The sequence below is a fragment of the Pseudomonas sp. MF6755 genome (genome assembly GCF_016405635.1).
Taxonomy (GTDB): domain Bacteria; phylum Pseudomonadota; class Gammaproteobacteria; order Pseudomonadales; family Pseudomonadaceae; genus Aquipseudomonas; species Aquipseudomonas haemolytica.
Genome location: NZ_JAEKDA010000012.1, coordinates 57672 through 234173, shown reverse-complemented (window position 1 = coordinate 234173; position 176502 = coordinate 57672). Strand labels below are relative to the sequence as shown.

Annotated in this window: 146 protein-coding genes, 1 tRNA gene and 8 pseudogenes (1 of these 155 cut by a window edge); 84 read left to right on the top strand and 71 right to left on the bottom strand. The window is 59.5% G+C overall.

All coding sequences use genetic code 11. The annotated features are described in order from the left end of the window. Positions 1–514: 514 nt before the first annotated feature. A pseudogene (locus JFT66_RS29830) lies at positions 515–631 on the bottom strand (tail assembly protein); the annotation flags it as partial. A gap of 570 nt (positions 632–1201) precedes the next feature. On the opposite strand from JFT66_RS29830, the gene JFT66_RS17970 reads away from it, so the two are divergent. Both JFT66_RS17970 and JFT66_RS17965 read left to right on the top strand, forming a co-directional pair. Beyond that, entirely contained in the window at positions 1202–2650 is a 1449-nt protein-coding gene (locus JFT66_RS17970; RefSeq protein ID WP_198859782.1) for a serralysin family metalloprotease, read from the top strand. A 197-nt stretch (positions 2651–2847) separates the two neighbouring features. Beyond that, a complete protein-coding gene (locus JFT66_RS17965; protein ID WP_198859781.1) occupies positions 2848–3351 on the top strand; it encodes a YkgB family protein in 504 nt (167 codons plus the stop codon). A 112-nt stretch (positions 3352–3463) separates the two neighbouring features. On the opposite strand, the gene JFT66_RS17960 is transcribed toward JFT66_RS17965, so the two are convergent. Next, a complete protein-coding gene (locus tag JFT66_RS17960; protein ID WP_034119741.1) occupies positions 3464–4102 on the bottom strand; it encodes an NAD(P)H-dependent oxidoreductase in 639 nt (212 codons plus the stop codon). Between the two features lie 93 nt (positions 4103–4195). Between JFT66_RS17960 and JFT66_RS17955 the strand changes: the two genes are divergently transcribed. Beyond that, a complete protein-coding gene (locus JFT66_RS17955; protein WP_233097127.1) occupies positions 4196–4663 on the top strand; it encodes a MerR family transcriptional regulator in 468 nt (155 codons plus the stop codon). A gap of 28 nt (positions 4664–4691) precedes the next feature. On the opposite strand, the gene JFT66_RS17950 is transcribed toward JFT66_RS17955, so the two are convergent. From JFT66_RS17950 to JFT66_RS17900, 11 genes are all read right to left on the bottom strand, one after another. After that, the gene (locus JFT66_RS17950) at positions 4692–5318 is read right to left on the bottom strand and encodes a hypothetical protein (protein ID WP_034119743.1); all 627 of its coding nucleotides are present in this window, start codon (positions 5316–5318) and stop codon (positions 4692–4694) included. After that, positions 5318–6016, bottom strand: a complete 699-nt coding sequence (locus JFT66_RS17945) for a hypothetical protein (protein WP_034119744.1) — start codon at positions 6014–6016, stop codon at positions 5318–5320. Before JFT66_RS17945 ends, JFT66_RS17950 begins: the two co-directional genes overlap by 1 nt. A 55-nt stretch (positions 6017–6071) precedes the next feature. Then, complete coding sequence (gene pstB, locus JFT66_RS17940; protein ID WP_043047778.1) at positions 6072–6833, bottom strand: phosphate ABC transporter ATP-binding protein PstB; 762 nt, start codon at positions 6831–6833, stop codon at positions 6072–6074. Between the two features lie 76 nt (positions 6834–6909). Then, complete coding sequence (gene pstA, locus JFT66_RS17935; RefSeq protein ID WP_153839654.1) at positions 6910–7803, bottom strand: phosphate ABC transporter permease PstA; 894 nt, start codon at positions 7801–7803, stop codon at positions 6910–6912. Further along, a complete protein-coding gene (pstC, locus tag JFT66_RS17930) occupies positions 7800–8768 on the bottom strand; it encodes a phosphate ABC transporter permease subunit PstC (protein ID WP_198859780.1) in 969 nt (322 codons plus the stop codon). The genes pstA and pstC overlap by 4 nt, the downstream gene beginning before the upstream one ends. Positions 8769–8843: 75 nt before the next feature. After that, complete coding sequence (pstS, locus tag JFT66_RS17925) at positions 8844–9875, bottom strand: phosphate ABC transporter substrate-binding protein PstS (RefSeq protein WP_034119747.1); 1032 nt, start codon at positions 9873–9875, stop codon at positions 8844–8846. A gap of 180 nt (positions 9876–10055) precedes the next feature. Next, positions 10056–12620, bottom strand: a complete 2565-nt coding sequence (locus JFT66_RS17920; protein ID WP_198859779.1) for a bifunctional diguanylate cyclase/phosphodiesterase — start codon at positions 12618–12620, stop codon at positions 10056–10058. A 220-nt stretch (positions 12621–12840) separates the two neighbouring features. Next, complete coding sequence (locus tag JFT66_RS17915; RefSeq protein ID WP_080752986.1) at positions 12841–12999, bottom strand: DUF2474 domain-containing protein; 159 nt, start codon at positions 12997–12999, stop codon at positions 12841–12843. Then, entirely contained in the window at positions 12986–14002 is a 1017-nt protein-coding gene (gene cydB / locus JFT66_RS17910) for a cytochrome d ubiquinol oxidase subunit II (RefSeq protein ID WP_198859778.1), read from the bottom strand. The genes JFT66_RS17915 and cydB overlap by 14 nt, the downstream gene beginning before the upstream one ends. A 15-nt stretch (positions 14003–14017) precedes the next feature. Beyond that, a complete protein-coding gene (locus tag JFT66_RS17905) occupies positions 14018–15439 on the bottom strand; it encodes a cytochrome ubiquinol oxidase subunit I (protein ID WP_034119750.1) in 1422 nt (473 codons plus the stop codon). Between the two features lie 132 nt (positions 15440–15571). Then, on the bottom strand, positions 15572–17896 hold the full coding sequence (locus JFT66_RS17900; protein WP_034119752.1) for an FdhF/YdeP family oxidoreductase: 2325 nt from the start codon (positions 17894–17896) through the stop codon (positions 15572–15574). A 411-nt stretch (positions 17897–18307) separates the two neighbouring features. On the opposite strand from JFT66_RS17900, the gene moaA reads away from it, so the two are divergent. The 4 genes from moaA to moaE are packed head-to-tail and all read left to right on the top strand — an operon-like array spanning position 18308 to position 20551. Further along, complete coding sequence (moaA, locus tag JFT66_RS17895) at positions 18308–19306, top strand: GTP 3',8-cyclase MoaA (protein WP_198859777.1); 999 nt, start codon at positions 18308–18310, stop codon at positions 19304–19306. 46 nt (positions 19307–19352) lie between these two features. Further along, positions 19353–19847, top strand: coding sequence for a cyclic pyranopterin monophosphate synthase MoaC (moaC, locus tag JFT66_RS17890; RefSeq protein WP_034119754.1), 495 nt, complete (start codon positions 19353–19355; stop codon positions 19845–19847). Next, positions 19844–20095, top strand: a complete 252-nt coding sequence (gene moaD, locus JFT66_RS17885; protein ID WP_034119755.1) for a molybdopterin converting factor subunit 1 — start codon at positions 19844–19846, stop codon at positions 20093–20095. The genes moaC and moaD overlap by 4 nt, the downstream gene beginning before the upstream one ends. A gap of 3 nt (positions 20096–20098) precedes the next feature. Next, complete coding sequence (gene moaE / locus JFT66_RS17880) at positions 20099–20551, top strand: molybdopterin synthase catalytic subunit MoaE (RefSeq protein ID WP_034119756.1); 453 nt, start codon at positions 20099–20101, stop codon at positions 20549–20551. 35 nt (positions 20552–20586) lie between these two features. On the opposite strand, the gene JFT66_RS17875 is transcribed toward moaE, so the two are convergent. Continuing rightward, positions 20587–21792 (bottom strand): molybdopterin molybdotransferase MoeA, encoded by a 1206-nt coding sequence (locus JFT66_RS17875; RefSeq protein WP_034119757.1) that lies wholly within the window; start codon positions 21790–21792, stop codon positions 20587–20589. Further along, entirely contained in the window at positions 21789–22328 is a 540-nt protein-coding gene (gene moaB, locus JFT66_RS17870; protein ID WP_034119758.1) for a molybdenum cofactor biosynthesis protein B, read from the bottom strand. Before moaB ends, JFT66_RS17875 begins: the two co-directional genes overlap by 4 nt. A gap of 286 nt (positions 22329–22614) precedes the next feature. On the opposite strand from moaB, the gene JFT66_RS17865 reads away from it, so the two are divergent. Then, positions 22615–23511, top strand: coding sequence for a LysR family transcriptional regulator (locus JFT66_RS17865; RefSeq protein ID WP_034119759.1), 897 nt, complete (start codon positions 22615–22617; stop codon positions 23509–23511). A 49-nt stretch (positions 23512–23560) separates the two neighbouring features. Here JFT66_RS17865 and JFT66_RS17860 read toward each other — a convergent pair whose 3' ends face one another. Beyond that, the gene (locus JFT66_RS17860; protein WP_034119760.1) at positions 23561–24019 is read right to left on the bottom strand and encodes an Hsp20 family protein; all 459 of its coding nucleotides are present in this window, start codon (positions 24017–24019) and stop codon (positions 23561–23563) included. 230 nt (positions 24020–24249) lie between these two features. On the opposite strand from JFT66_RS17860, the gene JFT66_RS17855 reads away from it, so the two are divergent. Then, positions 24250–24678 carry a glycine zipper domain-containing protein gene (locus tag JFT66_RS17855; protein WP_198859776.1) on the top strand — a complete coding sequence of 143 codons (429 nt, stop codon included), beginning with the start codon at positions 24250–24252 and terminating at the stop codon, positions 24676–24678. A 222-nt stretch (positions 24679–24900) separates the two neighbouring features. On the opposite strand, the gene JFT66_RS17850 is transcribed toward JFT66_RS17855, so the two are convergent. The 4 genes from JFT66_RS17850 to JFT66_RS17835 all read right to left on the bottom strand — a co-directional run bounded on the left by JFT66_RS17850 (position 24901) and on the right by JFT66_RS17835 (position 31224). After that, the gene (locus JFT66_RS17850; protein ID WP_198859775.1) at positions 24901–26199 is read right to left on the bottom strand and encodes an McrC family protein; all 1299 of its coding nucleotides are present in this window, start codon (positions 26197–26199) and stop codon (positions 24901–24903) included. Next, positions 26196–27755 carry an AAA family ATPase gene (locus JFT66_RS17845; RefSeq protein WP_235365594.1) on the bottom strand — a complete coding sequence of 520 codons (1560 nt, stop codon included), beginning with the start codon at positions 27753–27755 and terminating at the stop codon, positions 26196–26198. Before JFT66_RS17845 ends, JFT66_RS17850 begins: the two co-directional genes overlap by 4 nt. Before the next feature lie 452 nt (positions 27756–28207). After that, on the bottom strand, positions 28208–30274 hold the full coding sequence (gene treS, locus JFT66_RS17840; RefSeq protein ID WP_198859789.1) for a maltose alpha-D-glucosyltransferase: 2067 nt from the start codon (positions 30272–30274) through the stop codon (positions 28208–28210). 140 nt (positions 30275–30414) lie between these two features. After that, on the bottom strand, positions 30415–31224 hold the full coding sequence (locus JFT66_RS17835) for an AraC family transcriptional regulator (RefSeq protein ID WP_034119981.1): 810 nt from the start codon (positions 31222–31224) through the stop codon (positions 30415–30417). A 187-nt stretch (positions 31225–31411) separates the two neighbouring features. Here JFT66_RS17835 and JFT66_RS17830 point away from each other — a divergent pair, with 187 nt between their 5' ends. From JFT66_RS17830 to JFT66_RS17810, 5 genes are read left to right on the top strand one after another with little or no spacing between them, the layout of a single operon-like run. Next, on the top strand, positions 31412–33037 hold the full coding sequence (locus JFT66_RS17830) for an APC family permease (protein ID WP_153839649.1): 1626 nt from the start codon (positions 31412–31414) through the stop codon (positions 33035–33037). 11 nt (positions 33038–33048) lie between these two features. After that, the gene (locus JFT66_RS17825) at positions 33049–33975 is read left to right on the top strand and encodes a 4-hydroxyproline epimerase (protein ID WP_034119766.1); all 927 of its coding nucleotides are present in this window, start codon (positions 33049–33051) and stop codon (positions 33973–33975) included. Positions 33976–34010: 35 nt separating this feature from the next. After that, complete coding sequence (locus tag JFT66_RS17820) at positions 34011–34958, top strand: dihydrodipicolinate synthase family protein (RefSeq protein WP_034119768.1); 948 nt, start codon at positions 34011–34013, stop codon at positions 34956–34958. 59 nt (positions 34959–35017) lie between these two features. Beyond that, complete coding sequence (locus tag JFT66_RS17815; RefSeq protein WP_198859773.1) at positions 35018–36589, top strand: aldehyde dehydrogenase (NADP(+)); 1572 nt, start codon at positions 35018–35020, stop codon at positions 36587–36589. Between the two features lie 2 nt (positions 36590–36591). Then, the gene (locus tag JFT66_RS17810; RefSeq protein WP_198859772.1) at positions 36592–37839 is read left to right on the top strand and encodes an NAD(P)/FAD-dependent oxidoreductase; all 1248 of its coding nucleotides are present in this window, start codon (positions 36592–36594) and stop codon (positions 37837–37839) included. Here the strand turns inward: JFT66_RS17810 and JFT66_RS17805 are convergent. The 3 genes from JFT66_RS17805 to JFT66_RS17795 all read right to left on the bottom strand — a co-directional run bounded on the left by JFT66_RS17805 (position 37810) and on the right by JFT66_RS17795 (position 40740). After that, complete coding sequence (locus JFT66_RS17805; protein WP_198859771.1) at positions 37810–38757, bottom strand: ADP-ribosylglycohydrolase family protein; 948 nt, start codon at positions 38755–38757, stop codon at positions 37810–37812. The two genes, JFT66_RS17810 and JFT66_RS17805, sit on opposite strands and share 30 nt — an antisense overlap. Positions 38758–38794: 37 nt before the next feature. Next, positions 38795–39778, bottom strand: a complete 984-nt coding sequence (locus tag JFT66_RS17800) for a GlxA family transcriptional regulator (protein WP_198859788.1) — start codon at positions 39776–39778, stop codon at positions 38795–38797. Between the two features lie 356 nt (positions 39779–40134). Further along, a complete protein-coding gene (locus tag JFT66_RS17795) occupies positions 40135–40740 on the bottom strand; it encodes a LysE family translocator (RefSeq protein WP_198859770.1) in 606 nt (201 codons plus the stop codon). Positions 40741–40883: 143 nt separating this feature from the next. On the opposite strand from JFT66_RS17795, the gene JFT66_RS17790 reads away from it, so the two are divergent. Both JFT66_RS17790 and JFT66_RS17785 read left to right on the top strand, forming a co-directional pair. Beyond that, positions 40884–41138, top strand: a complete 255-nt coding sequence (locus JFT66_RS17790) for a hypothetical protein (protein ID WP_034119776.1) — start codon at positions 40884–40886, stop codon at positions 41136–41138. 51 nt (positions 41139–41189) lie between these two features. Next, positions 41190–41444, top strand: a complete 255-nt coding sequence (locus JFT66_RS17785; RefSeq protein WP_034119777.1) for a Pathogenicity locus — start codon at positions 41190–41192, stop codon at positions 41442–41444. A gap of 213 nt (positions 41445–41657) precedes the next feature. Here the strand turns inward: JFT66_RS17785 and JFT66_RS17780 are convergent, their stop codons facing one another. The 9 genes from JFT66_RS17780 to pvdQ all read right to left on the bottom strand — a co-directional run bounded on the left by JFT66_RS17780 (position 41658) and on the right by pvdQ (position 51940). Next, positions 41658–42470 carry a DUF4377 domain-containing protein gene (locus JFT66_RS17780; protein WP_198859769.1) on the bottom strand — a complete coding sequence of 271 codons (813 nt, stop codon included), beginning with the start codon at positions 42468–42470 and terminating at the stop codon, positions 41658–41660. A gap of 942 nt (positions 42471–43412) precedes the next feature. After that, entirely contained in the window at positions 43413–44579 is a 1167-nt protein-coding gene (locus JFT66_RS17775; RefSeq protein WP_198859768.1) for a hypothetical protein, read from the bottom strand. Positions 44580–45788: 1209 nt separating this feature from the next. Then, positions 45789–46043, bottom strand: a complete 255-nt coding sequence (locus JFT66_RS17770) for an HNH endonuclease (RefSeq protein ID WP_332875120.1) — start codon at positions 46041–46043, stop codon at positions 45789–45791. Positions 46044–46071: 28 nt separating this feature from the next. Beyond that, positions 46072–46722, bottom strand: coding sequence for a hypothetical protein (locus JFT66_RS17765; protein WP_198859767.1), 651 nt, complete (start codon positions 46720–46722; stop codon positions 46072–46074). After that, positions 46719–47339: a 7-cyano-7-deazaguanine synthase gene (locus tag JFT66_RS17760; protein WP_198859766.1), complete on the bottom strand. Its 621-nt coding sequence runs from the start codon at positions 47337–47339 to the stop codon at positions 46719–46721. Before JFT66_RS17760 ends, JFT66_RS17765 begins: the two co-directional genes overlap by 4 nt. Next, positions 47336–48667, bottom strand: coding sequence for a nucleoside 2-deoxyribosyltransferase (locus JFT66_RS17755; RefSeq protein WP_198859765.1), 1332 nt, complete (start codon positions 48665–48667; stop codon positions 47336–47338). Before JFT66_RS17755 ends, JFT66_RS17760 begins: the two co-directional genes overlap by 4 nt. Positions 48668–48669: 2 nt before the next feature. Continuing rightward, positions 48670–49056, bottom strand: a complete 387-nt coding sequence (locus JFT66_RS17750; protein WP_198859764.1) for a hypothetical protein — start codon at positions 49054–49056, stop codon at positions 48670–48672. 316 nt (positions 49057–49372) lie between these two features. Further along, positions 49373–49446: transfer RNA gene (locus JFT66_RS17745), tRNA-Cys, on the bottom strand. A 214-nt stretch (positions 49447–49660) separates the two neighbouring features. Then, entirely contained in the window at positions 49661–51940 is a 2280-nt protein-coding gene (gene pvdQ / locus JFT66_RS17740; RefSeq protein WP_198859763.1) for a bifunctional acylase PvdQ, read from the bottom strand. Positions 51941–52177: 237 nt separating this feature from the next. Between pvdQ and JFT66_RS17735 the strand changes: the two genes are divergently transcribed. After that, positions 52178–52555: a fe2+ zn2+ uptake regulation protein gene (locus tag JFT66_RS17735; RefSeq protein WP_034119782.1), complete on the top strand. Its 378-nt coding sequence runs from the start codon at positions 52178–52180 to the stop codon at positions 52553–52555. Position 52556: 1 nt separating this feature from the next. Here the strand turns inward: JFT66_RS17735 and JFT66_RS17730 are convergent, their stop codons facing one another. Further along, positions 52557–52751, bottom strand: coding sequence for a hypothetical protein (locus JFT66_RS17730; RefSeq protein ID WP_034119783.1), 195 nt, complete (start codon positions 52749–52751; stop codon positions 52557–52559). A gap of 432 nt (positions 52752–53183) precedes the next feature. On the opposite strand from JFT66_RS17730, the gene JFT66_RS17725 reads away from it, so the two are divergent. Continuing rightward, entirely contained in the window at positions 53184–58016 is a 4833-nt protein-coding gene (locus JFT66_RS17725) for a membrane-targeted effector domain-containing toxin (RefSeq protein ID WP_233097125.1), read from the top strand. On the opposite strand, the gene JFT66_RS17720 is transcribed toward JFT66_RS17725, so the two are convergent. The 5 genes and pseudogenes from JFT66_RS17720 to JFT66_RS17700 form a co-directional block, all read right to left on the bottom strand. Continuing rightward, positions 58013–58777, bottom strand: coding sequence for an ABC transporter permease (locus JFT66_RS17720; protein ID WP_198859762.1), 765 nt, complete (start codon positions 58775–58777; stop codon positions 58013–58015). The two genes, JFT66_RS17725 and JFT66_RS17720, sit on opposite strands and share 4 nt — an antisense overlap. Further along, positions 58774–59973: an ABC transporter substrate-binding protein gene (locus JFT66_RS17715; protein WP_034119785.1), complete on the bottom strand. Its 1200-nt coding sequence runs from the start codon at positions 59971–59973 to the stop codon at positions 58774–58776. The genes JFT66_RS17720 and JFT66_RS17715 overlap by 4 nt, the downstream gene beginning before the upstream one ends. Continuing rightward, positions 59960–60763 carry an ABC transporter ATP-binding protein gene (locus JFT66_RS17710; RefSeq protein WP_034119786.1) on the bottom strand — a complete coding sequence of 268 codons (804 nt, stop codon included), beginning with the start codon at positions 60761–60763 and terminating at the stop codon, positions 59960–59962. The genes JFT66_RS17715 and JFT66_RS17710 overlap by 14 nt, the downstream gene beginning before the upstream one ends. After that, positions 60760–61820 (bottom strand): annotated as a pseudogene (locus JFT66_RS17705) (acyl-CoA dehydrogenase family protein). Before JFT66_RS17705 ends, JFT66_RS17710 begins: the two are co-directional and overlap by 4 nt. A 40-nt stretch (positions 61821–61860) precedes the next feature. Next, a complete protein-coding gene (locus JFT66_RS17700) occupies positions 61861–62421 on the bottom strand; it encodes a carboxymuconolactone decarboxylase family protein (protein WP_153839630.1) in 561 nt (186 codons plus the stop codon). A gap of 102 nt (positions 62422–62523) precedes the next feature. On the opposite strand from JFT66_RS17700, the gene JFT66_RS17695 reads away from it, so the two are divergent. The 8 genes and pseudogenes from JFT66_RS17695 (at position 62524) to JFT66_RS17665 (ending at position 70618) form a co-directional block, all read left to right on the top strand. Next, complete coding sequence (locus JFT66_RS17695) at positions 62524–63435, top strand: AraC family transcriptional regulator (RefSeq protein ID WP_034119789.1); 912 nt, start codon at positions 62524–62526, stop codon at positions 63433–63435. A gap of 203 nt (positions 63436–63638) precedes the next feature. Next, positions 63639–63812 (top strand): hypothetical protein, encoded by a 174-nt coding sequence (locus JFT66_RS17690; protein WP_198859761.1) that lies wholly within the window; start codon positions 63639–63641, stop codon positions 63810–63812. 152 nt (positions 63813–63964) lie between these two features. Continuing rightward, a pseudogene (locus JFT66_RS30270) lies at positions 63965–65098 on the top strand (HAMP domain-containing protein); the annotation flags it as partial. Between the two features lie 15 nt (positions 65099–65113). Continuing rightward, positions 65114–65959 carry a methyl-accepting chemotaxis protein gene (locus JFT66_RS30265; protein ID WP_411829420.1) on the top strand — a complete coding sequence of 282 codons (846 nt, stop codon included), beginning with the start codon at positions 65114–65116 and terminating at the stop codon, positions 65957–65959. Between the two features lie 89 nt (positions 65960–66048). Beyond that, the gene (locus tag JFT66_RS17680; RefSeq protein ID WP_153839628.1) at positions 66049–66507 is read left to right on the top strand and encodes an SRPBCC family protein; all 459 of its coding nucleotides are present in this window, start codon (positions 66049–66051) and stop codon (positions 66505–66507) included. An 82-nt stretch (positions 66508–66589) separates the two neighbouring features. Next, a complete protein-coding gene (locus tag JFT66_RS17675) occupies positions 66590–67036 on the top strand; it encodes a DUF411 domain-containing protein (protein WP_198859759.1) in 447 nt (148 codons plus the stop codon). Positions 67037–67045: 9 nt separating this feature from the next. Beyond that, positions 67046–67480 carry a YqaA family protein gene (locus tag JFT66_RS17670; RefSeq protein WP_233097124.1) on the top strand — a complete coding sequence of 145 codons (435 nt, stop codon included), beginning with the start codon at positions 67046–67048 and terminating at the stop codon, positions 67478–67480. A gap of 123 nt (positions 67481–67603) precedes the next feature. Continuing rightward, positions 67604–70618 (top strand): hypothetical protein, encoded by a 3015-nt coding sequence (locus JFT66_RS17665; RefSeq protein WP_198859757.1) that lies wholly within the window; start codon positions 67604–67606, stop codon positions 70616–70618. Positions 70619–70771: 153 nt separating this feature from the next. Here JFT66_RS17665 and JFT66_RS17660 read toward each other — a convergent pair whose 3' ends face one another. The 4 genes from JFT66_RS17660 to JFT66_RS17645 form a co-directional block, all read right to left on the bottom strand. Continuing rightward, positions 70772–72676, bottom strand: a complete 1905-nt coding sequence (locus JFT66_RS17660) for a hypothetical protein (protein WP_153839625.1) — start codon at positions 72674–72676, stop codon at positions 70772–70774. 150 nt (positions 72677–72826) lie between these two features. Then, a complete protein-coding gene (locus JFT66_RS17655; RefSeq protein ID WP_198859756.1) occupies positions 72827–73228 on the bottom strand; it encodes a hypothetical protein in 402 nt (133 codons plus the stop codon). 15 nt (positions 73229–73243) lie between these two features. After that, entirely contained in the window at positions 73244–74818 is a 1575-nt protein-coding gene (locus JFT66_RS17650; protein ID WP_198859755.1) for a hypothetical protein, read from the bottom strand. Positions 74819–74833: 15 nt separating this feature from the next. Next, the gene (locus JFT66_RS17645) at positions 74834–76828 is read right to left on the bottom strand and encodes a hypothetical protein (RefSeq protein WP_198859754.1); all 1995 of its coding nucleotides are present in this window, start codon (positions 76826–76828) and stop codon (positions 74834–74836) included. A gap of 294 nt (positions 76829–77122) precedes the next feature. On the opposite strand from JFT66_RS17645, the gene JFT66_RS17640 reads away from it, so the two are divergent. The 16 genes from JFT66_RS17640 (at position 77123) to JFT66_RS17565 (ending at position 98710) form a co-directional block, all read left to right on the top strand. Then, positions 77123–78127 carry an alpha/beta fold hydrolase gene (locus tag JFT66_RS17640; RefSeq protein ID WP_153871883.1) on the top strand — a complete coding sequence of 335 codons (1005 nt, stop codon included), beginning with the start codon at positions 77123–77125 and terminating at the stop codon, positions 78125–78127. Between the two features lie 25 nt (positions 78128–78152). Beyond that, positions 78153–79106: a D-2-hydroxyacid dehydrogenase family protein gene (locus JFT66_RS17635; RefSeq protein ID WP_198859753.1), complete on the top strand. Its 954-nt coding sequence runs from the start codon at positions 78153–78155 to the stop codon at positions 79104–79106. Positions 79107–79569: 463 nt separating this feature from the next. Beyond that, positions 79570–81126, top strand: coding sequence for a glycogen synthase GlgA (glgA, locus tag JFT66_RS17630; protein WP_080752987.1), 1557 nt, complete (start codon positions 79570–79572; stop codon positions 81124–81126). Positions 81127–81146: 20 nt separating this feature from the next. After that, positions 81147–82892, top strand: a complete 1746-nt coding sequence (gene treZ / locus JFT66_RS17625) for a malto-oligosyltrehalose trehalohydrolase (RefSeq protein WP_198859752.1) — start codon at positions 81147–81149, stop codon at positions 82890–82892. Continuing rightward, complete coding sequence (gene malQ / locus JFT66_RS17620; RefSeq protein ID WP_198859751.1) at positions 82889–84973, top strand: 4-alpha-glucanotransferase; 2085 nt, start codon at positions 82889–82891, stop codon at positions 84971–84973. Before treZ ends, malQ begins: the two co-directional genes overlap by 4 nt. Next, positions 84970–87720, top strand: a complete 2751-nt coding sequence (locus JFT66_RS17615; protein WP_034119806.1) for a malto-oligosyltrehalose synthase — start codon at positions 84970–84972, stop codon at positions 87718–87720. The genes malQ and JFT66_RS17615 overlap by 4 nt, the downstream gene beginning before the upstream one ends. 23 nt (positions 87721–87743) lie before the next feature. Beyond that, positions 87744–88013: a DUF2934 domain-containing protein gene (locus tag JFT66_RS17610; RefSeq protein WP_034119808.1), complete on the top strand. Its 270-nt coding sequence runs from the start codon at positions 87744–87746 to the stop codon at positions 88011–88013. A 120-nt stretch (positions 88014–88133) separates the two neighbouring features. Next, entirely contained in the window at positions 88134–90293 is a 2160-nt protein-coding gene (gene glgX / locus JFT66_RS17605) for a glycogen debranching protein GlgX (RefSeq protein WP_034119809.1), read from the top strand. Position 90294: 1 nt separating this feature from the next. Continuing rightward, positions 90295–91293 (top strand): acyl-CoA dehydrogenase family protein, encoded by a 999-nt coding sequence (locus JFT66_RS17600; protein WP_034119810.1) that lies wholly within the window; start codon positions 90295–90297, stop codon positions 91291–91293. Then, positions 91290–92048, top strand: a complete 759-nt coding sequence (locus tag JFT66_RS17595; protein ID WP_034119812.1) for a PIG-L deacetylase family protein — start codon at positions 91290–91292, stop codon at positions 92046–92048. Before JFT66_RS17600 ends, JFT66_RS17595 begins: the two co-directional genes overlap by 4 nt. Beyond that, the gene (locus JFT66_RS17590; protein WP_153839616.1) at positions 92045–92644 is read left to right on the top strand and encodes an SAM-dependent methyltransferase; all 600 of its coding nucleotides are present in this window, start codon (positions 92045–92047) and stop codon (positions 92642–92644) included. Before JFT66_RS17595 ends, JFT66_RS17590 begins: the two co-directional genes overlap by 4 nt. Beyond that, positions 92641–93300, top strand: a complete 660-nt coding sequence (locus tag JFT66_RS17585) for a glycosyltransferase (RefSeq protein ID WP_034119814.1) — start codon at positions 92641–92643, stop codon at positions 93298–93300. The genes JFT66_RS17590 and JFT66_RS17585 overlap by 4 nt, the downstream gene beginning before the upstream one ends. Positions 93301–93481: 181 nt before the next feature. Next, a complete protein-coding gene (locus tag JFT66_RS17580; protein ID WP_153839615.1) occupies positions 93482–94243 on the top strand; it encodes a PIG-L deacetylase family protein in 762 nt (253 codons plus the stop codon). 222 nt (positions 94244–94465) lie between these two features. Further along, positions 94466–96619 (top strand): TonB-dependent siderophore receptor, encoded by a 2154-nt coding sequence (locus tag JFT66_RS17575; RefSeq protein ID WP_198859750.1) that lies wholly within the window; start codon positions 94466–94468, stop codon positions 96617–96619. 184 nt (positions 96620–96803) lie between these two features. Next, complete coding sequence (locus tag JFT66_RS17570; RefSeq protein ID WP_153839613.1) at positions 96804–98297, top strand: methyl-accepting chemotaxis protein; 1494 nt, start codon at positions 96804–96806, stop codon at positions 98295–98297. A gap of 56 nt (positions 98298–98353) precedes the next feature. Further along, a complete protein-coding gene (locus JFT66_RS17565) occupies positions 98354–98710 on the top strand; it encodes a VOC family protein (RefSeq protein ID WP_153839612.1) in 357 nt (118 codons plus the stop codon). 157 nt (positions 98711–98867) lie between these two features. On the opposite strand, the gene JFT66_RS17560 is transcribed toward JFT66_RS17565, so the two are convergent. After that, the gene (locus tag JFT66_RS17560; RefSeq protein ID WP_153839611.1) at positions 98868–99878 is read right to left on the bottom strand and encodes a zinc-dependent alcohol dehydrogenase family protein; all 1011 of its coding nucleotides are present in this window, start codon (positions 99876–99878) and stop codon (positions 98868–98870) included. Between the two features lie 151 nt (positions 99879–100029). Between JFT66_RS17560 and JFT66_RS17555 the strand changes: the two genes are divergently transcribed. Continuing rightward, a complete protein-coding gene (locus JFT66_RS17555; RefSeq protein WP_198859749.1) occupies positions 100030–100944 on the top strand; it encodes a LysR family transcriptional regulator in 915 nt (304 codons plus the stop codon). Between the two features lie 199 nt (positions 100945–101143). Here JFT66_RS17555 and JFT66_RS17550 read toward each other — a convergent pair whose 3' ends face one another. The 3 genes from JFT66_RS17550 to JFT66_RS17540 form a co-directional block, all read right to left on the bottom strand. After that, positions 101144–103573, bottom strand: a complete 2430-nt coding sequence (locus JFT66_RS17550; RefSeq protein WP_198859748.1) for a TonB-dependent siderophore receptor — start codon at positions 103571–103573, stop codon at positions 101144–101146. 76 nt (positions 103574–103649) lie between these two features. Further along, complete coding sequence (locus JFT66_RS17545) at positions 103650–104618, bottom strand: FecR domain-containing protein (RefSeq protein WP_153839609.1); 969 nt, start codon at positions 104616–104618, stop codon at positions 103650–103652. After that, positions 104615–105148 carry a sigma-70 family RNA polymerase sigma factor gene (locus JFT66_RS17540; RefSeq protein WP_034119822.1) on the bottom strand — a complete coding sequence of 178 codons (534 nt, stop codon included), beginning with the start codon at positions 105146–105148 and terminating at the stop codon, positions 104615–104617. The genes JFT66_RS17545 and JFT66_RS17540 overlap by 4 nt, the downstream gene beginning before the upstream one ends. Positions 105149–105337: 189 nt before the next feature. On the opposite strand from JFT66_RS17540, the gene JFT66_RS17535 reads away from it, so the two are divergent. Further along, on the top strand, positions 105338–105958 hold the full coding sequence (locus JFT66_RS17535) for a LysE family translocator (protein ID WP_034119823.1): 621 nt from the start codon (positions 105338–105340) through the stop codon (positions 105956–105958). Positions 105959–105988: 30 nt separating this feature from the next. Here the strand turns inward: JFT66_RS17535 and JFT66_RS17530 are convergent, their stop codons facing one another. Further along, positions 105989–106507, bottom strand: coding sequence for a GNAT family N-acetyltransferase (locus JFT66_RS17530; protein ID WP_034119824.1), 519 nt, complete (start codon positions 106505–106507; stop codon positions 105989–105991). Between the two features lie 166 nt (positions 106508–106673). On the opposite strand from JFT66_RS17530, the gene JFT66_RS17525 reads away from it, so the two are divergent. Further along, the gene (locus tag JFT66_RS17525) at positions 106674–107570 is read left to right on the top strand and encodes an aminoglycoside phosphotransferase family protein (RefSeq protein WP_153839608.1); all 897 of its coding nucleotides are present in this window, start codon (positions 106674–106676) and stop codon (positions 107568–107570) included. 256 nt (positions 107571–107826) lie between these two features. Here JFT66_RS17525 and hchA read toward each other — a convergent pair whose 3' ends face one another. The 7 genes from hchA to JFT66_RS17490 all read right to left on the bottom strand — a co-directional run bounded on the left by hchA (position 107827) and on the right by JFT66_RS17490 (position 114256). Further along, positions 107827–108705: a glyoxalase III HchA gene (hchA, locus tag JFT66_RS17520; protein ID WP_034119827.1), complete on the bottom strand. Its 879-nt coding sequence runs from the start codon at positions 108703–108705 to the stop codon at positions 107827–107829. Positions 108706–108885: 180 nt separating this feature from the next. Next, on the bottom strand, positions 108886–109560 hold the full coding sequence (locus JFT66_RS17515) for a hypothetical protein (protein ID WP_198859747.1): 675 nt from the start codon (positions 109558–109560) through the stop codon (positions 108886–108888). A gap of 215 nt (positions 109561–109775) precedes the next feature. After that, the gene (locus JFT66_RS17510) at positions 109776–110252 is read right to left on the bottom strand and encodes a GNAT family N-acetyltransferase (RefSeq protein WP_153839607.1); all 477 of its coding nucleotides are present in this window, start codon (positions 110250–110252) and stop codon (positions 109776–109778) included. 139 nt (positions 110253–110391) lie between these two features. Continuing rightward, on the bottom strand, positions 110392–110943 hold the full coding sequence (locus tag JFT66_RS17505) for an AAA family ATPase (protein WP_198859746.1): 552 nt from the start codon (positions 110941–110943) through the stop codon (positions 110392–110394). A gap of 117 nt (positions 110944–111060) precedes the next feature. Continuing rightward, the gene (locus JFT66_RS17500) at positions 111061–112275 is read right to left on the bottom strand and encodes an aldose 1-epimerase family protein (RefSeq protein ID WP_153839606.1); all 1215 of its coding nucleotides are present in this window, start codon (positions 112273–112275) and stop codon (positions 111061–111063) included. Between the two features lie 368 nt (positions 112276–112643). Further along, positions 112644–113255 (bottom strand): hypothetical protein, encoded by a 612-nt coding sequence (locus JFT66_RS17495; RefSeq protein WP_153839605.1) that lies wholly within the window; start codon positions 113253–113255, stop codon positions 112644–112646. 113 nt (positions 113256–113368) lie between these two features. After that, positions 113369–114256 (bottom strand): LysR family transcriptional regulator, encoded by an 888-nt coding sequence (locus JFT66_RS17490; protein ID WP_198859745.1) that lies wholly within the window; start codon positions 114254–114256, stop codon positions 113369–113371. Positions 114257–114350: 94 nt separating this feature from the next. Between JFT66_RS17490 and JFT66_RS17485 the strand changes: the two genes are divergently transcribed. The 5 genes and pseudogenes from JFT66_RS17485 (at position 114351) to JFT66_RS17465 (ending at position 119356) form a co-directional block, all read left to right on the top strand. Then, on the top strand, positions 114351–115535 hold the full coding sequence (locus tag JFT66_RS17485) for an MFS transporter (RefSeq protein WP_153839603.1): 1185 nt from the start codon (positions 114351–114353) through the stop codon (positions 115533–115535). Positions 115536–115600: 65 nt separating this feature from the next. Beyond that, complete coding sequence (locus tag JFT66_RS17480) at positions 115601–116320, top strand: SDR family NAD(P)-dependent oxidoreductase (RefSeq protein WP_198859744.1); 720 nt, start codon at positions 115601–115603, stop codon at positions 116318–116320. Positions 116321–116422: 102 nt separating this feature from the next. Then, positions 116423–116533, top strand: a pseudogene (locus tag JFT66_RS17475) (VOC family protein); the annotation flags it as partial. 283 nt (positions 116534–116816) lie between these two features. Further along, positions 116817–118193: a pyridoxal-phosphate dependent enzyme gene (locus JFT66_RS17470; protein ID WP_153839601.1), complete on the top strand. Its 1377-nt coding sequence runs from the start codon at positions 116817–116819 to the stop codon at positions 118191–118193. Further along, positions 118190–119356: a cystathionine gamma-synthase gene (locus tag JFT66_RS17465; protein WP_153839600.1), complete on the top strand. Its 1167-nt coding sequence runs from the start codon at positions 118190–118192 to the stop codon at positions 119354–119356. Before JFT66_RS17470 ends, JFT66_RS17465 begins: the two co-directional genes overlap by 4 nt. A gap of 120 nt (positions 119357–119476) precedes the next feature. Here the strand turns inward: JFT66_RS17465 and JFT66_RS17460 are convergent, their stop codons facing one another. After that, entirely contained in the window at positions 119477–121675 is a 2199-nt protein-coding gene (locus JFT66_RS17460; protein WP_153839599.1) for an OsmC domain/YcaO domain-containing protein, read from the bottom strand. Between the two features lie 126 nt (positions 121676–121801). On the opposite strand from JFT66_RS17460, the pseudogene JFT66_RS17455 reads away from it, so the two are divergent. Beyond that, positions 121802–121915: pseudogene (locus tag JFT66_RS17455) on the top strand (LysE family translocator); the annotation flags it as partial. Positions 121916–122115: 200 nt separating this feature from the next. Here the strand turns inward: JFT66_RS17455 and JFT66_RS29825 are convergent. The 3 genes and pseudogenes from JFT66_RS29825 to JFT66_RS17445 form a co-directional block, all read right to left on the bottom strand. Then, positions 122116–122238: pseudogene (locus JFT66_RS29825) on the bottom strand (DNA mismatch repair protein MutT); the annotation flags it as partial. Continuing rightward, entirely contained in the window at positions 122231–123028 is a 798-nt protein-coding gene (locus JFT66_RS17450; RefSeq protein ID WP_198859743.1) for a nucleotidyltransferase domain-containing protein, read from the bottom strand. The pseudogene JFT66_RS29825 and the gene JFT66_RS17450, both read right to left, overlap by 8 nt. Beyond that, a complete protein-coding gene (locus JFT66_RS17445; RefSeq protein ID WP_034119846.1) occupies positions 123025–123504 on the bottom strand; it encodes an AAA family ATPase in 480 nt (159 codons plus the stop codon). Before JFT66_RS17445 ends, JFT66_RS17450 begins: the two co-directional genes overlap by 4 nt. Before the next feature lie 224 nt (positions 123505–123728). On the opposite strand from JFT66_RS17445, the gene JFT66_RS17440 reads away from it, so the two are divergent. From JFT66_RS17440 to JFT66_RS17430, 3 genes are all read left to right on the top strand, one after another. After that, entirely contained in the window at positions 123729–124052 is a 324-nt protein-coding gene (locus JFT66_RS17440) for a hypothetical protein (protein WP_153839597.1), read from the top strand. A gap of 88 nt (positions 124053–124140) precedes the next feature. Continuing rightward, on the top strand, positions 124141–124566 hold the full coding sequence (locus tag JFT66_RS17435; protein WP_153839596.1) for a DUF2231 domain-containing protein: 426 nt from the start codon (positions 124141–124143) through the stop codon (positions 124564–124566). Beyond that, the gene (locus JFT66_RS17430) at positions 124563–125855 is read left to right on the top strand and encodes a PQQ-dependent sugar dehydrogenase (RefSeq protein WP_198859742.1); all 1293 of its coding nucleotides are present in this window, start codon (positions 124563–124565) and stop codon (positions 125853–125855) included. The genes JFT66_RS17435 and JFT66_RS17430 overlap by 4 nt, the downstream gene beginning before the upstream one ends. Before the next feature lie 143 nt (positions 125856–125998). On the opposite strand, the gene JFT66_RS17425 is transcribed toward JFT66_RS17430, so the two are convergent. Both JFT66_RS17425 and JFT66_RS17420 read right to left on the bottom strand, forming a co-directional pair. After that, a complete protein-coding gene (locus JFT66_RS17425) occupies positions 125999–127402 on the bottom strand; it encodes an MFS transporter (protein ID WP_153871848.1) in 1404 nt (467 codons plus the stop codon). 144 nt (positions 127403–127546) lie between these two features. Continuing rightward, a pseudogene (locus JFT66_RS17420) lies at positions 127547–127897 on the bottom strand (GNAT family N-acetyltransferase); the annotation flags it as partial. Between the two features lie 321 nt (positions 127898–128218). Between JFT66_RS17420 and proP the strand changes: the two are divergent. Together proP and JFT66_RS17410 are read left to right on the top strand one after the other, a co-directional pair. Next, the gene (gene proP, locus JFT66_RS17415) at positions 128219–129721 is read left to right on the top strand and encodes a glycine betaine/L-proline transporter ProP (RefSeq protein WP_034119852.1); all 1503 of its coding nucleotides are present in this window, start codon (positions 128219–128221) and stop codon (positions 129719–129721) included. A gap of 51 nt (positions 129722–129772) precedes the next feature. Then, positions 129773–130279, top strand: a complete 507-nt coding sequence (locus JFT66_RS17410) for a GAF domain-containing protein (protein ID WP_034119853.1) — start codon at positions 129773–129775, stop codon at positions 130277–130279. 15 nt (positions 130280–130294) lie between these two features. Here the strand turns inward: JFT66_RS17410 and JFT66_RS17405 are convergent, their stop codons facing one another. Further along, positions 130295–131116: an AraC family transcriptional regulator gene (locus JFT66_RS17405; protein WP_153839593.1), complete on the bottom strand. Its 822-nt coding sequence runs from the start codon at positions 131114–131116 to the stop codon at positions 130295–130297. Positions 131117–131212: 96 nt separating this feature from the next. On the opposite strand from JFT66_RS17405, the gene JFT66_RS17400 reads away from it, so the two are divergent. After that, positions 131213–132424 (top strand): MFS transporter, encoded by a 1212-nt coding sequence (locus JFT66_RS17400; protein ID WP_034119855.1) that lies wholly within the window; start codon positions 131213–131215, stop codon positions 132422–132424. 130 nt (positions 132425–132554) lie between these two features. Here JFT66_RS17400 and JFT66_RS17395 read toward each other — a convergent pair. Then, a pseudogene (locus tag JFT66_RS17395) lies at positions 132555–132869 on the bottom strand (DUF2834 domain-containing protein). Between the two features lie 192 nt (positions 132870–133061). On the opposite strand from JFT66_RS17395, the gene JFT66_RS17390 reads away from it, so the two are divergent. Then, complete coding sequence (locus JFT66_RS17390) at positions 133062–134759, top strand: amidase (protein WP_034119856.1); 1698 nt, start codon at positions 133062–133064, stop codon at positions 134757–134759. A gap of 167 nt (positions 134760–134926) precedes the next feature. Here JFT66_RS17390 and JFT66_RS17385 read toward each other — a convergent pair whose 3' ends face one another. Further along, positions 134927–136252 (bottom strand): aminotransferase-like domain-containing protein, encoded by a 1326-nt coding sequence (locus tag JFT66_RS17385; protein WP_198859741.1) that lies wholly within the window; start codon positions 136250–136252, stop codon positions 134927–134929. A gap of 89 nt (positions 136253–136341) precedes the next feature. Between JFT66_RS17385 and JFT66_RS17380 the strand changes: the two genes are divergently transcribed. Genes JFT66_RS17380 through yghX form a run of 3 tightly spaced genes read left to right on the top strand, consistent with a single transcriptional unit; the run spans position 136342 to position 138711 of the window. Next, positions 136342–137232 carry a DMT family transporter gene (locus JFT66_RS17380; protein ID WP_198859740.1) on the top strand — a complete coding sequence of 297 codons (891 nt, stop codon included), beginning with the start codon at positions 136342–136344 and terminating at the stop codon, positions 137230–137232. A 52-nt stretch (positions 137233–137284) separates the two neighbouring features. Further along, complete coding sequence (locus tag JFT66_RS17375; protein WP_198859739.1) at positions 137285–137779, top strand: PaaI family thioesterase; 495 nt, start codon at positions 137285–137287, stop codon at positions 137777–137779. Positions 137780–137823: 44 nt separating this feature from the next. Then, positions 137824–138711, top strand: a complete 888-nt coding sequence (yghX, locus tag JFT66_RS17370; RefSeq protein ID WP_198859738.1) for a YghX family hydrolase — start codon at positions 137824–137826, stop codon at positions 138709–138711. 42 nt (positions 138712–138753) lie between these two features. Here the strand turns inward: yghX and JFT66_RS17365 are convergent, their stop codons facing one another. Next, a complete protein-coding gene (locus JFT66_RS17365; protein WP_198859737.1) occupies positions 138754–139626 on the bottom strand; it encodes a LysR family transcriptional regulator in 873 nt (290 codons plus the stop codon). A 131-nt stretch (positions 139627–139757) separates the two neighbouring features. On the opposite strand from JFT66_RS17365, the gene ampC reads away from it, so the two are divergent. The 3 genes from ampC (at position 139758) to JFT66_RS17350 (ending at position 143649) form a co-directional block, all read left to right on the top strand. After that, complete coding sequence (ampC, locus tag JFT66_RS17360; RefSeq protein WP_198859736.1) at positions 139758–140900, top strand: class C beta-lactamase; 1143 nt, start codon at positions 139758–139760, stop codon at positions 140898–140900. A 116-nt stretch (positions 140901–141016) separates the two neighbouring features. Further along, positions 141017–142840 carry a serine hydrolase domain-containing protein gene (locus tag JFT66_RS17355; protein WP_198859735.1) on the top strand — a complete coding sequence of 608 codons (1824 nt, stop codon included), beginning with the start codon at positions 141017–141019 and terminating at the stop codon, positions 142838–142840. 17 nt (positions 142841–142857) lie between these two features. After that, positions 142858–143649: a MipA/OmpV family protein gene (locus JFT66_RS17350; protein WP_153839585.1), complete on the top strand. Its 792-nt coding sequence runs from the start codon at positions 142858–142860 to the stop codon at positions 143647–143649. 81 nt (positions 143650–143730) lie between these two features. Here JFT66_RS17350 and JFT66_RS17345 read toward each other — a convergent pair whose 3' ends face one another. After that, a complete protein-coding gene (locus JFT66_RS17345) occupies positions 143731–145008 on the bottom strand; it encodes an ATP-binding protein (protein WP_198859734.1) in 1278 nt (425 codons plus the stop codon). Continuing rightward, complete coding sequence (locus JFT66_RS17340) at positions 145009–145716, bottom strand: winged helix-turn-helix domain-containing protein (RefSeq protein WP_034119865.1); 708 nt, start codon at positions 145714–145716, stop codon at positions 145009–145011. 157 nt (positions 145717–145873) lie between these two features. Between JFT66_RS17340 and JFT66_RS17335 the strand changes: the two genes are divergently transcribed. Continuing rightward, positions 145874–147073: an MFS transporter gene (locus JFT66_RS17335; RefSeq protein WP_153839583.1), complete on the top strand. Its 1200-nt coding sequence runs from the start codon at positions 145874–145876 to the stop codon at positions 147071–147073. Here JFT66_RS17335 and JFT66_RS17330 read toward each other — a convergent pair. Beyond that, entirely contained in the window at positions 147029–147631 is a 603-nt protein-coding gene (locus JFT66_RS17330; RefSeq protein WP_034119867.1) for a tRNA-(ms[2]io[6]A)-hydroxylase, read from the bottom strand. The genes JFT66_RS17335 and JFT66_RS17330 overlap by 45 nt on opposite strands. A 147-nt stretch (positions 147632–147778) precedes the next feature. On the opposite strand from JFT66_RS17330, the gene JFT66_RS17325 reads away from it, so the two are divergent. Beyond that, on the top strand, positions 147779–148642 hold the full coding sequence (locus JFT66_RS17325) for a universal stress protein (protein WP_198859733.1): 864 nt from the start codon (positions 147779–147781) through the stop codon (positions 148640–148642). Positions 148643–148765: 123 nt separating this feature from the next. On the opposite strand, the gene JFT66_RS17320 is transcribed toward JFT66_RS17325, so the two are convergent. After that, positions 148766–149236, bottom strand: coding sequence for a DUF1289 domain-containing protein (locus tag JFT66_RS17320; RefSeq protein ID WP_034119869.1), 471 nt, complete (start codon positions 149234–149236; stop codon positions 148766–148768). A 395-nt stretch (positions 149237–149631) separates the two neighbouring features. Here JFT66_RS17320 and acnB point away from each other — a divergent pair, with 395 nt between their 5' ends. Then, positions 149632–152241, top strand: coding sequence for a bifunctional aconitate hydratase 2/2-methylisocitrate dehydratase (gene acnB / locus JFT66_RS17315; RefSeq protein ID WP_162524976.1), 2610 nt, complete (start codon positions 149632–149634; stop codon positions 152239–152241). Between the two features lie 231 nt (positions 152242–152472). Here the strand turns inward: acnB and JFT66_RS17310 are convergent, their stop codons facing one another. Further along, positions 152473–153750 carry a serine/threonine transporter gene (locus JFT66_RS17310; protein WP_034119871.1) on the bottom strand — a complete coding sequence of 426 codons (1278 nt, stop codon included), beginning with the start codon at positions 153748–153750 and terminating at the stop codon, positions 152473–152475. A gap of 507 nt (positions 153751–154257) precedes the next feature. On the opposite strand from JFT66_RS17310, the gene JFT66_RS17305 reads away from it, so the two are divergent. The 7 genes from JFT66_RS17305 (at position 154258) to JFT66_RS17275 (ending at position 160884) form a co-directional block, all read left to right on the top strand. Next, positions 154258–154704: a hypothetical protein gene (locus tag JFT66_RS17305; RefSeq protein WP_034119872.1), complete on the top strand. Its 447-nt coding sequence runs from the start codon at positions 154258–154260 to the stop codon at positions 154702–154704. 241 nt (positions 154705–154945) lie between these two features. After that, a complete protein-coding gene (locus JFT66_RS17300; protein ID WP_198859732.1) occupies positions 154946–155470 on the top strand; it encodes a cysteine hydrolase family protein in 525 nt (174 codons plus the stop codon). A gap of 485 nt (positions 155471–155955) precedes the next feature. Then, positions 155956–156909, top strand: coding sequence for a 2-hydroxyacid dehydrogenase (locus JFT66_RS17295; protein ID WP_034119874.1), 954 nt, complete (start codon positions 155956–155958; stop codon positions 156907–156909). Between the two features lie 129 nt (positions 156910–157038). Then, positions 157039–158106, top strand: a complete 1068-nt coding sequence (locus tag JFT66_RS17290) for a phosphotransferase family protein (protein ID WP_153839579.1) — start codon at positions 157039–157041, stop codon at positions 158104–158106. 21 nt (positions 158107–158127) lie between these two features. Then, the gene (locus JFT66_RS17285) at positions 158128–158895 is read left to right on the top strand and encodes an SDR family oxidoreductase (protein WP_153839578.1); all 768 of its coding nucleotides are present in this window, start codon (positions 158128–158130) and stop codon (positions 158893–158895) included. Between the two features lie 70 nt (positions 158896–158965). Beyond that, the gene (gene pdxR, locus JFT66_RS17280) at positions 158966–160399 is read left to right on the top strand and encodes a MocR-like pyridoxine biosynthesis transcription factor PdxR (RefSeq protein ID WP_198859731.1); all 1434 of its coding nucleotides are present in this window, start codon (positions 158966–158968) and stop codon (positions 160397–160399) included. Between the two features lie 83 nt (positions 160400–160482). Next, on the top strand, positions 160483–160884 hold the full coding sequence (locus tag JFT66_RS17275; protein ID WP_198859730.1) for a cupin domain-containing protein: 402 nt from the start codon (positions 160483–160485) through the stop codon (positions 160882–160884). Positions 160885–160932: 48 nt separating this feature from the next. Here JFT66_RS17275 and JFT66_RS17270 read toward each other — a convergent pair whose 3' ends face one another. After that, on the bottom strand, positions 160933–161562 hold the full coding sequence (locus JFT66_RS17270; protein ID WP_198859729.1) for a DNA-3-methyladenine glycosylase I: 630 nt from the start codon (positions 161560–161562) through the stop codon (positions 160933–160935). A gap of 231 nt (positions 161563–161793) precedes the next feature. Here JFT66_RS17270 and JFT66_RS17265 point away from each other — a divergent pair, with 231 nt between their 5' ends. Genes JFT66_RS17265 through JFT66_RS17255 form a run of 3 tightly spaced genes read left to right on the top strand, consistent with a single transcriptional unit; the run spans position 161794 to position 164543 of the window. Next, a complete protein-coding gene (locus tag JFT66_RS17265) occupies positions 161794–163104 on the top strand; it encodes a C4-dicarboxylate transporter DctA (RefSeq protein WP_198859728.1) in 1311 nt (436 codons plus the stop codon). Positions 163105–163137: 33 nt separating this feature from the next. Next, positions 163138–163839, top strand: a complete 702-nt coding sequence (locus tag JFT66_RS17260) for an FCD domain-containing protein (protein WP_034119880.1) — start codon at positions 163138–163140, stop codon at positions 163837–163839. Between the two features lie 17 nt (positions 163840–163856). Next, entirely contained in the window at positions 163857–164543 is a 687-nt protein-coding gene (locus tag JFT66_RS17255; RefSeq protein WP_153839574.1) for a GntR family transcriptional regulator, read from the top strand. Between the two features lie 197 nt (positions 164544–164740). Here JFT66_RS17255 and JFT66_RS17250 read toward each other — a convergent pair whose 3' ends face one another. Continuing rightward, on the bottom strand, positions 164741–169609 hold the full coding sequence (locus tag JFT66_RS17250; protein ID WP_153839573.1) for an NAD-glutamate dehydrogenase: 4869 nt from the start codon (positions 169607–169609) through the stop codon (positions 164741–164743). Positions 169610–170103: 494 nt separating this feature from the next. On the opposite strand from JFT66_RS17250, the gene JFT66_RS17245 reads away from it, so the two are divergent. The 7 genes from JFT66_RS17245 to JFT66_RS17215 all read left to right on the top strand — a co-directional run. After that, positions 170104–170457, top strand: a complete 354-nt coding sequence (locus JFT66_RS17245; RefSeq protein ID WP_153839572.1) for a hypothetical protein — start codon at positions 170104–170106, stop codon at positions 170455–170457. 259 nt (positions 170458–170716) lie between these two features. Continuing rightward, the gene (locus JFT66_RS17240) at positions 170717–171676 is read left to right on the top strand and encodes an AAA family ATPase (protein WP_034119884.1); all 960 of its coding nucleotides are present in this window, start codon (positions 170717–170719) and stop codon (positions 171674–171676) included. A 5-nt stretch (positions 171677–171681) separates the two neighbouring features. After that, complete coding sequence (locus JFT66_RS17235; RefSeq protein ID WP_034119885.1) at positions 171682–172614, top strand: DUF58 domain-containing protein; 933 nt, start codon at positions 171682–171684, stop codon at positions 172612–172614. Next, positions 172611–173105: a DUF4381 domain-containing protein gene (locus tag JFT66_RS17230; protein ID WP_017136650.1), complete on the top strand. Its 495-nt coding sequence runs from the start codon at positions 172611–172613 to the stop codon at positions 173103–173105. Before JFT66_RS17235 ends, JFT66_RS17230 begins: the two co-directional genes overlap by 4 nt. Next, the gene (locus tag JFT66_RS17225) at positions 173098–174186 is read left to right on the top strand and encodes a vWA domain-containing protein (protein WP_198859727.1); all 1089 of its coding nucleotides are present in this window, start codon (positions 173098–173100) and stop codon (positions 174184–174186) included. Before JFT66_RS17230 ends, JFT66_RS17225 begins: the two co-directional genes overlap by 8 nt. Beyond that, positions 174183–175922: a tetratricopeptide repeat protein gene (locus JFT66_RS17220; RefSeq protein ID WP_198859726.1), complete on the top strand. Its 1740-nt coding sequence runs from the start codon at positions 174183–174185 to the stop codon at positions 175920–175922. The genes JFT66_RS17225 and JFT66_RS17220 overlap by 4 nt, the downstream gene beginning before the upstream one ends. Beyond that, positions 175919–176502 carry the start of a BatD family protein gene (locus JFT66_RS17215; RefSeq protein WP_153839568.1) on the top strand. 1057 nt of this gene lie beyond the right edge of the window, so only the first 584 of its 1641 coding nucleotides appear in the window; it begins with the start codon at positions 175919–175921; the stop codon falls past the right edge of the window. The genes JFT66_RS17220 and JFT66_RS17215 overlap by 4 nt, the downstream gene beginning before the upstream one ends.

Here is a 176502-nt window from a genome sequence, read left to right as displayed (position 1 = left end):
CTCCTTGCGGGTTTGCTTGCGCTTGCCAGCGTACTCGGCGTCGGCGAAGGTCATCTGCTTCATCGGGAAACTCGGTGGGTGGGGTCGCGGTATTTTGCCAAATCAGAAAGTCTTTTTCAGAGTTTCCTTAGCAATCCCGTCGCCGGGTAGCACTCCGACCCAATCAACACCTTCCGATTTGGCTGGCGAGCGAAATACCTCACCGTTGAACTGTATGCTTCTAGGGGTCGGGCATGACTCTTCGTCACCGGTCCAAACCGGAATATCAAAGTTCTGGCTATTCGCTTGCGCAGAAAGAGCTGCGAACAACTGCAAAAAAACAAACCCTCTAAAGACAAATAGACGCACGGACTAGCACTCTGACAAAAGCCTTTTTTATCAGCACTCCGGCTCTTTAGATTTAGGACACGTCTGAAATTTATCGAGATTTTTCCTTTTTTCACTTCCACGAAACCCCGCTACCCATGTGATAGTCGCCTCACATACGCCTGGCACGCCTGCAACGCGATCAATCCTTGGTCGCCGTCGTAGGTGGCCTTACCGAAAGACGGAACGACCTTCCGAATTGGCGCAGCTGGCCGTATAGGAGAACTGTGGTCATGGGCTGATAGTTGCTTGCCAGTGCCGCCATAAAACTCCCCAGACAATAAAAAGGCCCGCCGAAACGAGCCTTGAACAGTTTGATGTGCCGCTACAAGCAGCCTTGCAGAGCGGTCAGCCGTTTATTTGCGATCCAATTACCCACCACGACGTAATACTTCGCCTCTGAGCCGGTGCCCTTTGGCTGGATATCAACGAAGTACTGAGAGCCCTCAGTGAATACCGTATATCCGGTGTCGCGCCCCGGCTGAAGCGTTGCGCCAGGCGTCCCACCGAAGATCGGCTGGTTCTGCCATTCGTAGTGAACAACGATCTCCACTTAATATCGAGCAATCAATACGCCACCCTCGGAGCCAGCCACATCTTGGAGCACCTTTAAAATCGTGAGTTAGTTCCCCGCAATCAAATCAGCCACCTGACCATCAGACTACAGCGCCCTTATATTTTTTATAGGGTATATCAATAAGTTATATATCATATTTAATTTTTAAATAACACTAAACCCACTAGTCCTTTATAAAGATCAACACAACAAGAAAGCCGCGAAAACGTGATAAGCATATAACACTCCACATCAATGGACACGAAGGAATGTACACATATGACTATCGTAGCGAAAAACCTTGTTAACTCATTCACCCCTTCGGCGCAATTTCGAACAAGTGAAGAGTACCAGGCACTCTATAATTTTTCACACGCCTATGATCGAGGAGGATTTAATTCCCCATATGGAAAGCCGTCTTACACCATTGCGCAGGCAGCGGATGAAATAACGCGAGGAGGTTACTATTGGGGTGACAACGACCACAATGGAAAATACAACTTCACCTACAGCTTTCTGACATCAGAAACTCAAGCATACGCCGCCGAGAATGTTTCTGGCTTCAGTGCATTCAACGCTCAACAGAGATCCCAGGCAGCCCTTTCGTTCCAATCCTGGTCGGACGTCGCCAACATCTCATTCATCGAATCTAGAAGCGGTGGCGACGCACATATATCATTGGGCAACTACAGTAATGATATGCAGCATGGAGGTGCCAGGTCAGCTTTCGCATTCTATCCTAACAGTAGCGGAAACAGTGACGCACTGTTTTACACCAACCAAAACTATCAAGAAAACTTAACACCGGCAAACGGCAACTATGGTCGTCAAACGTTGACCCATGAAATTGGTCACACGCTTGGACTGCAGCACCCAGGGTCGTACGACGCGAGTGTGGGTCAACCGTCATATTCGGACGCAAAATATGCCGAAGATACACATGCTTACTCCGTCATGAGTTACTGGAGCGAGAGCAACACCAACCAGAACTTCAGTAAAGGTGGTGTCGAAGCCTATGCTGCCGGCCCGCTGATCGACGACATCGCCGCGATCCAGAAGCTCTACGGGGCCAACTACAGCACCCGCGCCGGTGACACCACCTACGGGTTCAACTCCAACACCGGGCGTGATTTCCTCAGCGCCACATCCAATGCCGACAAGCTGGTGTTCTCGGTATGGGACGGTGGCGGCAACGACACCCTGGACTTCTCCGGCTTCACCCAGAACCAGAAGATCAACCTCAATGCGACCTCGTTTTCCGACGTTGGCGGCCTGGTGGGCAACGTGTCCATCGCCAAGGGCGTGACCGTCGAAAACGCCTTTGGTGGCGCGGGCAACGACCTGATCATTGGTAACCAGGTCGCCAACCTCATCAAGGGCGGGGGCGGTAACGACCTCATCTACGGCGGTCGCGGTGCGGACCAATTATGGGGCGGCGCCGGCAACGACACGTTCGTGTACGGTGCCATTTCCGATTCCACGCGATCGGCCGCGGACAAGATCTTTGACTTCACCTCCGGCTCCGACAAGATCGACCTGTCGGGCATTACCAAAGGTGCAGGCTTGAGCTTCGTCAATGCATTCACCGGGCACGCCGGCGATGCTGTGTTGAGCTATGCCTCGGGTACCAACCTGGGCACCTTGGCCGTGGACTTCTCCGGGCACGGCGTGGCGGATTTCCTCGTCACCACCGTCGGCCAGGCAGCTGTCAGCGACATCGTGGCCTGATACAAAGCGCGGCGCTTCGGCGCCGCGCTCCAGGATGGAGCAGAAGATGTCGCGTTTTTCTTATTTGATCGCCTGTGCTTCTGTTTAGTGGGCATGAAGCCCCCTCCCAGGGTTTTTAAAGAATTTCACAAAAACTGTAACGCACCGTTTCGAGGGAACTCTACGTCTATAACTCTCATAGTCGTTAAGGAAATCCCATGCTCTCATCACTATATTCCCGCTTGCTTCGCCAGTCGTTTGAAATCGAGTTCATGCGCTGGGTTCTTGTCTTGATATTCCTGATGTTTGGCTACACAAAATGGTTTGATTACGAAGCCCAGGCATTGATCCCTCTGATCAGTAACAGCCCCCTCCTTTCTTGGATGTACGGAGCGTTTGGCACTCAGGGCGCAAGTTACGCTCTCGGCGCAGCGGAGTGGACTATCGGTCTCGGTCTGGCCATCGGCGCATGGTCACCGAGGATCGCGCTGATTGCTGCCGCTGCCTCATCTCTTACCTATCTGACAACCGCCAGTCTGCTTCTAACCACTCCGGGTGGTTGGGAGGCTTCCGCTGGTGGTTTCCCAGCCATGGGCGGCGCCACCGCTTTCCTGATCAAAGATCTGGTGTTGATGGCCGGCTCGTTGGTGCTGCTCAAAAACGCGGCGCAACAACTGACGATACGCTTCAAACAGAGTGATGCGCAGCGTACAGCGGTCTAGCCGAAAACGGTCACTGGTCCACTACAATGGAAAGTGGATCAGTGATTGGAAAGGAACTCACGATCAAATACTTAGATTAATCGCCGCAATCTGGGGTGGCTGCACGTTCTCCCTAGTTGATTTCGGTTACGAAATTCTCGCGAGACCGCCGTACTTTTTTCAGGTTTACCAGCCAGTCAGACTCTGCTGCCCGGTACCCCAGAGGCAAGAGCACCACACTGCGCAGATGCCTGGCTCCCAACCCCAGAATGTCATCGACAGCCGATGGGTCGAAACCTTCCATGGGCGTCGCGTCGACTTCCTCGAATGCCGCGGCGATTAAAGCCGAGCCCAGGCCAATATAGGCCTGACGCGCAGCGGCTTGATAATTGGCCTCCTGTCCACGCTCGGCGACTATACCGAGGAGCATTTGACGGTAGTCTTCCCAACCTTGGTTGACAGTAGCGCGTACCGTGTTGGTCAGGTCGAACATCATGTTGACACGCTCAGGCGTGATGTCATCCCAGGCGGCGAACACCAGTAAATGAGAGCAGTCGGTAACCTGGGACTGGTTCCAGCTGACCGCCTTAATCTTTTCGCGAATTTGCGGGTTGGTCACCACCAGCAATTCAAATGGCTGCAGCCCGCTCGACGTCGCCGTCAGCCGTACCGCCTCCAGAATTCGTTCCAGTTTTTCAGCAGGTACTGTCTTGGACGAATCGTAACTTTTCGTCGCATAACGCCAATTCAGCAGCTCGGTTATCTTGCTCATTCTTCATATCCCACGTAGTTCAACGGTCTTCATTGAGCCCAATCCGATTTCTTCCGGATTACGCTCCGGCTTATACTGCCGATTAAAGTCAACTTGAAGGTCAAGCAAAAAATGAAGATAGGCGAGATTGCGCGACGTACAGGCCTTGCTGCTTCGGCAATACGGTACTACGAGGAGCAAGGGCTGCTGGACGCTCCCACGCGCGACATGAACAACTATCGCCATTACAGCGAATCCACCATTAAACGCTTGGAAGTCGTGATCCACGCGCAAAGACTGGGCTTTTCTCTCGATACCATTCGTAGCCTTTTCCTTCATGACGGGAGCTGCTCCAAATCCCTCACTCTGGAGCAGATCAATGTACGTCTGGAGGAGATAGAGCAAATCGAAGCCACGCTAAAAGTGCAGCGTGAGGAGTTGTTGATGCTAAAGCGAACCCTCGAAGAGAGCCTTCGCACTGGCACCGCCCCTGGAATCGCTTGCCCACGCAGCATTGAGCGATTTCGGCCTGATCGAGCCGCAGTCATGCGCAGTAAGCACATGATGGCTAGCAGCAAGTGAAGAATCGCGATACGGCGAAATCTGGAGTTCAAGAAGAAAAAGCTTCTGCACCTCGCTGCACAGGCTCCCTATATCGGGGCATTTGCTGCCTGACCAGTTGCGCCTGAACCCCCGCCACCGCATCGAGCACTCGCTGCGCCCACTGCTCATCCTGCGGGTCAACCACGACTACGCGAAAGCCGTGGTCATCCCCTTCAATACGCACACCCTCGGAATCATCCACATGCAAATCGATATCGAAGGCCGGGGGAAATTTCGACGGTGTATTGGCTAGGCCGTGCGCAGTGAGGGCGTCGTTGTGCAGAACACTGTTAACCACCCCGTCAACGCGGATGCCGTACAGCATCAGCCAACGCCTGATGTAGGAAGGCGCCCGACCGGACGAGGTGTAGACCCAGATACTGCAGCCCTGACGCCGCAGTTCGCGGGTCAGGGAACGGGTGCCGATACGCAGCGGCTCGCCCCACCAGCGATGGGCGCAGGCTGGGAGCCAGCTGCTTTCGACGGCGGAGTGATGGAGTTGGCAGGCCAGCGTGTCATCGATATCAAACGAGATACGTATGCGCGGGCGCGTGAGCGCGCGCGTGGATAAGGCTTGTACGACTCGGCTGGCGGACGTTCGGCATTTGCCCGCAAGTGTTGGATACCAACGCATCAGTGGCCTCCCTGATAGATGGGCTGCGGTGTGTCGCTCAAGAAAAACACCTTTGGATCAGGTGCCTGTTCCTCCAGGAAAGCCGCGTACTTTTTCTTGATCTTGGGCAATTCATACAACGCCTTGACGCCATGCTTGGCCGAGTTGCGGATCACCGAGGACGGGTTGAAGTAGCCCTCGGCATTTTCCAGTGTCAGCACGAACGGCGGCAAACCGGCGCGCATCAGCAGGTAGCTGACGATCAGCGAGCCGCTGCGATTGTTGCCTTCGATGAACAACTGCGGCTTGCTGAGAATGCGCACATAAACACCCGCCGCACGCTTCCAGACTGACTCACTGCGGTACGCGCTGTACCAATTGAACAAGTCCTTGATGCCACCCTCAATATTGTTGAAGAAGTGCTCTTCGGTCGCGGCCAGGTGCTGGGCGTATTCCACCCGGCGCGCCGGGTCTCGACCGCACAGCACCGTGGCGTTGATCTCCAGCATCAGGTTCAACTGATGAAGATCAAACAGGTCGACACCCCGGGCCACATAGTCGTCAATCAGCGCATAACCCTCAAGCACATTGAGCAGCACTTCGTCGGTCAAGGGGTCGCGCGGCTCGGTAAACTGCGTACTGAGCTCGGTAAAGCGGCTCTGCACTTTACGTAGAGCGCGTTCAATCGCTGACAAATCAAGACGATGCGTTACAGACATTGATATTCCCGGGAAGACGTTGGCACAGGTGCAGCCTTTATCGAATATTGATTGCTCAGCTGAATTTGCCGCTGATGTAATCCTCGGTCATTTTTTCCCGTGGGTTGCCAAACACCTGAGTGGTCGGGCCCATCTCAACCAGATAGCCGGTGCGCGTGCCCTGGGAAATATCCACCGAGAAAAACGCCGTGGTGTCGGCCACGCGGATGGCCTGCTGCATGTTGTGGGTCACCAGGGCGATGGTGTAGTCCTTCTTCAACTCCACCATCAGCTCCTCGACTCGGCGGGTAGCGATTGGGTCGAGTGCCGAACACGGCTCATCCAGCAGCAACACTTCCGGCTCGGTGGCGATAGCGCGGGCAATACACAGCCGTTGCTGCTGGCCACCGGAGAGCGACAAGCCGCTGACCTTGAGCTTGTCCTTGACCTCATCCCATAGCGCAGCGCCTTGCAGGGCGTGCTTGACGCGGTCGCCCAAGTCGCCTTTGTAGCGGTTCAGGCGCAGGCCGAAGGCGACGTTGTCGAAGATGCTCATTGAAAACGGGTTGGGCTGCTGGAACACCATGCCGATGTAGCGGCGTACCACCACTGGGTCGACGCCCTTGCCATACACATCCTGGCCGAGGAAGTGCACGTGGCCCTCGAAGCGAAAGCCTTTCACCAGATCATTCATGCGGTTGAGGCTGCGCAGCACCGTACTTTTGCCGCAGCCCGAAGGACCGATGAAACCGGTGATCTTGTTTTTTTCAATCGGCACATGGCTGTCACGCACCGCCATGAAGTTGCCGTAAAAGATCCGGTCCAGCTTGCAGTCCATGACCACAGGCGCCTGGGTGACAAACGGAGCGGCTATTTGCGCAGTTGATACGTTCAAAATTCAGATGCTCCCGTTCTTAATACTTGGGCTTGCCGAAGATACGGCTGACGATATTGACGACCAGCACGATCATCACCAACACCAACGAGGCCGCCCAGGCGAGCTCAAGCTGGTTGTCGAAAGGCATGCCGGAGAAGTTGTAGATCAGCACGGCCAGGGAGGCTGTCGGGTTCATGACCGCTAGGTCGCCGTCGTGGTAGATCCAGTAGTTGCTGAACAGCGCGGTAAACAACAGCGGCGCGGTTTCTCCCGCAGCACGTGCCACGGCGAGCATCACGCCCGTGAGGATCGCCGGCAGGCCGGTGGGCAAGATGATTTTCCAGATAACCTGCGAACGGGTGCAGCCCATGCCGTACGCGGCGTCCTTCATGACCTTGGGCACCATGCGCATCGACTCTTCAGCGGTCAGCACGACAATCGGCAGCATCAGTACCGCGAGGGCCACGCCGCCCGCGGGTGCCGAGTAGGTACCGGTGGTCATCACCACCAGCGCATAGGCAAACACCCCGGCCAGGATCGACGGCAGGCCCGTGAGCATCTTGGCGGCAAAGCGTGCGGTGTTCGCCAGTTTGCTGTCCGGCCCCAGTTCGGCCAGGAAGATGGCGGCCATGATGCCGACCGGCACCGCGATGGCGGCAGCGATACCGACCATCACAAAGGTGCCTGCCATCGCGTTGCCGAAACCGCCGCCGGTCTCGAAGCCGGTGGGCGGCAGTTCGGTGAACACCTCCAGGCTCAGGCGTGCGCCGCCACGGGTGATCAGCATGTAGAGCACGGAAATCAGCGGCACGCTGGCGAGCAGCGCGCCGAGCCAGACCAGCGTGGTCAATACCAGGCTGCGCAACGCGCGCCCTTCGAACTTGCGCTGCAGGCTCGGCACCGCGCTGACTGGGGACGTGAGGTTAGTCATTGTTTAGTACCCCGCTGGGCGTAGAGCATGATCATGGAGCCAAGGACGTTCACCAGCAGCGTGATGAACATCAGCACGAGAGCCGCGTACATCAACACTTCGATCTCGTTGGGTCCGGCTTCGGGGAAGTTCAGCGCTAACAAGGCAGCCAAAGTATTGGCCGGTGCGAACAGCGAAAGCGAAATGTTGTTCGCGTTGCCCACCAACATCGCCAGGGCCATGGTTTCACCCAGGGCGCGACCCAGGCCAAGCACCAGGGAACCAAAAATGCCGGTGGCGGCGGATGGCACCATCACCTTGAGAATCGCTTCCCAGTGAGTGGTGCCCATGCCGTAGGCGGCCTGCTTGGTTTTCATCGGCACGCTGGTCAGCGCGTCCTGGGAAACGGCGGCAATCGTCGGCAGAATCATGATCGCCAGCACCAGCGCCGCCGGAAGCAGCCCCGGGCCACTCAAGGAGGTGCCAAAAAACGGTATCCAACCCAACTCGCTGTTCAACCAGGTGGTCAGTGGCCGAATTGCCGGAATCACTACGTAGATGCCCCACAGGCCATACACCACGCTTGGGATGGCCGCGAGCAATTCGACGATGGTACGAAATACGGCCGCCAGCTTCGCCGGCAGGAAATCCTGGGTCAGGAAAATCGCCATGCTGACGCCGAAAACGCCGGCAATCAGCAGCGCAATAAAGGCGCTGTAGAGCGTGCCCCAAATGGCCGGCAAAATGCCGTACTTGCCTTGGTTAACGTCCCAGACACTGCCAAAAAGCACGTCGAACCCGTGCTTCTCCATACCCGGAAGGGCCTTGCGTCCCACCTCGAAGACCAAGGCGACGACCAACGCCAGAATCAGTACCACCCCAATTCGCGCAAGCGCCCGGAAGGTGCGATCAACCAGGAAATCCTTTGTGGAGGGCGGTTGGCAGGCAGAATCCGGGTTAACCGGTACGACGAAAGGTTTGATCATTGGCTAATTCCGGAACAAGGGGGGAAACGCTCCCGGCATGGCTGGCAGCACACACCGGGAACGGCTTCACAGGTGTTACTGGATGTTGGCGGACGCTTTGCGCACCTGATCGACGACCGATTGCGGCAGCGGGATATACCCCATCGAGTCAGCGATTTTCTGCCCCTCGGTCAGGCTGTACTCGACCATTTCGCGCATGGCCTTGGCCTTGGCCGGGTTACCGTTGTCCTTGCGGAAGATCATCCAGGTGTAGGAAGTGATCGGATAGGACTTGGCACCGTCCGGGTCCGGCAACCAGGCCACCAGGCTTTCCGGCATTTTCACCGCCGCCAGGGCCTCGGCACCGCTCTCGGCGTTCGGCACCACATACTGGCCGGCCTTGTTCTGCAACTGGGCAAAGTCAACCTTGGCCAGTTTGGCGAAGCCGTATTCGATGTAGCCAATAGCGCCCGGAGTCTGACGCACGGTGGCGGTCACGCCATCGTTCTTGGGCGACTTGATGAACTTGTCGCTGGCCGGCCAATTGACGGTATTGCCCTCCCCCAGCGCCTGTTTGAACTCAGGGTTGATGGTCGCCAGGTGCTTGGTGAATACCGCCGTGGTGCCGCTGGAATCTGCACGCACCACCACGGTGATCGGCGTGTCGGTCAGCTTCAGGTCCGGGTTGGCGGCAACGATCTGTGGGTCGTTCCACCGGGTGATCTTGCCCAGGAAGATATTGGAGTAAACATCGCGTGGCAGCTTGAGCCCCTTGGGATTGCCCGGCAGGTTATACGCCAGCACGATTTCCCCCGCGGTCATCGGCAGCAACTGCACGCCTTCGGCCACCTTGGCGATGTCTTCGTCTTTCATGGCCGAGTCACTGGCGGCGAAATCGACGGTTTTATTCAGGAAGTCCTGCACACCTGCGCCGCTGCCCTTGGATTGATAATCCACCGTGACGCCAGCGGTCTTCTTGCTGAAATCCTTGAACCAGGTGAGGTAGATCGGTGCAGGGAAGCTGGCGCCGGAACCGGTGAGGCGCACGCTTTCGGCGGCAAATGTCACGGAGGAGGCACACAGAGAAACCGTAACGGCCAGTGCTGCAGACTTCATCAAGCTTTTCATTAAAGGAACTCGTTGTGGTGACGGGCTCCCGAACTGTGCAGCAGGGTTGTTACATTTTTATGAAAATTGAGTGGCAAACCGCGGTTTTGTCCCTATTTGCCACTACAGCCAAGTATTTCCAGGCGTTTGGTTAGTAACAAAATGCGTCTAGAGTGCTGCCATCCGCTGTGGCGAGGAAGCTTACTTGGGTAGGCTGCCAATCAGCTCACTGATTGCCTGGGCATTGATCGGCTGGCTCAAATAGAACCCCTGCGCTTCATCACACTGCACATCCTTCAATGCGTTGAGCTGATCGTCGGTTTCCACGCCTTCGGCGGTCACCGTCAGCGACAGCGCCCGCCCCAGGCCGACGATCGCCTGGATGATCGAATGATCGCCGCCGCTGGCCGTCAAGCCATCGACAAAGCTGCGGTCGATCTTCAAGCCGTCGAACGGGAATGAGCGCAGGTAACTCAGGGACGAATAGCCGGTACCGAAGTCATCCATCAGCAAGCGTACGCCCAACTCCTTGAGGTTTTGCATGATGCCGAGGGCGACCTTCTCGTCGTTGAGCATCACACTTTCGGTCAACTCCAGTTCCAGCCGTGCCGGGTTCAGGCCGGTGTCGGCCAGCACCGACTTGACCCGCGCCACCAGGTGCCCGCGCTGGAATTCGGTGGGCGACAGGTTGACGGAAATCATCATGTCTTCAGGCCAATGCGTGGCCGCTTTGCACGCCGTGTGCAAGACCCAATGACTCAGCGGCAGGATCAGCCCGGTTTCCTCGGCAATCGGGATAAACACCTCCGGCCCCAGCAACCCACGCTGCGGATGCTCCCAGCGCACCAGCGCCTCGGCGCCGGCCAGGCGCGTGCCTTCAATGCGATAGCGCGGCTGGAAATCCAGGCGCAGTTCCTCGTTCTTGATCGCGTGGCGCAGGTCGCTTTCAAGTTGGCGCCGCTCAATGATGCGCGCGTTCATGTCGCCGGCATAAAAGCGCCAGGTATTGCGGCCGCCGTCCTTGGCGTCGTAGAGAGCAATGTCGGCGTAGCGCAGCAGCTCTTCAGCGAGGATGGCATCGGCCGGAGCCATGGCAATACCGATGCTCGCGCTGATAAACACCTCGTGCTCGGCGATGGAGAACGGCAACTCGATACAGTCGATCAAGCGCCTGCACAACGTCTCCACCTCCGAGGGAGAGCTCATGTTCGCCACCACCAGCACAAACTCATCCCCGCCAATGCGCGCGACCAGGTCGTCGCCCCGCAGGCAGCCTTGCAAGCGACGGGACACTTCGTTGAGCACCTGATCACCCGCCGCGTGCCCCAGCAGGTCATTGACCGGCTTGAAGCGGTCAAGATCGACGCTGAGCATTACCAACGGGCGCTCCAGAGTCGGTGAGGCCTTGAGTTTGCCTTCGAGGAACTCTTGCATACGCGTGCGGTTGGCCAGCCCGGTCAAGGCGTCGTGCTGCGACAGGTATTCAATGCGCCGCCGGGATTCGACTTCTTCAGTAATGTCGCTGGCGGTGCCTCGATAGCCCTGCCCGGGTATCTCACGTACCGACAGCCGACAGATGCGTGCCTGGCCGTCGCCTGCCAGGTAATTGCATTGCACGGTCGCATGGGTGCGATGGGCATGCTCCTTGAACCAGATAGACAACGGGCCTTGCTCGGACGTCAGCACCTCATCCACCGTACACCCCAGGCACTGCGCCCGGGCGAGACCGGTGATTGCCTCAAAGCGCTCCGACAGGTAGGTGAAACGCAGTTCGGCATCGACCTCCCAGATCCAGTCAGACGCGGCCTCGGCCACATCGCGAAAGCGCGCTTCACTGATCGCCAAGGCCGCACGGCTGGCTTGCAAGGTGGCGTAGTGGCTGTCCATGAGCCGCGCCGCCGCAAGGGTCCGACGTTGAATGACCCAGGTCATCAGGCCAAACAGCAAACCGGCGACCGCGACCAGCGGCACCACCAGGACCAATAGTTGACGGCCCGGGTCGTCTGAGGTCCATTGCACAACCCCTGCGTTGTCAGGCAGCTCCAAGGTCGGTGCGTTTGTCGGCCGCACGCCTGCCGGTGCTACGCGTAGACCCTCCACGCCAAAACTGCGGCCCAGTGCGTCCAATCGTGCAGGCTCCAGCTTGGAAACGAAGAGCAGCACCGACGCTGGCCCGCTATCGGCCTTCACGTTCGGGTCGGTGCCCGGGGTCAGCGCAGCGGCTGCCAGCACCGCAGGTACGCCATTGACGTTGACCAATCGGCTGAGGGACTTGCCGTCAACGGCGGCTTTTCGGGCCTGGGCCAGCAGCGCATCGATCGATGAATGCAGCCAATCCTGCGCCGCGACAGACTGCAATTGCCCATCAATCACCGCGTACACCGTACGCCCGGCGGGATCCACGACAAACACCCCCTGGAACCCCAGGTCGGTAAATAACGTAGAGCCGATGTTTTGCCGGACGAAAGCCCATTCCACATCGATTGTCTGGTGGAGATGCTGGTAGGCATCGCCCCAGAACGCGTAGTCCTTGACCGCAGAAGCCGCGGCCTTTTCATCCGACATCAAGGCGTTGTCGATGTCGAGCCGGGCGTGTTTACCGGCATCAACGTTGAGGTGGTGTGCAATGGAGATCAACAACACCCCCACCAATAGAAACATCGCTAACAACAATGCCGACCAGGCGAGCAAGGCTGCCCGTGCTGCCGCGAGGCTGGAGGCGCTTACCTGCGCAAGAGGCTTGGGACCAAGGCTGAGCGTTTCCATCGTGCTCCAGGTGCATGGGCAAGCTAAATACCCGCGTGAAAATCACACTGCGCACTTGCGGGTGCGCGATTGCTTGCTATTAGAAGATAGACACTTTTTCAAAAGACCTGAGTTTTCCTGAAAAAACACCCTGTAACAGACCGCAGAGAGTGAAGGTCCGGCGCACTGTGTGATCCGGCGCTACCTTCAGCGCCGGACTGTTTTCGGGTCAAATTCCCCTTCAATGGCTGCTCATGCCGGCCATGTGCATCATCCCGCGTAAACCACTGGCGACGATGCCTAGAGCGAGCACACTGGCGAACCAAATTGCGATCAACCAGAACACCCGGTGGTACCAGCGCCCGGCAGGCAGCGGTTGTTCAGTCTTAGTGGTAGCCATCGCCAATCCTCACTTTGCCGCGGAACACGTAGTAGCTCCAGCAGGTGTACATCAGGATGATCGGCAGGATGAACAGCGTGCCGACCAGGATGAACAACTGGCTCGAAGGCGGCGATGCAGCGTCCCACAGGCTGATGGACGGCGGCACGATGTTCGGCCAGATGCTGAAGGCCAGGCCGATATACCCCAGGAATACCAGAACCAGGGTGAACACGAACGGCCAGTGCGAGTGGTGTTGACGCAAAGTCTTCAACAGCCCCACCAGTGCCAGTGCGCCCAGCAGCAGCAGGCCGCCAAACACCACAATGTGCACCTGGGCAAACCAGCGCAGGGCGATTTCCGGGTGCAGCCACGGCGTCCACACACACAGCACCGCCACCACCGCCATCAGCGCGAACGCCAGGTAACGGCTGAACAGGCGCATGCGTGATTCGAGCATGCCTTCAGTCTTGACCAGCAACCAGGTGCTGCCCAGCAACGCATAGGCCACCACCAACCCGACCCCGCAGAACAGCGGGAACGGCGACAGCCAGTCGAGGGTGCCACCGGCAAACTGGCGATTCACCACCGGGATACCGGCAATGTAGGTGCCGATCACCACGCCCTGGCAGAGGGTCGCCAGGAACGAGCCGCCGATAAACGCCATGTCCCAGATATGCCGCTTCTGCGGGCTGGCCTTGAAGCGAAACTCAAACGCCACACCACGAAAGATCAGCCCGGCCAGCATGAAAATCAGCGGCAGGTACAACGCCTCCAGGATCACCGAATACGCCAGCGGAAACGCGCCATACAACGCCGCGCCGCCGAGCACCAGCCAGGTCTCGTTGCCGTCCCACACCGGCGCCACGGTGTTCATCATCACGTCGCGCTCCTGCTCGTCCGGAATTAGTAGAAACAGGATGCCCAAACCCAAATCGAAGCCATCCATGATCACGTACATCATCACCCCGAAGGCAATGATCACGCCCCAGATCAACGACAGGTCTATACCTACAATGCCCATGTGCAATCCCCTTGATCAGTTGGTGTGGTCGCCGGACGCGAGCGTCTCGGTGACGGCGGACAGGGGGCGGCGTGGTGTGCGCTCCTGGCCGGGGCCGCCTTGTGGCGGATGGTCGTGATGGGGCTGCGGGCCTTTGCGCACCAGCTTCATCATGTAGCCGATACCCACGGCAAATACCGAGAAGTAGATCAGCACAAACAATGCCAGGGAGATGCTCAGTTGCGTGACGCTATGATTGGACGCCGCGTCGGCGGTGCGCATCAGCCCGTAGACCACCCACGGCTGGCGCCCTACTTCGGTGGTGATCCAGCCGGCCAGCATGGCGATCAGCCCGGTCGGCCCCATGAACAACACCAGGCGCAGGAACAGGCGATTGCGATACAGCGCGCCGTTACGACGCAAGGCGAAGCCCAGCAAGCCAGTAAGGATCATCAACATGCCCAGCCCGGCCATGATGCGGAAGCTGAAAAAGATGATGGTCGAGTTCGGCCGATCTTCTTTGGGGAAGCTCTTGAGCGCCGGGATCTGTTTGTCCAGGCTGTGGGTGAGGATCAGGCTGCCCAGGTACGGCACTTCAATTGCAAAGCGGGTCTTCTCGGCCTGCATGTCCGGGATGCCAAACAACACCAGCGGCGTCGCGCCATCGCCGACGTTTTCCCAGTGCCCTTCAATCGCGGCAATTTTCGCCGGCTGGTGCTCCAGGGTATTAAGACCATGGGCATCACCCACGATTGCCTGGATCGGCGCCACGATCAGCGCCATCCACATCGCCATCGAGAGCATTTTGCGCACCGCCGGGGTGTCGTTTTTGCGCAGCAGGTGCCAGGCCGCCGATGAGCCGACAAAGAACGCAGTGGCAACGAACGCGGCAATCGCCATGTGCGCCAGGCGGAACGGGAATGACGGGTTGAACACGATAGCGAACCAGTCCAGCGGCATCACCCGGCCATCGACGATGGAGAAGCCTTGGGGCGTTTGCATCCAGCTGTTGGACGCCAGGATCCAGAACGTCGAGATCAACGTACCGATGGCGACCATCACTGTGGAAAAGAAGTGCAAACCCCGCCCTACCCGGTTCCAGCCAAACAGCATCACTCCGAGGAAACCCGCTTCCAGGAAGAACGCCGTCAGCACCTCATAGGTGAGCAACGGCCCGGTAATGCTGCCAGCAAAGTCCGAGAAGCGACTCCAGTTGGTGCCGAACTCGTAGGCCATGACCAGGCCCGAGACCACGCCCATGCCGAAGTTGACGGCGAAGATCTTCGACCAGAAGTGATACAGGTCCTTGTAGACCGCGTTGTTGGTTTTCAGCCACAAGCCTTCGAGCACCGCCAGGAAACTGGCCAGGCCGATGGTGATAGCGGGGAAAATAATGTGAAACGAGACCGTGAAGGCGAATTGAATTCGCGCAAGGTCCAGCGCCTCGAGATTTAACATGGCAATACCCTTATGGAAACTTGATGCGCACGCGCACCCAGCCCGGCGAGCCTCAGGCCTCGTGGCCTGCGGCAAACGGATGTGCAGTGATCAGGAAAACCCAGGGCGCCGTACTGGCCGCCCCGGTACGGCTCAAGCGCCGTGGGACTGGATCAGGTTGCTGGCCGGCGCGGGTTCAAGCCGTATGGCGATGAACTTCGACGTCGGGGTAAAGGTGCGGTCGCCATAGCTTTCCAGCGGCACCAACGGGTTGGTTTCGGGGTAATAGGCGGCGGCCTGCCCGGCGGGAATGTCATAGGCGATCAAGGTGAAGCCGCTGACCCGACGCTCACGGCCATCGCCCCACAGCGAGACCATGTCGACTTTCTGCCCCGGCTCGTAGCCCAGCTTGCGGATGTCCTGTTCATTGACGAACACCACATCGCGCATGCCATAGACGCCGCGATAACGGTCATCGAGCCCGTACAGGGTGGTGTTGTACTGGTCGTGGGAACGCATGGTCTGCAGGATCAGCTCCGGCTTGACGTCTAGGTTGCGCACGCCTTCGCTGACCAGGTGCGCCGGCAACACGCTGGAGACAAACTGGGCTTTGCCGGTGTCGGTTTTCCAGATGCGTCGCGCTGCGTCGTTGCCCAGGTGGAAACCGCCCGGGTGCAGCAGTTTGGTGTTGAAGTCCTTGAAGCCGGGAATGGTGTCGGCAATCAAGTCGCGGATGCGGCCGTAGTCAGCCACCGTCCACAGCCAGTCAATCGGGCGCTTGCCCAGGGTGGCGTTGGCGATCCCGGCAATGATCGCCGGTTCCGAACGCATCAGCGGCGACTTGGGTTTCAGTTGGCCGTGGGAGATATGCACCATGCTGAAGGTGTCTTCCACCGTCACGCCTTGCGGGCCTTCTGCCTGGATGTCGATATCGGTACGGCCCAGGCACGGCAGGATCAAGGCTTCGCGACCGGTGACCAAATGGCTGCGGTTGAGCTTGGTGGCGATGTGCACGGTCAGGTCGCACTTACGCAGCGCCGCATGGGTGCGCGGAGTGTCCGGCGTGGCTTGGGCGAAGTTGCCACCCAGGCCAATGAAAACCTTGGCACGCCCTTCTTCCATGGCCGCAATCGCCATGACTGTGTTGTGGCCATGGCGGCGAGGCACCTTGAAGTCAAAGCGTGCTTCCAATGCGTTGATCAACTCCGGCGGCGCCAGTTCGTTGATGCCCATGGTGCGGTCGCCTTGCACGTTGCTATGGCCGCGCACGGGCGACAGCCCCGCCCCTGGCCGGCCGATGTTGCCGCGCAACAGTTGCACGTTGATGATTTCCTGCACGGTCAGCACCGAATGCGTGTGCTGGGTCACGCCCATCGCCCAGCACATGATCACCCGCTTGGCGCGTCGGTACATGCGTGCGGCCAGCTCGATATCCTCAAGGCTCAGGCCCGATTGCTCGACAATATGCTCCCACGAGGTGGCGTCCACTTGCGCCAGGTAACGCTCCAGGCCCGAGGTGTGCTGGGCGATGAAAGCGCGGTCGAATACTGCCTCGCCATCGTTCTCCAGGGCTTCACGTTCCCATTTGAGCAGGAACTTAGCGATGCCGCGAAAAGCCGCCATGTCGCCGCCCAAGGCCGGGCGAAAGTACGCCGACGAGGTGGGTTCGGAACCGTTGGTAAGCATCTCCAGGGGATGCTGCGGGTGTTGGAAACGCTCCAGCCCACGCTCTTTGAGCGGGTTGAAACAAATCACCTGGGCACCGCGCTTCACCGCCTCGCGCAGCGGTTCGAGCATACGTGGGTGGTTGGTGCCGGGGTTCTGGCCGATGACGAAAATCGCGTCGGCCTCCTCCAGGTCATCGAAGGTCACCGTGCCTTTGCCCACGCCGACGCTGTCGTCCATGCCCAGGCCGCTGGCTTCGTGGCACATGTTCGAACAGTCGGGAAAGTTGTTGGTGCCGTAGGCGCGAACGAACAACTGGTACAGATAAGCCGCTTCGTTACTGGCGCGGCCCGAGGTATAGAACTCGGCCTGGTCCGGCGATTCCAGTTCGTTGAGGTGCTTGGCGATCAGCGCAAAGGCGTCATCCCAAGAGATTTCGACATAACGGTCCAGGGAATCGTCATAGCGCATCGGGTGTGTCAAGCGGCCCTGGTATTCGAGCCAATAGTCACTTTGCGCTGCCAGCGACGACACCGTGTATTTGTTGAAGAACGCCGGGTTGACCAGGCGCCCGGTGGCTTCCCAGTTGACCGCCTTGGCGCCGTTCTCGCAGAACTTGACCATGCCGCTTTCCGGCGATTCGCCCCAGGCGCAACCGGGGCAGTCGAAACCGCCGTTCTGGTTGGTCTTGAGCATCGCGCGGATGTTCTTGAGCGCGTTTTCACTGCCCAGCCAGTTTTTCGTCACCGCGATCAGCGCCCCCCAACCGGCGGCCGCCCCCTTGTACGGTTTATAACGCTCAACTTCGCTCATGATGCTTCTCCAGGACTTCACGCATAGGCAGCGCCTAACTTAAAGCCTTTATTGATGGTTATTTTCAGGCATTGCAGAACGCAAACAGTGTTTGCACCGATCTTTCCACGGTCTCGAAATCGGTTTACATATTCAGGCTAGGCCCTACAAAAACATCTGTCTAATCACAAATAATGACCACGCCATCGATAACATCGATCACCATTAAAGTCGTTATTTTTCATAGTGATACGAACTTAAAAAGTCCAAATAAAATCGCTATAGATTTCATCGATCACTCAGTTGCTAATAGTGATTAGACGCCCTTCAAAAACAAATTTAGGCTTGAATCAAATAAGGCTCTCATCTCTGTCGAGCGCTCAAAAACAACGCCATGGCTACGCTTTTATTGAGTCGCAGCCGGAGGTTTCCATGACCGATAAAATCCTGATGGATAGTTTTTCTCGCCGGGTCGACTACCTCAGAATGTCGGTGACCGACCGCTGCGATTTCCGTTGTGTGTATTGCATGGCCGAAGACATGCAGTTCCTGCCACGCCAGCGCATCCTCACGCTGGAGGAGCTGTATCAACTGGCTGAAACTTTCGTCACCCTGGGCACTCGCAAAATCCGCCTGACCGGCGGCGAGCCGCTGATTCGCCCGGGTGTGGTTGACCTGTGCCAGCGCATCGCCGCCCTCCCCGGCCTGCGCGAGCTGTGCATGACCACCAACGGCTCACAGCTGGGCAAGCTCGCCGTTCCTTTGTTCGAGGCCGGCCTCAAGCGCCTGAATATCAGCCTCGACAGCCTCGACCCCAAGCGCTTTCGCGAACTGACGCGCACCGGCGATTTGGCCAAGGTCATCGCCGGTATCGACGCCGCGAACGCCGCAGGTTTTCAACGCACCAAACTCAATTGCGTGGTGATGAAGGGCCGTAACGATCACGAGATCAACGACCTGGTGGCATTCGCCATCGAGCGCGGCGTGGATATTTCCTTTATCGAAGAAATGCCCCTGGGCGTGATCAGTGAACACAGCCGTGCCGAGGCGTTCTACTCCAGCGCGCAAGTGCGCGAGCGGATCGCCGAACGCTACACCCTGATCGACTCGGCCGAATCGACCCAGGGCCCTTCGCGCTACTGGCGCCTGGCCGAAGCGCCACATATCCGCCTGGGCTTTATTTCCCCCCACAGCCACAACTTCTGCGGCACCTGCAACCGCGTGCGGCTGACCGTTGAAGGCCGCTTGCTGCTGTGCCTGGGCGACGAGCATTCGGTCGACCTCAAGGAGGTGCTGCGCCGTTATCCGGGAGAGCCGCAACGGCTGGAGCACGCCATCCTCGAGTCGATGAAGATCAAGCCGTACCGACACAACTTCGAGCTCAACGATGACGTGCAGGTGGTGCGCTTCATGAACATGACCGGCGGCTAGCTGGCCGGTTTTTCTTTCTTTGTACTCAGTTAATCCGAGGTGCCCCATGCGCGAACACTCGCCTACCCTGACCCATCTGGACGCCGCAGGCCGGGCCAGCATGGTCGACGTCACCGACAAAGCCGCCACCACCCGCGAAGCCCAGGCCCAGGCTTGGGTGCGCATGCTGCCGAGCACCTTGCAACGGATCCAGGCCAACGGCCATCCCAAGGGCGATGTGTTTGCCGTGGCACGTATCGCCGGGATCATGGCCGCGAAGAAAACCCATGAGCTGATCCCGCTGTGCCACCCGCTGATGCTCAGTTCGATCCACCTCGAACTGCGCGCCGTCGAGCCTGACAGTGTGCAGATCCTCAGCACCTGCCGGCTCAACGGCCAGACCGGCGTCGAGCTCGAAGCCCTGACCGCCGCCAGCGTGGCAGCCTTGACGATCTATGACATGTGCAAGGCCGTGGATCGGGGCATGGTCATCGACCGGATCCAGTTGCTGAAAAAACACGGCGGCAAGTCAGGCACCTTCATTGCAGGAGACGCCCAATGATTCTGATCAACTACTTTGCGCGCTACCGGGAACAGCTGGGCATCGGCGGCGAAAAGCTCGCGCTGGATGAGTCTTTGCGCACCATTGCGCACGTCAGGCAATTGCTGTGCGCACGCGGTGAGACCTGGCAGCAGGTGCTGGGTGAAACCAGCCTGATGTGTGCACTGAACCAGGAACTCTGCACACCGGACGCGCCGATCGAAGACTTCGACGAAATTGCCTTCTTCCCCCAAGTGACCGGAGGTTGACCCATGCCGGTTCAGGTGCAGACCGAGTTGTTCGACCTGGGTGAACTGACCCGCAGCGTCCACGCCGAAGACCCCGGCGTTGGCGCCGTGGCCACGTTCGTGGGCTATGTACGCGATATCAACCAAGACGATCAGGTCAGCGAGTTGTTCCTTGAGCATTACCCGGGCATGACCGAGCGCGCATTGCAGCTGATCGTTGATCAGGCCCATGGGCGCTGGCCGTTGCAGCGAGTAAGCATCGTTCATCGTGTCGGGGCGTTGAAAGTGGGTGAGCCCATCGTCTTCGTCGGCGTCGCCAGTCAACATCGCCAGGTGGCTTTTGACGCGTGCGCGTTCCTGATGGACTACCTAAAGACTCGGGCGCCGTTCTGGAAGCGGGAGCAGACTGCTGCCGGTGCGCGTTGGGTGGAGGGAAGGGAAAGTGACCGGCTGGCGCAGGAGCGCTGGGCACTTTAAGAATGTGGGAGCCGGCTCCCACATTTGATCCTTGATCAGAACAACTCAGAGAACGGTATAAACCGCGCCGTATCACCGGCCCGCAACGTACCGCCCTCAAGAATCTCCACCAACCCATCCGCCCACGACGCACCCAGCATCACTCCGGAACTCTGGTTCGGATACAGCACCGCTCTGCCCGCCTCGATCCTGGCCCGCAGGTACTCGCGGCGACTGCCGGCCCTGGGCCAGTCAAACCCCACACTCACCGCAAAGCTCATCGGCGTGACGTCATCGACGCCCTGGATACGCAGCAGATAAGCCCGTGCCAGCAAGCCGAAGGTCACCAGCGCCGAGGCCGGGTTGCCGGGCAGGCCAATCACTGGCACACGGCCAAACAAGCCGACGGTCAGGGGTTTGCCCGGTTTGATCGCAAGCTTCCAGAACAACGGCTTGCCGCCTTCACGCAGTACCTGGCCGAGGCAGTCGGCATCGCCGGCCGATACGCCGCCAGTGGTAAGGATCAGGTCAGCGGCGTGCTGCAACTGCTCCAGCTTGAGCCGAGTCAGTTGCGGCTGGTCGGGAAGAATGCCGCCGTCGATGACCTCACAGCCCAGTGCACCCAGCCAATGGCTGAGCAAGGTGTGATTGCTGTTGTAGATGCAGCCAGGCTTGAGTGGCGTGCCCGGCTCGGCCAGTTCATCGCCGGTGGACAGCAGCACCACCCGTGGCCGGCGTACCACCGACACATGGGTGCAGCCCTGGGCCGCTGCAACGGCCAACTCGAAAGGGCCGAGTCGCTTGCCGGCCTGCAGTAATACCTCACCGGCACGGTTTTCCTGGCCTTGGGCGCGGATATTCTGGCCCTCGCGCAACGGCTGGGCGAAGCGCACGCGCGCATCGTCCAGCACCTCGGTGTTCTCCTGCATCTCGACGCAATTGGCGCCGTCCGGCACCGGTGCGCCGGTGAAGATGCGCGCACAGGTGCCGGGCAGCAGGGGCCCAGGTGCTTGACCGGCGAAGATCTGTTGCGACACCCACAATGGCTGGCCCTGCCAACCCGTGAGGTTCAGGGCATAGCCGTCCATGGCACTGTTTGGCCAGGGCGGCAGGTCCAGGGTCGCCACCAGGTCATTGGCCAGCACCCGTTGCCGGGCATCGCTGAGCAACACCGACTCGCTGTCTTGCAGGCGGTGTTCCAGGGCCAGGGCCAGCAACGCAGCAACGGCCTCCTCCACCGTCATCAGCGCTGCGCCGCTCATCCTCGCGTGCCGCAGAGTGCCACCGGCTTGAGGTGCGGCACGAAGTTACACGGGCGGTGGCGCGCATCGAGCTGCTCGGCGAGGATGCCTTCCCAGGCAGTGCGGCAAGCACCGGTCGAGCCCGGCAGGCAGCATACCAGCGTGCCGTTGGCCAGGCCGGCCAAGGCGCGGCTCTGCACCGTGGACGTGCCGATATCAAGAATCGAGATGGCACGGAACAGCTCACCGAAACCATCAATATGCTTGTCCAGCAAACAGCCCACCGCCTCGGGGGTGCTGTCGCGACCAGTAAAACCCGTACCGCCAGTGATCAATACCACTTGCACACGCTCATCGGCGATCCAGGTCGCCACCTGGGCGCGGATTTTGTACAAGTCATCCTTGAGCAGGTTGCGCTCCACCAGGCTGTGCCCGGCTTCCAACAGGCGGCTGACCAGCAATTGCCCGGAGGTGTCATTGGCGTATTCGCGGGTATCGCTGACCGTCAACACGGCAATATTCAAGGGTACAAACAATGCATCCGACGTGACGCTCATGTCATTCTCCGGCAGGCGATTATCAAAACAATGGCCTGAGGCTAAAGCGCTGAAACGATGGCTGTCTAATCGTTACGGCTGACCGGGTTATCGAGCGTCTCTATCACGGTTTTTCCTGCCGGCCTTGCGCTGGCTATCGAGTGCATCAATCACTCCGTCGATACAGGTGATTGGACGTGCCTGGCGTTACAATGAGATCGTCTGCTCATTCATTCGCCGGGGTGCGCGGGTTCCCAGCGCCTTGCGCCCTCAACGGCTTTTCACTTATTCCCAGGCAGGTGCCTTAATGGACATAAAGCAACTTAAATTCCTGATCGCGCTGGAGCAGACCCGGCACTTCGGCCAGGCTGCCGCACGCTGCCACATCACCCAGCCAACCCTGTCGATGCGCCTGCGCAACCTGGAAGATGAGCTGGGCCTGGAGCTGGTCACCCGCGGCCAGCGCTTCGAAGGTTTCACCCAGGCCGGTGAGCGCGTGCTGGCCTGGGCCCGGACCCTGCTCGCCGCCCATGACGGCTTGTTTGCCGAGGCTGCTGCCTGCCGCGGCCAACTGGTCGGTAACCTGCGCCTGGGCCTGGTGCCCCTGAGCGGGTTCAATCCGATCAGCTACATCCAGGGCTTGTCCCACACCTTCCCGGAGCTTAAGTTCAGCCTGACGTCCACGAGCTCGGACAAGATCATCGAAGCCTTGGGTACCAATCAACTGGACTTGGGCGTGTGTTACCTGGACCACGTAAACCCCAACTACCTGGAGTTTTTCGAACTGGGCGAGACCCGCGTCGGCCTGCTGTACGATACCCGCCACTTCCATTTCGAAGGCACGCAAATGAGCTGGGAAGACGCCGCCGAATTGCCCCTGGGGATGATCAGCAATGGCATGCACTACCGAAAATCCATCGACCTGAGCTTTCGCAGCCGCGGGCTCGACCCGCAGCCGATTCTCGAAAGCGATTCCACCTATCAGTTGTTCCAGGCGATCCACGAAGGGTTCTGCTGCGCAATCATGCCCCTGGACAGTGGCCTGGAAAGCCCGATCGAAAACCTGGCGTTCATCAACCTGCCGGACGCCAGCGTACTCGCACCGCTGGGCATGGTGATGCGCAAGACCGAACCGCGCTCGGCCATTGCCGAGAAGTGTTTTGCCGAGGCCAGGAAGTTGTTCGCGGTCAAGAGCGCGGTCTGACGCGCAAAAAAAAGGCGCTCCGTAGAGCGCCTTCTTACCGCCGATTGCGTTACTGCACACTGACCTGACGCAGGTCAGGCTTCGCCTCGCCACCAATCATGATGCGTTTGGGCTTGGCCTCTTCAGGCACCTGACGCAGCAAGTCGATGCTCAGCAAACCATTGGTCAAGGCTGCGCCACGCACTTCAATATGGTCCGCCAAGCGGAACGACAACCGGAACGCGCGTTGGGCAATGCCCTGGTGCAGGTAAGCGACCTTATCGTCGGTTTCGCGTTTTCCGCCGGAAACCGTCAACACGCCCCTTTCGACCTGGATATCCAGATCCTCCTCGGTCAGGCCAGCGACTGCGATGACAATGCGGTACGCGTCATCACCGTGCTTTTCCACGTTATGAGGTGGATAGGAATTCGGAGCCTCGCTGCGAAGCGCCGACTCGAACAGGTCATTGAAGCGATCAAAACCCACCGATTGACGGAACAGTGGGGCCAACGAAAGGGTAGTAGCCATTTTAAAATCTCCTGAGTTTCTCCAAGTGATTTAGTACGCGACCCGAGTTCGGCATCACGTGATCAAAAATTGATGGACGCGGAAAAGGAATTCAAGAGGGATGCACAAAAATTTTATCTTGCGTAAATGGCTATCGCAGAAAACCGCAATGACAGCGCGTGTGCTCTAATCTGAAAGCCAGGCGTGCTTTAACCCGTGAGCGCCTGAGACAGCCCTTGAGGTACACAAAAATGAACATGACATTCCCTGCCCTGGCATTGGGCATCCTGATTTCCCAAGGGGCCTTGGCCGCCGGAGATGGCACTGCCGCGCTGGGAGGCGGTGTCGGCGGCGCGTTGGGCAATGTGGTAGGCCAACAGCTCGGTGGGTCGACCGGCGCGGCTATCGGTGCAGGCGTGGGTGGCGCCGCCGGTGGCGCGGTTGGCGCGCAAAAGGGCAATAAAACCGAAGCGGCGATTGGCGGCGGTTTGGGCTCTGCCGGCGGGTCGCTGATTGGTAATCGCCTGGGCGGCACTACCGGTTCGACGATCGGCGCGGGTGTAGGTGGCGCCGCAGGTGGCGCGCTGGGTAATAACCTGGCCGATGACGAGAGCAATCATCGTTCAGGCGGCGCGAAGCACAAAGGCAACAAGCATAAGCACAAGAATAAGCGCCATTGATCGTCTGATGCTGTTCTGATTGCAAACTTGCCGGGTTCAAGGGCCGTAGGGAGCCCTTCAGCCCGGCTTGTCAGTGCCAACAATCTCTGAGCGAGCCTCGACAGATCCACGACCTGGGAAAACGTCTCTTCGACTTTGTCACCTGTCTTGGCTACGTCCGTTTTCAAGACATGTAGTTGCTGGATCAGTCGGGCATGGATTTCGACGGTGGTGAATTCATACTCACCCACATTGAGGAGCAATGAGGCCATCTCCCCATAGAGGAAGCGGCTCAGGTTGCCGGTCAACCAGTGCGCCCAACTCCAAGTCAAATGGCACCACCCATAACTGTAATTGCGGCGAGAAGCGGAATGGCGCTAGAGGCTGGTTAAAGCTCGCCTTGCATGGATAAATCAGGAGCATTTCGCCCTGCGGCTGGTCTCTCAAATAATGCTGTCCATATGCGAACAGTTGATAGAAGTCCGCTTGACTTAAACCGTACTTGTTTGTCCTTTGATCCAGGCGCTTCCATTTAGTGTCCAGCACCCAGCGTTGAGTGTTCTTTGTGATGAGCATGTCAGGTTTTAGCTGGAACATACCTTGTTCGTTATGCCAACACAGGAACTCTTGCTTGACCTGCCGTTGCAAGGTGGCGCAAGCCGGCAACGTTCTTCGTAGACAGGTTTCGACATAACGTTCGAACAGTTTTTCCATGGGAAACAATAGGCTGATTCCATGCCAACTCCCCGACACTGCCGTAGGCATGCTTTCTCCGAGAACCAGCTCACACCAAGGCTTTACAAGCTGGTAATGGGCCATCAAGCGGTCATTACGCCACAGCTTCAGGTCGGCGTTTACGTCGCGACTGGCCGGTAACTCTTGCAACAGACCCCGGAGTTCATGGGCCAGACGCCAATTGTCCGGTTGCTGCGTCGCCTTGCAGACTTTTTGTAAAGCCAACATCAGCAGGCGATTCTCGGGGCGGTCTGGAAGAAAGACATCATGGCGCAGTTGAAACTGATGCTGACGGCCCGGTGGCTGACGAATCTGCCTGATAACATCCAGTTGGCCACGCAGGTAACGTTGCTCTTCCTCGACACGGTGGTAGTCAAAGCGTAGCCCGCGCTTGACTAGGTGATCCAACTCCAGCAAGAACTGCAGCATGACCCATTCACTGAGCGGCGCATCGAACAGTGTTAAGTCCGCGGGGCCTACCCGACGGGTCTTTAGATTGAAGGAAGTCTGAATCATCTTGCAGAGCAATTGACGATTCAGCGCAATGCAATCGCCCTGCTCAAAATGCTTTGGTAATATCTCCAGCCGCATGCCACAAGGGCTCTCCAGCACGCCGACAAAATTATCCAACTTCAACCAGCACTGACCTGCTATCTGCGCCAACGCCGTACCTGCCTTGGTAAAAGACTCGTTCAGGTCACATAGCCACTTAAATGCAGAGGGAGAAATTTGCGCGCGATCCAGACTCGACTCAATCGCATCGGTGGTCAGCCAGGCATATTCGCGCACCGTGACAGCAGCGTTCAACGGGCAACCCTACTGATCGCCAAGTAGGCATGGATGCGCTCAAATGCACGCTCATTTATCTTCCAGCGTTGGCTAAACGAGTCAACTGGCCCTTTTTCACCGAACAACTGCAGAAAGTCTATTTTCACTTCCTGGACGAACTGATCGCCATCTTCTTTATTGTGGTCATTCAGCACCCAATGAATACGCTGCCAGTCCTCGAAAAAATACTCTTGCAGTAGCGGGAGGATCTGCTGACGAAAAATAGACGCCAATAAAGCCAGGCTCGGTTCGTCGCGTAACGGCAGGAAGTAGGCATGCCCCAGGCAATGATCGCGATCAAGCAAAACTTCAATGCGCTGATTGAGCGTAATCAACAGTTGCTTGATGTCCACGCCGTCCTCAGAGCTCCCATCAGCACCAGCGTTGACAAAGATGCCCTCGAGCAAATCTGGCTTGGGCGCCATTTCTATGAAGTTAAAACGACGGCGCAGGGCTATATCCATCGAAGCTAAAGAGCGATCCGCCGTGTTCATCGTGCCGATGAGGTAAACATTGTCCGGGACGCTGAACGGTTTTTTCGAGTACGGGAGCTGGACGCTCAATGCTTCGTTCGATTCGGCATCCAGGCGCTCACGTTTGCTCGGTTCGATCAGACTGATCAACTCGCCGAAAATACGCGAAATGTTGCCCCGGTTGATTTCATCGATCACTAGTACGTGGGGCTTACGTATACCGTCCGACTGCTCAAAAGGCTTGATGGGCTTGGCGTCCGACTTATGCAGATAACCCAGCAAGTCGCCCCAGTTGAAGCGATCCAGTGGATACACGGTTTTCTGGGTAAATAACTTCTCACCATTAAGCGGCAGGACCGACAGTTCAAGATCGCGATACAGCCAGTTAACCGGCAATACATGCGGGTATTCAAGCACAATACTGGGCGGGCTTTCCTCATATCGATAGTCACCGGTAACCACGCCGACGGCCGAGATCAGTTCCGCTGAATGAATACACACCAGAATATCGCCAGGCTGAATCTCCTTTGCAAAGGCATTCAAGGTGCTTTTGCTATTGCTATGGAGCTGGTCGTAATAAGGCGTTGTTTTCTCAGCTTTCATATCGCCAGCACCGACCCACCCAATACGCGCTTCGCCGTGTTCAAGGCAATAACTCAGCTCGGGGCTACCCCAAGTGCCATTGATGGAAATTTTCCAGATGCGCGGATTGCTGCTGGTGCCTGCGTTGGCAGAGCTAGTGCGCGCCTGGTCACAAAGGCGCTTGAAGACACCTGGCTCAACCGGGTACTCGATTTGCCCCTTATCGTTGCTGACTGCGCGCAAACCTTCGATGAAATCTTCGTAGCTGAAGCTCTGGTGAAAGGTGACAAAGCGAATACGTCCTTCCCGATCCAGTTCATCGACGCGGGCCTTGAGGGCATGGTGCAGCTCATCATCCGCAGAGCTGTTCAGGCGTTGCTCGGCAAGAAACTCCGGGTCCAACACTTCCAAAGACGCCTCGATAGTCGAGTAGGTTTTACCGGTGCCCGGCGGACCGAACAGAATGCGGTTCAGTGCCACCTTTTCAGCAGCTACCGATGGCGAAACCTGCTCCCCTGTGGATACTGCCGTCAAGGTGCCATCCCAATAGAGGCGGCGGGGGTTTTCCCCTTCGGATTGCAACCAAGGATAATTGTCCTCCCAGCGGCCTCGGGAGCCATATATCTCACGGGCGATCTGCGACACCAGCGCGTCGTCAGTTTCGATAGCCTTACTGCGCGCTTTTTTTTCTTGGCACTCAACTGGGTACAATCGAAACAGCTCCCACGCTAAATCACTGGGTGTCCAACGCTTGTATGGGATTTGCTGTAGTAATTCGAAAACACGGTTACGCAACTTCAATGTCATGTGGAACGTCCTGATGGAGATGAGTGGCGAAGAAGCTAGCTATTTGACATCAACCTGTCCAGCTGAATACAACAAGCATCGTAGAAGTTCCTCACTCACGTTCGCCAACACCCTCGCCTGCATATCTAAAGCATCGGCGTGCTGCTCACCACCCGCAACGCCAAGCCTTCATAGGCATCCAGGGTGATAGTGAATTCACCCTCGGCGGTCAGGTCGCCCTCCACTCGCTCATTGATAATGTCCACCACTGGCCCTGGCGCAATTCCGGGCAGGTGCAGGGTTTCCGTGATTGGTGTAGACCCGAAGTTCAGCGCGGTGATTTGCGTGCCTTTGCCGGCCGGCAGTTCGTGAACCATGATCAGCAAGCCTGGATGTTCGACGTCCGGCACCAGGATCTGGCGGCTGGCGGCGATGTCGTAGGCGCGGCGCACGGCGAGGATTTTTTGCAGTTGGGAGGCAAACGAGTCCGGGTCCTGCAATTGGCTGTTGAGGCTGCCATACAGGCTTTTCGAGCGGGGCATTTGCCCTGCCGATAGTTCGGCGTCAGGGTTCAGGTCCACCAGGTCATAGGCACCACGGTGAATCCAACGAGTATCACCATCGGCCATCAGATGCGCGACCTCTTCGGCCGCCAACGGCAGCGCGCCTACCAAGTCCCAGCCGGACAAGGCAAACACCCCAGGCTGCATGGCGTTGTACATCACCAGCAGCAAATGAATCTGGCGAATCTGCTGGATATCAGCCGCAGTAATCGCCTCAAGGTCACGAATGCCGAGGGCAGCGGTGATGATACTGGCAGTGGTGCAGGACACGCCGTTGGTGACGAATTTGAGGTTATACGGTGCGTGCTCGCCGGTCAGGCGTTCGTACATCTGCTCGCGGATATGCTCGCGCAGGATGTTGCCGGGAAAGGTCTGGCCCTGGAACAGAAACGTATCGTGGGCGTGCAGCGTCCAGAAGTGCACCAGTTCCAGGGTCAACTCATCGTGGTTCTGCAGCGCGTGGATCAGCGAGCCGGGGTCGATGCCGAGGTTGTGCATCTGGCGCAGCATCAGGCGCAGGAATTCGGTGTCGCCCATCAACAACGCATGCTGGTAGGCAGGCCGGGTGATGAAGTCATAGGACAGGTCGGCGCCGCCGTGGGACATGGAGGCGATGTCGTCCACTGTGAGGTTGAGTTCCTGAAAGCTGAACCCGCCGGCCTTGCGAATCGCCCCGCCGAGCAACTGGTTGCCGGTGATCGATAAGGGATGGCTTTCCGACCAGGCCGTGCCATCGAGCTTGCGCTCCACGCCGAGGAAGCCGTTGGCGTCCAGGCGCAGAATCTTCGCGCCCATCACATCGATGGCGTGCAGCGCGTCACCGATGATCATCTGCTGCGCGGCGAACGAAGGGTCAAGCCAGTTGAGCGACGGTTGGCCTTCCTTGAAGTAGTGCAGGTACACCCATCGCCGTGGTTTGCCATCCACGCCGACCACCACTGGCGTGGCGCTCCAGTCGGTTTCCTTGACGCCGGGCTCGAAGAAGATCACCCGTTGCAATTGGCCGACGATGTAGTGCTTGTCACGCAGCGCGTCCACCTGCAGCGGGCTGAGGTTCTGCGCATCACGGCCCTCGGCCACGTCAGGCAGCAACGGCCAGTCTTCCTCGCGGATTTCCACCATGTGGTACAGCCCGGGGTAGTCCTCATAGGCCATTTCCGCCAGGCGAAAATCCGCGCCCTTGCCGGTGTGGGACGGGATCACATCGTCGATGATCACCGCATTGTGCGCGGCGGCCATGCGCGTCAACGCCTGCAACTGTGCCTCGGTGCCCAGTTGCGGGTCGATGTCGAAACTGATGCGGTCGAAGTTGCCGTCGATGGTCGGGGTGTGCTCGGTGCCAGACAAACCACCGGACTTTTTCAGCGGGCCGTTGTGAATGCCCTGGATGCCGATTTTCGATAATGCGTGCCACAAGCTTTCATCCCCCAACGCCTCGAGCACCGTGCCGTCTTCGCGGGTGACAATAGACGCCGGATACGCGGTGAACCACACCGACGACAAGGCTGAAGCATCACGCGGGCGGGTATGTGCGTACGGCTGCTGCCACAAGCGGCCCTGGCCGCAGTAGAGCCTGGCCCGCTGCCGCGCCGCGTGCAGCATGGATTGTTGCACCAGCCAGTTCACATGGTCGTTGTTCGCCGCGGTCATAAGCTCGATACCTGTGGTCATGAAAAGGTTACTCGTAAGCATATGAGGGGCGTGCGCTCCATTCGTTGCATCGAAATTGTGGGAGGGGGCTTGCCCCCGATAGCGGTGTGTCAGTCAGCTTATTTTTATCTGACCCTTCGTTATCGGGAGCAAGCCCCCTCCCACATTGGACCTTCGTCTGCTCCCTCCGCTTGCGTCGCCTGCCGATACTGCCTGGGCGTAAACCCGGTCAGCGCCTTGAACTGTCGGGTAAACGCGCTGTGGTCGGTGTACCCGCATTGCAACGCCACCTCGGTTATTGGCAGCTCGGTATGCAACAGCCGGCGTGCATGCTCGAGGCGCACTTTCTGGATCATCTGCCGCGGCGTGAGGTGGAATACGCGTTTGCAGTAGCGCTCCAGTTGCGCTACGGAGATCCCGGCGATGCGGGTCAATTCACCCAGGGTGACGCGGCGGTTGAAGTGGCTGCGGATGTGTTCATCCACTGCCGCCAGGCGCTGATAGGCCGGGTGGGTTTCGCTGGCCGATTGCAAGTCGACCGAAATCCCGGCCAGGCCGATGATCGCGCCAAGATGGTTGTACAACGGCCACTTGTGCGTGAGGCACCAGCCAGGTTCGCGGGTGCCGTAGAGGTGCAGTTCAAGCTGGTCTTCCAATACAAAACCCTGTTCCAGCACGCGCCGGTCCTGCTCGGTATAGCCCGGCCCCAGTTGCGCGGGGAACACTTCGGCACTGGTCTTGCCCAGCAGCGGCTGCAACTGCCTGAGACCGCAGCGTTGCACCAGGGTGCGGTTGGCGAGCACGTAGCGGGCGTCGATGTCCTTGATAAAGATTGCAGCATTAGGCAGCACGTCGAGCATCGGCAATAACTGCTCTACACCGCTCAATAGCTGCTCGATTGTGTGGGGGCGGCTGCCCTGGAAAAGGCTCGCGAACGCGCTTTGCAACATGACTTTCATCGCCCCTTGATTTGTCGACAACCCGCAGATTGCGCCATGTGCCGGGCCGCTGTCGAGCGCGGAAAAGTGTGCTGAATTCGTCATCCATCCCAACGCAAAACATCAATCGCCGCAAGGTTGACGGGTTCACGATAGCGCCACTGCATGCCTATCCAATAACTCACAAGAAGGCGCCGCTATGTCAGGCCAAGGCAAGTTCAAGAAACAGCTGTCACTGATGGACCTCACTTTTATCGGGTTGGGGGCCATCTTCGGTTCGGGTTGGTTATTCGCCGCCAGTCATGTGTCTGCCATCGCAGGCCCGGCAGGGATTTTTTCCTGGTTGCTCGGTGGTTTCGCGGTGCTGCTGCTGGGCATTGTCTACTGCGAACTCGGCGCCGCCCTGCCCCGCGCCGGTGGCGTGGTGCGCTACCCGGTGTACTCCCATGGCCCGCTGCTGGGCTACCTGATGGGTTTTATCACGCTGATCGCGTTTTCCAGCCTGGTGGCAATTGAAGTGGTTGCCTCGCGCCAATACGCAGCGGCGTGGTTTCCCGAGCTGACCAAAGCCGGTTCCAGCGATCCGACCACCCTGGGCTGGCTGGTACAGTTCGCGCTGCTGTGCCTGTTCTTTATCCTCAATTACCGCAGCGTCAAGACCTTCGCCATCGCCAATAACCTGGTGAGCGTGTTCAAGTTCATCGTGCCGCTGCTGGTGATCGGTGTGCTGTTCACCTTCTTCAAGCCGGCGAATTTCCAGGTGCATGGCTTTGCCCCCTTTGGTCTCTCCGGCATCGAGATGGCGGTGTCGGCCGGCGGTGTGATTTTCGCCTACCTGGGGCTGACGCCGATCATTTCGGTGGCCAGCGAAGTAAAGAACCCGCAGCGCACCATCCCCATCGCTTTGATCCTCTCGGTGCTGCTGTCGACTGCCATCTATGTGCTGCTGCAAACTGCGTTCCTCGGCGGCGTGCCCACCGAAATGCTCGCCAATGGCTGGGCCGGGATCAGCAAGGAATTGGCCCTGCCCTATCGCGATATCGCCCTGGCGTTAGGCGTGGGTTGGTTGGCCTACCTGGTGGTGGCCGATGCGGTGATCTCCCCCAGTGGCTGCGGCAATATCTACATGAACGCCACCCCGCGCGTGGTGTATGGCTGGGCGCAGACTGGCACCTTCTTCAAGATCTTCACGCGCATCGATGAAAAGTCCGGCATCCCGCGCCCGGCGCTGTGGCTGACCTTCGGCCTGTCGGTGTTCTGGACCCTGCCGTTCCCGTCGTGGGAAGCGCTGATCAACGTAGTGTCCGCCGCGCTGATCCTCAGTTACGCCGTGGCCCCGGTGACCGTCGCCGCCTTGCGCCGCAATGCACCGGACATGGCGCGCCCGTTCCGGGTCAAGGGCATGGCGGTGCTAGGCCCGCTGTCGTTCATCATCGCTGCACTGATCGTGTACTGGTCGGGCTGGAGCACGGTGTCCTGGCTGTTGGGCCTGCAAATCCTGATGTTTGTGGTGTACCTGCTGTGCGCTCGCTGGGTGCCGACCGCGCACCTGAACCTCAAACAACAAGTGCGCTCATCCGCTTGGCTGATCGGTTTCTACGCCGTGACCATCCTGCTCTCCAAGCTCGGCAGCTTTGGCGGTATCGGTGTGATCAGCCACCCGTTTGACACCCTGGTCGTGGCGGCCTGCGCCCTGGGTATTTACTACTGGGGTGCCGCCACTGGCGTGCCAGCCCACCTGGTGCGCCTGGAACACGAAGATGACGAAAGCGAAACCGTCAGCGACGCGCCTTACAGCGCCCCACTGTCCCCGACTACCCACTGATGGAGCGCTTTATGAAACGGCTGCACGTGATTGACTCGCATACCGGCGGCGAACCTACGCGCCTGGTGATGAGCGGGTTCCCTGAGTTGGTGGGTACCTCCATCGCCGATCAACTGGACCACCTGCGCACCCATCACGATCAATGGCGCCGCGCCTGCCTGCTGGAGCCACGGGGCAATGATGTACTGGTCGGCGCACTGTACTGCGCGCCGGTCACGCCGGGCGCCACCTGCGGGGTGATCTTCTTCAACAACGCCGGCTACCTCGGTATGTGCGGCCACGGCACCATCGGCCTGGTCGCCTCACTGCATTACCTCGGGCTGATCGCGCCAGGCGTCCACACCCTCGACACGCCAGTCGGCCCGGTGGCGGCCACACTGCACGAAGACGGTAGCGTGACCCTGCGCAACGTGCCCGCCTACCGCTACCGCCAACAGGTGCCGGTTGAGGTGCCTGGGCATGGTGTGGTGCTGGGCGACATTGCCTGGGGCGGCAACTGGTTTTTCCTGGTGTCGGACCACGGCCAGGCGCTGCAGATGGACAACGTTGATGCCTTGACCGACTACACCTGGGCGATGCTCAAGGCCCTTGAGGCCCAGGGCATCCACGGCGCCGATGGCGCACTGATCGACCATATCGAACTGTTCGCCGACGCCCCCCACGCCGACAGCCGCAACTTCGTCATGTGCCCCGGCAAAGCCTACGACCGCTCACCCTGCGGCACCGGCACCAGCGCCAAGCTCGCCTGCCTGGCCGCCGACGGAAAACTTGCCGAAGGAGAGCCGTGGGTACAGGCCAGCATCACCGGCAGCCAGTTCCAGGGCCGTTATGAATGGGACGGCGAACGCGTGCGCCCGTTCATCACCGGCCGCGCCTACATGACTGCCGACAGCACGCTGCTGATCGACGAGCAGGACCCGTTTGCCTGGGGCATTTGAGCCTTTTATTTATCGACCTGAATGGAGTTAGCACCATGAGCGACAACATCTTCACCGGCTGCATGCCTGCCCTGATGACCCCCTGCACCGCCAAGCGTAAGCCGGACTTCGACGCGCTGGTCGCCAAGGGCCGCGAACTGATCGATATCGGCATGAGCGCAGTGGTGTATTGCGGCTCCATGGGCGACTGGCCGTTGCTCACCGAAGCCGAACGCCAGGAAGGCGTGGCGCGCCTGGTCGCGGCTGGCGTACCGACCATCGTTGGCACCGGCGCGGTGAACAGCCGTGAGGCGGTGGCCCACGCAGCCCATGCCGCCAACGTCGGCGCCCATGGCTTGATGGTGATTCCGCGTGTGCTGTCCCGAGGGGCTTCGGTCACCGCACAAAAGGCCCACTTTGCGGCGATCCTCAACGCCGCGCCCAACCTGCCGGCGGTGATCTACAACAGCCCTTACTACGGTTTCGCCACCCGCGCCGATCTGTTCTTCGAACTGCGCCGCGAACACCCGAACCTGATCGGCTTCAAGGAGTTCGGCGGCGCTGCCGACCTGCGCTACGCCGCGGAAAACATCACCTCCCAGGACGATGACGTGACCCTGATGGTCGGCGTCGACACCCAGGTGGTACACGGTTTCGTCAACTGCAACGCCACCGGCGCCATCACCGGCATCGGCAACGCGCTGCCACGGGAAGTGCTGCAACTGGTGGCCCTGAGCAAAAAAGCCGCCAAGGGCGATGCCAAGGCCCGTCGCCAGGCCCGCGAACTGGAAGCCGCGCTGGCGGTGCTGTCGTCGTTCGATGAAGGCTGCGACCTGGTGCTGTATTACAAACACCTGATGGTCCTCAATGGGGATCAAGGTTACGCCCTGCACTTCAACGAAACCGATGTGCTCAGCGCTGCCCAGCGTCGGTATGCCGAGCAGCAGTACGCGCTGTTCCGCCAGTGGTACGCCAACTGGTCGGCTGAACAGAACGTCGCTTGATTTTCTGTAGGAGCGAGCTTGCTCGCTCCTACACCCCCCCTAATTTCCAGGATGACCCCATGACTCTGACGGGCAAGATGCTGATCGGTCAGCAATCCCTTTCCGGCCATCGCGATGCGATCCGGGCCATCAACCCCGCCACCGACACGCCACTGGAACCCGCCTACGCCGGCGGCGATGGCGAACAGGTCGAGCAGGCCTGTGCACTGGCGTGGGCCGCGCTCGACACTTACCGCGAAACCACCCTGGCAGATCGCGCCAGGTTTCTTGAAACCATCGCCGACAACATCGAAGCCCTGGGCGATGAGCTGGTCGAACGCGCCTGCGCCGAAACCGGCCTGCCCAGCGCACGCATTCAAGGCGAACGCGGCCGCACGTGCGGCCAACTACGCACCTTTGCCCGCACTGTGCGCCTGGGTGAATGGCTCGACGTGCGGGTCGATACTGCACAACCCCAACGCCAACCCCTGCCCCGTGCCGACCTGCGCCAGCGCCATATCGCCCTGGGCCCGGTGGCAGTGTTTGGCGCCAGCAACTTTCCCCTGGCCTTCTCCGTGGCGGGCGGCGATACCGCCTCGGCACTGGCGGCCGGTTGCCCGGTGGTCGTAAAAGCTCACAGCGCTCACCCTGGCACCAGCGAGCTGGTGGGCCGCGCCATTGCGCAAGCGGTAAAACAGTGTGACTTGCCCGAGGGCGTGTTTTCACTGCTTTACGGCTCGGGTAACCAGGTAGGCATCGCTCTGGTGGCCGACCCGCGGATCAAGGCCGTAGGCTTTACCGGTTCGCGCAGTGGTGGTGTAGCACTGTGCCAGGCCGCCCAGGCACGCCCGGAGCCGATCCCGGTGTACGCGGAAATGAGCTCGATCAACCCGGTGTACCTGTTTCCTGCCGCGCTTGAAGCACGGGCGCAAACATTGGCCGAGGGATTCGTCGCGTCGTTGACTCAAGGCGCTGGCCAGTTCTGCACCAACCCTGGGCTGGTAATCGCCGTGAAAGGTAGCGCCCTGGACCGTTTTATCAATGTCGCCAGTGATTTGCTTCCCCGTTGCGCGGCCCAGACCATGCTCACCCCGGGCATCTTCAGCGCCTACGAAACCGGCGTGAATGCACTGGCCCAGCACGCTCAGGTCGCCGCCAAGGGCCTGGCGGCCAGCGGTCCGAACCAGGGCCAGGCCCACCTGTTCGTGACCCAGGCCCAGGCGTTCCTGAGCAACGAACACCTGCAAGCCGAGGTCTTCGGCGCAGCCTCGCTGGTGGTGGAATGCCGCGATGTCGAACAAGTGCGCCTGGTATCCGAACACCTGGAAGGTCAACTCACCGCCACCTTGCATGTGGATGAGCACGACCTGCCACAGGCCCGGGCGCTGTTGCCGGTGCTGGAGCGCAAGGCTGGGCGCCTGCTGGTCAACGGCTGGCCGACCGGCGTGGAAGTTTGCGACGCGATGGTGCACGGCGGGCCGTTCCCGGCGACGTCGGATGCGCGCAGCACCTCGGTGGGCACGGCGGCGATCCTGCGGTTCCTGCGCCCGGTGTGCTACCAGGACTTCCCGGACGCCTTGCTGCCCCACGCGCTCCAGCACAGTAACCCGCTGCTGTTGCGGCGCCTGCTCGACGGCCAGAGAGAGGCGTAGCCATGGCCCAACCCTATCAAGCAGACATCGTGGTGGTCGGCGCCGGCATTATCGGCGTCGCCTGTGCCTTGCAGCTGGCGCGCCAAGGCCGGCAAGTGCGGGTGATCGACGCGCAGGCGCCGGGCATGGGCGCCTCCTACGGCAACGCCGGTCACCTGGCGACGGAGCAGGTGTTTCCCATTGCGGACGTGTCGATCCTCAAGCGTTTGCCGGCCATGCTCATGGACCCCATGGGCCCGCTACGCCTGGACTGGACCTACCTGCCCCGCGCCCTGCCCTGGTTTATCCGCCTGCTGCTGAACCTGCGGCCGGCGAGCTACCAGCGCAGTGTGGCTGGCCTTCGCGCATTGAATGAAAGTAGCCTGGGTGCGTGGCAACGTTTGCTGCACTCCATTGGGCAAGCGCAACTGCTGCGTGAAGACGGTTCGCTGTTGGTGTTCGAGCGCGCCGAATCCCGCGTCGCCCTGGATGCATTGCAGCAACGCATGAGGCAGCAAGGCGTCGCTGTGGAATTCTGGAGCGGCAATGCGGTGCGCACGGCAGCGCCGCAATTGAGCGACGCGATTCAAGGTGGTTTGTTTTTCCCAAGTACCGGGCACTTTCTCGACCCCTACACCGTGGTCGGCGCGCTGGTGAACGCGGCCAAGGCCGAGGGTGTGCAATTCCACCAGCAACGGGTTTTGGATGGGCGTCTGGAAAACCGCGGCGTTTCGCTGATGACCGATCAAGGCGCATGGACAGCGCGCCAAGTACTGATCGCCTGTGGCGCCCACTCGGCCAGACTCACCGCCGCCCTGACCGGCAAACAGGTGCCCCTGGACACCGAGCGTGGCTACCACCTGATGCTGCCCCACGAGCACCAGCGCCTGCCCTTCGCCGTCACCTCGCTGGAACGCAAGTTCATCATGACGCCCATGACCGGTGGCTTGCGCCTGGCGGGAACGGTCGAATTCGCAGGCCTCAACCGCCCGGCGAATATGCAACGGGCCTGGCAACTGCACCGGTTGAGCAAAGGCCTGTTTCGCCATGAACTGAACGACCGCGACGCAACGCCCTGGATGGGCTTTCGGCCCTCCCTGCCCGACTCGTTGCCGATCATTGACCGGGTGTGCGAGGGCAAGGTGCTGCTTGCGTTTGGTCATCAGCATTTAGGGCTGACACAGGCGGCGGTGACAGCCGAAAGGGTTGGGCAGTTGGCGGCGGGAGAGTCAGTGCCTGAGTTAAAGCCCTATGGGCTGGATCGGTTCTGAAGCTTGCCCATGTAGGAGCGAGGCGCTGTATAACGCATCAGCAGCCTCTTGGATTTCATCGCGCATCCACAACCGGCCCAACCAACCGATAGGGATAGCGTGGACGCCATAATACGCACCCGCTAGTTGCCCCACGATTGCGGCGGTGGTGTCGGCGTCATCCCCAAGGTTTGCTGCGGCGAGAACCGCTTCGGCAAAGCTGGCGCTGTTGTCGAAGCACCAGAATGCAGCCTCCAACGATGCCACCGCATAACCTGAACCAACAATTTCAGCGTGCGTCTTACCGCGGTAGTCGCCGCGGGCGAGAGCCGCTACCTTAGGGGCAGACAGTGAGGTATTTGAGAATCTCAGCACTTGCTCCTTCGAAACACCCCCCAGGGCGTTGCTGATGGCCTCGGCCAGCAGCAGGCAACACTCGACTGCCTCCTGGGCCGCATGGGTAGTGCGTGAGCTTTGCGCGGCAAATAGGCGGATGTTCTCCAAATCAGGAAAGTAGAACAACACCACAGGCGCAAGACGCATCATCGAACCATTGCCGGCGGAATACGGATCCGTTGAACCCGCAAAAGCCTCGCCACTTTGCTGGAATGCCCCCAGCGCTTCGCGAACCGTCATGCCAATATCAAAACACTCTCCGGTGGAGCTCAAGTAGCCCCATTTCCACCAGTTCAGATAACGCCCCATCTGGTCTGTCGCGTCAAAGCCACCCTTGTGCAACAAGCTCTCGGCCAGACACAGTGCCATGGATGTGTCGTCAGTCCATTGGCCGGGCTTGAGATTGAACGGCCCACCTCCGAGCATATCCGTGACGGGGGAAAAGCTGCCACGAGGCATGAATTCAACCGTGGTGCCTACGGCGTCGCCACAGGCCAGCCCAAGCAAGCTGCCGCGATAACGATCTAAAAGCGTGATGGTCATTGTCACTCCTTGAGAAAACCCTGCAACTGCGCCCATGCTACTTGACCAACCGCTTCTCCTTGGAGGGGCGATATCCGAAATACGCGCTGTAGCACTTGCTGAAATGGCTCGGCGAGACAAACCCGCACGCCACCAGCACGTCCACCTGGGATAACTCGGTGTGCTGCAACAGGCGCCGTGCTTCGGTCACCCGCAGTTCCATGTAGTAGCGCTGCGGCGTGGTGCCCAGTTGTTCTTTGAACAGACGTTCCAACTGGCGGCGGGAGCGGCCGGCGTAGACGGCGAGCTGGTCGAGTTCGAGGGGCTCTTCAAGGTTGGCGTCCATCAACTTCACCACTTCGCGCAGCGGTGCGCTGACACAGACGTTTTCGGTCGGTTTGATGCGTCGGTAGCGCGACTCTTCGAACGCCAGGATGTCTTCGATGCCTTCGACCAATGCTTTGCCATGCAGGCTCTTGATCCAGTCCAGGGCCATATGGAAGGCACCGGAGGGGCTCGACGCGGTGAGGCGGTCGCGGTCGATCACATAGGGCTCGCTGGTAACCTGGGCCGCTTTTGACACTTCCGCCAGCGCCGGACGGTGTTCGGGGTGGATGGCGCAACGGTAGCCCTGCAACAGGCCGGCACGGCCGAGAAACCACGAACCGTTCCATAAACCCGCCAGGCTGATACCCGTCTCGGCCGCACTGCGCAACAGTTGGATGAACGGGTCGCTGGCCTTGAGTTCTGTACGAAAACCACCGCAGATGACCAGCAGGTCCAAGTCCTGCACGGCCGCCAATTCAAGGCTGGCATCGGGGCGGATGACCAGGCCAAGGTCGCTGATGACTTCGCCTTCACCCCAGCCAAAAGTGCGCGAGGCGAACAGCTCGGGGCGTAGCAGGTTGGCGGTCACGAGGGTGTCGAGGGTCTGGGTGAAGGCAGGCAGGGAGAAGTGTTCAAGCAGCAGGAAACCGACGCGGGTGACCGACGATGATTGCTGGGAGGGGTCATTGAGGTAGCGCAGGTTCTTGCCTTGCATGCCACCGCTGAACTGGCGTCTTTCCATCGAAGGTTGGCCCACTCTTATTGTTGATGCAGTGGGCGCTATCTTAGGGGCAAACACCCTGGCTGTCTCAGGCGACGCACAGGGCTGATCTTGATAAAACCTGTTCGCTTGAAAAGCCGCGGCCCAGGCGCTGCCGGGCAATCTGATACGGTTTTTTCTTTGCCATCTGCGCCTGTATTGAAAACTGTGCGAGGCGGACAATAGGCCCCATCCCGACATTTCTGTCGCCCCCTTCCCTTCGGAGGCCTTATGACCAAGATGGCAATTTTCCTGTTCGGCTTTTTGGTGCTGACCATCGGTATCGGCTTGCTAGCAACTATCTCGCCGGTCTAGACAAACAGCATCGGGTACAGCGACAACACCAACAGCCCAGCCATGGACCAATTGAACACCCGCAACCAGCGCGGCTCGCGCAGCACATTGCGCAGGCCGCTGCCGCAGCCAACCCATACGCACACACTCGGCAGGTTCACCACGGCGAACACCAGGGCGATCACCAGCACATTGGTGACATAACCCTCGGCCGGCGTGTAGGTGGTGATCGCCCCCAGCGCCATGATCCACGCCTTGGGGTTGACCCACTGGAACGCCGCCGCGCCAAGGAACGTCATCGGTTTGCCCTGATCATCCTGGCTGTCGGACATGCCACCCGCATTGGCGATCTTCCACGCCAGATACAGCAAGTATGCGGCGCCAACATAACGCAACAGCGTGTAGGCCCACGGGAACACCTTGAACACCTCGCCCAAGCCCAACCCCACGCAAATCACCAGCAGCATGAAGCCTATGCTGATCCCCAGCGCATGGGGCATCGAGCGGCGAAAGCCGAAGTTCACACCTGACGCCAGCAACATGGTGTTGTTGGGGCCGGGGGTGATCGAAGATACAAAAGCGAACAGCACAAAGGCTGATAACAAGCTGGTAGACATGAACATGGCGCGGCATCCGAGCATTGGTGGCATGCTTGCGACATTAATGGGTAATGGAGCGAGCCACCCCGTACAGATAGGGGTGAATCGAGGAATACACTTTGCGGCAAAACGACTGATACCTACAGCAACAACAGGCGCAGAAGCAGATGGAAGAGTTGATCCAAGGGCTCGACGGCCCCAGAACCGCCCAGCAAGAACTGTTTTACGACCTGGAAGATGCCGCGGCGGTTATCGGCTGGTCAGTGGTTGAACTGACGGCGCTGGCCGCCTGCGGTAGAACACCCAGTGAAGCGGTGGCGCTGATGAAAATGTGCGAACTGCTGACGGCGCAGCAGGAAAAGATTGGCCGGTACGCGGGGGAAGTGAAGGAGCAACGTATCATCCGCTCAGAGGCCGTGTGAACGCTCGCCAGGTCGAGTGCACTTTCATAAACTCAAAAAAGGAATTTAAGCGTGCCATTTTCATTGGAAGAAAGAACAACATTGCTCGCGCTCAAGGGTGTGGGCCCTACTGTCATTACTCGGTTGGAGCAGATGGGTATTGAGTCGATGGACGAACTCGCAAAAGCGGAGGTCGGGGATATTCTGGCGCAAGCCTCCGCGGCATTGGGATCTACGTGCTGGAAGAACAGCCCTCAGGCGCGGGCGGCGATTACAGCGGCGGTAGAGCTGGCGAAAAATTCGAGCGAAAACAAATTTCTCCCGTAGCACACGATGCATGCATGGGACTGAAACGTTAGCCCCAGCTGCGTAGTGCGATGATTTGGCGTACTTGAAAGCGCAAAGAGCCTCACGGCACATTGCGCAGCGTTTGATAAATCGCAGGCACTGAAAAACCCGTAGACGCAAATCCACGGGTTTTCCAAGAGTGGAGGCCAAGGTCAGAATCGACCCGTGGCTACCGGCCTGCTTCGGGTCTCGTTACTTAGTCCCAGAAGTGTCCTGCTCGACCACCATATCTAACACATAGACCTTCGAAGGGGCGTCTGCTGGCGGATTCTTCCATTCATATTCCTTGACCCGCAGCACAGTACGTACGCCGTCATGGTGTTCGAAACCTTCGATAGACTGATACAGCGGATGCCATGTGTCCTGGGTCGCAAGTTGCAGGCCCGCGTCGTCATAGCGGCGCTCACGCACTTGCAGACACTGATAGCCAGGGATCAAAGGATGACTGCACTTGACGGTCTTGGCTGCCACTTCTAGGAACTTGACCTCACCCTTGCTACCGTAGCGCGTCTCTGGGGTGGCCTCGCCCTGTAGCTTGAGCACCGAGCCATCCGCTGTCGTCAGTTGCAGCATCGGCTCCGCGTTATCGCCGGTGATGACGGCGCGCAGATCACCCTTGAACAGTCGACCTACCTGAGCGTCAAGGTCCATCAGGCTCTTGTCGCAGGCCATAAGCGTAGAGGCCAGTGGCTGCACCTTCAGAACCCCTGCCTGATAGTGATAGCCGCCGAACTGGCGATTGCAGCCACCGCTGATATTCAGGTTCTGGTCACCGAATGAAACGCGCAACTTGCGCTCGATGCCTTTATCCAGAGCGACGAGAGATTTGCCCGAAGCATCAGTTGCCGAGACCAGGTTCCAGTAGTAAGCGGATAATGCTGGCTGGGCTGCAGCCGTCGAGGTAGTCATGGGCATGGAAGGTGATTCTTCATGGCTCTTGGAAGGGGCGGCACAGCCTTGGATCAGTGCAGCACAAACGGCCACGAGAAGAATTTTCTGTTTCATGGTTCACTCTTTCAGCTTGATGAGTACGGGCGTTGTCCTGCGCAGGCAGGATAAACGCGCGGCGAATCCGGCACGTTGAGGTCGCTGAGGCATTGACTGAGCGTAGACCCAATGCCCGCTCGAGCGAAGTCGTCGTTGACCGATAGCAATCGGACATCATTTGCTTCGTTCAGTTTCCCTGAATAAGAGCGCTGGTAGGGTTGCCAAATCCCAGATAATAAAAAACCCCGTAGACGTTAATCTACGGGGTTTTTAAGAGTGGAGGCCGAGGTCGGAATCGAACCGGCGTAGGCGGATTTGTAATCCACAGTTTTTTCTTATTTAACAAATGGTTGATTACGATTCAGTTCCGCACCGTCGTTAGCCTCAAAAGCCCGTAAGCTAGGTGGAGTTGAATAGCGGAACTGATTTTCGCCTCCGGTTTGGCACAAATCAGATTGGATAAACCCTATTACGGAGCCCCGAAGAGTGTCTTACAGGATTATCGGCGGGCCGCTTTCGACGGAGGCTGTGTAAAAACGTTTTTAAGTACATATATCGCTGCGAACCGGAACGAAAACCGCGCTCCTACTCAAATTTCAGGTCAGCCGGCTAACCAAATGCGGGCAGATTTTATGCAGCTACGCACACGTCAGAACGGGGTTTGAGTTTTTACACCGCCTCGGCCAAAAGAGGGCATTCGGACGTGTCTGCTAGATTGAGGATGACTCAGCATCCATGAATACAAAACCACATTGATTGTTTTTTATATTTAAAACAAGGGAGGGTCGGACCAAGCCTAACATGAAAATGGCCTGATCCCGATTTACACATGTTAGTTTGCTGAAGATCAGCTAGCAGTAGGTCGCAACACTTCACTGCTGGTAGTAGTTTTACAAAGTAGCAATTTACTTCACTTAGTCCCCTCCAAAAACCAACAAACGTTTATACTTGCCCCCACAGCTATAAATTTTCTGGCCAGTCTAAAGGCAACTCTAATACTTCGCTCAGTGAAGAACCGGGATACCATTGCATTTCCTCTCCTTTAACAAGAGCATGCGGCATTAATTTAAGTGCTTCAGGAAGCGAATTTGCGGCCCAAGGATTAAAGTAAATCGTATGGCGCCGTGAAGCGAGCGTGTATGCCGTGAGATCGTTAAAAATCCATGCACCACTAACGCGCCTCGCCTGAGGGCCGGATTTACCAAGCCAAGCGCCATTGGGAGCGCGGTCAAATCTGGGCTCCGCCTCCGGATTCTGAACAGCTATCAAATATTGCTCCTGACCGAAAAGTGCTTGCATCTCATCCATTCTGTCGAGGTGAAACGAGCCGAAGTTCACAGCTATCAAGAGAGGTTTGTCTAAAATCCCGTACTTTGATCCCTTGAACTTAATAGCGTTTCGAATTGGGCTCCACTGATCGATGGGCCCGACGCCACCATCAAGCACTCCAATTAAAGTACGCGCGCATCCTCGCCTCTCAGGCTTCAGTGGGATCGCACGAAGAACTACCTGCCACTCTTCATGCTCCCAGTTAAGAGGAGGTACAGAATCCAATCCGTTGCATTCGATTTCGGTTCGAATTTCATCAGGATCAAGCGAATCTAGCCACTTCAACGTGGCGGCGAGCAATTTCTTACCGCTTGGCTGAGTGTGCGGAACCCCTTCGTATTCAACAGCAACCATAAAGTTAGCGTGACTTGCAAAACTCAAGGCATCAAGGGTTAATCCAATCCTTGCCTCTGCGCCTGGATCCGAATCGTCATCGACAGAAGCGAGAACGGCTTCTAGATAAAAATCTTCGCCGCATGGCGACATAACGTGAAAATCTGGGCGTGCTTTCGATCCGTTCGGAAGTTGGGGATGTGGACGCAGGGAATATCCAAGGCGGACAAGAAATGCGTGAAGCGCAAGCTCAAATATCGATGATTTGAAGTGTGTGTCATTTCCACTTTGAATCCTAGCGACTAATTCAGCGTGTTCCTCCTCTGGATAATCTTTCACGAGGGCTTCTAAAAATTGGCGGACTCGTTCAATTTCTGGCATAGCGGAACGATCTAAAAAAGCGAAATCGCTCTCTCGACTTGCTTTAATGCTTGAGTCGGTACGCTGGTAGTCGGCGAAGAGCATGTTCTCTGGGTACCTATTGTGATTGGCTGGCCAGTGCAGTTTTTTGCACATTCGATGTTGCCAAAAGAATACCTCTACAGGTTGCGTGTTCCGACTGTATCAAACCACACATCACAGGGGCTCACGCGTGATCGGAATCGATCGTATCCCCAGTGGAACCGTCGGAATTAACCGATAGCGGCAGTACTGATCGGCCTGTGGAGAGCGGCACACCAACCCACTCTTCATGATTAGATGCGGTCTACGTCCACCATCAATGGCTCGGAGGAAAGTAGCATTGATTACTGATATTGCCCAATCTACGTCTGTCGACGGTGTACTCGTGCTCATTCAACCGTCTGCTATGAACTGACGGTCCAGCAATTATCGCTTCCGCTGGGGCAGTGGTGTCTATGATCACCCCGCCTTTACCTATAGCGTTTAATCCGCTAACGAACATTAGGGCTGTGTTTTCTCGATTGCTCCATGCCGTCCCAATAACTCCACGTTCCAGTCGATCAATATTTTCTCCACGATAGAGTAGTAGGTCGGGCCCCTCATAACGAGGTAACCACACCCAGAGCATGTTCATCAACAACTCATCGTCATCGATAAGGATCCGTATGTAATGGTGAGAGACATGCCATTGAGTATGAAAGCAATTAGCAATCGCCGTATCCTTGGGAGCACACGCGATCAGCTCTCTCATGAGTCTGCGCCACTCTTCTCTATGCCTATCGACATTCGGCCCCTTCAGGATTGGGCCGAACGTTTTGCCGTCGAGAATATAGCTAAGGAGGGGCGGATATTCAGCTAGTATATGGCTACTCACTGACAAACTGACTCCTGAGTTTTTCATGTGATGGGAGAATATAACGAAGAACGTTGGAACCTGCCCAGGCCGTTCAATGATCTAGGCGAAAATGTCGAACGACCGAAACTGGCCGAGAGCAGTCACGTCTGACAACCTAGCCCGTTGGTCTTTACATCTAGGAATAAAGACGCTGACTGTCAATTACCAGCCGCGCCTACGTTTCGCGAATGTAGTACAAACCCACGCAGATGAGTTAACGCTGCTATTTCAGGATCAAGGCCACGCAGAGTTGTAGTCCGCTGGCTACCATCTGGTAGATAAACGATCAGCTCATCTCCGTGAACTGAATAGGTGCCCGTGTACGTTGTCCCTTCATGCTCACAACTGATTTCCTCGTCCACACACAGCTCCTTCAGTTAGTGGGCGGTTAGCCGTGCGACCAACAGCTTTTTGTCAGCCAGGTCGTCAAGCACATGCATTTTTCTATGGCAGTTGGGGCAGAGAGCAACCGTGTTTTCCACGGTGTCCGCTCCACCATGTACAAGCCACTCGATATGGTGTGTCTCGAGATATGGCGTCCCGTCCTTTCTGTTGAACGGCGAAGCTTCCTGGCACAAATCACATCTCCCCTTGGATCTACGCTTAGAATGCTCTGCTACCCAGTTACCCACTATTCAATTGGACATCACCAATGCGTGCTTAGACAGCCAAGCTCAGCTGCACCTGAGCAGGTACGGTCGCGCGACGCCAAAGCCAGGCATCGAACTCGCGACGAGGAAGAGATAGGAGATCGGCAGCACAGCAAAACGACTTACGGAGAAAATGGTAATCGTCATTTTCAACACCAACCGATCGTGCGAAGGCACGAACGTGACGATCAACAGCAATAGAGTCGATACCAACCAGGCACGCCATATAGTCAACCGTTTTCGGCCCGATGCCATTCACTGTTTGAATTGCATCGCAGAACTCGACAGAAGCCAAAGCTGTACGTAGATCTTGCGCGTCTTCGATTCCCCTACCCTGCAAGAAAAGTACAAGCGCTTCAAATCGGCCCACTTTTTCAAAATGGCGCCAATTCAAAAAAGCACCGACATTGCTAGCTTGAACCAACAAGACCAACGAAGAGATTGTGTCCAGATCCGGATGCGACTGCAGAATTGCAAGGACACGAGGCCGCACGACCGTCGTGTAATTGAGGCCCGCCTGAAGTATAGAGTCTGCCAGCACCGCCCCAAGATGCTCACAAGTGGCACGCGGATGCTTCTCATCAAAGAGCGCGCCCTCCTCCTTGGCGCGGTTAGCAATACGACGTGCAACCAGGAGAACATCGACGAGGGAGTTTCTCATACCAATTTAGCCTCTTTCAGCGCGTTCAAGCGCTCAACACAGTTCGGGCAAGCGCCGCATGGAAAATGGGCCGACGCCTGACAGGAGTAAGTCCTACCAATCGGTACGCCTAGCGCAGCTGCAGCCATAGCCACATCGCCTTTGGAGGAGTATCGGAAGGGTGAATGGAAACGGACAGAGCCGATTGTCGAGGTGAGCCCATCAAGGCTATTCATAAACGCAGCAGTACAGTCGATTTCTTTAGCGTGGTTGCTGTTAATGAAGCCAGTATAGACATCCAAAATCCCGACGGTCTGCGCGCGCGCTGCAGCAGCGGCAAAGAAGAGCATCGTCCGATACGGGATGTACAGGTCGTCGTCCTTCACTTCTTCTATCCAGAGATCAGCCTCTCGGATAAGGCGAGACTGCGACCCCCGGAAAATATCCGAGATATCAAAGCGCTCAGGTCTCACCATTTCGGATGGAAGGACCTCATTCACTCGTTCCCATTCAACGTCGGCGCAATGCTGCCCGTAATCGAAAAAAATTGGTACCACTTCAACGCCTTGGGCGACGAGCTGATATCCCACGGTGGTGGAGTCCAAACCACCTGATGCCAGTAGTAGGGCCTTTTTCATGACTTTTCGCGCCCTAATTCAGCAATTACATTGAAGGTTCCATTGAGACATGTGTCGAGGTCGGCGGAGTATATAGAGCTACCAACCATGACCATCGTGTTTTCATTCTCGCGCCGAGGATCATAGGTGACTATCTTTTTGCCCATTTCAATAGCCATCCCAATCTCTACGAGGGTACCGGGGTCACGATCGAGAGGAATCGCAAACACCACGTCGCAGTCCCTAAGTAGCTGACAGTCCAAAAAATAGGCTCGACGCAGGCCGCTTTCTGTGGCCGGCCTCTCTAACTCACCGTTCTCTACTATTGGTCGTCGTACTCTAAAATTGTGGTACGTGAGGCTATCCACCGCCCGATCAAGCTCTCGCTTGTCGACGTAAGAAAAGTCCGGGCCTGCGAGATAGATAGAGTATTTCTGCCGGTCGTGCCACGGAAGCGACGTCCCACCAAGACCTTGCAGCGTATTTAAAGGCAGCTTAAACCCACGCTGTACTTCCCGCTTGATATCGTCTGGGAACGTAGACTGAGAGTAGATTGTCGCAGCCTGACACCCACGCCACGCCGCCTCGACCCACCCTTTCTGTGAGTTGGCGACCATAACACTTGAGTAAACATCCCCTACGCCCACGGAATTAATAGTGCGACCCAACGTTGCTGGGATCTGTAGAACGGTTCCGTTACGCAAATCGAAAAGCCGGCTCCCACCACGATTCTCTTTAAGCAAGAACACTTCTGGTGAAAGTTTTCGCACGGCAGCAAGCAATCCACCAATGTCTTCATGCCCTAAATTCATGAACAGAGACGATGACGTCGAAATAATGATTGCTTGCAACCGGCCTCGAAACGCTTCGAGCGACGATAGGTCCTCAAGGTCATAGGCAACATCGAACGAGAACCGTGCATCGTTGGAGAATGCTTGAGCAAGCGCTTCAATGCTGAACTTGCCCGGAAAGACAACAACCTTTTGGTAAGCTTTTAAAGAGGGTAAAGGATCGCGGAGCTTCAAGCTCTTCGTCTCACGCATAAGGTCCTCATAACCTTGATGCGCAACCTCCGTCACATCTCCAATGACAATGACATTGGGAGCACCGACCACATCCCCGAGCCAAATAAATTCATAGCATTCGAGCCGCGCTAGGTAGTCCGCTGCTTCGTCGACGAGATATTGCGGACAAAAAACAGCAACGGAGTATTCAACCCCTGCTGCCCAAAGCCCTCTTGCAGCGTGCGCTACTCCACCCAAGCGAAGCTTACACATTGAACCGTGCTGGCCCAGCGTGTAATCGACAACAAGCTCCCCAACCACCAAGACTCTTTCTATAGTGCTCATAATTATTGCGGCACGAAGTCAGCTTCGACGGTAGGTACGGGTGATGCCGCGGACGAAGTGACCACACCTAAGTAATTAACACCGTCTTGCATGCATGCGACAAGATAATTATATGCCGTAGGAAGTGCACCAACCTTCAAACCATTTGCGTCAACCGCAAATACGCGCTGCCCGTCGAAGATAATCGTCAACTGAGTATTCGGAGATGGGACAATACGGTACTGCGAGTAATACTGCCCGTTTCCAACATCTTCCAAGAGTACGTTAAAGGCCTGGCTGCACCTATCAACTCCGCTTGTACCGCCGGCAACTCCTGCTCCGTCACCTGCTACTTCTTTAGCTTTCGTACCAGGATAATCCGAAAAACGCCCAGATCCAGAGCTCCCCATAACACCCTCCTTGTGATAGCGATTTGCCTCAGTAGAACGCGTTTGTATCCTCTTCCATGGGTTAATGCAATCCAGCCATCGGAAATTAACGAACTGAGATGAAACCTTCTGGTATGCAGAAAACCGCCGTAGAAGGTTGGCACGATGCAGGAGCCTGCAGACGCTAAGAATCGCATTATGATTCGTGCCACCCAAGGCCTCCATTAGCTCGCAAAAGGGGCTGGTTGCGGAAGCGATCCGAAAAACTGCGCAAGCGATGACCAAATCCCAGCCAATAAAAAACCCCGTAGACGTTAATCTACGGGGTTTTTAAGAGTGGAGGCCGAGGTCGGAATCGAACCGGCGTAGGCGGATTTGCAATCCGCTGCATAACCATTTTGCTACTCGGCCTCAAACGATCAATGCCCTTGTCGCTGACATTCACCGCATACAAACTTGAGTGGGCCATGTGAAGCTTGCCTCTACTCTAACTCATTGAAAACAATGAAGTTTTTAAAGCTTCGTTGCGTTCGATGGGCGCCATTATGTACTTATTTGCCTATACCTGCAACCCCTTGATTTCAAAAAATATTCTGCCTTGGCATCAAGGGGTTGCGGGTCTGCCCTACTCCTTCACTGTCTGGATTTGGTACTGCGGATCAGCCTTGATCTGGGCGTCAGTGAACGGCAATGGGCGCAGGTTTTTCTCGGAGAAGGCTTGGGTCTGGTCCTTTGAGTAGTTGGACGCAGGGTTGCTGGATTCGGAGAACGCCAGTACGCCTATGGCGTTGGGGCCTTTGTCGTCGAAGGTGACGATTTGCAGGTAGCTGGTGCCGCTGACCACTTCGCGTTTGCCGTCGGCGCGGGGGACGGTTTGCATGGCGTTGTAGATGCCCAGTTCTTGTGGGCCGCCGTGGATGGGGGTTTGGCCGGAGACTTGGATGTCACCCCAGCGGCTCAGACCGAGTTTGTCGACGTCTGCGCTGGAGGCCAGCATGGCTTCGCGCAGGGCCTTGGCGACGGGAGCGCGGTCGATGGCGAGGCCGGTTGGGGTGGTGAGCGGGTGGGCTGGGTCGAAGGCGACGCGCCAGGCGTCGGGGACTTGCTGCAGGTGCTGCATCAGGTTGATGAAGTGCACCAGGCCCACGCCGCTGTCGAGGTTGGCGCGCTGGTCCCAGTTTTTCAGGCTGCTGCACAGCGGCCGTAGTGCTGTGGCATCGGCGCCCAGGTGTTTGGCGCAGAACGTCAGCAGGTCGGGCATGACTTGGCTCGCCAGGTACACCTCGTTGCCCATGACCATGTTTTGCAGGTCTGCGACGCCGATGGGGTGTTTGTCCAGGGACTGCAAGCGCTGGATAGCGAAGCGCGCACGTGGGCCAAGGCTGATGTTGTCCTGGCTGATCACCGGCGAGAAGCCTGTCAGCGGCGCTTTGGGGTTGGCCATCCAGGCGGAGTCGTTGGAGTGCTGCACGTAGTCGGTGCGTTGCAGCTGGGGCAACTGATCGGCCGGGAAGATGCCGGCCTGGGCCGCACGCGGGTCGATGTCCCAGGCGCAGGCACTGTGGGCGCCGTCGAGCATGATCATTTGCAGCCCGGCCCGTGGGTCGCTGCACTGGGCGAGCTTGGCGGCGCTGACGTTGGGCACCACTGACAGGTTCATGTACAGGCTTTGGCCCTGGTCATCGGCGGCCAGGGTGTTGACCCATGGAATGCCTTGCAGGGTGTGCACCGAGGTTTGCAGTTCCTTGAGGCTGCCGGCGCGGTTCATCGCATACCACTGCTGCAGTACCCGGTCGTTGCCCAGGTTGGCATCGCGCAGGCTGAAGGCGTAATGGCTGTCCCAGTCGAGCTTGCCGGGCCATTGCACCACGGGGCCGAACTGCGAACTGTAGACGTTATGGGTCACGCCCTTGAGACTGCCATCGGCTTGCTTGACCTGTACCGTCACGGCCTTCTTGTCCAAGGGGATGGATTTGCCATCGAGCATGTAGCGGGTGGAATCCTTGGGGTCGAGGGTCAGGCGGTACAGGGTGAAATGCTTGGACGTGTCCACCGTATGGGTCCACGCCAAGTGCTGGTTGAAGCCGATATTCACCACCGGCAGGCCGGGCAACGCGGCGCCCATCACATCCAACTGGCCCGGGATGGTCAGGTGCATCTCGTAAAAACGCATGCCGCCTACCCAGGGAAAGTGCGGGTTGGCCAGCAACATGCCGCGGCCATTGAACGAACGGTCACGGCCCACGGCGACGGCATTGCTGCCTCGGTCCAGGGTGAAGCGTTGCTGGTTGGCCGCGGCCAGCTCAAATGCCTTGGCGCTCGGTTGCACACCGGCGGTGGCCTGAGGCGGAGTCGCGCCCACCAAGGCTTCGGCGAACTGGCCGACGCCTCCTTCCACCAACAGCCTGCGGGTCAACTTCACAAGGTCTTCAACCACCAAGGGTCGCACCCAGGCTGCCTGACACTGTGCAGGCGCGCCCTGCTCCTTGAGATAACGGTTGTAGCCGGCCACATAGCCCTGGATGCGCTGCTGCATCTGCGGGCTTTGCGCCTTCCAGAAAGCATCCACCGCGGACGGTGTATTGAGCCAGGTGAAGAACACATCGCTGGCGAGGTTGTTGCGCTCTTCCAGGGTGGCTTGTTCGGGACCGAAAAACCTGGCGCGCTCGCCATTGACCGTGACCACTTCATTGGCCAGCAGGCACAAGTTGTCCTGGGCATAGGCGTAACCGATACCGACCCCCAGGCCACGCTCGTCGTTGGCGCGAATATGCGGCACGCCATAACTGGTACGCCGGATATCCGCCGACGCCTGTGTCACTTGTTCCCGTGCCGATACGGCCAGGCTCAACCCCAGCAACAGCCCTGCTACGCCTACCCTGGACAACCCGTTGGAAATAATCACGCCGACTCCACAGTCAAATTGAACACCCTCACGAGGGATAGTTACCCCACCGTAATAACGCAAACAGCGAAGAGTAATTTAGCCGGGAGAGGTGTTTAACCGTGGCGATTGATGAGTGACAAATTTGATACCGACAAATTTTCTACACCCATCGTTTCATGATTTGCGTCACTCGTTCGTCTTAGTACCTAAGAGCGCCATCTTTTTCTTGATCAGGCTCTGAAAAGGAGTTTTTGCATGTATAACCCGCAAGTGCCCACGGATGGACATTCACCGAACGCCGATGCCGACTTTGGCGACGGCGCACGAGCGTTCGGCAAAGTACCCGAACAGGGCAACCAGCGTATTCGCCATTTGCTCAAGTGTTTCGGTTTGCGCACCAGCCTGATTCGGCTGAAGGTCATCGACGCCCTCCTCACCGCTGCCGACAACCAGCGCACCCTGGGGGTGCGGGGCGTGCACAGCCATTTGCTGGAGCTGGGCATCCCGTTGTCGTTTCTCAGTGTGCGTGAGGTGCTCAAGCGTCTGTGCAGCGAGGGCGTGATCACCCTCAATGCCGATAAGAGCTACAGCCTCCATGCAGAGGCTGCCAAAGTGCTCGAAGGTCGCGCCTGACTCAGAAGTTGGGCTTGACCTTGCGGCGCATGATGCCGTTGATCACCACCACTACCACGGCAATCGCAATGGCCAGGTACTGGAAGGTTTTTTCGCTGATAACCCCGGTGTTCTGCAGATAGGAAAGACCAAACATCGCCCCCAGCACTACCAGGGAAATCAGAATCGAGTATTTCAAGCGTTGCTTTTGGGTCATGACGGGTTCCTGAAGCTGAAAATGTATCCACTTTGTATCGCTGAACATGCCAGGCACATACCCGTTAACGGGGGTGGACTGGGATCGCCAGGGCCACATGTTACAGGCGATGAAAAGCTTTGGCTCGTTCTGCGCCAGATTTACTGATCAGACAGCGTCTCGCTTTCCAGAGCGCAAAGCGCGACGCTTTGCCCCGACAACACCCTCCCGCCTTTATCCCAACCAGTGCGTCGTAACCACCTGCCTCAGCCTGCCAAATAGCTCACGTGGCTACGCCAACCTGTTCGTCTTTAGTCACAAAAATTCCGCTCCCCCATCCGGAACCGTCCGACGGACTGATCTCACCTAAACGAAGCCCATTAAGGAAGAGTCGCCACGCGAACTGTCACTAACTAGCTAGGAAGTCGGGCCAATATATCCGAGATCACTCACGTGCTTACAGGTATCGCTAGCCACCGCCCACGCCGGGACGTCACCGACCAATCTCCCCCCGCCCGCGTCACGCCCCTGCTGCAAACTTCAACATTGCCCGAAGTAGAGGGGATTGCGCCGCTCAGCGCGGATCGGTCAGACCTGATCCGCGGCTTGCAAATCACCGACCAACGTCTATTGCTCAATCAGTTCCAGGCGCTCAATCAGCAAATCCAGGAGTTGATAAGCCGACAGCCAAAGCTCAACGACGTCATTGAACAGCAACTCGCCCAAGCGTTTGGCACTGCGCCTCCCGTAGACCCAGCGACACTCTATGTTCATCGCTATGACACTGATGAACATGGCCAGCGCAGGCTGCTCTCGGTGCAAACCATCACACAGGCCCTCTTCGACACATTGCTCAAGCTCAAGGCCTCCTCCGCTGCTGACGCCTCTGCCGAGGGTACCGAATCGGGCTTCTACATAGGCACCGCGCCCGCCGACAGCGACCAGCAGTTGAACGCCCGCGGCACGTTGATTTCGATGGCCCAGGCCCTTGAAAAAGCACTGCCATTGAGCCTTGCCCGGTTCTGGACAGAACCACGTCTCGGCGAAGCCAACCCTGAGTCACCACAAACCGAGTTGCTGGCTATTCATCGGGAGATGTTATCCACCCTGGCCGCTTTGCAGGTGCAAGACGGTACGTTGACACCCGCCGCCAAGACGTTGATCGACCAGGCGTTTCAACACCCCAACCTGGCAGCGCGTGAGAGCGCGATGAAGGATGGAGAGCGGCCTGGGGTCTACCCGCTCAAGCTCGATACGCCAAGGCCCGACGGCAGCCTTTTGGCAGGGGCTTTTCTGCTCACCAGCAGCGATGGTTCGTCGACCACGCGTCCTTTCGATAGCCCGTCCACGGACAGGACCTTAACGCCCGGCGACCAGCGAGGCCTTACGGTGCTGTATACCCCCCGCGATGGCTACGAGGTGTTCGACAGCCCGGCCAAAGCGCTGCAAACGTTGCGTCAGCGCATCAGCGACTACCCCGACGCCGCGCAGCAGTTGCTGCAAAGCCTGCCGCTGGCCACCCAGCAGAGCCTCAAGCCTGGCTGGAAAAATGAGCTTAGCCAAAACCTCACCCCGCTAACCGGCGACGTCATTGCGGCAGGCGTACCGCAATTGCTCGAACACCAACGCCAACAGGTAAACACCGAACTGCAAGTGCTGTACGAGCCCCAAAGCAGCGAAATGAATGTTGACCCCTGGCGGCAACCGCAGGTGCAGGGGGCCCTGGAGCAGGCGTCTGACCTGGGGGCGCATTTCGACGGTGCCAACGCTTTGTGGGCCCGCACTGAGCGGTTGCTGGATCGATTGAGCGCTCTGGACGGCCGCCAGCTACTCGACCAACAGTTGGAGGACCGCAAAAACTGGCAGTACCTGGCGCAACAGCTTAACCAGGCGGGCCAAAGCCTGGCGGAAAATGCCGCCACGCGGGACGTGTCGGCGGTCTTGAAAAACGTGCCGATGAATGTAGCCCCAGGCTCGACCCACTACCAGCCATACGTCCTGGCCCCTGGAAAGTCCGTCAGCCTGGAAGCCTTCGTCCGTGAAAATGGCTTGCCTCTGCCCAACACGCGGAGCGAGCTGCTGGCGCTGGCCCAAACGGCAGCGGCGCGAGCACAACAACACCCATTCGGTAATTTCGGCGGTGGCTTGTCCTGGCCGATCCCCTTGAGCCTGAGCGAGCAGCAGTCCCTGCGTGACGCGGCGATTGAGCATGCGACCCAACACCCAGACGCACCGCAAGAGAGTCCGGCACTGGGTGTGCTGGACTATTTGAACCGTCGCCAGTCGCTTTCGGCCACGCTACTTGAAGATCCGGTCAAGGTGCTGGAGGCCTTGGTCAGCTCGACTGACGGGCAGGCGTTGGGGTTGGCGATGCAAACCCACTTCAATGGCATTTCCACACCAACCAGCGTCAATGACTACGCACTGGCGGCCATCAATCTGGCGCTGGATCCGGAGGCCCTCACGGCGCCTCGTCGAAACTGGGTGGCCGGCTACGACCTGGCGGACAAAAAACACTGGGGCAAACCCCTCTCAGCGGTATTGGAGGGCCTTACCCAGCGCTTGATCGACACCCAGCGGGCGTCACCTGCATTGGCCAAGGCGGGCGCGCACCTGTTACTCATGCGAGCAGCGCCGCACTTGCTGGTCAAAGACATCCCCGACAGTGTGGTCTACGGCAGTGTGGCGTGGGCGAATCTTTGTATCGCGGCCGCTGCGATTGAGGCCCAATCGCCGGGCCGGGTGGCCAGCATGACCTTTGCCGAAGTGATGATCACCGCCGCCGATCTGCCCGCCGCCTCAACGCCTGCGCAAGCCGCGGTAGTGCTCGATTGGGCCGTGACCAAAAACATCCTCGCGGCAAAAGACGATGGGCTTTACACACAAGACGACATCGATGAGGCGCTGGCGGCGTTCAACCACCAGCAAGAAAAACTCAAGGAGGCCAGCGCGTTACTCGATACACCCATGCCAGACCGTGAACAGTTGGCCGAGGCGTTACTGCAGAAAGAGTTCGGGGAAAACGTGGCGTTGGACGACAAGATATTCGCCAAAAAACCCCAAGGCCTGCCCCCCAAACCCGGTAAGCCGTATTCAATGCGGGAAATTCTCATGGAAGGCGTGGTCATGGATGATCAATGGGCAATCAAGAACGAGACCCATGGTGTTGACTTTGATGCGTTCGTCGCATTCACCAAACGTCCGGAGTCCAATATTCAAAAAACCTTTGATGACACCTTTGCGACCGCAACCACCTACCATAAGACAGTCAAGAAACTGTCTATCGTCAATGCGCTGACCAACCTCCCACCTGACGATCAAAAAAACCTCAGCCATGGAAAGCTCAATTATTACCAGGAGAAAAGCTACAAGATTGGAACGTTGGGGAACACGCTATTTCATACCAGCCCCAAGATATTGGTGACCGCCGAAAACGACGGCGCTCTCAGTAAATATGAGTTCGATACAGAAAAAGGCCTGATCAAAAAGCTGGGAAACACCGCTGTCTCGACCAAGCCTGAGGTATTTCATAACGAAGTCACTCAGATAGAAGAGTTTTTCCCCGACGTCAGCAAGAGTAAAGCAGTTGATGGCGTATGGACGTTCGCAAACTTTATTCCGGGGCTTTCCAACATCAAATGGGTAGACAAGGACGGTTTTAAAAGAAACCCCCTTGATAACTCCCGGCCCTCCACCTCGTCTGAGCCTTACCTGTTCACCAACCGCCGCGCTCTTCACCTCGCCGACTCGGTCGTCAAGGCATTGGATCTTGATAACCCGGCGATCAGGAAAGCGGCGGCCGGAACGACGTCTTCCGAGCACAGAGCCGAACAGACAAGGACCTTGAGGAGTTTTTTCCTCGACCTTATTCCCTTCCGTTCAGCCATCGTCAACTTCATAGAGGGTAACTACAGCGAGGGTGTCACCGATGTCGCATTTGATATCTTCGGCTTTATCACCGCCGGAATCGGCGCTGCTGCCAAGGCCGGAAAAGTGTTGAACCAAGCCGGTTCTGCACTGAGCAAGGCGCTCAAGGTGACAAAGATCATGGTTCCCCCGCTGCTCAAGGAACTCAACCCGTTTGACGGTGTGGGTGACCTGTTACTCGGCGCAGGAAAAGTGGCCTACGAGGGAGGCGGCGCGCTCCGTAACGGGATGCGAACACTCAAGGGCACGGCAAGCCGCGAAGCTCTCCTCCTCGCCAACAAGCACTATGACGCGGCAGCCACGGGGTCAATCAAAGTGGGGGACTCGTCCATCATCGGGAATGCCGTAAAACAAAACGACCATTGGTATAAATTCAATGCAGACAGCTTGCAGCCTTACGGTGCGCCGGCTGATTTCACCCCCACTGATACACTGATGCCAGCTGCCACCAAGTCTCACACGCCTACCTCTCACCGTGCTCGTCCCTACCCATCACGCCCCCCTTTCCCCCACGTAGGCGCGACTAAAGAAGCACTGCCTGCCGGAGACTATGTAGAACAAACAGCAGGAAAACTGATACCGGGGCATTTTATTCCGGGCAATGGAATGGATCAGACAAAGGCACGTTTCACTCAGCAGATGGAAGATTATTACACCGCTACAAAGACACCTGGAGCCTTACCAGTACAACCGACTATCCCGTCAGTGCCTAAGCCAATCAGTCCGCAACAGTTGATTACCGAAACCTTGCAAGTATCGCAAGGCGTGGTGTTTGGAGAGCATCACTCACAGATGGCCAGCTTCAAACTGCTGATGGACAGTATGCAAACGTTCGTCGCGCAAGGTGTCAAGAAGGTCTATTTCGAGGGTGTGATTGATCTCCCAGGGGTGGGTGCGGTAGATGACGGCATCAGTAATTTGGGCAACCTAAAAAAGGCCCGGACCAACCCGACCTACCAAGACCTTGTAAATGAGTTCAAAAAAAACGGCATCCATGTCTTGCCCCTCGATCACTACTACCTGACCCGACATAAGGATGACCTTTTACGCAGCCGCACCGTCTCGGGAGTCAACTCCGAGATACGCCTCAAAGAGTTCAATTACTATGCAGCCGAAACGATCCAGGCCAACTCCGGTACCGAAAAGTGGGTCGCCCTGGTCGGCAATGCGCACATGAATACGTCTGAGGGCGTGACAGGCTTGGCGGAACTAACCGGCACCCTGGGCATTGGCGTCTTTGATAACGCGAATGTGCCCCACTCCATGGGGCTCATCGATACGAGGCATATCCCCGACCCTGCTAAACCGTTAAAGCGAGGGGACCTTCCCGGCAACCTGCATATCTACATGAAGCCCTAATGCACCCAGCGCTGGTACAGCCATCGTGCCAGCGCATCCAACGCAAACCCCAGTAGCCCGATCAACACCACCATCGCCATCAGCTCCGAATACGCCAAGCGGTCCCGGGTATCGAGGATGTAATAGCCCAGCCCTGCACTGACCCCGAGCATTTCGCACGGCACCAGCACGATCCACAAGATGCCAATGGCCAGGCGTACGCCGGTCAGCACATGCCCGACCACACCTGGAATGATCACCCGGCGCAAGGTCTCCCAGCGCGTGGCACTCAGGCTCTTGCTCAACTGCAACCAGCGCGGGTCAAGCTGACGCACGCCGGCAGCGGTGTTGAGCATGATCGGCCACACCGCAGCGAAGGCCAGCAGGAAGTAGATAGGCTGGTCCCCAACCCCCATCAGCATCACCACGATAGGCATCCAGGACAGGGGCGAGATCATCCGCAGAAACTGGAAGGCCGGCGTGGTCGCGGCCTCCAGGTTGCGCGAACTGCCCACCAGCAGCCCCAGTGGCACACCCACTAACAAGGCGAGAAACAGCCCGACAAAAATGCGCTTCAGGCTGACAGCGATGTGCAGGTACAGCTCACTGCGCCCAAGTAATTCCCACAAGCTGCTGAAGGTCGATGCCAGGGAAAAACGCGCCGACAAACCGTCGGCCTCGCCAAACACTTTCACTCCCAGCCACCACAACACCAACAACCCTGCCAAGCCGCTGATACCGAGCAACCAGCCCGGCCATACGGCGGTTTTGCCGTTGTTCAAACGCCAATCTCCTCGTGCCGCTCATAACCGTCCGGCAAGCCGAAGGTCTTCATGCCGCCCACCGCTTCGATCGCGTGACGAACGAAGCGATCATCCACCAGGTCCTTGGCGACGAAGGCCGGATCAAGATCGGCGAGGAACTTCTTGTCGCCTTCGATCAAGGTGTCCTTCAAGCGCCGCACCAGTTCCTCGGTGTAGCTGGGGAATGGATAAGGCTGGAAGTCGATGCGGTGCTCGTCCCAATTGGCATGCTGGATCGCGCCGTCGGCCAAGTAGGCTGCGCGGTCGCTGGCAGCCGGGGCCAGTACTTTGCTCAGTACGGGTTCTGCATGTGGCGTGTAACGGTTCGGGCCGTCCTTGGACAGCAACTTCACTGCCTCTTCGCGGTTGTCGCGGGTCCACACCTGGGCCTTGACGATGGCGTTCACCACCTTCTGTGACCACTCCGGGCGGTTGGTCAGGTCATGTTCGTGCATGAACACCACGCAGCACGCGTGGTTGCGCCACACATCGCCGGTAAAGCGCTGCACACGGCCGACCTTGAGGTTCTCCGCCAGGGCGTTGAACGGCTCGGCGACGATGTAGCCGTCGATGCGCTTGCTGGCCAAGGCTGGCGGCATGTCGGAAGGTGGCAACACGATCAGGTTGACTTCATTGGCGGCAATCGAGCTACCGATCGCCCGCGTCACCGGAGTGAGGCCGTTGTCACGGAACAGTTGCTGCACCACCACGTTATGGATCGAGTACCAGAACGGGATCGCCACCGACTTGCCGCCCAATTGCTTCACGTCGGTTATACCTGGGGATACGGTCAAGCCCGAACCGCCGACGTGGTTCCAGGCCACGACCTTGGCCGGCACTTTGCTGGCGTAACGCGCCCATACAGTCATCGGCGACAGCAGGTGAATCACATTGACCTGGCCGGAGATAAACGCCTCGATCACCTGGGCCCAACTGCGCAATAACACCGGGCGTTCAGCCTTGATGCCTTCGGCTTCGAACAGGCCATTGTTGTGAGCCACCAGCAAGGGCGTAGCGTCGGTGATGGGCAGGTAACCGATGCGTACCGGCGCGTCCGGTTCATTGGCTGCACGAGCCTGCAGGCTGCTGAGCAGCGGCAAGGCACCGGCAGCGCTTAGCACCGCCGATAGTTTGAGAAAGTCACGGCGCGAGTGGGTCAGGTCATCCAGACACATGGTTGAGCTCCTGTTGTTCAAAGGGGTTGGGGTGGGGGCGGCTCGCCTGCCGTAAGGTTTTCAGAATATCGATACGCAGCGCGCCGATGGCCTCGACCTGCTCTTCCCGCGGTTGCGGCAAGTCGATATGCCATTCGCCCAGGGTGCGCGCCGGGCGGTTACCCAGTAGCAGGATGCGGTCGGACAGCAGCAGCGCTTCGTCGATGTCGTGGGTGATCAATACCGCCGCCGAGCCCTGCTCACGATTGACCTTGAGCAGCAGGTGCTGCATGTCGGCGCGAGTGACTTCGTCCAAGGCGCCGAACGGCTCGTCGAGCAGCAGCACTTGAGGCTGGCGCGCCAGGCAGCGGGCCAGCGCTGTGCGCTGGGCCATGCCGCCGGACAATTGCGCCGGAAACTGCTGGCGCGCATGGTCCAGGCCCACGGCAGCAATGGCGTGGTCGACACGCCGGCGCCGCTCTTCAACACTCAAGTGCGGTTGGCGGGCGAAGTCCAAGCCAAAGGCAACGTTCTTTTCCAGGTTCAACCAAGGCAACAGACTCGGGTCCTGAAAGGCCACCGCCACCCGTGGGTGCGGGCCGCTCAAGGGCTCGCCCAACACCCGCACGCCGCCCGCCTGGGGCACCTGCAAGCCGGCAAGCACACGCAACAGGCTGGATTTACCCACGCCGCTGGGGCCGAGGATCGACACCACTTCGCCCGGCTGCAACTGCAAGTCGAACCCTTGCAGCACCAGGCCGCTGGCATACCCCAGGCAAATTCCCTGGGCCGTCAATACCGCCTGGCTCATAGATTGGCCTGGCGATGCAACTCGGTACGCAATTGCACCAGGCTGGGCGTCACAATCGGCACAAATGCCGATTCACGCCAGCGCCGGGCAAACCCGCTACCGTGGGCGGTCAGGTAAGCCTTGCCACCGCTGGCTTGCAGTTCAAGCTGCACAGCGCTTGCAGCGGTTTCCGCCAGGGCGATGCGCAGCTTGAACAAGGGCACCGGGTCGGCGGTAAAGCGCCCGGCCAACAACCCATTCTTAAGCTCGCTGACCAGATGATCCAACGTCGCCCGCAAGGCTTCCAGCTCGTCGCGCAACACCGTACGACTGGCGCCCAAATGGTTGGCCACCTCGGCCAGGGAGCGCCGGGCCAAGCCAATCGACATGCCACATTGCAAGCCCAGAAACGCCGGGCGCACGGCTGGCAAGAACTTGCGCGCATCTTCGTGCAGCAACCAGTCGCGGCTCAACTCCACACCTTCCAGGCCAAGCGCCGCAGTGTTGCTTGATTGCAGCCCGAGCAGTTCCAGGTCGCGTGAGCGCTGCAAACCTGCCACCGAGTCCGGGATCGCCAGGATAAACGGCGTGCCACCGCCCGCATGCTCAATGGCCGCCGCGGCGACAAAACCGTTCTTGCGCAGGTTAGTCACCCAATGCAGGCGGCCGTTGAGCGTCCACCGTGGTCGTTGGGTTCGGCGCTGATCTGCAACGACTCGATGCCCGATATAAACTTCATTGCATTGGACAGCCCGGTTGCCCCGGCCAACTTGCCACTGAGCAGATCCGGCATCAGTTGTTCGCGCAGACGCTGATTCGGGCTCTGCAACAGGTACTCGATAAACGAGCGCTGGCCCCAGCACACAAACGCCGCCGCCAGGGAATGGCTGGCAACATTGGCGATGGCCTCGACCGCACCCGCCACATCACCGCCCAGGCCGCCCAGTTGCGTGGGTACACCGATTTTCAGAATATTGGCTTCTGCCAGCCTTGGCAGCACTTCCTGTGGATCGCAACTGCCCACGTCCAGGGCCTGCGCTTGAACATCGAGCCAACGGCTCAAGATTGGGTCAAGCATTCATGTCTCTCCTTTTTACAGCAGGTGGGCCAACGCCGATTCAGCTTACCGGTTGTTCCCAACGGTATTGCGCCAGCTCCGGGTTCAGCGGGGTACGCGCAAACACGTTGGCGAAGTTGCACAGGGTGGCCAGGCTCACGCCCAAGATGACTTCCAGCGCGTGGCCGTCGGTGTAGCCAGCGGCGCGGAACGCCTCAAAGCCTGCATCGCTGACATCGCCACGGGTGGCGATCACTTCACGGGTAAAAGCGGCGAGTGTCTCATAGCGCGCGTCAGGCAGCTCACCACGCCGACGCAGGGCCTCGATCACTTCCTCGGGCAGCTTGGCTTTGTTGCGCGCAACGGCGGTATGGCCGGCGACGCAGAAGTCACAACCGTGGGTGGTAGCGGCGATCAATTGCACCACTTCGCGGTCGGCCAGGCTCAGTTCTGCCTTGGCATTCAAGCCGGACACAGTGATATAGGTTTCCAGAGCAGCCGGTGCGTTGGCCAGTACGGCCAGCAAATTAGGGATAAACCCCGAGCCTTTCAGCGCATTTTCCAGGAAGGGTTTCGCCGCTTCCGGGGCGGTTTCAGGCGTGAGCAACGGTACACGGGACATGGAGTGGTCTCCTGTTGGGTTAGAGCCCACAGTCTGTTGGTTCTAAAAAATCGGCTCAATAGGCTAAAGTAGCGATTACTTGCTCTTGAGTCTTTCAATTAGATGAATTCGTCCGATGTGCTTGTCGATTGGTTATTAGATAGCCTCGAACTCAACACCAGTCTGTTTCACGTCGGCCGCTATTGCGGTGACTGGCATGCCAGCACGCACGGCCTGGCCCAGGCGAGCTTCCATCTGATCGTCCAAGGCGAATGCTGGCTGCATATCGATGGCGACCCGGTAGCCCAGCATTTGAATAATGGTGACGCGGTGTTTCTGCTGCGCGACTTTGCCTATCGATTGTCCGGGGAAGCCGCGGCGGCAGACGCGCAGGAATGCCCGCGCCGCCCGATGGTGCCTCTCGACAGCAGCGCCACGGACGGCGTGGGATTAGTCTGCGGCTTCTTTCACTTTCAGTCCGGCCTGTCAGCGATGATCGTCGACGGCCTGCCCGCCTGGATTATCCTGCGTGCTGGCGATCCGTCGCTGACCGCCGCACGCAACCTGTTCGAATTGATCCTGCAAGAGTGCGAGCGCACACCGGCGCCCTCCGCTGCCTTGCTCGAACGTCTTTGCCATTTATTGTTTCTGTATGTATTGCGCCAGCAAGTCATCGACAACACTGAGCTCGGCGGCCTCGCGGCGCTTGGCCGAGCCCCCACGTTCGCGCACCTGCTGGAACAATTGATCGCACGTCCGGCCGAGCCCTGGAGCCTGCAAAGCATGGCAGCCTGCACCGGCTTGTCACGCTCGGCGTTTTTCAAGCGCTTCAGTGAACTGTGCGGGCAATCGCCAGGGCACGTGCTGCTGATGATGCGCATGCGCCACGCGTGTCGGCTGTTCAAACAAGACCAAACCGTGGCGGATGTGGCCTTGGCGGTGGGTTATCAATCAGTGGCGGCGTTTACCCGGGCATTTCGCAAAACCACCGGCCAGCAGCCTGGTGCTTACCGCAAGGACCAGTTGCGAAGCTGAGAAACGCGTGAGTCGTGCTGCCTACCGCCAGTTGCAAGAAAATGACCGCCGGCAACCCTGGCAGGTCATTGATGCAGGCCCGGCCCAAACGCCTTGACGCAAATCCTTCCCCGCCCTTCCTGGAACGCTTTCAGCCGATCCTCCACGCAAGAGTAGTCATGACACACCGTCAGACTTTCTGCGATCAACCTGAAGGACACCTGATGCTATCCCCCCTCACTCAACCAGCAGTAAGCCCCAACTACACAGCCTCCACCGAACCGGAAAAACCCAAGCCGTCGCCCTACGACCCACCCTCCGACCTGACGCCGGGCGTCCCGAACATCAGGACGCATCGACTGCTGGGCGTAGGTTGCCGGGCCGACCGCGCCCGATAAGTTGACCTTGCCACCGCCAATGCCGGCAAGGTCACCCTCACGCCATTCAACTTTGCACCATCGTACCTCAAGCTCCGTCTGACCCAGCCGATAGCCCGACGAAGCTCTAAAAAAGCCGCGTCGACTATAACGCTTCGTAAGGACGACCTCCCATGCCCCCACTGCGCTCTATCCAAGCCCGCTACACCCTGTTTCTGGTGTTATTCGTCCTGGTGCTATTCGTATTGACCGTCGCAGGCATCGGCCAGTTGGTCGCCCCCAAACTGCAGCACACCGAAGAGCAGGTGGTGCTCAACCGGGTGGCCGAAGTGGCTCAACAGATCCAGGGCGAACTGAACAAGGTTCAAGCCCAGCAACGCACAATCACCCAAACCATCCCCTTGCTCGACAGTGATGCCATCGATAAGGTCCTGCCCGGCCTGGTGGACCAGTACGGCGAGCTTAAAGTGTTCGGCGGCGGTATATGGCCGTTGCCCAACCAGCGTACGCCGGGGCGCGCCAAGCACAGCACCTTCTGGCACCGCGATGCCTCGGGCAAGTTGGCGGTGAATACCTTCTGGAACAGCGACCCCGCGCCCAATTACTACGACCAGAGCTGGTACAAGGGCGGCCTCGCCGCGCCTCGTGGCCAATGCGCCTGGGCCGCTGCCTACAAGGACGATGCCAGCCAGGAGCCGCGCACCAACTGCGCCATGGCGATCCAGCGTGACGGAGCCGCCTATGGCGTCGCCACCATCGACGTGACCCTGGGCTTCTTCAATGACCTGGTGGCCAACAAGGAAAAAGACATCGGCGGCCAGATGCTGATCGTCGAGGCTGACGGCAAGATCATCAGCAACAGCACACGCTTCAGCGGCCCGGTGGTGTTGAAGAACATCAGCGAACTGGCCGGTAGCTCGGCCTTCGCCACTCAGGTCAGCAAAGCCCTACCCCATCGCGACCAAGGCTTGCAGCGCAGTGAATTCGACAATCAAGGCGTGGACAGCACCTTCTACATGCGGGCCATCGAAGGCACGCCGTGGTTCCTCGCCACCGCCCTGCCCACTGCGCTGATCACCGCCCAACGTAATGAGGTGCTCGGCAGCCTGGCGCTGGTGCAAATCCCCATGGTGTTGCTGCTGGTGCTGTTAGCGGCGTACGCCATCCGCCAGCTGGTGCAGCGCATGAAGTCACTGAAAACCAATATCGACGCGCTGTCTGCCGGCGATGCTGACCTGACGCGGCGCATTACTATCCGTGCTGAAGACGAGTTGGGTGCCATTGGCCATTCGGTGAACCGATTTATCGTCTACCTGCAAAACATGATCGGCGAAGTGACCCAGGCCACCGGCGCCATGTCGTCCGGGCTTGAGCAGTTGCAGCAGGCCTCGGCGCACACCAACCAGATCCTGGTGCGCCATGCCTCGGAAACCGACCAGACCGTCACCGCCATCACCGAAATGAGCTCCACCGCTGACACCGTGGCGCAAAACGCCGCCGAGACGGCCTCGTTCACCCAGCGTGCCAATGAGCATGCCGACCGCTCACGCGTGGTCGTCGGTGAAGCCTCCACCAGCGTCAGCGCCTTGATCGGCGAGGTTGCCAGCGCCACCCACACCGTGGAAAACATGCGCCAGGACGCCGCACGCATCACCGAAACCCTCGGCGTGATTGGCGCCATTGCCGGCCAGACCAACCTGCTGGCACTCAACGCCGCCATTGAAGCAGCGCGAGCGGGCGAGCAAGGCCGCGGTTTTGCCGTGGTAGCCGACGAGGTGCGCGCACTGGCAGCCCGCACCCAGGCCAGCACCTCGCAAATCAACGAAATGCTGGCGCGCTTGACCACTGGCGTCAGTTCCTCGGTCACCGCCATGGAAAATACCCAGGCCAGTTGCCAGTCGGCAGCGGATGCCACGGCGCGGGTCAACACCGGCCTGGATGAGATGGCCGGCTCAGTCAGCCATATCAACAACCTCAGCACCCAGATCGCCACGGCCGCCGAGCAGCAAAGCGCAGTGACCGAAGAGATCAACCGCAGCATGGTGCAGATCCGCCACATGGTGGATGAGCTGGTGCAAAGCGGGCATGCCACGCAAATCAATACCCAGAGCCTGCTGGAGGCCAATGGCCGGGTGATCAGCTTGATGGGGCGCTTTAAAGTGCGTTGATCAATGGTCTGAATACTCCCGTGCAAAGCACGGGAGTCGGACTATTCTGACAGCTCCTAGTGTAATAACCCGCACACAGGAGGTGTGTCATGCACGCGACTGAGCATTCGATCCGCTTGGAGCACATCAGTCAGGAACGCTTCATTCAAGCCCCCATCGATACCGTATACAACTATGTCACCCAGCCCGACCGCTGGCACGAGTGGCACCCCACCTCCCTCAGTGCCGATACCGGCACCAGCGGCTCACTGCCCGTCGGCGCACGTTTTACTGAAGTCGTTAACCTGCTGGGTATTCGCGTCCCCATGAGCTACCGCGTGCAAATCGCCCGCTGCCCCAACGAATTCAGGACTGTGTTCACCTCGTTGGCGGTTGACGGCGCTATCCATTACTTCCTGCAAGCTCATCGTAACGGCACGCTGTTCAAGCGCGTACTGACCTATGAGACCGAACTGCAACTGGCGACTTTGCACGAGCGCATGGTCGAGCTGTCGGCGATTGCGCTGGACCAGCTCAAGCAACGCTTGGAAAACCCAGCCTTCGTATAATTTAGAAACATTACCACGGTGCCCCATTGCAAAAAGCAGGGAGAATGCGCGGTTTATTGCCGCGTTTTCAGTGAGACCCACGATGAAAAACCCATTGCGACTGGCCCTGCTCTGCGCCCTCTTCACCAGCACCCTGGCCCAGGCCGCCGACCTGATCCCTATCGACGTGCACCGCGACGCCAACTGCGGCTGCTGCAAAAAGTGGATCAGCCACCTGCAAAGCAACGGCTTCAAGGTCAACGACCATGTGGAAGCAGACATGAGCGCGGTCAAGCAACGCCTGGGCGTCGCACCGCGCCTTGCGTCCTGCCACACCGCCGTGATCGACGGCAAATTCGTCGAAGGCCATGTGCCCGCCGAGCAGGTACTGGCCTTGCGCAAGCGCGACGATCTGCTCGGCATCGCCGCACCGGGCATGCCCATGGGCTCGCCAGGCATGGAAGTGGACGGGCGCAGCGAGGAATATCAAGTCATCGGCCTGACCCGGGACGGTAAAGACGTAGTGGTGGCCGACTACCCGGCCCACTGATCGGTGCCGATGGGTTACCTGGGGCTGTTCGTCGCGGCGTTTGGCGCCGCGACGCTGTTACCCCTGCAATCGGAAGCCGTGCTGGTCGGCCTGCTGCTCAGTGGGCATTACAACCTGTGGCTGCTGCTGGGCATCGCCACGTTGGGTAACGTGCTGGGTTCGGTGGTCAATTGGCTGCTGGGGCGCTCGGTGGAGCGCTTCAAGGAACGGCGCTGGTTTCCGGTGAGTGCCAAGCAGCTGGACAAAGCCCGCGGGCATTACGCGCGCTGGGGGCATTGGACGTTGTTGCTCAGTTGGGTGCCGATCATCGGTGATCCGCTGACCTTGGTGGCCGGGGTGATGCGTGAGCCGTTGTGGCGGTTTCTGCTGTTAGTCAGCGTGGCCAAGAGCGCGCGTTATATCGCGCTGGCTGTACTCACACTGATGCATCTTTCGCCTGGATAGAGCGACCATTTGTCGCTACTGTCAATTCTGACAGCTAGACACGCTTTGCTGGCCAGCGCTTCATCACTCTTGCCTATACGCCCACGAATACCCTGTGGGTTTCTCATCGCAAGGAGTGTCGCCATGCCCGCTGATCCCGTAATACCTCCTGAAAAAAAATCACCGCCGCCTCTAAATGGGCAAACGATTGACACTGACTTAGACGAACCTTTTTCAAAGTTCTCCAAAGTTGACCTGAGTCTTTTTCCTGACGAGCTCTATGACTACGGGCTAGGCATTCGACAAGTAGTGCCTAATCTAACGATGTTATTCGAGCGTTGGACTTCCTTGAATCTCTTCGACGAGTACTACCTGTACACCGACCGGGATGAGTATCCGCTCGCAGCTGACACGGTTATGTCACTAACAGAAAACCGCTACCCTTTGCATGTACCAGAACACCAAGTTCCAAGAGGTGAGGTTTTTATCTGGGGGCGTGTCGTTCGTGTAGGTCCCGGCACGCCTAGTGAATCGCCAGGCCAATTTATTTACATAAAGACGACCCGCCCCGGCGGGGTCAGCAAAGACCCTGAACCTGGGCAGCCCGGATGGCATGATGGCCTGACCCTGCACATTGAAGGTTTTCCAGAAGGTAGTGTCATCAATCTAGATAACACAAAGGACGGCGCGGACGCTGTCATCCACTTTTATCGAGATATGCGCAAGAACGACCTTATTGATCTGCGATGGGACGGTATTAAAGTTCAACAGCGGGTAACCCAGCTCGACGTCGACGCAAAGGAAGTCAGAGTGCATGTTCCTGCGTCTGACATCCTGCAGGGTAGTCTCAAGGGGCCGGTAACTATCCGGTACCGAGTAATCGATTTTGTAGAAAATATCTCCGGCGGGGAGAAGTTCCAGTTTTCCAAGCCGTACCACCTGATTAGTGAACTGGACCCCGGCTTACGCGGAGCGCCCGAATTCCTCGTCAATGGCACACCGACGCTACAAGTCGATTTCGATAAAGATTACGCATCGCAGTTCAGTGTGAAAGCGTCCCCTGATGTGCTACCCGATCCGGCTCCTGTCCCGCCTCACCGTGTCACCGTTACCTTGAAAGCAACGCTGGCGGATGGCTCGATGAAATCCTTCACCTTGGGGGATGTAGAAGACCAAAACACCGGTGAGACTCTTACGTCAGTTCCCGCTGAAATCATCAATGAGATCGTAGGGGGCTCGTTCAACGCTTCTTACTTATGGCATGACAGCGCAGGTAATGCGCTTGGGCAGTCAGCCAGTGTCATGATTGAGGTGGTGGGCACCCCTGCAAGAATGCCGGCGCTCAGAATCGAACCGATTGAGTTGGGGCTGATTGACCCTGATCATGACTGTGTAGCCCACATCCCCGAATACGTACCGTATGCGTTTGATCTATGGGAAACGTTAGTCATCGAGGAAATCGTTGCTGGCGGCGGTGGCGCTTATTATGAGCAAGGTGAGTTGGCTGGCGCGCCGGGTGGTACACGATTGATTCCCAGCGCGGAACTGCAACGGTTCAGGGGGCGCAGCAATGTCGTCGCTTATTACCTGGTAGACGACGGCAAGGCAAAAAATCGTCGCACCCTTGATGTGCTCACGGTTCGAAAATCCGTGGAACTGGGTATTCAGGTGGGTGAGCGCAGTCCCACGATGCCAGCGGCCCAGCTGGAGGGCACCATTGGCAACAACATCAACCCCGAGCATGTGGTAGGGCCAGACGTGCGGGTGATATTTCCTTATACGGGTACACAGGACAAAGACACCTTGCATTACACCCTACTTGGCTCCAAACCTGGCGACCCGCTCAGTGGCACGATTAACATTAACCCAGGCACAGCGGGCAAAGAGCTGCGATTACCGGTGACACGCGACATCATTGACCGCAATAACGGCGGCTCGCTGACTATTACCTATAGCCTGCTGCGACAAGGCCCACCCGAGGAAGTGCTCCGTTCAGAAGTACGCAAGCTAACTGTGGGGCCGGGGATCACTTTGGAGCGCCCTATCATCACCGGCGCCTCGATTTTCCCTGACCAACTCAACCCACTGGCTGCGCTGGATGGGGCCCGAGTGCTCATAAAGTTTCCAATGCGCGATGGTGAGGATATTTTTCTGGACTGGCTGACGGATGACGGCATTGGTAGCACCACCGTACCGGTCAAGGGGAACGCCACGTCGCAAGAGGTTGAGGCGCTTATACCGCGACTCATCATCGCCAAGGGTATTCGTGAGCATGCTCACAGGATCAATGTGCAATACCGTTTCCAACGCGACAGCGTCCCGTATGAATCCGAGATCGTACCCTTGGATCTACTGACGCTTACCGAGTTGCCCAAGACTTATATCGAAGGCATCGGCGATGTGAATGAGCTTCAGTTATCTCGGTTGACTGACGGGGCTCGTACACTGACGCCCGTTTGGCATTTCATTCATCCAGATTGCATCATCTGGGAGGACTTTAGAGGTACCTACAGTAACGGCTCCGATTTTCACCAGAGCACCTATGCGGGTGAACGTTTAGGCGAAGAGGGCGCGCTGATCGGCCTGAACCGCCCTGCTCCGGTAGAACAACTACGTTTGCTCATGGACAACTCGATACTCACTATTCAAATCTGGATTGGTTTGAGCGGTAGCATCGACCCTACCATGGCCCTCCCCCTCACCACTAAGACCTATATCATTCGAGCGACCCAGTTCAGAGATTTTACGGACTTCTTCAACTACTTCCGCAATGGTTGGGAAAACCTCATAGCGGCAAGAGGTGAGCTTGCCATAGAAGGGGCTGAAAACATTTGCTGGCGTGCCACCAAAACCGCAGGTGAAACTCTGCAACCGGGTCTGCTGAAAAACTTTGTCGAACTCAAGGCGAACACGCGCTATGAGGTCAGCTTCTATTGCAAGGTTTCTGGCACGACCGCTCAAACAACCGCGCGTATTGAGTTCGGAGTGGCGGGCACCACCCGAGTGGTGGAGCCGAATCGAAACTGGGCACAGGTGAACCAGGTGTTCACGACACCCGCGACTCCTCCCCTGCAAAATCTCGCAGTACGTCTTTCACTCTCGGTGGGGACCGCAGCCACGTTTATGGTGGATCAAATTGTGGTTCAGGAAACCTCTTAGGTGACGTGAACGAACGTGGGCATTGAAGGCGAGAGGCAGTTGGGCAGACTGCCTCTTTTTTATAGGTGTACATCGCAGCCGGACAAGACTTTGGCAGCGGTTCGCACATGAATAACCCGCGCAAGCGCGGGTTTTAAGGCTCATCCAGGGTGACTATTTTTTGCTTTCAGCGTGGGGGTCAAAGTATTGATTGTCCACATTGCCGCCCCATAACACGTAGGTGCCATCGGTGCGTCGGGCGGCAAATGAGGGGTCGTTATGTACGGGCCTTGGCGGTGGAGGATTCCCGACATAAGGGAAGCGTTTTATCGAGTACAGCTCAACGACATCGCTGCGCACGTATTCAGCCAGTTCAGCAGGAATTTCTCCCGCATCTTCCATCCTTAGTGTGGCGCCCCAAACAGACACGGCTCCTTCTGTCCCGCCTTGCGTGGTAATAACACCGTAGGCACCATTGGTACAGTAAACATCCCGTATTAGGCTGGCCATCAGCGTCTGGCGCAGTGCGGCACTCATTTCCCCACCAGAAGTATGTAACCCATGCAAAACAATGGCATTCGTCGTGCCGTCGTCACGGAGACTTAATAAGAAAAAACTGTGGTCATTGGCATATAAACTCAGATTCCCATCAACAATGATCGCTCTGGACGATACATTTTTACGTTGTCGCTGCGGCTCCTTTTTTTCCGATGGCCGTTGTGGATCTCCTGGTGTTGCACAAGAACCATTAAAGGCAGCCTTAAACTGCTCTTTCACTTGGGGGGGTATCGGATCACCACCAAATCCAATAGCCCCCCAAGCCTCAGCCTGTCCCGACTCGTTCGCTATGAGAAACGCCCAGCGGTTAGCCGTGCAAAGAATGATATTACCGCGCGCTGCTAACGCGGCAGCACCTGCCGACATATTTCCGCCTTCGCCTACCCTCCCCCAACTCACCGCTCGATGGCGCCCTCGGGTGATCGCGCAAAATGCCGTTGTAGCGGCGATAACCGACTCGATCCCGCCGTCATCAATAATGCGTTGCAATTGCTCAACCGGAATAGTCCCCCCACCCGTGGCATGCCCCCATACAGCAAACTCACCATCAGCGGTAAGGGCACAAAAAGAAATGGCTGTCGCAACAATCCTGGTAACAAACATAGAGGCGAGTTGATTCCTGACATCAGCAGGTATCGTGCCGCCTTTATTGGGGTCCCCCCAAGCGTAAACTCGACCGTTTTGTGTGCGAACGGCAAACGCATCATCAGCAGCGTAAATGGCCTCAGGCGGATCAAACAATAAAGATTGTTGAATCGCGTTGGGAATTGTAGAAACAGGGTTATTCACTGGCCCGATAGCAGCGATTCGATTCGCCCCAGGAGCCGGGCTGCTATAAATTATTGCGAAAGCACTCCTCGTACTATAAACAGAGCGAACACCCTGTAAAGGCGGTAACGTGGCAGGAATATCCCCACCCCAGCACAACAGTTGGTTCGTACCCCCTAGCGGAACGAGCGCCGCAAAACTACGTTCCGATGAAAACAACCTGACGGCCTTATTATTTTTGAGAAAACTGATTATCTCTGGTGGCACCGGAAGCCCCCATCCATTTTGCCCTTTTAAGTGAATATCACCACTGGTGGGATCAAGCAATGCAAACACCCCGCCCGTGGAAACAAACAACCTATCCGAAGGCTCTGGAACGTGAAACGAAAAATTACCGCGCTGCTTTAAATAACACCATTCATTTTCTTCATCGGATATATTTTGAAAACCGGAGCGTATTTCATAAAGCGGAGAGAATGCCTCATCCCCCACCTGGCCATCAGACGACACTGGAATAACCGAAAACTGCAGAAATTTATTTCCATCCGCAGCCCGTAGCTTTATATCTAACTGCCCTTCATCGGTGAGGCGTTGCCCATTCAAATACCAATAAAATCTGGACAACCCTTCAGAACTCCCGCCATTGCTGTTGTAGATATAAAAACCATGCACCGTAGCGCCGACTAACACATCACCTACAACTTGTACGTGAGTTGCTTCCGGCTTTACGGAATGAGTCTTGGGTTTTTTCATACCGTTCTCCAAACATTTCGCATTGCGTCATTGAATGAAACAGACCGTCAACAGCGACCAGTGCGGGCCCGTTTGTTGATAACATTCTCGAAGATGGGGATCGTCTACAAATGACCCGCGCAAGCGCGGGTCATTTTCTACTTCGCAATGTTATTTTTTATCCTCAGCACCCGGATCAAAATACTGGTTTCTGACATTGCCCCCCCACAGCACATAGGTGCCATCGGTACGACGCGCCGCGAACGAGGGATCGATATGCGGAGGTGTGGGCGGTGGCCATACCGGCTGTGGCGGCCGTGGCGGTGGCGGTGGCGGTGGGCGCGGTGGGGGCGGTGGAGGATCTGGCCGTCTGACGTAGGGAAATCGTTTGATCGAGTACAACTCAACGACACCACTGCGCACATGCTCGGCCAGTTCCGGTGGGATTTCTCCCGCATCCTCCATCGCCAGAGTGGCCCCCCACACATGAACGGCCCCCTCCGTACCGCCCTGCGTGACGATCACGCCATAGGCTCCATTGGTGCAATAGACGTCTCGAATCAAACTGGCCATGAGGGTCTGCCGTAGTCACCCGCTCATGACAGCACCGTGGGTCGCGTAGCCATGCAGAACAATCGCATGGGTTCGACCGTCGTCATGCCGACTCAGCAAAAAGAAGCTGACATCGGTGGCATACAAACTGAGGTTGCCCTCAAGGATGATTGCGCGGGAAGTAACATTCCCGTGCCGCCTCGGCACTTCTCCCTTATGTGTGGGGCGCTCAGGGTAGCCTGGAAACGCGCAACTATCTTTGGCTGACTTTTTGATCGTGAATGCTGCTTTGATTTCACTTTTCACCGCAGCCGTCAGTGGCGCTCCACCGTATAAAGCGGCTCCCCATGCCTCCGCTTCGCCCGACGCGTTGGCCATTAAAAACGCCCAGCGGTTAGCCCGGCAGAGGACGATATTCCCGCGAGACGCCAGTGCCAATGCCGACGCGGACATGGTACCGCCCTCTGCGGCAGTTCCCCAGCTGACCGCCCTGCGTCGATTCTTGGTAATGGCGCAAAATGCGTTCTCAGCGGCAATAACCGACCCAACCCCCCCATCGTTCAGAATGGCCTCGTACCTATCAATAGGTACATTTGAGATCATCGCGTTTCCCCAGGTAACGAAATCGCCATCGTCAGCGATTGCGCAAAAGCCTGTCGCACAAGCAACGATTCGAACAATAAACATCGACTTGAGACGGTCAATGGCCGCCGCGTGAAGGCCGCCACCGTTGGCAAAGTTCCCCCAGGCATGGACCTTGCCGTTTTGCGTAAGGACCGCGAAGGCATCGTCGGCTGCGTAGATGGCTTTGGGCGCGTCCCACAGCAGTTCTGCTTGAATTTCGTCAGGCACCGTGGAAACCGCTCGGCCCACCGGGCCAATGGCCGCGATCCGGTTGCTGTTGCCAACGGGGTTTTCATAAATGACCGCAAATGCACTTCTTGTGCTGTAGACCGATTTGATACCTCGTAGCGGAGGAAGCGTTAGCGGAACGGTATCTCCCCAACACAGCAATTGGTTGCTGCTTCCTACTGGAACCAGTGCCGCGAAACTGACTTCCGAAGAAAACAGTTTGACCGCCTTGTTGTTTTTCAGAAAATTGATAATTTCGGCAGGAACCGGTAACCCCCAACCTCTTTGCCCTTCAAGATGCATATCTCCGGTAGGTGGGTGTAACAGCGCAAATACGCCTCCCGTGGAAACAAACAGTCTGTCCGACGGCTCGGGCACATGAAAAGAGAAGTTGCCGCGTTGCTTTAAAAAGCACCACTCATTTTCTTCATCCGATATATTTTGAAAGCCGGACCTTATTTCGTACGTCGCAGAAAAATGCTCGATGCCTTTTGTGCCGTCAGAAGCGACAGGGATAACCGAAAACTGTAGATACTTGCCCCCATCCGCCGCGTGGAGTTTTAAATCCAGCTGCCCTTCCTCGAGTAGTGGCTTACCATTAATGTGCCAAAAAAATTCCGACAGCCCCTCATTACCAGCACCGTTACTTTCATATGTATATGAGCCTCGCACTGTGGCGCCTACATACACGTCACCAACAATCTCGACATTCCTTGCTTCAGGTATCATATGTATAGGTATGGGTGTAGGCTTTTTCATCGCTTTCTCCAATACTTACTGTGGTTTCCCAGGGTCAAGCACTTCATTAACAGAAATTTGTGTTGAACCCCAAACAGCATACGTTCCGTTCTGAAGTCTCGCCGAAAAAGCGGCTCGGGAAGACGCAAATGGCTGGTAGGGAGGCAGTCGTTTTATTGAATAAATCTCGCTGACATCCGCCCTTATAGCAAGTTGTATATTTTCCGGAATCTGCCCTGCGTCCTGCTGTGCAGTGGTGCCACCGAAAGCGTTTACGGCCCCCTTGACGCCGCCTTGAGCACTTATCGTAGCGTAGGCACCATTAGTAGAATAAATGCCAGTGATTTGGCTGGCCATCAGCACTTGCCGGGTAGCAGCAGGTATTAATCCTCCAAAACTTGCATGGCCCCAGTTGATCAAGTCGGCGGTATAACCGCCCTCCCTGACCAGCATGAAGAAGCTCATATCATTGGCAAGAAGTTCAATATCGCCTGCTGATGTCACTAAATGGGTCAAACTGCTGGGCTTTTTCCCTGTGCTCTGACAACTGCAATCGCCGCCGGGATTTTCCGATTGCCGCTCATAGAGCTCTGCAACGCGCAGTTGTTTAAACGCGGCACGAATTTGCTCCTTTGCCCCGCTGGCTTCAAAAACTGCCTCTGCATCTACTTCATCTTCCGCCGCGGCAGTTCCTTTCTCGGATGTTGACGTCTTACCGCCAAAACCAAGAGCACCCCAGGCCGCTGACTCTCCTCCGGTGTTAACCATAGCGAACGCATAAGCCGCTCCGGCGCACATGACGATATTGCCGCGCGCAGAAAGTGCCCGGGCAGCATCGTTCATCTGCCCACCATAAGCGCCTCCCCAGCTCAGTGCTTGCGACCGTCTCTTTGTAATCACGACAAAGGAATCACGATTAGCGATTACATGTTTTACGCCGTCCTGATCCATTATTTTTTCAAGATCACCTGGGTTGAGTGCACCACCACTTGCTGCGCCTCCCCAAGGACACAGCGTCTTGATCGAAGGGTCACCAAATCGCTCTGAGCCAATAGCGCAAAAAGCGCCTGCAGAGCAGACAATACTGCTGATGTTCAACTGGTTCAGAACAATCTTCGTAGCGTCAGGAATCAAGCCGCCTGAAGTGGCGTGCCCCCATGAATGAACGCGTCCTCCTTCAGTCAGAACGGTGAAGGCCGCTGCGGTCGCATAAATCGCTTTCGGCTTATCGAATAAAAGGCTTCTCTGAACATCCTCAGGCACCACACCACCATTAGCGGCAGGGCCAATGGCACCAATGGTATTTTTACCAGGTGGCGGGTCTTTATGAATCCACGCGATTGATGACTCGTTGGCGTACACAGACTGAATGTTACTCATGTCTAATGTCGGTGGAATGGGATTAGGAATATGCGGGCCCCATACCAACAACCGGTTTGAACTTCCGAGCACGGGAACCAGCGCACCGAAATCCCACCCGCTTGCAAACATGCGTGTGGCCGGATTGTTTTTCAGATATTGAGCAATTTCAGGAGGCGGGGTGCCTCCTTGGTCAGCACGCCCCTTGACCACCACACTTTGCGTGACGCCGCTTTTAATGGCAAATGCGCCAGACGTAGAGGTGAGTATCCGATCCGGAGGCTCTTCTTTGTATAGAGAAAATGCACCAAACTGTTTGATGTAACTATTTGCATTTTCCTCTTCACTGATATTTTGGTACCCGCGAAAAACTGTTTGACTCTCTGAATACACTTCAATGCCGCTGACCCCCGAATCCGACACCGGCGTAATCGCAAACCTTATTTTCTGCCCAACCATGGATTGGTAAATAACTAAATCCAAGTCTTCCGTATAAGCATGGGGCACTTCATTTATATACCAGCGGCCCAGCGACCGCCCCTCTTGCGCCTCGTCACCTGTTCCCGAATATAGGTAGCTACCGCGAACAGTAGCGCCTGGCATCGGTTCACCCATGATAGTGACACTGGTCGCTATAGGTGCGAGCAGGGGAGTTTGTTCTTGTTCCTTCACGATGGCATCCTCGCAATAAAAATATTTACCGAGAAAGGGAGCCCCCAAAACAACCGGCGAACAGCCGTATCCTTCCGATGCGGGAGCGCAACCACTCGGTCTTAGACTTACTTATTTCAACTGAGCGACATGCTTAGTTAGCGCCAGCGGCGGCAGCCCGTCTACTGTCAGATTTAACAGGGTGCGCTACCGTTCGTCCGGATATTGCGTGCTTCCCCAGCAAGCCGCCGCAGGCCGTTAACTCCGCGATAATCCGCCAACACCAACATCCCTTATTTACGTGCGGAGAACTGTATGCCCCATGCTTTCGTTACATATTTCACCTGCTTGCTCGCTGCGGTGGGGCCGACGTACGCGGCGTCCTCAACCTATGGCCCTGAGCTTCAAGGCTTCCAATACCCCTATCCCGTCGAACACTTCAGCTTCCAATCCCAAGGCAAATCCCTGCAGATGGGCTACATGGACATCCCCGCCACAGGCACAGCCAACGGCCGCAGCGTGGTGCTGATGCACGGCAAGAACTTCTGCGGTGCCACTTGGGAAGGTTCGATCAAGGCCCTCAGTGACGCCGGTTACCGCGTCATTGCCCCTGACCAGATCGGCTTCTGTACTTCCAGCAAACCCGAGCACTACCAGTACAGCTTCCAGCAACTGGCAATCAACACCCATCAGTTGCTGGAAAAACTCGGCATCCAGAAGGCTACGGTGATCGGCCATTCCACCGGCGGCATGCTCGCTACTCGCTATGCACTGATGTACCCCACGCAAACCGAGCAGCTTGGGCTGGTGAACCCCATCGGCCTGGAAGACTGGAAAGCCCTCGGCGTGCCGTACCAGAGCGTCGACCAGTGGTATCAGCGCGAGTTGAAACTGAGCGCCGAGGGTGTACGTAAATATGAACTGGACACCTATTACGTCGGGCGCTGGAAACCCGAATACGAGCGCTGGGTGGATATGCTTGCCGGCCTGAACAAAGGCCCGGGGCACACCCAAGTGGCATGGAACTCGGCGTTGATTTACGACATGATCTTCACCCAGCCGGTGTACTACGAATTCAAGGATGTGCAGGTGCCCACCCTGCTGCTGATCGGCACCAGCGACACCACTGCCATCGGCAAGGATGTAGCGCCGCCGGCAGTCAAGGCCAGGATTGGCAATTACCAAGTGCTGGGCAAGCAGGTGGCCAAGCTGATTCCCCACGCCACGCTGGTGGAGTTTCCCGGCCTGGGTCACGCCCCCCAGATGGAAGAACCGGAACAGTTTCATAAAGCGCTGTTGCAGGGTTTGAACGCCCTTTAATCCAACCTTTTCGAGGCACGCGGGAATGTCGGTACAGATCGCAGTGATTGATGATTGGCAGAATGTGGCCAGCGGCGTGGTGGACTGGTCGGTGTTGGACGCCGTGGGCCAGGTGCATTTCCTCCACGACTACCCCGCAGATACGGCCACGATGGTTGATCGCTTAAAGGGTTTCGAGGTGATTTGCGTCATGCGCGAACGCTCAACCTTCGACAAGGCCCTGCTGCAAGGGCTGCCCAAGCTTAAATTGCTGGTTACCGGTGGCATGCGCAATGCAGCCATCGATATTCCTGCTGCCAAGGCCCTGGGCATCCAGGTGTGCGGCACCGACAGCTACAAACACGCGGCGCCGGAACTGACCTGGGCGTTGATCATGGCCTCCACCCGCAATCTGCTTGGCGAAGCCAACTCGCTGCGTGCGGGCGGCTGGCAGGTGGGCCTGGGCGGTGACCTGCATGGCAAGACCTTGGCGATTCTCGGCCTGGGCAGTATTGGCCAGAAGGTCGCACAGTTTGCCAAGGTGTTCGGTATGCGGGTGATTGCCTGGAGCGAGAACCTCACGCCGCAGCGGGCGGCCGAATCGGGGGTGACCTGGGTCAGCAAGCGCGAGCTGTTCGAGCAGGCCGACATCTTGACCATCCACCTGGTACTCAGTGACCGCAGCCGCGGGTTGGTGGACGCCCAGGCACTGGGCTGGATGAAGCCCACGGCGCGCCTGGTCAACACGGCACGCGGGCCGATCGTGGATGAGCAGGCGCTGGTTCAGGCACTGAGCAGCGGCCGCCTGGCCGGGGCGGCGCTGGATGTCTATGCCGAGGAACCGCTACCGGCTGACCATCCGTTGCGCCGCTTGCCCAATGTGCTGGCGACGCCCCATATCGGGTATGTGAGCGAGCAGAATTACCGGCAGTTCTACCAGCAGATGATCGAAGATATCCAAGCCTGGGCCACCGGCCTGCCCGTTCGCGTGCTGGGCTGACGCACCATTTCAGTGCGAACGCACTCTGTGGCGAGGGAGCTTGCTCCCGCTGGTGCGCCTACTGCGCCCAACATCTGGGAGCGCTGGGCACTTCAGCGGCAGCAGGCTCCCTCGCCACGGATTTAAACCTGCATAAGGTTAAAAGTTTTTTGTCCTACAAAATCTGCCTTAAAACCCTACAGGCTCTAGGATCTGTCCTAGACTCATGACCGATGGGTCCGTTCCAAAACAAAAACCCCGCAAAAAATCGAAACTTTCCAACTCTGCCACAGGTCCAGTTTTAGGTAAGGACGTGCACGTGCGACTCACGCCAATTGCCCGTTCATCCAATCTTTTCAAGCTTGAGCCGCAACTGGCATACGCCTTGCCAGATTGTGTAGCGCGTGTGCGCCTGGCCGCAGGATGCGGTCATTCGGAGCTAATGGCAGCGGGCCATTAGCCGACCAACAGATGGGAGTGCATTATGATCAGTGCCGCAGTAGATACTCAGGGAGAGCGTTTTAGTCAGCCGGCAGGGGGGCCAACGTCTTTGGTCGACCTGCCCAACACTGTGCGGCCGATCGTGAGTCATAACCCGAATCGAAAGAAAGTGTTGTTCGTCACCTCCGAATTCGCCGACCTGGTGAAAACCGGCGGCTTGGGCGACGTGTCCGCCGCCCTGCCCCGCGCCATGGCGCACCTGCACGATGTGCGGGTGCTGATTCCCGGTTACCCGCAAGTGATGGAAAGCGACAACCCGATTCATATCGTCGGTGAGCTGGGCGGCCATGCCGCGTTGCCGCCGTGCAAGATCGGGCGCATGGACCTTAAAGACGGCTTGGTCATCTACGTGCTGATCTGCCCGGAACTGTACGAGCGCGAAGGCACGCCCTACGGTGCCAACAACGGCCGCGACTGGCCGGACAACCATATTCGCTTCGCCCGCCTGGGTCTTGCCGCCGCTGACATGGCCGCCAACCTCGCGCAAATCCACTGGTGCCCGGACCTGGTGCACGCTCACGACTGGCCTGCTGGCCTGGCCCCGGCCTATATGCACTGGCGTGGGTCACGCACACCGACGCTGTTCACCATTCATAACCTGGCCTACCAGGGCGTGGTCAGCCTGGCGTCGACGCCCGAGCTGGGCATTCCACCCCATGCCTTGCAACAGGAAGGCATGGAGTTTTACGGCAAGATGTCGTTCCTCAAGGCGGGCATGGCTTACTCCAGCCATATCACCACCGTGAGCGCCACCTACGCCCAGGAAATCACCACCCCGGAATTCGGTTGCGGCCTGGATGGTTTCCTTGCCAGCAAGACCCAGCAAGGTCTGCTCAGCGGGATTCCCAATGGCATCGACGAGAGCTGGGAAGCCTCCACCGATACGCACCTGACCCACAACTTCAATATCGGCGACTGGGAAGGCAAGGCCATCAACGCCGCCCATGTGCGCGAGCTGTTTGAATTACAGCCATCCAGCGGCCCGCTGTTTGCCGTAGTGTCGCGCCTGGTCTACCAGAAGGGCCTGGACCTGACCGAAGCGGTGGCCAGCTTCATCGTCGAAAACGGCGGCCAGATCGCGATCATCGGCCGTGGCGAGCCGGAAGAAGAACAGGCCATGCGCGAACTGGCGTTGCGTTTCCCCGGCCAAGTGGGTGTGCGTATCGGCTTCAACGAGACCGATGCCCGCCGCATGTTCGCCGGCAGCGACTTCCTGCTGATGCCGTCGCGTTATGAACCTTGTGGCCTGAGCCAGATGTACGCCCAACGCTTCGGCTCGTTGCCGGTGGCGCGTAACACCGGAGGCTTGGCAGACACCATCGAAGATGGCGTTACCGGGTTCCTGTTCAATGAATCCACCGTGCAAAGCTACGAAGAAGCCTTGCGCCGTGCGTTCAAGGTGTTTGCCTTTCCTGGCCTGCTCAACGCCATGCGCAGCCGCGCCATGACCCAGCCTTTCAACTGGTGCCAGGCGGTGGAACCCTACGCCGAACTCTACGAACAATTGGTGGCCAAGGCCCTGGGGAAATCGACTAAATAATCACTGGGAGGGCTTCATAGATGCCGTTACGGACTCTGGAAACCTGGCCCCACGGCGCAATTATGCTGGACGCGCAACACACGCGTTTTGCCCTGTGGGCGCCAGACGCGTTTTATGTCAGCGTTGAATTGGAGCACGGTAAATCCATCGCCATGCTGCCCCAGGCAGATGGCTGGTTCGAAGTAAAAGCAGCGTGCCCCGCCGGCACGCTTTATCGTTTCAACATCGACGGCGAACAGGCGGTCCCCGACCCCGCGTCCCGTGCCCAGGCCCTGGATGTACACGGTTGGAGCCGAGTGGTCGACCCGCATGCCTACGAATGGCGCCATAACCACTGGCAAGGCCGCCCCTGGCACACCGCGGTGATCTACGAGCTGCACGTCGGCGCGATGGGTGGCTACGCCGAGGTGGAGAAACACCTACCCCGCCTGGCCGAATTGGGCGTCACTGCGATTGAACTGATGCCCCTGGCGCAATTCCCCGGCGAACGCAATTGGGGTTATGACGGCGTGCTGCCCTATGCGCCCCACGCGTCATACGGCTCGCCCGAGCAACTCAAGCACCTGATCGACAGCGCCCACGCCCACGGCCTGGCCGTGATGCTCGATGTGGTCTACAACCACTTCGGCCCCGACGGCAATTACCTCGGCCAGTACGCCCAGGGTTTCTTCCAGGAAGACGTGCACACCCCCTGGGGCGCCGGCATCGATTTCGAGCGTCGCGAAGTGCGGGATTTCTTCCTCGATAACGCCTTGATGTGGCTGCTGGAATACCGCTTCGACGGGCTGCGCCTGGATGCCGTGCACGCCATCGACAACCCAGGCTTCCTGCAGGAACTGGCGCAACGGGTGCGCCAACAGGTCGACAGCGATCGCCACGTGTGGCTGGTGCTGGAAAATGAACTGAACCAGGCCAGCCTGTTAAAAGAGCATTTCGACGCCCAATGGAATGATGACTTTCATAACGTATTGCATGTGCTGCTGACCGGCGAGACGGACGCCTACTACAGTGACTTTGCCGAGCAGCCCACCGCCAAATTGGCACGCTGCCTGGGCGAAGGCTTTATCTACCAGGGCGATACCACACGCCATGGTCATGCTCGCGGCGAACCCAGTGGTAATCTACCCCCCAGCGCCTTCGTGGCGTTCCTGCAGAATCATGATCAGGTCGGTAACCGCGCACTGGGCGAACGCCTGCACCAGCTGTGTTCGCCCCAGGCGCTGAAAGCGGCGACCACCCTGTTGCTTCTGTGCCCTATGATTCCGATGATCTTCATGGGCGATGAGGTCAACGCCGCCGAACCCTTCCTGTTTTTCACCGACCATCACGGCGAACTGGCAGAAGCAGTGCGCGAGGGGCGGCGCAATGAGTTTGCCGATTTCGCCGCGTTTCACGACCCCGAGCAGCGCGAACGCATCCCCGACCCCAACGCGCTGCCGACCTTCCTGCAATCGGCGCCCTCCTTCGTCGAGAACGACCACGCCCAGCTTTATCGTCACCTGCTAAGCCTGCGCCACCAGCATGTGGTGCCGCACTTGCCCGGCACCGTTGCGTTGGGCGCGCAGGTGCTGGCGGAGGGCGCTGTCACGGCGCTTTGGCGCCTGGGCAACGGCAGCATATTGCAGATCGACCTGAACCTGAGTGAACAGCCCCTCGATCTCCCGGCACCACCCCACATTATTTTCCAGACGCCTGCCCAGCAAGGTGCGCAGCTACCGCCCTGCAGCGCACGCGTTTGCTTATCCCCTGTTGGAGAACACCCTTGAGCGAAGCGAACCTGGAAACTCTCGCCAGCCGTGCGGGCCTGGCCGTCGATTGGATCGATGCCAACGGTCGCCCGCAGCATGTCGAGCCCCAAGCCCTGCGCGCCGTCCTCAAAGGGCTGGGGCACCCGGCCGATACCGATGCCGAAATCGACGCCAGCCTGCTGGAACTGGAGCAAGTGCAACACGACACGCACCTGCCGCCGTTGATGACCACCGACAGCGGGGACGGCCTGGATCTGGCGCGCTACTTCGCCCCGGACACACCGTGTCGAGTCAGCCTCGAAGGCGGCGAAACCCTTGAGCTGCGCCTTGATAGCGATGCCGTACTGCCCGGGATAATCGCCCTTGGCTACCACCAGGTGCATATCGATGGGCAAACCTTCACCCTGGCCGTTGCCCCCAGCCACTGCTACAGCGTGGCCGACGCGGTGGACAGCCGCCCCGCCCGCGCCTGGGGTTTGAGCGCGCAGCTGTATGCGTTGCGGCGCTCCGGCGATGGCGGCTTTGGCGATACCTTGGCCCTGGAACATTTGGTGCGCTCGGCCGCCGAACGCGGTGCCGACGCAGTGGCGATCAGCCCGATGCACGCGATGTTCAGTGCCGACACCGAGCACTACAGCCCTTACTCGCCATCCAGCCGCCTGTTTCTCAACAGCCTGTATGCCTCGCCCGCCTGCATCCTGGGCGAGCGGGAAGTGCGCAACGCCATCGAGGCCGCCGGGCTGACGGACGAACTGCATGCCCTGGAAGAGCTCACGCTGATCGACTGGCCCGCCGCTGCCAAGGCCAAGCAACGCCTGCTGCGCACGCTGTATGAAGACTTCCGTCACGGGGCGCACCCGCAGCATGCCGACTTCCTGAGCTTCCGCCAGGCCGGCGGCGAAGCGCTGGAAAACCATTGCCGTTTCGAAGCCGTGCAGGCCCGGCGCGCCGCCGCTGGCGAAGACCTCGACTGGCGCCAATGGCCCGACGCCTGGCGCACGCCACAGAGCCCGGCCCTGGCGCAGTTCGCAGAGGAAAACCGCGAAGAAATCGGCTATTTCGCCTTCACCCAATGGCTGATAGCCCGCAGCCTGGAGCGCGCGCAACAAGCCGCCCGTGGCAGTGGCATGGGCATCGGCCTGATCGCCGACCTGGCGGTGGGTGCGGACGGCGGTGGCAGCCAGGCCTGGAGCCGCCAGGATGAACTGCTGGCCGGCCTGACCGTGGGTGCGCCGCCGGACATTCTTAACCGTGCAGGTCAAGGCTGGGGCATCTCGGCGTTCTCGCCCGAAGGCCTCCAGCGCAACGGCTTTCGCGCCTTTATCGAAATGCTGCGGGCCAACTTCGCCCACGCCGGCGGCCTGCGTATCGATCATGTGATGGGCTTGCAACGCCTGTGGGTCATCCCCCTGGGCGCCTCACCCCGTGAAGGTGCCTACCTGTATTACCCGGTGGACGACCTGCTGCGCCTGCTGGCGCTGGAATCCCACCGCCACCAGGCCATCGTCCTGGGTGAAGACTTGGGCACCGTGCCCGACGGCCTGCGCGAAAAACTCAGCGCCCGCTCGATTCTGGGCATGCGCGTGTTGCTGTTCGAACAGAACCACGACGGCCAATTCACGCCGATTCTGGACTGGCCCGACAACGCCTTGGCCACCACCAGCACCCACGACTTGCCCACTCTCAATGGTTGGTGGCACAGCCGCGATATCGAGTGGAATATCCAACTCGGCCTGATTGACGCCCCCACCGTGGAGCAATGGAGCGAACACCGCCTGCGCGAACGCCACGCACTGCGCCAAGCCCTGGGCCAGGACCCGCAGAATTTTGTCGATGAGATCCGCAACGACACCGACCCTATGATCGACGCCAGCGTGCGCTATTTGGGCCACACCCGTGCGCCGCTGGTGTTGCTGCCGCTGGAGGACGCGCTGGGCATCGACGAACAGGCCAATCTGCCTGGCACGACCGATACCCACCCCAACTGGCGCCGCCGCCTTCCAGGCCAGGCCGCCTGCCTGCTCGACACCGATAGCGCTGCGCGCCGCCTCGAATTGCTGGCCGTAGCCCGCAACCAAGCCTACGAGCGTGACCGATGAATGCCCTGCCCTTGCGCGCCACCCAGCGCCTGCAATTTCACAAAGACTTTACCCTCGATGATGCCGTGCCCCTGGTGCCGTATTTCGCCCAACTGGGCATCAGCCACCTGTATGCCTCGCCGCTGCTGAGCGCCCGCGCTGGCTCCATGCATGGCTACGATGTGGTCGACCCTACGCGCGTCAACCCCGAGCTGGGCGGCGAAGCTGCGTTGCGGCGCCTGGTAGCAGCCCTGCGTGAGCACGACATGGGCTTGATCCTCGACATCGTTTCCAACCATATGGCCGTGGGCGGTGCGGATAACCCGTGGTGGCTGGACCTGCTGGAGTGGGGCCGCCTGAGCCCCTACAGCGAATTCTTCGATATCCAGTGGCACTCGCCCGACCCCTTGCTCAAGGGCCAATTGCTGATGCCGTTCCTGGGCAGCGATTACGGTGAAGCCTTGCAGAGCGGTACGCTGACGCTCAAGTTCGACGCCGCTCACGGGAGTTTCTACGCCGAACATTACGAGCATCGTTTTCCAATCTGCCCAAGGGACTACGCCCTGATCCTCGGCAGCGATGAATCGGTCCAACCACTGGCCGAGCGTTTCGCTGCCCTCGCCTATCAGGACGACGCCTACGCCGAAGCCGGTTGGCTCAAGCACGCGTTGGCCGAACGGGCCACTGAGGTGATGCCGGCCATCGACCGCCGCCTGGCCGACTTCGACGGTCGCCAGCCCGAGGGTTTCAACCGCCTGCATCAGTTACTCGAACAACAGGTCTACCGCCTGGCCAGTTGGCGCACCGCCGCCGACGATATCAACTGGCGGCGCTTCTTCGACGTCAATGAGCTGGGCGGCCTGCGGGTAGAGCGCACGGCGGTGTTCGAAGCCACTCACGGCAAGATCTTTGAGCTGATCAGCGCGGGCTTGGTGGACGGCCTGCGCATCGACCATATCGACGGCCTGGCCGACCCGCGTGGCTATTGCCGCAAATTGCGCCGCCGCGTGGACGCGCTGTCGCCCCAGCGCCATCTGCCGATCTTTGTAGAAAAGATCCTCGGCGAGGGCGAGACCCTGCGTGAAGACTGGCAAGTAGACGGCACCACCGGCTACGAATTCATGAACCAACTGTCGTTGCTGCAACACCATCCAGACGGTTTTGCCCCGCTGGCCGACGTGTGGACGCGTCACAGCGAACGCCCTTCGGCGTTTAGCGAAGAAGCGCGACTGGCGCGCCAGCAGATCCTTAATGGCTCGTTGGGCGGCGACTTCGAAAGCGTGGCCCAGGCTTTGCTGCAAGTGGCCCGTGACGATGTGATGACCCGCGACCTGACCCTGGGCGCAATCCGTCGCGCTTTGCAGGAACTGATTGTGCATTTTCCGGTGTACCGCACCTACATCAGCGCCAGGGGCCGCAGCGCGGCCGACGACAAGGTATTCCAGCAGGCCATGGACGGCGCCCGCACCACCCTGAACGAAGGCGACTGGCCGGTGCTCGATCACCTGGAAAAATGGTTGGGCGGCCAGCCTTGGCGCAATCGCCCGGTGGGCCGCGAGCGCAAGATCCTCAAGCATGCCTGCGTGCGTTTCCAGCAACTGACCTCGCCCGCCGCCGCCAAGGCTGTGGAAGACACTGCGTTCTATCGCTCGGCGGTATTGCTGTCGCGTAACGATGTAGGCTTCAGTACCGAGCAGTTCAGTGCGCCGTTGGCGGATTTCCACGCAGCCAGCCAACAGCGCTTGAACACCTTCCCCGACAACCTGTTGGCCACTGCCACCCACGACCACAAACGCGGCGAAGACACCCGCGCACGCCTGGCGGTGCTCAGCGAGTGCGCGCCCTGGTATGCCGAACAGGTCGAACACTGGCGCAGCCTCGCCGCGCCCTTGCGCGAGAGTGCTGATAGCCCGACGGCGGGTGATGAACTGATCCTGTATCAGGTGCTGCTCGGCAGCTGGCCTCTGGAGCACAACCCAGACTTGGAGGCCTATCAACACCGCCTCTGGCAATGGCAGCAAAAAGCCCTGCGCGAAGCCAAGCTACAGAGCAGTTGGAGCGCTCCCAACGACGCCTATGAACAAGGTGCCGAGGAGTTCCTCAAGCGCCTGCTGCTCAGTGAGGCCGGCGCGCCGCTACGCAGTGCCCTCGACAGCGCCGCCCAGACCATCGCCCCCGCGGGCGCCCTGAACGGGCTGGCGCAAACCTTGCTTCACCTCACGGTGCCGGGTGTACCGGATGTCTACCAGGGCGATGAGTTCTGGGACTTCAGCCTGGTGGACCCGGATAACCGTCGCCCGGTGGATTTCAATGCGCGGCAACGCGCACTGGATACCCCACCGGACATCGGCGAACTGCTGTTCAACTGGCGCGACGGGCGTATCAAACAGGCGTTGATCGCCCAGGTGCTGGGCTTGCGCAAAGCCTGTCCTGAACTGTTCCGCGACGGCAGCTATATACCGTTGGAAGTGGTTGGCAAGCACGCCGAGCGGGTGGTTGCTTTTTACCGCGAACATCACGGCCGACAGCTGCTGGTAGTGGTGCCGCGCTGGCCTTATCACCTGCTTGAAAACGGCATGTTTCCTCAGGTCAATGCGCAGGTTTGGGGCGATACGCGGGTGAAATTACCGTTCGCCGCCACAACACAAAACTGGAAGGGACTTTTTCAAACAGGCGCAGTCACACCCAACAAGGAGCTGTTGATCAGCACTGCCCTGGGGGATCTCCCGGTCAATGTCTTTATCAATCCTGATAATCAAGAAAGCTGAACATTTTCTGTGAGGAGTTTGTGATGAGTAAAGAAGACAAACGCATTCGCGAATTGGCGCATCAGATCTGGGAGTCCGAAGGTAAGCCAGACGGTGCACATGATCGCCACTGGGAGATGGCGCGCAAACTGGCCGAGGCCGAAGCGCTTACGCCGAGCAAGCCCAAGCCTGGCGCCAAGCCGAAAACCGCACCCAAGGTCGCCACCAAGCCTAAGCCGGCTGCGCCGGCCGCCGCCAAGCCTGCGGCGAAAAAACCGGTCGCGCCGAAGAAGCCCAAACCGCCCGCCCCGTGATCCCTTGGGCCTCCGGTCGCGTCGCGAGCAGGAGGCCCTTTTCCATACATGTCATGCGCTGAAGCACCGTCGGCACGGTCGCGTTCGGCCCGAAAAAAGACTTTTTGCAGGAGCAACTCTATGAGCAAACCCGATAAAACCACAGCGACGCCGGACCATGAACCGTCGCGAATTCGTGAAGGTTTGCCCTTCCCCCTCGGTGCCACTTGGGATGGCCTGGGCGTCAACTTCGCACTGTTTTCAGCCAACGCCACCAAAGTGGAATTGTGCCTTTTTGATGATGCCGGCGAGGTCGAGCTGGAGCGGATCGAACTGCCCGAATACACCGATGAGATCTTCCACGGTTACCTGCCCGACGCCCACCCCGGGCTGATTTACGGCTACCGCGTGTACGGCGCTTATGACCCGGCCAATGGTCATCGCTTCAACCACAACAAACTGCTGATCGACCCCTACGCCAAGCAGCTGGTAGGCGAGCTCAAATGGTCCGAGGCGCTGTTCGGCTACACCATCGGCCACCCGGACGACGACCTCAGCTTCGATGAGCGCGACAGTGCGCCGTTCGTGCCCAAGTGCAAGGTCATCGACCCGGCGCACACCTGGGGCAACGACCAACCGGTGCGCGTGCCGTGGGACCGCACGATCATCTATGAAACCCACCTGCGCGGCATCAGCATGCGCCACCCTTCGGTGGGCGAGTCGGTGCGCGGCACCTGCGCCGGCCTGATGGAAGACGACGTGCTCAAGCATATCCGCCAACTGGGTATTTCCTCGGTCGAGCTGCTGCCGGTACACGCCTTTGTCAACGACCAGCATCTGCTGGAAAAAGGCATGACCAACTACTGGGGCTACAACAGCATTGCGTTCTTCGCCCCCGACCCGCGCTACCTGGCCAGCGGCAAGATTGCCGAGTTCAAGGAGATGGTCGCGCACCTGCATGAACAGAAGCTGGAAGTGATCCTTGACGTGGTCTACAACCACACCGCCGAAGGCAACGAGCGCGGCCCGACCCTGTCCATGCGCGGCATCGACAACGCCTCTTATTACCGGCTGATGCCCGATGACAAACGCTTCTACATCAACGATTCCGGTACCGGTAACACCCTGGACCTGAGCCATCCGTGCGTGCTGCAGATGGTGACTGACTCCTTGCGTTACTGGGCCACCGAGATGCACGTGGACGGTTTCCGCTTCGACCTGGCAACCATTCTCGGGCGCTACCGCGACGGCTTCGACGAGCGCCACAGCTTCCTGGTCGCTTGCCGCCAGGACCCGGTGCTACGCCAGTTGAAACTGATCGCCGAACCCTGGGACTGCGGCCCCGGTGGCTATCAGGTGGGCAACTTCCCGCCAGGCTGGGTGGAATGGAACGACCGCTTCCGCGACACCGTACGCGCCTTCTGGAAAGGCGACGACGGCCAGTTGGCGGATTTCGCCGGGCGCATGACCGCTTCGGGCGAGATGTTCAACCACCGCGGGCGCCGGCCTTATAGCTCGGTGAACTTCATCACCGCCCATGACGGTTTTACCCTGCATGACCTGGTGTCATACAACGACAAGCACAATGAGGCCAACGACGAGAACAACCAGGACGGCAGCAATAACAACCTGTCGTGGAACCACGGCGTCGAAGGCCCCACCGATGATCCGGAAATCAACGCACTGCGCCTGCGCCAGATGCGCAACTTCTTCGCCACCCTGCTGCTGGCCCAAGGCACACCGATGATCGTCGCCGGCGACGAGTTTGCCCGCACCCAGCATGGCAACAACAACGCCTACTGCCAGGACAGCGAAATCGGCTGGGTCAATTGGGACCTGGACGATGACGGCAAGGCCCTGCTCAAGTTCGTCAAGCGCCTGATCAAGCTTCGCCTGGCCTACCCGATCCTGCGCCGTGGGCGCTTTCTGGTCGGCGACTACAACGAAGATATCGGTGTGAAGGACGTCACCTGGCTGGCGCCGGATGGCAACGAGATGACCACCGAGCAATGGGAAGACAGCCAGGGTCGTTGCCTGGGCATGCTGATGGATGGCCGCGCCCAGGAGACCGGGATTCGCCGCGCCGGCGCGGATGCAACGCTGTTGCTGGTGGTCAACGCTCACCACGACATGGTCAATTTCCGCCTGCCGCCGGTGCCCGAGGGTGAGTTCTGGACCTGTATGCTCGACACCAACGATACAGCGGTGCGCGGCCAGGAACGCTTTGATTTTGAGCATGAGTACGCGGTGACCGGCCGCTCGTTGCTGCTGTTTGAACTGCAGCGTGAAGGCGAGGTGTGAGATGGCGTTGCACAGCTTCCTTCAGGGCTACCGGGGCTATGCGAATACGCAGGCCCTTGGCGATGCGCTGAAGGCACTTCAGGAGGAAGGGCTGGATCAACTGCCGCTGCCGGGCAGCGGCCAGACCCTGGCGCGCTTCAGTGGGCTGGCCCAAGTGGCTGGCCATGACTTGCGCCTGTGCAAGTTGTTCGAAGGCCATACCGACGCGCTGGCGATCATTGCCGAACTCAATAGTCCGCTGCCGCCACTGGGCAGTACGTGGGGCATGTGGGCGGCCGAGCCGCCAACGGCCAAGGTCAGGGTACGGCGCGACGGCCAGCGGTTGATCGTCGACGGGCGAAAAGCCTGGTGCTCCGGCGCGGCGGTGGTCAGCCACGGATTGCTCACCGCCTGGGATGAGGAGGAGCGCCAACAACTGGTGGCCGTGCCGATGGACCAACCTGGCGTCAGGGTGACGGATGAGGGATGGAACGCGGTAGGCATGGCCGCCACGGGCAGCGTCGAAATTCTCTTCAGCGAAGCCAGAGGTGTAGCGGTTGGCGGGCCAGGCGATTACCTGTCCCGTCCGGGCTTCTGGCAAGGCGGGGTCGGCATCGCCGCGTGCTGGTACGGCGCTGCGCAACGCCTGGGTGAAGTGTTGCGCGCCCACTGCGCCAAGCGCCCGGAGCCCCATGCCCTGGCGCACCTCGGTGCGGTCGATAGCGCCTTGAACGGCGCCGCCTGCGTACTGCGCGCCAGCGCCGAGCAGATCGACCATGAGCCCAGCGCCGATGCCCGGCAACTGGCACAACAGACACGAGCCTGCATCGAGGACACCGTTGAGAAGGTCATGCATCACGTCGGCCGGGGCGTCGGCGCTGGGCCGTATTGCAAGGACCCGCACTTTGCCCAACTGATGGCGGACTTACCGGTGTATGTGCGGCAAAGCCATGCCGAACGCGACCTGGCCGCCCTGGGCGAACAGGTGGCCGGCGAACCCAGTGGAAGGTGGCAGTTATGAAACCCAATCCGATTGTCGGCCAAGGCACACCGCTGAATCACTGGCAAACCTCGACACGGCTGGCCGAATTGCCGCACATCAGCGTCGCGCAGTTGGTACCCGAGGGGCACCGCGCCGTGATTATCGCCCCGCACCCGGACGATGAAGTACTTGGCAGCGGTGGCCTGCTGCAAGGTCTCGCGGCGCTGGGCCGGCCCATGCAGTTGATCTCCGTCACCGATGGCAGCGCCAGCCATCCCGGCTCGCAGCGTTGGCCGGTGGAGCGTCTGAGTGTGGTGCGCCCGCAGGAATCGGCCCAGGCCCTGCATCGTCTTGGCTTGCCGCTGCACAGTTTGAAATGGCTACGCGCCGGGTTTGCCGATAGTAAAGTCGCTGAGCGCGAAGCCCAGCTCTGCGAGTTTATCCAGCGCCACCTCAAGCCCACTGACGTGGTGTTCGCCACCTGGCGCGAAGACGGCCACTGCGACCATGAAGCCGTGGGCCGCGCCAGCGCCAAGGCAGCCCTGGCCGTCGGCGCGACCTTGTACGAACTGCCGGTATGGACTTGGCACTGGGCCACTGCTGAGGACGACATGGTGCCCTGGCACCGAGCGCGCAAGATTCCATTGACCGTAGAAGCCGTGGCGCGCAAACGCCATGCGATCCACGCCTTCGCCAGCCAGTTGGAAGGCGACCCGCAAATCGGCCTGCCACCGGTGCTGGCGCCCTATGTAGTGGAGCGCTTGCTGCAACCTTTTGAAGTGGTGTTCGTATGAGTGTGGCAACGCCCTACTTCGATCAACTGTTTGCCGGCAATGACGACCCCTGGGCGTTTCGTCAGCGCTGGTATGAACAACGCAAACGTGCCCTGACCCTGGCCGTGCTGACTCGGCCGCGCTACACCTCGATATTCGAGCCAGGCTGTGCCAACGGCGAGCTGAGTGCTGAACTGGCCAGCCGTTGCGAGCGCCTGGTTTGTTGCGACACCGCAAGCGCGGCGGTGCGCTTGGCACAGGCACGAATGGTGGACTTCCCCCACGCCCAGGTAGAACAGCGGCGTTTACCCGAGCAATGGCCCACGGGGCAGTTCGAGCTGATCGTACTGAGTGAGCTTTGTTATTACCTCGACGTCGAAGATTTGCATCGTCTGATGGATCGCGCCCTCGCCGCCTTGACCGACGATGGTCAATTACTGGCCTGCCATTGGCGGCCCTACATCGACGGTTGCCCGCAAACCGCTGAACAGGTACACGCCCTGCTCCAGCAACGATGGGGTATGCCGCCTTTGGTGCAGCACCATGACAACGATTTCCTGCTCGACCTCTGGAGCCGCGACGGCACCTCGGTCGCATGCCACGAGGGTTTGCGATGATCGGTATTTTGATCCCGGTACATAACGAGGAGGCGCTGTTGGGTGAGTGCCTGCAGGCGGCACGGATTGCCGCCAGCCATCCGGGCCTGGAGGGAGAAGCGGTACACATCCTGGTGGTGCTCGACAGCTGCAGCGATGGCAGCGCTGCGATTGCCCAGGCTCACCGAGTACACAGCCTGCACGTGCAGGCGCGTAATGTCGGGCAAGCCCGCGGCGTCGGCGCACGGCATTTATTGGATCAAGGTGCACGGTGGATTTCCTGTACCGACGCCGACAGTCGCGTGGCCCCCGACTGGCTGGTGGCGCAGCTGGCCCTGGGCTGCGACGCGGTATGTGGCACGGTGACCGTGGACGCCTGGAGCGAAGGCTTCGACCCGGCAGCGCAGATCCGCTATCACCAGGCCTACCAGGCGCGCGATGGGCATCGGCATATCCATGGCGCCAACCTGGGGGTCAGTGCCAGTGCCTATGTGCAGGCGGGAGGGTTTGCACCGCTGGCGTGCCATGAAGATGTGCAACTGGTGCGCGAGCTGGAACGTTGCGGCGCCTCCATCGCCTGGAGCCATGCGCCGCAAGTGGTCACCAGTGCGCGCCTGGACTGCCGGGCCCAGGGCGGGTTCGGCGACTACTTGAAAAGCCTGATGCAGGTTTCGTAAAAAAACGACAACACAAAATGTAAAAGCGATACATCCTTGTCTATGCTCATAACGCCTCGCACGGCATTCCAGGAATGGTATGCCGAGCCCTCACCACAGCGGAGCCTGAGGTGAAAACAAGAGAGTCGACCCGTCAACAGGGCACGACCCGGTATCAACCGACAAGGATGTAACACCCCAAATGAAGCCTGCCTCCTTAAGCGATGGCCGTCGCGGCCCCGCGCAAATCTGGAACAGCGCGCCGCAGTTGGCGCAAGTCCCTTCCATCCCGATCAGCACACTGGTACCGCCTGGCGCCCGGGTCGTGGTCATTGCACCGCACCCGGGGGATGAAGTCCTGGCGTGCGGCGGTTTGCTGCAATTGCTCAGCACCCGCGAACACCCACTGCAATTGATCTCCATCACCGATGGCAGCGCCAGCCACCCGGGCTCCCATGTGTGGCCCGCCAGCCGCTTGAGCGTGGTGCGCCCGCAGGAAAGCGCCGAGGCACTGCGGCGCTTGGGCATGCCGTTGCACAGCCTGAAATGGATTCGCGGCGGGTTTTGCGATGACGCACTGGCCGTCCGTGAACAACCGATGAGCCAGTTCATCGCACGCTACCTGCAACCTGGCGACGTGGTGTTTACCACTTGGCGCCACGACGGTAATGACGATCACGATGCCGTTGGGCGGGCCAGTGCCAAGGCCTGCAGCACGGTAGGCGCGCGACTGTATGAACTGCCGATCTGGGCCTGGCACTGGCCGGCGCGGGAAGGCTCGGTGATTCCCTGGCAGCGTGCGCGCAAGGTACGCCTGGACACTTGGAGCGTGGCGCGCAAGCTGCACGCCGCCCATGCCTATGCCAGTCAATTGGTGGGTGATCCAGAGATCGGTTTGCCACCCATGCTTGCCCAGATATTGCTTGAACGCATGCGTGACCCTTACGAAATCGTGTTTACGTAGGCACGGGCTTTTATCGCAGCGACCAGGCTTGAGGCAGGCGTGGCGAACAGCATTGTGCGCAGGCAACGTACATGGCAAATGACCTGTTTCGTCACTGTGAAAATTTGGTTAAACAATTCTGCCAGGAGGCTTTTTCCCTGAGACTCAATCTGCCACACTAATGAGAACAATTATCAACAGATTTATTATTCGCCACGGACGGCATTGGGGAGCTCCACATCCATGTCTGTGCAACAACGCGGCGGCAACGTTTTTTCTCCCAGTCTGATGGCGATGGCTATCTGTCTAGCAACTTCTCAAGCGGCCTCGGCCGCCGAAACCGAGGCACCGATCACCATTGAACTGGGTGCCACCCAGGTCTCGGGCCAGCAGCTTGGCGAAATTACCGAAGGCTCGGAGTCGTACACCACCGGCTCGATGAAAACCGCGACCAAGCTACCGCTGACCCTGCGTGAAACCCCGCAGGCCGTCACCGTGATCACGCGTCAGCGCATGGATGACCAGGCGATGACCAGCATCAACGACGTGGTCAACGCCACGCCGGGGCTGTTCCTCAACTACTCCAGCGGCCCCGGCCGCCAGGGCTATACCGCACGCGGTTTTGATATCGACAACATCATGTATGACGGCATCCCCAGTGGCTATAACGGCGTGTCGGTGGGCGCCCAGCCAAACCTGGCGATGTTCGATCGCGTTGAGGTGGTGCGTGGCGCCACCGGTCTGGTGACCGGCGCGGGCAACCCTTCGGCCGCCATCAACATGATCCGCAAGCGCCCGCTGGACGAACAGAAAATCACCCTCACCGGTGCCGCCGGCAGTTGGGACGACTACCGTGGCGAACTCGACGCCTCCAGCCCGCTGAATGACAGTGGCACCTGGCGCGGCCGGGTCGTGACCTCCTACCGCGATGCCAACAGTTTCATCGACAAAGCCGAGCAGGATCACGGCCTGTTCTATGCCGTCACCGAAGCCGACCTGAGCGAAGACACCAGCCTGACCCTCGGCTACTCGAATCAGAAGGACAAGACCAACTACTTCTGGGGGGCGTCGATGGTCGGCCTGGATGGTCATCACCTCGACCTGTCGCGCTCCTACAACCCAGGCACCGACTGGGAAAACAAGGACCAGGAAATCAACACGGTGTTTGCCGAGCTGCGCCAGCGCCTGGCCAATGACTGGAACCTGCAGGTCAACGCCAACTATTCCGAACAGGACGCGTTGTTCTCTGGCTCCTACCAATCGCGCTGGACGCCAAATACCCTGGCCCGCACGGTGTACCAGGCCTCTTACGACGAAAACCAGGCCGGTGTCGACGCCTTTGTCAGCGGCCCGTTCCAGGCACTAGGGCGAACCCACGAACTGGTAGTGGGCGCCAGCAAACGCATCTACGACATGACCACCCACAACTACAGTCCGTATGACATGAACTGGCCGATCAACGCCGGCAAACCGAATTTCACCCACACCAACAACCAACGTGAAGTCACCACCCAGGACGGTTTCTACATGACCACGCGCCTGAGCCTGGCCGACCCGCTGAAGCTGATCCTTGGCGGGCGCCTGGACTGGTACGACTACGACAACCGCGATGGTGACGGCGACTACAAGGTCACCCGCAACCTCACGCGCTACGCCGGCTTGATCTACGACCTGGATGATCAATATTCGGTGTATGTCAGCTACAGCGACATCTTCAAGCCGCAAAAAGAAAAGAGCACCAACGCTACCCCACTCAAGCCGATCGTGGGCAAGAACTACGAAGTCGGCATCAAAGGCGAATACCTGGGCGGCGCGCTGAATGCGAGCCTGGCGCTGTTCCGCGTCGATCAGGAAAATCGCGCCGTGCAGATCGTCGTGCCAAATTGCCCGCAGGCCTCCTGCTATGAAGCCTCAGGTGAGATCCGCAGCCAGGGTATCGACTTCGAACTGCAAGGTGCCTTGACCGAGAACTGGCAGCTCGGCGGTGGCTATACCTACGCACGAACCCACACCATCAAGGACGACGCCAACCCACAGAAGGTCAACAAGCAGTTCGACACCGATACGCCGGAGCACCTGTTCAAGGTGACCACCCGCTACAACTTTCAAGGCCCGCTGGAAAGACTCCGGGTGGGCGGCAACGTCTCCTGGCAGAGCCGCATGTACAACGACATCAAGCTCGCGGATGGCAGCAACTACCGGCTCAAGCAAGGCGGCTATGCCGTCACCGACCTGATGGCCGGCTACCGGGTCAACCAGCACCTGGACTTGCAGCTCAACGCCAACAACATCTTTGATCGCCGGTACTACCTGTCCATTTCCGAATCCGTGGACTATGGCGGTGATACCTATGGTGCTCCACGCAACATGATGGTCACTGCCAAATACAGTTTCTGATCATTCATGCTGTGCCGGCTGCCCGCTCGGGCAGCCGTTCTTAAAGCCCCCCGCTGGCATGCCGATAAAACGTTGGCAACCGCACACAATCCCGAACATCTGCTTCACTCCACAGCGGCGCGCCTTCGTGGCACGCCGCGTGCTTGCTTGACCTCGGCGCCCCACCCTCATGGAGTAAGAGTGAATGCCCGTCCGCACCCGTTTTCTCGAGCACTACCGCAAGGCCGACCGCATCATGCTGGCGTTGATCTGGCTGATGTTTCTGTTCTCCCTGGGGTTGGCGTTCTGGCACAACACCCTGATACAGGCGCTGACCGTCGGGGGCGGCACCGGCGTGGTGCTGACGGCGCTTTACCGCGTCATCGGCGGCACCCGTGTGATGCGCTGCGCACTGGGCGCCGGCCTGATGGTGATGGCGGCGCTGCACATCAACCAGGCACAGGGGGTGATCGAATCCCACTTCGGCATCTTCGCGTTGCTGGCGGTGTTGACGTTCTATCGTGACTGGCTGCCAATCCTGGTGGCGGCGCTGACCATCGCTGTGCACCACGTGGTGTTCCATGCGTTGCAGCACCAAGGTGTGCCGGTGTTTGTGATGGAGCATCACGGCGGCTGGACGATGATCTTCGTTCACGCGTTCTATGTCGTGATGGAAACCGTCGCTCTGCTTTACCTGGCTGTGCATAGCCAGGCAGATGCGCTAGAGAGCCAGGAAATGCTCGAGAAGATGCTTGCCGTCACCTCGCAGTTCACCGTGGAGTCGGCTAAAGGCGAAGGCAAGTCGCGGGTCTCCCTGGCCACGCGTTTCGACCACTTCCTGCAACAGCTCACCCACTTGATCGACGGCGTGGCCCGCGACTCCCACGGCCTGGGCCAACTCGGCCAGGAATTGGCCACCGCCAGCGGCACCCTGGAAAAAGGTGCGCGGCACCAACTGGCGCAGATCGGCGAGATGACCGGTTCGATGCAGCGCATGGAAGGCGCCATGGGCCACATCACCGTGCAGGTCGAACAAGCGGTGGAGCATGCAGGCCAGGCCAGCCAGCAGATAGTTCGCGGCCAGGAAAGCGTCGGTCGCGCCCAGCATGAAATCAGCCAATTGGCTGCACGCATCAACGGCACTGAATCCACCGTGCAATCGCTGGCCGTACAGGCCGAGCAAATCGGCTCGGTGCTCGAGGTGATCAGCAGCATTGCCAACCAGACCAACCTGTTGGCCCTCAACGCCGCTATCGAAGCCGCCCGCGCCGGCGAGCAAGGCCGTGGTTTTGCCGTGGTGGCCGATGAAGTGCGCAGCCTCGCCCAGCGCACCGCCCTCTCCACCCAGGAAATCAAAACCATCATCGAGGGCCTGCAACACGGCAGCCGCCAGGCCGTCGAAGCCATGCATGCCAGCCGCGAAGGCGTAGAGCGCTGCGTGGAAGACAGTCAACTGGCGGTGGACATGCTCCGCGCCGTGGGCCAGGACATCGCCCATATCGATCAACTCAACGGCCGCATCGTCACTACCACCCGCGAGCAGAGTTCGGCCAACCTGGAGATTGTCGAGCGCTTGCAGTCAGTGCAGAACATCGCCCAAAACACCGCCGACGACGTCGAGACCCTCGCCCGCAGCAGCGAACGCCTGCCGCCGATTGCGGTGCGGCTTGAGGCGTTGGGGCGTAAGTTTCATCCCTGAGTAAAATACCAGACACGCTACACTCGCCACCTCGACCACCTGCCAGGGAAGCCAGCATGAGCACTCGCGGTAAAGACCGACAAATCGACAATATCGAATTCAATGTGGGCGACATCACCCGCAGCAAAAGCTTCTACGGCGCCGCATTCGGCTGGACCTTCATCGACTACGGCCCCACCTACACCGAATTCAGCGATGGCCGGCTCACGGGCGGATTCACCACCGGCGAGCCGGTACGCCCGGGCGGCGCTTTAATCATCTTGTACGCGGATGATCTCGACAGCACGCAACAGCGGCTTAAGCAGTTGGGTGCGGTGATTACCCGCCAGACGTATGAATTCCCGGGCGGCAGCAGGTTCCATTTCACCGATCCGGATGGGTATGAACTGGCGGTGTGGAGCGCTGCGTCCTGATTCGAGAGGTTGCTCAACGAGGCGGGTTATTCAAGCCGCACCGGTCAAGCTATACCATGCCGAGCAGATGTTGCGGGCAATCGTGATCGACTTGCGAACCAAGCAGACAAAGCGCGAGCAAACGGCCAAGGCCCAAGGGCAAGTGCCTGCGGCACCCTCAACCCACCTTGATGACCACCTTCCCGAATGCGCCCTTGGCAAGATGCTCGTAAGCTTCACGCGCCTGCTCAAACGGATACACCTGGTCGATGACAGGGCGGATATCGTGTTGGTTGAGGAACTCATTCATCCGCTCGAACGATGAACGTGGCGCAACGGCAATGCCACGCAGGGTGGTCTGGCGGAAGATCAGCGGCATCAGGTTGAGCGCTACGGTCTGCCCGGTCAAAAAGCCGATTTGTGCAATGCGCCCGGATGCCTTGGTGGCAGCGACCGACTGATTGATACCGCTGCCGCCCGCGACATCGAGCAGCAGGTCGACACCCTTGCCTGCGGTGAGTTTGAGCACCTCATCCGCCCAGTCCGGCGTCGTCCGGTAATTGATGCCGGCTACCGCTCCCAGACGCTTGACGGCGTGCAGGTTGTTGTCGGAACTCGACGTTGCGATCACCTTTGCACCAAGCGCGGTGGCAATCTGCACAGCGAAGATGGAGACCCCGCCTGTGCCCTGGACCAGTACGGTTTGCCCCGGTAGGATCTGGCCAAAATCCACCAGTGAGTACCAGGCGGCGAGCGCGGCAATGGGCAATGTAGCCGCCTCTTCATCGCTCATATTGGCGGGCGCGGCCACGGCGCTGTCCTGATGGATGATCATGTACTCGGCCAGGCCGCCCGGCAGCGGCGAACCGAAGCAGTAATCCGGTTCGTGCGGCCCGGGCTCGCCATCCAGCCAGCGCGAATACAAATGGGAGTTAACCCGGTCGCCGACGTTAAAGCGCGTCACACCCTCTCCCACCGCTACCACGGTGCCGGCAGCGTCGCTCACCGGAATCAACGGCTTGGGCACTTTGTGCGGCTCATAAATGCCGTCGACGATGGCCTTGTCGCGAAAGTTGAGAGATACGGCGCCGACCTTGACCAACAACTCGCCAGCTCGCGGTTGTGGGGTGGGTGTTTCACCCATTTGCAGGTTGTCTAGGCCGAAGTCTTTCAGTAACCACGCTTTCATGATGAATCTCCCAATGCAGGTAATGGCCGCAAACCACAATCGATCTGCCTTGGGCGCATTTTTCGCTATTGGCTACCCGCAATAAATGCACAAAAAAAGACATGATTGTTCTATTCTGAGATAACAATCACCTCCGGACACGGGAACCGTCATGGAATTGCTGCAATCAATGCGCCTGTTCGTCCGGCTGGCGGAGCTTGGCAGTTTCACCAAGGCCGCTGAATCGCTGGACATCGGCCGCCCCCAAGTCACCCGGTATATCCAGGAGTTGGAAGCGTCATTGGGCGTGCGTCTGTTCCAGCGCACCACACGCAAGGTGGCGCTCACTACCGAAGGCGAGCGCTTTTACGCCCGGGTGCAGGACATCCTTGCGGATATCAGCTCCGCCACCTGCATGTTCGACCGTACCGGGGCGACGCTTGCCGGCCGTCTGCGCATCGATATCCCGACCGCTTTCGCACAAATGGAATTGATCAGCAGCCTCAAGGGTTTCACCGACCGTTTTCCCGGCATCAACCTGATACTGGGGGTGACCGACCGGGCCGTTGATTTGATTGGCGAAGGCATCGATTGTGCGTTGCGCATCGGCGACCTGCCTGACTCAAGCCTGGTCGCTCGGCCTATCGCCCGGGCCACCATGGTCACCTGCGCAAGCCCCGGCTACCTGCGTACCCATGGCCGCCCCGAAACCCTCAAGGACCTGGCCAGCCATCGCGGTGTCAATTTCCTGTCCGGCCAAAGCAACCGCGCATTGCCTTGGCATTTCTCGGTCAAGGGCCAGGATCGTACGTTGCTCTGTGAAGCGGGTATCACCGTCACTGAGTCCAATGCCTACGTGCAGTGCGGCGTGTCGGGCTTCGGCATCATCCAGGCGCCCGGCATCACGGTGGCCGAGCACCTGCACACCGGCGCGCTGGTGGAGATCCTGCGCAGCTATCGGCCGGCCCCTCGTCCGGTGTCGCTGTTGTACCCAAGCCGGACACACTTGGCACCGCAGGTGCAGGTGTTTGTTGAGTGGTTGCAGGAGAACTTTGTCCAGCTGCACGCTGCGTGGCTGAGCCAATAGTTGCTCCAACCGTTGCGCCCGATCCCAATGTGGGATCAGAGCAAAATCGTCCATGCCCGGTACGCCCCACCCACGCTGGATCCATCGATGTCAGCTGGGATGCAGAACAGGCCAACGTCTTTCACGTCAGGCTTCCCATCGAAAAGTCCCCCCCGAGATACTCGGGGGAATTTTTCGGTCTAGCGATAAGATCGCTTCACTAGAAGCTGTAACGCGCAGTCAGTTTCAAATTACGTGGGTCGCCATAGATGTCGTACGGGTTATAGCCGCTACTGGCCACACTGCTGTAGTACACACGGTCGAACAGGTTGTTGACGTTGACTTGCAGGTCCAGTTGCTCGCTGGCCTTGTAGCCGGCTACCAGACCGACCACGGTGTACGAGCCCTGCTCGTTTTTCCAGGCTGTGGCACCGGCACCTCCGGCGGTGCGGATGCGGCTTTGCTGGTAGATATCGCCGCCAACGCGCCAGCGCTGCAGTTCACCGGGCAGGTTGTAGATTGTCGAGAGCTTGAACAGTTGACGCGGTTTCTTGCGGTCGAAGTCTTCGCCTTCCCGGGCGGCGTTGGCATCGCTGACATATTTTGTCTGGGTGTAGGTGTAGCCGGCAGCCAGTTGCCAGTTATCGGTGAGGGCGCCCTGGATCTCCATATCGATGCCTCGGCTGCGTACCAGGCCGGCAGCTTCGGAGCAGGCACTGGCCGGGCCTGAGCCGCAACCTTTGACGTCAGGCAGATCTTGGGCGCGATTCTTCTGGTCGATCTGGAAAACCGCCATGCTGGCGTTCAATGCGCCATCGAAGTATTCGCCCTTGATACCCACTTCGTAGTTCTCGCCCACGATAGGCACGATCGCTTTACGGTCGACGCCTTTTTCGGTCTGCGGCTTGAAGATATCCGTATAGCTGACATACACCGAATGATGGGTGTCCAGGTCGTAGACCAGGCCGGCGTAGCGCGTCAGATTGCGCGTGACCTTGTAGTTGTTTTCACGATCGGCACTGTCTTCGAAATCGTACCAGTCGACACGGCCGCCAAGGATCAGCGAGAGCGGCTCGGTCAGGCGCAGACGGGTGCTGGCATAGACGCTGTCCTGAGTGGTGGTCTCAGGGCGGCCGTTGTCGCCTCTGACATAATTGGGCTTGGCATGTCCCCGTGGGTCCCACGTGAAGAGATTGATGCCAGTGTCGATGTAATTACTCCAGGCTTTGCCAGACCGATAATCCAGCTTGCGCTTGCTGACGCCCAGGGTCAGGTCATGCTGCTCACCGAGCAGTTGGAAGGGGCCGCTGAGCGCCAGGTCGTAGCCGGTTTCCTTCTGCTCCATGGCTTCCGTCCACAGATAGTGGCGGTTGTACTCCCATATCGACGAGGCCAGTACGTCAGTGTCGGTCTTGGACTGCATGGCGGCCGCACGCAGCGTCCAGTCGTTGGGCAAGCCTTGCTCCAGGGTGGCGAAGTAGCCGGTGGTGCGATTGTCGGAGTATTCCCAGTCATGCCCCAGGAAGGTGTCGCGTGGCAACCCAAGGTGACCGCCACCACGGGCCATGGGCAATCCGCCCCAGATATAGTTGGTGTGGCTCTTCTGCCGGTAACCGCCCAGGGTCAGGGTGGTATTTTCACTCAGGTCGGCATCGACCACGCCGTAGAACAGATCATTATCACTCTTCACCGAGTCACGGAAGCTCTTGGCGTCCTGGCGCGAGACCACGGTGCGGGCGCGCAGGGTGCCGCTGTCATTGAGCGGGCCACCGACATCCAGCGTGCCGGTGTAATCATCCCAACTGCCGGCACTGCCGGTGAGCGTGCCCTGGAATTGACGGGTCGGGCGCTTGCGTATCAGGTTGATAGCGCCCGCAGGGCTGCCGGCGCCCTGAGCCAGCCCATTGGGGCCGCGCACGATCTCCACCCGGTCATACATCGCCAGGTTCGCGTCGCCGCTGGGCAGGTAGGTCAAGAAGCTGGTGGGAAAACCGTCGTACATGATGTTGTCGACGTCAAAACCCCGTGAGCTGAACGTAGGCCGCCCAGCGCCGCCGGCGTTATTCAGAAAAAGCCCAGGCGCACTCTTGACCACATCGCTGATGGTGGTCATGGCTTTGTCATCCATGCGCTTGCGCGTCACCACGCTGACCGACTGCGGTGTTTCGCGCAGGCTCAAGGGCAGCTTGGTGGCAGTCTGCATAGCCCCGGTGGTGTAGGAGCCGCTGTTTTCGGTAGTCTGCGTCAGCCCCTGGCCGGTGATGCTGGTTGCGCCCAACTCCAGGGCTGTGTCCGAGACCTGCGGTGTCAGCAGGTAGAGGCCATTACCCTGCGCTGAAACTTGCAGGCCAGTGCCCTGTAGCAGTTGCTGCAGGCCGCCCTCCACGCTGGTGGCAGCGTTCAGGCCAGGGCTGCGCAGACCTTCCACCAGGCCCGGTTCGATGGGCAGGGTAATACCCGCCTGGCTGGCGAAAGTTGAGAGTGCGCTACTCAAGTTACCGGCCGGCACCTGGTAGGCCCGCTTCTGCTGCACGCCTTGCTCGGCGGCCAGCGGCGCAGCGGCAGTAAGGCTGCCGCCCGCAATAATCAAGCCCAGTGCGGCCGCGTGTACTGCCCGTGCCAGTGGTTGCATGCCCTGCGACGTTGCCATGTGTTCGTCCCCGCCCCATGAAAGTGATGTTGTTATGAGAGGGACACGTAACTCGACTAAAACACGACACTCTTTTTTACGCGTTTGTACGTGCCGTGACAGTCACCCAGTAAGGCGTGCGGTAATGGACACTCACCGGCAGCGTCTGGCTGAGGGCGTTGAGAATCTGGTCGGTGTCGCGCAACTGGAAAGCGCCGGAAATCAGCAACCCGGCGACAGCTGGATCGCAACGCACCAAGCCGGGGCGATAGCGATCCAATTCGTGGATGAAGTCATCCAGGCGCATTTTTTCTGCGCGCAGCACGCCGCCAAGCCAGTCCAGACGGTTCTGCGCCACTGGCATCGGGGGTTCCACCGCCTGGTTGTTGACATAGGTCTGCCGGCCTGCCGCCAGGCGCATCATGGCGTCCTCCCCTCGTGCAAGCCGCGGGCGCACACCAGCTGCGCCGTCCAGCGCGGCCAGGTAGGTGTTGTGCGGGTATTGGCGCACCATAAGGCGGCTGCCGAAAAGGGCAATGTGTGCTTCGCCAGTCTCGACGAGGAACGCCAGCCCTACGGGCCTATGGGGCACCTCGACGAGCATCTCGCCGGCGATAAGACGTACGCGACGCATGCTGTCGTTGTAGGCGATATCGACAGCGCTGCCGGTGTTCAGCCGAATCTGCGCGCCATCCGGCAGGTTCAGGGTACGCTGCTGCCCCGTGGCGGTCCGTACGTCCGCCTGCCACTCGCGCCATGGCAGGCTGCGGTGTGCGGCAATGCCCAGCGGGGCGGCAGCGATCAGCAACGCCAGGGTCTTGAGCACCTGCCGCCGCTCCAGGCCGCGTGGGCGCTCGAGCGCTGCGCGCTCTGCAGGTCCGGCAAGCTGCTGGGCCCGAGCGCAGAACTGCTCCGCCAGTTGCCAGGCCCGTTCGTGATCAGCATGCCGCGCCCGCCACTCTGCGCCAGCAGCATGTTCGGCGGCGCACGCGCGGCTGTTCTGCAAACGCACGAACCAGTTGGCCGCTTCGCGGGCAATACGCCGGTCGATGGGCGTGTTATTCATGCCGCGCACTGGCTGGCGATCACAATGCATTCTTCAAAAGCCCGCGCAAGGTAGCGTTGCACCGAACGCACGCTGAGATCGAGCCGGCTGGCGATCTCTTCTTGCGTATACCCCTCCAACTGCGCCATCAGAAACGCCTGCCGGGTTTTGGCTGGCAATAGGGCAAGTACCTGGTCGATCTCGTCAAGGGCTTCAAGCACCAACGCCTGATGTTCCAGCGACGGCGCCAGCTCTTCCGGGGTTTGCGCCAACGCGGCCAGGTAGGCTTGCTCCAATGACCGGCGGCGGTAGAGGTTGAGGGTCAGGCGATTGGCGACGGTGGCCAGGTAAGCGCGCGGCGTCGTAAAGTTCAGCGGCTCGCCAGGCGAGCTGCAGAGCAGCCGCACGAAGGTATCCTGGGCCAGGTCCGCCGCATCGGCGGCATTGCCCAAGCGCCTGCGTAACCAGCCCTGCAGCCAACCGTGGTGGTGGCTGTAGAGATGACCAATGGACTGGGACGAGTGGTGGCTTGCCGATGAAGTAGACTGCACGATATTGACAGATGTTAATGAGAATTCATCGCATTCTATCAGCGAAAGCTTGGGCTCGTACAAGTAAAAGGTGATGGGTGTCGGTGCATCATAGCCAGATTACATGGCGGCGAGCCAACAGGCGGATTGTCCAACCGCGTCGCGTAGCTTTATGCTCATGCTCCCACCTCCATCCAACCCGGAGCCGCCATGGACCTCGCCACCCTCGCCCTCTTCCTCCCCGCCTGCTTCGCCCTGAACATGGCACCCGGCCCCAACAACCTGCTGTCGGTGAGTAACGCCACCCGCTACGGCTATCGCGTTTCATGCCTCGCCGGTATCGGCCGCTTGCTGGCCTTCGCCGGCATGATCGCCCTCGCCTCGGCAGGGTTGGCGGTGGTACTGCAAACGTCGGAGTTGTTGTTCTACGCAATCAAGATTCTCGGCGCGGCGTATCTGTTTTACCTGGCCTATCAGCTGTGGCGTGCAGACCCGCAGAGGGAGACAGAAACTGCCACGAATAAAGTCGGCTTGTGGGCCTTGGCGCGGCAGGAGTTTCTGGTGGCGGCGGGCAACCCGAAAGCCATCCTGATCTTCACCGCCTTCCTCCCGCAGTTCGTGGTGCCCGGCCAACCCATCACCGCGCAATTTGCCGTTCTTGGCGTGTTGTTCCTGGCACTGGAATGGATCGCCATCAGCGCCTACGCGTATATGGGCCTGCATATGCGCCGCTGGTTTGCCGAGCCAAAGGGCAAGCGGATCTTCAATCGTTGCTGCGCGGGGTTGTTGTCGGCAGCGGCGACGGTGTTATTGACTGCGCGTAGGGCTTGAACGGTGTATGGAGCATTCCCCTTGCCTGACTTATCCAGACAAGGGCACCCCATACCTCACCTCCACCAGAGGTACGCCTCCCCTCTCAAGATTTCGCTCAGTCCCTGCGTCCTCAACACATCCTGCCCTACGATAAAAGCGGATGGCTCTTTCATTACCGACCAGGACCCAAAGGGTTAAACGCTTATATCCCTGCGCCATCAAGTCCTGTAGGCCCGCCTCCCACAAGGCCAGCCCGACGCCACTTTGCCAAAAACCGGCCAGGACGTAGATGGCCATGACCTCACCTGTATTTCCCCCCGCCGCATCCGCGTCACGGCAGGCGCCGACTGATATCCAGCCGACCACCTGCAGATCCACTTCGGCAACCCATACATTCGACTCACCCGATGCAATCGAGCGCATCCAATTGGCTTCACGCTGAGCCAGCGTTGCTTGCAACGCGCTCAAGAATTGGGCAGGCATCAGGTCACGATAGGCAGCTTGCCAACTGCTGATATGCACCTGGGCAATGGCCTGTGCGTCTGTGGGTAATGCCCTGCGGATCATGGATGTGCACCTTGTTCGGAAACTGAATGTTGACTGCCATCTCAGTATGCATGCCCGCCGATGACGAAATCAGTTTCACCAGGGCTCGGCACAACTCGGCAGCTCGCCGTTCGGTGTTCTTGCACGGCTGAGTTATCCTGCCCTCCGATTAGTTTTGGAACAGGTCATGACAGACACCGTGAAGCCCCCAGTTGATTGGATAGATACCGCGCTTGTGCGACAGCTCATCGCGTCACAATTCCCCCATTGGGCGCACCTACCCATCGAGCCGGTCGTCCCCGGCGGCTGGGACAACCGCACCTTTCGGCTCGGCAACTCCATGTCCGTGAGGCTTCCAAGCGCAGCTCACTACGTCGCTCAGGTTCAGAAGGAACACGCGTGGCTACCCAAACTGGCCCCTCACCTACCGCTGCCAATTCCGGTACCGATCGCTGAAGGTGCGCCCGCATTCAACTATCCGTGGCCGTGGTCCGTTTACGCTTGGCTGGAGGGTGAACCGGCGAGCGAAGCGCTGATTGCCGATCAGGTGGCGTTTGCACGCTCAATCGCGGGTTTCCTGGTGGAGCTGCGTCGAGCCGACACCACACATGCACCGGTAGCCGGCCAGCATAATTTCCATCGTGGTGGAACCCTGTCTGTCTATGACAGCGAAACACGAGCCGCCCTTGGAACCTTGACTGGCCGCGTTGATACGGCCTCAGCCCTTGAAGTCTGGGAAGCCGCCATCAGCACCATCTGGGCGGGGCCAAACGTGTGGGTGCATGGCGATATCGCAGCAGGCAATTTGCTGGTGAAAGATGGAAGCCTGCACGCGGTCATCGACTTTGGCTCCTCGGCGGTAGGCGACCCAGCGTGTGACCTGGTCATAGCCTGGACGATGCTGGACGCCCCAAGCCGGCAGGTCTTTCGTTCCGAGATGGCCCTGGATGATGCGACCTGGGCACGGGGCCGCGGATGGGCGCTGTGGAAGGCACTCATCACCATGGCCAACCCAGGGGAAAGCAAACCCAAGGTAGACAAGGCGCAGCAGGTGGTCCACGTGATTCTGGCGGAGCAACGATAGGCACGGATCGGGCAAACGAGCATCCATGACATGGCGCGTGATCGGGCAGCGACGAACATAGGTCTGGGCATCCCCCCCGGCCGTCACCGAACCAATCGCCTTCCACCCAGTAGATGCGCTCAACCACTTCCTCGCTCGCCGACGCAGCGGAAAACAGCACAAACAGATCATTGCCGTAGGGCTTGGCGAGGCCACGTACCGCCTTCTGTTTTCGCGCCGCCTCGATCTCTCGTGGACCTCTCAGCAGCCTCCTCACTCACCCCGCCGCGACCGCTTTCAATAGAGCGCCCGCCGCCAGCTTGCCAAGGTTGTTGCCTGCCAAGGGACTGTCACCGGTTAGCAGCTTGCGATCCTGCAACGTCGCTCCGGATATGTCCTGATTGACGATCTCCACCCCCAGCGCTTGCAGCTGCTCGCCGAACTTCCAGGTCAGATGGCCCGGCATATAGCCGATGTCCGGGGTCGTGGCATCGAGAGCGTCAGGGAACGCGCAAATTTTATAACCGTTGAAGACATAGGAATCCCTGGACTCGCCCACACCCGCCGCAAGGAGCGCAGCGGGTCCATGACACAGCGAAATCACAAACTTGTCCTTCGCGACCATCCACTGCAACACCGTCTTCACCTCCACACTCTCTGGCAAGCCGATCAACGCACCATGCCCTCCAGGGATAAACACACCGATATAGTCCGAGTCCTCGCCCAGCGCATTCTCGATCACCTCGGCCAGCTTGAGCGGGCGCTTGAACTGATCGCGGTACTTGGCATAAAAGCCCTGCACTTCCACGTCTTCGGAAGGCATGGCCCAAAACTCAAACTTCACCGGGTTGCCCGACAGCGTCGCGATGTCGAAAGCAAAGCCGGCTTTATCCAGGTGATACATGGGCAGCAGGGTTTCGACCGGGTGATTGCCCGTGGAGAACATCGTGCCGTTGTCAGTCAGCAGGTAGCGCTCATCAGCACCGATCACCAGGACCTTCCAGCGCCCGCCCGTGTAGGGGTTGGGATAGTCGGCGCCACTGAGGTCGGACTTGGGTGAGGTGAATTGGCTGAGGGAATAGGGAGACGGGAAAAACGCGTTGTCTTCGGCCTGATCCGGGGTGGGTTGCTTGTCGTCACTGTGATGGGTCGTCATGAGCTTTCCCTTTGAACTGGGTGGGTTTCGTGGCGCGTGCTAGCCAGGGGAGGTGCTGCACTGAGGGGTTTCCCCGAGTGCGCTGAACGTAGACCTCGTTCCATTCTCCACGGTATGACTGGGGCTTCCCAGTCGATGACTAGCACTGGCAATGTTGTGATCTCTGGGTCGCGGTTAGATTCAATTTGTGGTGACCATGAGGGGCTCAGCCATTTTTTCCAGCTTGACCGCGGCGCCCTCCGGTGACTTCGGTGTCAGCGGTATGGTTGCTGTCGACCCACCGTCAGGACGCTTATAGGAAAGGAAGTCCCGCAAGCTCATGGCAAAACGGGGTTCGCCACTCACAATCCCAATTACTACGATATATTCCAAACCGCCAATGTCGTCCGTCGGCGAATCAGGGCTTTTCTTATCTGAACCGCCACCGCCCTTCGGATACTTGAATTTGAGAAACTTATTTAGATAGATTAAAAAATCATCGTAGGTTTTGCCTTCGGTAGTGATTTTTTTAATCTCTACCTCCGATTCACTGAAGTACGTTCGCGCAGCGAGTTCCAACTGTGAACCCTTGCTGGCCATGCCATAGACAAGTAAGTGATGGCGATCCGTTTTTTTCAAAGCGCGACGGGTACTTTCGAAGTTTGGAAACTTTCTCAGCTCGGAATTTACCTCGCCAAGACTTCTTTTGAACTCGATGAGCACCATTTTGGTGTCGATCGCCATTATCGCGTCGCCAGCCTTTTCATGATCCCCGTCCAGGGGAGCCAGGTAGCGATCCTCCTCTGCACGGCCGTCAGCAAAATTCGGCATGAAGCGTTGGACGAAGGTGTATTCGACTGTTTTTTCCCACCACATGATTGTCTCTCCCTGAGATCTAATTGGCCGAATCTTTTACTGGATGCCCATTGGTCTGCAGATGGCACCGGTGCTACAGCATAGCCCGTTCAGATCTCTGGAGTAGGCGCTTCAGCTCGACTTCTATCTGTCACGAATGGCTGCAATCGACCCAAAGCTGACGTTCGTCAGTTAATCCAATTCTTCCAAGCGCCTGTGGCGGTACGCAGAATAAATCACTCCAACTCAAGTTCCATGTAAATGATTTCTATGGGTTGCCCACCTACACCGTGACTGAAAAAGCCGTGCTTTTGTGTCACAAAACCATGTTTTTTATAGAAACCTTCCGCATTCAAAGTCGACTCTACCTTTATGAAGCGGATGCCAGGCCCACGCGCATTATCAACACCTATCTTGAGCAAATGAGCACCAAGCCCCTTACTGGAGGCCTCGAGAAGAAGAAAAAGCCGTGTCACTTCTCCTGGCTCTGAATCCACAAAGCCAACGATCCTTCCCAGCTGCAGTGCCACGACCATTTGCCCTTGTTTGATCAGTTGCTCATAAAACTCTGGGGTTCTTTCACCCATCCAGCCATTGAGTTGCTCTGGGGTATACATTCCGTTCGATAGCTCGGCTATTGACTGCCGAGTGACATGGAAAATAGCTTGGCCATCTCCTGGCAGTGCCCGCCGAAGGGTAAATTCCTTTTTCATATCCGCTACTCTTTTTCTGATTTATGGTGCCCTTGAATCTTGTTCGAAGGTCCGCTTTTGGCCGTTTGCTGCCCTTCACAACAGGCAGCAAACGGCCAAAAAAAGCCGCTCGCAACCGCCAGTTTGCCTAGTGAAGCAGTCAACCGTCGATCAATCTCGCGGAGCCCGGTTCAGTCGAACTTCCAATGCTCGCGAGAAAGATCCTGGTATCCCGATTGGACCGCAGATGAACCACACGGCAAGCGGATGGCGCAGTTGCCACGAGTTGCTGCATCTTTGCTCGCGCTGATTTTTTCGTCCGCCACATGAATCTAAAAAACTCCGGCAGGTTCGCCAGCAGTTCAGGGCAGTTCTGCGGCAAGTCAGGCCGCGATTGGCCGCGTTGAAGCAGCGTTCTGAGCAGTACGCGTAAGAATCGAAGCGGCGCCGAACGATCAATCCAGATTAAAAGATCTGCACGGGCCATCCGGTTTTCCCAAGTGGCTGAATGGCCACCTTCGAATATCCAGCATTCACGGGCCTCGACCTCGAGACAAAGCCGCGTTTTCTCGTCCCGGTTTCGCTCGATCCACCCTGGCTGCCAGTGGATAGTGTCGATATGAACGACGGGCAAGCCCGTACGCTGACCCAGCTTACGCGCCAAAGTGCTTTTGCCAGACCCAGGTTGACCCACAATCATCACCCGTTGCATCGAAGCTCCTTCTCGCTATGCAAGCTGATTTTTTGGGGGTAACGATGTTACGTCAATGCAAAAAAAGGGGGACAGATTCAAAAAAATAGATCCGTCCCCTGCTGTCCCTAGCCGGTGTCACCCCTTGGTCAGATCAACCAACGGCGTCTGCCGCGCCTCAGTCTCCCGCCCCGCCTGAATCTCGCTCACCTGCTTCAAGGCCTTGTCCACAGCCGCCTTATCCGCCAACAAGCTGTAGCTGATGCGGAACTGCTTGTGTTCCTTCGGCCCAATGGTGGGCACCAGGTTCAGTGGCCGCTGATAACGGCGGTTGTAGGAAAAACTCGTGCCCGGCTCCAGCCCCGTGACATAGCCCTGGCCTTGGGTGTCGGTGTTTTTCCACAGGGAAAATACCGGCAGTGTCTGCGTATTGAAGCCAACCGAAGCGCCGAGGCTGCCAGCCTTGTTATGCAATACGGTCAACGTATCGCCCTTGGCATCGGCATACGGCACCACGTTGTAAACCGTTTCGTCGTAGTCCTTGGTCGGTGCGCGGTAGGTTTGCCAGTCGGCCAATTCGCCCTTGGCCTTGTCGTTGAACGGCGACACCTGTTTTACCGGCGCGGCGAAACGAGCGCCCTGCTCCAGGAACGGCGTGCTGAAGTTACTGTGGTACAGCGCCTGGTATTCCTTCGGATAGTCGCCGTTGTTGGTCAGGGTATCGTTGAGGGCGAACGCTACGCTGCCGGGCTCGGTGACCAGTTCAGTCGCGACAGAGAAATCGACCTTCTTGAACGCCTGCTCTTTCAGTTCGCCACGCAGGGTGATGGCGTACGGGGGTTTTTCATCGATGTGCAGCGTGACTTTATTCGCAGGAATGTTGGCGGCCCGACCGTGCAGGGTCAGCAGTTCGCCATTGTCGACGCCGGGGTGGCCGACCCATTCGTATCCGCAGCGAGCGACCAGCTCGTTGAAACCTTCCAACCAGCCCAGGCCACCGCGACCATTGAGCTCGATGAAGGACGGATTGACCACGTCCTTGACCGGCGAATCCCAGCCCATGCGCACATCGCCGACCGAGGCCTGCAAGACGTTCATGCCGCGAGTTGGTACTACCGAGAGTTTCATCGTGCCGTTATCGATGTCGACGATGCTGACACCCTCCTGCCGACCGCCGTGCAAAGTGCGCAGGGTAACGCTGAAGGGTTTGTCGGTGTGTATGCCGAGCTGCTGGCTGGTGACCTGCCAGTTCTGGGCGGCTTTGTCGGTGTCGAGGAGGACGTAATCCCAGGCCAGGGCGTGGGAGGTGGCGGACAGTGTGCTGAGGGCGAGGAAGAGTTTGAGCGGGGTCATGGCGGTAGCCTTTCTTGGAGTTGTGCGGATTTTATAAACTCGATGAAACGTTTCAGCAAGCTTCAAAAACGACACGACGCGGGGAAATGCCAAGAAAGAATGGTGACGAGTCGGAAAAGTGAGTCGATGCTGTAGCCAGCAAACCAGCCCCCAAAAGGTAAATAACCTTCAGAGAGCCCTCGCGTTACTTGGCGGAGCATTTGCATAAACAAGAAAGTTAGACCAGATCGAGGAAATGCTCATTTTATAAAACCAAAAGGCAGAAACTCGCTTGACTCAAATAGACCCGCCCAAACATCACACTTTAGGCTGCATTATGATATACCAGCCTTGGATGAGCCAGGCATGAAGGACGCCCACTACGACACCTAAGGCCGTTTACCTATAAAAATTAACGGGGAGTTTTCCTGTTGCTCTTTAACGAGTGCTTCTCCTCTTGCAATTTTCACGAAACCCCTTAATGCATCCACAGCAAAAAATCCGAAACAGGGTAGCGTAAACAAAACCAAGAGCAAGTATTTTGGCTCCAGCCCCAACGGCTTAATCATTAAAAGTGGAGAAAAAGCAAGGAAGCACCCTACCATGTAAACGAGTATTGCAAGGGCTTTTCTCCAAACTCTGGAAAAGTGTTTTTTATATTTATACCGAAAATCTATTTTATTACTCGCCTCTACTAGCTCTACATATCTACGCGCCAAAACATAATCCTTGAGCCGTCTTTCGGCGTCAGACAACGAAATCAAATATTTAATTTCCGAAACTTTCATCGACACAGTTCCGGCAATCGCATAGTACCCTCGCTCAACAACAAGATGATGTAGTTTTGGGTTTGCTTCGATGTCTCCCAAGAACTCTTTTGCGAATCGATAATCGTCTTTTAGACGGAGCCTGCCTCCCATAGAAAACTCATAAATTATTTTAGCGATGCCCGCCATCGCAGCCAACGCCAAAATAATTTTTATAAACTGCTCAACGTCCATTACTAAGACTCCCTCCTGTGAATACTTTACAAAGTCGAGCTTATTATCGCCCCTCGTTTATGGGACTCAATAGTGAGTTCATCTTTTGGGAAAAACCCTCCATTCACCTCGCCCTATCGCCGCTCCACCAAAAAATCCACAAATGCCCTCACCCTTGCCGGCATCGCCGCTCCCCCCACAAACACCGCATGAATCGGCTCCACATCCCCCGGGTTAAACGCCTCCAGCAACACCACCAACTCCCCCCTTCTCACCTCCTCCACCACACTAAACGCCCCAATCCGCGCAATCCCCGCCCCCAGCTTCGCCAACTGCGCCAACGCCTCTCCACTATTGCCCTCAATCGTCCCCGTCACTTTCAACGAAAACTCGCGTCCATCCACCCGAAACGGCCAATCCGGCGCCGCCCGGCGGAAGTTGAAGCGCAAGCAGTTGTGCTGGAGTAAATCCTGCGGCGTCACCGGCGTGCCGTGGCGTGCCAGGTAGTCCGGGGAGGCGACGATGACTTGGCCGGTGGCGCCGATGTGGCGGGCGCTCAGGGGGCTGTCGGCGAGCGGGCCGAAGCGGATGGCGACGTCGGCCTGGCCGCCGAGGATGTCCACGACTTCATCGCCGAGCATCAGGTCGACAACGATGGCGGGATAGCGGACGCTGAAGGCGGCAATCAGTGGCACGATGGTCAGGCGGCCGTGTGCCAGGGCGGCGCTGACTCGCAGGCGCCCGCGTGGGGCGCCCTGGTCGGTGATGGCGTCTTCGACTTCGGCCATGTCCGCGAGGATGCGCCGGGCGCCGCGCAGGTAGGCTTCGCCTTCGGCGGTAAAGGTGATAGCGCGGGTGGTGCGCAACAGTAACCGGGTGCCGATGCGCCGTTCGGTGCGGGTGATGATGCGGCTGATGGCCGATGGCGTCAGCCCCAGGGCTCGCGCCGCGCCCGACAGGCTGCCGTGCTCGGCGACCATGGCGAACACTTCCATCTCTCCCGACCGACCGCCTATGTCCATTTGTGCTTCCTGCGCAAAGCTGTAGTTCCCAACCGTGGGCTACTGCTTGAAAAGGCAGGATTGTAGCATTTGACTCACAGATGAGGAGTCACCCATGCGTATCAATCCACCCCTTGTAGCGTTGTCCATCGGTGCCTTTGGCATCGGGGTCACAGAGTTTGCCCCTATGGGCATGTTGCCCGGTATTGCCGCCGATCTTGATGTCTCCATCCCCGCCGCTGGGCTGTTGGTGAGTGCCTATGCCATGGGCGTACTGATTGGCGCGCCGATCATGACCCTCGCCACGGCCAGGGTGCCACGCCGTTATCTGCTGATCGGGCTGATGGCGATTTTCACCTTGGGTAATTTGCTGTCGGCGCTGGCCACCGACTACCAGACCTTGATGATCGCCAGGCTGGTGACGTCGCTCAACCACGGCGCGTTCTTCGGTATTGGCTCGATTGTGGCCGCCAGTGTGGTCGCGCCAGAGAAGCGCGCGGGGGCCGTCGCGGCGATGTTTCTGGGGCTGACCCTGGCGACTATTGGCGGTGTGCCGTTGGCCACCTGGTTTGGCGAAAACTTTGGTTGGCGTACCGCGTTCTGGGGCATCAGTGGGCTCGGTGCGGTGGTGATGGCGGCGCTGTGGTGGGCGTTGCCGAATACGCCCGCGCCAAAAGGTGGCAGCCTGATGGCGGAAATTCGCGTACTGGGTCGCGGGCCGGTGCTGGCCGCGCTGGCGCTGACCGTGGTGGGCTCCAGTGCGATGTTCACGGTGTTCACCTATATCGCGCCGATTCTGCGCGATGTCACCCACGCCTCGACCAACTTCGTCACCGGGATGCTGGTGCTGTTCGGTATCGGGCTGACCCTCGGCAACGTGTGGGGTGGCAAGTCGGCGGACCGTTCGGTGGACCGTACCTTGATCACCTCGCTGGTGGTGTTGATAGCCGTGCTGCTGGCCTTCTCGGTGCTGATGCAATGGCCGCTGCCCGCCGCCTTGTCGATCCTGCTGTGGGGCGCCGCCAGTTTTGCCTTGGTGCCACCGTTGCAGATGCGGGTGATGGAGGCTGCAAAGGATGCGCCTAACCTGGCTTCGGCGATGAACATTGGTGCGTTCAATTTCGGTAATGCGATTGGCGCGGCATTGGGCGGCGCGGTGATCAACGCCGGGCTGGGCTACCCGGCCATTTCCTTGGCGGGCGCGCTGATGGCGGGCTTGGGCTTGCTGATGGTGCTGGGTTTGGGCTGGCGTTCGCGGCGTGCGGGTTTGCGTAATTGCCGGGAAACCGTGGAGGCCTGAGCAGCAAGCTGGAAAGGCCCCGCCAACTACCTTATAACTACGCCCCCTAGTCAAGGAGACGCGTAATGAAAACCATGGTAGTTGGCGCCAGCAAAGGCCTGGGCAAAGCCCTGATCGAGGGTTTGGGCGAGCCTGGGGATACGCTGATCGGCGTGTCCCGCAGCCGTCCCGAACAGCTCGACCACAACCCTGATGTGCAGGTGCAGTGGGTCGAAGCCAACCTGGCCGAACCCGCCAAGGCGGCGCAGGTCATTGAAGCCGCAGTGGCTCAGGGCGGGCTGGATACGCTGATCTACAACCTGGGTATCTGGGAAGAGTTTGCCTTTGACCCGGCGTACAATTTTCTGGGCGACAGTGATGAGCAGCTTGAAGCTATTGTCACCTGCAACATCACCTCTACCCTGCTGCTGATCAAACGCCTGCTGCCGGTGCTACTCAAAAGCGCCAACCCGAGGATCATCCTGACGGGCTCGACCTCCGGCCTGCCGCAAAGTGGCCGGCCGGAGGTGGCGTTCGGCGCTTCCAAATTTGCCCTGCGCGGGATTGCCGATGCCTTGCGTGAAGGCTATCGGCAGCAGCGCCTGGGCGTCACCTGCCTGAACCTCGGTTACCTGAACACCCAAGACCCGTTGAGCACACCGCTCGCAGTCGCGGCGCAGCGCGGTGAAGGCCAGTCGATTCCGGTGCATGACGTGGTGCAGGTGGTGCGCATGACGCTGAGCCTGTCTTCGGCCAGTTTCGTCAAGGACATCACCTTGCCGGCGATTCTGGATGAGCGGTTTTAAACCGAGAAGAACGCCAGGGGCTATCGTCTAGACTCACACGCCTATCAACCTGAGGAGCTTGCGATGACCAACAAAAACACGATCTGCCTCTGGTACAACGGCGATGCCGTGACCAGCAAAGACCCGGCCATCGCCAAGCGTGCGTTTGACGCGATGATGACCATGACCAAGATCGATATTGCTGCCATCGAAGCCGCTATTGCCGGGGACTAATGTGGGAGCGCTCAAGCTTTAGCGAGGCCGCGATGGCGGTGGGTCAGCCACCACAACTGCCAACAGTACCGCCGCCTTCGTAGCCTCGCTGCGGCTCGACAACTCCCACATTTGATCTGCGTCGGCATCCCAATTTGATGCCCGCTCGCTTCACCCATGCGCCAAAAAAAGTCATGCATCGGACCGCCAGGTTGCGACCTGGACAATACCGGCCTATGTTCGAAGCCACGCTGCGCCTTTTGCTGTCCCGCACCCTACGCCCATTCCGTAACCTGGTGACGACATGCCCACACCTTCACGCCCTGCCGTACTTGAACTGATTGGTAACACACCGCTGGTCAAGGTCAGCCGCTTCGATACCGGCCCTTGCACGCTATTTCTCAAGCTTGAATCGCAAAACCCCGGCGGTTCCATCAAGGACCGCATCGGCCTGGCGATGATCGACGCCGCCGAGCGCGACGGCCGCTTGCGCCCTGGCGGTACCATCATTGAAGCCACCGCCGGCAATACCGGCCTGGGCCTGGCGCTGGTGGGCCGGGCCAAGGGCTACCGGGTGGTACTGGTGGTGCCCGACAAGATGTCCACGGAAAAAGTGCTGCACCTCAAGGCCATGGGCGCCGAGGTGCATATCACCCGTTCCGATGTGGGCAAGGGCCATCCAGAGTATTACCAGGACGTCGCCGCACGCTTGGCCAAGGATATTCCGGATTCGTTCTTCGCCGACCAGTTCAACAACCCGGCTAACCCGCTGGCCCACGAGACCAGCACCGCGCCGGAGATCTGGGCGCAGACCCAGCATGATGTCGACGCGATTGTGGTCGGCGTCGGTTCGGCCGGCACCCTCACCGGCCTGACGCGTTTCTTCAAGCGTGTGCAGCCCGAGCTGGCGATGGTATTGGCTGACCCGGTGGGGTCGGTAATGGCCGAGTACAGCCGCAGCGGCAAGCTGGAAACCCCCGGTTCCTGGGCGGTAGAAGGTATCGGCGAGGACTTCATCCCCTCGATTGCCGACCTCTCCAGCGTGCGCCACGCCTACTCCATCAGCGATGAAGAAAGCTTCGACCACGCCCGCCAACTGCTCAAGGCCGAAGGTATTCTCGGCGGCTCGTCCACCGGCACCCTGCTCGCCGCCGCCCTGCGCTATTGCCGGGAGCAAACCGAGCCCAAGCGCGTGGTGACCTTTGTGTGCGACACCGGCACGCGTTACTTGTCGAAGGTCTACAACGACCAGTGGATGAACGACGCCGGCCTGTTGCAGTACAAGCACTACGGCGACTTGCGCGACCTGATCGCCCGCCGCTTCGAAGATGGCCGTGTGATCAGCGTAAGCCCCGACGACACCCTGCTCACCGCCTTCCAGCGCATGCGCCTGGCGGATGTGTCGCAACTGCCGGTGCTGGTAGACGGCCAGCAACTGGTGGGCGTCATCGATGAGTCCGACATCCTCCTGGGCCTGCACCACGACGCCGCGGATTTTTCCATGACCGTCGCCAGCGCCATGACTGACACCTTGCACACCCTGGCCCCCAGCGCCAGCCTGGCTGAACTGCAGGCGGAACTGGATCGCGGCCTGGTCGCCATCATTGCTGACGCCTCAGGCTTCCACGGCCTGATCACCCGCGTCGACCTGCTTAATCACCTACGGAGATCCCTTGCATGAGTCAGCCCGATAAAAGCGCATTTGCCACCCGTGTGATCCACGCCGGGCAGTCACCCGACCCGACCACGGGCGCGCTGATGCCACCGATCTACGCCAACTCCACCTACCTGCAAGACAGCCCCGGCGTACACAAGGGCTTCGACTACGGCCGCTCCCACAACCCCACGCGCTTCGCCCTGGAACGTTGTGTGGCCGACCTTGAAGGCGGCAGCCAGGCCTTTGCGTTTGCCTCGGGGCTGGCGGCGATTTCCACCGTGCTCGAGCTGCTGGATGCTGGCGCGCATATTGTCTCGGGCAATGACTTGTATGGCGGCACGTTCCGGCTGTTCGACAAGGTGCGCCAACGCAGCGCCGGGCACCGCTTCAGCTATGTCGACTTGAGCGACCTGTCGGCCTTTGAAGCATCGTTGCAGGACGACACGCGCATGGTCTGGGTCGAGACCCCGAGCAACCCGCTGCTGAGCCTGACCGACCTGCGCGCCGTCGCACGTATCTGCCGTGCCCGCGGGATTATCTGCGTGGCCGACAACACCTTCGCCAGCCCGTGGATCCAGCGCCCGCTGGAGCTGGGTTTCGACATCGTGGTGCACTCCACCACCAAATACCTCAATGGGCATTCCGATGTGATTGGCGGTATTGCCATCGTCGGCGACAACCCTGACTTGGCCGAGCGCCTGGGCTTCCTGCAAAACTCCATCGGTGCCATTGCCGGGCCGTTTGACGCGTTCCTGACCCTGCGCGGGGTGAAAACCCTGGCGCTGCGCATGGAGCGCCATTGCAGCAATGCCCTGGACCTGGCCACCTGGCTGGAGCAGCAACCGCAGGTATCGCGGGTTCACTACCCCGGCTTGAAATCCCACCCACAGCACGCGCTGGCAAAACAGCAGATGCGCGGGTTTGGCGGGATGATTTCGGTGGACTTGAACAGCGATCTGGCTGGCGCCAGACGCTTCCTGGAAAACGTGAAGATCTTCGCCCTGGCCGAGAGCCTGGGTGGCGTGGAAAGCCTGATCGAACACCCGGCAATCATGACCCATGCGACCATTCCCGCGGCAACACGGGCGCAGTTGGGGATTGGTGATGGGTTGGTGCGATTGTCGGTGGGGGTTGAGGATGTGGAGGATCTGCGCGCAGATTTAGCCCAGGCCTTGGCACACATCTAACGTCAAACATCGATCAACATGTGGGAGGGGGCTTGCTCCCGATAGCAATGTATCAGTCAGCTTATTTACAGCTGACCCACCGCTATCGGGAGCAAGCCCCCTCCCACATTGAATGCGCAATCAGCTCGATATTATGTTGCCGCGCGCCGCATGCAGCTTCTTGTAGCTGTCGATCAAACGCAAATGCCGGTCCAACCCTTCCAGCTTCATGCTGGTCGGCGTCAGCCCGTAAAACCGCACGCTGCCCTCGACCGAGCCAATCACCGCATCCATGCGCTCATTGCCAAACATGCGCCGGAAGTTGGCCTCGTAGTCCGCCAATTCCAGGTCGTCATCCAGCTCCATCTCCAACACCGCATTCATCGCCTGGTAAAACAGGCCGCGCTCAGCGGTGTTGTCGTTGTACTGCAGGAACATCTCCACGCACTCCTTGGCCTCTTCATACTGCTTCAAAGCCAGGAAGATCAGCAGCTTGAGCTCCAGGATGGTCAGTTGGCCCCACGCCGTGTTGTCATCGAACTCGATGCCGATCAGGGTGGTGATATCGGTGTAGTCGTCCAGCTCGCTTTCTATCAGGCGCTCGACCAGCGCCTGCAACTCTTCCTCGTTGAGGCGGTGCAGGTTGAGGATGTCTTCGCGGAAAAACAGCGCCTTGTTGGTGTTGTCCCAGATCAGGTCGTCCACCGGGTAGATTTCCGAGTAGTCCGGCACCAGGATGCGGCAGGCGGTGGCGCCCAGGTGCTCGTACACCGCCATGTAGGACTCTTTGCCCATGCCTTCGAGGATGCCGAACAGCGTCGCGGCTTCCTGGGCGTTGGAGTCTTCACCCTGGCCGGAAAAGTCCCACTCGACGAATTCATAATCGGACTGGGCGCTGAAGAAGCGCCACGAGACCACGCCACTGGAGTCGATAAAGTGCTCGACGAAGTTGTTCGGCTCGGTGACTGCCTGGCCTTCGAAGGTCGGCTGCGGCAGGTCGTTCAAACCTTCGAAGCTGCGGCCTTGCAGCAGCTCGGTGAGGCTGCGTTCCAGCGCCACTTCCAGGCTCGGGTGTGCACCGAACGAAGCGAACACGCCGCCAGTACGCGGGTTCATCAACGTCACGCACATCACCGGGAATTCTCCGCCCAGGGACGCATCCTTGACCAGCACCGGGAAGCCCTGGGCTTCCAGGCCCTGAATACCGGCGAGGATGCCAGGGTATTTGGCCAACACCTCTGCGGGGACGTCCGGCAGGGCGAACTCGCCCTCGATGATTTCGCGCTTCACCGCCCGCTCGAAGATCTCCGACAAGCACTGCACCTGGGCTTCCGCCAAGGTATTGCCGGCGCTCATGCCGTTGCTCAGGTAAAGGTTTTCGATCAGGTTGGAAGGGAAATACACCACTTCACCGTCGGACTGACGCACGAACGGCAGCGAAACGATGCCGCGGGCTTCGTTGCCGGAGTTGGTGTCGAACAGGTGCGAACCGCGCAGCTCGCCATCGCGGTTGTAGATTTTCAGGCAGTAGGCATCGAGGATTTCACTCGGCAACTCATCGTTGCTACCCGGCTGGAACCAGCGCTCATCCGGGTAATGCACGAACGGCGCATTGGCCAACTCTTCGCCCCAGAACTGATCGTTGTAGAAGAAGTTGCAGTTGAGCCGTTCAATGAACTCGCCCAGCGCCGACGCCAGTGCGCCCTCCTTCGTCGCGCCCTTGCCGTTGGTAAAGCACATCGGCGAGTGGGCATCGCGGATATGCAACGACCAGACGTTGGGCACGATATTTCGCCACGAAGCGATTTCGATCTTCATGCCCAGCCTGGCGAGGATGCCAGACATGTTGGCGATGGTCTGCTCCAGCGGCAGGTCCTTGCCCGCGATGTAGGTGCCCGATTCGGACGTCGAGTTGGGCATCAACAACGCCTGGGCATCGGCGTCGAGGTTGTCCACTTCTTCGATCACAAATTCCGGACCGGCCTGCACCACTTTCTTCACGGTGCAACGGTCGATGGAACGCAGGATGCCCTGGCGGTCCTTGTCAGAGATGTCCGCAGGCAGCTCGACCTGGATCTTGAAGATCTGGTTGTAGCGGTTTTCCGGGTCGACGATGTTGTTCTGCGACAGGCGAATATTCTCCGTGGGAATATTGCGCGTCTGGCAGTACAACTTCACAAAGTACGCCGCACACAACGCCGACGAAGCCAGGAAGTAGTCGAATGGCCCCGGTGCCGAACCATCGCCCTTGTAGCGGATGGGCTGGTCGGCAATGACCGTGAAGTCATCGAACTTGGCTTCAAGCCGAAGGTTGTCGAGAAAGTTGACCTTAATTTCCATGCGGGCACACCAGAATAACGAGCTAAACAAATTGGCCGCCATTATGAAGATTTTCGCCGGGAAGTCTCAGGGTTTTGCGTCTGGGCTGCCGATCGGTGCTAACGTCCAATCGACCTCACCTTAAAGACATTACCCCTTGTCCGGCTCTTGCGCCGTGAGCAGGTCATCCAGTGGTTGGACCGCAGCACCGGCATGATCTTCGTGTTATTTGCCGCTCGATTGGCGTTCAGCAAGCGCTGAACACCTATATCCATCTGCGGCGCTCCCACATTTGGATTGCGATATGTCAGTTAGTAACCTGGCGATGGACTATGCAAGGGTGCTCGAGACCGACAAAATTCTGGCCAATCGCTAAACAACGTCGGGGGCGAACACATCCGCCTGCACAAGCATTTCCAGCAGCGCCTGCGGCCATACCGTGTCCGCGGTGGTGCGCAATGACCGCCCGGGGTGGCCCAGTAATTCCTGCCGGCCAACGCGCCGTCTTTATGCTCGAAGCGGAACAGCAGCACCTGCTTTGCTGGGCTTATTACCAGTAGTCGGGCTGCTTTGCGTTCACGCATTGGCTTGGTTCCTTTCTCTATGCGCCGAAGCCATCCAACTCAAAAACGCCCGTAGCCGCGTGGAGACTGCCTCGCACTCAGCACTCGGGTTACGCGCTTCAAACAGGAAGTACGCGATTTGCACGCGCATCGACGGGTACTGCTGAACAAACAGCGCGACGTACTCTTCCAGGGTTTGCGGCCACATTGGCGCATCGTCTGCGCGCAAGGTGTGGGTGGCGCGGATAAGGGCCCGCGATGCTTCACGCTGCAGGCGAAGGCGGGTGTGTTCGGAGCTGGCCTGTTCGATGCGCAAGAGATACGTCGTGAGCGCCTGTTCGAAGTCGCCATTGACCGCCAAGGCGATAGCACGGCTCGGGCGAAACGGTTCGAAGTGCAGTGACAGGTCATCGCCCCACACACAACGGCAATGATGCTTGAGCCAAAAGCCCCAACGGTTTCTATTCTCGGGCGCCAACACCTGTGCGCGATCGCCGATGTCGAAGTCGATCTTGGTGACGTGTGGATGCCGCTGTTCCAACGCGAGGCGGGCCGCCTCCAGCCGTTCAAGCACAGGTGCATCAGGGGGTTCGATCAGTATCAGCGAGAGATCAAGGTCAGAAACCCCGACCTCGGCCTGGCCTCGTGCGACGCTGCCATACAGATAAATCCCGTGCAGGCCGAACGCGGCCTGGGACAGGGTTGCGCAGACATCCGCGAGCAGCGGCTGGAACTCAATTTGTACGGGAGCATCGGCGACGGTGAGGATATAGCCGTCGGCATCGACGCCCGCGGGTTGTAAGACAGTCACGGGCGATGCACCTCAATCACCAGGCCTTCCTCTTCACTCGGCACACAGAAGTGGCGAGTGATCAGGTCGAATTCGGCGTCTGTCGCGGCAAAGTCATGCTCGCCCTGAGCGTTGCGCGCATGCAGGCGGGCACGGCAGGTGGCATCGTCCAGTTCCAGATAATGCAGCCGGTGCGGCACCTTGGCCGCTTGGGCCAGGCCGAGCAACCACTCACGGTTGGCGAGGGTATTGGCCGGGAAATCCAGGACCACATTCACGCCGGATTCCAACAGGTTAACCACCAACGGCCCCAGCACGCTGCGCACCCGCTGGGCACAGCGCAGGTAGTCGGCGATGGCCTGGATCTCACCGGGATACAGACTGGCCAGCCAGTGGTCTTCGCTGAGCACAATGGCCCCGTGCTCGGCGGCCAGGCTCTTGGCGAGTGTGGACTTGCCGGAGGCGATCTTGCCGCACAGCAGATGCAGGGTTGGCATAAAGCGTTTCCTTGTGTCGGGCCAGGCAGGATGAGTCATGCCGCCGCTGACGTAAATACATCCAGTTGAATCCTGGTCTCCAAGCGAGGTCACCTTCAAGGAGACGACAACACAATGGGAGACCGTGATGAACCTTGCAATGACATTCTTCAGCCTGTTTGCCGGTTGGATGGCAATTGTGATGTCGATGCTGTGGGGCGTGCTGCGGGTGCTGCACAGGCATCATGCTTAGCACACCGGACGGCCGCTATTTTGTGGTCAAGGGGCAACTCTGGCGCTGTACCAATCCGGCTTTGGACGAGGCAACCCGGCAGCATTGGGTCAACGCACTGATGGACGCACGCCGGGCGGTCAAGTCGGCCAAAGGCGACGCTGATCCCCAGGCCTTGAAAGCCGCCCGGCAGCAGGTGCAGCATGCCAAGGTCGCATTGGGTGAGCGTGGCCCGGTGTGGTGGCAGGATGGTAGCCCGGATTACAACCGCTGCCAGGTCGGCAACACACCCTATGCGTCGTGGTTCGAAAAACATCTCGACACGACCTCCCAGTGAACTTTCTTACAAATGCCATGCTCCTTTCCTATGCGAAGTCATCGCGCCCTGAGCCCAGGGCGCAGAACGATAAGGAGCCGCCACCCACATGACTACCCTCCCCACTTACCCCGTCGTCAGACCTGGTCCGCTACATGGGACCTTGCTGGCAGGCACCGTGCCGCTGTTTCTCGGGGCCTTGCTCAGTGATATCGCCTACGGCCAGACCTACCAGATCCAATGGGCCAACTTCGCGTCGTGGCTGATCGCCGGGGCGCTGGTGTTCTGTGGTTTTGCACTGTTGTTTGCGCTGGTCAACCTGGTGCGTGCCGAACACAAGGGCGGGCGCCCGGTGGCGTATTTCCTGCTGTTGCTGGGCACCTGGGTGCTCGGGCTGGTCAATGCCTTCCAGCATGCCAAGGACGCCTACGCCATGATGCCCACTGGCATGGTGCTGTCGGCGATTGTCACCGTCCTGGCGATCATCGCGACGTGGATCGGCTTGACCAATCTGCGCTCAGGAGTTGCCCGATGAAAATACTCAACACACTGACCTTGCTCAGCGCAGCCCTCGTGCTGAGTGCCTGCGGTGGCGAAGGCGACAAGACCCAGGCTCGCGGCCCCGATCCCAAACTGCCCGAACAACAAAGCAGCCTGCTGCCGAGCATGAAGATTGCCGAGCCCACGCCTTGGGGTGAGCAAAAGCCCAAGGTGCCCGAAGGCTACAGCGTCACCGCCATCGCCACCGACCTGGCGATCCCGCGCCAGACCCTGGTGCTGCCCAACGGCGATATCCTCGTGGCCGAAGGCCGTGGCGGCAGTGCCGCCAAGCTCAAGCCCAAGGACGTGATTGCCAGCGTGATCAAGGCCCAGGGCAATACCAAGGTCAAAGGCGGCAACCGCATTACCCTGCTGCGCGATGCCGACGGTGACGGCACCTATGAACTGAAGACGGTATTCGCCGACAACCTCAACGCCCCCTACGGCCTGGCATACGCCGACGGCAAACTGTATGTGGCCAACCAGGACGCGCTGGTGCGCTTCGACTACGCCGACGGCCAGACCAAGGCCAGCGCCCCGCCCGTCAAAGTCACCGACTTGCCGGCGCAGATCAACCACCACTGGACCAAGTCATTGGCCGTGAGTGACGACGGCCGCCAGCTGTACGTGGGCATCGGCTCCAACAGCAACATCACTGAACGCGGCATGGAAGTGGAGATCGACCGCGCCATGGTCTGGCAGATCGACGCGGCCACCGGTGCGCACAAACCCTACGCCACCGGCCTGCGCAACCCTACCGCGCTGACCCTCCAACCGGGCACCGGGCAACTGTGGACGGTGGTCAACGAACGCGATGAGCTCGGCCCCGACCTGGTGCCGGACTACCTGACGTCGGTGCGCGAAGGTGCCTTCTACGGTTGGCCCTACAGCTACTGGGGCCAGAACGTCGACCCACGCGCACAACCGCAGAACTCGGCCAAGGTGGCCTCGGCGATCAAGCCGGATTACAGCCTGGGTTCCCATGTGGCTGCACTGGGCGTGGATTTCTCCATTCCCGCCATGGGGGCAAAATTCGCCGATGGCGTGTTTGTCGGCGAACACGGCAGCTGGAACCGCGACAACCCGGTGGGCTACAAGGTGATCTTCGTACCGTTCAGCAACGGCAAGCCGTCAGGCGAACCCATCGACTTCGCCACCGGCTTTCGTGGCGATGATGGCAAGACCCGTGGGCGCCCGGTGGGCGTGACGGTGGATCCGAAAGGCGCACTGATCATTGCCGACGACCTCGCCAATACCATTTGGCGAGTCACCCGTAACCACTAACCGGGTATGACAGGGGCGGCGACGCCCCTGTCAGCCGTCACTGTGCAATTGCGCTACAAGCCAGGCCATTCGCTGGGGCCTATCCACGACACGTTTGTGTGCGCCTGTCTTAAGGGCCCCGCCTTCGATACCTGAAGCGCCAGCTACAGGTCGGTGATTTCCTTATGTCGCGGCACCAATGCCTTCATCACGCTCCAGGCCACCAGGTAAGCCAGGGCGCAGATGGCAAACATGATCATGTAGCCGGTGTGGATGTCATTGATCGACTTGTAGTAGTCGAACACCCAACCGCCGATCTTGGTCATGACTACCCCGCCCAGCCCGCCGGCCATGCCACCAATGCCGACTACCGAAGCCACGGTTTTCTGCGGGAACATGTCGGACACGGTGGTGAAAATATTGCACGACCACGCCTGGTGCGCCGAAGCGCCCACACCGATCAGCAGCACTGGTACCCAGAAGCTGAGATAGCCCAACGGCTGCGCCAGCAACACCACCAGCGGGAACAGCGCAATCACCAGCATGGCTTTCATGCGCCCGTCATAGGGTGCATCGCCGCGGGCCATGAAGTAGCTGGGAAACCAGCCGCCGCCAATGCTGCCGACCATGGTCATGCTGTACAGCACCGCCAGCGGCATCACGATATCGGCGCCTTTCATGCCGTACTGAGCGGACAGGTAGGTGGGCAGCCAGAACAGGAAAAACCACCACACGCCATCGGTCATGAACTTGCCAAAGGCGAACGCCCAGGTCTGGCGGTAGGTCAGCAGCTTGAACCAGGAGACTTTCTTCGTGGCAGTGCCCGCAGGCGCTGGGGTGAAAGGTTGTACCGTCTGATCGCTGCGGATGTAGGCCAGTTCTTCGGCCGACAGGCGTTTTTGCTGTTCCGGTTTTTCGTACACGGCAGCCCAGACCGCGACCCACACGAAACCCAACATGCCGATGACCATAAAGGCCGCCTCCCAGCCCCACAGGCCGGCAATCAGTGGCACGCAGATCGGCGCCAGGATCGCGCCAACGTTGGCCCCGGAGTTGAAGATGCCAGTGGCCAGTGAGCGTTCTTTCTTGGGGAAGTACTCGGCAGTGGCCTTGATCGCAATGGGGAAGTTACCCGCTTCACCAATCGCCAAGACCGCCCGTGACAGCATGAAACCGGCAATCGACACCGGGATCACCGCCAGGCCAATTGCCCCGCTGATCGCCGCGATGCCCTCGCCCATCGGCACCGAAAAGGCATGCATGATCGCACCGGTAGACCAGATACAAATCGCCACCACATACGCGGCCTTGGTACCGATCTTGTCGACGAACCGCCCGGCAAACAGCATGGAAATGGCGTAGACGAACTGGAACACCGCTGCGATGTTGGCGTAATCGGTGTTGCTCCAGCCAAATTGTGTCGAGAGTTGCGGCGCCAGCAGGCTCAGCACCTGACGGTCGAGGTAGTTGACCGTAGTCGCGAAAAACAGCATCGCGCAGATCGTCCAGCGATAGCTGCCGACCGCCTGGCCGACACGATGGGCACTGATGGGCTCGTTCAAATTCATGGCATCACTTTTTATTTTTGTTAGATAGGACACATGTAACGTCATATGTCGTCGTACAACTTTGGCTTTTATATCGAGACACCCACACAGTGTCAATCGGAAAGAGTGCCGTTTATCGAGGAGTTACGCGGGTGTGAAAAAACGTTAGTTCCGTGCAGTTGTAGGATGACAAACCCGCAGTACCAGGCTGGGCGCTTGCCCGGGTACGTCGTCCAGCACGCCGAAGGGTTGCATGCCGAGCTTTTCCAGCACGCGGATCGACGCGGCATGATCGGGTCGTACCAAGCCGAAGACCTCCGGTAAACCGAGGGTTTCAAACGCCAGCACCAATGCATCGCGGCCCACCTCGGTCGCGTAGCCCTGCCCCCACGCTTGCACGGCGAAGCGGTAGCCGAGGTTGATACGCCGCTGTGTCAGGTAGTTGAGGGGCGCGATCCCGCCAAAACCGATGTTGTACTCCGGTGCCTCTCGCCGGGCATTCGCCCACCAGCCGTAGTCATGTGCGAACCCAGTTTAAACAACACCGACGATCCCTGTGGGAGCCGTCGAGCTTTAGCGAGGCCGCGAAGGCGGTGGGTCAGGCAACATAAATGCCAGCAGTGCCGCCGCCTTCGTAGCCTTGCCAAGGCTCGACAACTCCCACATTTGAACTGTATCGCCAGTGCAATCCCAGGTACCCGGAGCCGAGCATTTCTACCCGCTGCGAGAAAAAATCCACAGAGGGGTGAATTATTTCGTGTCCACTTGTATCTGAACTGACAGAGTGGTGCCATCGCCGCGATGGCACCTCCCCTGTTCAGCTTTAGAGTGACCCGCATGATATTACGTAAGAAACGTGTCAAACCTATCGGTTTGAAAGACATCACCATCGTCGACGATGCCAAGGTGCGCAAGGCGATCACCGCCGCCGCGCTGGGTAACGCCATGGAATGGTTCGACTTCGGCGTCTACGGGTTTGTCGCCTATGTACTCGGCAAAGTGTTCTTCCCGGACGCCTCCCCCAGCGTACAAATGATTGCTGCGCTGGGCACCTTCTCGGTGCCCTTCCTGATTCGCCCACTGGGCGGCCTGTTCTTCGGCGCTTTGGGCGATAAGTACGGGCGACAGAAAGTCCTCGCCGCCACCATTGTGATCATGTCCCTGAGCACGTTCGCTATCGGCCTGATCCCCGGCTATGCCTCCATTGGTATCTGGGCACCGATCCTGTTGCTGCTGTGCAAAATGGCCCAAGGTTTCTCGGTAGGCGGGGAATACACCGGCGCGTCCATCTTCGTCGCCGAATACGCCCCGGACCGCAAACGCGGATTCCTCGGCAGTTGGCTGGACTTCGGTTCCATCGCCGGTTTCGTCCTCGGCGCCGGTGTGGTGGTGTTGATTTCCACTGTGCTTGGCGAGGCGGAGTTCGAAGCCTGGGGCTGGCGCCTGCCGTTCTTCCTTGCCCTGCCGCTGGGCATCATCGGGCTCTACCTGCGCCACGCGCTGGAAGAAACCCCGGCGTTCCAGCAGCACATGGACAAGATGGAACAGGGTGACCGCCAGGGCCTGACTCACGGCCCGAAAGTGTCGTTCAAGGAAGTTGCCACCCAGCACTGGCGCAGCCTGTTGACCTGCATCGGTATCGTCGCAGCCACCAACGTGACGTACTACATGCTGCTGACGTACATGCCCAGCTACCTGTCGCATAACCTGCATTACAAAGAAAACAGCGGCGTGCTGATCATCATCGCGATCATGGTCGGCATGTTGTTCGTGCAGCCGTTCATTGGCTTTATCAGCGACAAGATCGGCCGCAAGCCGTTCATCATCGCCGGCAGCATCGGCCTGTTGTTCCTGTCGATACCGGCCTTCATGCTGATCACCAGCGGCAAGATCGGGCTGATCTTCAGCGGCCTGTTGATCCTGGCCATCGTGCTGAACTTCTTTATCGGTGTGATGGCTTCCACACTGCCGGCCATGTTCCCCACGCACTTGCGTTACAGCGCGTTGGCCAGTGCGTTCAACGTCTCGGTATTGATCGCCGGCCTTACCCCTACCGCCGTGGCCTGGCTAGTGGAAAGCACCAACGACCTGTACATGCCCGCCTACTACCTGATGGTGTTTGCCGTGGTTGGCCTGGTCACCGGCCTGACCATGAAGGAAACCGCCAACAAGCCCCTGCGCGGCGCGGCGCCGGCAGCGTCGGACATGGAAGAGGCCAAGGAGATCCTGCAAGAGCACCACGATAATATCGAGCAGAAGATCGAAGACATCGACGCCCAGATTGCCGAACTGGAAGCCAAGCGCCAGAACCTGGTGCAGCAGCACCCTCGGATTAACTAATACTTGGCTCGGCGTGGCGGCCTGGCCGTCACGCCATTGGAGTGCTCAAGCATGATTCCAAGCGTCACCGCAGCACACTCATTACTCAGCGCCGATGAACGCGCTGCCATTGCCGAAATAGAAGCCACCACCAGCATCCTGCAACTGGTGACCCGCCTGACCGGAATGCGCTTTGCCGGCATCGCCAAGTTTACTGACCTGGAATGGATCGTCTGCTCCGTACACGACACCTTTGACATGGGCATTCATGTCGATGACGTCCTCGACCTCGAAACTACCCTGTGCAGTGAATTCTGCATCAACCCCCAGACGCTGTTCATCCCGCAGATCAGCCAGAACGGCCGCTTTGCCGCGCGCCCGGTGGTCAAGCAATACGCCATCGAAAGCTATGCCGGCGCGCCGATCTTTCTGCCCGATGGGCGTCTGTTCGGTGCGCTGTGTGCGCTGGACTCGCGGGCAATGCTGTTCGATGATCCCAACCTGCCCGAGACCCTGAGTCTGTTTGCGCGGCTGATTGGCTGCATTTTCTACGCTAACCTGACCGCGACTGAGCAATAGCAACGATCGCCTGCGTTATCGGAAAAACTGACTCGGCGTCCTGCCAAACTGTTTCTTGAACATGCTGGTAAACGCACTCGGGCTTTCATACCCCAGTTCAAACGCCACATCGATGATCTTCTCCCCCACCGCAATGCGCTCCAGCGCCAGCAGCAGCCGTGCCTGCTGGCGCCATTGGCCGAAGGTCATCCCGGTTTCCTTGCGAAACAGGCGCTGGATGGTGGTTTGATCAAGGCCCAAGCGCGCACTCCAGTGCGCAACGGTGGAGGCATCCCCAGGTTCGTTCTGCAGCGCCAGGCAGATCTGGCTCAGGCGTGGGTCGGCAGGCTGTGGCAAAGACAGCGGCAAGGCTGGGAGGTTGGCCAGTTCGTCGAGGATCAGATGCATGATCCGGGCGTCGCGTGAGTCCTCGGCATAGGGCGGCTTCAAACTGACCGATGCCTTGATCAGCTCGCTCAACAACGGCGAGACCGTCACCGTCTTTGGCTCGGCTGGCAGGTTTGGGAAACTGTCCGGGCGCACGAACACGCTGCGCATTTTCAATGTGCCCACGCAGCGCAGCGAATGGACTTGTCCGCAAGGCATCCAAAAGCCACGGTTGGGTGGTACCGTCCATTGATTCAGGGCCGAATACACCACCATCACCCCGCCAATGGCATAGAGCAGCTGATGCTTGTTGTGGCTGTGCTCGGGGATCACCCAGTTTTCGGGATAATCGGTGGCCGAGCTGATGACGGCCCAATCACCTTCATCGATCTCCTGGAGAAATTTGTCGAGGGATTTGATTGTTTCGCCCTTTTTGAGATGGTTTATGCCCGAATTTCGCGAGACAGGCATTTTCTTCGAATTTAGCATAGCTTTCGAAACAATTAGAAATGGCTGCCAGCTAAAGTACTGTCTGCCCCTGTTTGCTGCCTTGTATGGAATGCCTGCATGTCGAGTCTCACCGCGACACCCGCCGCTGCCACCACGACGCCCCAGATAAGCCCCTTGGTTATGCGCGTCCTTGGCGCCTGCGCCCTGGCGCATATGATCAATGACCTGATCCAGGCCGTGCTGCCGTCGATCTACCCCATGCTCAAGGCCAACTACGGCCTGAGCTTCACCCAGGTCGGCCTGATCACCCTGACCTTCCAGCTGACCGCGTCCTTGCTGCAACCCTGGATCGGCTACCACACCGACCGTCACCCCAAGCCCTGGCTGCTGCCGGCGGGCATGGTGTGCACCTTGATCGGTATTTTGATGCTGGCGTTTGTCGGCAGCTTCCCGGCGATTTTGCTCGCGGCGGGGCTGGTGGGTGTCGGTTCGTCGACCTTCCACCCGGAAACCTCTCGCGTCGCACGCCTGGCCTCCGGTGGCCGCTACGGCCTGGCGCAATCCACCTTCCAGGTCGGCGGCAACACCGGCAGCGCCTTCGGCCCGTTGCTGGCGGCGGCGATCATCATTCCCTACGGCCAAAGCCATATCGCCTGGTTCGGCCTGTTTGCGGTGTTCGCGATCCTGGTGCTGTACGGCTTGAGCCGCTGGTACCGCCACCACCTCAACCTGTTCAAGCTCAAGCAAGGCAGCCAGGCGACCCATGGCTTGTCCAAAGGCCGCGTGACCTTTGCCCTGGTGGTGCTGGCCGTGTTGGTGTTCTCCAAATATTGGTACATGACCAGCCTTACCAGCTACTTCACCTTCTACCTGATTGAAAAGTTCCAGTTGTCGGTTGCCAGTTCGCAGATGTACCTGTTCCTGTTCCTCGGCGCGGTGGCGGTCGGCACCTTCGCCGGTGGCCCGATCGGCGACAAGATCGGCCGCAAGAAAGTCATCTGGTTCTCCATCCTCGGTGCCGCGCCGTTCACCCTCGCCCTGCCCTACGTCGACCTGTTCTGGACCGCCGTACTCAGCGTCGTCATCGGCTTTATCATCGCCTCGGCGTTCTCGGCCATCGTGGTGTTTGCCCAGGAATTGGTGCCCGGCAATGTGGGCATGATCGCCGGGATATTCTTTGGCCTGATGTTCGGTTTCAGCGGAATTGGTGCAGCGCTGCTCGGTATGCTCGCCGACAACCACGGGATCGAGTACGTCTACAAGCTGTGCTCGTTCCTGCCGCTGGTGGGCATCCTGACGGTACTGTTGCCGTCGACCAAGGGTGTTTGATTGCTGGGTGTACCCAAAAGCAGGTAAATGATACGCCGCGATCCAATTGTGGGAGGGGGCCCCCTCCCACATAGTAAGTTCCACTACAGGTCATAACAAACCGCCACACTGCGGGCGATTCTTTACCAGCTCAGTTGCATGGCCGACGGGAAAACCCATTGACCACGATATAGAGCAACGGCCCCATCGACACAAACACCGCCGTCAGCAAAAAGTATGGCAACACCGAGGCCAGCGACCGCCCTCGCCCGCGCGCATCGCGGTACATCTACACACACGCCAGCACCGCCATCAAATACAGGTCAATCACCACCTGGGCGGTATCGGGCCGCGACATCAGTTCTCGTCCAAACGCCAAGAGTGACTGCTCGGCGGTGAGCATCGTCGCCACGGTGTACAGGGTAAATCCCAGCAATGCGGCCAGGGCAATATAGGGTCTGCGCATGGGTTCTTCCTTGAAATGCGATGGAAATCATCGCGGCCACCTTAGCGATAAGGGCCTCCCTCTCGCAATCCCATTGCCGTCTTCATCGGGCAGATCATGCGTGCCGCCTACGCGAACTATGCCGCGCTGGTTTTGTGAAATATCTGTACGTAGACTGCCGCCATACCCCCACTTGAAGGCGGCGAAAAAAACGTGATGCAAGTTACTGAAGTCTCCATTGCCCAATTGCGCGCTGCGCTTGAAGCCGGCCAGACCACGGCGGTTGAACTGGTCCAGGCGTACCTGGCGCGGATCGACGCCTACGATGGCCCGCACACCGCCACCGCGTTGAACGCCGTGGTGGTGCGCAACCCCGACGCCCTGAAAGAAGCCGAGGCGTCCGATGCGCGCCGTGCCAAGGGTGAAACCCTGGGGCCGCTGGATGGTATTCCCTACACCGCCAAGGACAGTTACCTGGTCAAGGGCCTGACCGCTGCATCCGGCAGCCCCGCGTTTGCCAAGCTGGTCGCCCAGCGGGATGCCTTCACCATTGAACGCCTGCGGGCCGGCGGCGCCATCTGCCTGGGCAAGACCAACATGCCGCCGATGGCCAATGGCGGCATGCAGCGTGGCGTGTATGGCCGCGCCGAAAGCCCGTACAACGCCGACTACCTCACGGCGCCGTTTGCCTCCGGCTCCTCCAACGGCGCCGGCACCGCCACCGCCGCCAGCTTTGCGGCGTTTGGCCTGGCTGAAGAAACCTGGTCGAGCGGCCGCGGCCCGGCGTCCAACAATGGCCTGTGTGCCTACACACCGTCCCGGGGCGTGATTTCGGTACGCGGCAACTGGCCATTGACGCCAACCATGGACGTGGTGGTGCCCTATGCGCGCACCATGGCCGACCTGCTCGAAGTGCTCGATGTGGTGGTTGCCGAAGACCCCGACACGCGTGGCGACCTGTGGCGCCTGCAGCCCTGGGTGCCGATCCCCAGCGTCACCTCGGTGCGCCCGGCGTCGTACGCCACCCTGGCGGTCAGCAGCGACAGCCTGGCCGGCAAGCGCTTCGGCGTGCCGCGCATGTACATCAATGCCGACCCCGATGCTGGCACCAGCGAAAAACCCGGGATCGGCGGCCCGACCGGGCAAAAGATCCACACCCGTGCCACGGTGATCGAACTGTGGCAAGCCGCCCGCCAGGCGCTGGAAGCAGCCGGGGCAGAAGTGATCGAAGTGGATTTCCCACTGGTGTCCAACTGCGAAGGCGACCGCCCCGGCGCGCCGACGGTGTTTACCCGTGGCCTGGTCTCCAAGGAGTTCCTGCACGACGAACTGTGGGAACTGTCGGCCTGGGCCTTCGATGATTTCCTGCGCGCCAATGGCGACCCGAGCCTGAACCGCCTGGCAGATGTGGACGGACCGAAGATCTTCCCCCACGACCCCGGCACCCTGCCCAACCGTGAAGACGACCTGGCCGCCGGCATGGACGAATACGTGCGCATGGCCCAACGCGGGATCACCCCGTGGGACCAGATCAGCACCGTGCCCGATGGCCTGCGCGGCCTTGAGCAAACCCGACGTATCGACCTGGAAGACTGGATGGACAACCTCGGCCTCGACGCCGTGCTGTTCCCTACCGTGGCCGATGTGGGCCCGGCCGATGCCGATGTGAACGAAGCGTCCGCCGATATCGCCTGGAGCAATGGCGTGTGGGTGGCGAACGGCAATCTCGCGATTCGTCACCTGGGCGTGCCCACTGTCACCGTGCCGATGGGTGTGATGGCGGATATCGGTATGCCGGTGGGGCTGACTTTTGCCGGGCGTGCCTATGATGATTCGGCGCTGCTGCGCTTTGCTGCAGCGTTTGAAGCCACCGGCAGCAAACGTATGATTCCGCCGCGGACGCCAGGCTAAACGCAACTCGAATGTGGGAGGGGGCCGGTATATCAGCCAATAATGGGTTGACTGACACTCAGCAATCGGGGGCAAGCCCCCTCCCACATTTTGCTGTATTTCCAATCACGCACCGTGGCTCAGGTGGCTGCTGATCGGGCGTCTGGCTTACACGTACTGAGGATCGCTCACCACGCCACCACCGTGCGCACTTTCACCAGGGCCTCACGCAACTGCGCCATCGGCACCGAACCTAGGGCGACGCGCAGTGCGTGGGGCACTTGGGCCGAGACGGCGAACGGTTCGGCGGTGGACACGGATATGCCGTCGCGCTGCAAGGTCATGGCGACCTGATCAGCGCGGGCGTCTTCCGCCAGAGGCAGCCACAGGAAATATGAGCACGGATGGCTGATATACCTCACGCCCGTCAGCACCTGCGCCGCCAATGCCTGGCGGGCCTGGGCATCCGCACGTTTTTGCGCCTCCAGTTGCGCCACCGTACCATCCTCAATCCAGGCCACCGCAATCGCGCTCATCACTCCCGGAACATTCCAGGTGGTGGCCATGATCGTGCGCTCCAACCCGCTGACCCAGGCCGAAGGCGCGGCGATAAAGCCCACGCGCAAACCGGTGGCGACACTTTTGGACAGCCCGCCGACATACACCGTGCGCTCTGGTGCCAGGGTCGCTACCGGCACGGGGGCATCTTCGGCGAGAAACGCATAGGCGCCATCCTCGATGATCATCAGGTTGTGCTCCCGGGCAATCGCCACCAAGCGCTCGCGCTGCTCCAGGCTCAGCACCCAGCCCAACGGATTATGCAGGGTCGGCATGCTGTACACCGCACGCACCGGGCGTCTGCGACACAGGCTGTGCAGGTGCTCCAGGTCCGGGCCGCTGGCAGTGACGGGGATGGCGACGATTTCCAGGTGCAGGGTTTGCGCCAGCACCTTGAAGCCCGAATAGGTCAGCGCATCCACCGCGATCACATCCCCAGGCTTGAGCAACGCCATCAGGGTCACCGCCAGCCCATGTTGGGCGCCGCTGACCACCAGCACCTGCTCGGCGTCCACCGCCAGGCCTCGGCTCAACAAGTGCCGGGCCACAGCGGCGCGTTCATGCACACGCCCGGCATGGGGCTGGTAACGCAGCAGCGCCTCCAGGTCGCCGGACAGGGCCAACTGGCGCAGCGCCGTGCGCAACAGCTCGGCCTGGCCAGGTAAAGACGGGTAGTTGAAATTCAGGTCGAGCAGGCCTGCCGCAACGGTCATTTGCCCACTGCCCTGCCCCGGCGGCAAGGCAATCTCGCGCACAAAGGTACCGCGACCGGTCTCGCCGCTGACCAGGCCCATGGCTTCCAATTCGCTGTACACCCGGCTGGCAGTGACCAGGGCCAGACCATGTTCTGCGGCCAATTGCCGATGGGTGGGTAGCCGCGTGCCGGGCGGCATCTGGCCGCTGCGGATGGCCTCGGCGAAGGTATCGACCAGCGACTTGTAACGGGCACGGGGCATAGGCATGTATCCATGACAATTTTTTGATTGTCCTAATCTTCGATCCTAGGATGGCCGACACGCAACTCCCTTTTTTCGGACAGGCCCTCATGGAACGTACTTCCCCCCTCGGCACTCTGGACATTCGCACCCAGGGTTGGATCAACGGTTTTATCGGCGTGGTGATTTTCAGCGGCTCGCTGCCGGCCACGCGCCTGGCGGTGATGGAATTCGACCCGGTGTTCCTGACCATGCTCCGCGCCACTCTCGCCGCCGTGCTGGGCGTGTGTCTGTTGTGGCTGTTCAAGGAAAAACGCCCGGAACGCCAGCAATGGGCACCGCTGGTCATCGTCGCCCTCGGCGTGGTGATCGGCTTCCCGCTGCTGACCGCCCTGGCGTTGCAATACGTGACCTCGGCCCACTCCATCGTCTTCATCGGCCTGCTGCCGCTGGCCACGGCGGTATTTGGCGTGCTGCGTGGGGGTGAGCGGCCCAGGCCGGTGTTCTGGTTGTTTTCGATCCTCGGCAGTCTGTTGGTGATGGGTTATGCCTTTGCCCAGGGCCTGAGCGCCGCTCCCGTGGGCGACTTACTGATGCTGTTGGCAGTGCTGGTGTGCGGCCTGGGTTATGCCGAAGGCGCCAAGCTGTCGCGCAGCCTGGGCGGCTGGCAGGTGATCTGTTGGGCGTTGGTGGTGTCGCTGCCGGTGGCGGCGCCGCTGAGCCTGTTGCTGGCGCCTTCGACCTTCAGCGGTATCAGCCTGCCGGCGTGGCTGAGCCTGGGCTATGTGGCGCTGTTCAGCATGCTGATCGGCTTTGTGTTCTGGTACCGCGGCCTGGCCCAGGGCGGCATTGCTGCGGTCGGTCAGTTGCAGTTGCTGCAACCTTTCTTCGGCCTGGCGCTAGCGGCGGGCTTGCTGCATGAGCAGGTCAGCCTGGGCATGCTATTGGTGACAGTCGCGGTGATCGGCTGCGTGGCCGGAGCGAAGAAATTTGCTCGCTAACGCGTGGCCTGCTAAACAGAGGCGTCGCCCCCAAGAACAACAAGGACTCTGCATGCACAGCGCTTCTCTCCAGGACACCACCGCGCCGGAAGGCGTCTGCTACGGCTGCGGCAGCAGCAACCCCCATGGCCTGCACATCAAGAGCCACTGGGCCGAGGACGGCGTGCACGTGATCGCCGAGCATCAACCCGAGGCCAAATACAGCGGCTGGCCCGACCTGGTCTACGGTGGCCTGATCGCCATGCTGGTGGACTGTCATTCCAACTGGACCGCCATGGCCTACCACTACCGTGCCGAGCAACGTGAGCCCGGCAGCCTGCCGCGCATCGACTGCGTCACCGGCAACCTGGGGATCAAATTCATCAAGCCCACGCCCATGGGTGTGCCCCTGACCCTGCGTGCCCGGGTCGAAGGCGAAGTCGGGCGCAAAAGCCGCGTGGTCTGCGAGGTGTATGCCGGCGACGTACTCACCGCCATCGGCGACTCGGTGTTCGTGCGCGTCGACACCGGGCAACTGGCCGCTGCCGCCCATGGCCGCGAGGCTTGATCCTGGTCTACATTGACTGCAACCGCTGATCGAGGACTGCACCGATGCCCCGTCTCACCGCGAAAGACTTTGCCCCCGAACTGCTGGAACTCTACGACGGCTACGCACACGGCAAGATCAACCGTCGCGAATTTCTCGACCGCGCCGCACTGTTCACCCTCGGCGGCCTCACCGCCTCGGCATTGCTGGCGGCCCTGAGCCCCAACTACGCCCTGGCCGAACAGGTGAAATTCACCGACCCGGACATCGTTGCCGACTACATCACCTACCCTTCGCCCACGGGTAACGGCACGGTGCGCGGCTACCTGGTGCGCCCGGCCAAGGCCGCAGGCAAGCTGCCCGCCGTGGTGGTGGCGCATGAAAACCGTGGCCTCAACCCGTATATCGAAGACGTCGCTCGGCGCCTGGCCAAAGCCGGCTTTATCGCCCTGGCCCCAGACGGCCTGACATCAGTCGGCGGCTACCCCGGCAATGATGAAAAAGGCGTGGCGCTGCAACAGACTGTCGACCCGACCAAACTGATGAACGACTTCTTCGCCGCCATCGAATGGCTGATGCACCACGACAGCAGCACCGGCAAGGTCGGCATCACCGGTTTCTGTTATGGCGGCGGCGTGACCAATGCCGCGGCGGTGGCCTACCCGGAACTGGGCGCGGCGGTGTCGTTCTACGGGCGCCAACCCGACGCCAAGGACGTACCGCGAATCAAGGCGCCGATCATGTTGCATTACGGCGAGCTGGATACGCGGATCAATGAGGGTTGGCCGGCGTATGAACAGGCGTTGAAAGCTGCAGGTACGACATATGAGGCGTTTATCTACAAGGGTGCCAACCACGGTTTTCATAATGATTCGACACCTCGGTATGACGAAGCGGCGGCGAATCTTGCCTGGGAGCGCACCCTGGGATGGTTCCGCCAATACCTGGCGTAGCAGCACTCTAAATGTGGGAGGGGCCTGCCCCCTCCCACATGCTTATCCAATGCACATCTGCAACCACCCTTTGAACGCCAGCATCGCCGAGGTTTCAGCCCGCGACTGCAAACGGGTCAGCCAATAACTGCCTGTCGTTATCCCCACGTCGAACGGCTGGCGAACCACATCGCTCTCCAACTGCCGCGAAAACATCAGTGCCGGCGCCAGCGCCACGCCGGTGCCTTGCAGGGCGGCTTCCATCATCGCCAGCGAGGAGTCGAACACGATACTGCGCGGCACCCGCGTGTCAGTGGGCAGCCCGGCGGCCTGGAACCACAGGCTCCACTCATCGGCACGGTAGGAGCGCAGCAAGGTGTGCTTCAACACGTCTGCCGGGCTGTGCAGTTGCTCGGCAATCTGCGGCACGCACAGCACTGTCAACGGAGCCTCAAGCAACGGGCAGGCGTCGGTGCCGTGCCAGGCGCCAGCGCCAAAGCGGATCGCGTAATCCAGGCCCTCGGCGGCGACATCCACGCGGTTGTTGTGGGTGGACAGGCGCAAATCAATAAAGGGGTAGAGGCTGTGGAAATCCGCCAGACGTGGCAACAGCCAGCCCACCGCGAAGGTGCCGACCGCCCCTACCGTCAGCACCTCGCGGTAATGCCCGCCTTCGAACTGGCCCAACGTAAGGGCAATGCGATCAAAGGCTTCACGCAGCACCGGCAGCAGGGTTTCGCCTTCGCTGGTGAGCATCAGGCCCCGTGGCAGGCGCTTGAACAGCGTGACATTGAGTTGCGCTTCGAGGCTTTTGACCTGATGACTGACCGCCGCTTGGGTCACGCATAGCTCAATGGCCGCCCGGGTAAAGCTCAAATGGCGCGCCGAGGCTTCGAAGGCACGCAGGGCATTTAGCGGAAGATGAGAACGCAGCAAGGCTTGCCCCAAATTTTTCTAATGGCTGGTGCGAGATATCATCGTTTGCCCGCGCCGTGAAATCCACCTAGATTTGCCTCGCCTGCGCAGGTTCTGATCGTCATTACTCATTTACATGGAAGCGAGTCACCATGAAGCGCAACTTACAAAAACTATTGATATCCGCATTATTGCTTGGGTCTGGCAGTTGCATCGCCGCCGCCGATATGCGCCAGGTGGTGGACAGCGCTATCAAGCCCCTGATGCAGCAGCAAGGTATACCTGGCCTGTCGGTGGCCGTCATCAACCAGGGCAAGGTGCAATACTTTAATTACGGCGTGGCCGCCAAGGACACCCAGGCCCCAGTGACCGAAGACACCCTGTTCGAAATCGGCTCGGTAAGCAAAACCTTCACCGCCACCCTCGGCGGTTACGCCCAGGCCACTGGCAAGCTCAAGTTGTCGGACATGGCCAGCCAACACTTGCCCGCCCTGGCCGGCAGCGCGTTTGATCGCATCAGCCTGCTGCAGCTGGCGACCTATACCCCCGGCGGCCTGCCGCTGCAGTTCCCGGATGCGGCCGACAGTGCAGCAACCATGCTCGGCTATTTCCAACACTGGAAACCCACTTACGCCCCGGGCGAACAACGCCTATATTCCAACCCCAGCATCGGCCTGTTCGGCTACCTGGCGGCGCAAAGCCTGGGCCAGCCGTTCAACGTCGCCATGGAGAAAACCCTGCTGCCCAAACTGGGCCTGACCAACACTTACGTCAGCGTGCGCAGCGACAAAGCCGGCCAATATGCCCAAGGCTATGACAAGCAGCAAAAACCCGTACGCGTCAGCCCCGGTGCCCTGGACAGCGAAGCCTACGGCATCAAGACCAGCACCCAGGACCTGGCTCGCTACGTGATCGCGAACATGCACCCGCAGACCCTGGAGCAACCGCTGCAACAGGCCATCTTCGCCACCCACGCCGGCTACTACACAGTCAACGGCATGACCCAGGGCCTGGGCTGGGAACGCTACCCCTACCCCATCACTCTGCAAGCCCTGCTTGACGGCAACTCCACCGCCATGACGATGGAGCCGCACAAGGTCAACTGGCTGAAACCGGCCCAGGCGCAACCGGCCAACGTGCTGTACAACAAGACCGGCTCCACCGGTGGGTTTGGTGCGTATGTGGCGTATGTGCCGAGCAAGGACATGGGCGTGGTAATTCTGGCTAACAGGAACTACCCGAATGCCGAGCGGGTGAAAGTCGCCCATGGGATCTTGAGCGCGATGGACCAATAACGCCGAAAAAATCAGCAATTAACAGTCTTTGACAGTTTCCCGACAAAGCACTCAAAGATTGTTGGCCCCTACGGCCCTAGCATTCGAGCATCCAAACCACCATTCGGGTGCTCTTCATGTTTCGCACATTGCGCGGTATTCCGTTGTTGGGTTGCCTGCTGAGCAGCATCGGTTGCCACTCGCAACCGCCTGCCCCGCCGCCGATTCAAAAAGGCGATTACGGCGCAATCATCCGTTACCTGCAAGCCCGCATTCCCCGGGAGATGGCCCGGGAAAATGTGGCGGGCTTGTCGATTGCCCTGGTCAATGGCCAGGAGTTGATCTGGGCCCGCGGCTTCGGCTTGGCCGACAAGGCCCAGGGTGTGCCGGTCACGCCCAACACAGCCTTTCGGGCCGGCGGCATTTCCAAGCTGATCACCACCACAGCGGCGCTGCAACTGGTGGAGCAACAGCGCCTGGCGCTGGATGCGCCGATCCAGCACACCCTGCGCGAATTCTACGTACGCTCACGCTTTCATAGCGACCAGGCCGAAGCGGATCGTGCGATCACGTTGCGGCGTTTGCTCAGCCATCAATCCGGCTTACCCAGCGAACATCTGCGTGACCTGCGCAGCACTTACGCCATGGGGCAGATGCCGATGCGCGTATCGGGCGTGTGGCTGAGCAGCCTGCCGGGTTCCCAGGTGGCTTACTCCAACCTCGGCTATTCGCTGGTGGGTGCCGCCATTGAGCGCAGCAGCGGCAAGCCTTTCGAGGCCCAACTGCAAAGCAGCCTGTTCAAACCCCTGCAGATGAACCAGTCCAGTTTCGTCGGCACCGGCGCGCAATTGAGCTTCCGCGCCCTGGGCTATGAGAATGGCAACGCCAGCACCGACGCCCAGGTGCGTGACCTTGCTGCCGGCGGCTTGTGGGCCAGCCCCAAGGACCTCAGCCACTATGTGCAGATGCTGTTCGCCAAAGGCACCTACAAACGCAACCAGGTGCTGGACAGCGCGTCGATAGAAGCAATGTTCACCCAGCAAAACACCGGTAACGCCCTGGATTTCGACTGCCAGATGGGCCTGGGCTGGTTCCTCGCGCCGTGCGGTGACGAGCCGGTCGGGCCTGGCGTGCGCACCTATCAGCACAGCGGTGGCGGTGATGATTTCGCCGCGCAACTGACCCTGCTGCCGGACCAGCAACTGGCCGTGATCATCATGGCCAACGACAGCAATGCCGAAGAAATGGTGGTGTCGCTGTCCACCGAAAGCTTGCGCCTGATGCTCGAGGCGCAGACCGGCAAGGCCGTCTGCGCCGACGACTGCCAGGCGCCCAGCCACGGCCTCAAGCTGCGCCATGTACCAGCGGCGGTCGACCGCAAGCGTCTGTCGGGATTTTACGCGACCGCCTGGGGCGTGTTCCGCATCAAGGATGACCACGAACACCTGGCAGGCGAACTGGCCGGCTACACCTTTGAGTTGTTGCGCGACGAGCAAGGCTGGCTACGCGCCCAGAAAAAAGTCCTGGGCTTCTGGCTCAAGGACCTGGGCGACTTGGGCCGCGTACAGCTGGACGTGGTCACGGTACAAGGCCGGCAGATGCTGACTGCGCGTAGCCACGGCCAACGCATCGCCATTGGCGAGCGCATTGAGGCACCGCCTTTGTCCACGTCCTGGGCCGACACTATCGGCACCTACCAGGTACTCAACAGCCATGAACCCGACGCGCCATTGAGCGGTATCAGCGTGCGCCTGGAAGAAGGCTTCCTGGTGATACGCGGCCAGTTGCATGACGAGCCGCTGACCGACTACATCCTGCTACCCGTCGACAATGCCCACGCGGTGCTGGCCGGCAGCGGCTACGGCCTGGGCGACACCGTCAGCCGCCAGGTCAACGGCCTGAGCGCTTCGGGCTACTCCTTCAAACGCACGCATTCACCCCACACACCTTTGAATTTCTAACCTGGAAGAACAACCTGATGCGCTCAAAAAACCTGTGCCTGTCATTGACCTCACTATGCCTGCTCGCCGCTGCCGACACTGCGCTCGCCGAAGACTGGGAATACAGCCTCAAGGCCGGCGTGGCCAACGCGCCCCGCTACAGTGGCAGCGACGAACGCATGACCGCGCCGCTGCTGGGCGGCCAAATCGTCAGCCCCTGGGGGATTTTCCTCGACACCGACAAGGGCCTGGGCTGGGGCTACGAAGGCAACGCCTTGAGCTTTAGCGCCTATGTCGGCGCCAGCAGCTCACGCAAGGATAAAAACGAGAGCATGCATGCCGGCTCCAAACGCCTTAAAGGTATGGGCGAGATCAAATCACGCCCGCAAGTGGGCGTGAGCGCCGCCTACAACCTGGGTGGCGTGATCATCGGTGCCACCCTGGAGCATGCGCTCAAAGAGGATGACCACAAAGACACCGGCAAGGCCTACACCCACCTGGAGTTGAGCCTGGGCACCAACCTGTATGAAGGCCGCTTCGGCTCGGTCGATGCCAGCCTCAACAGCCACTTCGGTGACCGTGACTACCTGCAGACCTGGTATGGCGTGACCACCGGCCAGGCGGCGCGCAGCCGCTTCAAGGAATACAAGGCCGGCGCGGGTAATATCAGCAATGGCATGAACCTGGTGTGGAGCGTGCCGATCAGCGAGCATACGCAGTTCTCGACGCTGCTGGATGTGCAATACCTGGCGGATGAGGCGGGCAAGAGCCCGATTGTGGAGCGGCGGTTGCAGACGTCGGTGATCGGGGCGCTGGAATACACCTTCTGATTAATGTTGGTAACCCAATTGGAAAATGTGGGAGGGGGCTTGCTCCCTCCCACATTTAGCCTGCGCAGTATTCAAAAAGTGTTACTCGGCATACGCCCAGGTCATCCGAAACGACGCCCCGCCCCACTCCGAATCCAGCACTTCCACCTGCCCGCCATGCCACTGGCTCACGCGCTTGACCAACGCCAGGCCCAACCCAAACCCGCCTGTACGGCGATCGCGACTGGCGTCGAGGCGCAGGAAGGGTTCGAAGATCTTGGTGCGCCCCTCCAACGGCACGCCCGGCCCATCGTCATTGACCCGTACTTCGTAACCGCTGCCGAACTTGACCAGCGACACTTCTACGCGGCGGTCGGCATAACGAATGGCGTTGCGCAGCAGGTTGATCACCGCCCGCGCCATGAAGCGTGGCTCGATCTGGATAAAGTCGACTTCACAGGTGCGCAGTGACAACTGCACCCCTTCCGCCTCGGCTTCCAGGGCTACGCTGCCGATCACGCTGTCAAGCCAGCTATGGGCCTCGATATTCTCACGGGTGACCTGGGTGGCGCCGCGCTCCAGGCTGGCATAGGTCAACAGCTCGGAGACCATTTCCTCCAGCTCGCCGAGGTCGGCGTACATATCGCTGATCAGCTCGCGACACTGGCGTGGGTCGCTTTGCTGCCTGAGCTGGTCGAGTTCGAACGACAAGCGCGCAATCGGCGTGCGCAATTCATGGGACACAGCGTTGGTCAGTTCACGCTGGTTGGCGATCAGGCTTTCAATGCGCTCGGCCATTTGGTTGAAATGCCCGGCCAGTTCGCGCACGGTGGAACGACGCGGCAGCAGGATGCGCGAACCCAGATCGTTGTCACCGAAGCGTTGCGCCGCCAGGCGGATGTGCTCCAGGTCGCGCCAGTGCGGGCGCACCCAGAAATACAGGACGATGGCCAGGCCTGCGCCCAGTAAGCCATAGGCCCACAGATACAACCATTTGGGCTCTTCCGGCAGTCTGATTTCAAGCAATTGCGGGCCGTTGTCGATGGGGGCCAGGAACTTCATGAAGTCCTCGCGTACCACCACCTGGTCACTCGCCAGGAGTTTGCGTTCGCGCTCGTTCAGGTGCTGGGCGTCGCGCTGTACCAGTTTCAGGCGCAAGCCATAATGCGGTTGCAGTTCATCCAGACGAGCCTGGCGCGCCTCACCCTGCAGCGGTTGCAACTGTTGCACCAGGGCCCATGCCGGGCCGCGCAGGGCTTCACGGTTATAGGTCTCGTTGGACTCGGGCATATACGCGTCCAGGCCGAAGTTGACTAGCCAGATGGACGCGGCCAGGCCGAGCGCAAGGATGACATAGAGGCGCAGATACAAGCGCAGCATCTAAACCTCCCACGCGAACGGATTGAACAGGTACCCCTTGCCCCAGATGGTCTTGATGCACACCGGCTCGCGAGGGTTGTCATTGAGCTTGCCGCGCAACTTGCTGATGTAGACATCGACACTGCGATTGAGCCCGTCGAAGGCAATGCCGCGCATGCGGTTGAGGATGTCGTCGCGGGAGAGGATCTTGCCCGAGCTGCTGGCCAGCAACCACAGCAATTCAAATTCCATGGTAGTGAGGTCGATCTTCTCGCCACCCAGGCTGACCACTCGGCAACTGCGATCGATCGACAAACGGCCAAACTCCAGCGCACCGCGCACGGTGGGCTCGGGCACTTGACGGCGCTGCAAGGCACGCAGGCGCGCCAGCAGCACCGGTGGCTTGATCGGCTTGATCACGTAGTCGTCAGCACCGGACTCAAGGCCGAGGATATGGTCCAGGTCGTCCTCCTTGGCGGTGAGGATCACGATGGGCGTATCCGACACATTGCGAATCTCGCGGCACACATGCAGCCCGCTCTGGCCCGGCAGCATCAGGTCGAGCACGACCATCTTCGGCTTGAAGTCCAGGAAGGCCGCCAAGGCTTTATCGCCCCGGTGCACCACCCGCACCTCGAAACCATGTTGCGACAGAAAATGCGCGATCAGCCCTGCCAGCTTTTCATCGTCCTCAACGAGCAGGACCTTGCCCAGACCCAGGTTTTCCATAAGTTCTCAGTGTGGATGCGCGGATTGAAGTGTGCGCATTATAGGTGGCAAGCTGGCCAACAGAAGCAGCTGGCCAGTACGCGCCGACGAAGCTTCATGCTTTTAAGAGTTTTTAACAAATAAGCTGCAATCTTTAACGCCATTTACAGGGAGTTTCATGCGCAAGGATTACCTGGCGTTCTTCGTTTCGCTATTCCTGTCACGGTTGGCCGACCAGATCCTGTTGTTTATCGTGCCGCTGATCGTGTTCCAGACCACCAACAGTGTGTCATGGGCGGGCCTGGCGTTCTTTGTCGAGTCGCTGCCGCGCTACCTGGCATTTCCCGTGTGCGGGGCGTTGTGCGACAAGTTTTCACCGGTGCGCATCCTGCATATCAGCCAGGTGTATCGGGCGCTGGCCTGTGTAGTGGCGGTGGCGCTGTATGGGCTGTTCGACGGTATCCATTGGCTGGTGATCCTGTCTGCGTTGTGCGGGGTATTGACCACCCAGGGCATCATGGCGCGGGAGGTGCTGATGCCGCATATCTTTGAGCGTTACACCTACGCCAAGACCCTGTCCTATTCGCAGATTGCCGATCAGAGCGGCCTGGTGCTCGGGCCGTTGGTGGCGGCGCTGCTGCTGGAGGTCTGGGCGTGGCTTTGGGTGGTGATGGGCGTCGCCGCGCTGTTTGTGCTGGCTGACCTGGCGATGCTGATCTGGCAGCGCAACACCACGGTGGACCTGCAAACCCATGCGCAGCATCCGGGTATCTGGCTGCAGCCGCTGCGCACAGCGTTCGGCCACATCCGCGACCGGGTGGAGTTGAGGCGCATCATTACCCTCGCAGTCGGCGTGAACCTGATTATCGGGGTGACACTGGCCACCTCGGCTGCCATGGTCACCGGTCAATACGCCGCGGATAAAGACGCCTACGCCCTGCTGCAAGCCGCTGGTGCGGTGGTCACCATCGGCATTCTGTTTTACCTGGCGCGCTCTTCAATGCCGCTGAAAGTCATGGGAGGGCTGTCGTATACGATGATTGCCGTCGGCGCGCTGATCACCGCCGTCAGCCCCGGCGTGTGGGCTTACGCCGTGGGCTTCCTGCTGGTGACCGGCTTCGACAAGATGTTCAACGTGTACCTGCGCAGCACCCGTCAACGGGTTATTCCGGTGCAGGATTTCGGCAAGACGGTGGGGGTGATTACCTTGCTCAATAACCTTGCCCAGCCATTGGCGGGCCTGATGATTGCCGTGCTGGCCGCGCCTCTGGGCATGCAAACGGTGATCCTGCTGCTGGCCGGTATCACCGCCTTGATCGGCGTGGCCGTGGCCTCAGGCTGGCACGCCACTGTGAAAGCGGAACTCGACGTCGGGTGATTCGATCAGTTCCTGTTCGGCTGCCCTCACCCGCTCGATGACCTGGGCGATGTCCTTGGCATCACCGTACTGGTAGGCCAGCTTCAGGTAACCCTGGAAGTGCCGCGCCTCGCTTTTCAGCAAACCGAAGTAGAACTTGCCGAGCTCTTCGTCCAGATGCGGCACCAGCGCTTCGAAACGCTCGCAACTGCGTGCCTCGATAAAAGCGCCGACGACCAGGGTATCCACCAGCTTGACCGGCTCATGGCTGCGCACCACCTTGCGCAAACCCGAGGCATAACGACCGGCGTGCAGTTGGCGCAGCTCGACCTTGCGTTTTTTTATCAGGCGCATGACTTGTTCGTGGTGCACCAGCTCTTCGCGGGCCAGGCGCGACATCATGTTGATCAGGTCAACGTGGCCGTGGTACTTGGCCATCAGGCTCAGGGCGGTGCTGGCGGCTTTGAATTCGCAGTTCTTGTGGTCGATCAGCAGGGTGTCCTGATCAGCCAGAGCGGCCTGGACCCAGGCGTCGGGGGTACGGCAGCCGAGGAATTCGTGGATTTCGGGCAGGTTCATCGGGCTCACGGGCAAAGGATCACAAAAGGGCGCCGATTATACCGACCCCGCCGCAGACCACCAGCCACCGGCCTTGATGTGTATCAACATGACGTCTGGCAGGCAGCAACTATAGTTGTTGCACGCCCCTTCCTGGAGAACCCGATCATGCAAGCCACCCGCAGCATCCTGGTGGTCATCGAGCCCGAGCATTCGGAAAGCCTGGCCCTCAAGCGTGCCAAGCTGATTGCCGGGGTGACCGACGCGCACCTGCACTTGCTTGTCTGCGACAAGAAGCACGAGCATTCTGCGCTGTTGAGCGTGCTCAAGTCCGGGCTAGAGGAAGACGGCTACAGCGTCACCACCGAACAGGCGTGGAACGCCAGCCTGCATGAAACCATCATTGATGTGCAGCAGGCCGAGGGCTGCGGCCTGGTAATCAAGCAGCACTTCCCCGACAGCCCGCTGAAAAAGGCCCTGCTGACCCCGGCGGACTGGAAGCTGTTGCGCTATTGCCCGACGCCGGTGCTGCTGGTCAAGACCTCCACGCCATGGGCCGGCGGCGTGATTCTGGCGGCCATCGATGTGGGCAATACCGACAGCGAACACCGCTCACTGCACAACGCGATCATCGACCACGGCTTTGATATCGCCAGCCTGGCCAAGGCGCAATTGCACGTGATCAGTGCCCACCCGTCGCCGATGCTGTCAGCGGCGGACCCGACCTTCCAGCTCAAGGAAACCATCGAGGCGCGCTATCGCGAGCAGTGCAAGGCATTCCAGGCCGAATTCGACGTCGATGATGCACATCTGCATATCAAGGAAGGCCCGGCGGATGTGTTGATCCCGCATATTGCCCATCAGTTGCAGGCGGCGGTGACCATCATCGGCACCGTGGCGCGCACCGGGATTTCCGGGGCATTGATCGGCAATACCGCGGAGGTGGTGCTCGATGCGGTGGAAAGCGATGTGCTGGTGCTCAAGCCACAGACGTTGATGGATCACCTGCAAGAGCTTGCGACCAAGCCCTGAAGAACAATGAAGGGCAAAATGTGGGAGGGGGCTTGCTCCCGATAGCAGCGTGTCAGTCAGCCCATCCTTCACTGACCCACCGCAATCGGGAGCAAGCCCCCTCCCACATTTGGATGCATGCTGTCAGGTGGATAGCGAATCTTTCAGGAAAGCCGGGGCGATATAGCGCTGGTAATGCGCCTCGGACAAGATGAAAAACTCACGGTCGATGGCATCGCGCAGGTCCGGCAAGGGCCAGTCGCGAAACTCCGGCAACAGCACCATGCCATACGCCTCCAGGTTATTGATCACCCGCGCCCCGCGCGCGATCAACTGGTAGGCCCAGCAATACTCGGACTGGTGCGGCACAAAGCGAATCTTGCGTTGCTCCAACTGCCCGCGCAGGGTCTTGGGGTCGAAGACTTCCACTTTGCCGGCCATCACCTGCACCAGCAGTTGCTCAAGCCTGAGCCAGACGGCGCGTTTTTCTTCTTCGTTATAGCCATTCCACTGGATCACCTCGTGATGGAAGCGCTTGCAGCCGCGGCACACGAGATCGCCGTAGACCGTGGAGCACAGGCCGACGCAGGGGGTCTTGATAGTTTGGTTGGGCATGGGCAACGACACGCAAATCAGCGAAACAGTGCGCCATGTTAGCCCTTTGTCTAAGGTTGATCACCTCGCAAACTTGGTTAGGTAACTTACCTTTAGTTTTTTTTTGCCGTAGAATCACCCGGCCTTGTAAGGCGCCAATAATCCGCTGGAAGCTGTTTTCAAAGCGTCACGAGCACAGTCGTTCCTTCAGAACGGTGTTGGCGCAGGTTCGACCCGGTAGGTCAGAGCCCGCGCCAACCCTCATCAGCTCCGTTCTGCAGGCGTAAAACTTTGAAAACAGCTTCTGTAAGGAATGCCGGCAGCGCTGGCTTTGCGGCTCAAAAAGCCCCCGAGCGCATGCGTGCCGTTCATTCCTGGATGAGCGTCCCGTGGGACCACTGATGAGGGTAATAACTGTGCTTGAAGCCTACCGCAAACATATCGAAGAGCGTGCCGCCCTGGGTATCGTTCCCCAGCCGCTTAACGCCGAACAAACCGCAGGCCTGGTCGAGCTGCTGAAAAATCCTCCGGCTGGCGAAGAAGAATTCCTCGTTGACCTGATCACCAACCGCATTCCACCAGGCGTTGACGAAGCTGCCTACGTCAAGGCCGGTTTCCTGTCTGCCCTGGCCAAGGGCGAAGCCACTTCCCCCCTGATCGACAAGAAACGCGCTGTTGAACTGCTCGGCACCATGCAAGGCGGCTACAACATCGTGACGTTGGTCGAGCTGCTGGACGACGCCACCCTGGCGCCCGTCGCGGCCGCCCAGCTCAAGCACACCCTGCTGATGTTCGATGCGTTCCACGACGTGGCTGAAAAAGCCCGCAACGGCAACGAGCACGCCAAAGGCGTGATCCAGTCCTGGGCTGACGGCGAGTGGTTCCGCAACCGCCCTACCCTGGCCGACAAGATCAGCCTGCGCGTGTTCAAGGTCACCGGCGAGACCAACACCGACGACCTGTCCCCTGCGCCTGATGCCTGGTCCCGTCCTGACATCCCGCTGCACGCCCTGGCCATGCTGAAAATGGCGCGCGAAGGCATCGTACCGGACGAGCAAGGCAAGACCGGCCCGATGAAGCAGATCGAAGAAATGCGCGGCCAAGGCTTCCCGATCGCCTACGTCGGTGACGTGGTCGGTACCGGTTCGTCGCGTAAATCGGCCACCAACTCGGTACTGTGGTTCTTCGGCGACGACGTGCCTTACGTGCCGAACAAGCGTGCCGGCGGTTTCTGCTTCGGCAGCAAGATCGCCCCGATCTTCTACAACACCATGGAAGATGCTGGCGCACTGCCTATCGAATTCGACGTCACCAACATGAACATGGGCGACGTGATCGACCTGTACCCTCATGCTGGCAAAGTCTGCAAACACGGCACTGATGAAGTCCTGACCACCTTCGAAATGAAGACCCCGGTACTGCTGGACGAAGTTCGCGCCGGCGGCCGTATCCCGCTGATCATCGGTCGCGGCCTGACCGACAAGGCCCGCGCCGAACTGGGCCTGGGCCCTACCGACCTGTTCAAGCTGCCTGAAGCACCTGTCGACACCGGCAAAGGCTTCACCCTGGCACAGAAAATGGTCGGCAAGGCATGCGGCCTGCCGGAAGGCAAAGGCGTTCGCCCAGGTACTTACTGCGAACCGAAGATGACCACCGTCGGCTCCCAGGACACCACCGGTCCAATGACCCGTGATGAACTCAAAGACCTGGCGTGCCTGGGCTTCTCGACCGACCTGGTGATGCAGTCCTTCTGCCACACCGCGGCTTATCCAAAGCCGATCGACGTGACCACCCACCACACCCTGCCTGACTTCATCATGACCCGTGGCGGTGTATCGCTGCGTCCAGGCGACGGCATCATCCACAGCTGGCTGAACCGCATGCTGCTGCCGGATACCGTCGGTACCGGTGGTGACTCCCACACCCGTTTCCCGATGGGCATCTCGTTCCCGGCCGGTTCTGGCCTGGTCGCGTTCGCCGCAGCCACTGGCGTGATGCCACTGGACATGCCGGAATCGATCCTGGTGCGCTTCAAAGGCAAGATGAAACCTGGCATCACCCTGCGTGACCTGGTTCATGCCATTCCTTACTACGCGATCCAGGCTGGCCTGCTGACCGTAGAGAAGAAAGGCAAGAAGAACGCCTTCTCCGGCCGCATCCTGGAAATCGAAGGCCTGAACGACCTGACGCTGGAACAGGCTTTCGAGCTGTCCGACGCCTCGGCTGAACGTTCGGCTGCCGGTTGCACCATCAAGCTGTCCAAGGACTCCGTCACCGAGTACCTGAATTCCAACATTACCCTGCTGCGCTGGATGATCGGCGAAGGCTACGGCGATGCGCGTACCCTGGAACGTCGTGCCCAAGCGATGGAAGCCTGGGTAGCCAACCCGGAACTGATGGAAGCCGATGCCGACGCCGAATACGCCGAAATCATCGAGATCGACCTGGCCGAGATCAACGAGCCGATCCTCTGCGCACCCAACGACCCGGATGACGCACGCCTGCTGTCCAGCGTTGCTGGCGAGAAGATCGACGAAGTGTTCATCGGTTCGTGCATGACCAACATCGGCCACTTCCGCGCTGCCGGCAAGTTGCTGGAACAGGTCAAGGGCCAGCTGCCAACCCGTCTGTGGCTGTCGCCGCCGACCAAGATGGACGCTCACCAACTGACCGAAGAAGGCTACTACGGTATCTACGGCAAGGCTGGCGCGCGCATGGAAATGCCGGGTTGCTCGCTGTGCATGGGTAACCAGGCACGTGTAGAGCCGAATTCGACCGTGGTGTCGACGTCGACCCGTAACTTCCCGAACCGCCTGGGTGATGGTGCGAACGTCTACCTGGCGTCGGCTGAGCTGGCGGCCGTGGCCTCTACCCTGGGTCGCCTGCCGACTGTCGAAGAGTACATGGGCTACGCAGCGAAACTGGACACCATGGCCAGTGACGTCTACCGCTACCTGAACTTCGACCAGATCGCTGAGTTCCGCAAGGTCGCAGCAAGCGCCAACATCCCGGTGATTCAAGCTTAACGGTGTGTTGATGTAGCTATACCTGGTAAATCAGCGCCGCGTATCGCAAGGTACGCGGCGTTTTTTTATGCCCGCAATACGGTATCAGCAACACCACAAAACAAATGTGGGAGGGGGCTTGCTCCCGATGGCGGTGCATCAGTCACACATCAATCGACTGAACCTGCGCTATCGGGGGCAAGCCCCCTCCCACATTTGGATCTGGTCAGCCCTTGAGGGCTGTGTCAAACCTTAGGCAATCAGCGAATACACCAACGCCGTAATCGCCACCAAACCTACCGCCGTAACGAACACGTTAGACGCCTGCCCACGGTACTTGGCCATCGCCGGCACCTTGCGGATCGCGTACATCGGCATCAGGAACAGGATCGATGCAATGATCGGCCCACCCAGTGTCTCGATCATGCCAAGGATGCTTGGGTTCAGCGTGGCGACGATCCAGCACACCACCAGCATGAATGCGGCGGTCATGCGGTCCAGGGTCTTCGGTGCCGGACGGCGACCGGTCTTGATCACCAAGCCCTTGAGGCCCTCGCTCGCACCGATGTAGTGGCCCAGGAACGACTTGGCAATCGCCACGAACGCAATCAACGGCGCAGCGAAAGCGATGGTCGGGTTGTCGAAGTGGTTGGCCAGGTACGACAGGATCGACAGGTTCTGCGCTTTCGCCTCGGCCAACTGCGCTGGCGACAGGGTGAGCACGCAACTGAACACGAAGAACAGCACCATCGCCACCATCAACAAGTGCGCCCGGGACAGGATCTGCGAACTGCGCTCCTCGGCGTGTACGCCGTACTGGCGCTTCTGGTCAACCGCAAAGGCCGAAATGATCGGCGAATGATTGAACGAGAACACCATCACCGGAATCGCCAGCCAGAGCGTATTAAGCAACGCCGAAGGCGCCGGCACCTCACTGGCAGTACTCAGAATGCCGCCATTCCAATGCGGCACCAGGTACACCGCAAGGAACAGCAAGGCGACGATAAACGGATACACCATCAAGCTCATGGCCTTGACGATCACTTGCTCACCGCAACGCACCACGGCCAACAGGCCGAGGATCAGCACAAACGCCAGGATCGCCCGCGGCGGCGGCATGATGTGCAACTGGTGCTCCATGAAGCTGCTGACGGTATTGGTCAGGGCCACGCTGTAGATCAGCAGGATCGGGAAGATCGCGAAGAAGTACAGCAAGGTGATCAGCGCACCGGCCTTGATACCGAAATGCTCTTCAACCACATCGGTGATGTCGGAACCTTCACGGCCGGACAGTACGAAACGGGTCAGCCCTCGGTGGGCAAAGAACGTCATCGGGAACGCAAGCAGCGCGAGGATCACCAGTGGCCAGAAGCCTCCCAGGCCCGCGTTGATCGGCAAGAACAAAGTACCGGCGCCGATGGCGGTACCGAACAGCCCGAGCATCCAGGTGGTGTCCTGGCGGCTCCAGCTTGTGAGGGTTGCAGGTGTCGTTGCATAGCGTTCGTCGACGCTATTGGCCTGATCATTCATCCGGTCGGATCTCCGCATTCACACGGCCAGGACGAGTCAGAAACCCCTGACAGGCAGCGCCCTGGCCATAACAAGGGCCGGATTGTCCGGGATTCTCTTGAATAAGCAAAGACTTAGCTGAGGAATGGTTATGCGGTGCGGCCGTTCAAGGACGGCCGTCGGTGAAGGACTTGGACTGCCGTAGAGTCGTACGGACAATACGTCCTCTCATGTAACAAACAAAATACACAAGAAGAGTCCGACAAAAACTTCAAAGATCACTCGCATAAAAATTATATTTTTACCCATACAACACCTGAACTGTTACAGAACCATTCATAGCTATTGAGCAGCCACAAACCCCCAAACTAATATCGCCCCCCCGCACTGACAACAATACTTAATAAAGACTTCAGGAGCTTGACAATGCGAAGTTTCAATATTGCTTTTATCAGCCTGATTTTTACTGCGTTGACTCACGTCTTTATATCCAGCCATAAAAACCAATAACAAACGAGGCACCTTGATATGAATATACCCACGCCATTCAAATCTCTGTTAATACCTGCACTGCTGGCGGCCGTACTGCTACCCAGCTCAGCCATGGCGCAGGCAAGTGCAGCCTCTCCTGCAAAAAGTATCGCCGTCACACCTGACAATGCAGTCATGTTGACCGTCTTTCTTAAACACGATCAATCACGACCGCTAGGCGAGTTGAAAGCCCAACTTGCCAAACAGGAATTTCACAAGGTATTCCCGCCTGCCGGCGTAGAAGTCGTCAGTTGGAATATAACCATGGGCATAGGGCAGGTCATCGTCCTGCGCTTGCCGGCGTCGCGCCTGGCTGAGGTCAACCTTGCGATTGAAAACACTGCCTGGGGCGCATACCAGACCGAATTCTTTCCTACGTACGACTTCATGCCGATCGCTCAAAGAGAGCAAGCCCAGGCACGGAATACGGGCACAGCCCAATAGATTGGGGGAAACAAATCGGACACGCCCGTTGACAGCCGCGCGCCCGCCCCAGCATGATCGGGGCATGAACCTTATTCAGTTGAACCTCACCCACACCACCACCACGACCGCCAATGGCGGGTCGTGCGGTGACCGTGGGTGCTTCATCTAGACACCCTCCGGAAATACCCCAAGGCCCCGCCAGCGATGGACGGGGCCTTTTTTGTTGCTCCGCCATCCGGCACTCTCAAGGAGTAACACCATGGCTACCGCCCTACTGATCATTGATATACAAACCGGCCTGTACGACGGGCCGCAAAAGCCCTTCGAGCGCGAACGTGTGCTGGACACCGTCAACCAATTGATCCAACGCGCCCGCTCGGCTAGCGCGCCAATTTTTTTCGCTCGCCATACCGGCCCCACCGGCTCGCCCATTGAAGCAGGTAGCCCACTGTGGCAGCTGTGGCGAGGCCTGAACGTCGACGAGTCCCACGACCACCTGTTTAATAAAACCCGCCCAAGCTGTTTCCTGGGCACCGATCTGGCGCAGCAATTAGCGGCGGCGCAAATCGAGGAGTTGGTCATCGTGGGCATGAAAACTCAGTTCTGCGTCGATACCACCTGTCGTGTGGCAGTGGAACTGGGGTTCTCGGTGGTGTTACCGGAGGACGGCCATACGTGCATGGATACGCCGGCGCTGTCGGCCAAGGCGATCATCGAGCATCACAATGCGACGTTGGCCGGGGCATTTACAAAGCGGGTCAAAGCGAGGGATATCTGGAGCTGACGCTTCCAATCAAGAAGCCGAGTTCCCCTGGCTTGCATTGCGCAGCTCGCCCTTTATGGTGCTCTGCGCAATATCCAGTTTTTCCATCAGTTCAGTCGTCTCGTGGGCAGTCAGCGATTCGTAGTGGGTACTCCGTTTTTATAAGCCTCCCTTTCAAGCTTTTCAATAGCGATGCCCGGCCTGTACTTGGCGGGGCCGACAAGCGTACTGGCGATAACCGCTCTCCAGGGAGCCAGCGTTGAGGGGCTGTGTTTGTAACCATACGGCGTCCATTCGATCTCTTCGGGTGTGGCAGGAACAAGCATCCATGTCGTCTCTGCTGATGGGAAAGTCATTAAAGTCTTGCGCAAAAAAGCGGCTACGATGGACGGTCTCCAAATTCAGATTGGTCTGACGAAAGAAGAAATTTTTCCATCCCAATAAAACGTTCCGCCTTATAAATCCCGCATACTCATGCTCTCAAACCCTTCAGGAAGAGCCTTGCGATGCCCATCACTGTTCTGGTCCTGGTTGAAACCATCAATGAATACCTGCAAATCATCGAGAGCAATGATTTTCATGTGATCCTGGCGCCGACTCCTGCTGAACGGGCCCAGGCGATCAAGACCCAAGGCGGGCAGATCAAGGCCGTAGTGACCCGTGGCCCGCTGGGGCTGTACGCCGAGGAAATCGCCGCGTTGCCCTTGCTGGAAATCATCTGCGTGATCGGAGCGGGCTACGAACACGTGGACCTGCAGGCCGCGAGCAATCGTGGGATCGTGGTGACCAACGGCGCCGGGGTGAACGCGCCTTCGGTGGCCGATCACGCCATGGCCTTGCTGCTCTCGCTGGTGCGCGGCATTCCCCAGACGGATGCCGCCGTGCGGCGCAGCGAATGGCCCAAGGTCATGCGCCCTTCCCTGGCGGGCAAGCAACTGGGAATTCTCGGGCTTGGTGCCGTAGGCATGGAGATCGCCAAGCGCGCCGCCCTCGGTTTCGGCATGGAGGTGAGTTATCACAACCGCCAACCCCGCGATGACGTGGATTACACCTATTGTGCGACGGCCGTGGAGCTAGCCCGAAACTCGGACTTCCTGATCCTGGCGACTCCCGGCGGAGCAAGCACCCGTCACTTGATCGACCGCCATGCCCTCGACGCTTTGGGGCCACACGGCTATCTGGTGAACATCGGCCGCGGCAGCGTGGTGGTGACCGCTGATCTGGTGGCCGCACTGGAACAACGGCGTATCGGCGGCGCCGCACTGGATGTGTTCGACGACGAGCCCAAGGTACCGGACGCCCTCAAGCGCCTGAACAATACAGTGCTCACCTCCCATGTCGCAGGCCTGTCACCGGAAGCCGCCCACGACACCGTGCAGCGTGTCGCTGACAACCTGGTGGAATACTTTGCCGGCCGCCCGGCGCTCACGCCGGTCACGTTGCCAGCGCCTGCAAAGTGACCAATCAGGCACGCTGATCACCCTTCAACACGCTAACCTATTAAGCCGCCCCGACCTTGTCGTTGGGCGGCTGGGCGCATTAGATTAGGAAATAGTCCAAGGCCTTAAGAATAAGCAGAAGGGATAAGCATGGCGCTGAACGACCAATCAACCCAGGTTCGCCCAGGCGAAGAGCTTGATGCCGGCCTGATCGATCCCTACCTCAAGGCCCATATCCCGGGCTTGAGTGGCACGCCCACGATCAGCCAGTTCCCCGGCGGCGCATCGAACCTGACCTACCTGCTGGAATACCCGGGCCAGGAATTCGTGCTGCGCCGCCCGCCCTTTGGCCACAAGGCCAAGTCTGCCCACGACATGGGCCGCGAATACCGCATTCTCAACCAGCTTAAAGATGGCTTCCCGTACTGCCCCAAGGCTTATGTGCACTGTACCGATGAGTCGGTGATCGGCGCCGAGTTCTATGTAATGGAGCGGGTCAACGGCATCATCCTGCGCTCTGACTTGCCGGCCGAACTGGGGCTGGACGCGCTCAAGACTGAAGCCTTGTGCAAAAGCTTTATCGACAAGTTCGTCGAACTGCATCGGGTGGACTACAACGCCTGCGGCCTGGCCGACCTGGGCAAGCCCGAAGGCTACGTGGCGCGGCAGATTCGCGGCTGGAGCGACCGCTACGAAAAGGCCCTGACCCCCGACGCACCAAAATGGGAGGCGGTACGCGCCTGGCTCAACGACAAGATGCCAGCCGACCACCCGACTTCCAGCATCGTGCACAACGACTACCGCTTCGATAATGTGATCCTCGACCCGCATAACCCGATGCAGATCATCGGCGTGCTGGACTGGGAACTGACCACTCTGGGCGACCCGCTGATGGACCTGGGCAACACCCTCGCCTACTGGATCGAATCCGCAGACCCGGCGCCAGTGCAACTGATGCGGCGTCAGCCGAGCAACGCCCCCGGCATGCTCACCCGCCGCCAGTTTGTCGACTACTACGCGGAGCGCTCCGATATCCAGATCGACAATTTCGATTTCTATTACACCTACGGCCTGTTTCGCCTGGCCGGCATCGTGCAGCAGATCTACTACCGTTTCTTCCATGGCCAGACCCAGGACAAACGCTTTGCGCAGTTCATCCACATGAACAAGCTGCTGGAGCAGATGAGCCTGAATGTCATCGGTAAATCCGCACTCTGATTGCAACAACAAGGAATTTCTATGTCCAAGACCAACCTGTTCGACCTTGATGGCAAGATTGCTTTCGTTTCTGGTGCCAGCCGTGGCATCGGTGAGGCCATCGCCAAGTTGCTGGCCCAGCAAGGCGCCCATGTGATTGTCTCCAGCCGCAAACTGGACGGTTGCCAGCACGTGGCCGATGCGATCATCGCCGACGGCGGCAAAGCCACCGCCGTTGCCTGCCATATTGGTGAAATGGAACAGATCACCCAGGTGTTCGCCGGCATTCGCGAGCAGTTCGGACGCCTGGATATCCTGGTCAACAATGCCGCCACCAACCCACAATTCTGCAACGTGCTGGACACCGACCTGGCCGCCTTCCAGAAGACTGTGGACGTGAATATCCGTGGCTACTTCTTCATGTCGGTGGAAGCCGGCAAGCTGATGCGTGAGAACGGCGGCGGCAGCATCATCAACGTGGCCTCGATCAACGGTATCTCGCCCGGCGTGTTCCAGGGTATCTATTCGGTGACCAAGGCCGCCGTGATCAACATGACCAAGGTGTTTGCCAAGGAATGTGCGGCATTCGGCATCCGGTGCAACGCGTTGCTGCCGGGCCTGACCGACACCAAGTTCGCCTCGGCGCTGGTCAAGAACGACTCGATCCTGAAAGTGGCCCTGGCCCAGATCCCGCTCAAGCGTGTGGCCGACCCCAGCGAAATGGCCGGCGCGGTGCTGTACCTGGCCAGTGATGCCTCAAGCTACACCACCGGCGTGTCGCTGAATGTGGACGGTGGTTTCTTGTCCTGACGCCACCTGGGTTTCTTCGGATCGGTTTGCGAGTAACCTTGGCGCAGATCGATCTGCCCCAGGATGAAACATGCAATTGCACCTCGTCATCACCGGCCGCAAGGACCTGGCTGCCCAGCTTTATCAGCAGTTACGCGAAGCCATCGCCACCGGGAGACTCTCGGCCGGTGCACAACTGCCTCCCAGCCGGCTGCTCGCCGAGCAATTAGGCATATCGCGCAAAACCGTCTCCGACACCTACGCGACCTTGACGTACGAAGGCCTGCTGGTCGGCAAGATTGGCCGAGGCACCTTCGTCAATGCGTGGGCGCCACAGCCCGACCGCGTACAGACCGCCACCGACCTGGCCTGCGCTGCCAACCTGGGCAAGTGGGCGGCGTTGCCCTCGCCCATGCGCCATCCCACCGACGACAGCATCCTGCGCTATGAATTTATCGGCGGCGCCACCACACGCAATCAATTCCCCCAGGACGAATGGCGGCGCTGCACCCAGGACGCCCTGCGCCGTATCGCCCAGAACAGCGGTTTCTACAGCCAGCCCGAGGGACTGCCCGCGTTGCGCAGTGCCATTGCCGGGCATATCGCCTTCTCCCGTGGGGTCAAATGCCGCGACAGCGACATCGTGGTCACCAATGGCGCGCAGCAGGCCCTCGACCTGATCGCCCGCGTAGTGCTGGAACCGGGCAGCATCGTGGCCATGGAAGACCCAGGCTACAGCCCGGCACGCCAACTGTTCGTGGCGATGGGCGCCAGCGTCGCGAGTGTGCCGGTCGACGAACACGGTATTCAGGTCGAAAAAATTCCCGATGGCACGCGATTGATCTACGTGACGCCGTCACACCAGTTCCCCCTCGGCATGCCCATGAGCCTGCCGCGCCGCGAAGCGTTGCTGGCGCGGGCCATCGAGCTTGGCGCAATCATTATCGAAGATGACTACGACAGCGAATTCCGCTACGCAGGCCGCCCCACCGACTCCCTGCAAAGCATGGACACCCGCGGCGTGGTGACCTACGTCGGGACCTTCTCCAAAACCCTGCTGCCGGAGTTGCGCCTGGGCTATGCAGTGCTCCCACCGGCGATTTATGGCGCTGTGCTCAAGGCCAAGCAATTGACTGACCAGCACTGCTCGACCCTGCCGCAATGGGCACTGGCCAAGTTCATCAGCGAGGGCTATTTGCTCAAGCATATCCGCCGCTGCCATAGCGTCTATGCCGGGCGCCGCGAGCGCATCCTGCAGCGTCTGGCGGGTGACCTGTCACCGTGGTTTGAAGCGGTGCCTACAGTGGCCGGCTTTCATATGGCAGCGCTGTGCAAAGTGCCAGTGGATGTTGCATTGCTGATCGAACTGGCGCGCCAGGTGGACGTGGGGTTGTATCCGCTGGACGTGTTTTACCACGACGCTGCGGTTCGCTCGGGCCTGATCATCGGCTTCGGCGCCATTGAAACCCTGGACATCGACCCGGCGCTGGACAAGGTTCGCGATATCCTCCAGCAGATTGGCTAAGGGGTTTTCCGGCGCATTGGTCATTGGTGGTGTGCACGCTGCGGCGTAGGGTGGAGAGGTCTTGAACTATGTGGACCCTCACCATGAAACGATTGCTCGCCACCACGCTGATGCTCGCCTCCCTCGGCGCATTTGCCCACGACCCGGTGTACAACAAGGAAACGATCAAGGTGCTGCAAGAGCACGCCTTGACCAATGTGCCCGGCAAGAAAACCATCATGCTCACCGTCGACTACGCCCCCGGCCAGGCCACCGTGCCCCATAGCCACACCGGTACGGCCGTGGCGTATGTGCTGGAAGGCGAGATCACGTCGCGGGTCAACGAGGAGAAAGCGATCACTTACAAAGCTGGGGAATCGTTCTACGAACCGGCCGGTTCGCGGCATTTTGAATCGAGCAATGCCAGCCAGACCCAACCGGCCAAACTGCTGGTGGTGATGGTGCTGGATGACAAGGCTGAAGTGCTGACCCCGCTGCCACAGTAACCCGCCACGATACAAAACCAATATGGGAACAGGCCCGCTCCCACAGGGTCAGGGTCGCTTGAAGTGGTTGCGCAGCGCCTCAATCCGCTGCCGACAAACGCAACCTTCAAGGTGGTCATTGACCATTCCCATCGCCTGCATAAACGCATACATCGTAGTCGGGCCGACAAAGGTCCAACCGCGCTTCTTCAGGGCCTTGGACAAGCGAACCGACGCCGGTGATGTCGGGTTGGCCGTCCAGTACGCCATGTCCACCAGCGCCGGGCGCTCTTGCTCGGCAGGCTCGAATGCCCACAACCAGCGCGCCAGCGAGCCGGTCTCATCCACCAGTTCACAGGCTCGGCGCGCATTGTTGATAGTGGAAACAATCTTGGCCCGATTACGCACGATACCCGGGTTGTTCATCAAGCGTTCAATCTCAGCTTCGCCGTACTGCGCCACCCGGCGAAAATCAAAACCTTCGAACGCCAGCCGAAAGCTTTCGCGCTTGCGCAGGATGGTGATCCACGCCATCCCCGCCTGAAAGCCCTCCAGGCAAATCTTCTCGTATAACTGAATGTCATCCGCCACCGGCACGCCCCACTCCTGGTCGTGGTAATGGAGGTATTCGGGGGCGGCATTGCGCCATGTGCAATGGGTGCACCCGGCTGCGTCGGTTGTCAGACCTGATGGGTCCATTCGTCACCTCGTGTACAGAGGCCGGATGATACGCAAAAAAATTTAAACCCCGTCAACCGCTCAAGCATCGTACTGACCGACTAACTGGTCAGACCGGGACCTGCAAGCCGCCGAATATTTACTTGTTATTTGAAAAAAGCCAGGCGTAGACTGGCCACGCACTGGACTTACCGGTAAGACCACAACAATTAAGCCCTGGAACCACCAGGGCACCGAATAGAGATCCTTCCCATGCTCAGATGGTGCTCGCGTTCGATTTTCCTGCAAGTCGTGATCGGCCTGATGCTAGGCGTAGTCTGCGGCCTGGCCCTTCCCGAATTCTCCTCGCAACTCAAACCCCTGGGTGACGGCTTTATCAAGCTGATCAAAATGCTGATTGGCCTGATCGTCTTCTGCGTGGTGGTCAGCGGTATTTCCGGCGCCGGCGACTTGAAGAAAGTCGGGCGCATCGGCCTCAAGTCGGTGATTTACTTTGAAGTACTCACCACTGTCGCCCTGGTGCTCGGGTTGATCATGGCGTTCAGCACCGGCATCGGCAGCGGCGCCAATATCCACCTGGAGCAGCTCTCTTCCGCCGGTTTGAATGAACTGGCCGACAAGGGCCAACACATCCGCGGCACCAGCCAGTTCCTGATGGACCTGATCCCCAACTCGGTGATCGGCGCATTCGCCGATAACAATGTGCTGCAAGTGTTGTTGTTCTCGGTGCTGTTCGGCAGTGCGTTGAACCTGGTGGGTGAGGCGGCCAGCGGCATCTCGCGGCTGATCAACGAGCTGAGCCACGTGATCTTCCGCATCATGGGCATGATCGTGCGCCTGGCGCCGATTGGTGTGTTCGGCGCGATCGCGTTCACCACCAGCACCTACGGCCTGGACTCCCTGCAACACCTGGGCAGCCTGGTGGGCCTGTTCTACTTGACCTGCTTTGCTTTCGTCGGGCTGATCCTCGGGCTGGTGATGCGCCTGTCGGGCCTGCGCATACTGCCCCTGCTCAAGTACCTGCGCGAAGAGCTGCTGATCGTGATGGGCACCGCTTCGTCCGATGCCGTGCTGCCGCAGATCATGCGTAAGCTGGAACACTTGGGCATCGGCAGCTCGACTGTCGGCCTGGTGATTCCGACAGGGTACTCGTTCAACCTCGACGGTTTCTCGATCTACCTGACCCTGGCCATCGTGTTTATCGCCAACGCCACCGGTACTCCGCTGTCGATGACCGACTTGTTGACCATCCTGCTGGTATCGTTGATCACATCCAAAGGTGCCCACGGTATCCCGGGCTCGGCGCTGGTCATTCTGGCGGCGACGCTCACGGCTATTCCGGCGATTCCGGTGGTTGGCCTGGTGCTGGTATTGGCAGTGGACTGGTTTATGGGCATTGGCCGTGCATTGACTAACCTGATCGGCAACTGCGTGGCTACCGTGGCGATTGCCCGGTGGGAAAAAGACATCGACATCCAGCGCGCCAACAAGGTGCTGGACGGCCAGCAAGGTTATGCCTTCCAGGCCAAAAAGCCGGTGTTGCCGACGCATCAGGAGTTCTAATTTGTTTTTTTGCAACATTCAGGAGCCATCGACGTGATCAGCACTTCAACCGTCGTCAATTCAGTCGTAGAAAAACTGCGCGCCGCCCTGGCGCAGGGCCAGTGGCGGCGTGGTGAAATGCTGCCCGGCCAGCGTGAACTGGCTGAACAAATGGGCATCAGTCGCCCCAGCCTGCGCGAAGCCGTGATCGTGCTGGAAACCCTCGGCCTGGTGCGCTCCATGCCCGGTAAAGGCGTGGTGGTGCTGGAGACCAGTATCAGCGAGCCGCAGTCGAGTGATGCCGTCGCCGATGCCAGCCTCGAAGACATCCTGCAACTGCGCTACACCCTCGAACCCTTTATCGTCGGCCTGGTGGCCCAGTCCATCAGCAGCAAGGAAGTCGGCCAGTTGCGCCTGACCCTGATGGACATGCGCGAAGCCCTCGATGCGGGTGACGCCGAAGCCGGCATGAACGCGTATATCGACTTTCACGAAGAACTGTTCGCCCTGACTTCCAACCCGATTTTCCAGAACGTAGTGCAGCAAACCAGCACTGCACTCAAGCAAAGCGCCCACGTGCTGCGTAATTCGCCTGAGCACTTGGCTGAACGCCTGCAGGAAAACGAAGCCGTGGTGCGCGCCATCCGCAATAAAAACAGCGCCCTGGCCAGCGCCGAAATGCGTCGGCATATCCTTCAGGAAGGCCTGCGCATGGGCATTCGCTTGAACATCCCGGACGACCATCTGGGCAGTTGATTTTCTGGAGGACGACCATGACCGCTCACGCTTTGCAACGCGACCCACTCCTCCCTGCACTGCGCCTGGTGCCTGGTAAAAAGCTGTCGGTGGATGACATCTACCCCCGCTTGTTCGACGCAATTCTCGAACAGCGCATCGCCCCGTCCAGCCGCTTCACCGAAGAAAGCCTGGGCGAAACCTTTGGCGTGAGCCGCAGCGTGATCCGCCGGGTGCTGGCCAAGCTGTCCCATCAGCAAGTGATCATCCTGCGCCCCAATCAACGCGCCCAGGTCGCCGCGCCAGATGCCCAGCACACGCGGCAGATTCTGGAAGCGCGGCGCCTGACCGAAATCACCGTGGTGCAACTGGCCTGCGCCCAGGCAACACCGAGACAGATCCGCCAACTGCGCGAACTGATTGCACGCGAGCGCGACTGTATCGAGCGTGATCAGCGGGGGCCGGCGATCCGGTTATCGGGGGAGTTTCACTTGCAATTGGCACAGATGGCAGGCAATGCGCCGCTGGCGCAGTTTCTCAACAGCCTGGTGCCGTTGACGTCGTTGATCATTGCCCAATATGAAGCGAAGGCCTGCACGTATTGCGCGTGGCAGGAGCATGAGGCGATCGTGGAGGCGATTGAGCAGCGCGATTCAACCACCGCAGTGGCGCTGATGACCCTGCATCTGGATCACCTGGAATCCAAATTACTCAAGCACCACTGAACCCAAGTGTAAGCAGATCAAAATGTGGGAGCGGGCTTGCTCGCGAATGCGGTGGGTCAGTTAACACATATGTGTCTGATATACCGCATTCGCGAGCAAGCCCGCTCCCACATTTGGCCCCTCGTTGATTGATAAATAGTGTTCCAATAAAAAGCCCCCGCATCTCACGATGCGGGGGCTTTTTATTTACCGCTTGATCAAGCCGGTTGCAGCACCGACTGACCGCTCAACGCCAGATCCAGCAACTCACGGTTGGCGACCGCGTACATGGCGTAGTCCGTACCCACTGCTGCACGGATTTCCACCATCATTGCGCGCCAGCGATCGGCCATGTCCTGATGCTGCTCAAGCCACAGGGCCACGCGGGCTTCCATGTCTTGTGGCGCGTCGGCCATTTGCAGTACCGAGATGGTGATCGCCCGTTGCTGCCAGTCCACGTCGTCGCGGAAGGCTTCGCGGGCCTGGGCCTGCCAGTTGTTGGCCACCGGCAGATCGCTGATCTGCTGCAAGTACCATGGCAAGTCCAGGGCGCTGCCAACGGCGAAGTAGGCCTTGGCCACTTCGGCGGCGTCATGCCCGGTTACGTCGGCGGCTTCGATGATCGGCAGCAAGGTGTACAGGTGAGTCGTACCTGCCACCATGCGCGCCAACAGCTCCGGAACGCCGGCTTCGGTGTAGGCCTGGTAGCGGGTCTGCCAGCCTTCGCGGGTCGGGCCTTCCAGCAGTTCGTCGAGCTTGAGACCCAACGCAGCCAGGTGCGGGCCGAAGTGCGCGGTGTCACGCCCAGCGTCCTGCTCATTGCGACGGCTGCGCAGGAACCAGCGCGTAGCGCGACGGCCCAGGCGCATCAGCTCATCCATCAGCTCCAGTTGCACGTCGGCGGAAACCTGGTGGTCCAGGGCTTCGATCTGACGGAACCAGTGCGGGAGATGGAAGATGTCACGCACGATCACATAGGCGCCGGCCACGTTTGCCGGGCTCATGCCGGTCGACTCTTTGAGTCGCTGCACGAAGGTGATGCCCATATGGTTGACCAGGTCGTTGGCGATCTGGGTGCTGACGATCTCGCGCTTGAGGCGGTGACGACGCATGGCCTCGCCGAACTTGGCCACCAGGCTCGGTGGGAACGCGGTCTCCATGTCACGGGTCAGGTACTCGTCATCCGGCACCTGGGACTTGAGCAGCGCTTCCTTGAGGTCGATCTTGCTGTACGAGATCAGCACCGACAGCTCTGGACGGGTCAAGCCCTTGCCGGTGGACGCGCGCTCTGTGAGCTGTTCCTCGGTCGGCAGGTACTCGATGGCGCGGTCCAGCTTGCCACGGCCTTCCAGGTCGCTCATCAGGCGCTTGTACTCGGCGGCACGCTCGTAGGCACGGCGCGCAGCCAGGGACAGGGCCTGGGTCTGCTTGTAGTTGTTGCCCAACACCAGGTGGCCGACTTCGTCGGTCATGCTCGCCAGCAACTGGTTGCGCTGCTTGTCGGTCATGTCACCGGCCTGCACCACTTCGTTGAGCAGGATCTTGATGTTCACTTCGTGGTCGGAGCAGTCCACACCACCGGCGTTGTCGATGAAGTCAGTGTTGGAACCGCCGCCATTGAGGCCGAATTCCACACGACCCAGTTGGGTCATGCCCAGGTTACCGCCCTCGCCTACCACCTTGCAGCGCAGCTCGTTGCCGTTGACCCGCAGCGCGTCGTTGGCCTTGTCGCCCACGTCGGCATGGCTTTCGGTGCTGGCCTTGACGTAGGTACCGATACCACCGTTCCACAACAGGTCTACCGGTGCCTTGAGCAAGGCGTTGAGCAGCTCGGTCGGGGTCAGTTTGTCGGCCTGGATGTCGAAGCGTTCTTTCATCTGCGCCGAGATGGCGATGCTTTTGGCGCTGCGCGAGAAGATCCCGCCGCCTTCGGACATGATGCTGGTGTCGTAATCGGTCCAGGACGAACGCGGCAGCTCGAACATGCGCTGGCGCTCGACGAAGCTGGTGGCCGGGTTCGGGTTCGGGTCGATGAAGATGTGCAGGTGGTTGAAGGCCGCGACCAGTTGCAGCTTGTCGGACATGAGCAAACCGTTACCGAACACGTCACCGGCCATATCGCCGACGCCTACTACGGTGATGCTGTCTTCCTGCACGTTGATGCCGCGTTCACGGAAGTGACGCTGCACACCAACCCACGCGCCTTTGGCGGTGATGCCCATTTTCTTGTGGTCGTAACCAGCCGAACCACCGGAAGCGAACGCGTCACCCAGCCAGAAGCCGTAGTCGATGGCGATGCCGTTGGCGATGTCGGAGAACGTTGCGGTGCCCTTGTCCGCCGCGACCACCAGGTACGGGTCATCGTCGTCATGGCGCACGACATTGGCCGGCGGCACCAGGGCGCCGTCCTTCAGGTTGTCGGTGATATCCAACAGGCCGGAAATGAAGATGCGGTAGCAGGCGATGCCCTCGGCCGCGATCTCGTCGCGGGTGCCGCCCAGTGGCAGGCGACGCGGCAGGAAGCCGCCCTTCGCACCGACTGGCACGATGACCGAGTTCTTCACTTGCTGGGCTTTTACCAGGCCGAGCACTTCGGTACGGAAGTCTTCTTCACGGTCAGACCAGCGCAGGCCACCACGCGCAACGTTGCCAAAGCGCAGGTGCACGCCTTCAACACGCGGCGAATAGACGAAGATTTCAAACTTCGGCACCGGCTTGGGCAGTTCTGGAATGGCGCGCGGGTCGAACTTGAAGCTGAAGTACGACTTGTTCTGGCCGTTGGCGTCGGCCTGGTAGAAGTTGGTGCGCAGGGTGGCCTTGATCAGGTCCAGGTAGCGACGCAGGATGCGGTCTTCGTTGAGCACCTGAACGTCGTCCAGGGCGGTGAGGATCGCTTGTTCCAGGCGTTGCTGCTTGTCTTCCAGGTCGTCGGCGGTGAGCTTGCGCGCCAGGTAGAAGCGGGTCTTGAACAACCGGGTCAACTCGCGGGCGATGTCGGTGTGGTTGTTCAGGGTGCTGGCGATGTAACCCAGGTCGAAGCCCAGGCGGATCTGCTTGAGGTAGCGAGCGTAGGCACGCAGCAGCGCGACGTCGCGCCATGGCAGGCCGGCGGTGAGTACCAGGCGGTTGAACGCATCGTTCTCGGCATCGCCGTGGACGATATGCACGAACGCGTCCTGCAGCGTGTCGTTGAGCTGCTGGATATCCAGGTTCACGCCTTCGGCGGCGATGAAGGCGAAATCGTGAATCCAGAACTCGCGGCCATTGGCATGGCGCAGGCGATACGGGAACTCACCCAGCACGCGCAGGCCGAGGTTTTCCAGGATCGGCAGCACATCGGACAATGCCAGCGGCGTATCGGCGTGGTAGAGCTTGCAATGCAGCTCACGCTGGCCGGAGACCTGGCCCAGCGGCTGATAGAAGCTCATCACCAGCGGGTTGGCTTCGGTGAGGCTGTTCAGATGCTGCATGTCGACCACGGCCGAATGCGCGGCAAAACGCTCGCGGTAGCCGGCCGGGAAGCCTTTCGGGAAGTCCGCCAGCACGTTGGTGCCGTGGGCTTCGCCGAAGCTTTCCACGACCAGGCTGGCGTAGTCGTCCTGCCAACTGCGGCAGGCTTGCACCACTTCTTTTTCCAGTTGCAGCGGGTCGATGTCCAGGCGGTTCTTCGGGTCAACCCGCAGAATCAGTTGCACACGAGCCAGTACCGACTCGGAGAAGAAGGTCCAGAACTCGCAGTCCGAAGCCTTGAGGCGATCCATCAGCACTTGCTGGATCTTCTGGCGCACTTCGGTGGAGTAGATGTCACGCGGTACGTAGGCCAGGCAGTAGCAGAAACGACCGTATGGGTCTTTGCGCAGGAACACACGGATCTTGTTGCGTTCCTGGATCTGCACGATGGACATCACGGTACTGAACAGCTCGTCGACCGGGGTCTGGAACAGGTCGTCACGGGGCAGCACTTCAACCACCTGGGCCAGTTCCTTGCCCAAGTGCGCCTTGGCCTGGAAGCCCGAACGCCGTTCGATCTCCGCGACCTTGCGGCGGATGTAAGGAATCACCCGCACGCTTTCGCCGTACACCGAGGAGGTGTACAGGCCCATGAAGCGGTGTTCCTTGATGACCTTGCCGTCGGCACTGATCTCACGGATCGACACGTAGTCCGGGTAGGCCGGGCGGTGCACGCGACTTGGGTGCGCGGCCTTGGCGAACGACAGCACGGTGGGTTCACGCAGGTAGGCCACGGCATAGTCTTCGATGCGCAGGTCTTCGGCGGTGAGGCCGGCGCGCAGCAACTTGGTCAGACCGAGGAAGGAATCGGCGTCATATTCAATATGACCGCCGTCCGCCTCGTCACGTACCACGAACTCTTCGTAGCCCAGGAACGTGAAGTGGTTGCCCACCAGCCATTCCAGGAAGTTCTTGATCTCGGCTTTTTCTTCGCCGTCGATGGCGAACTGGCTGGCGTCGATACCGGCCAGCAGGTCCTGGACCTTGGCTTTCATCGGCTCGAAATCAGCCACGGCCACGCGCACTTCGCCCAGCACCTGCTCAAGCTCTTTACTCAGCACATTCAATTCGGCGGCGTTGGCGCAGCGGTCGATTTCCAGGTACATCAGCGATTCTTGCTGGATGCCTTCGCCCTGGGTGCCTTTTGGCAGAACCTCCAACAGCTCGCCCTTGCTGCCACGGCGTACGCTCAGCACGGTGGTTTGCAGGGTGTGGATGCTGTAGCCACGGCGGTTCAGCTCGGTGCGTACCGAGTCCACCAGAAATGGCAGGTCATGGTGCAGCACTTCGACCGCAGTGTGGGTCGATTGCCAGCCATGACGTTCGTAATCGGGGTTGTAGACCCGCACTTGCGGTTGGGTGTGATCAAAGCGCTCAAGCAGGCGCCAGGCAGACAGGGTGCAACCGGCCAGGTCGGAGAGGCGACGCTGGGTCAGTTCGTCCAGGGAAATGATGCCGAAAAATTGTTCAGCGAACAGCGCCACTTGTGGCAGTGCCTGTTCACTGATGTGCTGCGCCAGTGCCGCTTGCAGTTGATGCTGGAAGTCGGCCTTGCTGGCTGCGGTGAAGAACGCCATCTGTGGTACTCCGCTTGGGCTTGTTATTGATGGAAGCGTCGCGTGTTATCCCCTTGCGGGGAGACCGTCAGCTCTGTTCGCTGGTAGTGACGATAAGCACCATAAACGAATCAGGGCGACAGGTGGGTGAAGCTGGACAAGACAGTCAGGTCACATACAGCTTCCATAAGACATGCGCCTTGCCAGGCGACGATACGACGGGCAGGTCCAGCTCCCGGCACAGGGCACATCCGTTGCGCAGCTTAACGAGTGTAGTAAGACAGCTGCTTGCGACGCTGCGACATATTCGGTCATCGGTAAGCAGACTACCGGTTGCGACTTGTGCAACCGGCATTTTCAAGGTGAGAAACCTGCCATTTCCAGGTCAGCAAGTACCGGAAATGACTGATACAGCCCGTCAGGTCATGCTCTGGGTCTGACACACAATGCAGCACAAAATTCGCCGCAATGGCACAATTGCCCGGCGCAACACCCTCTCCCAGACAGGACTCCCCATGCTGCAACTGAAAACCGACGCACTGATGGCCACCCCTTGCGATGAAGAAGAAGACAACATGGCCATGCTCTGCTGCCACGGCAAGAACGGCGAGATGTTCATGCTGTGCCGGTACCCGGATGAAGATGAAGTGGAACTGACCTGGGATTACGAGCCGTCGACGCTGGATGGGCTGAAGGTGACCTTGAGTGCCACGACGTTGCTGGTTGAACTGGCGGCGGGTGATACCGATGCGCTGGGGGGCAAGGATCAGCTGGAAATCACCCACGCCACCGCCGCATCCGACCTGGCCGAGGTGGAGGAAACCTTGCAGAACATCCTCAAAGGCACCGGCACTTTCATCCGTATTTAAGCTGCACCATAGATCAAATGTGGGAGGGGGCTTGCCCCCGATAGCGGCGGGTCAGTTAATACATCTGTGACTGACCCACCGCCATCGGGAGCAAGCCCCCTCCCACATTGACCGTGTTCCCACACAAAAACCCTACAAGTTTTTCTGAAAATACCCGTGACGCTGTTAGTCGCCACCCCCTTCGATGCATTAAAGTAAGCCTCCCAAGCCTGACGCTCGCGCTCGACCATCAGGCTCATCTTTCCAGGAACCGTCATCGATGGAACATCGTGAAGCGCTGCTTGCGCTGCGAACCTTTCTTTCTACGCAGATTCTCGGCCAGGAAAAACTCATCGATCGCCTGCTGATCGCCCTGCTCGCTGACGGCCACATGCTGGTCGAGGGCGCACCGGGGCTGGCCAAGACCAAGGCGATCAAGGAGTTGGCCGAAGGTATCGAAGCGCAGTTCCATCGTATCCAGTTCACCCCCGACCTTTTGCCCGCTGACATCACCGGCACCGAGATCTATCGCCCGGAAACCGGCAGCTTCGTGTTCCAGCAAGGGCCGATATTCCACAACCTGGTATTGGCCGACGAAATCAACCGTGCACCGGCCAAGGTCCAGTCGGCCTTGCTGGAAGCTATGGCCGAACGCCAGGTCAGTGTAGGTCGCAGCACTTACGAGCTGTCACCGCTGTTCCTGGTGATGGCCACGCAGAACCCCATCGAACAGGAAGGTACCTACCCGCTGCCCGAAGCCCAGCTCGATCGTTTCCTGATGCACGTCAAGATTGGCTTCCCGGACGCCACCGTAGAACGGCGCATCCTGCAACAGGCGCGGGGCGAAGCGTTGAATGGCGAAACCAAGCCCGAGCGCCGCGTCAGCCAGCAGGCGATCTTCGCCGCACGCAAGGAAATCCTCGGTTTGTACATGGCCGACGCGGTGGAGGAATACCTGGTGCAGCTGGTGATGGCCACCCGCACCCCGGCCAAGTTCGACCCGGAAATGGCCGAGTGGATCGCCTACGGCGCCAGCCCGCGTGGCTCCATCGCCCTGGACCGCTGCGCACGCGCCCACGCCTGGCTGGCCGGTCGCGACTTCGTGAGCCCGGAAGATATCCAGGCGGTGTTGTTCGACGTACTGCGCCACCGCATCATCCTGTCGTTCGAGGCCGAAGCCGCCGGGATCGACCAGGACCGCGTGGTACAACGCATTCTCGACGTCGTTGCCGTCGCTTGAAGTCGATGAACGCAAGCGATGGTATCCGCGTAACTCTCAGTGAATTGATTGAGATGCGCCACCATGTGCGCGAAGTGCGGTTGTTTTCCACGCCCGGCCAGCGCAGCCCATTGATCGGCCTGCACCACTCCAAGCTGCGCGGGCGCGGAGTCGACTTCGATCAGGTGCGCGTGTACCAGGCCGGCGACGACGTGCGCACCATCGACTGGCGCGTGACGGCGCGCACCCAGGAGCCGCACACCAAGTTGTTCCACGAAGAACGCGAACGGCCGATTTTCATCATGGTCGAGCAAAGCTGCCGGCTGTTTTTCGGCTCGGGGCAAATGTTCAAGTCCGTGCTCGCCGCGCAGGCTGCCAGCCTAATCGGCTGGGCGGCGCTGGGGCATAACGACCGGGTCGGCGGGCTGGTGTTCGGCGACAGCGAGCACTACGAAATCAAGCCCCGGCGCAGCAAGCAAAGCCTGTTGCAACTGCTCAACCGCCTCGTGCGGGTCAACCAGAGCCTGAACACCGAAAGCCGCCCGGAAGCCGATGCCCTGGGCATGGCCTTGCGCCGTGGCCGTGAAGTGCTGCGCCCGGGCAGCCTGGGGATTGTGATCTGCGACGAACGTGCGCTTACCGAAGGCGCCGAGCAACAGCTGAGCCTGCTGTCGCGCCATTGCGACCTGCTGTTGCTGCCGATCTCCGACCCACTGGATCACGCCCTGCCCGCCGCCGGGTTGCTGCGTTTTGCCGAACGTGGGGCGCAACTGGAACTGGATACGTTGAACGTCGACTTGCGCCAGGCCTACAAGGCCCAGGCCGAAGCCCGCATCGCTCGCTGGGAACTGCTCGCGCAGAAACTGCGTGTGTTGTTGATGCCGTTGAGCACCCAGAGTGAAATGGTCGAGCAACTGCGCGAGTACCTCAACCCGCAACGCCCGGTTAAAAAGCAATGAGCAGCCTGGACCAACTACAACCGCTGATCGCCCCACCGGCCATCGGGTTCTGGCCACCTGCACCCGGCTGGTGGCTGTTGCTGCTGGTGATCCCCCTGCTCGGCTGGGGCCTGTGGTGGCTGCGCCGCTTCTTGCCGACCCGCCGCCCCGTGGCCCGCGCCGAGCAGCCGCTTGACCCGCTGCGCATCGCCGCCCTGGCCGAACTGGCGCTGATGCCCAAGCCCTACGACGGCGCTCCCGCTGGCGCCTGGTTGCAGCAACTCAACGGCCTGCTCAAACGCCTGTGTCGCAACGACTACCCTTATAGCCAGAGCCATACCCTCAACGGGCGCAAATGGCTGGCCTTCCTGGATAACCGCTGCCCCGCTGCCGGCCTGACGCGCTGGATGGTGCTGGTGGAGGGCGCCTACAAACCCGAATGCAAACTCGATGACAAAGCCATCGCCGGCCTGACCCAGGCCGTCGACACCTGGATTCGCAAACATGTTTGAGTTTGCCTGGCCGTGGATCTTCGCCCTGTTGCCGTTGCCCTGGTTGATGCGCCTGATCCTGCCGGTGGCCGACAGCGGCGAGCCGGCATTGAAAGTCAGTTTCCTCAGCGATCTCGAAGGCTTGGCTCGCCGCCGTGCCCGGGTGAACTTGCCCGCCTGGCGCCAGCAAGCACCGTTCGTGGTGCTGTGGCTGCTGCTGTTGACCGCCGCCGCACGCCCGCAATGGCTCGGCGAACCCTTGCCGATTGCCGCCAGTGGCCGGGATTTGCTGGTGGCGGTAGACGTGTCCGGCTCGATGGATTTCCCTGACATGCACTGGCAGGACGAGGACGTGAGTCGCTTGTCCCTGGTCAAGCACCTGCTCGGGGACTTTCTTGAAGCGCGTGAAGGCGACCGAGTGGGGCTGATCCTGTTCGGCAGCCAAGCCTATCTGCAAGCACCACTGACCTTTGACCGGCGCACAGTGCGCACCTGGCTGGACGAAGCCCGCATCGGCATTGCCGGCAAGAACACCGCCATCGGCGATGCCATTGGCCTGGCCCTCAAGCGCCTGCGCCAGCGTCCGGCGCAAAGCCGCGTGCTGATCCTGGTCACCGACGGCGCCAACAACGCCGGGCAGATCGACCCGCTGACAGCAGCGCGCCTGGCGGCCGAGGAAGGGGTGAAAATCTACCCGATCGGCATCGGCGCCGACCCCGAGCAAACCGGCTCCCTGGGCATTCTCGGCGTGAACCCGAGCCTGGACCTCGACGAGCCGGCGCTCAAGGCACTGGCCGAGGCCACCGGCGGCCAATATTTCCGCGCCCGCGATGGCGAGGAACTGCAAAGGATCAAGGAGACCCTCGACACCCTCGAGCCTGTCGAGCAACAACCCACCCAGGCCCGCCCGGCCCAGGCGTTATACAGCGGCCCGTTGGCCCTGGCGCTGATCCTGAGCCTGTTACTGGTGATCCAGGAGCGCTGGCCGAACAACGCCTTGCAACGCTGGTTCAACAAACTGTCGAACAAGGGGATTTTCCTGCAACAACACCCGCAATGGCGCCAGCGCCTCCAGCGCCTGCGTTTGCGGAGGCGTCGATGATCGCCCTGTGGCCGCACTGGTTCCGCCCGTGGTGGCTGTTGCTGCTGCCGTTGCTTGGCTGGTTGCTGTGGCAGTTGTGGCACCGGCAAAAGCGCGCCGGGCGCTGGCAGATGATCCTGCCGCCGGCCTTCCATGCCGTGTTGCTCAGTGGTGGCAACGGTCGCGAGAGCAAATCGCCATGGGTGGTGCTTGGCATTGCCTGGCTCTTGGCTGTGCTGGCGTTGCTGGGCCCAAGTTGGCAAAGAGTCGAACAGTCCAGTCAGAAACCCGCAGACCCATTGGTGGTGCTGCTGGAGCTGACCCCGGAAATGCTCGCCACCGACAGCCCGCCCAATCGCCTGGAGCAGGCGCGGCGCAAGCTGTACGACTTGCTGCAAGCGCGCACCGATGCACAAACCGCCATCGTGGTGTATGCCGGCAGTGCCCACACACTGGTGCCGCTGTCGGATGACCTTGCCACCAGCCGCAACCTGCTGGAAGCCCTGCGCCCGTCGATCATGCCCGAGCCCGGCCACCGCGCCGATCTGGCAGTGGAAAAGGCCCTGGGCCTGCTCAAGCAAGGCGGCCTGGGCCAGGGGCGCCTGCTGCTGGTCGGTTCCTCGCTGTCGAAACAGGAACGCCAAGGCATCCGCCTGCAACTGCAAAGTGCCCAGGCACCGGCCTTGTCGATCCTCGGCATCGGCAGCCGCGAAGGCACACCGGTAACCCAGGAAAGCGGCGAATTCCTCAAGGACGACCAGGGCGCGATCCTCGTGCCACGCCTCGACAGCCCGACCCTCAAGGCCTTCGCCAGTGAAATGGGCGGCCGCTACCGTGCGGCGCGCCTGGATGACAAGGACCTGCGCCAACTCGGCCTGCTCGACAGCGCACAAGCCCTGCGCAACGACGGCCAGGTGCTGCACCTGGATACCTGGGCCGACCAGGGCTACTGGCTGCTGCTGCCACTGTTGCTGCTCGCCGCCTGCGCCGGGCGTCGCGGCTGGCTGTTCTGCCTGCCGTTGCTGCTACTGGGCGCACCGCAACCCAGTTATGCGTTTGGCCTCCAGGACCTGTGGCTGCGCCCAGACCAACAAGGTCAGTACCTGCTCAAGCACAAACGCCCGGCCGAAGCCGCCGAACACTTCCAAGACCCGCAATGGCAAGGCGTGGCATTGTACGAGGCGGGCAATTACGCCGAGGCCATTAAACGTTTTGCCCAAGGCAGTGATGCCTATTCCCACTACAATCGTGGCAACGCGCTGGCCAAGTCCGGTGAGTTCGAGGCGGCCATTGACGCGTACGAACAGGCTCTGGAGGCCCAGCCCGATCTGCAACCGGCACTGAAAAACAAAGCCCTGGTGGAAACGCTGATGCAGGAGCAAGCGCAGCCCGAGCCGGCCCAGCCAGCAAAAAACACAGATGACGAAACCACCCAACCCGGCCAAACTGCGCAACCGGGCGCGAGCGGGCAAACGGCTCAGGGTGGCGAACAGCCGGCCCAGGGCCAGGGCGAAGCCGGCAAAAGTGAGACCCAGGCCGGCGCTACGCCAAAACCAGGCGGTAACGAAGTGCCGGGCAGTGAGCTGGGAGACGAGCAAACCACTACGCCGCCCCTGCGCCCAGCCGATACCCGCCTTGAAGGCGAGCGGCGCCAGGCCCTGGAGCAATGGCTGCAAGAGATCCCGGACAACCCCGGCGAACTGCTACGGCGCAAATTCTGGTACGAACAGCAACAACATCAGGACACGACTCGATGAGCCGCTGCACCACCCTTCTGCTCCTGCTCGCGTTGTCGGCAGGCCACGCCCAGGCGGCGAACCTGGTCGCCAGCGTTGACCGCAGCCGCCTCAATTCCGGGGAAACGGTCGAGCTGACGGTGGAGTCCAGCGACGTGACCCAGTTCGGCAAGCCGGACCTGTCCCCCCTGGACGCGCAGTTTGAAGTCAGCGGCACCCGCCAGATCAACCAACTCACGACCCTGGGCGGCGATAACCACGCCACCACGCGCTGGATCATCACCCTGCTGCCCAAGGAAAACGGCAACGTGGTTATCCCACCTTTGCAAGTCGGCGCACTCAAGACCCAGCCGATCACCCTGCAAGTAGTGGAAACCGCCAGCCAGAACACCAGCGCCGAACTGGCCCCGGTGTTTATCGAAGCCAACCTCGACCAGACCAGCGTGTACGTGCAGGCCCAGGCGCTGTTGACCGTGCGCGTGTACCACTCGGTGTCGCTGTATGACGACAGCAGCCTCACGCCACTGCAGATTCCCGACGCGCGCGTCGAACAGTTGGGCGAGTCGCGGACCTATGAGAAGGTCATCAACAGCATCCGCCA

Excerpts from the sequence above, each read along its gene's own strand:
- JFT66_RS17810 (WP_198859772.1), top strand. The coding sequence starts at position 36,592 with ATGGCCCAACCCTATCAAGCAGACATCGTGGTGGTCGGCGCCGGCATT.
- JFT66_RS17375 (WP_198859739.1), top strand. The coding sequence starts at position 137,285 with ATGCACAGCGCTTCTCTCCAGGACACCACCGCGCCGGAAGGCGTCTGC.
- JFT66_RS17755 (WP_198859765.1), bottom strand. The coding sequence starts at position 48,667 with ATGAGCACTATAGAAAGAGTCTTGGTGGTTGGGGAGCTTGTTGTCGAT.
- JFT66_RS17320 (WP_034119869.1), bottom strand. The coding sequence starts at position 149,236 with ATGCCCAACCAAACTATCAAGACCCCCTGCGTCGGCCTGTGCTCCACG.
- JFT66_RS17915 (WP_080752986.1), bottom strand. The coding sequence starts at position 12,999 with ATGGCTACCACTAAGACTGAACAACCGCTGCCTGCCGGGCGCTGGTAC.
- pstA (WP_153839654.1), bottom strand. The coding sequence starts at position 7,803 with ATGACTAACCTCACGTCCCCAGTCAGCGCGGTGCCGAGCCTGCAGCGC.
- JFT66_RS17275 (WP_198859730.1), top strand. The coding sequence starts at position 160,483 with ATGAAACGATTGCTCGCCACCACGCTGATGCTCGCCTCCCTCGGCGCA.
- JFT66_RS17905 (WP_034119750.1), bottom strand. The coding sequence starts at position 15,439 with ATGTTAAATCTCGAGGCGCTGGACCTTGCGCGAATTCAATTCGCCTTC.
- JFT66_RS17290 (WP_153839579.1), top strand. The coding sequence starts at position 157,039 with ATGGCGCTGAACGACCAATCAACCCAGGTTCGCCCAGGCGAAGAGCTT.
- pstC (WP_198859780.1), bottom strand. The coding sequence starts at position 8,768 with ATGATCAAACCTTTCGTCGTACCGGTTAACCCGGATTCTGCCTGCCAA.
- JFT66_RS17610 (WP_034119808.1), top strand. The coding sequence starts at position 87,744 with ATGAGTAAAGAAGACAAACGCATTCGCGAATTGGCGCATCAGATCTGG.
- JFT66_RS17300 (WP_198859732.1), top strand. The coding sequence starts at position 154,946 with ATGGCTACCGCCCTACTGATCATTGATATACAAACCGGCCTGTACGAC.
- JFT66_RS17535 (WP_034119823.1), top strand. The coding sequence starts at position 105,338 with ATGGACCTCGCCACCCTCGCCCTCTTCCTCCCCGCCTGCTTCGCCCTG.
- JFT66_RS17700 (WP_153839630.1), bottom strand. The coding sequence starts at position 62,421 with ATGTCCCGTGTACCGTTGCTCACGCCTGAAACCGCCCCGGAAGCGGCG.
- JFT66_RS17775 (WP_198859768.1), bottom strand. The coding sequence starts at position 44,579 with ATGCTCTTCGCCGACTACCAGCGTACCGACTCAAGCATTAAAGCAAGT.
- JFT66_RS17550 (WP_198859748.1), bottom strand. The coding sequence starts at position 103,573 with ATGGCAACGTCGCAGGGCATGCAACCACTGGCACGGGCAGTACACGCG.
- JFT66_RS17495 (WP_153839605.1), bottom strand. The coding sequence starts at position 113,255 with ATGGACGTTGAGCAGTTTATAAAAATTATTTTGGCGTTGGCTGCGATG.
- JFT66_RS17505 (WP_198859746.1), bottom strand. The coding sequence starts at position 110,943 with ATGCAACGGGTGATGATTGTGGGTCAACCTGGGTCTGGCAAAAGCACT.
- JFT66_RS17470 (WP_153839601.1), top strand. The coding sequence starts at position 116,817 with ATGCCCACACCTTCACGCCCTGCCGTACTTGAACTGATTGGTAACACA.
- moaD (WP_034119755.1), top strand. The coding sequence starts at position 19,844 with ATGATTCTGATCAACTACTTTGCGCGCTACCGGGAACAGCTGGGCATC.
- JFT66_RS17950 (WP_034119743.1), bottom strand. The coding sequence starts at position 5,318 with ATGCGTTGGTATCCAACACTTGCGGGCAAATGCCGAACGTCCGCCAGC.
- JFT66_RS17385 (WP_198859741.1), bottom strand. The coding sequence starts at position 136,252 with ATGCCCCGTGCCCGTTACAAGTCGCTGGTCGATACCTTCGCCGAGGCC.
- JFT66_RS17400 (WP_034119855.1), top strand. The coding sequence starts at position 131,213 with ATGTCGAGTCTCACCGCGACACCCGCCGCTGCCACCACGACGCCCCAG.
- pstB (WP_043047778.1), bottom strand. The coding sequence starts at position 6,833 with ATGGACTGCAAGCTGGACCGGATCTTTTACGGCAACTTCATGGCGGTG.
- JFT66_RS17650 (WP_198859755.1), bottom strand. The coding sequence starts at position 74,818 with ATGAAAAAGCCTACACCCATACCTATACATATGATACCTGAAGCAAGG.
- JFT66_RS17765 (WP_198859767.1), bottom strand. The coding sequence starts at position 46,722 with ATGAGAAACTCCCTCGTCGATGTTCTCCTGGTTGCACGTCGTATTGCT.
- JFT66_RS17230 (WP_017136650.1), top strand. The coding sequence starts at position 172,611 with ATGAGCAGCCTGGACCAACTACAACCGCTGATCGCCCCACCGGCCATC.
- JFT66_RS17655 (WP_198859756.1), bottom strand. The coding sequence starts at position 73,228 with ATGGCCAGTTTGATTCGAGACGTCTATTGCACCAATGGAGCCTATGGC.
- JFT66_RS17225 (WP_198859727.1), top strand. The coding sequence starts at position 173,098 with ATGTTTGAGTTTGCCTGGCCGTGGATCTTCGCCCTGTTGCCGTTGCCC.
- JFT66_RS17295 (WP_034119874.1), top strand. The coding sequence starts at position 155,956 with ATGCCCATCACTGTTCTGGTCCTGGTTGAAACCATCAATGAATACCTG.
- JFT66_RS17920 (WP_198859779.1), bottom strand. The coding sequence starts at position 12,620 with ATGGAAACGCTCAGCCTTGGTCCCAAGCCTCTTGCGCAGGTAAGCGCC.
- JFT66_RS17750 (WP_198859764.1), bottom strand. The coding sequence starts at position 49,056 with ATGGGGAGCTCTGGATCTGGGCGTTTTTCGGATTATCCTGGTACGAAA.
- JFT66_RS17790 (WP_034119776.1), top strand. The coding sequence starts at position 40,884 with ATGGAAGAGTTGATCCAAGGGCTCGACGGCCCCAGAACCGCCCAGCAA.
- JFT66_RS17570 (WP_153839613.1), top strand. The coding sequence starts at position 96,804 with ATGCCCGTCCGCACCCGTTTTCTCGAGCACTACCGCAAGGCCGACCGC.
- moaE (WP_034119756.1), top strand. The coding sequence starts at position 20,099 with ATGCCGGTTCAGGTGCAGACCGAGTTGTTCGACCTGGGTGAACTGACC.
- JFT66_RS17660 (WP_153839625.1), bottom strand. The coding sequence starts at position 72,676 with ATGAAAAAACCCAAGACTCATTCCGTAAAGCCGGAAGCAACTCACGTA.
- JFT66_RS17335 (WP_153839583.1), top strand. The coding sequence starts at position 145,874 with ATGCGCAAGGATTACCTGGCGTTCTTCGTTTCGCTATTCCTGTCACGG.
- JFT66_RS17860 (WP_034119760.1), bottom strand. The coding sequence starts at position 24,019 with ATGGCTACTACCCTTTCGTTGGCCCCACTGTTCCGTCAATCGGTGGGT.
- JFT66_RS17265 (WP_198859728.1), top strand. The coding sequence starts at position 161,794 with ATGCTCAGATGGTGCTCGCGTTCGATTTTCCTGCAAGTCGTGATCGGC.
- JFT66_RS17555 (WP_198859749.1), top strand. The coding sequence starts at position 100,030 with ATGGAATTGCTGCAATCAATGCGCCTGTTCGTCCGGCTGGCGGAGCTT.
- JFT66_RS17800 (WP_198859788.1), bottom strand. The coding sequence starts at position 39,778 with ATGCAAGGCAAGAACCTGCGCTACCTCAATGACCCCTCCCAGCAATCA.
- JFT66_RS17945 (WP_034119744.1), bottom strand. The coding sequence starts at position 6,016 with ATGTCTGTAACGCATCGTCTTGATTTGTCAGCGATTGAACGCGCTCTA.
- JFT66_RS17760 (WP_198859766.1), bottom strand. The coding sequence starts at position 47,339 with ATGAAAAAGGCCCTACTACTGGCATCAGGTGGTTTGGACTCCACCACC.
- JFT66_RS17635 (WP_198859753.1), top strand. The coding sequence starts at position 78,153 with ATGTCGGTACAGATCGCAGTGATTGATGATTGGCAGAATGTGGCCAGC.
- JFT66_RS17780 (WP_198859769.1), bottom strand. The coding sequence starts at position 42,470 with ATGAAACAGAAAATTCTTCTCGTGGCCGTTTGTGCTGCACTGATCCAA.
- JFT66_RS17640 (WP_153871883.1), top strand. The coding sequence starts at position 77,123 with ATGCCCCATGCTTTCGTTACATATTTCACCTGCTTGCTCGCTGCGGTG.
- JFT66_RS17440 (WP_153839597.1), top strand. The coding sequence starts at position 123,729 with ATGCTTAGCACACCGGACGGCCGCTATTTTGTGGTCAAGGGGCAACTC.
- JFT66_RS17485 (WP_153839603.1), top strand. The coding sequence starts at position 114,351 with ATGCGTATCAATCCACCCCTTGTAGCGTTGTCCATCGGTGCCTTTGGC.
- JFT66_RS17425 (WP_153871848.1), bottom strand. The coding sequence starts at position 127,402 with ATGAATTTGAACGAGCCCATCAGTGCCCATCGTGTCGGCCAGGCGGTC.
- JFT66_RS17310 (WP_034119871.1), bottom strand. The coding sequence starts at position 153,750 with ATGAATGATCAGGCCAATAGCGTCGACGAACGCTATGCAACGACACCT.
- JFT66_RS17735 (WP_034119782.1), top strand. The coding sequence starts at position 52,178 with ATGTATAACCCGCAAGTGCCCACGGATGGACATTCACCGAACGCCGAT.
- pdxR (WP_198859731.1), top strand. The coding sequence starts at position 158,966 with ATGCAATTGCACCTCGTCATCACCGGCCGCAAGGACCTGGCTGCCCAG.
- proP (WP_034119852.1), top strand. The coding sequence starts at position 128,219 with ATGATATTACGTAAGAAACGTGTCAAACCTATCGGTTTGAAAGACATC.
- JFT66_RS17580 (WP_153839615.1), top strand. The coding sequence starts at position 93,482 with ATGAAGCCTGCCTCCTTAAGCGATGGCCGTCGCGGCCCCGCGCAAATC.
- JFT66_RS17240 (WP_034119884.1), top strand. The coding sequence starts at position 170,717 with ATGGAACATCGTGAAGCGCTGCTTGCGCTGCGAACCTTTCTTTCTACG.
- treS (WP_198859789.1), bottom strand. The coding sequence starts at position 30,274 with ATGACCGCGGCGAACAACGACCATGTGAACTGGCTGGTGCAACAATCC.
- JFT66_RS17855 (WP_198859776.1), top strand. The coding sequence starts at position 24,250 with ATGAACATGACATTCCCTGCCCTGGCATTGGGCATCCTGATTTCCCAA.
- JFT66_RS17795 (WP_198859770.1), bottom strand. The coding sequence starts at position 40,740 with ATGTTCATGTCTACCAGCTTGTTATCAGCCTTTGTGCTGTTCGCTTTT.
- JFT66_RS17875 (WP_034119757.1), bottom strand. The coding sequence starts at position 21,792 with ATGAGCGGCGCAGCGCTGATGACGGTGGAGGAGGCCGTTGCTGCGTTG.
- cydB (WP_198859778.1), bottom strand. The coding sequence starts at position 14,002 with ATGGGCATTGTAGGTATAGACCTGTCGTTGATCTGGGGCGTGATCATT.
- JFT66_RS17500 (WP_153839606.1), bottom strand. The coding sequence starts at position 112,275 with ATGACCCCGCTCAAACTCTTCCTCGCCCTCAGCACACTGTCCGCCACC.
- JFT66_RS17255 (WP_153839574.1), top strand. The coding sequence starts at position 163,857 with ATGACCGCTCACGCTTTGCAACGCGACCCACTCCTCCCTGCACTGCGC.
- JFT66_RS17600 (WP_034119810.1), top strand. The coding sequence starts at position 90,295 with ATGGCGTTGCACAGCTTCCTTCAGGGCTACCGGGGCTATGCGAATACG.
- JFT66_RS17435 (WP_153839596.1), top strand. The coding sequence starts at position 124,141 with ATGACTACCCTCCCCACTTACCCCGTCGTCAGACCTGGTCCGCTACAT.
- JFT66_RS17530 (WP_034119824.1), bottom strand. The coding sequence starts at position 106,507 with ATGATCCGCAGGGCATTACCCACAGACGCACAGGCCATTGCCCAGGTG.
- pstS (WP_034119747.1), bottom strand. The coding sequence starts at position 9,875 with ATGAAAAGCTTGATGAAGTCTGCAGCACTGGCCGTTACGGTTTCTCTG.
- moaA (WP_198859777.1), top strand. The coding sequence starts at position 18,308 with ATGACCGATAAAATCCTGATGGATAGTTTTTCTCGCCGGGTCGACTAC.
- JFT66_RS17585 (WP_034119814.1), top strand. The coding sequence starts at position 92,641 with ATGATCGGTATTTTGATCCCGGTACATAACGAGGAGGCGCTGTTGGGT.
- JFT66_RS17325 (WP_198859733.1), top strand. The coding sequence starts at position 147,779 with ATGCAAGCCACCCGCAGCATCCTGGTGGTCATCGAGCCCGAGCATTCG.
- moaB (WP_034119758.1), bottom strand. The coding sequence starts at position 22,328 with ATGAGCGTCACGTCGGATGCATTGTTTGTACCCTTGAATATTGCCGTG.
- JFT66_RS17285 (WP_153839578.1), top strand. The coding sequence starts at position 158,128 with ATGTCCAAGACCAACCTGTTCGACCTTGATGGCAAGATTGCTTTCGTT.
- JFT66_RS17235 (WP_034119885.1), top strand. The coding sequence starts at position 171,682 with ATGAACGCAAGCGATGGTATCCGCGTAACTCTCAGTGAATTGATTGAG.
- JFT66_RS17835 (WP_034119981.1), bottom strand. The coding sequence starts at position 31,224 with ATGTTGCAAAGCGCGTTCGCGAGCCTTTTCCAGGGCAGCCGCCCCCAC.
- JFT66_RS17675 (WP_198859759.1), top strand. The coding sequence starts at position 66,590 with ATGAAAAACCCATTGCGACTGGCCCTGCTCTGCGCCCTCTTCACCAGC.
- glgA (WP_080752987.1), top strand. The coding sequence starts at position 79,570 with ATGATCAGTGCCGCAGTAGATACTCAGGGAGAGCGTTTTAGTCAGCCG.
- JFT66_RS17515 (WP_198859747.1), bottom strand. The coding sequence starts at position 109,560 with ATGTGGTGGGAAAAAACAGTCGAATACACCTTCGTCCAACGCTTCATG.
- ampC (WP_198859736.1), top strand. The coding sequence starts at position 139,758 with ATGAAGCGCAACTTACAAAAACTATTGATATCCGCATTATTGCTTGGG.
- JFT66_RS17965 (WP_198859781.1), top strand. The coding sequence starts at position 2,848 with ATGCTCTCATCACTATATTCCCGCTTGCTTCGCCAGTCGTTTGAAATC.
- JFT66_RS17480 (WP_198859744.1), top strand. The coding sequence starts at position 115,601 with ATGAAAACCATGGTAGTTGGCGCCAGCAAAGGCCTGGGCAAAGCCCTG.
- JFT66_RS17405 (WP_153839593.1), bottom strand. The coding sequence starts at position 131,116 with ATGCCTGTCTCGCGAAATTCGGGCATAAACCATCTCAAAAAGGGCGAA.
- JFT66_RS17865 (WP_034119759.1), top strand. The coding sequence starts at position 22,615 with ATGGACATAAAGCAACTTAAATTCCTGATCGCGCTGGAGCAGACCCGG.
- JFT66_RS17460 (WP_153839599.1), bottom strand. The coding sequence starts at position 121,675 with ATGGAAATTAAGGTCAACTTTCTCGACAACCTTCGGCTTGAAGCCAAG.
- JFT66_RS17900 (WP_034119752.1), bottom strand. The coding sequence starts at position 17,896 with ATGAGCGAAGTTGAGCGTTATAAACCGTACAAGGGGGCGGCCGCCGGT.
- JFT66_RS17245 (WP_153839572.1), top strand. The coding sequence starts at position 170,104 with ATGCTGCAACTGAAAACCGACGCACTGATGGCCACCCCTTGCGATGAA.
- JFT66_RS17715 (WP_034119785.1), bottom strand. The coding sequence starts at position 59,973 with ATGTGTCTGGATGACCTGACCCACTCGCGCCGTGACTTTCTCAAACTA.
- JFT66_RS17510 (WP_153839607.1), bottom strand. The coding sequence starts at position 110,252 with ATGAAAAAGGAATTTACCCTTCGGCGGGCACTGCCAGGAGATGGCCAA.
- JFT66_RS17525 (WP_153839608.1), top strand. The coding sequence starts at position 106,674 with ATGACAGACACCGTGAAGCCCCCAGTTGATTGGATAGATACCGCGCTT.
- JFT66_RS17305 (WP_034119872.1), top strand. The coding sequence starts at position 154,258 with ATGAATATACCCACGCCATTCAAATCTCTGTTAATACCTGCACTGCTG.
- JFT66_RS17680 (WP_153839628.1), top strand. The coding sequence starts at position 66,049 with ATGCACGCGACTGAGCATTCGATCCGCTTGGAGCACATCAGTCAGGAA.
- JFT66_RS17560 (WP_153839611.1), bottom strand. The coding sequence starts at position 99,878 with ATGAAAGCGTGGTTACTGAAAGACTTCGGCCTAGACAACCTGCAAATG.
- JFT66_RS17270 (WP_198859729.1), bottom strand. The coding sequence starts at position 161,562 with ATGGACCCATCAGGTCTGACAACCGACGCAGCCGGGTGCACCCATTGC.
- JFT66_RS17350 (WP_153839585.1), top strand. The coding sequence starts at position 142,858 with ATGCGCTCAAAAAACCTGTGCCTGTCATTGACCTCACTATGCCTGCTC.
- JFT66_RS17665 (WP_198859757.1), top strand. The coding sequence starts at position 67,604 with ATGCCCGCTGATCCCGTAATACCTCCTGAAAAAAAATCACCGCCGCCT.
- JFT66_RS17220 (WP_198859726.1), top strand. The coding sequence starts at position 174,183 with ATGATCGCCCTGTGGCCGCACTGGTTCCGCCCGTGGTGGCTGTTGCTG.
- JFT66_RS17345 (WP_198859734.1), bottom strand. The coding sequence starts at position 145,008 with ATGCTGCGCTTGTATCTGCGCCTCTATGTCATCCTTGCGCTCGGCCTG.
- JFT66_RS17815 (WP_198859773.1), top strand. The coding sequence starts at position 35,018 with ATGACTCTGACGGGCAAGATGCTGATCGGTCAGCAATCCCTTTCCGGC.
- JFT66_RS17820 (WP_034119768.1), top strand. The coding sequence starts at position 34,011 with ATGAGCGACAACATCTTCACCGGCTGCATGCCTGCCCTGATGACCCCC.
- JFT66_RS17410 (WP_034119853.1), top strand. The coding sequence starts at position 129,773 with ATGATTCCAAGCGTCACCGCAGCACACTCATTACTCAGCGCCGATGAA.
- JFT66_RS17615 (WP_034119806.1), top strand. The coding sequence starts at position 84,970 with ATGAATGCCCTGCCCTTGCGCGCCACCCAGCGCCTGCAATTTCACAAA.
- JFT66_RS17595 (WP_034119812.1), top strand. The coding sequence starts at position 91,290 with ATGAAACCCAATCCGATTGTCGGCCAAGGCACACCGCTGAATCACTGG.
- JFT66_RS17430 (WP_198859742.1), top strand. The coding sequence starts at position 124,563 with ATGAAAATACTCAACACACTGACCTTGCTCAGCGCAGCCCTCGTGCTG.
- JFT66_RS17590 (WP_153839616.1), top strand. The coding sequence starts at position 92,045 with ATGAGTGTGGCAACGCCCTACTTCGATCAACTGTTTGCCGGCAATGAC.
- JFT66_RS17830 (WP_153839649.1), top strand. The coding sequence starts at position 31,412 with ATGTCAGGCCAAGGCAAGTTCAAGAAACAGCTGTCACTGATGGACCTC.
- JFT66_RS17355 (WP_198859735.1), top strand. The coding sequence starts at position 141,017 with ATGTTTCGCACATTGCGCGGTATTCCGTTGTTGGGTTGCCTGCTGAGC.
- JFT66_RS17730 (WP_034119783.1), bottom strand. The coding sequence starts at position 52,751 with ATGACCCAAAAGCAACGCTTGAAATACTCGATTCTGATTTCCCTGGTA.
- JFT66_RS30265 (WP_411829420.1), top strand. The coding sequence starts at position 65,114 with ATGATCGGCGAAGTGACCCAGGCCACCGGCGCCATGTCGTCCGGGCTT.
- JFT66_RS17575 (WP_198859750.1), top strand. The coding sequence starts at position 94,466 with ATGTCTGTGCAACAACGCGGCGGCAACGTTTTTTCTCCCAGTCTGATG.
- JFT66_RS17825 (WP_034119766.1), top strand. The coding sequence starts at position 33,049 with ATGAAACGGCTGCACGTGATTGACTCGCATACCGGCGGCGAACCTACG.
- JFT66_RS17380 (WP_198859740.1), top strand. The coding sequence starts at position 136,342 with ATGGAACGTACTTCCCCCCTCGGCACTCTGGACATTCGCACCCAGGGT.
- JFT66_RS17690 (WP_198859761.1), top strand. The coding sequence starts at position 63,639 with ATGCTATCCCCCCTCACTCAACCAGCAGTAAGCCCCAACTACACAGCC.
- JFT66_RS17565 (WP_153839612.1), top strand. The coding sequence starts at position 98,354 with ATGAGCACTCGCGGTAAAGACCGACAAATCGACAATATCGAATTCAAT.
- JFT66_RS17250 (WP_153839573.1), bottom strand. The coding sequence starts at position 169,609 with ATGGCGTTCTTCACCGCAGCCAGCAAGGCCGACTTCCAGCATCAACTG.
- glgX (WP_034119809.1), top strand. The coding sequence starts at position 88,134 with ATGAGCAAACCCGATAAAACCACAGCGACGCCGGACCATGAACCGTCG.
- JFT66_RS17465 (WP_153839600.1), top strand. The coding sequence starts at position 118,190 with ATGAGTCAGCCCGATAAAAGCGCATTTGCCACCCGTGTGATCCACGCC.
- treZ (WP_198859752.1), top strand. The coding sequence starts at position 81,147 with ATGCCGTTACGGACTCTGGAAACCTGGCCCCACGGCGCAATTATGCTG.
- JFT66_RS17490 (WP_198859745.1), bottom strand. The coding sequence starts at position 114,256 with ATGGACATAGGCGGTCGGTCGGGAGAGATGGAAGTGTTCGCCATGGTC.
- JFT66_RS17545 (WP_153839609.1), bottom strand. The coding sequence starts at position 104,618 with ATGAATAACACGCCCATCGACCGGCGTATTGCCCGCGAAGCGGCCAAC.
- yghX (WP_198859738.1), top strand. The coding sequence starts at position 137,824 with ATGCCCCGTCTCACCGCGAAAGACTTTGCCCCCGAACTGCTGGAACTC.
- JFT66_RS17805 (WP_198859771.1), bottom strand. The coding sequence starts at position 38,757 with ATGACCATCACGCTTTTAGATCGTTATCGCGGCAGCTTGCTTGGGCTG.
- JFT66_RS17340 (WP_034119865.1), bottom strand. The coding sequence starts at position 145,716 with ATGGAAAACCTGGGTCTGGGCAAGGTCCTGCTCGTTGAGGACGATGAA.
- hchA (WP_034119827.1), bottom strand. The coding sequence starts at position 108,705 with ATGACGACCCATCACAGTGACGACAAGCAACCCACCCCGGATCAGGCC.
- JFT66_RS17710 (WP_034119786.1), bottom strand. The coding sequence starts at position 60,763 with ATGAGCCAGGCGGTATTGACGGCCCAGGGAATTTGCCTGGGGTATGCC.
- JFT66_RS17960 (WP_034119741.1), bottom strand. The coding sequence starts at position 4,102 with ATGAGCAAGATAACCGAGCTGCTGAATTGGCGTTATGCGACGAAAAGT.
- JFT66_RS17670 (WP_233097124.1), top strand. The coding sequence starts at position 67,046 with ATGGGTTACCTGGGGCTGTTCGTCGCGGCGTTTGGCGCCGCGACGCTG.
- JFT66_RS17445 (WP_034119846.1), bottom strand. The coding sequence starts at position 123,504 with ATGCCAACCCTGCATCTGCTGTGCGGCAAGATCGCCTCCGGCAAGTCC.
- JFT66_RS17695 (WP_034119789.1), top strand. The coding sequence starts at position 62,524 with ATGAATTCGTCCGATGTGCTTGTCGATTGGTTATTAGATAGCCTCGAA.
- JFT66_RS17970 (WP_198859782.1), top strand. The coding sequence starts at position 1,202 with ATGACTATCGTAGCGAAAAACCTTGTTAACTCATTCACCCCTTCGGCG.
- JFT66_RS17330 (WP_034119867.1), bottom strand. The coding sequence starts at position 147,631 with ATGAACCTGCCCGAAATCCACGAATTCCTCGGCTGCCGTACCCCCGAC.
- moaC (WP_034119754.1), top strand. The coding sequence starts at position 19,353 with ATGCGCGAACACTCGCCTACCCTGACCCATCTGGACGCCGCAGGCCGG.